This window comes from Lacticaseibacillus styriensis (genome assembly GCF_030770295.1).
GTDB classification, from domain to species: domain Bacteria; phylum Bacillota; class Bacilli; order Lactobacillales; family Lactobacillaceae; genus Lacticaseibacillus; species Lacticaseibacillus casei.
In genome coordinates this window covers 1,899,605-2,130,290 of the sequence record NZ_CP132483.1, presented here as the reverse complement: position 1 = coordinate 2,130,290, position 230,686 = coordinate 1,899,605, and the positions used below count along the sequence as shown (strand labels likewise).

General features: G+C 47.3%; 196 protein-coding genes, 4 pseudogenes and 1 riboswitch (2 of these 201 cut by a window edge). Of the genes and pseudogenes, 154 read left to right on the top strand and 46 right to left on the bottom strand.

The features are described from left to right. From LACSTY_RS10080 to LACSTY_RS10065, 4 genes are all read left to right on the top strand, one after another. On the top strand, positions 1-609 hold the 3' portion of the coding sequence (locus LACSTY_RS10080) for an acetyl-CoA carboxylase biotin carboxylase subunit (protein ID WP_087912545.1). 774 nt of this gene lie to the left of the window's left edge; 609 of the gene's 1,383 nt are visible here — the last part of the coding sequence; the start codon falls outside the window, past its left edge; the stop codon is at positions 607-609. Next, positions 591-1,403 carry an acetyl-CoA carboxylase carboxyltransferase subunit beta gene (locus LACSTY_RS10075; RefSeq protein ID WP_087912544.1) on the top strand — a complete coding sequence of 271 codons (813 nt, stop codon included), beginning with the start codon at positions 591-593 and terminating at the stop codon, positions 1,401-1,403. The genes LACSTY_RS10080 and LACSTY_RS10075 overlap by 19 nt, the downstream gene beginning before the upstream one ends. 20 nt (positions 1,404-1,423) lie before the next feature. Further along, positions 1,424-2,254, top strand: coding sequence for an acetyl-CoA carboxylase carboxyltransferase subunit alpha (gene accA / locus LACSTY_RS10070; protein WP_257789393.1), 831 nt, complete (start codon positions 1,424-1,426; stop codon positions 2,252-2,254). Positions 2,255-2,352: 98 nt separating this feature from the next. Then, on the top strand, positions 2,353-3,534 hold the full coding sequence (locus LACSTY_RS10065) for an SAM-dependent methyltransferase (protein ID WP_087912543.1): 1,182 nt from the start codon (positions 2,353-2,355) through the stop codon (positions 3,532-3,534). A 254-nt stretch (positions 3,535-3,788) separates the two neighbouring features. Here LACSTY_RS10065 and LACSTY_RS10060 read toward each other — a convergent pair whose 3' ends face one another. Next, positions 3,789-3,983: a hypothetical protein gene (locus tag LACSTY_RS10060; protein ID WP_151466732.1), complete on the bottom strand. Its 195-nt coding sequence runs from the start codon at positions 3,981-3,983 to the stop codon at positions 3,789-3,791. Between the two features lie 249 nt (positions 3,984-4,232). Between LACSTY_RS10060 and LACSTY_RS10055 the strand changes: the two genes are divergently transcribed. The 5 genes and pseudogenes from LACSTY_RS10055 (at position 4,233) to LACSTY_RS10035 (ending at position 13,581) form a co-directional block, all read left to right on the top strand. Continuing rightward, positions 4,233-5,711, top strand: coding sequence for a sucrose-6-phosphate hydrolase (locus LACSTY_RS10055; protein WP_087912542.1), 1,479 nt, complete (start codon positions 4,233-4,235; stop codon positions 5,709-5,711). Positions 5,712-5,930: 219 nt separating this feature from the next. After that, positions 5,931-6,932 (top strand): LacI family DNA-binding transcriptional regulator, encoded by a 1,002-nt coding sequence (locus LACSTY_RS10050; RefSeq protein ID WP_087912541.1) that lies wholly within the window; start codon positions 5,931-5,933, stop codon positions 6,930-6,932. Positions 6,933-7,006: 74 nt separating this feature from the next. After that, on the top strand, positions 7,007-8,671 hold the full coding sequence (locus LACSTY_RS10045) for a glycoside hydrolase family 13 protein (protein WP_087912540.1): 1,665 nt from the start codon (positions 7,007-7,009) through the stop codon (positions 8,669-8,671). 1 nt (position 8,672) lies between these two features. Next, positions 8,673-10,638 (top strand): annotated as a pseudogene (locus tag LACSTY_RS10040) (PTS sucrose transporter subunit IIABC). A gap of 210 nt (positions 10,639-10,848) precedes the next feature. Beyond that, positions 10,849-13,581, top strand: coding sequence for a YhgE/Pip domain-containing protein (locus LACSTY_RS10035; protein WP_151466731.1), 2,733 nt, complete (start codon positions 10,849-10,851; stop codon positions 13,579-13,581). Positions 13,582-13,833: 252 nt separating this feature from the next. Here the strand turns inward: LACSTY_RS10035 and LACSTY_RS10030 are convergent, their stop codons facing one another. Next, positions 13,834-15,030, bottom strand: a complete 1,197-nt coding sequence (locus LACSTY_RS10030; RefSeq protein WP_087912538.1) for a DUF998 domain-containing protein — start codon at positions 15,028-15,030, stop codon at positions 13,834-13,836. 292 nt (positions 15,031-15,322) lie between these two features. On the opposite strand from LACSTY_RS10030, the gene LACSTY_RS10025 reads away from it, so the two are divergent. Further along, positions 15,323-16,129 (top strand): hypothetical protein, encoded by an 807-nt coding sequence (locus LACSTY_RS10025; RefSeq protein ID WP_087912537.1) that lies wholly within the window; start codon positions 15,323-15,325, stop codon positions 16,127-16,129. A 200-nt stretch (positions 16,130-16,329) separates the two neighbouring features. Here LACSTY_RS10025 and LACSTY_RS10020 read toward each other — a convergent pair whose 3' ends face one another. Then, complete coding sequence (locus LACSTY_RS10020) at positions 16,330-17,100, bottom strand: DNA-methyltransferase (protein ID WP_087912536.1); 771 nt, start codon at positions 17,098-17,100, stop codon at positions 16,330-16,332. 958 nt (positions 17,101-18,058) lie between these two features. Here LACSTY_RS10020 and LACSTY_RS10015 point away from each other — a divergent pair. Next, entirely contained in the window at positions 18,059-18,925 is an 867-nt protein-coding gene (locus LACSTY_RS10015; protein ID WP_087913284.1) for a DNA adenine methylase, read from the top strand. 28 nt (positions 18,926-18,953) lie between these two features. Here LACSTY_RS10015 and LACSTY_RS10010 read toward each other — a convergent pair whose 3' ends face one another. The 5 genes and pseudogenes from LACSTY_RS10010 to LACSTY_RS09990 form a co-directional block, all read right to left on the bottom strand. Beyond that, positions 18,954-20,405 carry a type II restriction enzyme gene (locus LACSTY_RS10010; protein WP_087912534.1) on the bottom strand — a complete coding sequence of 484 codons (1,452 nt, stop codon included), beginning with the start codon at positions 20,403-20,405 and terminating at the stop codon, positions 18,954-18,956. Positions 20,406-21,450: 1,045 nt separating this feature from the next. Then, complete coding sequence (locus LACSTY_RS10005; protein WP_225362691.1) at positions 21,451-22,047, bottom strand: transposase; 597 nt, start codon at positions 22,045-22,047, stop codon at positions 21,451-21,453. A 63-nt stretch (positions 22,048-22,110) separates the two neighbouring features. Beyond that, positions 22,111-22,563, bottom strand: a complete 453-nt coding sequence (locus LACSTY_RS10000) for an IS110 family transposase (protein ID WP_225362690.1) — start codon at positions 22,561-22,563, stop codon at positions 22,111-22,113. A gap of 311 nt (positions 22,564-22,874) precedes the next feature. After that, positions 22,875-24,286 (bottom strand): annotated as a pseudogene (locus tag LACSTY_RS09995) (IS5 family transposase). Between the two features lie 146 nt (positions 24,287-24,432). Then, positions 24,433-25,813 (bottom strand): annotated as a pseudogene (locus tag LACSTY_RS09990) (IS4 family transposase). A gap of 245 nt (positions 25,814-26,058) precedes the next feature. On the opposite strand from LACSTY_RS09990, the gene LACSTY_RS09985 reads away from it, so the two are divergent. Beyond that, entirely contained in the window at positions 26,059-27,708 is a 1,650-nt protein-coding gene (locus LACSTY_RS09985) for a DUF6119 family protein (RefSeq protein ID WP_161492244.1), read from the top strand. A gap of 112 nt (positions 27,709-27,820) precedes the next feature. On the opposite strand, the gene LACSTY_RS09980 is transcribed toward LACSTY_RS09985, so the two are convergent. Beyond that, positions 27,821-28,276, bottom strand: a complete 456-nt coding sequence (locus tag LACSTY_RS09980) for a PTS sugar transporter subunit IIA (protein WP_087912531.1) — start codon at positions 28,274-28,276, stop codon at positions 27,821-27,823. A 137-nt stretch (positions 28,277-28,413) separates the two neighbouring features. Beyond that, the gene (locus tag LACSTY_RS09975; protein ID WP_087912530.1) at positions 28,414-29,229 is read right to left on the bottom strand and encodes a MurR/RpiR family transcriptional regulator; all 816 of its coding nucleotides are present in this window, start codon (positions 29,227-29,229) and stop codon (positions 28,414-28,416) included. Between the two features lie 147 nt (positions 29,230-29,376). Between LACSTY_RS09975 and LACSTY_RS09970 the strand changes: the two genes are divergently transcribed. From LACSTY_RS09970 to LACSTY_RS09940, 7 genes are all read left to right on the top strand, one after another. After that, a complete protein-coding gene (locus LACSTY_RS09970) occupies positions 29,377-30,081 on the top strand; it encodes an N-acetylmannosamine-6-phosphate 2-epimerase (RefSeq protein ID WP_087912529.1) in 705 nt (234 codons plus the stop codon). A gap of 18 nt (positions 30,082-30,099) precedes the next feature. Then, on the top strand, positions 30,100-31,647 hold the full coding sequence (locus tag LACSTY_RS09965) for a PTS transporter subunit EIIC (RefSeq protein ID WP_087912528.1): 1,548 nt from the start codon (positions 30,100-30,102) through the stop codon (positions 31,645-31,647). A gap of 445 nt (positions 31,648-32,092) precedes the next feature. Further along, the gene (locus LACSTY_RS09960; RefSeq protein ID WP_087912527.1) at positions 32,093-33,343 is read left to right on the top strand and encodes a cytosine permease; all 1,251 of its coding nucleotides are present in this window, start codon (positions 32,093-32,095) and stop codon (positions 33,341-33,343) included. Between the two features lie 32 nt (positions 33,344-33,375). Then, positions 33,376-34,461: an S-methyl thiohydantoin desulfurase family protein gene (locus LACSTY_RS09955; RefSeq protein ID WP_087912526.1), complete on the top strand. Its 1,086-nt coding sequence runs from the start codon at positions 33,376-33,378 to the stop codon at positions 34,459-34,461. A 2-nt stretch (positions 34,462-34,463) separates the two neighbouring features. Further along, positions 34,464-36,020, top strand: a complete 1,557-nt coding sequence (locus LACSTY_RS09950; RefSeq protein WP_087912525.1) for a hydantoinase/oxoprolinase N-terminal domain-containing protein — start codon at positions 34,464-34,466, stop codon at positions 36,018-36,020. A gap of 261 nt (positions 36,021-36,281) precedes the next feature. Next, positions 36,282-36,464, top strand: a complete 183-nt coding sequence (locus LACSTY_RS09945) for a hypothetical protein (RefSeq protein ID WP_151901589.1) — start codon at positions 36,282-36,284, stop codon at positions 36,462-36,464. Positions 36,465-37,060: 596 nt separating this feature from the next. Continuing rightward, positions 37,061-37,873, top strand: a complete 813-nt coding sequence (locus LACSTY_RS09940; protein WP_087912523.1) for a PfkB family carbohydrate kinase — start codon at positions 37,061-37,063, stop codon at positions 37,871-37,873. Between the two features lie 584 nt (positions 37,874-38,457). On the opposite strand, the gene LACSTY_RS09935 is transcribed toward LACSTY_RS09940, so the two are convergent. Then, a complete protein-coding gene (locus LACSTY_RS09935) occupies positions 38,458-39,072 on the bottom strand; it encodes a WxL domain-containing protein (protein WP_087912522.1) in 615 nt (204 codons plus the stop codon). A gap of 461 nt (positions 39,073-39,533) precedes the next feature. Between LACSTY_RS09935 and LACSTY_RS09930 the strand changes: the two genes are divergently transcribed. Together LACSTY_RS09930 and LACSTY_RS09925 are read left to right on the top strand one after the other, a co-directional pair. After that, positions 39,534-40,139, top strand: a complete 606-nt coding sequence (locus LACSTY_RS09930; RefSeq protein WP_191981856.1) for a hypothetical protein — start codon at positions 39,534-39,536, stop codon at positions 40,137-40,139. Between the two features lie 40 nt (positions 40,140-40,179). After that, positions 40,180-42,759: an ATP-dependent DNA helicase gene (locus LACSTY_RS09925; RefSeq protein WP_087912521.1), complete on the top strand. Its 2,580-nt coding sequence runs from the start codon at positions 40,180-40,182 to the stop codon at positions 42,757-42,759. 337 nt (positions 42,760-43,096) lie between these two features. Here LACSTY_RS09925 and yaaA read toward each other — a convergent pair whose 3' ends face one another. Both yaaA and LACSTY_RS09915 read right to left on the bottom strand, forming a co-directional pair. Continuing rightward, complete coding sequence (yaaA, locus tag LACSTY_RS09920) at positions 43,097-43,840, bottom strand: peroxide stress protein YaaA (protein ID WP_087912520.1); 744 nt, start codon at positions 43,838-43,840, stop codon at positions 43,097-43,099. Between the two features lie 62 nt (positions 43,841-43,902). After that, entirely contained in the window at positions 43,903-46,125 is a 2,223-nt protein-coding gene (locus LACSTY_RS09915; RefSeq protein WP_087912519.1) for an alpha-galactosidase, read from the bottom strand. A 531-nt stretch (positions 46,126-46,656) separates the two neighbouring features. On the opposite strand from LACSTY_RS09915, the gene LACSTY_RS09910 reads away from it, so the two are divergent. The 5 genes from LACSTY_RS09910 to LACSTY_RS09890 all read left to right on the top strand — a co-directional run bounded on the left by LACSTY_RS09910 (position 46,657) and on the right by LACSTY_RS09890 (position 50,280). After that, positions 46,657-48,084, top strand: coding sequence for a PTS sugar transporter subunit IIC (locus LACSTY_RS09910; RefSeq protein ID WP_087912518.1), 1,428 nt, complete (start codon positions 46,657-46,659; stop codon positions 48,082-48,084). Next, a complete protein-coding gene (locus LACSTY_RS09905; protein ID WP_191981875.1) occupies positions 48,081-48,245 on the top strand; it encodes a hypothetical protein in 165 nt (54 codons plus the stop codon). The genes LACSTY_RS09910 and LACSTY_RS09905 overlap by 4 nt, the downstream gene beginning before the upstream one ends. A 62-nt stretch (positions 48,246-48,307) precedes the next feature. Continuing rightward, complete coding sequence (locus LACSTY_RS09900; RefSeq protein ID WP_087912517.1) at positions 48,308-48,718, top strand: DUF3284 domain-containing protein; 411 nt, start codon at positions 48,308-48,310, stop codon at positions 48,716-48,718. Positions 48,719-48,808: 90 nt separating this feature from the next. Then, positions 48,809-49,909 (top strand): DUF871 domain-containing protein, encoded by a 1,101-nt coding sequence (locus tag LACSTY_RS09895; RefSeq protein ID WP_087912516.1) that lies wholly within the window; start codon positions 48,809-48,811, stop codon positions 49,907-49,909. A gap of 38 nt (positions 49,910-49,947) precedes the next feature. Beyond that, positions 49,948-50,280: a PTS lactose/cellobiose transporter subunit IIA gene (locus tag LACSTY_RS09890; RefSeq protein ID WP_087912515.1), complete on the top strand. Its 333-nt coding sequence runs from the start codon at positions 49,948-49,950 to the stop codon at positions 50,278-50,280. A gap of 234 nt (positions 50,281-50,514) precedes the next feature. On the opposite strand, the gene LACSTY_RS09885 is transcribed toward LACSTY_RS09890, so the two are convergent. Next, on the bottom strand, positions 50,515-51,081 hold the full coding sequence (locus LACSTY_RS09885) for a hypothetical protein (protein WP_087912514.1): 567 nt from the start codon (positions 51,079-51,081) through the stop codon (positions 50,515-50,517). 660 nt (positions 51,082-51,741) lie between these two features. Between LACSTY_RS09885 and LACSTY_RS09880 the strand changes: the two genes are divergently transcribed. From LACSTY_RS09880 to LACSTY_RS09810, 15 genes are all read left to right on the top strand, one after another. Continuing rightward, positions 51,742-52,524, top strand: coding sequence for a (Fe-S)-binding protein (locus LACSTY_RS09880; RefSeq protein ID WP_087912513.1), 783 nt, complete (start codon positions 51,742-51,744; stop codon positions 52,522-52,524). Then, positions 52,521-54,005, top strand: coding sequence for a LutB/LldF family L-lactate oxidation iron-sulfur protein (locus tag LACSTY_RS09875; protein WP_087912512.1), 1,485 nt, complete (start codon positions 52,521-52,523; stop codon positions 54,003-54,005). Before LACSTY_RS09880 ends, LACSTY_RS09875 begins: the two co-directional genes overlap by 4 nt. After that, positions 53,998-54,705 (top strand): LutC/YkgG family protein, encoded by a 708-nt coding sequence (locus LACSTY_RS09870; protein WP_087912511.1) that lies wholly within the window; start codon positions 53,998-54,000, stop codon positions 54,703-54,705. The genes LACSTY_RS09875 and LACSTY_RS09870 overlap by 8 nt, the downstream gene beginning before the upstream one ends. Positions 54,706-54,937: 232 nt before the next feature. Then, a complete protein-coding gene (gene efp / locus LACSTY_RS09865; RefSeq protein ID WP_010491634.1) occupies positions 54,938-55,501 on the top strand; it encodes an elongation factor P in 564 nt (187 codons plus the stop codon). A gap of 387 nt (positions 55,502-55,888) precedes the next feature. After that, complete coding sequence (locus LACSTY_RS09860) at positions 55,889-57,322, top strand: MFS transporter (RefSeq protein WP_087912510.1); 1,434 nt, start codon at positions 55,889-55,891, stop codon at positions 57,320-57,322. A gap of 431 nt (positions 57,323-57,753) precedes the next feature. After that, entirely contained in the window at positions 57,754-59,373 is a 1,620-nt protein-coding gene (locus LACSTY_RS09855; protein WP_087912509.1) for a peptide ABC transporter substrate-binding protein, read from the top strand. 130 nt (positions 59,374-59,503) lie between these two features. Then, positions 59,504-60,427 carry an oligopeptide ABC transporter permease gene (gene opp3b, locus LACSTY_RS09850; protein ID WP_010491629.1) on the top strand — a complete coding sequence of 308 codons (924 nt, stop codon included), beginning with the start codon at positions 59,504-59,506 and terminating at the stop codon, positions 60,425-60,427. Continuing rightward, on the top strand, positions 60,427-61,425 hold the full coding sequence (locus LACSTY_RS09845; RefSeq protein WP_025012999.1) for an ABC transporter permease: 999 nt from the start codon (positions 60,427-60,429) through the stop codon (positions 61,423-61,425). Before opp3b ends, LACSTY_RS09845 begins: the two co-directional genes overlap by 1 nt. A gap of 11 nt (positions 61,426-61,436) precedes the next feature. Further along, positions 61,437-62,489 carry an ABC transporter ATP-binding protein gene (locus LACSTY_RS09840; protein ID WP_010491625.1) on the top strand — a complete coding sequence of 351 codons (1,053 nt, stop codon included), beginning with the start codon at positions 61,437-61,439 and terminating at the stop codon, positions 62,487-62,489. Position 62,490: 1 nt separating this feature from the next. Beyond that, positions 62,491-63,471 carry an ABC transporter ATP-binding protein gene (locus tag LACSTY_RS09835; protein ID WP_087912508.1) on the top strand — a complete coding sequence of 327 codons (981 nt, stop codon included), beginning with the start codon at positions 62,491-62,493 and terminating at the stop codon, positions 63,469-63,471. Positions 63,472-63,757: 286 nt separating this feature from the next. Beyond that, on the top strand, positions 63,758-64,387 hold the full coding sequence (locus tag LACSTY_RS09830) for a histidine phosphatase family protein (protein WP_087912507.1): 630 nt from the start codon (positions 63,758-63,760) through the stop codon (positions 64,385-64,387). A 265-nt stretch (positions 64,388-64,652) separates the two neighbouring features. Then, positions 64,653-64,964 carry a helix-turn-helix domain-containing protein gene (locus LACSTY_RS09825; RefSeq protein ID WP_010491620.1) on the top strand — a complete coding sequence of 104 codons (312 nt, stop codon included), beginning with the start codon at positions 64,653-64,655 and terminating at the stop codon, positions 64,962-64,964. Between the two features lie 302 nt (positions 64,965-65,266). Next, positions 65,267-65,491: a DUF2829 domain-containing protein gene (locus tag LACSTY_RS09820; protein ID WP_049169265.1), complete on the top strand. Its 225-nt coding sequence runs from the start codon at positions 65,267-65,269 to the stop codon at positions 65,489-65,491. Next, positions 65,488-66,201, top strand: coding sequence for a 3-oxoacyl-ACP reductase (locus tag LACSTY_RS09815; protein WP_087912506.1), 714 nt, complete (start codon positions 65,488-65,490; stop codon positions 66,199-66,201). Before LACSTY_RS09820 ends, LACSTY_RS09815 begins: the two co-directional genes overlap by 4 nt. Positions 66,202-66,220: 19 nt before the next feature. Next, positions 66,221-66,319, top strand: a riboswitch (PreQ1 riboswitch). After that, positions 66,317-66,817, top strand: a complete 501-nt coding sequence (locus LACSTY_RS09810) for a QueT transporter family protein (RefSeq protein ID WP_010491614.1) — start codon at positions 66,317-66,319, stop codon at positions 66,815-66,817. Its footprint overlaps the riboswitch before it by 3 nt. 170 nt (positions 66,818-66,987) lie before the next feature. Here the strand turns inward: LACSTY_RS09810 and LACSTY_RS09805 are convergent, their stop codons facing one another. Beyond that, a complete protein-coding gene (locus LACSTY_RS09805) occupies positions 66,988-67,707 on the bottom strand; it encodes an acyltransferase (protein ID WP_151466730.1) in 720 nt (239 codons plus the stop codon). A 353-nt stretch (positions 67,708-68,060) separates the two neighbouring features. Between LACSTY_RS09805 and LACSTY_RS09800 the strand changes: the two genes are divergently transcribed. From LACSTY_RS09800 to rfbD, 15 genes are all read left to right on the top strand, one after another. Beyond that, positions 68,061-68,981, top strand: a complete 921-nt coding sequence (locus LACSTY_RS09800; RefSeq protein WP_087912505.1) for a YveK family protein — start codon at positions 68,061-68,063, stop codon at positions 68,979-68,981. 13 nt (positions 68,982-68,994) lie between these two features. Continuing rightward, complete coding sequence (locus tag LACSTY_RS09795) at positions 68,995-69,738, top strand: CpsD/CapB family tyrosine-protein kinase (protein WP_306390913.1); 744 nt, start codon at positions 68,995-68,997, stop codon at positions 69,736-69,738. A gap of 53 nt (positions 69,739-69,791) precedes the next feature. Beyond that, a complete protein-coding gene (locus tag LACSTY_RS09790; RefSeq protein WP_087912503.1) occupies positions 69,792-71,015 on the top strand; it encodes an O-antigen ligase family protein in 1,224 nt (407 codons plus the stop codon). Between the two features lie 74 nt (positions 71,016-71,089). Continuing rightward, positions 71,090-72,208, top strand: a complete 1,119-nt coding sequence (glf, locus tag LACSTY_RS09785; RefSeq protein ID WP_151466728.1) for a UDP-galactopyranose mutase — start codon at positions 71,090-71,092, stop codon at positions 72,206-72,208. Between the two features lie 54 nt (positions 72,209-72,262). After that, positions 72,263-73,690, top strand: coding sequence for a flippase (locus LACSTY_RS09780; protein ID WP_087912502.1), 1,428 nt, complete (start codon positions 72,263-72,265; stop codon positions 73,688-73,690). Positions 73,691-73,722: 32 nt separating this feature from the next. After that, complete coding sequence (locus LACSTY_RS09775) at positions 73,723-74,541, top strand: DUF4422 domain-containing protein (RefSeq protein WP_087912501.1); 819 nt, start codon at positions 73,723-73,725, stop codon at positions 74,539-74,541. Beyond that, positions 74,538-75,668 carry a glycosyltransferase gene (locus LACSTY_RS09770; RefSeq protein WP_087912500.1) on the top strand — a complete coding sequence of 377 codons (1,131 nt, stop codon included), beginning with the start codon at positions 74,538-74,540 and terminating at the stop codon, positions 75,666-75,668. The genes LACSTY_RS09775 and LACSTY_RS09770 overlap by 4 nt, the downstream gene beginning before the upstream one ends. A 6-nt stretch (positions 75,669-75,674) precedes the next feature. Beyond that, positions 75,675-76,607, top strand: a complete 933-nt coding sequence (locus LACSTY_RS09765) for a glycosyltransferase family 2 protein (RefSeq protein ID WP_087912499.1) — start codon at positions 75,675-75,677, stop codon at positions 76,605-76,607. 51 nt (positions 76,608-76,658) lie between these two features. Further along, positions 76,659-77,669 carry a glycosyltransferase gene (locus LACSTY_RS09760; protein WP_087912498.1) on the top strand — a complete coding sequence of 337 codons (1,011 nt, stop codon included), beginning with the start codon at positions 76,659-76,661 and terminating at the stop codon, positions 77,667-77,669. 177 nt (positions 77,670-77,846) lie between these two features. Beyond that, positions 77,847-79,019, top strand: a complete 1,173-nt coding sequence (locus LACSTY_RS09755; protein ID WP_087912497.1) for a glycosyltransferase family 4 protein — start codon at positions 77,847-77,849, stop codon at positions 79,017-79,019. 183 nt (positions 79,020-79,202) lie between these two features. Beyond that, positions 79,203-79,886 (top strand): sugar transferase, encoded by a 684-nt coding sequence (locus LACSTY_RS09750; RefSeq protein ID WP_225362689.1) that lies wholly within the window; start codon positions 79,203-79,205, stop codon positions 79,884-79,886. Positions 79,887-80,222: 336 nt separating this feature from the next. Continuing rightward, complete coding sequence (rfbA, locus tag LACSTY_RS09745) at positions 80,223-81,098, top strand: glucose-1-phosphate thymidylyltransferase RfbA (RefSeq protein WP_087912496.1); 876 nt, start codon at positions 80,223-80,225, stop codon at positions 81,096-81,098. A 5-nt stretch (positions 81,099-81,103) separates the two neighbouring features. Next, on the top strand, positions 81,104-81,670 hold the full coding sequence (rfbC, locus tag LACSTY_RS09740; RefSeq protein WP_306391019.1) for a dTDP-4-dehydrorhamnose 3,5-epimerase: 567 nt from the start codon (positions 81,104-81,106) through the stop codon (positions 81,668-81,670). 2 nt (positions 81,671-81,672) lie between these two features. Further along, positions 81,673-82,698, top strand: coding sequence for a dTDP-glucose 4,6-dehydratase (gene rfbB / locus LACSTY_RS09735; RefSeq protein WP_087912494.1), 1,026 nt, complete (start codon positions 81,673-81,675; stop codon positions 82,696-82,698). Positions 82,699-82,768: 70 nt separating this feature from the next. After that, a complete protein-coding gene (rfbD, locus tag LACSTY_RS09730) occupies positions 82,769-83,611 on the top strand; it encodes a dTDP-4-dehydrorhamnose reductase (RefSeq protein ID WP_087912493.1) in 843 nt (280 codons plus the stop codon). Positions 83,612-83,672: 61 nt separating this feature from the next. Here the strand turns inward: rfbD and LACSTY_RS09725 are convergent, their stop codons facing one another. After that, positions 83,673-84,566 carry an LCP family protein gene (locus tag LACSTY_RS09725; protein WP_087912492.1) on the bottom strand — a complete coding sequence of 298 codons (894 nt, stop codon included), beginning with the start codon at positions 84,564-84,566 and terminating at the stop codon, positions 83,673-83,675. 158 nt (positions 84,567-84,724) lie between these two features. Between LACSTY_RS09725 and LACSTY_RS09720 the strand changes: the two genes are divergently transcribed. The 6 genes from LACSTY_RS09720 (at position 84,725) to LACSTY_RS09690 (ending at position 94,356) form a co-directional block, all read left to right on the top strand. Beyond that, positions 84,725-85,489: a tyrosine-protein phosphatase gene (locus tag LACSTY_RS09720; protein WP_087912491.1), complete on the top strand. Its 765-nt coding sequence runs from the start codon at positions 84,725-84,727 to the stop codon at positions 85,487-85,489. A gap of 408 nt (positions 85,490-85,897) precedes the next feature. Further along, the gene (locus tag LACSTY_RS09715; RefSeq protein WP_087912490.1) at positions 85,898-88,051 is read left to right on the top strand and encodes an AAA family ATPase; all 2,154 of its coding nucleotides are present in this window, start codon (positions 85,898-85,900) and stop codon (positions 88,049-88,051) included. A gap of 685 nt (positions 88,052-88,736) precedes the next feature. Next, positions 88,737-89,138 (top strand): Spx/MgsR family RNA polymerase-binding regulatory protein, encoded by a 402-nt coding sequence (locus LACSTY_RS09710; protein ID WP_010491576.1) that lies wholly within the window; start codon positions 88,737-88,739, stop codon positions 89,136-89,138. A 352-nt stretch (positions 89,139-89,490) separates the two neighbouring features. Further along, positions 89,491-91,422, top strand: coding sequence for a fructose-bisphosphatase class III (locus LACSTY_RS09705; protein WP_025012893.1), 1,932 nt, complete (start codon positions 89,491-89,493; stop codon positions 91,420-91,422). 133 nt (positions 91,423-91,555) lie between these two features. Then, positions 91,556-92,386, top strand: a complete 831-nt coding sequence (locus tag LACSTY_RS09700) for a YitT family protein (protein WP_087912489.1) — start codon at positions 91,556-91,558, stop codon at positions 92,384-92,386. 1,124 nt (positions 92,387-93,510) lie between these two features. After that, positions 93,511-94,356, top strand: a complete 846-nt coding sequence (locus LACSTY_RS09690) for a sortase domain-containing protein (protein WP_410055338.1) — start codon at positions 93,511-93,513, stop codon at positions 94,354-94,356. A 199-nt stretch (positions 94,357-94,555) separates the two neighbouring features. On the opposite strand, the gene LACSTY_RS09685 is transcribed toward LACSTY_RS09690, so the two are convergent. Then, positions 94,556-95,587, bottom strand: a complete 1,032-nt coding sequence (locus tag LACSTY_RS09685; RefSeq protein WP_087912488.1) for a branched-chain amino acid aminotransferase — start codon at positions 95,585-95,587, stop codon at positions 94,556-94,558. Between the two features lie 402 nt (positions 95,588-95,989). Between LACSTY_RS09685 and glgB the strand changes: the two genes are divergently transcribed. From glgB to LACSTY_RS09655, 6 genes are all read left to right on the top strand, one after another. After that, positions 95,990-98,050, top strand: a complete 2,061-nt coding sequence (gene glgB, locus LACSTY_RS09680; protein WP_087912487.1) for a 1,4-alpha-glucan branching protein GlgB — start codon at positions 95,990-95,992, stop codon at positions 98,048-98,050. Between the two features lie 340 nt (positions 98,051-98,390). Further along, positions 98,391-99,533: a glucose-1-phosphate adenylyltransferase gene (locus tag LACSTY_RS09675; protein WP_010491565.1), complete on the top strand. Its 1,143-nt coding sequence runs from the start codon at positions 98,391-98,393 to the stop codon at positions 99,531-99,533. After that, entirely contained in the window at positions 99,530-100,699 is a 1,170-nt protein-coding gene (gene glgD / locus LACSTY_RS09670) for a glucose-1-phosphate adenylyltransferase subunit GlgD (protein WP_087912486.1), read from the top strand. Before LACSTY_RS09675 ends, glgD begins: the two co-directional genes overlap by 4 nt. After that, positions 100,692-102,137, top strand: a complete 1,446-nt coding sequence (gene glgA / locus LACSTY_RS09665) for a glycogen synthase GlgA (protein ID WP_087912485.1) — start codon at positions 100,692-100,694, stop codon at positions 102,135-102,137. Before glgD ends, glgA begins: the two co-directional genes overlap by 8 nt. Before the next feature lie 149 nt (positions 102,138-102,286). Then, on the top strand, positions 102,287-104,704 hold the full coding sequence (locus tag LACSTY_RS09660; protein WP_087912484.1) for a glycogen/starch/alpha-glucan phosphorylase: 2,418 nt from the start codon (positions 102,287-102,289) through the stop codon (positions 104,702-104,704). A gap of 251 nt (positions 104,705-104,955) precedes the next feature. Next, a complete protein-coding gene (locus LACSTY_RS09655; protein ID WP_087912483.1) occupies positions 104,956-106,734 on the top strand; it encodes a glycoside hydrolase family 13 protein in 1,779 nt (592 codons plus the stop codon). A gap of 104 nt (positions 106,735-106,838) precedes the next feature. On the opposite strand, the gene LACSTY_RS09650 is transcribed toward LACSTY_RS09655, so the two are convergent. After that, positions 106,839-107,768, bottom strand: a complete 930-nt coding sequence (locus tag LACSTY_RS09650; RefSeq protein ID WP_087912482.1) for an FAD:protein FMN transferase — start codon at positions 107,766-107,768, stop codon at positions 106,839-106,841. Positions 107,769-108,017: 249 nt separating this feature from the next. On the opposite strand from LACSTY_RS09650, the gene LACSTY_RS09645 reads away from it, so the two are divergent. The 7 genes from LACSTY_RS09645 (at position 108,018) to LACSTY_RS09615 (ending at position 114,802) form a co-directional block, all read left to right on the top strand. Continuing rightward, the gene (locus tag LACSTY_RS09645; protein WP_087912481.1) at positions 108,018-108,377 is read left to right on the top strand and encodes an ArsR/SmtB family transcription factor; all 360 of its coding nucleotides are present in this window, start codon (positions 108,018-108,020) and stop codon (positions 108,375-108,377) included. Between the two features lie 146 nt (positions 108,378-108,523). Further along, complete coding sequence (locus tag LACSTY_RS09640) at positions 108,524-109,468, top strand: cation diffusion facilitator family transporter (RefSeq protein ID WP_087912480.1); 945 nt, start codon at positions 108,524-108,526, stop codon at positions 109,466-109,468. 85 nt (positions 109,469-109,553) lie between these two features. Beyond that, complete coding sequence (locus LACSTY_RS09635) at positions 109,554-110,327, top strand: HAD hydrolase family protein (RefSeq protein ID WP_087912479.1); 774 nt, start codon at positions 109,554-109,556, stop codon at positions 110,325-110,327. 383 nt (positions 110,328-110,710) lie between these two features. Beyond that, positions 110,711-111,982 carry a tyrosine--tRNA ligase gene (gene tyrS / locus LACSTY_RS09630; protein ID WP_087912478.1) on the top strand — a complete coding sequence of 424 codons (1,272 nt, stop codon included), beginning with the start codon at positions 110,711-110,713 and terminating at the stop codon, positions 111,980-111,982. 298 nt (positions 111,983-112,280) lie between these two features. Further along, complete coding sequence (locus LACSTY_RS09625) at positions 112,281-113,468, top strand: C40 family peptidase (RefSeq protein ID WP_087912477.1); 1,188 nt, start codon at positions 112,281-112,283, stop codon at positions 113,466-113,468. A 205-nt stretch (positions 113,469-113,673) separates the two neighbouring features. Further along, on the top strand, positions 113,674-114,081 hold the full coding sequence (locus tag LACSTY_RS09620) for a GNAT family N-acetyltransferase (protein ID WP_087912476.1): 408 nt from the start codon (positions 113,674-113,676) through the stop codon (positions 114,079-114,081). A 118-nt stretch (positions 114,082-114,199) separates the two neighbouring features. After that, entirely contained in the window at positions 114,200-114,802 is a 603-nt protein-coding gene (locus tag LACSTY_RS09615; protein ID WP_087912475.1) for a nucleoside/nucleotide kinase family protein, read from the top strand. Between the two features lie 65 nt (positions 114,803-114,867). On the opposite strand, the gene LACSTY_RS09610 is transcribed toward LACSTY_RS09615, so the two are convergent. Beyond that, positions 114,868-114,981, bottom strand: coding sequence for a putative metal homeostasis protein (locus tag LACSTY_RS09610; protein ID WP_010491550.1), 114 nt, complete (start codon positions 114,979-114,981; stop codon positions 114,868-114,870). 111 nt (positions 114,982-115,092) lie between these two features. Here LACSTY_RS09610 and LACSTY_RS09605 point away from each other — a divergent pair, with 111 nt between their 5' ends. The 14 genes from LACSTY_RS09605 to LACSTY_RS09540 all read left to right on the top strand — a co-directional run bounded on the left by LACSTY_RS09605 (position 115,093) and on the right by LACSTY_RS09540 (position 128,355). Further along, positions 115,093-115,545 carry a Fur family transcriptional regulator gene (locus LACSTY_RS09605; RefSeq protein ID WP_010491549.1) on the top strand — a complete coding sequence of 151 codons (453 nt, stop codon included), beginning with the start codon at positions 115,093-115,095 and terminating at the stop codon, positions 115,543-115,545. Between the two features lie 262 nt (positions 115,546-115,807). Next, positions 115,808-116,266, top strand: a complete 459-nt coding sequence (locus LACSTY_RS09600; RefSeq protein WP_039639219.1) for a hypothetical protein — start codon at positions 115,808-115,810, stop codon at positions 116,264-116,266. Between the two features lie 20 nt (positions 116,267-116,286). After that, positions 116,287-117,276: a DUF6681 family protein gene (locus LACSTY_RS09595; protein ID WP_087912474.1), complete on the top strand. Its 990-nt coding sequence runs from the start codon at positions 116,287-116,289 to the stop codon at positions 117,274-117,276. 363 nt (positions 117,277-117,639) lie between these two features. Then, entirely contained in the window at positions 117,640-118,377 is a 738-nt protein-coding gene (locus LACSTY_RS09590) for an amino acid ABC transporter ATP-binding protein (protein ID WP_025012879.1), read from the top strand. Positions 118,378-118,428: 51 nt separating this feature from the next. Then, positions 118,429-119,253 (top strand): glutamate ABC transporter substrate-binding protein, encoded by an 825-nt coding sequence (locus LACSTY_RS09585; protein ID WP_047105700.1) that lies wholly within the window; start codon positions 118,429-118,431, stop codon positions 119,251-119,253. Between the two features lies 1 nt (position 119,254). Continuing rightward, positions 119,255-119,899 (top strand): amino acid ABC transporter permease, encoded by a 645-nt coding sequence (locus LACSTY_RS09580; protein ID WP_047105698.1) that lies wholly within the window; start codon positions 119,255-119,257, stop codon positions 119,897-119,899. A gap of 15 nt (positions 119,900-119,914) precedes the next feature. Further along, positions 119,915-120,577, top strand: a complete 663-nt coding sequence (locus LACSTY_RS09575; RefSeq protein WP_010491536.1) for an amino acid ABC transporter permease — start codon at positions 119,915-119,917, stop codon at positions 120,575-120,577. Between the two features lie 236 nt (positions 120,578-120,813). Continuing rightward, on the top strand, positions 120,814-121,749 hold the full coding sequence (locus tag LACSTY_RS09570) for an NAD-dependent epimerase/dehydratase family protein (RefSeq protein WP_087912473.1): 936 nt from the start codon (positions 120,814-120,816) through the stop codon (positions 121,747-121,749). A gap of 83 nt (positions 121,750-121,832) precedes the next feature. Next, entirely contained in the window at positions 121,833-122,588 is a 756-nt protein-coding gene (locus LACSTY_RS09565) for a glycosyltransferase family 2 protein (protein ID WP_087912472.1), read from the top strand. Positions 122,589-122,609: 21 nt separating this feature from the next. Further along, on the top strand, positions 122,610-123,350 hold the full coding sequence (locus LACSTY_RS09560) for a glycosyltransferase family 32 protein (RefSeq protein WP_087912471.1): 741 nt from the start codon (positions 122,610-122,612) through the stop codon (positions 123,348-123,350). A gap of 127 nt (positions 123,351-123,477) precedes the next feature. Continuing rightward, complete coding sequence (locus tag LACSTY_RS09555; protein WP_025012872.1) at positions 123,478-124,878, top strand: sugar transferase; 1,401 nt, start codon at positions 123,478-123,480, stop codon at positions 124,876-124,878. A gap of 232 nt (positions 124,879-125,110) precedes the next feature. Beyond that, entirely contained in the window at positions 125,111-125,992 is an 882-nt protein-coding gene (locus LACSTY_RS09550; RefSeq protein WP_087912470.1) for a hypothetical protein, read from the top strand. A 138-nt stretch (positions 125,993-126,130) separates the two neighbouring features. Then, positions 126,131-127,273, top strand: a complete 1,143-nt coding sequence (gene wecB / locus LACSTY_RS09545) for a non-hydrolyzing UDP-N-acetylglucosamine 2-epimerase (protein ID WP_087912469.1) — start codon at positions 126,131-126,133, stop codon at positions 127,271-127,273. Positions 127,274-127,347: 74 nt separating this feature from the next. Further along, entirely contained in the window at positions 127,348-128,355 is a 1,008-nt protein-coding gene (locus LACSTY_RS09540) for a glycosyltransferase family 2 protein (protein ID WP_087912468.1), read from the top strand. Positions 128,356-128,424: 69 nt separating this feature from the next. Here the strand turns inward: LACSTY_RS09540 and LACSTY_RS09535 are convergent, their stop codons facing one another. Further along, positions 128,425-129,465, bottom strand: a complete 1,041-nt coding sequence (locus LACSTY_RS09535; RefSeq protein ID WP_087912467.1) for an acyltransferase family protein — start codon at positions 129,463-129,465, stop codon at positions 128,425-128,427. Between the two features lie 250 nt (positions 129,466-129,715). Here LACSTY_RS09535 and LACSTY_RS09530 point away from each other — a divergent pair, with 250 nt between their 5' ends. The 3 genes from LACSTY_RS09530 (at position 129,716) to LACSTY_RS09520 (ending at position 135,352) form a co-directional block, all read left to right on the top strand. Continuing rightward, positions 129,716-131,203, top strand: a complete 1,488-nt coding sequence (locus LACSTY_RS09530; protein WP_151466725.1) for a glycosyltransferase family 39 protein — start codon at positions 129,716-129,718, stop codon at positions 131,201-131,203. Positions 131,204-131,335: 132 nt separating this feature from the next. Then, a complete protein-coding gene (locus LACSTY_RS09525; protein WP_087912466.1) occupies positions 131,336-133,408 on the top strand; it encodes a GW dipeptide domain-containing protein in 2,073 nt (690 codons plus the stop codon). A gap of 210 nt (positions 133,409-133,618) precedes the next feature. Beyond that, positions 133,619-135,352, top strand: coding sequence for a putative glycosyltransferase family protein (locus LACSTY_RS09520; RefSeq protein ID WP_410055327.1), 1,734 nt, complete (start codon positions 133,619-133,621; stop codon positions 135,350-135,352). Positions 135,353-135,461: 109 nt separating this feature from the next. On the opposite strand, the gene LACSTY_RS09515 is transcribed toward LACSTY_RS09520, so the two are convergent. Continuing rightward, on the bottom strand, positions 135,462-137,144 hold the full coding sequence (locus LACSTY_RS09515) for a putative glycosyltransferase family protein (protein WP_087912464.1): 1,683 nt from the start codon (positions 137,142-137,144) through the stop codon (positions 135,462-135,464). Between the two features lie 443 nt (positions 137,145-137,587). Here LACSTY_RS09515 and LACSTY_RS09510 point away from each other — a divergent pair, with 443 nt between their 5' ends. The 8 genes from LACSTY_RS09510 (at position 137,588) to LACSTY_RS09475 (ending at position 147,535) form a co-directional block, all read left to right on the top strand. After that, positions 137,588-138,553 (top strand): glycosyltransferase family 2 protein, encoded by a 966-nt coding sequence (locus LACSTY_RS09510; protein WP_087913279.1) that lies wholly within the window; start codon positions 137,588-137,590, stop codon positions 138,551-138,553. Between the two features lie 48 nt (positions 138,554-138,601). Beyond that, entirely contained in the window at positions 138,602-139,738 is a 1,137-nt protein-coding gene (locus LACSTY_RS09505; RefSeq protein WP_087912463.1) for a glycosyltransferase, read from the top strand. Between the two features lie 14 nt (positions 139,739-139,752). Then, positions 139,753-141,192, top strand: a complete 1,440-nt coding sequence (gene wzx, locus LACSTY_RS09500) for an O-unit flippase-like protein (RefSeq protein WP_025013849.1) — start codon at positions 139,753-139,755, stop codon at positions 141,190-141,192. 86 nt (positions 141,193-141,278) lie between these two features. After that, a complete protein-coding gene (locus LACSTY_RS09495) occupies positions 141,279-141,971 on the top strand; it encodes a YveK family protein (RefSeq protein ID WP_087912462.1) in 693 nt (230 codons plus the stop codon). 62 nt (positions 141,972-142,033) lie between these two features. Beyond that, positions 142,034-142,669, top strand: a complete 636-nt coding sequence (locus LACSTY_RS09490) for a CpsD/CapB family tyrosine-protein kinase (RefSeq protein WP_087912461.1) — start codon at positions 142,034-142,036, stop codon at positions 142,667-142,669. A gap of 81 nt (positions 142,670-142,750) precedes the next feature. Next, complete coding sequence (locus LACSTY_RS09485) at positions 142,751-143,800, top strand: EpsG family protein (RefSeq protein WP_087912460.1); 1,050 nt, start codon at positions 142,751-142,753, stop codon at positions 143,798-143,800. Between the two features lie 294 nt (positions 143,801-144,094). Beyond that, complete coding sequence (locus LACSTY_RS09480; RefSeq protein ID WP_087912459.1) at positions 144,095-146,419, top strand: LTA synthase family protein; 2,325 nt, start codon at positions 144,095-144,097, stop codon at positions 146,417-146,419. 135 nt (positions 146,420-146,554) lie between these two features. Continuing rightward, positions 146,555-147,535: a polysaccharide deacetylase family protein gene (locus LACSTY_RS09475; protein WP_087912458.1), complete on the top strand. Its 981-nt coding sequence runs from the start codon at positions 146,555-146,557 to the stop codon at positions 147,533-147,535. A gap of 127 nt (positions 147,536-147,662) precedes the next feature. On the opposite strand, the gene hflX is transcribed toward LACSTY_RS09475, so the two are convergent. The 3 genes from hflX to LACSTY_RS09460 all read right to left on the bottom strand — a co-directional run bounded on the left by hflX (position 147,663) and on the right by LACSTY_RS09460 (position 151,986). Continuing rightward, entirely contained in the window at positions 147,663-148,958 is a 1,296-nt protein-coding gene (gene hflX, locus LACSTY_RS09470; protein WP_049170216.1) for a GTPase HflX, read from the bottom strand. Positions 148,959-149,152: 194 nt separating this feature from the next. Next, positions 149,153-150,034 (bottom strand): diacylglycerol/lipid kinase family protein, encoded by an 882-nt coding sequence (locus LACSTY_RS09465; protein WP_087912457.1) that lies wholly within the window; start codon positions 150,032-150,034, stop codon positions 149,153-149,155. Between the two features lie 281 nt (positions 150,035-150,315). Beyond that, positions 150,316-151,986, bottom strand: a complete 1,671-nt coding sequence (locus tag LACSTY_RS09460; protein ID WP_087912456.1) for an APC family permease — start codon at positions 151,984-151,986, stop codon at positions 150,316-150,318. 300 nt (positions 151,987-152,286) lie between these two features. Between LACSTY_RS09460 and LACSTY_RS09455 the strand changes: the two genes are divergently transcribed. From LACSTY_RS09455 to LACSTY_RS09440, 4 genes are all read left to right on the top strand, one after another. After that, positions 152,287-153,048 (top strand): ABC transporter ATP-binding protein, encoded by a 762-nt coding sequence (locus LACSTY_RS09455; RefSeq protein ID WP_087912455.1) that lies wholly within the window; start codon positions 152,287-152,289, stop codon positions 153,046-153,048. Positions 153,049-153,060: 12 nt separating this feature from the next. Next, positions 153,061-154,869, top strand: coding sequence for an FtsX-like permease family protein (locus LACSTY_RS09450; protein ID WP_087912454.1), 1,809 nt, complete (start codon positions 153,061-153,063; stop codon positions 154,867-154,869). A 378-nt stretch (positions 154,870-155,247) separates the two neighbouring features. Continuing rightward, complete coding sequence (gene rhaD, locus LACSTY_RS09445) at positions 155,248-156,141, top strand: rhamnulose-1-phosphate aldolase (RefSeq protein WP_070650139.1); 894 nt, start codon at positions 155,248-155,250, stop codon at positions 156,139-156,141. Between the two features lie 376 nt (positions 156,142-156,517). After that, positions 156,518-157,927, top strand: a complete 1,410-nt coding sequence (locus LACSTY_RS09440; protein ID WP_087912453.1) for a C39 family peptidase — start codon at positions 156,518-156,520, stop codon at positions 157,925-157,927. Positions 157,928-158,205: 278 nt separating this feature from the next. On the opposite strand, the gene LACSTY_RS09435 is transcribed toward LACSTY_RS09440, so the two are convergent. After that, complete coding sequence (locus LACSTY_RS09435) at positions 158,206-158,871, bottom strand: histidine phosphatase family protein (RefSeq protein ID WP_010491473.1); 666 nt, start codon at positions 158,869-158,871, stop codon at positions 158,206-158,208. A gap of 160 nt (positions 158,872-159,031) precedes the next feature. Here LACSTY_RS09435 and hemH point away from each other — a divergent pair, with 160 nt between their 5' ends. Beyond that, positions 159,032-160,000 (top strand): ferrochelatase, encoded by a 969-nt coding sequence (gene hemH / locus LACSTY_RS09430; RefSeq protein WP_087912452.1) that lies wholly within the window; start codon positions 159,032-159,034, stop codon positions 159,998-160,000. Then, positions 159,987-161,339, top strand: coding sequence for an Nramp family divalent metal transporter (locus tag LACSTY_RS09425; protein WP_087912451.1), 1,353 nt, complete (start codon positions 159,987-159,989; stop codon positions 161,337-161,339). The genes hemH and LACSTY_RS09425 overlap by 14 nt, the downstream gene beginning before the upstream one ends. 100 nt (positions 161,340-161,439) lie before the next feature. Here the strand turns inward: LACSTY_RS09425 and LACSTY_RS09420 are convergent, their stop codons facing one another. From LACSTY_RS09420 to LACSTY_RS09410, 3 genes are all read right to left on the bottom strand, one after another. Beyond that, positions 161,440-161,901: a DUF8821 family protein gene (locus tag LACSTY_RS09420; protein ID WP_087912450.1), complete on the bottom strand. Its 462-nt coding sequence runs from the start codon at positions 161,899-161,901 to the stop codon at positions 161,440-161,442. Between the two features lie 56 nt (positions 161,902-161,957). Continuing rightward, positions 161,958-162,863: a proline-specific peptidase family protein gene (locus LACSTY_RS09415; RefSeq protein WP_087912449.1), complete on the bottom strand. Its 906-nt coding sequence runs from the start codon at positions 162,861-162,863 to the stop codon at positions 161,958-161,960. Between the two features lie 467 nt (positions 162,864-163,330). Then, positions 163,331-165,160 (bottom strand): monovalent cation:proton antiporter family protein, encoded by a 1,830-nt coding sequence (locus tag LACSTY_RS09410; protein ID WP_087912448.1) that lies wholly within the window; start codon positions 165,158-165,160, stop codon positions 163,331-163,333. A gap of 71 nt (positions 165,161-165,231) precedes the next feature. Between LACSTY_RS09410 and LACSTY_RS09405 the strand changes: the two genes are divergently transcribed. From LACSTY_RS09405 to LACSTY_RS09390, 4 genes are all read left to right on the top strand, one after another. Next, positions 165,232-165,429, top strand: a complete 198-nt coding sequence (locus tag LACSTY_RS09405; protein ID WP_047105674.1) for a hypothetical protein — start codon at positions 165,232-165,234, stop codon at positions 165,427-165,429. 95 nt (positions 165,430-165,524) lie between these two features. Continuing rightward, positions 165,525-167,816, top strand: coding sequence for an RNA polymerase recycling motor HelD (helD, locus tag LACSTY_RS09400; RefSeq protein ID WP_087912447.1), 2,292 nt, complete (start codon positions 165,525-165,527; stop codon positions 167,814-167,816). Positions 167,817-167,821: 5 nt separating this feature from the next. Then, a complete protein-coding gene (locus LACSTY_RS09395; RefSeq protein WP_025013450.1) occupies positions 167,822-168,298 on the top strand; it encodes an acyl-CoA thioesterase in 477 nt (158 codons plus the stop codon). Between the two features lie 221 nt (positions 168,299-168,519). Then, positions 168,520-169,929, top strand: coding sequence for a C69 family dipeptidase (locus LACSTY_RS09390; RefSeq protein WP_087912446.1), 1,410 nt, complete (start codon positions 168,520-168,522; stop codon positions 169,927-169,929). Between the two features lie 108 nt (positions 169,930-170,037). Here the strand turns inward: LACSTY_RS09390 and LACSTY_RS09385 are convergent, their stop codons facing one another. Both LACSTY_RS09385 and LACSTY_RS09380 read right to left on the bottom strand, forming a co-directional pair. Next, positions 170,038-170,328, bottom strand: a complete 291-nt coding sequence (locus LACSTY_RS09385) for a hypothetical protein (protein ID WP_087912445.1) — start codon at positions 170,326-170,328, stop codon at positions 170,038-170,040. A gap of 36 nt (positions 170,329-170,364) precedes the next feature. Further along, on the bottom strand, positions 170,365-170,709 hold the full coding sequence (locus tag LACSTY_RS09380) for a hypothetical protein (protein WP_087912444.1): 345 nt from the start codon (positions 170,707-170,709) through the stop codon (positions 170,365-170,367). A 193-nt stretch (positions 170,710-170,902) separates the two neighbouring features. On the opposite strand from LACSTY_RS09380, the gene coaA reads away from it, so the two are divergent. Then, positions 170,903-171,829: a type I pantothenate kinase gene (gene coaA, locus LACSTY_RS09375; RefSeq protein ID WP_087912443.1), complete on the top strand. Its 927-nt coding sequence runs from the start codon at positions 170,903-170,905 to the stop codon at positions 171,827-171,829. A 179-nt stretch (positions 171,830-172,008) separates the two neighbouring features. Then, on the top strand, positions 172,009-173,562 hold the full coding sequence (gene guaA, locus LACSTY_RS09370) for a glutamine-hydrolyzing GMP synthase (protein ID WP_087912442.1): 1,554 nt from the start codon (positions 172,009-172,011) through the stop codon (positions 173,560-173,562). Between the two features lie 222 nt (positions 173,563-173,784). On the opposite strand, the gene LACSTY_RS09365 is transcribed toward guaA, so the two are convergent. Both LACSTY_RS09365 and LACSTY_RS09360 read right to left on the bottom strand, forming a co-directional pair. Next, the gene (locus tag LACSTY_RS09365) at positions 173,785-174,873 is read right to left on the bottom strand and encodes a type I restriction endonuclease (protein ID WP_087912441.1); all 1,089 of its coding nucleotides are present in this window, start codon (positions 174,871-174,873) and stop codon (positions 173,785-173,787) included. A gap of 1,491 nt (positions 174,874-176,364) precedes the next feature. Continuing rightward, positions 176,365-176,547 carry a YlcI/YnfO family protein gene (locus LACSTY_RS09360; RefSeq protein ID WP_087912439.1) on the bottom strand — a complete coding sequence of 61 codons (183 nt, stop codon included), beginning with the start codon at positions 176,545-176,547 and terminating at the stop codon, positions 176,365-176,367. Between the two features lie 169 nt (positions 176,548-176,716). On the opposite strand from LACSTY_RS09360, the gene LACSTY_RS09355 reads away from it, so the two are divergent. The 6 genes from LACSTY_RS09355 to LACSTY_RS09330 all read left to right on the top strand — a co-directional run bounded on the left by LACSTY_RS09355 (position 176,717) and on the right by LACSTY_RS09330 (position 183,028). Next, positions 176,717-177,859, top strand: coding sequence for a hypothetical protein (locus LACSTY_RS09355; RefSeq protein WP_087912438.1), 1,143 nt, complete (start codon positions 176,717-176,719; stop codon positions 177,857-177,859). A gap of 89 nt (positions 177,860-177,948) precedes the next feature. Beyond that, positions 177,949-178,422 carry a hypothetical protein gene (locus tag LACSTY_RS09350; protein ID WP_087912437.1) on the top strand — a complete coding sequence of 158 codons (474 nt, stop codon included), beginning with the start codon at positions 177,949-177,951 and terminating at the stop codon, positions 178,420-178,422. 142 nt (positions 178,423-178,564) lie between these two features. After that, the gene (locus tag LACSTY_RS09345) at positions 178,565-180,994 is read left to right on the top strand and encodes a CAP domain-containing protein (protein WP_087912436.1); all 2,430 of its coding nucleotides are present in this window, start codon (positions 178,565-178,567) and stop codon (positions 180,992-180,994) included. A 263-nt stretch (positions 180,995-181,257) separates the two neighbouring features. Next, positions 181,258-181,926, top strand: coding sequence for a Fic family protein (locus LACSTY_RS09340; RefSeq protein ID WP_087912435.1), 669 nt, complete (start codon positions 181,258-181,260; stop codon positions 181,924-181,926). Positions 181,927-182,385: 459 nt separating this feature from the next. After that, positions 182,386-182,748: a type II toxin-antitoxin system RelE/ParE family toxin gene (locus LACSTY_RS09335; protein ID WP_087912434.1), complete on the top strand. Its 363-nt coding sequence runs from the start codon at positions 182,386-182,388 to the stop codon at positions 182,746-182,748. A 1-nt stretch (position 182,749) separates the two neighbouring features. Next, positions 182,750-183,028 carry a helix-turn-helix domain-containing protein gene (locus tag LACSTY_RS09330; RefSeq protein WP_087912433.1) on the top strand — a complete coding sequence of 93 codons (279 nt, stop codon included), beginning with the start codon at positions 182,750-182,752 and terminating at the stop codon, positions 183,026-183,028. A 253-nt stretch (positions 183,029-183,281) separates the two neighbouring features. On the opposite strand, the gene LACSTY_RS09325 is transcribed toward LACSTY_RS09330, so the two are convergent. Then, positions 183,282-183,923 (bottom strand): DUF4767 domain-containing protein, encoded by a 642-nt coding sequence (locus tag LACSTY_RS09325; protein WP_087912432.1) that lies wholly within the window; start codon positions 183,921-183,923, stop codon positions 183,282-183,284. Positions 183,924-184,509: 586 nt separating this feature from the next. Here LACSTY_RS09325 and LACSTY_RS09320 point away from each other — a divergent pair. The 9 genes from LACSTY_RS09320 (at position 184,510) to LACSTY_RS09280 (ending at position 192,523) form a co-directional block, all read left to right on the top strand. Further along, positions 184,510-185,691, top strand: a complete 1,182-nt coding sequence (locus tag LACSTY_RS09320; protein WP_087912431.1) for an RNA-guided endonuclease InsQ/TnpB family protein — start codon at positions 184,510-184,512, stop codon at positions 185,689-185,691. Between the two features lie 175 nt (positions 185,692-185,866). After that, positions 185,867-186,700, top strand: a complete 834-nt coding sequence (folP, locus tag LACSTY_RS09315) for a dihydropteroate synthase (protein WP_087912430.1) — start codon at positions 185,867-185,869, stop codon at positions 186,698-186,700. Between the two features lies 1 nt (position 186,701). Beyond that, complete coding sequence (gene folB, locus LACSTY_RS09310) at positions 186,702-187,067, top strand: dihydroneopterin aldolase (RefSeq protein WP_087912429.1); 366 nt, start codon at positions 186,702-186,704, stop codon at positions 187,065-187,067. Further along, positions 187,064-187,561, top strand: coding sequence for a 2-amino-4-hydroxy-6-hydroxymethyldihydropteridine diphosphokinase (gene folK / locus LACSTY_RS09305; protein ID WP_087912428.1), 498 nt, complete (start codon positions 187,064-187,066; stop codon positions 187,559-187,561). The genes folB and folK overlap by 4 nt, the downstream gene beginning before the upstream one ends. Before the next feature lie 12 nt (positions 187,562-187,573). Beyond that, positions 187,574-188,146 carry a GTP cyclohydrolase I FolE gene (gene folE / locus LACSTY_RS09300; protein ID WP_087912427.1) on the top strand — a complete coding sequence of 191 codons (573 nt, stop codon included), beginning with the start codon at positions 187,574-187,576 and terminating at the stop codon, positions 188,144-188,146. A 9-nt stretch (positions 188,147-188,155) separates the two neighbouring features. Then, positions 188,156-189,505 carry a bifunctional folylpolyglutamate synthase/dihydrofolate synthase gene (locus LACSTY_RS09295; RefSeq protein WP_087912426.1) on the top strand — a complete coding sequence of 450 codons (1,350 nt, stop codon included), beginning with the start codon at positions 188,156-188,158 and terminating at the stop codon, positions 189,503-189,505. Between the two features lie 367 nt (positions 189,506-189,872). After that, entirely contained in the window at positions 189,873-190,433 is a 561-nt protein-coding gene (locus tag LACSTY_RS09290; protein WP_070650116.1) for a helix-turn-helix domain-containing protein, read from the top strand. Positions 190,434-190,451: 18 nt separating this feature from the next. After that, positions 190,452-191,192: an ABC transporter ATP-binding protein gene (locus tag LACSTY_RS09285; protein ID WP_087912425.1), complete on the top strand. Its 741-nt coding sequence runs from the start codon at positions 190,452-190,454 to the stop codon at positions 191,190-191,192. Beyond that, positions 191,189-192,523 carry an ABC transporter permease family protein gene (locus LACSTY_RS09280; protein WP_087912424.1) on the top strand — a complete coding sequence of 445 codons (1,335 nt, stop codon included), beginning with the start codon at positions 191,189-191,191 and terminating at the stop codon, positions 192,521-192,523. The genes LACSTY_RS09285 and LACSTY_RS09280 overlap by 4 nt, the downstream gene beginning before the upstream one ends. A gap of 105 nt (positions 192,524-192,628) precedes the next feature. On the opposite strand, the gene LACSTY_RS09275 is transcribed toward LACSTY_RS09280, so the two are convergent. Continuing rightward, positions 192,629-193,384: a matrixin family metalloprotease gene (locus LACSTY_RS09275; protein ID WP_087912423.1), complete on the bottom strand. Its 756-nt coding sequence runs from the start codon at positions 193,382-193,384 to the stop codon at positions 192,629-192,631. A gap of 218 nt (positions 193,385-193,602) precedes the next feature. Between LACSTY_RS09275 and LACSTY_RS09270 the strand changes: the two genes are divergently transcribed. The 13 genes from LACSTY_RS09270 (at position 193,603) to LACSTY_RS09210 (ending at position 208,746) form a co-directional block, all read left to right on the top strand. Continuing rightward, positions 193,603-194,445, top strand: a complete 843-nt coding sequence (locus tag LACSTY_RS09270; protein ID WP_087912422.1) for a phosphotransferase family protein — start codon at positions 193,603-193,605, stop codon at positions 194,443-194,445. Between the two features lie 132 nt (positions 194,446-194,577). Next, complete coding sequence (locus LACSTY_RS09265; protein WP_225362688.1) at positions 194,578-194,745, top strand: hypothetical protein; 168 nt, start codon at positions 194,578-194,580, stop codon at positions 194,743-194,745. Then, positions 194,730-197,339 (top strand): DEAD/DEAH box helicase, encoded by a 2,610-nt coding sequence (locus tag LACSTY_RS09260; RefSeq protein ID WP_225362687.1) that lies wholly within the window; start codon positions 194,730-194,732, stop codon positions 197,337-197,339. The genes LACSTY_RS09265 and LACSTY_RS09260 overlap by 16 nt, the downstream gene beginning before the upstream one ends. A 130-nt stretch (positions 197,340-197,469) precedes the next feature. Next, a complete protein-coding gene (locus tag LACSTY_RS09255) occupies positions 197,470-197,868 on the top strand; it encodes an iron-sulfur cluster biosynthesis family protein (RefSeq protein WP_087913278.1) in 399 nt (132 codons plus the stop codon). Positions 197,869-198,287: 419 nt separating this feature from the next. After that, a complete protein-coding gene (locus tag LACSTY_RS09250) occupies positions 198,288-199,892 on the top strand; it encodes an ATP-binding cassette domain-containing protein (protein ID WP_151466722.1) in 1,605 nt (534 codons plus the stop codon). Continuing rightward, positions 199,885-201,546 carry an ATP-binding cassette domain-containing protein gene (locus LACSTY_RS09245; protein ID WP_087912420.1) on the top strand — a complete coding sequence of 554 codons (1,662 nt, stop codon included), beginning with the start codon at positions 199,885-199,887 and terminating at the stop codon, positions 201,544-201,546. The genes LACSTY_RS09250 and LACSTY_RS09245 overlap by 8 nt, the downstream gene beginning before the upstream one ends. Positions 201,547-201,716: 170 nt before the next feature. Beyond that, positions 201,717-201,980 (top strand): Na+-transporting malonate decarboxylase, carboxybiotin decarboxylase subunit, madB, encoded by a 264-nt coding sequence (locus LACSTY_RS09240; RefSeq protein ID WP_087912419.1) that lies wholly within the window; start codon positions 201,717-201,719, stop codon positions 201,978-201,980. 662 nt (positions 201,981-202,642) lie between these two features. After that, on the top strand, positions 202,643-204,313 hold the full coding sequence (locus LACSTY_RS09235) for a peptide ABC transporter substrate-binding protein (RefSeq protein ID WP_087912418.1): 1,671 nt from the start codon (positions 202,643-202,645) through the stop codon (positions 204,311-204,313). Positions 204,314-204,413: 100 nt separating this feature from the next. Then, positions 204,414-205,364, top strand: coding sequence for an ABC transporter permease (locus tag LACSTY_RS09230; protein WP_151466721.1), 951 nt, complete (start codon positions 204,414-204,416; stop codon positions 205,362-205,364). A 14-nt stretch (positions 205,365-205,378) separates the two neighbouring features. Then, a complete protein-coding gene (locus LACSTY_RS09225; RefSeq protein ID WP_087912417.1) occupies positions 205,379-206,335 on the top strand; it encodes an ABC transporter permease in 957 nt (318 codons plus the stop codon). A gap of 96 nt (positions 206,336-206,431) precedes the next feature. Further along, positions 206,432-206,740: a hypothetical protein gene (locus LACSTY_RS09220; RefSeq protein ID WP_087912416.1), complete on the top strand. Its 309-nt coding sequence runs from the start codon at positions 206,432-206,434 to the stop codon at positions 206,738-206,740. Between the two features lie 26 nt (positions 206,741-206,766). Continuing rightward, a complete protein-coding gene (locus tag LACSTY_RS09215; protein ID WP_087912415.1) occupies positions 206,767-207,834 on the top strand; it encodes an ABC transporter ATP-binding protein in 1,068 nt (355 codons plus the stop codon). Between the two features lie 33 nt (positions 207,835-207,867). After that, entirely contained in the window at positions 207,868-208,746 is an 879-nt protein-coding gene (locus LACSTY_RS09210; RefSeq protein ID WP_087912414.1) for an ATP-binding cassette domain-containing protein, read from the top strand. A gap of 135 nt (positions 208,747-208,881) precedes the next feature. Here LACSTY_RS09210 and LACSTY_RS09205 read toward each other — a convergent pair whose 3' ends face one another. From LACSTY_RS09205 to LACSTY_RS09195, 3 genes are read right to left on the bottom strand one after another with little or no spacing between them, the layout of a single operon-like run. Next, positions 208,882-209,595: an ABC transporter permease gene (locus tag LACSTY_RS09205; protein ID WP_087912413.1), complete on the bottom strand. Its 714-nt coding sequence runs from the start codon at positions 209,593-209,595 to the stop codon at positions 208,882-208,884. Then, complete coding sequence (locus tag LACSTY_RS09200; RefSeq protein WP_087912412.1) at positions 209,588-210,304, bottom strand: ATP-binding cassette domain-containing protein; 717 nt, start codon at positions 210,302-210,304, stop codon at positions 209,588-209,590. The genes LACSTY_RS09205 and LACSTY_RS09200 overlap by 8 nt, the downstream gene beginning before the upstream one ends. Next, positions 210,291-210,671 (bottom strand): GntR family transcriptional regulator, encoded by a 381-nt coding sequence (locus LACSTY_RS09195; RefSeq protein WP_049172561.1) that lies wholly within the window; start codon positions 210,669-210,671, stop codon positions 210,291-210,293. Before LACSTY_RS09195 ends, LACSTY_RS09200 begins: the two co-directional genes overlap by 14 nt. A 173-nt stretch (positions 210,672-210,844) precedes the next feature. Between LACSTY_RS09195 and LACSTY_RS09190 the strand changes: the two genes are divergently transcribed. Continuing rightward, on the top strand, positions 210,845-211,702 hold the full coding sequence (locus tag LACSTY_RS09190; RefSeq protein WP_087912411.1) for an alpha/beta hydrolase: 858 nt from the start codon (positions 210,845-210,847) through the stop codon (positions 211,700-211,702). Between the two features lie 41 nt (positions 211,703-211,743). Continuing rightward, positions 211,744-212,184, top strand: a complete 441-nt coding sequence (locus LACSTY_RS09185; RefSeq protein WP_151466720.1) for a GNAT family N-acetyltransferase — start codon at positions 211,744-211,746, stop codon at positions 212,182-212,184. Between the two features lie 162 nt (positions 212,185-212,346). On the opposite strand, the pseudogene LACSTY_RS09180 reads toward LACSTY_RS09185, so the two are convergent. Continuing rightward, positions 212,347-213,375 (bottom strand): annotated as a pseudogene (locus LACSTY_RS09180) (helix-turn-helix domain-containing protein). Positions 213,376-213,502: 127 nt separating this feature from the next. Then, positions 213,503-214,240, bottom strand: coding sequence for a sulfite exporter TauE/SafE family protein (locus tag LACSTY_RS09175; RefSeq protein WP_087912409.1), 738 nt, complete (start codon positions 214,238-214,240; stop codon positions 213,503-213,505). Between the two features lie 231 nt (positions 214,241-214,471). Here LACSTY_RS09175 and LACSTY_RS09170 point away from each other — a divergent pair, with 231 nt between their 5' ends. Further along, complete coding sequence (locus tag LACSTY_RS09170) at positions 214,472-215,875, top strand: MFS transporter (RefSeq protein WP_087912408.1); 1,404 nt, start codon at positions 214,472-214,474, stop codon at positions 215,873-215,875. Between the two features lie 392 nt (positions 215,876-216,267). On the opposite strand, the gene LACSTY_RS09165 is transcribed toward LACSTY_RS09170, so the two are convergent. The 7 genes from LACSTY_RS09165 to LACSTY_RS09135 form a co-directional block, all read right to left on the bottom strand. Continuing rightward, on the bottom strand, positions 216,268-216,900 hold the full coding sequence (locus LACSTY_RS09165) for a TetR/AcrR family transcriptional regulator (protein ID WP_087912407.1): 633 nt from the start codon (positions 216,898-216,900) through the stop codon (positions 216,268-216,270). Beyond that, positions 216,897-218,513 carry an ABC transporter permease gene (locus LACSTY_RS09160; protein ID WP_087912406.1) on the bottom strand — a complete coding sequence of 539 codons (1,617 nt, stop codon included), beginning with the start codon at positions 218,511-218,513 and terminating at the stop codon, positions 216,897-216,899. Before LACSTY_RS09160 ends, LACSTY_RS09165 begins: the two co-directional genes overlap by 4 nt. Next, positions 218,500-219,417: an ABC transporter ATP-binding protein gene (locus LACSTY_RS09155; RefSeq protein WP_087912405.1), complete on the bottom strand. Its 918-nt coding sequence runs from the start codon at positions 219,415-219,417 to the stop codon at positions 218,500-218,502. The genes LACSTY_RS09160 and LACSTY_RS09155 overlap by 14 nt, the downstream gene beginning before the upstream one ends. Positions 219,418-219,759: 342 nt before the next feature. After that, positions 219,760-220,548, bottom strand: coding sequence for an NADPH-dependent oxidoreductase (locus tag LACSTY_RS09150; RefSeq protein ID WP_410055326.1), 789 nt, complete (start codon positions 220,546-220,548; stop codon positions 219,760-219,762). An 88-nt stretch (positions 220,549-220,636) separates the two neighbouring features. Further along, positions 220,637-221,482 (bottom strand): DUF1129 domain-containing protein, encoded by an 846-nt coding sequence (locus LACSTY_RS09145; RefSeq protein ID WP_087912403.1) that lies wholly within the window; start codon positions 221,480-221,482, stop codon positions 220,637-220,639. Positions 221,483-221,484: 2 nt separating this feature from the next. After that, positions 221,485-221,826, bottom strand: a complete 342-nt coding sequence (locus tag LACSTY_RS09140) for a PadR family transcriptional regulator (protein ID WP_025013097.1) — start codon at positions 221,824-221,826, stop codon at positions 221,485-221,487. A gap of 231 nt (positions 221,827-222,057) precedes the next feature. Next, positions 222,058-222,564 (bottom strand): GNAT family N-acetyltransferase, encoded by a 507-nt coding sequence (locus tag LACSTY_RS09135; protein ID WP_087912402.1) that lies wholly within the window; start codon positions 222,562-222,564, stop codon positions 222,058-222,060. 48 nt (positions 222,565-222,612) lie between these two features. On the opposite strand from LACSTY_RS09135, the gene LACSTY_RS09130 reads away from it, so the two are divergent. From LACSTY_RS09130 to citF, 11 genes are all read left to right on the top strand, one after another. Then, positions 222,613-223,170: an RNA 2'-phosphotransferase gene (locus LACSTY_RS09130; protein WP_087912401.1), complete on the top strand. Its 558-nt coding sequence runs from the start codon at positions 222,613-222,615 to the stop codon at positions 223,168-223,170. Positions 223,171-223,246: 76 nt separating this feature from the next. After that, positions 223,247-223,504 (top strand): hypothetical protein, encoded by a 258-nt coding sequence (locus LACSTY_RS09125; RefSeq protein WP_010491358.1) that lies wholly within the window; start codon positions 223,247-223,249, stop codon positions 223,502-223,504. A gap of 284 nt (positions 223,505-223,788) precedes the next feature. After that, on the top strand, positions 223,789-225,138 hold the full coding sequence (locus LACSTY_RS09120) for a CitMHS family transporter (protein WP_010491356.1): 1,350 nt from the start codon (positions 223,789-223,791) through the stop codon (positions 225,136-225,138). Between the two features lie 246 nt (positions 225,139-225,384). Next, positions 225,385-225,714: a hypothetical protein gene (locus tag LACSTY_RS09115; RefSeq protein WP_087912400.1), complete on the top strand. Its 330-nt coding sequence runs from the start codon at positions 225,385-225,387 to the stop codon at positions 225,712-225,714. A gap of 5 nt (positions 225,715-225,719) precedes the next feature. Beyond that, positions 225,720-226,127: an acetyl-CoA carboxylase biotin carboxyl carrier protein subunit gene (locus LACSTY_RS09110; RefSeq protein WP_087912399.1), complete on the top strand. Its 408-nt coding sequence runs from the start codon at positions 225,720-225,722 to the stop codon at positions 226,125-226,127. 26 nt (positions 226,128-226,153) lie between these two features. Then, positions 226,154-227,278 (top strand): sodium ion-translocating decarboxylase subunit beta, encoded by a 1,125-nt coding sequence (locus LACSTY_RS09105; RefSeq protein WP_039639198.1) that lies wholly within the window; start codon positions 226,154-226,156, stop codon positions 227,276-227,278. Positions 227,279-227,332: 54 nt separating this feature from the next. Further along, entirely contained in the window at positions 227,333-227,476 is a 144-nt protein-coding gene (locus tag LACSTY_RS09100; RefSeq protein ID WP_049172589.1) for an OadG family protein, read from the top strand. Position 227,477: 1 nt separating this feature from the next. Next, the gene (gene citC, locus LACSTY_RS09095) at positions 227,478-228,482 is read left to right on the top strand and encodes a [citrate (pro-3S)-lyase] ligase (RefSeq protein ID WP_087912398.1); all 1,005 of its coding nucleotides are present in this window, start codon (positions 227,478-227,480) and stop codon (positions 228,480-228,482) included. Beyond that, positions 228,472-228,777 (top strand): citrate lyase acyl carrier protein, encoded by a 306-nt coding sequence (gene citD / locus LACSTY_RS09090; protein WP_032958725.1) that lies wholly within the window; start codon positions 228,472-228,474, stop codon positions 228,775-228,777. The genes citC and citD overlap by 11 nt, the downstream gene beginning before the upstream one ends. After that, positions 228,765-229,643, top strand: a complete 879-nt coding sequence (locus LACSTY_RS09085; RefSeq protein WP_010491347.1) for an aldolase/citrate lyase family protein — start codon at positions 228,765-228,767, stop codon at positions 229,641-229,643. The genes citD and LACSTY_RS09085 overlap by 13 nt, the downstream gene beginning before the upstream one ends. Continuing rightward, a protein-coding gene (citF, locus tag LACSTY_RS09080) for a citrate lyase subunit alpha (protein WP_087912397.1) crosses the window boundary here: on the top strand, positions 229,643-230,686 show its 5' portion. The gene runs 489 nt beyond the window's last position; the window shows 1,044 of its 1,533 coding nt (coding positions 1-1,044); its start codon is at positions 229,643-229,645; the stop codon falls past the right edge of the window. The genes LACSTY_RS09085 and citF overlap by 1 nt, the downstream gene beginning before the upstream one ends.

The following is a 230,686-nucleotide window of genomic DNA, read 5'->3' as shown; positions in this document are numbered from 1 at the left end:
GAAACTATTGCCAATGGCGTTGATTATCTCAATGCCGGGACCATTGAATTCTTGATGGACAAGCAACATCATTTTTATTTCATGGAAATGAACACGCGGATTCAAGTCGAACATCCGATTACCGAAATGGTGACCGGTGTCGATTTGGTTCGCGCGCAGTTGCAGATTGCTGCTGGCGAAGACGTTGAGTTGACGACACCGGAGCCATCTGGTGTTGCGATTGAATGCCGCCTTAACGCCGAAGATCCCGACCATCAATTCATGCCCGATGTCGGCACCCTGAATCAGTTGCGGTTCCCGACCGGCGGCTTAGGTTTGCGGGTTGACACCGGCGTTGCGCCTGGCGATAAAATCAGCCCTTACTATGATGCGATGATTGCTAAGATCATCGTCCATGGGCAAACCCGCCAAGAAGCATTGGCAAAAATGCACCGCGCCTTGACCGAATTGGATGTTCAAGGCGTTAAAACCAACCGCGACTTTGCGCTGGCACTTTTCCAGGCACCCGTTGTATTGGCCGGTAAAGCCGATACCGCTTATCTTAACCGCGACTTTTTGCCGCAATGGCAGGATGAAAGGAAGGATGCTGCATGTTCCAACCACAACTAACCCAAGAAGCGCTTGCTCGTGAAGCGGCCTTGCCCGAAAACCTGTGGATTCAATGTCCATATTGTAAGCAAGGCAGCTATCGGGAAAGTTTAGGCGATGCTCAAGTCTGTCCGCATTGCCACTATGGCTTTCGCATCACGGCCAAGAAGCGGTTAGCGCTGGTGGCAACCGAGACAACTGAATGGGACGCTGATCTGGTCACAACCGATCCGCTTGACTTCCCCGGCTACGACAAGAAACTCGCAGCGGGACGGCAGGCGACCGGCTTAAAAGATAGCATTTGGACTGGCCAGGCTAACATTGGCGGCCAAGTCTGCGGTCTGGGTATTATGGATCCTAAGTTTATGATGGGGTCACTGGGAACCGTGACTGGCGAGCGCTTAACTCGTTTATTTGAAAAAGCCACAGAAGCCGGTTTGCCGGTTGTCTTGTATTGCGCAAGCGGTGGTGCCCGGATGCAGGAAGGCATTCATTCACTGATGCAGATGGCAAAGGTTAGTGCGGCCGTTAAAAACCACAGCAATGCTGGCTTGCTATACATCAGTGTTCTCACTGACCCAACCATGGGCGGCGTGACTGCCAGCTTTGCCATGCAAGGCGACATCACCTTGGCCGAACCCCACAGCTTGATCGGTTTCGCTGGCCGTCGCGTCATCGAACAAACCATCAACCAAAAACTTCCGCAAAACTTTCAACGCGCCGAAACATTGCTGCAAAGTGGTTTCATCGACGCCATCGTGCAGCGGGGTGAACAGGAAGCTTATGTTGGAGAATTGTTAGCGATGCATCAGTGAACGTGTTTATATCATCGAACATCCCGCACCACCTATTCCCACCCAAGCACCAATCGAATCAAGGAGGCCCTTTTCGCATGCCAAAAAAAGAAACTTCAGCCTACGCAACCGTTCAAGCGGCCCGGGCGCCACGCCCCTATCAAACCCGTGAGCTCATCAATGGTCTGGTCACCAATTTTCATGAATTCCACGGTGATCGGCAGAGCCATGATGACCCGGCAGTGATCGGCGGCATCGGCTGGCTGGATCAGCAAGCCGTGACCGTCATTGCGACCGACAAAGGCAATGACCTGACGGAACGGTTGCAGACCCATTTTGGCAGTCCTGAACCTTGGGGATACCGGAAAGCGTTGCGTCTCATGAAGCAAGCCGCTAAGTTTCACCGGCCAATTGTCACACTGATCAATACGCCGGGTGCTTACCCTGGCAAAGAAGCCGAAGCCAACGGGCAAGGAGCAGCGATTGCAGACTTGCTTGTGGCCTGTGCGGATTTGCCGACGCCGATTCTGGCTATTTTAGTCGGCGAAGGTGGTTCAGGTGGCGCACTTGCCTTGGCGTTTGGGGATGAAGTCTGGATGACCGATAAGAGTATGTATAGCATTTTGTCACCGGAAGGCTTTGCCGCGATTTTGTGGAAAGATGCCAGCCGCGCTAAAGAAGCAGCAGAAGTGATGCAGCTGACACCGCAGGATCTGTTGGCAAAAGGGGTCTGTGACCGGATCGTTCCCGATACCGGTGCGGATTTTCCGGCAGCGCTCAAAGCCGCAGTGAAGCCCAAACTGGCGGAGCTGACGGCCATGGATCCGCAAAGTCTGGTTGCCAAACGCCAGGCGCGGTTCCGGCAATTTTAATGAAAACGGCACCACACCGTCCATTTTTACGGCGGTGTTTTTTCTTTGGTTAAAAAGTTTTATAATTACTTTTGTAACTTTTCGAAACGGAGGCCATCATGCTCGAAAAAAAGTTCTACCATACCATGTTCAGTCAATCTTTTAATATTCCGGTCCGAGTTGAATATTGGGACCATACCGAAGAGACCTTTGGCACCGGCGAGCCAACGATTACGATTAAAATGAAAAAAGCCATTCCCGTCGGTCAGCTGATCAAGAATGCTTCGCTGGCTTTGGGTGAAGGCTATATGCGTGGTGACATTGAGGTGCTGGGTAGTAACCGACCGTTGCAGCGCTTGATTGCGTCGGCTTATGCCAATGCCGGCAGTTTTATGCGCAGCAGCAAACTCAGACACTTTCTGCCTAAACAAAGCCACACCGAGCGTAAGTCGAAGGAAGACATTCATTCGCATTACGATCTCGGCAATGACTTTTATAAGTTATGGCTGGATCCGACGCTGACGTATTCCTGCGCCTATTTTGAAAACTGGGATGACGATCTGGAAACCGCTCAGCTGAATAAAATCGATCATATTCTGCGTAAACTGAATCCGCAGCCCGGGCGTACCTTGCTGGATATCGGCTGTGGCTGGGGAACGTTGATGTTGCGGGCGGCTAAGATTTACCACCTGCATGTTGTCGGCATTACCCTGAGCAAGGAACAATTCAAGCTGGTTTCCGATCGCATTGAAGCCGAGCATCTGACCGATGTAGCTGAAGTGCTGTACATGGACTATCGCGAACTCGATCGCGAGCCGTTTGATTACATTACGTCTGTCGGCATGTTCGAACACGTCGGCAAGGAAAATCTGGAAGGCTACTTCAAAGATGTTGCTAAACTACTTAAAAATGATGGTGTTGCCTTGATCCACGGCATCACGCGGCAACAAGGCGGCGCATCAAATGCCTGGATTGATAAGTACATCTTCCCGGACGGCTATATTCCGGGGATGACGGAAAATCTGGGCCATATTATCGATGCGGGGATGCAGCTGGATGATCTGGAACCATTACGACGTCATTATCAGCGTACGCTTGAAATCTGGGACACGAATTTCAACAATCACCGGAATCCGATTCAGCAAAAGTTCGGTTACGAGTTCACCCGGATGTGGGATGTCTACCTGCAGGCCGCAGCTGCCAGTTTTGAGGCCGGCAATATCGATGTCATGCAGTATTTGATCAGTAAAGGCCCGTCAGGCAAGGACCTGCCGGCGACCCGTGACTATATGTACGATTAATGAGTCAGTTGTAGCGACCTTTTTGGCCGGACATGGGCGATCTGAAAGCTGGAATGATGCTTAACACAAAGAACAACTTAGCGTCACAAAATGTTCAAACATGGTCGGTAGTATTAACAGCATAGAAGTGAGCCACCCACTCATTCCTAAACCCCAACCAACTTTTTCATTTCTACTCCTCCAAAGTGAAGTCGCCGATCGGACTCCATCCGGTCGGCCAAGCCCGAATCCCGTAGCAGGCAGCTGCGGGATTTTTACTTGTAAGTCGTTGTGTTATATTGCGAATGATCCTCAAAAAAGGTAGGCACAAAGTTCCGTGTCGTGCCAAACTCCGCAATCTCCGGCCAGCTGGGGCTGGAACGTTGTGACGGCGCTTTGAGCCAGAAAACCGCTGTCTCAAAGTCGCCTAACAACATCAGCGACAAAGCCCGTCGCTGTGTTGTTTCCACAACTGAGCCCCATCTGGCCTACGATTGCTCCGCCTTGGCACTAAGATCTCAGAAATTTCGACGAATTCCTTTTTTGCTACCGAGAACCCTTTTTTCGCGGGCATTGTCAAGCAGTCACATCTTTGCCGCTAGATCCCAGCACATCAAGCATGAAAGAAAAACTAAAGTTATTTTGTTCACGCTTTCATTGACATTGCCATTAACTCAGATAAGATAAGGGTATTATTTCAAACACAAGGTGGTAAGTACATGACCGATTCAATTGAGCATATGGCAAAGCGTTATCAGCCGTATTCAGCTTGGACACCGGAATACGTGGCTAGCTTGAAAGCTCAAGTCGCCGCAAGTAAGTGGCGGACCAAAACCCATATTCAGCCAGACACCGGCTTAATCAACGATCCGTGTAGTCTGAACTTTTTCAATGGTAAGTGGCATCTTTACTACCAGCAGTTTCCATTTGGCCCGGTGCATGGGCTGAAGTCGTGGGCGCACGTGGTCTCAAAAGACTTATTTAATTGGCGCCGCGTTCCGGGAGATCTTTTACCAGAGGACGAGCATGATGCACAAGGGGCCTATACTGGCTCTGCGCTGGTGACGCATGGCACGCTGCGGATCATGTACACAGGCAATGTCCGTGATGAACAGTGGCATCGGCATGCGACTCAGCTAGGTGCGGTGTTGGGGATTGATGGCCGGCTGTTTAAAGATCCCAAGCCGCTGATCGCCGCGCCGCCTGCCGGGTACACCCAGGAATTTCGCGACCCGTTTCTTTTTAAATATCAGGACAAAACCTATGTCTTGGTGGGCGGTCAGCGGACTGATCACACCGGCGCCATTTTGTTATATGAAAAACAGCCGGACAAGACTTGGCGTTTCGTGGCGCCGCTAGGGATCCCGGACGAGTTTTGCGGTTACATGGTTGAGTGCCCTAACATCGCTTTCATTAACGGTAAGGTCGTGTTGGTTTATTGTCCGCAAGGGTTGGATCAGGACTTTTTCGAATATGAAAATGTTTTTCCTAACATTGCGCTTGTGGCCGATAGTTTTGACCCGGAAACCGGCACGCTGACGCATCAGCGATTGCAGAATATTGACAAGGGATTCGATTTTTACGCAACGCGGCTGGCAAATACGGAAAAAGATGGCACACTCGCGATTTCATGGTTAGGTTTGCCGGACACGAGTTATCCGACTGATGACGATGGTTGGGAAGGTGTCTTGAGTTACGTGCGGAAGCTGGATCTCCGCGATGGGCATGTTTGTCTGGTGCCGCATCCAAACGTCGAGACATTGCGTGAGACTGCGGATGATAGCTTGCCGACCGTGACACAGGCGACCGACAACTGGTCAGTGGCAGACTTAACCGGTGCCTTCGAGCTCACGATGACGCTGGCGGCCGGGCAGAAGACAACGCTGCATATTCCTGACGGCGATCATGATCAGTTGCTGATTAACCTTGATTCCGATAGCGGTCAAGGCATGGTGCAGCGCGAGAACCGCAATAATGGTGGCAGTCTGCGGCAATTTGGCTTTCCAGCAGGTAAGACCGTGACGATTCGGTTGTTCATTGACGTTTCCGTTTTCGAGCTTTTCATTGACGACGGCTATCGCGTGGTTTCCGGCCGGTTTTTTGGCGATACCTGTCCCAGTGCCGTGCGCGTCACCCCGGCAGCTGTGGTCAGCGCGGTGCAGGCGTGGAATTTGCGGAAGGATAACGGCGGGTTGTGAGACCGGCGAATGCAGGATTAAAAGAAGTCATGTCCTTGCTCCAGTTATGTGGCCTTAATTGGTCATGTGGCTGGAGTTTTTGTTTGCCTCGGCGTGGTGTTTAGTGAGGACAGTCCTGCGCAAAGTACGCGGAAAATTTCCGGATAACAACTTGACATTCTCTGAAAGCGCTGTATACTCGTTTTATGAAATCGATTTCATGAAAAGGAGAGCAAGTCCATGGCGACGATTCGTGAAATTGCGACAGCGGCGGGGGTCGGCGTGACAACCGTGTCGCGATATTTAAATCATCATCCGTATATTTCCGCGGACAAGAAGGCGCGGATTGAAGCAGCGATTCAAACGCTAGGCTATACACCGAGTGCTGCAGCGACCTCGTTGAGGGCCCAGGCCACTGGCAATATCGGCGTTTTGGTCTCGCGGGTGACGAATCCGTTTTTCGCTGGGCTGTTCGATGCGATTGAGCGAGCGCTGCATGAGCAAGGGTATCAAGTGCTGATTTCGCAGACTTATGATGATCCGGATGCCGAGGAGCGGTTTTTGGATCAATTGAAAAGCCGGAAGCTGGATGGCATTATTTTGGCCTCGGTTGAAGCACCGGAGCGGGTTGCAGCCGTTGCCAAAGCTTTTCCCGGCCGTGTTGTGGTGGTGAATGCCGATGTGCAGATTCCACATGCGACTTCCTTGGTGCTGCCACATTATCAGGCAACGCGGGATGCACTCGACTACTTGTATGAAAAGGGCCATCGCCGGTTTGCTTATGTGACTGGCGGGGCCATTCAAAGTGCGCGGCACGGCCAGACGCGAACGCAGGCGTTCTTTGATTTTATGGCGGTACATAAGCTTGCAGTTGATCCGGCATTACTTTTCGATCAGGTGCATACCGCCGCAGAGGGCCAAGAGATTGGCAAGGAACTAGCCGCATTAGCACCAGTTAAGCGGCCTGACGCCATTTTTACCAACTCGGATGAAGTGGCAGTTGGCGTGCTGGACAGTTTACTGGCGGCTGATTTAAAGGTACCGGACGACATCGCGGTGATGGGCTATGATGACCAGCCATTTGCACCGTTCGCCCGTGTGCCGCTGACCACCGTCTATCAACCGGTGACCGAGATGGCGCAGGTTGCCACGGATATGTTGTTGCACGGACTTGGCCGCGGCGACCACAAAAAGGATCCGGCAACATTAGCGTTATCGTTAAAAATCAGGCAAAGCGCCTGAGTTTTATTTTTAGATAATATGGAATCGATACCACATTTTAATATCAATGCGTCAATTAGCAGGAGGAAACAGTCGTGACGAATCCAACCAGCCGCACCTGGTGGCAACAGGAGATCTTTTATCAAATTTATCCGGCGTCATTCAAAGACAGTAACGGCGATGGCATTGGCGACTTGCCCGGGATCATTGAAGAATTGCCGAAACTCAAGGAATTAGGCGTGACGGCGATTTGGTTGTCGCCAATTTATAAAAGTCCGATGGTGGACAACGGCTATGATATTTCGGATTATCAAGCCATCAATCCGCAGTTTGGCACCATGGCCGATTTTGACCGGCTCATGGCAACGGCCAAGACACTCGGCATTAAGATCGTGATGGATTTGGTTGTGAATCACACATCGGATCAGCACCCATGGTTCCAGGCGGCGTTGAAAGATCCAAACTCACCGTATCGGCAGTTTTATATTTTTCGCCAAGGCCACGACGGTCAGCCGCCGAATAATTGGCGCTCGAACTTCGGCGCCGGCTCGGCTTGGACCGCGGTGCCTGGTAAGCCGAACACATACTACCTGCACGTCTTTTCCCCGCAACAGCCAGATCTCAACTGGGAGAATCCCAAGCTGCGGCAAGCCATTTACCAGATGATCAATTGGTGGCTGGCAAAAGGCTTAGCCGGCTTCCGAATCGATGCCATCACGTTTATCAAAAAAGATCAGGACTTCGCGGCGTTGACCCCTGATGGCAGTGACGGTCTCGGCAAGGTGAAGCGTAAGGCAGAAAATCGCCCGGGTTTGGGTCGATTCCTCAAAGAATTAAATGCCGCGACTTTTGGCCCGGCCAATGCCGTTACCATCGGCGAGGCTTCCGGAGTGGCTTACGATCAGCTGGCTGATTTCATCGGTCCCAGCGGCTATTTTTCCATGATTTTTGATTTTCATTACGCCGATATCGATGTGGCTTCCGGTTCCGAATGGTTCAAGCAAACGGACTGGACGCCAAAAATGCTGGGTGATGCCATTACTAAAAGCCAGCTGGCGATTCAAAAGGTTGGCTGGGGCGCGAACTTTTTGGAAAATCACGACCAGCCGCGGAGCTTGAGCAAGTATATTAAGGATCCGGCTTATCGCAATGACATCGCGGCTAAAGCGTTGGCGTTGTTGTACTTCTGCTTGCGGGGATGTCCGTTCATTTATCAAGGGCAGGAATTAGGGATGGTCAATGCGACGCGAACCAGTATCGATCAGTTTGACGATCTGCCAACGCATGATAACTATCAGCGGGCGCTTGCAGAAGGCTATTCCCAAGCGGAGGCGCTGGCGTGTGTCAATCGGCGCTCGCGCGATAATGCGCGCACGCCGTATCCCTGGAACGATCAGGTTAATGGCGGCTTCAGCACCCATCAACCGTGGCTACCGATCGCCCAGCAGGCGCCTGGTGTGAACTGGCAGGATGAACACGCGGATCCGAACTCGGTCTGGCACTTTTACCAAAAGCTTTGCCGGTTGCGCAATGATTCGCCGTTGCAGGCGGATCTGATCGAAGGCGACTATGCCCCGATCAAGGTCGCAGACGACCATGTTATCGCTTATGCCCGCGGTCGGCATGTGCAGGTTTTTGTAAACTTAAGCGCACAAACAGCTAAGATCGACTTACAGGCCGGCCGGATCTGGCTTAATAACTACCCGGATACCGCACCAACGTTGCAACCTTACCAAGCGATTCTCATTGAGGTGAATTAAGATGGCAAAAAATTATGAACAAGAAGCAAAAGCAATTCTGAAGCTGGTTGGCGAGAACAACATTGATTCCGTGACCCACTGCCAAACCCGACTGCGCTTTGTGGTTAAGGATCGCAAGGCAATTGACGACAAGGCATTGGAAAAATTGCCGGAAGTCAAAGGGGTGTTTTATGGCTCTGGCCAGTATCAGGTCATTATCGGCACCGGCGTTGTCAACGATGTGTATGCGGCGATTGCCAAGCTAGGTACGGTGAATGCCATTTATGGCAAGGATGACGCCGATACGACTGCGGCAGCAACGGGTGAGCACAAAACGCTCGTGCAACGCTTGATGGCGATGTTGTCCGGTATTTTCATTCCGATTATTCCAGTCATTGCTGCAACGGGTCTATTTTTAGGACTGAAAAGTGCCGCCACGAACGCTCAAGTCTTGAAACTTTTCGGTGCGGTTCCCAGTGATATTCCCGCGAGTTTAACCTCGGTGATTTCCGTTTTGACCGACACGGTTTTCGCTTTCCTGCCGGCGCTGATCGTCTGGTCAACATTTCGGTATTTTAAAGGGACCCCGATTATCGGGATCGTCATCGGCTTGATGCTGGTGTCGCCGATTTTACCGAATGCCTATTCGGTGGCGGATGGCAGTGCCAAGGCGATTATGCTGTTTGGCTGGTTGCCGGTTGAAGGTAGTCAGGGATCGGTGTTAACCGCACTGGTGGCTGGCTTTATCGGGGCAAAATTGGAACTCTTTTTCCGGCGGCACATGCCCAATGTGTTGGAACAGATTCTGACGCCTTTTCTCACCATGTTGGTCACGTTCGCCATTATGATACTGGGTGTCGGCCCCATTGTCCATGCGATTGAAAGCGGGATGCTGGTCGGCGTTGAAGCGGTGATCCATCTGCCATTTGGGATTGGCGGCTTCCTGATTGGGGCGGCATATCCGCTGATGGTCCTGATTGGGATTCACCAGACCATGATTGCTATCGAGACGTCATTACTGGCTTCAACTGGCCTGAACCCGTTGATCACGCTGGAAGCCATGTATGGATTCGCGAACTTAGGCGTGGCGCTTGCTATTTTCCTGCGGGCTCGTTCCAATAAGGCAAAAGCCACGTCAATGGGCGCGTTCACGTCGCAGCTATTTCGGCGTTTCGGAACCGACGTTGTTCGGGGTGTTAATCCGCTACAACTTCCGGCCACTGATTGTCACGGTGCTGACGTCCGGGCTCGGGGCGGCCATTCTCAGCATGCTCAACGTCGCGGCCAACTCATACGGACTTGCGGTGGTGCCGTCTTACTTGATGTATATCTATAACGGTCACGCATTGTTATGGTACACGGTGGTGTCGCTGGGGACAGTGGTGGTTGCCTTCGTTGCCACCAACGCATTCGCAATCCCTAAAGAAGTTTTGAAGCCTGACGAAAATGTCGAGACGGCTAACGCCTTGATTTCTTCCACCGTCAGCGACGACAAAGTCTACGCACCGGTCAGCGGTGAAACCATGGCTTTGACCAAGGTCAGCGATCCGGTTTTCGCTTCCGGCATGATGGGTGACGGACTGGCGATCCAACCGGCAGAAAAAGGCGTCAACAATGTCTACGCTCCTCAAACCGGTACGTTATCTGTGGTTGCCGATACCGGCCATGCATATGGCATGACGACCGATGACGGGATGGAAATTCTGGTCCATCTAGGTATCGACACCGTTAACTTGAAAGGCGCGCCGTTCACCGTGGCGGTCAAAGCCGGCCAGCATGTCAACAAAGGCGATTTACTCGGCACCTTTGACCAGGCGGCAATCAAAAAAGCCGGCCTTGATCCAACCACCATCGTGCTGATCACGAACAGTAAATCCTACGCCCGTATCGAGCAGGTTGCCGATACAGCGGTTCAAGCCGGCGCGGATCTTCTCGCGGTACAGCGGGAAGATGTGAAGGTTGAATCGGTTTCGCCGGCTTCGTTGTAAGAAAAATTGCATTGAAATAAGCCTTAATGCTACCTTGGGTTTTGGATGCCTGATAAGGTAGGGTTAAGGCTTTTTATGATGTTTTTGATATTCTGAAAGGTCCAGTGCTATCCTTATAAAACCCAACACATCCCGCATTTTGTCCAATGGCGTAAGCAAACGCGTGTGATATAATCGACCAATATTTCAATCTGATATTCGGAGGAAGTTATGCGTAACATTGGTAAACTAGTTGCTTTGGACTGGAAACGGATTGTGAAAAGTCCGTTCGCTTTTCTACTGATCGCTGCACTGGTCATCATTCCCAGCCTTTATTGCTGGTTTAACGTTTGGGCGTTGTGGGATCCTTACAGCAATACCCAGGATCTGACGGTAGCGGTGTACTCGGCCGATCAGGCGGCGACTTTTCGCGATCAGAAAGTTGCGGTCGGGGACGAGCTGATGGATCAGCTGAAGCACAATAAACAGCTTGGCTGGCGGTTTGTGGATTCTAAGAAGGCTGTCCAAGAAGGCGTCAAAAGCGGCAAGTATTACGCCGGTGTCGTGGTGCCGAAGCATTTTTCCACTGATCTGCTGAGCTTTGTTAACGGGAAGATCCATAAGCCTAAGCTGGATTATTATGTAAACGAGAAAATCAATGCGATTGCCCCGAAAATTACCAGCACCGGCGCAAGCACGCTGCAAAACACCATCTCGGATGAATTCGTTGCAACCGTCGCCAAAACGCTGGTCAAGACGTTTAATAAAGCCGGCATCAAACTGGATCAAAACCTGCCGATGATTCGGCGATTCGCCAGTCTGGTCACGAATACCAATGATCAGTTGCCGACCATCGAAAAGTACTTAGCCGAAGTAGATGACTTGCAAGGAAAAATGCCGGCAATTCAGGCGAAGTTACAGACGGCAAATGAAATCGCCGGATATCTGCCGGAAGTTAATCAAATGGCGCAGAAGCTAACCGCTGCGAACGGCTACCTGCCGATGGTGCAAGATGCCGGTGAACTGGCAACTGCGGTGAAAGGCAAGTTGCCGGAAGTTCAGCAAGCCGGCGCCCAGCTGAACACGGTGGTCACCAATTTTGACCAACTGGAAAGCGGCGTCAGTCAAGCGGTGAAGGTAACCGATCAGGGCATCACGGTAATTAATCAGGTTGACGGCACCTTACCAGCGCTGACGGATTTCGGCCAAAAAGCGCAGGCGGCAGTGGGAAGCACGAAAGATGAGGTGCTGCCGAAAATCAGTACCGCTCTGGATGTCGTGCAAAATGCCACCGATGCCGGCTTGACGCTGATTGTGGCAGCCAACACCAGCCTGAGTGCGGATTTAACGACCTTACAGACTCAGCTTCAGCAACTTGACAATAGTCAGGATACGGCCGCCGTCAAGCAGGCCATGGTCGAGCGGCTGACGGCTCTTGCAAAGCGGCAAGGCAAGGTGGCAGACAATGCCACCAGTTTGGCCGAAATGCTTGAACGGGTGCAGGCCAGCCTTAACAAACTTACCAGTCAAGACGACCAGGTCTTGGCCGGTGCCATTGCTCAACTAAAAGAAGTCGCGGCAACGGCAACCGCGGTGAAGGATGGTGCCGAAGCGCTTGCCAAGGACGTGCCTAATCTGAGTACCAGTGAGATCCAGGCACGCTTGGGAGCGCTAGCCAAAACGGCTGACCAGTTTGCCGCCGCCGCCAATGCGCTCAAAGCACTTGATATCGGCACCAGTGTCAAACAAGTGTTAAACGACTTTAAAGCCGCACTTGAGGATGCCAGCACCACGCTAGCCACCATCAACAATCAGATCCTGCCAGAACTGCCATCGCTTCTCAACGGCACCAAGGATTTGCTCACGCAGGCGCATAGCTTTTTGGTCAAGGCTCAGCAACAATTACCGGCGCTGAAGCAGGAATTAACCGACGCCAATACGTTACTGAATGGCCACATGAACCTGATCACGAGTGGCGTGACGACCGTTGCTGATTTGTATCAAAATGATTTTCCTAGCCTTAAAGCCAAATTGACCAAGGCAACCGACTTTATTAACCAGGATCTGCCGGGCATTGAAAAGGATCTGACCAACACCTTGGCGCTGGCAAACGAAAAAATGCCGCAGCTGCAGAGTGGACTGGACGAGGCGCATACTTTCATCAAAAACGACTGGCCGACACTAAAAGATGCCATTCAAAAAGGCGCCGCCGCCATCAAAAAAGGTGAAAAGTCGGTTGACCTGTCGCAACTGATCAAGCTTTTGCGCCGGGATGCGACGAAAGAGGCCGGATTCCTAGCTAAACCGGTCGAACTCAAGCAACAAAGCTTCTACGCGATTCCGACGTATGGTTCGCAAAGTGCGCCGTTCTATCTGGCCTTGTGTATCTGGGTTGGAGCATTGTTACTCGGGGCGATTTTAATCACCGAATACCAGTTACCGCCAGAGCTCAGTGACGCCACGGTCAAACAAATGTACGTTGCGCGCTGGCTGACGTTTGTCGGGCTGGGGATGTTGCAAGGCCTCATTGCGGCACTGGGTAATCTTTTCCTGATTGGCACTTACGTCGTCGACAAGCCGCTTTACTTGCTATTTTCCATGATGCTAAGCGTGGTCTTCGTTTCGATTCTCTACATGTTGATCTCGCTATTCGGCAACATCGGAAAGGGCATCGGCATCATCATTCTGGTCCTTTCCATTTCCGGGGCCGGAGGGAACTTCCCAGTCGTGCTTTCTGGCAAATTCTTCCAGATGATCAACCCGTGGCTGCCATTCACTTACGCCGTCAACCTCTTACGGGAAACGGTGGGCGGCATCTACTGGCCGAATCTTTGGCTTGATCTCGCCGTTCTGGCCGCGTTCGGCGTTAGCTTCTTCTTATTGGGTCTCTTCTTGAAGGGACCGATTCACCCTTGGATTGAGAAAATGCACACTATTACTCGACGGTCGAAGATTATTGAATGATGTTGAGGCACTGGAGATAACTGCTGCAAGAAATTAGGTCGTTCGGTAACCGACAAAAGGCAACCTGACTGGCGATTTGCTGGTGAGGTTGTTTTTTACATAGATGCCGGTCATAGTTCTGTCAGGTTACGGTTAATTGCGTCAACGAAGGCCAATCGACATGGGTACAGCAGTCCAAAATTTTAGCGATTGAAGCAAAATAAAATGGTGAACTTCAGCTTGTACGCCGAGGTTCACCATTTGATGTGATTTCTATGCCGATTTTTCAGGTGATTTCTCTTTTCCACTCGTCACCGTCACGATGAAGGTGGATTCATCTTTTTGATAAAGCCGGTGGATGTTTTGCAGCAGGAGCATGATCCATGACATGGCCAGCGCGAAGGCGATCATCTCGAACGCGGTCAGCGACAGATAGTGCACGAATTGGAACAGGATGGCGGCTAAGACGATGATACCGCCGATGGTGTAGCTGGTGCTGAGAAATTCGCGCGAAACGCCCGGCAGCAGCCAGCGCACGGCGATGATCATGCCGATCAGGAAGTAGTTCAGGAACCACGCGCTTTGGGTGTGCAGAACATGCAGGATACCGCGATTATTCGGGAACAGCCCGACACCCAGCAAGGCGATGGCAGCGACAGTCAGTAAGATGCGGAGCGTGATTAGCCGCCAGTCGGTTTTGCGATGCGCCATGAGCGGAACGAATAAGTAGTCCACCAAGGCGATCCACAGCAAGGCCGACACCGCGATAGTCAGGTTAAACTGCCACGCGTTCAGGGCTTTACTGGTGCCTAAAAAGCTGACATTGTGCTGCCACCACTGGCGCGAACTGTTGGTCACAATCGCGCCCACCACGCCGCCGACAAACGTTGATAGAAACAGCGTGGTGATAAACGACGTCGAAATCGACAACGCCGAATAAATCATCAGGTAGTTCACAATACTGATAAAAATAAGGAACAGCCCAGTCGCCGTGTAAATATCAAAACTGACGCCTTCAAACATATAGCCAATCGCCCAGAAAAACACCGACGCCACGAATGCTAGAATAATCGCAAATGACAGCAGCAACGTCGGGAAAATCCGCCAATACCGCCGTCGATGATCACGCCCATGAATCTGCCGGTGATTGCGAATATATGTCACCGCAAACGTGCCCATGCCACTCAACTCGCCAAGGACAATCACCATCTGCGCAATCGAATTCTTGCCCGTCATCGGCACTTGCAAGATGTTAAAGTAGAAGAAATACGCCAGAAAAACGATCCCCGCCAGAACAGTAGGAATCAGAAAGAACCGCAGCGAAATCGTCTGCGTCCCCGTATCCGCCCGCTTCGGCCGAATCACCGCTTCCTTATCTTTTAACGTCACCTCGACTTGTTCGCCATCTTTAATATCCAAATCGTCCATGATAGCGTCAGGAATGACGACGTGATGTGTTTGTTTGGTCAATTTTTTCTGCTCCCCAAAGATTCTTAATGTTACTTCTATACAGAACCTAACTGTAGCACATCCAGCGCGAAGGGGAAAAGGCAACTTACCTGTCGTCGGCAAGTTGATCTGGACATTTTCGTTCACACAAGTTGTCAAGAACCGTTTCGTTAACCTCGCAATTTAATGGGATTCCGTTTAAAATCTAATTATGCCGGCACACAGGGGCAAAATGGAAAGTCAGCAGGCAACAGTGGCCAATTTTTCTGGCTGGAAAAATGTGTGCCCGATACTTTTGCAAAGGAGCTATGCTATGGCGCAAATTGATGCGATTAACCAGGTAATCAATCTCGTCAGCCTAGTCGTTTTGTTATTTGCTATCGTCAAGACATACCGGCAAGTCCGCTCACTAAACCTACTGGACTACATCATCATGTACTTAAAATACCGGCAAACCATCTACGAAGAAATGCAAAAAAATCTGCAAATCCGCCAAAAGCAGCTACTCTCCATCGCCATCACGCTGCTCATCGCCACCTTTTGGGTCATCAGCAGCCTCCAACACCTATTGGCACAATGGAACTTCAGCAACCTCTTAAACGCCCTCACAACTCTCGGATTGCTAGGCCTTTTCCTATTCCAAACCTGGCAGACCAAACACCTCAACGAAGACAACCGCTACCTAACCTTCGCCAACCACTACCAACACCGCCACTTCGACGACGTCCTCCACATCTTCCAGAAAAAGTTAGACGAATGGATCCCACAAGACGACGCCGACCAACGCGAACGGCACAGATTCCACGAACTCCTGGAACGCGTCAAGGCAGAAGCCGAACACAACCGCCGCGCTGCCATGTTCAGCGACGATCTATACGCGCTATTCGACGACAAGCTGCTCCTGCACGACGGTAGCGAACCGTTAACCTTCCGCGAAAAAGGGATTTTGAGCTACTATGTCGGGTACTGGGACGCTGGGCCGTATAATGATTACACCCTTGGCATGTTGGAAGACATGGATGAGCGCGAGCGACGGATTGCGTCGCGGGTGGTGAATGTTTCGATGGGGCTGATGGCTGCTGGGTTGATTTGGGTGGCGGTTAGGCAGGTTGTGGGGTGAAGAACAATATTTATCGATATGCCGATATCTCTCTACATTCGCATGCCATCCAGAGTGTATGTTAGGACATTATTTTCTGCATAGTCCCCGCCACTCATGTAATAACCGTTATTAGTGATCTTACCGATAGTTATTACGTTGCAGGACGCCTCTAATACTGATATGAAATGAACTATGTTTCCAGCTGCTGTTCTCGGTTTTTACCAGATCCTGCTAGACTTTTCGTTAGTGGCGTCTTGAATTCTTTTTGTCGCAATGCGTAGAAACTTTTCATTTTTATCAACTCCGTACGCACGAAAACCAAGCCTCTTTGCAGCGACGATTGTTGTGCCAGATCCGACAAATGGATCTAAAATATGAGCCGTTGGAGATGCTGAAGCCATCAGTATTCTTTCCATAAGTGCCAAGGGCTTTTGTGTCGGATGTCGACCAAATCTCTTTTCGTTAAGTCCTATAGTCGGTGTTGTCCATACATCCGTCATTTGTTTTCCTCCGTTTAGATAAAGCATCTTGTTGTAATTAAAGTAATGTTGTCCCTGATCTTTTTTAACCCACAAGATTGTTTCAGTAGAATGTGTAAACATCCTATGGCTTAAATTAGGAGAAGGGTTCATTTTCTGCCAAGTAATATTGTTTAGAATTTTAAAATCAAACTTCGATAACATGGCTCCAATAAGGTATATGCTATGCATTGTCCCAAAGAGCCACATTGTTGCGTTGGGACTCATAACGCGACTGGCCTCCTTCAAAAATCGAAAATAAAACTCTTCAGGTTTAAAACCGATCGCCTTATCCCATTCCCCCTTATCAACACTGACTATCCTGCCTCCTCTGTTAGAAATTCCTCCATTACTTAAAAAGTAGGGAGGATCTGCAACGATTAAGTCAATAGAACTTGAATCTACTCGTTCTAGAAAGTGAAAAGAGTCTTCTTGAAATAATGCCGAAAAATCATCACTGAAAAAGAGCATCGGACAAATTCATCCACCTTTCTGTTTGAGGCCTTTGTAAAGAGATTACGCCAACAATTTGCGCACAGCGTATCTTATCCCTGAATTATTCACAAAATTAAGTTTTTCCTCAGGAACATGGAAAAGCCCAAAAAAGGTTCGTTATTTTAGGCACGCGCTTATTTTCACACAGGTTTCATTGTTTTAGGGGACGCAAAGACAATCGGAACTGAGGCAAGGGGCTTTGTCGCCAAGAGTTTTGAGGCGTCTGAGGGCTTTTAAACGTACGATAAAATAAAATCCGCGACTCGTGCAGGCTTCGCTTCATAAAAAGCGGGCATTGTAAAGCCTGAATCGCCACGGATGACCATCTCAACGACGATCTAACGTTTCAAGATGGTCAAACGTTCGCTGGATAAACTGGTTGGCATCTTTGCCAGTGTATGTATTACCCGGCTACACCCAAGAATCCAGTAACAAACTACCTGTATCCTCAAAGACAACCTGTGGATGATAATCCTTGGCCCGAGCATCGTGGCGGTAGCCGGCAATGTTAAGCAAGATCTTTTGAAAACAAATATCCTCATAACTGGCGGTGTAAAATTTGCGCTGAACGACAAAATGGACTGTCTTTCGAGGCAATTGCTCAAAATGAAGTTGATGGCAAAACTCGGCCACCGGGGATAGGCCGGCATTATTGGTGAGTTGGCCACCATCACAGAAAACTTCTCAGCAATTGATTGCGATTATGATGAGGCTATGATATGATGACCGGGATTCCGTTTTTACCAACACTGAAAAAAGGAGTGACGGACAAGTGACCATCGCAGAATTACTTGAAGAAAACGGGACGAGTGTTCGCATGCTTGCACGCCATTCACACATCGCATATTCAACTTTATACGATGCATTTAAGAAGCCGTACGAGCACTGGACTTTGAAAGTCTTTCAAGCAACGGCAAAAGAACTGGGGTTAAGTATGGACAAACTTGCAGTTAAGCTTTCTAAATTGGAACAGCCACTGACTCCGTTTATCAAGTGGGTTGGAGGGAAAAGGCAACTTATTGGTGAGATCGATAGATTCTTACCAAAGTCGTATAAGACATATTTTGAACCGTTTCTCGGGGGGGGAGCTCTTTTCCTGCACCTTACCCCTCATGAAGCAGTCGTTAATGACTTAAACACAGAACTTATTAATACATGGCAAGTCGTGAAGGATGCCCCTACCAAGCTCATGGAATTACTAACAGTCCATCAGCAAAACAATTCAAAAGATTACTATTTAAACATTCGGAGGATGGACAGAGATGGACGCATAACAGGCCTAACCCCAGCTCAACGAGCTGCTAGATTTATTTACTTGAACAAGACCGGTTTTAATGGTCTTTGGCGCGTTAATTCTCATGGCCAAAATAACGTTCCGTATGGTCGCTATAAAGCACCGCTTGTTGCGGACGAGCGGATTTTTGCTGTATCCCAATATTTGAACAGAAACTCTGTCTCCTTGCTCAACACAGACTTTACGGACGCCGTTGCAACAGCATCTGAAGGAGACTTTGTATATTTTGATCCACCATATATTCCATCTACAGCTACAGCGGCTTTTACCAGCTATACGAGTTCAGGGTTTGGTTTAGAACAACAACAAAAACTTCGCGACACTTTTCAAAGACTGACAGGTCGCGGAGTTTTGGCAATGCTTTCTAATTCTGACACTCGTCTCACTAGAGAATTGTATGCAGACATTCCCGAAATCCATATTCATCAAGTTAGAGCCAATAGGGCAATTAACAGTGATGCTACAAAGCGAGGAAGGGTAAATGAGTTGATCATTACAAATTATTAATTAAAAGGGTATAACAAACATTAAATGTCTAACTGTATGAGTTGATAATGTTGCGTATGAATGAACGTAACAGGGATACTACTGATCTTGAACGACGCAATAAAGTTTTGTTGGAAACCTCATACTTTTTTGTTTTGGTATTCCATAGACCGCCTGAATCTGCAATTGCCTGAGCAACTCTCTCGTAAATAGAGCCGGGTAAACGGCTATCATTGGTAAAAATAGACTCATGATTGTGCAGTTCATTCAGAGCAGCTCGAAAAGGTTTGTGCTGAAGAAGCAACTTTATGATTCTTTCTTGACCTTGATCGGTGTCAATATTTTTGTAGACAAAACGGCCTTCTTCTGTGATTGAGTAGTATCCCGAGTTGCCATTGGTTGTGTATTTGGCTAAACCAAAATAGTGTAGAAGATTGCCATAATAGGCACCTTGTCTGTTTGCATATCCATTGCTTCCCAAAGATTCAGCAATTTCTAAAGTGGTCATTCCTTCACCATTTGGTCCGTCTCCACTTTCCGCGTCATTCAAAAATGCCAGAGTACTAATGAATTGCTGGTAGGAATCGGCTTGAGGAAAGGGAATGTCTGGCTCAGGGATCGGTTCAACGTTCTCCATCCATTCGTAAATATCTTCTAAGGTAATGTGAGTGTTATTTTTAAAATAAAACGCTGCTTGACCGATACGCTGAATGGAAGAATAGTTGCCGGGATCTGAAAAATTGTACTTAACAAAGTAATATTTAGTTCCAAGAATAACAAGAAATGTTGGAATGATATCCTTTGAAACGCCTCGATTATGACGAAGAACATAATATGGGTAGAATAATTGACGAACTAAGAAGTCAACTTCAGGAACCTTTTTTGCCTCTAAAATTACAATGCTATTTTTGTTTTCAAAAGTTGCATCAATTTCCATCTGTGCGCTTGCTACGGTAATATTTACAGGGGTTTCAGTTCCGACGGAAAACGACATTGGGCCTGTACCCATACGCCCATGAAGAACTGGCATTAATGAATTTTCGTCAGTGATATTAAATGCTTGATCAAGCATACGGCTTGTAAAAGCGATGTCAACTGCGGTGCTTTCTGAGTTGACATTATCAGGGGTCACCGTTTGAATACCACTAGGGAAGGAGATTTCAACAGGGCTTTGATTCTTGTCAAATTCGAGAGGTGCATACGCGTTGAATCGTCCAAGGGCATACGTGTATTCTCCCTTCAAATGCCCCAGCGGTAAGATATTAATATAATCTTTCATTGAAAGTGCTTCTTGTTTGAATACGTCTGGCAGCTGAGCTGTTCGATCAAACTTAGTCAAATTTCGGACATCTGGGCCTGACAAGCTGTGACTAACATCGCTCAACGCGCCAGCGGTAACCCGATACAACCCCGTTTTATCAATAGAGCGAAGAATTTTGTCACGGTGTTGCTTAAAAAATAAATTCCAAACGTCATTTTTGGTGCTATCTAATCTAGGCATAACTATTTCTCCTATCTTGTTAACATTAATAAACTTACCATATATTGCTAGAAACTTTAAATGATCAGGTATGGGGGACGGCTTCTGAAGCCAATATGCTGAAAATCGAACAACTAGAGACCGACGCATTGTTGGAAGAGGGGGGATTCAGTCGGTATTTGGCAGTGATCCTGACTTGCATAGTGACTCGATAACAGAAATAAGTGCGATAGCAGCGTTAGACAAAAATTTTTTTCATTCAAGTCTAACGTCGAAGCGCACGGAGCACATCATCTCCAGTAGAAATTGGTCCTCCACCAGTAGCAATAAAAGTCCTTCCATCGTCAGCCACAGCAAGATCTGTTTCCCCAACTCCTGGGACTACAACGTGCATCATGTTTACATGATCTAATTTCTTGCTCAGGAAAGGTCTAAATGTCGTATCCTCAAATACGGTTACGGATGCCGTATCATTGTACACTCTCAAAGCCGATGATAGTTGAGTGGCTTGTCCTTCGGAGAGCAATTTTCCGGCATACGTTTCAGACGATATGTTTGACACTATCATATTTAAGTCCGAAGTACTTTCAAGGTTCGATCTAATCTGTTGATTTTTAATAGCCTCATTGGCTAGCTTTTGCTCATATCTCCTTGAAGCTGCTCTTGCCCTGGCGACCTTCTCTTGATGAACGGCTTTCCTGTTATGAAGTGACCCCTGTCAACCTCATCTTTATAAGATTTTCGATATTGTCGTTGGCACTAACAAGCTCCAGAATTCCGTTGTCTCTCGACATTTAACCACTCTGTTATACGGGGATTGGCTACCCCAGGTTAATGGTCCTGTCGAAGGCTTTAGAATCTATAGTCGTGGATCACAAACTCTTTGTCTCTAGATATGGCCATACCCAGGGCGAGCCTGTGCCAAAATAGAAAGCTCGTAAATAGCCAGAGCGTTGAATTCTGACGCTTGTTGCTACCAGCGACAATATCGTGACGCTTTAGTCCTTGATACTTCTTGCTGTCATCTTTGTTGTTTGAAGCTTCGGGCTCAACTGCGCTTTGGTGATCAGTAGTTGATATTGCCAGTTTCCATGCCCCAGATAAATCCAGCGAGTTCTTGGGCGACTGCGGCGATTGCCACGTTATATGATTTTCCTTGAGTAAGCATCCGCGTGAATTTGCGATGAAGATGAGCGCCTGCCTTATCGGCATAGCTAATAACGGCTGATTCTTGTCCTGCTTGGCGTGCTTTTAGGGCTCTTGATTTGTACCCAATTCTGCCCTTGACCAATCCCTGTGTGGCTTCAATGATGGTTGTGCGGACGATACTGTTACCTTGCTTCGAAATCCCCCCTTTGATGGTATGATCGCCGCTTGAATGTTCTGACGGATTTAGCCCAACATAAGACATAAACGCTTTAGCTGTTTTGAAACGTTTGAAGTCCGCAATCTCGATGTGGATGGTCATGGCGGTTGTGGTTTTAAATCCCTTCATACTTGTCAACGCGTGAATGGGCTTGGTGTAACGTTCACTGTTCGCAAACGTCTCGATGGTCTGGTCGTAGCGGGCAATCTTTTCCTCTAATTCAGATTTCTGCAGCGTCATTTCGTCAAGCACTGATCGTAATACTGGAGATAATGGGACTTTCTTTAGCCAATCCATATAGGCCAGCGTCCACTTGGATGCTGAGCACTTCAATCCTTGACGGAGAAGGAACATGCCGATTTACTGTTTCACTCTAATGAGATCCTTCTTCATCATTTTACGTAGTCTAATGAATTCTTTGACATCGTTATCCGCTTCATCAGGAACATAAACGGCACAATACGTATTAGCCGCAAGATTCTTGGCAATCATCCGCGCGTCCATTGAATCATTTTTGACCATTTTGTTCTTAGCAGAACTAAACATCGTTGTCGGTGCCAGAATGATACAGTCAATGCCTAAGTTTTTGAGTGAACGATAGAGTGAATATCCTAAAATACCAGCCTCATACCCGGTCACGAATTTTGTGTCTGGATCCAATTCTTCAGCTAATCCAGTAATAAATTTTTCGACTAATTTTGGCTCTGAAGCGCACTGGGTCTCAGCTAAGAGCGCATCCGTTGCTTTGTCTAACGCGCATAGATTGTAAGTGGCTTTATGGACATCCATCCCGACGTAAACTATACTTTCCATGTGAGTGACCTCCTATTGTCATGGGGTAATGATTGTATGGTTCGTTTTAACACAACACCATTATCAGTCTAAATCCCCGAGTCGACAATCTAGGGGGTCACTTCATATTATCTATACGCAGGATCTTTAATAAGCCGAATGACATTTTTTGCATATTTTGTTAAAAAATATGCTACCAATAGAAAGATTGCCCAGCCAGAGAGCAAGAAAGTTAGCAACATTGAGCCATGCTATTATTGGGTCTTCACCCGCAAATAAGGACCAAGGAATTGCAAAGTAGACAGTGAACGCAATAAGTAGTGGCTGCTGAACTAGCCTGCCATTTTAACCTCAGATCCCATCATTTGGTACAAAATATTGACTGTTTCGCGGCCATCATGAACGCAAATTAAAATTGGTACACCAAGAAGATCCAGTAGTAGATCAAGATTGGCATCCACTAAGGCAAAATCGATGGTGACAGCGATGCTTTCAATGCGTTTTGCCCTTACCAAACTAAGCCCCTCTTGAAACTTCAAATGCGAAATGTGCCGTTCGATAGCGCCGCGGCGATTCTCAGCTTCAATCATGGCTTTCTTTTTAGCGGGATCAAGATGTTTTGGTGGACGCCCTGGTTTTGACCCTAGCATTTCAATGCCGTGTTCCTTGCAATAAGCACGATTAGCCATCGTGCGGTAGATTTTGTCTACCAAGACGCGCTCGGGGAAGGTTCCATAAATATCCCAGTGGTGGTCAATGGCGGCTTTTAAGTCTTTGCTTTCGTTGAAGTTGTTGAAATCGAACTTCTCAAGTTCCAGAATACCGCCTGTCATAGACAAATCGATTTTGGGGCCGAACTCGGTTGGGTTCTTGGCCTTTTCCGTTTAATCGGTCGAATGAGCGGTTGGTCGAGACTGACAATTCGGTCTTCGGCATGATGGGTCTGATTTTCAAACATGTAGCGTTGTTGGACGTAAACCTTTTGGATCGTTTCAAGCCGCTGGGTCTGCCAATCGGTTAACGTGCCGCCTTGTGCGAGGAGTTCTTCGACATAGCGCAGATCGCGTTTTACGTACTGCAGCTGGTGCTGGATGATGGTCCGGCGATGCTTGCGCTGCTGCTTGAGATGACGCGAATAGTTGGTCCATTCTTTCTGGGCGTTTCGCTTATAAGTCCGCGGTGGTGCGACCCTTAATTGCTTTCGCATATCGTCGATCATTGCTTCAAGATTGAGCCGGCTTTGATTGAGAAAATGCGTGTCCTGGGGAAACTTGATGTTCACTGGAACTGCCGTCGCATCAATAATCAACTCACTGACATCGACGCCATGTGCGACCAGTCGTTCCCGAATATGATCTGTCGAAACTTGCCGAAGCAGTTCCGATATTGGCGCGATTCGGTGGCGAAACTTGGTTAAGGTGGACGGCTCGAATGGACGTTTCGCCTCATAAGTATCAATACCGACAAAGTGCTGGAGCGCTGGTGTATCACGAATCATTTCAACTAGTTGCACATCTGACCAGCCGCACTTTTGTTTGATCATTTGTGCGCCGTATAAGAGTCGGAATGGTTTAGCCGCGCGCCCCAATTTGGAAGGGAAGGCCGACTGATACACCTCCTCCATTTCAGCCCAAGGAATGGTTTCCGCCAAACGGACCCAACGATTGTTAGGGCTGAGAGGCGTGCCTAGTGCCTCTCCCAGTGATTCAAATGAACGTTGAACGGTCTTTTTACGATAAACCATGTGACTTCTCCTATCATTGTTGGCTAAACTGCAAGCGCCATGGCCGGTGTCATGCGGTTTTCAGACATTTATGCCTGTGTTTACTGAAACTTGAAAGCTCCAAATTGCCTTAACTGCCTGACCTTTTCAGGTTGTTTCGGGATTTTTTATCCTAATGTCGGATTTCCAAGAAAATCAACCAGGTTCTTGGGTAAAAAAAGTGAAGAAGCGGTCAATAACGTTATTTATGGCTTTTTCAGAAACGTCAATTAGGTCACGTCCTAATTTTGCCAAAGCCTCGATCAACCAAATAATGGCTTGGGCAACCGCAATATCCGGCAAGGCTTTGTTCATCGTGAAAAAGAGATCTCCCAGCGTGCGTTCGTCTTCGTTTTGACGTTGTCGCCAAGCCAGTAAATCATAACTGGTCATGACCATCGCTAAATGGCCGCAGAGCCCGTCATAGTTTTGAATCTGTGACCGATCTAAACGCAGATATTGTTTGGCCACTTTGAAGTAACCTTCGATCTGCCAACGCCGACCGTAAAGTTGCACAATTTCATCCGGTGTCAAACTGGTATCTGTGGTAGCTAAGACTAAGTAATTGCCATTGTGCTTACGATTGGTGACGTAAACCAGTTTCAAGGGGAATTCCCGAGTGTGCTGATCAGTCTCGACATGCGCCTGAACAATCACGCTATACAAATAATGGTCCCGCTGCCGACGATGCGCATGACGCAACCGGTCATAAAGGCTTTTGACAGTCTCATGTCGGTGACGATACTGGTAGTAAACTTTCTTGGATCGTTTGATCATGCCAATACCCGTTAAACCAAGTTTGGACAATCGCCAGAACATGAGCGGTGAGCTAAACCAACTGTCAAACAGCACATACTTGGCCTCCACGCCAACTTTCAGTGCTTGGTGAACCAACGCTACGGCAACATCGGTCATCTTTTGTTGCGCTTGATAGCGCCGCTTCCCGGCGATAGAACGCTGATCATGGGTTTTGGCTTGAGCGCCAATTCGCTGTTTCTTGTTTTTGCTGGACATCAAAGCGAAGTTAACAGGAAACAGCATATTGCCATCGCTCCATGCCAAAGTTAGTGATCGAAAACCGTTAAGATAGCAGTGTTTGTCATGATCAAACACCCAAGCCAACAGCTCGGTTTTGGTTGAGAAAATGTGAGAAAACAGCGTGTCATCAAGAATGAAAGCAAAGCGACGACGATGATCGACAAATGGTTTCAGGTACTTGATGAGTGCTTTTGCCAGTAAACAGACCAATCGTTGCCAGTTGATCCGTGCATCATTCAGCACGTTGCGGGCATTGCGACTGTTAAAAACAGACGTTTCTGGTGCCCGATAAAGCGAACGGCCCAAAAACTTAACCTTAATGAGCCACTCAACAATCTCCTTGAACGAAACTTTGGTATGACGGTGATAGTTAACCATCCGTGTCAGACCAGAAAAGTGACAAATCGCAAGAAAATCACAAATTGTATTTTGAAGGCTCATTTTATCCCGATTATGTTCTATAATACTCACAGCGCAAGGTCTCCTTTGTATCTTGGTTTAGACGCCTAGAGTATACAACGTGAGGGATCCTTGCGTTTATTTTTTGGCTAAAAAAGCTTACAGCAACAGGACTTTGAGACTTAAATCAGCTTTCAAGTTTCAGCTTATTAACAATAAATCGTGAAGTTATACACAGTTTTGCATGAAGATATTGACTATTAAATTAAAGCTGATATTCTAAAGTTAATTTTAAAGCTGATTGTGAGGTTGGGATTTTGGCGAAGAATAATAAAAAAAGTCCACACAGTATTTCTATTCGACTGCATACCAACGAGATTGAAAATTACGAGGAGGTGTTGAGGAGAGCATACAGAGAGGGAGGGAGTAGTCCTGCCCAGGTAAGTGTGATTGATAGAAAATATGGTCAGGGCGTGGCATTCTTCTTGACCGATCAACCAAGCCATCCGGAATGGGCAAACGACTTTGAAACGTTTATTGCGAGTAAAAACAAAATACCCGAGAACAGATATTCCAAAGCAGTAATTGTATTGAAAGTAACATCCCGAAAAGGCCAAACTAGATTTATGAGTATTGCTTTTGGGTACGGAGAATCACTACTAGACAGTTCTAAATATGAGAGTGACTTCGGTCGAAATATTGCAGCACAAAAGGTTCCAGATTCTAGGGTTTTATCAGCGGGAACTCTGCAGATCTCTGATGCCATTATCCAAATGGAAAAACAATATATGGGTACAAAGAATAGCGGGATGCGCCAATTAGTCACTTCACAGTCAGAGTTTCCAAGCAGTATTTCAGGAACGTGGCGTAATGGCGAGGTTGAGACCAAGTTAGAAGGACGAGGTTCGTTACTCAAAGCAAAAAGGTTGATGGATTTGTCGGAGCTCGTAAATGATCTAAAAATTTACTTAGAGGCATATCTTGATCCTTCCGGAATGGCAGAGTGGGCGACACGATTGACACAAATTACCTCTGGTGGATTGAAAGATAAGCTTGCTAGTATGCTTATGGAAAGATTGATCTCAGACGATCTTGAATATGGTGTAGCTTGGCCTGATTATAAATCAGTTGATGAGCTATCGACCGATTTGTTAAAAAATATTCCAGGTGATACACCAGTTAAACAGATTAAGTGGTACGTTCAACATCGAGTTGATGCTGATTCGAATTATGGCCCCTCTCAATTATTAAAAAAGATTCGACGTTCAAAGCTGAATGCTAGAGATGAAAATGGTGTAGTTGTGAGCGTGCCATTATACTCAAGTATTCTCGCTGAGTTAATTGATGGTGGGCATCGATATTTACTATTTAATGGTAGTTGGTATCAAGTAAAACAAGATTTTTACAATAGTTTAGAGGAGAAGCTTGAAAGTGTGCCGATATATGAGATGACTCTGCCCGCATTAGCATCTAAACACGATAATAAAGGAAAACTGTGTTATGAAAATGAAGGCGATTACAATATTAAACTTGCAAAAAGCATTGATGGTGGCAGGCTATTTGACAAGGTTAACTTTAAAAATAGTCAGGGCAACAGGTTCGCAGGTGTAGAAGAACCTGCAGACGTGATTACGCGTCGAAGAGAGTTATTCTTCGTAAAAAAAGGCGACTCATCGGCAGCACTAAGTCATTTGTTTCTTCAAGGATTAGTTTCCGCAAAATTACTTGCTAGGGACGGTACTGGTGAGTTTCGACATTTCGTTAACCATGTGCTGGGAGTTCATCCCGATGTGTTTTCAGACGACATAATGAATTCGGATGTGACCTTGGTTTTTGTAATTATACGAAAAAATACGAGATTACCTTTTTTCTCAATGGTCAGCTTCTCCGAAGTGTTAAATAGTCTTCGTGAGATGGGATACAAGGTGAAAATCGCATGGCCTCCAATTAAATCTCCAAAGTTTTGAGCGTTCCAATGGGATTTAACGTATGATAATACTGTGAGTGATTTAATCAGTTTTAAAAGCTTAACGTATTTTAATGTAACTCTTTAACCGACAAAATGGCATTTAAATTCGGTTACCTAGTGGCTGCTGAACTAACTGGCATTAAGCAACTTTCGAGACTTTGACACTTAGCCGTCTTCCGCTTCTGCGCCACCTTTGCCATGCCAATGCTTCCCCAAGCCGCCCCATGCTCAACGGACGCTTCACGAATCACGGACAGTTTGCGACCTTCCAGATTTGTAAAGGCTACAATCAAAGTATCATCCATACCAGCGGTGCTTTTCACCGTTCGATCCATTGTTCCCAAAAGTGTGCCAGCTTCAATCTTTTCGCCTGTTTTAACAGAATTGCCAAAGGGAGCACCTTTTAGTTCAACGATGTTTATTTCAAGATGAAGGAGTATCTCGGTATCATTAGCGGCCTTGAAGCTGATGGCGTGTTTGGTGGGAAAGATAGAAACAATAGCATTGGTTATCAGTACGTAGATATTATCGTTAGTGGGTTTAATAGCATAGCCGTCACCCATCATTCTTTTGCAAATACTTCCTCGGCGACGGAGGTGATGGGTAGTTCGGTACTATCAGCCGGGTAACGAAGGAGATTCTTCTTTTTATTGAAGAGTTTGAGCATAAGTTATATCTTCTTTCTTGATTAACTGGTTTAGTCTTAGCCTAGACTTTTATCGATAATTGATCGCAGTACTTTCTCTTTAAGTGCTAGGGCGTTTATGTGGTTAGTCTGTTCATATCCTTCGGCAAGGATATTGCAGATGTAGAGTTGTGAGACCCTTCCGGCGACAGAACCGCCATTAAGGAATTCTTCAATGGCAGTTTGGAGAACCACATCACCTAGCCGAGCAATGGGTGATACAGTAGTGTTCGTGATGCTAACAACCCTGGCGCCGTTGTCGTGGGCGATTTTTAGTGAATCATAGGTTTCTTTGGTTTTACCGGATAAGGAGATGCCGATGACTAGATCGGTGGGGCTGAGGAGCGAGGCGATTTGGGCTTGGAAATGGGGATCGGCTTCTGGCGTGCATTTTAGTCCGGATCGAAGGAGGATCGAAGATAGGGAGTGGGCGACTTCGCCGCTGCCGCCGACGCCGAAGATCCAGATGCGGGTAGCGTTGGTCATCATCTGGATGGCTGTTTGGAGGGTTTCCGGTTTGATGAGGGCGGCGGTTGCCTTGATGGCGTCGCTTAAATGCTGGGCGATGTGGTCGTAGTAGTGGTCGGATGTCGCCGGGTTGGTTTTAGGGAAGTCTTCTTTGGCGATTTCGATTTTGAAGTCGGTGAAGCCGGAATAGCCGAGTTTTTGACAGAATCTGACGATGGTCGCGTCACCTACATGGGTGGCTTTTTTTATGTCTGTCATCGTGGCGTAGATGACTTTTTGCCCAACCGAAAGGATATAATCGGCCACTTTTTTCTCCGATTTGGTGAGCTCGTTGTAATGCTTGTGCATGATGTCTGCGTATGCCATAGGTATGGAAGCCTCCTCCATTTTCTTTTCAAATTTTGACACTTTTTGGAGAAAATGTCCAATTAACCGTTTACATTAGTTGGCGGAGATGCTACGATTCTTTTGGAATTTAAATCCAAAAATATAAAAAACGGAGGAAAATGGAGAATGAGGAAGACAGCGTTCATCCAAAAAGTGCACCATGGACTGATCGTTTCTTGCCAGGCATTGCCAGATGAGCCGATGTATCGTCCGAACGGTGGGGTGATGCCGCTTTTTGCCAAGGCCGCTGCAAAGGCGGGAGCGGTCGGAATTCGGGCGAATTCGGTCCGCGATATCAAAGAGATTCAGGCAGCGGTTGATTTGCCGATTATTGGCATTATCAAAAAGGATTACTTGCCGGAACAGCCGTTTATTACGGCCACAATGACCGAGGTGGATCAGCTCGTCGCGACCGGTGTGGCGGTGATTGCGCTAGACGCCACGTTGCGGCCGCGGCATGACCGCCTGACGATTAATGAATTCATTCGGCAGATTAAAGAAAAATATCCGCAGCAGTTGTTTATGGCTGATATTTCAACGTTTGAAGAAGGGGTCAACGCTTGGAACGCGGGTATTGATTTTGTGGGGACAACGTTGAGCGGCTATACACCGGAAAGTAGTAAGCACGATGGACCGGATTTTGAACTCATTCAAAAGCTGGTTGACGCAGGCATTGATGTGATTGCGGAGGGGCATATCAATACGCCAGAAGAGGCACGGCGTATTCAGCAGATGGGCGTGACGAGCATCGTGGTTGGGAGTGCGATTACCCGTCCGCTGGTAATAGCCCGGCGATTTGTCGCGGCATTGGACGCAACTACTAAAAATTAAACAAACGGAGGACGTAAAATGTTTAAGCAGTTTTCGAAACTCGGCAGAGCGTTTATGCTGCCAATTGCGATTCTGCCAGCAGCAGGTTTGCTGCTTGGGTTGGGTGGGGCATTAACCAATAAAGGCGCGCTGGCCGCGTATCCGTTTCTGGACCAGGCGTGGTTGCAGACAATTTTAAAAGTCATGAATCTCGCCGGGAATGCTGTCTTTGCCAACATTGCGTTGATTTTTACTATCGGTGTGGCAGTTGGTCTTGCGAAAGGTGATCGCGGAACGGCAGGCCTGTCTGGCGCGGTGGCCTTTCTGGTTTATACCGCCACAATTAGCGGCTTACTGCAAATGTTTTCGGCCAAAGATGCCACGATTGACACTGGCGTTTTGGGATCGATCGTGGTCGGTGGTGTGGTCGCTTATCTGCACAATCATTTTCGGAAAATCGAATTGCCGCAGTTTTTGGGATTCTTCGGCGGTTCAAGATTTATTCCGATTATTTCGTCGATTGCAGCAATTTTACTGGGTGTGACTTTTTATCTGACCTGGCCGCCAATTCAAGGCGTTTTGACATCGGCGGGAAAAGGCATTGCCACCATGGGGAGCATTGGGACGTTCTTTTACGGCTTTCTGCTGCGGTTGACCGGTGCGGTGGGGTTGCATCACACCATCTATCCGATGTTTTGGTACACTTCTTTGGGTGGTTCGGAAGTGGTCGCGGGGCATGCGGTTAACGGTGCCCAGAACATCTTTTTCGCGCAATTGGCGGATCCGAATCATACCGGATTATTTACTTACGGTACGCGGTTCTTTGCCGGTCGGTTTGCGACCATGATGTTTGGGCTTCCGGCAGCTGCTTACGCGATGTATCGATCTTTGCCGAAGACGCGGCGTAAGAAAAATGGCGGGTTGTATTTTTCCGGCGCCTTGACCTCATTTCTAACGGGGATTACGGAACCGCTTGAGTATACGTTCCTGTTTGTCGCGCCGTGGCTTTACGTGATTCATGCTTTTCTCGATGGGCTGTCCTTCTACTTTGCCGATATTATGAACATCCGGATCGGCAATTCATTCTCCGGCGGGCTGATCGATTATCTGTTGTTTGGCGTATTGCAAGGGCAGGACAAAACTCACTGGATGTTGATTATTCCATTCGGTCTCGCTTGGGCAGTGATTTACTACGCGGTCTTCCGGTTCTGCATCACGCATTTTCGGGTGATGATCCCGGGTATGGGTGACGATGCGGAAGTGGTTTTGGACGACGAATCAGTGCCTTCACCGACTGGCGGTATGGCGGATTCGCCAAAAACAACATCGGCTGATCAGGGACTGGCGGCGCAGTCAATGCAGATCATTCACGCGCTCGGCGGCCATCAGAATATCGAGTCCGTTGAAGCTTGCGCGACCAGATTGCGCGTGGCGGTTGCTGACAGCGCGAAAGTTGATAAGACGAAAATGAGGCAACTTGGCGCGATCGCAGTGTTGGAAGTCAGCGGCGGCGTTCAGGCGGTCTTTGGCGGTAAGTCGGATTTGTATAGTCAGGAGATTAATGCGATTTTGGGGATTGATGGTTAGTGACGAGGTGCAAGTCGTCAAAGTGTTAATCTGTCTTCAATTTGCCATCTGATAGACGCGGTTTCAATCGAAGTTTTGCAGTGGCCAACAAGTTACCTTTCGATTGCTCTATTGACTTTTATACCAAAATTAAAATTTAGCTGTCCGAATTTGCAAAAATCATAAGCAGATTCGGCCTTTTTTAATTTCCGCAGAAACCTTTTAACAAAAGCCTTTGCAAACACAGGACATCTAGACGATCACAACCACCACCAAAACATCATAAGCACACGCACATCAGCCAAAACATTCAACCAACTTTTAACCTAAAAATCCAATGAACCCATTGACAACGAATCTCATAATTCTATAATCAAACCATTACATTTCAGCCGGGCTTCCGAATTTACCCGAGAATCCAGCTGAAAAATCCGCAATTATTAGAAAAATATGTGAGGTGCCGAGTATGGAAGAAAACAAACGTGATCAAACTTGGTTCGGTTTAGCCATGATTCTTTGTGGGGCGTTGGTCTCGATTCCCAGTCTGATTCTGGGTGGCAGCCTGGTTTCCGGGATGTCGCTTCCGGCCGCAATTTTGACCGGGTTGGCCGGGTATGGGTTCATCGTCTTGATGATGGTGTCGCAGGGGATGCAGAGTGTTGATCAAGGTAAGCCGGCGGTGGTGGTGGCGCAACAGGTGTTTGGAAAAGTTGGGTCGTCGAAAGTGATTTCGATTATCATCGCAATTGCGGCGTTGGGGTGGTTTGGCATTCAGGCGAATGTTGGCGGTTTGGCGGTGGCGAACTTGTTGAAGTATCTGGGTTTGCCGATTCCCGCCTGGCTCGCTTCGCTGTTGACAGGGTTGCTGATGGTGGTGACGGCGATGTATGGCGTGAAGCTGATTCGGCTGCTTGCGTATGTCGCCGTTCCGTATTTGGTGATCGTCATTCTGTATGGCCTGTGGTTCGCGTTTGCTAAGCAGGACGCAGCGGCGACGATTGCGGCGTATCATCCGAGCGGCACGGTGTCGTTTGTCAATGGCTTCTCTTCCACAGTTGGTTCGTTTGCGATGGCCGGCGTCATTGTCGGGGATTACGCGCAGTTTTCCAAAAAGCGTAGCGATGTGGTGAAGGCGGCGATTTTCGGCGTCATTCCCGCTGGTGTCTTGATGATTGCAGTTGGCGCGGTGCTGACGATTGTGTTTAAGTCGAATGACATTAGCAGCCTTTTCATGAAAATCGGCTCGCCGGTCATCGGTGGCTTGGCGCTGATTTTAGGCACGTGGAAGGTCAACGTGGTGAATGCTTATTCTGGCGGAATTGCCGTCGCGAATATTTTCAACATCCCGGAAAAGTATCGCAAACTGACGCTGTTTCTGGTCGGCGTGGGCGGCACGATTTTGTCGATTATCGGCATTTTGAATTATTTCGAGCCAGTGATGAACATCTTTTCTGCCATGATTCCGCCGGTGGCTGGTGCGATGGCGGCGTCTTATTGGGTGATTCATCACGGTGACTTGCACAGCTGGCAGCCGGTGTCCGGTGTGAACTGGCTTGGTTTAGCTGCGTGGGCATTAGGCGCGGTCGTTGGCGTGTTGCCGGTTGTCTGGCCGGCCATCCCGAATATTCCGGTGTTGGGCATCATCTTCGCGTTTGTGCTTTATTACGCCGGCGCGAAGTTGCATCCGGAGTGGGATAAAGCTTCTGAATTGGACTAAAACGTGTATTGGTGAATGTTAAGGAGGCAATTATGCGGTTATTAGACGAAGAATCAATCGAAAACATCGCGACTGGCGCGGCCTTTTTTGGCGCAGGCGGCGGTGGCAATCCCTTTTTAGGCAAGTTGATGGCGCTGGAAGCTATTAAGAAAAATGGTCCTGTGAAGCTGCTGGATGTGTCCGAAATCAGCGATGATGATTATTTTTGTCCCGCGGCGATTATGGGGGCACCGGCTGTGATGATGGAGAAGATTCCCAAGGGTGACGAGTTTGAGCGGGTTTTCACCATGCTGAGTCAGTATACCGGGCATCGCTTCGTCGGCACATTTCCGATGCAGGCAGGCGGGGTGAACTCGATGGTGCCGATTGCATTGGCGGCGTCGCTAGGCATCCCCTTGGTCGACTGCGACGGCATGGGACGGGCATTTCCCGAACTACAGATGGTGACGTTCTACCTAGGCGGCGTGGCAGCAACGCCCATGGTGATCACCGATGAAAAAGGCAACGCCGGCGTGATCAAGACAATTGACGCGAAGTGGGCGGAACGCTTGGCCCGGGTCCAAACCGTGGAGATGGGCGGCAGTGCGACGGTGGCACTGTATCCTTCGAGTGGCGCGCAGATTAAGCAAAACGGGATTCGCGGTATTGTCACGCTGTGCGAACAGGTCGGCTTGCGGATTCGCGATGCCCATCTGAATCCGGCCAAAGCGCTGGCGGAAATTCTTGAGGTCACGAATGGGCATTTAATTTTTGAAGGAAAAGTCATTGATGTCGAGCGGCGCACCGAGCGCGGCTTTAACGTTGGCGATATTAAAATTGATGGCTTCAACGATTTTCAGGATCAGCATCTCAGTGTTTTGATTCAAAACGAGAATCTTTTGGCATTGCGCAACGGGAAGCCGATGGTCATGACGCCTGATCTGATTGAAATTGTCGATGCCGATACGTTATTGCCGGTCACGACTGAGGTCATTAAATACGGTAAGCGCGTGAAAGTGTTGGCCACCCCGGCAGATGCGCGCTGGCGGACGGAAGCAGGCATTAAAACGGCCGGACCACGTTACTTTGGCTTCGATTATGATTATCGACCGGTTGAAGAATTGGTGAAGGAGGGCTAAGTATGTATCGATTAGGCATTGACGTCGGTGGCACAAATACGGATGCGATTCTTTTGGACGACCAGCATCACGTGATTAATTCGGTTAAGCGTCACACGACCAAGGACATTCAAACCGGTATTAGCAACGCCATTCAAGCGGTGCTGGCTGATCAGCCTCTTGACCGCGATCAAATCAGCAAGGCCATGCTTGGAACCACCCAAATTACAAATGCGATTGTGGAGCGTAAGCATATTGCCCGCGTCGGTGTATTGCGCCTGGCGTATCCAGCGACCGAGGCGATTCCGCCGTACACGGCCTGGCCGGAGGATTTGGTGAACAAATTGTCAGGTAAGTACGCAATCGTCAAAGGTGGTTACGAGTATGACGGACAGATTCTGAACGAACTCGATCCTGCTGAAATCAACGCAGTGTTGGAGCAGTGGCGCGGGGAAGTCGACTCGATTGCCATCATCGGGGTGTTTGCTGCTTTGCGGGTCGATCAGGAGCAGCAGGCCGCTGATCTCGTGCACGCAGCTTATGGCGCCGATTTTCCGGTCACGATGTCGCATGAAGTCGGCTCGCTCGGCTTAATCGAACGCGAAAATGCCGCAATCCTGAACGCCGGCCTTTTCCGCGTCATCGAAAATACCGTGGACGGCTTCGAACAGGCGCTGGCGGCATCAGGCATTAAGCATGCGTCGTTATATCTGACCCAAAATGATGGCACCTTGATGACAGCCACGTATGCCCGGCATTTTCCGATTCTGACGATTGGCTCCGGGCCGACGAACAGTATTCGCGGCGCGGCGTATCTGTCGCACCTGAAAAATGCGATTGTGGTCGACATTGGGGGGACGACGACTGACCTGGGCGTGCTGCAAGCCGGGTTCCCGCGCGAGTCGTCGATTGCGGTGACCGTTGGCGGCGTGGCGACGAACTTCCGGATGCCAGATATTATGTCAATCGGCTTGGGCGGCGGTTCCATCGTCCGCCAGCAGCGCGATGGTAGTGTCGCGGTCGGGCCGGATTCTGTCGGCTACCAAATTACCGACAAGGCGCTGACCTTTGGCGGCAATATCATCACCGCGACCGACATTGCCGTGCGCCTCGGCTTGTCCGAGGTTGGCGATCCCGAGCTGGTGAAGCAAATTCCGCTTAAGTTTGCCCAAGCTGCGTTAAAGACCATCGGCGAGATGATTGCAGTGGCTATTGATAAAATGAAAACCAGCGCCGAGCCGGCCACCGTCATTTTGGTTGGCGGCGGTGCGATTATTGCGCCGAGACATCTGGACGGCGTCGGCAAGCTGGTACGCGATCCGCTCGGCGGCGTGGCCAATGCGATCGGCGCTTCGATCAGCCAGGTCTCCGGCGAATATGGCCGCATTTATCCATACAACCAGATCCCGCGCGATCAAGCCATGGCCGACGCCAAGAAAAAGGCAATCGCCGCGGCCATCGAATCAGGTGCAGATGAAGCCACGATTGAAGTGGTCGAAGTCGATGAGGTGCCGCTGGCCTACCATCCGGAGAATGCAAATCGGGTGAAGATCAAGGTGGTTGGGAATTTGGCGCGGTAAAAAAGGCTATTGCGAAGGTAGCGCCAAAAATTCGTATTAGAGACTTAATAAGCCTTGTCATTAATTGATTTGCAATTGATCAATGATGGGGTTTTTAAGACATTAGCCTTTATGAAGGAACTAATAATACTGGCAAGAAAATAAGCGGTTCATTTACACAATCGATATTCAATTTTTGCAAAACCACCACAGTTCCTTTACAAGCCGCGCGTATAAATAAACTGATAGTCAACAATCAGCGGCTGGCAGTTAGGACGGTGGATGATGGTTAGAAAAAAGTGGAAATTAGCTGGAAGCCTGCTATTGATAGCAACGTTGATACTTGTTCGGTGGTTGACACCTGCCAAAGTCGCGAACAATCTAGCAACTGGCATCCTTGGCATCACGCTTGTCATCGCCAGCGCCGCCACTTATATCATTAGTGGTTATCGGCGAACAAGTTAGGTTACCACAAAATTCGATAAACTAAAGAATGGCACTTAGCGAGACTACTAGAAAAGTCTTCTTTGGAACACAGATCACCACAATAAGCTAACATTTACTGCTTATTTAGGATTGGCATACTACATTATGGCGAATATATGCTGAAAAGTGGGATTGAAAACCACACAACTACCTAACTTGCATTTTATCGAGTTCTTCAGCAGCATCCAATGATCCGTTGTTTTTTGTTCTCCCAAAAATGTCAACTTTTACATCCCTGAAAATTGATCTATTTGAAATCTCGTGATACTGTATTTGTAGCGACAAGACAAAGAATTCTAATAGTCATGAGAGCACAATAGCCGTATCCCGGGTAGGGGATACGGCTATTTTTTTCACCCGCTGCAACTGACGGGCGTGTGGGTGGATGAGGCCACTGCATGGCTACCGTCGTCCGTTCCACTTAGAGGAGGGATTCCGGCTATCGTTTTTGCTATCATGAAGCAAGCCGCCTCCCTCTAACAACCTGTGGTAAACTTGCCTTAGTAGTGCTATTGCCAGTTATCCTTGCACTGACACAACTGATGTCGCTTCGTGTGGGAAAGAAGGAAAGACTCTTGAAAATCATCGCGATCGGAGACAATGTCGTTGACCTTTATCCAGCAGACAAGAAGATGTTTCTTGGCGGCCATGCTGCCAATACGGCGGTTTTTGCGACTATGATGGGGCTTGAGGCTGCTTACCTTGGCACGTTTGGTAATGATGCGCGCGGTGATTTTGCGCGGCGGACGCTTAGCGAACTTGGGGTTGATATCAGCCATTCGCTGCAGTACGACGGCCCTAATGCCTTCACAACGATGCGCCTCAGTGACGGCAAACGCCAGAAAACAGTTGGCGAACCGGTTCAGGAGCTTCAGTTGAGCCCTGATGATATCGCGTACATTAATACTTTTGATTTAGTCTACTTGAATAACGAAAGTGGTGCTGATGCCTTTTTGTCAGCCATCACGGCGCCTAAAATTTATGACTTTTCAACGATTGATGACGATCGGGTGTTCAAAAAAATTGCGCCGCAGATTGACCTTGCGTATCTTTCCGGAAAAGCCAAGTCTGATGATGATGTGGAGGCTCTGTGCCGGCGGGTTGCGGCAGCTGGTTGCGATCAGGTGGTTTGCTCGCGGGGACTTCGCGGCTCGGCGGCGCTGGTCAAGGATACGATGTCTTGGCAGCAGGCGCTTGGCGTTAAAGCGGTGGATGCGTTAGGGGCAGGGGATGCGTATATTACTTCGTTTGCAGCCACGCTTTATTCCTCCGCGAAGCCAACGCTTGATGCGAAAGTTTCGGAGTCGTTGAGTCATGCCACGAAGTTTTCGTCGGCACAGGTGCGTGTGCCGGGGTCGTTTGGGCATGGGGCGGCGTTGATTGCGTGACGCTGCGAGTGTGGACGTGTTTATTTGCGTAAAATTTCCTCCAGACTGACCTTTAAATATCTTTGTGCAGACGAAAGAGCCGCCGACTTGTAATCGGCGGCTCCTTTGTAGCTTGACGTGGTTAGTCTGTGATCATTTTTTAGATTTGATCAATATAGACTGCGAGCGTCTCAGTCGTGGCCTGACCAAGTTCTGTTGACGGCGCGTTAGTCTTGATCTAACTTTTGTCGCAACTTGGCAGTCACGGAGGAAGGCGGGTGGCCAACCTTAAGCTGAGCATTAACTTAACTATTTAATTCTTGTTCCTAAAACCCCATGGCCATCCTCGGCTCCCCAAAGCCGATTCGGCGGTCCAGAGGAAATGTGAGAAAGTTTACCCTAAACCTTTACCAACAGTTAGGTCGATTGCGGTCTCAAAGGCGGGTGTGGCTGACGTGATCAGGATCAGCCCCGCGCCTGCTTTAAAATATTGATGCATTGCGGTCGCCGGTGACCACCTCCCTTCTGTTCAAGGCAGATCATCGGGGGGAATGGGCGTGACTAAACGTCTATCCCTTCATTAATCAGTCGTTGCGGTCGCGTTTTTACGGAACTGGATTGGACGTTGCGGCTTGTGCCGGCTGGCCGGGCGTCAGCGTAAAGGTAATGACCCCGCTGTAGTTACCGGCTTTAACATCGTTGTCCTCAGGTACGTCCAATGTGACTTTGTTGAGGTCATAACTCGTGATCCCGCCGCCGTCTTGGCCCGTGCTGGTTGCAAATAGCGGCTGATCGCTTGTTGTCAAATCAACCGACTTTGTCCATGCTGGCGCCGCAGCGTTAGGCGTTACCAAAGTGTCGGGCACCATTTGAACAAAGGCGCCTTTCAGTGTCGCACCACTACCATTCGTAATCGGTGATTCTTTTGCCGAAACCGTATAGCCCGCGCCGGTACCGCGAAAATCGCTCACCGTCAGCAGTGAACTATCGGCAGTGGTAACTGGGTCGTTCACATTGCCTTTTACAATACTTTCAACCGTGACACCGGGAAAAGCGAGCGCGCTTGGTGCGGAAAGCCCAATGGTGCCACCGGTTACTGTGACTGACGTATTAGTCGTTCCGGTATCTTCGTCTGCAGCTAAAACGACGGAGCCGGTTGTCAAACTCCCTACTAGAAGGCCAGCAAAAGTGATTCCGCTGATCCAACGTTTCTTTGACATAAAAGTCCCCCCAGACAATGTCAAAATGAAAAACTCTTTGGAACACTTTTAATTGTATACAAGATACTTGTTAAGTTAATTAATCTGTTTCGTTAATATTGTGAATAATTACCCAAAACCGGTCTAGCAGCAATTTTCTGCAAACCATGATGGAGATTAAAACTGAACAGCGCAAAAAAGCCGTTAATTGTCTCAAATTTGGTAAAATAATTGTCAAAAATTGCGACTTACATTGAGAATCAAGAACAAATTCACGTATTTATTAAAAGAGTAATTGAAGAACGAACTTAGACTTACGGAGAATGCTGAGAAACATGGCGTTTCAATGTGAGCCGACCTAACCCGGGATTTTGCCGATATGGCGAATTTGCAAATGTTGAAAAGATAATTTTGTGCTTACTAAATAGCGCCCAGTTTGCATCCCGTCGCCTGCGCAGGTAAGCTTATTGAGAAGTGAGGCAATGATGACAGAAAAGCATGAACAACCCGATCAAACATCGCCTGAGCACCAGCAGTTGATCAAATTACCGAATGGCGTGACGGCAAAAGGTGTTTTGCTGCAGCGCGGGATGGCGAATCTTCAAAAAGAAGTCGAGCAGGCGGATTTTCCCGCCCAGACGAAGGCTTATTTGGCGTGGATGAATGATTTGAATGGCAATCGGTTTGGCATCAAGGTAACCGATGCAGCGGACCACGTATTAGTGCGGCATACGCAATTTTTGGATGATGCGATTAAGGAGCTGGCGTATGCTGATGCGCCAGCCAATGCTGAGTTGACGCCGGATGATTATAAACCGGCGCGTAATTTCTACGTTCCTTCCGCTGGGCTGGTCGCGTTGGTGGCGGCGTTGCAGTGGGCGGCGCAGCATGAACGCCAAGATGTGGTGGTTTACAGCACCCACCGCCATGACTTAACGTTCTACCAACCGCGCCATCAAGCCACGTTTCTTCAGCAATGGGCGCAGCAACAACTCAAGACACTGCCGCCTGATTTTCGGTTTCGCATTGCCACCAAGCTGGATCGCGATGCCACCCATGAAACGACAAAGCTTCGGATGCAATTGTGATATTTGCTGCAAAATTTGACGGAAAGGAGGCTGGTGTACCGTGGAGCAAGCCCAAGTTTATGAAAATGTCGACCTGCAAATTATTAAGTTACTGTTTAACAGCGACAGCAGTGATTATAAAGTTTATGCTGTCCGAATTTTAAATCCGAATCCTAAGTTGAAAATGACGCTGACGCAGGAAGTCACTGTGACGGGCGATATGGGCTATTACAATCGCCGGGCCATCATCACGGCCGACTTGGTCTATGATGACGCCGATTCCCTACGCTACCGCAAACCTTCCTATAAGGTTGCGCGGCTGCATTTTGGCTTGCCCAAAGAACCGCGGCGACAGTGGCAGCTGATCGACACGCTGCTGGTCCATCAGCCCACGGTTTTGCGCCGACTGCACGATTATTTTGCGGATGACGCGCCGATTTTGACCCTTTTTTCCAAAGATGACATTAAGACGGCGAAAATTCCCGGCGTTGGGCCGGCGACGATTCAAAAAATTGCTACTGCCATTCGCGGTAAGCTTGAAGTCGCGGTGTTAGCGAACCACTGGGGTAAAGCGCTCAGCTCCATGACTTACGAAAAGATTTGGTTAGCCTATAAAGATGCCGAGTTGGCCATGCAACACGTGGATGCCAATCCGTATGTTTTGATGCAGGTGGCCCAACTCGATTTCAAGAAGGTCGATGCCTTTGCGAAAAGTCGGGGAGTGGCGTCGAATGATCCGCACCGACTCGCAGCCGGGCTGCAATATATTTTCCGTACGGCGGTGCTGACGCAGGGGCTGACTTACATTACGATTACTTGGTTCAAGGAGCAGGCAGCTACCTTATTGGGCGTCAGTACAGATGACTTAACCATGTTCGCTGACCCTAAACAAGCGTTGGCGTATGGTTTTCTGCTGAACGAACAGTACGATTTGGTCACCAGCTGCGACATGTTTGCGACAGAAGGCTCGGTTGCTAGGATTATGGCCGTGGCCCAGAAAACGGCTGAACCTTTGATCAAGCCGGCCGAGTTGGACGAAAAATTGGACAAATTTTTGGATCGCCACCAGCTGGTCATCAACGATCAGCAGCGAGCCGCTTTTCAAAACGTGAATCAACATGGGCTAAGCGTGCTCAATGGCAGTGCTGGCACCGGGAAAACCTGGCTGACGAATCTGCTGGTGCACTTTTTCAATGCGCAAGCTAAAGGGAAAAGTGTGCTGCTGGCGCCAACTGGTCGTGCGGCAAAGGTGCTGGCGCGCTATACCCATGAACCAGCTGCCACGATTCACGCGTATCTGCATCTTTTACCGGGTGAAGAACTCGATCGGTTTGATTCTGAAGCTGACTGGGAGACGTTTGGCGATGCGCGGTTGATTATTGTGGATGAGAGTTCGATGTTGACGACGCCGCTTGCGTATACGGTGTTGAAAAATGTGAACTTCAAGAAGGCGCACGTCCTGTTCGTGGGTGATGTGTTTCAATTGCCGCCGATTGGTCCAGGAAACTTTTTGAAAGATTGTCTGGCGGACGAACACGTTGCGGCAACAACGCTGACCCGGGTTTATCGGCAGGACAGCCAGTCAGGTGTGTTGGCGCTGGCTAACCGCATTCGTGATCGGTTGGCGTTGCCTTTTGGGCCGGATGATGATCGATATGTAAGTGGCAATGTGGCATTGTATAACCAACGCGATGCCGGGCGGGTTTTCGACGCCGGCATCAAGGCGTATCAAGAGGCGCTTGCCAAGCATGGCCACCAGCCGGATTCGCAGTTGCTGATTGTCAATAAGAACATCGGCGCGACCGGACGCTTGCGCTTTAATGCGGAACTGCAGGCGCTGGTTAACCCTGCCAAGGCGGGCGAGCCCGAGTACGTCAGCAGCTACGTCGATCCGGTTACCAATCAAAAACACCACCTGCGTCTTAACGACCGGGTGATGATTTTGAAAAATGACAAACATGTGGCCTTGGTTGACCCGAAAACCTGGGAACGCCGCGCTGTGTTAGGTGAAAATGGCCTACAGAAAACCGATGAATTCGGAACGAAGCGCTGGCGTGAGACGATCATGGCCAATGGCGATACGGGCGTTGTGGCCCATATCGATCCCAAGCGGCATTTTCTGGTGGTTCAGGTCGGCGATCAATATTGTTATTACAGTTTCGGCAGTGTGCCGCGTGCGTTGACGCTGGCGTATGCGATTACGGTGCACAAGGCGCAGGGTGGCCAGGCTGATACGGTGATTGCGATCGTCAACGGTGCGGATCGCATGCTAAATGCACAGAGTTTTTATACGGCGCTGACACGAACCCAATCACAGTTTATCTTTTTTGGCGATTTTCGAGTCTTGCTGGCGCGCACCAAAATATATCCGATTGACTCCCGCCATGACCTACTCGGCAGTCTGCTTTCCGGGCAATTAACGGCGGACACTTTCAGTCGCTTCACGTTCGAGCAAATCCTGGCCTGGCTGGATCACCAGCGGCACCAAGGCATTCAGCCCCGCGCTGCTGTCACCGCCGCCAAACCCGAAGCCGCCACCCAGCCATTTGCGGTGCGGTACGCCGAGCAGTTGGATATTCTCAATCAGGTTGTCCGGGAAGTTGCCAAGCTGCCGGTGAAAAGGGCGACTGGGGAACGTTGACGCGAATTAGCAAGTAATTAGCAGAGACATAATTTACGAGTATACACTAAAAATGATCGCATTTCTTATCGGCGTGCGGTCATTTTCGTTTGTAAAGAAAATAATAGAGTAAACTGTGCGAATCGTAGTGCCAAAGCGGAGCAATCGGAGGCCAGATGGTGCCCACCCCGTTCCAGCCCCAGATGGCCGGAGATTGCGGAGTTTGGCACGGCATGGAACAAATTGACTACAATCTTTGATACAGTCTGGGATCAAGCAAGTTGAAAGACTTTTGCCAGAATTACTATCCAGATTGTCGTCAGATTCTTGCGTTGCATCTGGTTGCCCAGTGTTCGACCTACTTCGCCACAAAAACCAATTCCGTCCCCGTCGAACGCTCCGGATCGTAACGATAAGTCGGCGAATCAAACTGCGTCAATTCCGCGACTGTCGAAATTTGATGCATCGCCGCATAGCGGACCATTTCGCCGCGAGCGATTTTGGCATAAGTGGCGCGAGTTTTGAGCTTGCCGTTAACTAAGTGAGCAAAGCGGACGTCGATGAAGGTGTCATCCGGCTGTAAATAAGGGCGGATGGTTTTGGCGTATTCATCGGAGGCTAAGTTAATGATCGGGCCGGGGATGGTTGCCAGCGCCTGATAAAGCCGATCGCCCCAGAAATCGTATAAATGATGGTAAGGCGGTATGGCCAAGCGCGTTTGCATTTCCAGACGATAAGGGACAATGCCGTCGAATGGCCGCAGAATGCCATATAGGCCGGACAAAATGCGCAGATGTTGCTGAATGTAACCCAAACCCGCGTCATCTAACAAATCAGGTGCCATGTATTGGTATTGAATGCCGACATAGCTGAAAATAGCCGGTGACTGCTGGCGCGTGACGTCGCTTGTCTGCAACTGTTGATAAGCCTCCTGCGTCAGGCGGTCACTGGTTTGCCACAGCACCTGCATTTCCGCTTGTGTCAGTTGCTGCATCTGCTTAAGCAACATTTCCGCCTGATCACGAAACTGCGGCTGGCTCTGGACCGGGAAATCGTCTTGGGCGACCACCATTTTCTTGGCCGGGGCGATGATGAATTTCATTGATAAAACCAAACTTTCTAAGTAGGATGAGCCATTTTCAAAAAATGGCAGCAAAGAAACTTTTAAAATGGCAGCTTTGCAATATCGCCATTCGCTTGTGTCGTTGTTTGCGGTAGATGGCTGACGGCTTGCAACGTCATCAAGGTCGCGGAAAAGTCACCATGCGCCAGCGGCAAGGTCACGCCGGCAAAGTTCAACTCCGCACCGGTCGCAGTCTTTTTGTCGTTAATCTGATACGACATGGTCGGGCGCAGATAATGCAGCAGGACATGCTGATAATGCGGAATCGGCGCAATGACCCCGGCTGATGTCAAGACGATGGCTTTAGTTTTTGCCTCGTCGGTGATGAGCCAGCAGACCTGATCCTGATTTGGATGGCTGGGATGGAGACGATAAAGGCTGCCATTTTGCAATTCGGCACGATTGGCTTTGTAAAAGTCAAAGCTCGCTTTGACTGCTGCGGCTTCGGCAGGACTGAGTTGGCTGGGCGGGCACTCGATGCCGGTCACGCCGACCAGACTCAGCAGTGCCCGTGTTCGCAGCGGCGTCACCCGCGAATCCTGCAGGTTGGGTGACATCGTAAAGTGGGAGACGAACGTTCTAAGCGGGAAGAATAACGAGAAGCCATTCATGATCTTCATGCGATAAACCGGATCGGTGAAATCACTGGTCCACGTCTGATCGGTGTACGCCAGCATCCCACCATCCAACCGACCACCGCCGGAAGAACAATTTTCGATGATGAGCTTAGGAAAAGTAGCGCGTAACGTTTTCAACACGCGATACAAGCCGCGAGTATAACGGTAACCCACTTCACCTTGTTGATCCGGCGGCAAAACCGGGCTGCCAGGCTGACTGAAGTGGCGATTGTAATCCCATTTTAGATAGTCGATGTGATTCGTCCGGACCAGGTCAGTCAACACGGCAATCAAATGATCCTGCACGATGCGCTGGCTGAGGTCCAACACCAATTGGTTACGCGACCGCAACGGCTTTTGCCCAACATATTGCATGGCCCAATCCGGGTGTGCCGCATACAGTTCGCTATTTTCGCTGATCATTTCCGGATCGACCCACAAGCCGAACGCCAGCCCCCGCGCATGCAAGGCATCGGCAACTGGTCGCAAGCCGCGTGGAAACTTAACCGGATCCGGCACCCAATCGCCAAGCTGGCCAGCATCGTTGGGACGATTTTTAAACCAGCCATCGTCCACCACGATCAGTTCGACGCCGAGCGCCTCCGCCTTGGGAATCTCCGCCAGCACCTTGGCTTCGCTCACGTCAAAATAAGTCGATTCCCACGTGTTATATTCAATCAGATTCTGCCGCGGCACCGGCATGACGTGATTGGCGAAGAATTGATGGAAAATATGGCTCAGATCATTCAGGCCCTTAGTCGTATACGCAACTGCGGCCTCAGGAGTGACAAACGGCTTACCGGGCTTAAGCTGCCAGGAAAAGAGTTCCGGATTCAAGCCCATCACCAGGCGACTATTGCCAAACTGATCTACTTGCGCCGTGTAATTAAAATTGCCACTCCACAAAAGCGTGACCCCCAGCGCCTCACCCGCAAAATCATCGGTCGCCGGTGCCGCCAAAATCGTCGCCGGCACGCCTTGAGGTCCGCTCGCCCCATAATTGCTGGCAATTGATTTTTTACCGGGTGTCAGCGGTTGACGCGTAACACTGGCCTCGCTCAGATGTGCGCCGGTCAAGGTAATGAGGTCGTACGCATGATCGTCAAAATCAAGCTGAAGACTGGCAGCATGGGTAATCGTCAGGGTGTTGTCACTCAGATTGCGGTAAGCCACTTGCTTCAGCAGCACCGGCAGATCGCCAACGATCGTGTACTTAAGGTGAACCGCCAACGTATCGGTTTCATCATGCATGGTAATAATCAACGTCTGACCATGTGGTGTCCGCGCAGTCGGCAGTGTGCCGTTGAAGTTTTCATTACCGGCCAGAATCTGAAAATCGTGAAACTTGAGATTGCCGATCAACTGGCCATGAGCATTCCGCACGGCATAAGCAGGCGTGCGATAGTCGCCACCCATCAGCGTGCTGTATTCAAGCGGCAGGGTCGTCAGCGAAAACGGCGCGGCATCATTTTGAATGTTAAACGCATGACTAAAATCTTCCAACTTCGCCGTCCCCGAAAACTGCTCCAGCGCCGGACCGCAATAACGCTTCACAAGGTACCCGCGAATCACCTGAATAATGTAGCTAAAAGTGGCGTTATGCAGGTGAAAAAGCTGGCGTTGCGGATCATATTCGATATTTGCCATGGTGAGCCTCCTGGAAAATCTCTGGTTTTAATCTATTATAAGCAAACGGCCGGTGATTTGCTTGGGGGACATGTTAGGTGGGGCGGAAATGTTCAGCTATTCTAAAAAAGGTTTCCATAAATTATGGTGGAGCTGTGTATGGGAGGAAAGAATAGCTTGAACATTTTATTGGAACCTTAGGATGTCAGTGCCAAGGCGGAGCAATCGGAGGCCAGATGGGGCTCAGCAGTGAAGTCATTGTTGGCGGTTTACCGCCTACAATGAGGCCGATCTTCGAGACCGCGTACTTTGCGGGCTCGAAGTCGTGCCCACTGCGTTCCAGCCCCAGCTGGCCGGAGATTGCGGAGTTTGGCACGACAACAAACGCAAGCCCCCAAAATTCCCCCCGACTGAAGTCGAATATTTTGCTTATAAAAATTATAAACAATAACTACTATAATCTTTGACGCGCCATCTGGCACTCCCGTAGAATTTTAATTGTAGTTAAGCACTAATAACGACATTATAAAATTTTTGAAGGGAGTGCATAGTATGAATGCATTTATTGGTTGGCTGAACCGGCATATCGTCCCGGTCGCAGCAAAGATTGGATCGATTCGCTGGTTAGTCGCATTACGTGACGCGTTTATCGCGATCATGCCGGCGATGATGGCCGGCGCGGTTTCCACCGTCTTGAACGTTTTGATTCGCGACATCCCGACCCAGTTCAAGTGGATGGGTATCGTCAACAGCATGCAATGGCTCATCGGCATCAACGCCATGGTGTGGACCGGAACCCTGGCCATTTTAGGCCTGCTATTCGCCTTTACGTTCGGGTACCACCTAGCCGTTCAGTACCAAGTAGAACCGGTGACCGGCGGGATTGTTGTGCTCGGCACGTTCATCATGAGCCTGCCGCAAAACTTCACCTTAGCGTTAAAAGGGACGCTCGGTAAAGGAGCAGCCAAACTCATCACCGATGCCGGTGGCGTTGTAGACGGCAAAAACGTCAGCATGTGGGGCTTCTTCAACTTCAACAAGTTCTTCGGCTCCTATGGTTTCTTCACCGTCATGATCATGGGCGCCCTTGCCATGACCCTCTACATCTGGTTAATGAAGAAAAACGTTACGATCCGCATGCCGGAATCGGTACCGCCAGCCATTGCCAAGGCATTCACTGGGATCATTCCCGCGACCGCCGCGTTATACCTGGCCGGCGTTGTGAATTACCTGTTCAGCGTCAACAAGACCACCGTCATCGAGTTCATCGCCACGATTGTTCAGGAACCACTTTTGAACATGTCCCAAGGTTTCTGGGCTGTGTTACTGATGACGCTGCTGGTGCAGATTTTCTGGTTCTTCGGTCTCCACGGTACAAACGTCTTGGGACCAGTTTTGGACTCAATCTGGCTAACCGCCCAAATCGCTAATATGAATGCATTCATGAAAGGCGAAGCACTGCCATTTGTCTGGACCCGTAATGCCTTCGATCTGTATGCATGGATTGGTGGCGCCGGCAGTACCTTACTATTACTGATTGCCATCCTCATGTTCTCGAAGCGTGACGATCAGCGCACCGTGGCGAAACTCTCAATTGCGCCTGGCTGCTTTAACGTCAACGAACCAGTGATGTTCGGGCTGCCAATTGTGCTCGACCCGATTTACTTCATTCCATTCATCGCGGCACCGGTTGTCATGGTCTCAATCGCATATGGTGCACACATGTTGGGCTGGGTATCGCCGGTTAAGAACCAAATCGTGTGGTCCATGCCACCGTTTGTGAACTCAATCATCGCTACCATGGACTGGCGCGCACCGATTTTACAGGCCGTCAACATGGTCATCGGCTTCCTGATTTATGTACCATTCGTCAAAGCCGCCAATAAGCTGGATCCGGAACTGCACATGACCGAACCGCCAGCAGAAAAAACCAAAGAAGCGGCCGATGACGATCGCAACCTAGAAGGTGATGCGATTTGAAAACCGCAACCACCGCGCTCATTCTGATCAACATCAGCATGGCGATCATCGTTTTCAGCGCGTTCATGCCAACACCATGGCGCATTGGCGGCTGTCTTCTGGGCGTCATCGCCACCATTCTCTGCACGCGCAGGTACGTCGGTCTGGTTAAAACAAAATAAATCAACGCAGTCACGATCCGGACTTGTTCACCCACGCTGCATCGTGCCAAAAGGAGGCCGAGATGAAAATTATTATGAATTTACCGGTGGAACCGAACGTCTTTTTCAATCAACTGCAACAATCCGCCTTAGCCGATATTCGTCAGCATACTGGGCGCGAACCGTTGCCTAAAAGTCTGCGCGGATACAGTTATGCCAAAAATTGGCCGAATGGACGCACGGCGCGGCTGACCATCACCGAATTCGAACCTAATTCAGTCTATGCGTATGAATTGGCAACGCCGCGGGATGATTTTAAAGTCCGCTATCAGTTAACGCCACTGGAAAGCGGTAAAAGTCGGCTCGTCTATGAAGAGTCACTTGTCGCCAAAAGCGCGCGTGGTGCCGCCAACAATCGTGCCAGTGGGTTTTTGCTCGGCTGGTTCCGCAAACGGCGCTTTAAAAAAATGGCCCGCCAGATGTGTGCTACCTGAGAGCCTAACTAGTCACTGTAAAATGAAGCGTGATCTTTTGTGCCACAATCGCTGAAAGATCACGTGCAATAAACGCTAAAAGGAGGATCTATGGGCAAACTTGGCATCAGCCTCTATCCGGAACAAACAACGGTCGCGCAGACAACTGCCTATTTAGAAGCTGCGCAGCAATTCGGTTACCGTAGGCTTTTCACGTCACTGCTACAACTGTCAGGAGACCACGGTCGCGATCAGCTTGCGGTCTTCAAAGCTGTGGTGGCCAAGGCCAATCAACTCGGTTTTCAAACCATTGTCGATATTGCTCCGCCGCTGTTTAAAGAACTGGGCATTGACTATCATGACCTGAGTTTCTTCCATGACTTAGGCGTTTGGGGCCTGCGTCTTGACGAAGGCTTCACCGGTCAGGAAGAAGCTTTGATGACGCATAATCAATATGGTCTGAAAATCGAACTCAACATGAGTGCCGGGACGAATGCGATTGATGCGATCATGTCCTTTGGTCCGCGGCGGTCGAACTTACTAGGTTGTCACAACTTTTATCCGCAAGAATACACTGGCTTAGGCGATGAACGGATGGTGACTTATTCCCAGAAGTTTCGGCAGTACGGCCTTCGAACAGCCGCTTTTATCAGCGCGCCGAGTGCGGATCATGGGCCGTGGCCAGTCAGCGAAGGCTTGCCGACGTTGGAAAGCGATCGTCACCGCTCGATCGCCAGTCAAGTGCATCACCTGCGCTTGACCGAGGTGATTGATGACGTCCTTATTGGTAACGCACTGGCAAATGAGGCCGATTTAAAAGCAGCGGCATTGGCATTCTTTTGTCCTTATCCGACACTGCGGATGACTACTGAGCTGGCGCTTGCGGATCTCGAGGCTAAAATTGCGTTCAGTGAGGCTCACCTGTATCGCGGCGATGCGTCTGATTACCTGATTCGCGATACCCAACCGCGCGTGCGTTATGCCGGGCAACCGCTGCCGGCACACGATGCCACCGGGACCTTGCACCGCGGGGATGTCGTGGTGGTCAATGAAACTTACAAGCGTTACGCGGGCGAGCTGCAAATCGTGTTGCGTGATCTGCCCAACGATGGGCGCCGCAATAAAATCGGCCAACTGACCGATGAAGATTTGACGTTGTTGCCATTGTTGAAACCATGGCGGACGTTTATGCTAAAGCATGTTGCCGAGTAGCAATTTATTCAAGATAATTCAGAGGAGACATTAAACAAATGAATGAAGTAAACGAAGAAACAATTATGGGCTTGATTATGGCCGGCGGAAACGCTAAAAGTGAGGCCTTTGAAGCCATTCAAGCAGCGAAAACCGGCAACTTCAGTGAAGCGGATCAGCATTTAAAATTGGCTGATGAGGCATTGGTGACGGCTCATAATGTGCAGACTGAGTTGTTGACGGCTGAGGCGAGCGGCGAGCATGCGACGATTTCGTTGCTGATGGTGCATGCCCAGGATCACTTAATGAATGCGATCACGTTTCGCGATTTAGCTGGCGAAGTCGTGTCAGTGTATCAGCGCTTGGCGGAAGTAACCGCGGTGACTGATTAGCAAATGGCATTGTGAGGGGCATTCAGCCTCATCTAAAGGGCAACAAACGCACTTAAATCAAATTGCTATTTCAGCAAAAGGCTGGGGCAACGCGGATCTGAGAACTTGTCAGGCGCGTTGTTCCAGTCTTTTTATATTACCGTGTGGGACGCTATAACTCGGTGCAGGTGCAGAATTCCGAAAACTACCATAACGCTTTTGCTGACGCAGACTTCTAACTGCGCCAGCTCACGCTCATCCCATGACTTTGCGCAATTTACCAACCGCAATTGGCAAAGTGAGGTATGGCTTGCTTTTGTCCAGATCACTTGCCACGGTCTTAGGCAGAATAACATCACTTTGCACGCCGTTAACATAGATAACCGTGTTGTCGAGGTTGAGTACATCACGGCCATAGCGCTTCAGCAACTGGTCACGCAGCGCGGAGACAACAACGCGCTGTTGATAAATGTAAAAGCCATTGTCATCAGCTTCGGGGTATTTGCTGCCGACCAATTTCAGCTTATCCGGTGCATTGTCGAGCGGCACAAAGACCTTGCCGGAAACTTGCTCGGCTTCTTCTTCGTCAACCACACCGTCATGATTCTTGTCTTGGGCACTTGTGGCTGGCGCAACCGGTGCATCTGATCCGGTACTTTCCAATACGGCCATGTGATTCATATCTGCTGGTGTATTGAACATTTCGATCCGGATTTGCAAAGCATCATCATCGGTGACCTCAAAATTTGCAAACCCGTGCGCTTGGCGGCCGATGCAATCCGAATTAAGTGCCCGCAACGTTGCCCTATATCGCTTACGCATAAACCCGCCTCCATTTTTGAGTTATTTTAGGTAAACCTAACTCGTCTTTAATGTTAGTCCTTTTAGACAAAAAATCAAGGCCGTGAAACATCGAGAAACATTGACATATCAATGTGGAACAGGGAAAATATGCAAGGCTGTTCGTCAAAATCGATATTATTGTAAAAAAAACGAATATTGCGCGCAAAAAAGTTAGTGATCGTTAACACCCAACATCCCAAGTGTCTTCATGTGGCTCGATCGGAACAACCGGCTATACTCTTCCTGATTTAGAAATGGATGCAACAGAGGAACAGGGATTTTGACAGAGGAAAAGAGGTCATCAACTTGGCAAAAGTTAAAGTGCTGACCATCCTCGACACGACCAGCGCCATTTAAATAATTGTGATTTTATATCATTGAATTGACCACAACCAATCATTGCTTATGATTGCATAAGCGTTGTACGATAAAAACGGCATAAGGCTAGGCCAGATCTGGCTTTAAGCTAAGTGGCGTATGTCACAATAACGCGGTATGACCAAGGCTTTTGCCGACTGTCTTGGCAGGAAAACTTGATCACAAAATAACAATTTGCCATTTTGGAAGCGTTTTCGGTGTTGCATTTAGCGCCACTGGTGTATAGTTAAATTGGAATCATTGTAATATGGGAGGTGCATTATGAGAGTCGTTATTTTCTCCACCTGTATCGTGGATCTTTTCTTTCCCAATGTTGGGGCGGCGATGACCGAAGTGCTTGAGCGGTTTGGGTGTGAAACGTTTATGCCGGTCAAACAGATTTGTTGCGGCCAGCCAACCTATAACTCTGGCTATGTGAAAGCCAGCCAGAAGGTGTTCCGCAACGAAATCGATGCGTTGTTGTCGGTGGACGCCGATTATATTGTCGGTCCAGCCGGTTCTTGCGTGAACATGTTGCGGGAATACCGGATTTTGTTGAAGGATGATCCCGAATATGCGGAAAAGGCCAAGCAAGTCGCGGACAAGACGTACGAATTTTCCCAATTTCTATATCGCGTGCTGAATGTCATCGATGCCGGGGCCGAATTGGATGCCAAGGCCACTTATCACCGTTCCTGCCACATGACGCGGTTGCTCGGTGAGCGCACGGCGCCATTTAAGCTGCTGGATCATGTGAAGGACTTGCAGATGGAACCGTTGCCGCATATCGAAAACTGTTGCGGCTTTGGCGGGATGTTCTCTGCCAAGGAGCCGGAAATTTCCAAGCAAATGGTTGATGAAAAAGTCAACGATGTATTGAGCACAGGCGCGCAGGTTTTGATTTCAGCCGATCCGTCTTGCCTGATGAACATTGCCGGCCGTTTTTCCCGGCGAAATGAAAAGATCAAGATCATGCATATCGCGGAAGTTTTGAACCACAATGTTAATCCGGAGCGGATCAAGTTCCATGAACCGCTTGGGGTCGAACAGGAGGTGCGCCCATGACAATTTCAACCAGTGACAAGCCGTTCTTGGAGCGGGTTAAGGAATCAGAACAAGACAAATTCATGCAGGCCAGCGTTGCCAAGTCGCAAGATGCCCAGTGGGACAAGCGGGAAGCTTCACGTAAGGAGCTCGGCAACTGGCCGCAATGGCGGGATCTAGGCGAACAGATTCGCCAACATGTCATTAAGTACTTACCAGATTATCTGGAAGAATTTAGCGATAACATCGAAAAGCGCGGCGGTCACGTTTATTTTGCCAAAACCGACAAAGAGGCGGCTGCGTATATTACGAAGCTCGCCAAGGAAAAGCAGGCACATAAAATTGTGAAGTCCAAGTCAATGGTGACCACGGAGATCAACCTGGACAAGGAATTATTGAAAATTCCGGGCACCCAGTTGATGGAAACCGATTTGGCGGAATTTATTTTGCAAGAAGACGATTGGGCCGAACCAACGCACATTGTCTTTCCGGCATTAGCCAAAAACCGCGATCAAGTCAAAGAAATCTTCGACAAACTCGGTTATGAAGGCGACAACGATCCGGAACATCTGGCGCGGTTTGCCCGGAAATACCTGCGTCGTTACTTCTTACAGGCAGATTTCGGGATTACCGGCTGTAATTTTGCCATCGCCGATTCCGGGCTGATTAATTTGGTAACCAATGAAGGTAACGCCGATCTGACCATGGCTATCCCGAAGACGCAGGTGGTTGTGATGGGGATGGAACGGATCGTGCCGAGTCTGAAGGAAGCCGAGACGCTGGATAACATGTTGTCGCGGTCGGCGGTTGGTCAGAAGCTGACCAGTTACTGTTCCTTCTCTGGCAAGCAAGTCGAAGGTGAAGCAGACGGTCCCGAAGACTTTCACGTGGTCATTGTCGACAACGGCCGCAGCAACGCGCTCGGTACGCCGTTTGAACCGGTGCTGCAGTGTATCCGTTGCGGGGCCTGCCTCAACGTCTGCCCGGTTTATCGTCATATCGGCGGACACGGCTATGGCTCGATTTACCCCGGACCGATCGGCGCAGTGCTGTCACCAGTGCTAGACGGCTATGAAAAGTTCGGCGACTTGCCGTTTGCTTCTAGCCTTTGTGCCGCCTGCACCGAAACCTGCCCTGTCCGCATTCCGCTGCACCATCTGCTGATCAAGCACCGTGAAGTTATGATGGACAAGCTGAAGATGGATCATAGTTTTAGCGATAAGATTATGAAAATGGTCGGTGTCGGCACCAGTGCACCGGTTTTGTTCAACATGGCACTTGATATGGATCATGCGATGATGGGCGTTTTGGCAACCAAAGACCAGGGCAGCGTTGAAAATGAATACAATAGCGGCCGGATCAAACAAACCGGCATGATGCCGAAGCTGGCGCGCGGTTGGACCGATGTGCGTGATTTACCGCGGCCGCCGAAGAAGAATGAGAACTTCCGGCACTGGTTCAAACAACACAAAGCAGCATTGGAGGCGCAAAAACATGATTGATCACAGTAATCGCGAAGACTTTTTAAATGCTATTGCCGAAAAAGCCGGTCGCCCGCGCCACCAGCTTCAGGATCATCCGTTTGAGCCGCTGAATGATCTGCCGGAAACCACGTTGTCTGGCCATTCACAAGACGAGCTGGAAGCAATCGCCAAGAAAAATAGCGAAGCCGTGCATGTGACCTTTTCCACGACGGACAAGGCTGGGCTGGCCGATGCGTTGAATGCTTACATTGAACACGACGCGCCGAAAACGCTCATTCTGCCGACAACGGATCAGTATGATGACTTTGGTCTCCGTGACTGGACGGAAACCGTTGCGCCGAAGCCGATGTATTGGACGCCGGGAAAAGGCCGCGACTTCAACTTGAAGCAGGCGGCGGCAGCCGATGTTGCGATCGGGTTTGCCGATTACCTGCTGGCCGAATCCGGCACTATCACCATTGCGACAACGCCGGGGCAGGGCCGCGGCTTCCACTTTTTGCCGACACATTATCTCGCCATCGTTAAGAAAAGCAACATTTTGCCACGGTCACGGCAGGCGATGGATCGTTACGATGCCGCTATCAAAGCGGGTGAGCTGCAAACCAGCAATATTAACTTCATTACCGGGCCATCAAACTCGGGTGATATTGAAATGACGTTGGTTGTTGGGGTGCACGGGCCGCTGGATATGACTTATTTGGTGGTTGAAGATATGTAGCAGGTAGCTCGTTAATGTGAGATGCTTGAATGAAACGGTCTTAGGGACAGCAGTTGTCTCTGTGGCCGTTTTTTGGTGCGCCGGGGTTTATGTCACTTTTCGCGGTCAAGCGACCGTTCATACAGATATGGTATACTTGCTGATGAAATGATTTGTACCGGTGCTTAGTGAACGCTTAAATTGTAAACGTGTACAACGCCGGTTTGCTTATTAATGAAGGGGATATAACGTAATGACAGAAGCAATCGATTTGAAGGCCGGGATGGTCTTTGTTAAGGATGGCAAGTTGATTAAGGTTTTGGAATCGAATCATCACAAGCCAGGCAAGGGTAATACTGTGATGCAGATGAAGCTTTACGATGTGCGTTCCGGAGCCAACGTGACCACGACGATGCGGCCGAGTGAAAAGGTCGAAATTGCGATCATGGATCGTAAAAAGGCCACTTATCTGTATACGCAAGACGACACCGCTTATTTCATGGACAGTGATACCTATGAGCAGTATGAGGTTCCAACTGCCAGCATTGCGCGTGAGCTTAAGTACATGCTGCCAAATGTGCCGGTCGAAATTGAGTTTTATGGTGATGAAGTGATTGGCCTTGAGCTGCCGGGAACAGTCGAGCTTGAAGTCACAGACACGCAGCCGGCAGTCAAAGGCGGCACGGTGGCAGGAGGCGGCAAGCCAGCCACACTTGAAACTGGCTTAGTCGTTACCGTTCCCGATTTTGTTAAAGCCGGGGAAAAGATTTTGGTTACCACTGACACTGGTACTTACAAGGGTCGTGCCCAGAAGTAAATTGATTCAAGATGCGTCCAGTTGAAGGGCGCTTTTTTAATGGCCGAAAAGTTTAGTTAAGTCTTGATGGGCAAGGGTAGCATTGGATGACCATGCTTGGCAAAAGAAAACGCGTTTACTGGACCCAGAAACCTGCGTGTAAGGGCCTTGGGCTTGATAGCCAAACTCGGGGGCATTTGGGGGAGTCAGGCAATCCGGTTCCGAAACGCGCTCACTGGCCCAGAAGCCTGCACATAAGGACCTCAAGCTTAAATGGCCAAAGACCAGCCATTTAAGCTTGAGGCCACTTATGCTCCGGCTTCTAACCGGGCCAGTTCGCGCTCTGGGCTGATTAATTGTAGCGATTAAACGATGGGCATAGAATACACTCAAAGGGGTGTGGGATTCATGGTCATATCGCGGGCGCAACGCATTAAAATTCTGATTGTTTTAGGGATGATGTCGTTATTGACGGCGTTGTCCGGATCGAGTACGAATCTGGCCATGCCCAGAATTTCTGAAGACTTGATGATTTCCAGTAGTGCGGCGACCTGGATTGTGTCCATTGGCCTCATTACAACAGCGGTTTTGTTGGTGATGTTCGGGCATATCGGCGATTTAGTTTCCAAAAATTTGGTCTTTCTGATTGGCGAAGTCGTGTTTATCGTTGGCTCGCTGTTGACGGGTATCGCACCGACCTATCTGACTATCATGGCAGGTCGGGTGGTTCAGGCGGTTGGTTCGGCGATGATTATGGCCAATTCGATGGGCATCATTAGCCAATATTTCCCGGATGCGAATCGCGCAGAAGCCCTTGCTGTGATCTCGATGTTCGTGTCGCTGGGATCGATTTCCGGCCCGGCATTCGGTGGTATCCTCATTACTTGGGCGAGTTGGCGCTGGATTTATTTATTCAATGTGCCGGTGGGAATCCTGATCGTTTTGGCCGGCATGCGTTTGTTGCCATTACGGCGGCCGGCGCATGGTGAGATCAGGCGCATCTGGCAGCAAGCTAACTGGACCGGGCAGAACCTGTTCACTGGTGGGATGATTTTGATGTTCGCCAGTGGTTACTGGCTGCAACAGCCAAAACAGCTTTGGCTGGGCGCAGGCATTTTGGCAGGCGGCATCCTGTTAACGATTCTGGCATTTATTCAGGATCAACGCTCGCGCTCGCCGTGGATTGCGCCGAGCATTATGCACAATCCGGACTATTTGATTTCGGTGAGCGTGTTGTTGATTGTGATGCTGGTCAATTCGGTATCGAATATTCTCCTCCCATTCTACCTGCAGAGTTACGGCGGCATTTCCGCGTTCGCCAGCGGCTTGCTGATGATGTTGCAGAGTGTCACGATGCTGATGATTACGCCATTTGCCGGTTGGCTGGCCGATCACTGGAATCGCTATTACCTGACGATTCTCGGCTTGTTCGTCCTGATCATCTCGCAAATCGGGTATGCCAGTTATCCCGCCAAAATAACCATGGCGCCGATCATCTGGCCGATTGTCGCCAATGGTGCGGGAATGGCCTTGTTCCTGTCGCCGAATAACGCCTTAACCATGGGCGCCGTGGACAGTAGCCTCTCCGGGGTTGCCGGTTCCATGAACTCGCTGGCCCGCACAATCGGGTTGACCATTGGCATCAGCTTCGGCGCCACCTTGCTGTTTGCCCAACTGCCTGGCGTGACCCGTATTTCGCCACAATCTGGCGAACCATTTTTACACGCCCTAGCCACAGTCTTTTGGTTAGCCACTTTGGTTTCCGTCGTCGGTCTGGTGATTGTGGTGTTCCGGAGCATCCGCAGCCGCAAAAATGGTAAGACACTCACTAATAATAAGTAATCGCTTTGAAAATAATTAGCAAGAACTTAGCAGCAGAGCTGGTTCTTGCTTTTTTAGTGAGCACATGAATAGCAAGTTGTTTGACAGAAGCGAAAATTATTCGAACAAAACACACAATTTCATGAAAACTGGTAGAAATTATGCCAAAAGTGCGTGTTATTTAATATTTGGGCTGCTGCAACTTCCAATATTGCAGCAAGTTTTCAATGTCACTCCTTGCCAGCGAGACAAACTTTGCTATTTCTGGATTTAATGCGCTATCTAAAACATTCGTATAAGCCTTGTACGATTTGTTATTTGATACTAGGTTTAACCTTTTTACGAGACATTTTCTGACAACGCGGTTTTTTTATCCAAAATTGAGGGTTTACTTATTTACATTAATGAGATTCTAATGTAAGGTAAGTTCAATCATTTTAGGAGGGAACAAGATGAAATTTAGAAAAACAATGGTTGCGGGCACAACAATTGCGCTCGCCGGGGTGTTAGCAGCCTGTGGTTCTAATTCAGCAAGCAGTAAAGGCACCTCCATTACCCGTATGGAAAGTGATGTTATCTCCACGATGGATCCGTCAACGAGCACGGATGCGATTAGCGGTCAGGCATTGATCGATACGATGGATGGTTTGTACCGTTACTCTGGCAAGGATTTGAAACCGGCGATTGCCAAAAGTCAACCGACTGTCTCTAATGACGGCAAGACTTATACGTTCAAATTGCGTAATGCAAAATGGAGTAATGGAGATCCGGTTACGGCGCAAGACTTTGTGTTTGGTTGGCGGCGGACAGTCGCACCTAAGACCAAGTCAGAATATGCGTATCTCTTTTCTGGCGTGAAGAATGCCGATGACATTACGGCTGGCAAGAAAGCTACCAGCACTTTGGGCGTCACAGCGGTTAACAAGACAACTTTGAAAGTCACTTTGGATCATGCTATTCCATATTTCAAGACGATGTTGGTTAACCCAGCATTCTTCCCGCAAAATGAGAAGTTTGTCAATAAGGCCGGTAAGAAGTTTGGCACAACTGCCAAGTATGCCTTATCCAATGGTCCATACGTATTAAAGAACTGGAATGGCACTGGCAATACTTGGAAAGAAACCAAGAACAAGACTTATTGGAATGCCAAGAACGTGCATATTGACACCTTGAATGGCCAGGTTATCAAGGATCCGCAAACTGCCTTGAATCTGTATCAGTCAAAGAAACTTGATATTGCGCAGTTGTCTGGTGAACAAGCTGCTAAGGCAAAGACAATGGCAGATTACAAAGGCTTGAATCAGAGTGCTATCTTCTACTTGGAACTTAACGAAAAGAAGGTTCCAATCTTTAAGAACGCCAAGATTCGTCAAGCCGTTTCAGCTGCCATTAACCGGAGTGAATATATCAAGAAGGTTTTGAACGACTCCTCAATTGCTGCCAAAAATGTTACGCCTGAAGGCCTCTTCATCAAGGGCGGTCAGGACTTCTCAAAGGTTGCATCTAAAGCTGATGGGTCGGCAACCAAGTACGATCCAGCCAAGGCCAAGAAGTTATGGACAGAAGGTTTGAAAGAAACCGGTCAGAGCGCACCGACACTTGAGCTGACTGCTGATGATACAACCCAAGGCAAACGTTCTGCTGAATATCTCCAAAGCACGTTAGAGCAGAACTTGCCAGGACTGAAGGTCACCATTGCGAGCGTACCATTTAAGACGCGTCTATCCCGTGCCCAAAATGGCCAGTTCGATATGATTTACTCGGGCTGGAGTGCTGACTTCCCAGATGCCATCTCGTTCCTTGACTTGTTCACGTCTGATAACTCCTATAATGATGGTAAATGGTCCAACTCCGAGTATGACGCTTTGATCAAACAATCAAAGACAACCGATGCCAACAATCCGACTGCTCGTTGGAACACCTTGCTAAAAGCACAGGAAATTCTCACCAAGGAACAGGGCGTTGTACCACTGTATCAACGTGTTCAGGCAACGCTGCAACGTAAGACCATTACCGGTTTGAAATACAACCCAACGAGTTCTTACGACTTTGTTAATGCAAAGGTTAAGTAACTCGATGCATTGGAACAATCAAAAATAAAGGCTTAACACTTTAATCATTAGTTCTCATGAACGGCGTTGTCACGTGTTTTGCGGCGGGACAACGCCGTTTGAGTAAAAGCCAAAAAAACAGGAGTGAAACATGGCTAAATATATTTTAAAACGGATCGGCTTCTTGCTCCTGACGCTGTTTCTTGTTGCCACCATTACTTTCTTCCTAATGAAGTTACTGCCGGGGACCCCGTTTAATAATCCGAAAATTCCGGCAGATCAACTGGCAATTTTAAAGAAACAGTATGGACTGGATAAGCCGGTTTGGATGCAATATCTCACGTATATGGCAGGGATCACGCATGGTGACTTCGGGATGTCGTACCAGTATCCCGGTCAAACCGTGTCCGGGCTGATCGTTTCGCGAATGGGACCGTCACTGCAAATTGGTGCGCAAGCCATGGTTGTTGGCACACTCGCCGGCATCGTGCTCGGTGCGATTGCGGCGATTCGGAAGAATACCTGGGTGGATGCCACCGCGACAATTTTCGCGATTCTCGGCCGATCCATCCCTAACTTCGTGTTCGCTGCGTTGTTACAACTGTTTGCTTATAAAACTGGTGCTTTCCCAGTCGCATTGTGGGGCGGCTTTACGTACAGTATTTTACCGACGATCGCTCTTGCCATTGCACCACTGGCTCAGACGGCGCGGTTTATGCGTACCGAAATGGTGGATGTGCTGAGTTCGGACTATATCGAGCTCGCGCGGTCCAAAGGCGAATCACGCTGGCAGGTCGTTGCTAAGCATGCGCTGCGTAACTCCATGATTCCGATTGTCACCATCATCGGGCCAATGGCAGTTGACTTGATGGTCGGCTCACTGGTTGTCGAGAATATTTTTGCGATCCCCGGCATTGGTGAACAATTCGTTAAGTCAATCACGACCAACGATTATCCGGTGATCATGGCCTTGGCAATTCTTTACAGTGCAATGTTGACCGTTATCATCTTAATCGTTGATATTCTCTACGGCTTCATTGATCCACGAATTCGACTGAGCGGGGAGGCAAACTAATGGCAACAACAAAATTAAGTCCAGACGCATTCAAGCATGTCAAAGTGAATACGGCTGAACAGGAACGCATTGCCAAGCCTGCGCTGACGTTCTCACAAGATGCGATGCGGCGATTGAAGAAGAACAAAGCCGCGCTCATCTCACTTTGGATCTTGATTATTATTGCGGTCATTTCGATTCTATCTTTGTGGCTGTCACCTTCGAATCCTAATAAGCAGAACCTGAACTATTCCAATTTGCCACCAAAATGGCCAGGCGTTGACTTGCCAGGATTAAACGGTTACCTGAATGGCCAAAATAAATATGCCGGCATGGGCAAAAATGTTTACTACTTGCTCGGCACGGATTACCTCGGCCGCGATCTGCTATCCCGGATCATGGTCGGCACCCGCGTTTCATTGTTCATCGGGATTGTCGCAACTTTCTTCGATCTGACCATCGGGGTTTTCTATGGCATCATCTCCGGATGGCGCGGCGGCATGACCGATACCTTGATGCAGCGTGTCATTGAAATCATCTCCAGTGTGCCAAACTTGGTTGTCGTTATCTTGATGTTGCAAGTGTTCAAACCAGGGATGACGTCCATCATTTTGGCAATTGCGTTGACTGGCTGGGTCACCATGGCCCGCCTGATTCGGGCGCAAACACTGCAGTTAAAAGATCAGGAATTTGTCTTGGCGGCCAGAACGCTTGGCGAGTCGAGTGTCAAAATCGCGTTCAAGCATTTGATCCCGAACCTGAGCTCCATTATCATCATTCAAACCATGTTCACGATACCAACGGCCATCTTCTTTGAAGCCTTCCTGAGTTACATCGGGATCGGGCTGCCAGCGCCAACTGCCAGTCTTGGGACGTTGTTATCCGATGGGCAGAAGAACCTGCAAGTTCTACCATATCAACTGCTGTATCCGGCGATTGTCATCGTTGTCCTGATGCTGGCGTTCAACTTGCTAGCTGATGGCTTGCGTGACGCGTTTGATCCTCGTAGTGAACATTAGGAGGTGGCAAAATGACTAAAATTCTGGAAGTTAAAGATTTGGAAATCGACTTTGCCACTTATGCCGGTCCGGTGCACGCCATTCGGGATGTCAGTTTTGACCTTAACAAAGGCGAGACGCTGGCGATTGTTGGTGAGTCTGGTTCCGGGAAATCTGTTACCGTACGTACCGTGATGGGCTTGTTGGCGCCCAATGCCAAAATTACCCACGGCGAAGTGCTCTTCGATGGCGTCGATATTCTCAAAAAGTCCGAGAAACAGCTGAATGCCATGCGCGGCAATGATGTTGCCATGATTTTCCAGGATCCGATGACATCGTTGGATCCGACCATGACGATCGGCAAACAGGTGGCTGAGCCGTTAATGCTACACAACAAGATTAGCGAATCCGACGCCTTGAAAGAAGCCGAACGGGTGCTGGAACTGGTCGGCATCAAGGACGCAGGTGGCCGATTGAAAGATTACCCGCATCAATTCTCCGGCGGCCAACGCCAACGGATCGTCATTGCGATTGCGATCATCAATCACCCGCAAATCCTGTTAGCCGATGAACCGACAACAGCGCTGGACGTGACGATTCAGGCACAGATCATTCATCTGTTAAAAGAAATCCAGTCCAAAATCGATACGTCAATCATTTTCATCACCCATGACCTCGGCGTTGTTGCCGGGATCGCTGATCGCGTGGCGGTTATGTATGCCGGTAAAATTGTCGAATACGGCACCGTTGACGAAATCTTTTACAATGCCCAGCATCCGTATACTTGGGGCCTGCTGGAAGCAATGCCGACACTGGAAACGAAGAGCGACCGGCTGTACGCGATCCCCGGCACACCACCGGATTTGCTTGATCCGCCAAAAGGAGACGCGTTCGCCCCACGTAATCCGTATGCGATGGCCATTGATCTTGAACAGGAACCGCCTTTCTTCAAGATCTCGCCAACGCATTCAGCCGCGACCTGGCTGTTAGCTCCAGGTGCGCCGAAAGTGGAGCTGCCACCGGAAATCGCGCGGCGGCATGCGCTGTGGGCAAGTAAGCATCCAAACGAAAAGGTGGTGAACTGACATGGCCGACGATAAGAAGAAAGTCCTTGTTTCCGTTAAACATCTGGTTCAGACGTTTAACGCCGGCAAGAAAGACGAAGTTAAAGCAATTCAGGATATCTCGTTTGATATCTACGAAGGCGAAACCCTTGGCCTTGTTGGCGAATCCGGTTCCGGGAAAACTACAACCGGCCGCGCCATCATTCGGCTGTATGACCCAACGAGTGGCGAAATTTTGTACAACGGCCAGGACATCGCCAAGCTCAAAAACGGCTCGAAGCAGATGTTGGCTTTCCGTCGCGATACGCAGATGATTTTCCAGGATCCGTATGCATCGTTGAACCCCCGGATGAAAGTCAAAGATATCATTGCGGAAGGCATCGATATCCATCATCTCGCTAAGGACAAGGCGGATCGAGATCACCAAGTCGAACAGTTGCTGGAAGAAGTTGGCTTGAACGCCGACCATGCGACCCGTTATCCCCATGAATTCTCCGGCGGTCAACGCCAGCGGATCGGTATTGCCCGGGCGCTTGCGGTGCAGCCTAAGTTTATTATCGCAGACGAACCGATCAGTGCGCTGGACGTGTCCATTCAGGCTCAGGTGGTTAACTTGCTGAAGGACATTCAGGATCGCCAAGGGCTGACCTATCTGTTCATTGCCCATGATCTGTCGATGGTGAAGTATATTTCCGATCGCATTGCGGTCATGCACTATGGCCGTCTGGTCGAACTGGCCAGTGCCGACGAAGTTTATTCCCATCCACTTCATCCGTACACGAAGAGCCTGCTGTCCGCCATTCCTGTCCCTGACCCAGATGTCGAGCGAAAGCGTATCCCGATTCCATACGACGCCAGCAAGGTCGAAGGTGACAACAAGCAACGTAAAATGGTCGAGGTTTATCCTGACCACTATATCTTTGCCGCTGACGACGAGGTGGCAGCGTATAAGGCCGAGGCTGAAGAGGACCATAAGACACCAGCTGGAACCGCTGCGGAGTAACACTGAACATTCGCTTGCTCCAGTAGCATTTGCGGCAAGTCTTATTAAAGTAGCGTTTGATTTATAAGAGTCGGGAGCACGTAAAAGTGTTGCCGGCTTTTTGGCATGAGTACGAATGAAAACACTTGTGATAAGGACTTCTGCAACTGTGTGAACTTGTGATGCATTAATCCGAAACTTGTTAACATTCGCTAAATATTGCCAAGGCTGAATTGAATTTTGACTTCAAGATGACGCTTTCTGGTCGCGGGTCTGCTACACTATCCTCAAAGGAAGTGTGCAAGGAATGACCAAGTTTTATTTTGTGCGGCATGGACAGACCGAGACGAATCTGGCACGCCGCTTTAACGGTGGGCGTACTGACACGCCGCTGACGCCGTCTGGCCGCGCTGGGGCAATGGCAGTGGGACGATTTTTTGAAACAACCGGTTTTGCTGGCATCTATGCCAGTCCGATGCCGCGGGCACAAACCACCGCAAAGCTCATTGTGGCTCAAAGCAAGGTGGCGCAACCGGCGATCATCACCGAAGAAGATTTACGTGAAGTCGATCTGGGTCAGTGGGACGGTCGCCCTTTGGCAAAAGTTCAGGATGATCCCCAAATCGATAATTATTATCATAACCTGCTGGCATTTGATTATAAACGAATCGGCGCCGAGTCGTTTGAGCATGCGTTGACTCGCGGACGCCGCGTGATCGCGCGAATTTATGATCAACATCCGGACGGCAAGGTGCTCGTGGTTGCCCACGGCTTGCTGGGGATGTTGCTGCTGAGCACCTACCTTGGCGCAGACCTCAACAACGCTCGCGATGAAATGGCCATGCCGCCGAATAATAGTATCAGCGAAATCGATACCGATGACGGCGAAGAATTTACCCGCGGCACCTTGTGGGCATTTGTCCCGAGTGCGTTATAGAACACGAAGGATCAGTTAATCATTTGTCCCCGCCGGAATGCGCTCTTTTTTCCCGCTTATCAAGCCAATATTTGGCGCTTCCCCCACGCGAGCGCTTACAATAGTAGTGGAGATGTATTGGCACGTTAATGTGGGGTTCGTACACCAGCGTTGTGTGAGAATAGGCCGTCTTTAGATTATTAAATAATAATATAAAATCTTTTGATGGTCGCTCGTTTCATTTAATGTTAAAGCATAACGCCGTACATTAAAGGTGGGGGACATGATGTTAGATAATATCGGAAAATTAGTACATCAACAACGCCGCAGTTTGAACCTGACGATTGAAAAGCTGGCCGAGCGTTCGGGGGTCTCAGTAAGTCTGATATCCCGTATGGAACGCGGTGATGTCAACAACATCAGCGTTAAGAAGTTGACTGACATTGCACAAGCCTTAGACATGGAGGTCGGTGATTTCTTCATCGCACCGGAAATGAGCGATATTAATACGTTAGCGTTGGTGAAGTACTTGACTGGCTTGCCGGAAACCGAGCGAGCACGCGTTTCCGAGGTACTCATGCAGGTGATTAATCTTTGAGTGCGGTCATAGGTTGAAAATACGCCAGTTGCGGTTAAGTGGCTGGGTAATTAGAAAATCGGTGTTAGCGGCAATTGTTGCTAGCACCGATTTTCTTTGTTGTTGATTGGCAGCGTGCAGGTAGTGTCAAAAGGATGAGCGCTCTTGATGGCCGTTCCCCTAATCAGGCATTTTGCGCTCGGGGCTGTTCGCTAATCAAAAAATCGCGTATACTTAGTGCACTGAATTCACATCCAAGGAAGCCAGCTAAGCCGCACAAAGGCTGTTGGCTGCCTGCCAAGTAAAAAGGAGGAAATAACTTCATGACATTCGAAGCAGTTCTACCATCACTGAAAAATGGCCAAAAAGCCGTTCGTACCGGTTGGGAAGGCACCGAGCTATACGTTCAGCTAGTTCCGGAAGGCAAATTTGAAGGCGACACATTAAATCCGTATTTTCTGATCAAAACCGCGGATGAAGCGTTCAGCTTGTGGTCCCCGACTGACTGTGACATTCTCGCTGAAGACTGGCAACTTGTTGACGCATGATAGCATTCGATTTTAGCGGCAAAACAGTTGTTGTGACTGGTGCGGCATCGGGAATTGGCGCGGCTCAGGCGGCGGCGTTTACGGCAGCGGGAGCGCGGGTTGTCGGCGTCGATCTTCAACCCATGACAGGGCTGGCCGTCACCATTCAGGCAGATGTCAGTCAGCCTGCAACGGCAGAAACTATCGCCCGTGACTATGCGCCTGACATTGTCTGCAACACGGCCGGCATTCTGGACAGCTATCAAGACGTCGCCGCCACTGATCTGGCAACCTGGCAGCACATTCTTAACGTTGATCTCACCAGCCAGTTCCTGATGATCAAGGCGTTGTTGCCAGGGATGCTCAAGCGCGGCCACGGCATTTTTATCAACATGAGCTCCATCGCCGGATTGGTGGGGGGAGGCGGCGGTGTGGCTTACACAGCCGCCAAGCACGCCGTTATCGGGCTCACCAAGCAGTTAGACCTTGACTACGCCGCAAGAGGCATTCGCGCCAATGCATTAGCGCCAGGCGCCATCGACACGCCCATGAACGCCGCTGACTTCGCCGGTGACGGGAAAATGGCCGCGTGGGTGGCTAAGGAGACGCCGGCCAAGCGTTGGGCCAAACCAGAAGAAGTCGCCCAGGTATCCCTTTTCCTAGCCAGCGATGCCGCCGATTACATTCACGGCACCGTCATTCCTATTGACGGCGGTTGGTTAGAAAAGTAAACTTGAAACATTGTTAAGATGATGTTAATTGAATCGGAAGCGCACACCGCTTCCACGACGATACTTATTTCCTTTGATCGTCGTTATTACTGGCAAAGCCACAAAGGAGAACAATATGCAAACAACATCAATGTCCCATCGTTCAATCGTCAGTCTCACCAAAACCGCGATCGTCGCCGCAATCTATGTGGTCATGACCCTGATGCTCAGCCCGCTAAGCTTCGGGGTCGTACAAGTCCGGTTCTCTGAGATGCTCAACTACACGGCGCTCTTCAATCGCCGGTACGTCTGGGCGGTTACGTTGGGTGTTTTTTTGGCCAATTTAGCCTCGCCAACCGCACTACTCGACGTACCAGTCGGCACACTAGGCACTCTTGTCTTCATCGTGATCAGTCGCTGGGCAGCCAAATTCGTCCACCAAAAATGGGCCAAATTTGCCATCATGGGCGTCCTCTTCGCCTTCTCGATGTTCACGGTCGCCGGTGAACTCACAATCATGAGCAGGGTACCATTCTGGGCCTCTTACGCCACCATTGCCCTTGGTGAGGCAGTCTCAATGGCAGTCGGCGGCGTTGTGATGATGGTGCTGACCCGGTATGTGGATTTGGACAAATAAACTTAGCAGAAACCTGTTGGCTAGTGATGTGAAGCAAAAAGCTCGCACTGATCACCGGCAGATTTAAGAATCAATCAAAAATAACACCGAGAAGATTTCCGTCATCTCGGTGTTATTTTTAAAATTGAGGCTTATGTGAAGCGCGTCTGTAGGTAAAAACAGATGGCACGCTACTTCTTAAGCGTCTGCATGACATCCTTGGCAATCAACGTGTAATAATGCACGCGGCCGGCATCGTTAGGGTGAACCCCATCATCGGCAAACCAGTCATCATTGCCCCCAGCCAGGTAATACCAATCAATCACATGCAGATTGCTATGCGACTTAGCCGCCGAATGAATCAGCTTATTCACCGGGTCAATCCACGCTTTACCCGGCGCATACGCTGTCACCCAAAAGACTTGGCGATTGCTGCCCAGCTGGTCCAAAATGCCATTAATGTCCGATTCCGTCATCGGACCATTCGTACCAAGGCTAATCACGACAGTATCATCTAACTTGCCTTCGGACTTGAGTTGACTGATAATCGCGGGCGCTGCCTGCACTTGCCGGCCAACTTCAGCGTCGATCGACATCTTCGGGAACAACACCTTGAGGTAAGCCGAGCTACCCAGCATGACCGAGTCGCCAATAGCTGTAACAGGTAAGTCCTTAGCCGCCGTGATATCGCTATCGGTTAGCCCGAAAAGCCGGTACTGATTGAGAACTTTTTCTTTTTTAACTTTAGCTTTGGAATCGTTTTGAATGCGTTGACGCGTCTGCTGGTTAACGGCAATCGCTTGTTCAGATTGATAGTGGCGGAAATAAAAGAAGCCACCAACGCCGGCAATCAACAAACCTAGCGCGATACACAATATCCAGTCCCGCAAACGCAGCGTATGTTTTTTCATGATCAGTAAGCCCCCAAAAGTTACGTTGCTTTTATTTTAAACTAAAATCCAGATGAGTCTGGTTACAAGTTAGGGTCATTCTGGCGGGTTTGCTGGAAATTGTAAAGAGATTGTAATAAAGATAAAGACGTTGGTAATGAGAACTACTAGCAAGGAAGTATTGGAAATTTGAGTTTTAACTTTTTGGTGCAGAAAACTGATTTCTATTTGGAGATGGGTAGACTTAAAGGGCTATGCTAGGGTATTATGCTTTGGAGTGGAATTTTAAAAAGTTCTTCATTTGTGTGGCTGCACAGTCTGCGGCTCGTTTTTTTAATTATGGTTACTAATTTTGATTAGGTGGGGAAGAGTTAATGAACAAGCAGATCGACCTTTCGCAGTTGTGGGATGTATTCAAACGCAGCTTTGCGGCAATGATTATTCTTGGAATCTTAGGTATGGTGGGTGCATATTTCGGAGCGAAGGCCTTTATTGCACCTAAATATGAGTCAGATACATCGTTGCTGGTTAATCGGAAACAGCAAGAAGATCCGAACATGCAACTAAATGCGCAACAAGCTGACATTCAAATTATTAGTACATACAAGGACATCATCACTCGCCCGGTGGTTTTACAGCAAGTGGCCAGCGATTTAACAAGTCCACAGCGAGTATTAGTAAAAAAAGCTAAGAAGGCTGTTTATGGTACTCGCTATAATTCACTTACAGGTGTACAGGAAAGATATGTCAAGGAAGAGGCACAACCAGCTCAATACAAATTAAGACCGGCAAGGTACTCTAATCTTTCTGAAGAGGACTTATCCAAGATGGTCTCAGTTTCCACACAACAAAATTCTCAAGTGTTTACAGTTAGTGTTAAGGATACTAATCCAGTTCGTGCCAAAGACATTGCGAATGAAATTGCAAAGGTATTTGAAAAAAAGATTGCTACAATCATGAGTGTTTCAAACGTTTCTGTGGTTTCAAAGGCAACGGCTAATCCAAGTCCCGTTTCCCCAAAGCTAAAGATAGTTGCATTCATAGGGTTAGCGGTAGGAATCATAATCGCGTTTATTTGGGGACTTGTTCGTGAGCTGACAGATCAAACGATTAAGAACATCGATTTCATTACAGATGATTTGGGTTTGGTCAATTTGGGAATTGTTAGTTATGTTCAACATATGAGAAGTATGGATGAGGCAATCCAGGCGCAAAAAAAGACCGATTCAGAAGACGATGTGATAGAGGATCCCAATTTGTCTGGGTTCCCACAACGTAGTCGTCGTCGAGTTTAAGGAGGGGAAAAGAATGAGTTTATCATTTCCAAGGCTTTTTAATCGCCATCAAGAGGATCAGGAAACCCAGAGGAACGGGGTGATGCTAGTTACATTCGCCGAGCCTAAACATGTTGTCTCAGAGCAATTTCGAACAGTTCGAACGAATATTGAGTTTGCAGGTGCTGCCTTGCATCGCTGTCAAGTGATTATGTTTACATCGTCTGCAATGTCTGAAGGGAAATTAACTGTTTCGGCTAACGTGGCTGTTACTTGGGCTCAAGCTGGTAAAAAGGTCTTATTGATTGATTCAGATCTGAGACGACCAACAGTTCATGCTACTTTCAGGACGTTAAACTTAGACGGCGTCACGACAATCTTAACTGGTAAGGATAAAGCTGGTGACGTCATTGAGGATACTTTCGTTGACAACTTAAGTGTACTTACATCTGGACCAATTCCGCCCAATCCTTCTGAGCTTCTAAACTCGAAACGTATGGTAGAATTAATGGATTGGGCAAGGACAAAGTATGACGTTGTAGTCCTTGATGCGCCACCAGTCTTAGCTGTATCTGATGTGCAGGTTTTGGTGCCAAAGACAGATGGAGTTGTTGTTGTGGCTAATATGGGCAAAACTTTAAAAGGAGATCTTCGCAGAACAGTAGAGGTTCTGAAGTTAGCCAATGCCAAGATATTGGGTTCAGTAGAACGCGTTAAAGCAAAACGCGGAGACAGAGGCTATGGTTACGGTTATGGCGAGGGTTCAGGAAGAGAATAACAGAAATTACATTATAAAATATATAATGCAACTGTTTGGCTTAGGGGATATACATGGAGACAAATAATTTAGAAGATGCTTTTCAGCCTATTTTGGTTAAAATGTATCTGTTTGTTTATTTTTGGTTATTACTTATTTTTGGCTTGACCTCAGAGTCGATGATTAGTCCAGTTGATCAACCCTCGGCTTTTCCTAACTTGGTTTCTTCGGGAAATAAAACAGCGTACGTTCTTGCTTCAATACTTTTATTTCTAGGCTTGTTTCACAAACGGTCACTTTTAAATTGGATTATCACGGGGCCCCTTTTCCTAATTGTTATTTACGGATACTTTTTCGTGAATCAGCAAATTCCAGTAATTGGCTTTGTGTTTTTGGTTTGGAGTTCCCAAGTAGTTCCTTTCAGAGATCTAGTTCGGGCAGATTTTTTTTCGAGAATAGTTGTGACTGTACTACTTTTTGTGGGAAATAATCTTCAGTTGCTACCAACAAGTCCGGAAATTCAGTTGGACGATTCAACTCGATTATCTTTCGGTTTTCATCATCCTAATGCTCTAGGAATGTACCTTATGATGATAATGATTGAGGCATTTTATCTGTACGCTAAAGGAAAAAAGTGGCCAGTTTTAGGTTTAGTATTTGGCGGCATACTGATATACCTTTTGACCAGATCCCGCGGTTCTTTCCTGGCGGTCATTAGTTTTGCAGCATTAGTGGGAATGCACGATATTTTTAAGAGTAAAAGCTTAAAGCGCTTGCTGATATATTTTTGCATAGCAGCTCCGTTTATATGTTTTTTTGGATCCTTTGTAATTTCCGTGATTCTCCCTTCCAATTCTAGAGCTTTTCAAACATTAAACGGGTTGTTATCTGGCCGACCGGAACTCTTGAAACTTATATACGAGTATTATGCACAAAAAAGCTTTTTTGGGGCAAGCATTGCTGAATTAGCTAATTCTTACTATGCTTGGTCGATTAATGTCAAATATTTGTTCGTTGATAATCAATATATGTACACGGTAATGATCTTTGGATGGTTTGGGGCGGCTCTTGAAATTGTGTATGCTGTATATTGTGCTCTTCGAGCAAAAATTTATGAGAATTGGTTCTTGTTGTTTTGGCTAACTGCGATGGCCTTTTTCGGTCTTGTTGAAACAAAACTTGTCACCCTGGACATGGCGTTGCCGTTTATGTGTTTGGGTAGCTTAGCAGTGCATTACAAGAGTGAAAAAGTCTTTTCTGAAACAGATGGGGGAAATTTAAAGCTAGCACGCAATTAGACAAGATTTTACTTGAGCTTTAATTTTCAAAATGATGAATTATTGTATTTAAAAACTTTTCGGGGGTAATTTGAATGAAGTTATTGATTGTTGGTGCAGGACTCTTCGGTGCAACAGTTGCTCGTGAACGAGCTTTACAGGGAGACAATGTTACCGTTGTAGAAAAACGTGATCATTTGGCGGGTAACATTTATACAAAAGAAATTGAGGGCATTCAAGTTCATAAGTATGGGGCTCATATTTTTCATACAAGTAACCAGGCGGTATGGGAATATATTAATAAGTTCGCCAAATTTAACCGTTATACCAATGAGGTTATTGCCAATTATAAAGGTGAGATATACAATCTCCCTTTTAATATGAATACCTTCAACAAAATGTGGGGGGTTATTACGCCAAAACAGGCGAAAGAAGAAATTAATAGGCAAAGATCATCTATGGAAGGTAAAACTCCCCAAAACCTTGAAGAACAGGCAATATCGCTTGTAGGAAAAGATATATATGATAAGCTGATTAAGGACTATACAGCTAAACAATGGGGAAGAGATCCTAAGCAGTTACCAGCATTCATCATTAGACGATTGCCTGTACGCTTTACGTATAATAATAATTATTTCGATGATTTATATCAAGGTATTCCAGAAAATGGATATACACAAATTGTTGAAAAGATGTTAGATCAGCCGAACATAAGTGTTGAATTGAATACTGACTTTTTGGCAGACAAAGATGACTATTTATCTAGATTTGATCAAGTTGTATTTACTGGAATGATCGATCAATTTTTTGACTATCGGCTTGGCACCTTAGAATACCGCAGTCTGCGTTTCGAAAGTGAATTGTTGGATGTTGATAACTTCCAAGGAAACGCAGTGGTTAACTACACGGATTCTGCTACTCCGTTTACTCGCATTATCGAGCACAAGCATTTCGAGTTTGGAAAAGGAAACAAAGGCAAAACTATAATTACGCGTGAGTTTCCAGCTGAGTGGGAGAAAGGCAAAGAGCCTTACTACCCTATTAATGATTATAAGAATAATCATCTGTTTACGAAATATAGGGATCTTGGGGAAAAAGAGTTTCCTCAGGTTGCTTTTGGGGGGCGCTTGGGTCTTTATCGGTATTATAATATGGATCAGGTTATAACTGCGGCGCTGCAGTTTGTCAAAGGGGATTTCTTTAAACAAAATTAATCCGGTAGTAAATGTACTTTGACCAAACTCTAAACTTAGTAATCGAGGATTTTTATGACGGTAGTAAAAAACTTTTTGTGGAACATGGGGTATCAGGTTTTCGTTCTGTTATTGCCGATTATTACCATTCCTTATGTCTCTCGAGTGCTCGGGCCAACCGGAATTGGAATAAACGCGTATACAAACTCTGTTGTTCAATACTTCATCTTGTTTGGCACCTTAGGAATAACAGTTTACGGGAATCGAGAAGTTGCTTATCAAAGAGACGATTCACAGCGACTGTCAAATATATTTTGGGAACTCACCTTTTTTAAGTTTATAACTACTGGAATTGCCACGGCTCTATATATTATATTTATTTGTTTGACGGGACAATATGCCCTGTTTTATATAATTCAAGGGCTTCTGTTATTAGCTTCGGCAATTGATGTTTCTTGGTTTTTTCAGGGATTAGAAGAATTTAGAATTACAGTTGTAAGGAATACTTTTGTAAAAGTAATTTCTTTAATTCTGATCTTTACCCTCATTAAGTCAAAAGCAGATTTGTGGTTGTATATTTTAATACTGAGTGGATCCCAATTCATTGGAAACATAACACTTATCCCTTATCTTTCAAAATATGTGTCCAAGCCAGTTCTACGTGATATGGAGATTTGGAAGCACATGAAGCCGACTCTTGTCATGTTTATTCCACAAATCGCTTCTCAGATATACTTGCAACTGAACAAAACTATGCTTGGCTTATATATAGGCGTTCAGGCTGCTGGTTTTTATGATAATTCTGACAAGATCATAAAGATACTTTTAGCAATAGTTACTGCAACTGGTACGGTCTTGTTACCGCACATGGCACATTCTTTTGCCAGAGGGGACCGACAAGCAGTTGTTTCTTCATTAGACAAATCAATGCATTTTATTTTGCTTTTGGCCTTTCCGATGGCAGCCGGTCTTATAGCTGTTTCTCCCGTTTTTACAAGTGTTTTTTTTGGATCAAAGTTTAACGCAGTTGCTATGCTTCTAGCAATTGAATCAGCCGTTATTGTTTTGGTAGGGATTAGTAACGCAATTGGAATACAATATCTTTTGCCGACTAACCAAACGCACCCATTCACCGTTTCGGTTATTTTGGGGGCAGTCACTAATATCATCTTAAATATCCCAATGATTATTGCGTGGGGCGCTATTGGGGCAATGATTGCGACTGTTTTTTCCGAAGCAGTAGTTTCTTTGTATCAACTCGTACGCATTCGACACCAAATGAATGTTTCTCGGCTTTTTGCCGAAACTTGGAAGTACTTGCTTTCGGCCACACTAATGGGTATTTATATATCTTGGTATATGCGTTTTATGCCATTAAGAAACCTTGTGAAGCTTACATCGGCGGTCATACTTGGAGCACTAATCTATGTTTTGATTTTATTGCTATTAAAGCCGCACAAGTTGATTGACATGGTACGAGATCTCAAAAAAACAAGAGTTTAATTTTTTGAACTTTAATAAAGAGGGTTGGGAACTTGCTAATTAAAATTGTAGTAGCAGCGCATAAAGCCGTTCAGACACCGGATGATCCAGTTTACGTTCCTGTATTTGTTGGGAGTACATTCCATAATTCAACGCCATTAGGTTTTCGCAGAGATGATACTGGTATCAATATTTCCGAGAAAAATCCGCATTATAATGAACTAACTGGAGTTTATTGGTCAAAATATAATCTCACATTCGATGCCATAGGATTAGTGCATTACCGCAGGTACTTTATTATTCGAAAAAGCTGGTTTGATAGACAATATCATTTGGTAAACTCAAACGATGTAGAGCGTCTTCTAGGTCATGCAGATGTAGTATTACCAAAGAAACGGCACTATTACATTGAAACAATTGAGTCCCACTTTTATCACTCACATGATCGTATTGGGCTTGATTCTCTAAAACAAGTAATGAACAAGCAACCTAGGGTTTATAGAGAAGCTTTTTCTGAAGTATTAAATGCTAGATCAGCACATATGTTCAATATGTTCATAATGAAGAAGCAGGCCTTCCAATTATACACAGATTGGTTGTTTTCGATCTTGAATCAAGTTGATAGTTTGATAGATTTCGAAAGCTTACGAGGAAATGAGGCAAGAGTTGATGGTTTTCTTGCAGAATTTTTAATGGACGTTTGGATTAAAGCTAATAATGTGTCCTACACAGAGTGTGATTACAAGTTTACAGAAAAACAGCATTGGGTAAAAAAAATTTCTGTTTTTTTGTTTAACAAGTTTAACAAAAATGGCTATGTTACAACGCATATTTCTAATCGTGACAAAAGAAAAGGGGGGCGACCTCTATGACGAAGGTACTGGTCGTCGCTGACTTCTTACCTGCCAGCGGGGTTACAACTTTTATTGAGAATGCTTTTTTAGTTAAGGAAAAAGGATTTGTATTTTCAGGCTTAGCCATCTCAGGAAGTACTGAGAACGAGCAATTGTTCGAGTCTGCGGGATGGTCTTTTTATTCTGTTCCCCCGGCAAATAAGAGCTATGTTAAGCACCTTAAAGGTTGGTTTAACTTCACAAAGCATCACAAAAAAGACTTTGATATTGTTTATTTCAACTATTCAGCGAGCTGGAACATATTACCATTGATCTTTTGCAAAATTATAATGCGTGCTAAAATTGTTGTGCATGGACACAATACCTATTTTGGCACTGAAGTTCATGGCTTGAAAAAAAGTGTCCTGAAATTTCTCCACGTTATTGGGAAATATTTTGCCGCTATGTTTCTTATCAATGCCTTTGTCGCAGTTTCAGAAGAAGCAGCGCGGTGGATGTTCCCTTCATATGTTCTTAAGAAGGGCAGTGCGCAAATAATTCCGAATGGAATTGTATTGGAGAAGTATGCTTTTAATCCAGAGGTCAGATCGAGAGTGCGAAGCGAATGGGGACTTGACGGGGCAACAGTTTTTGCCACTATAGGGGTTTTAGAAATGCGTAAAAATGTTTCTTTTGCTTTAGACGTATTTTATGCAATCCTTAAGCAAGAACCTAATTCTGTTCTACTAGTTGTGGGTGAAGGAACCCAGAGAACAATGCTGGAACAAAAAGCTGCGAAATTGGGCATGAAGGATAACGTCCACTTTTTAGGAAGACAAAAAAAGCTAGAGGATCTTTATAATGGTATTGATGTTTTGCTTTTTCCTTCATTAAATGAGGGACTGAGCTTTACGCTGATAGAGGCTCAAGAAAACAGTTTACCAATTTATGTTTCAAGTAGGGTTCCCCTCGGGCGTCATTTACCAAATTTGATTCATGTTCTTGACTTAAAGAGATCCGCCGATTTTTGGAGTAAGAAGATTATTCTTACAAAGAAACATAGAAGAATTAACGAGACAAAACGAATGTCCGAAATAGGGTATAACCACATTGAAATGCGTAATCGCGTTCTTGAAGTTTTAAGGGGTTTATATCGTGGGGAGTGAGGATGAATGACTTTTGATCATCTTGTCGTCTTAATGTCAACATTTAACGGCGAAAAATTTTTGAAAGAGCAACTTGATTCGATTATTAACCAAGACTTTAAAAATTGGACGCTTTTAATTCGTGACGATGGTTCGTCAGATAAGACACTTGAAATAATCAACGAATATGTTCACGTTGATAGACGAATCCAATTGTTTAAAGATTCATTGGGGAATTTAGGACCAGCAAAATCATTTTTAAAAATGCTTACCTCCGTCGAGGCACCATTTTTTATGTTTGCGGATCAGGATGACATTTGGTATCCATCGAAGATCAACCATACTATCGGCTTGTACAAGCTCAACAACCACAATGATGAAAAGCCGACACTGGTTTATACGAACATGGATACGGTAGATCAATCTGGGAAAGAAATCCAAGAGAATATTCTTCCAGATGATTCACATGTTTCTCCTGATAGCGTCGTAGTAACAAATGTTGTTACTGGTTGCACGATGCTCATCAACCGGAGCTTAGCGGAACGTGTAAAATTGGCAGATGCTGACTCTATAGTGATGCACGATTGGTGGTTCACAATGATAGCGAGTTTTTTGGGGAATGTTCTTTATTGTCCCGTTCCGACACTTGGCTATCGACAACATGATCACAATGCGGTAGGGGTCAGTCATTCATTAAGATCAAGAATTAATAAACTTTTAAATTATGACAAACAACGAGACCTATTTACAAAACAGATGTGTCAAAATCGTTTGTTTCTCGCGAGATTTGATAAAGATATCTCAAAAGAATCCAAGAAAATGTTAAATGAGTTTATTAATTTACAAGGATCTGGGCATTTCTTATCAAAACTCCATTGGCTAATTAGATATAGGACTAAAAAGAGTTCATTAGTTGGGACTCTATCCTTTTATTTCTTATTTTTAACTTCAAAAATGTAGCTATTATTGGTGAACTTTGGGTTCAGTCTTTATATTGAAAGAGAGAAGTTTATGATAGAATTTGATGGACACAATAAGAAGAGTTTCGATGCTGGATTTAAGGCTCGGAACGATATCAAGTTTTTTTCTGGAAAAATGGGAATAACGAGCGCGGAAATACCAAAGTCAAATGCTAGCAATAAAGTGACACGGGAAATACAGCGCTTACGCGGTATTCATTCTCTTTCGAAAATGCTTAATTCGGACCATTTGGTACTTGTCCAGTATCCGCTTCCTTTCAACAGTTTCGATTATAAACTTTTACATAAGACCTTGATTAGGCATAATGCAAAGAGCGTTTTTCTTATTCATGATTTGATTTCTGTCCAAGGTCTTGCGTCTAATGTATCAGTAGAGCGTGAATTAGATTTACTAAAAAAAGCCGATTTTATCATCGCACATAATGATTCAATGGCTTCATTTCTGAAAAACAATGGTCTTGCAAATAGAATTTCTGTAATTAATTTTTTTGACTATCGTGTAGACAAAATTCCCCCGTCAAGACACAAATCGTCAAATATTATTTTTGCTGGTAATTTGGCCAAGTCACCATTCTTGAAACGTATCTCTGAACTAGGTGAACTAAAGTGGCATGTGTATGGAGCTGGAATGCAACCGTCACAGTTTTCAAAATCGGTAACTTTTCATGGGGCTGTCGATTCGGGCATTTTACCATCAAAAATGGTCGACGGTTGGGGGTTAGTTTGGGACGGAGATTCAATCAACGGTATCAATGGCACATCAGGAGAATATCTTCGACTTAATTCGCCGCACAAAGCTTCCTTATATCTAGCATCAGGTGTTCCACTAATCGTCTGGCGAGGCTCCGCATTAGCTGATGTTGTTTTAAAACTTGGTTTGGGAATTGCGGTCGATAATTTACTCCAAATAGAGTCGATGGTTAACTCTTTACTGCCTAGTCAGTTAGATCAGATATATCATAACGCTCGCATCTTTTCTAAGAAAGTTCAAAATGGTGAAATGCTTAAAGAAGCTCTTCAAAAGCTTCCAGTTATCTTTTAATTAACAATTTAAAGTAAACTTTTATGAGGTAAGATGAAGGAAGTGCTTATGCTGAAAGGCGGCAATCAATAACATTTTGTTTAGCAGGCGCTTAGCTTATACTTGCATATATTGTGTTTTTTATTTAAAAGCATGCCCGTAAACCGACTGAGATAACAAGTTGAAGGAGATAGACGTATGAATGTTGGATTTGCTGTGCGGCCAGACTTTTTAACCAGAATGGGCGGCGATAGTATACAGCTTCTTAACACAAAGAGATATTTGGAAGCGGACCACGGTGTTCACTGCAGTATTATTACGTCTCCTAAAGATCTGAAAGACGCGCACTTAGACATTGTTCATATTTTTAATATGCAGCCCCAAACGGTTGAGGCAAGTCTTGCCTATGCTGAAATTGCAAAAGAAGTTGGCATAAAAGTTGCTTTATCTCCGGTATATTGGAGATTAGATGACTCATTTGTCATAGGCGCGCTTTCTAGAAGAGGTTTTATTGACGTACCAAAGCCAATAGTTAAACTCACAACTCTCTTTCTTAAACTGCTCTTAAGGAATCTCCCCATAAAGAAGAATTTCTTTTCTCGCGATTTATTCAAGAAGGCTGAGAAATTGTTGCGGATATCAGATATCATTTTGCCTAATTCTGTCGAGGAAGAGTCAATATTAAAGGACACTTTTAAGGCGGCACTTAAGAATAATTCTAAGTGGGCAATAGTCCCCAATGCAGTGGACTCGAGCATATTTACTCCAAAAAAAAATCTACCTGAATCTTTACCGTGTAACTTGCGAATTTTGGAGAAAATATCTGGAAAATATGTTCTGTGTGCAGCACGTGTTGAACCGTTAAAAAATCAACTAAGAATTCTGAAGGCCCTTAAGAATGTCCCGGATATTCCATTGGTCTTTGCTGGCTCAACGAAAGGTGACAAACGTTATAATCGAAAAGTCCGTTCTTACGCAAAGAAACGTGGAAACACTTACTTTATAAACGAGGTTTCTCAGGAATACATGGCTTTTGTATATTCAAATGCATTAGTTCATGTTTTGCCTTCTTTTCAAGAATCTTCAGGATTAGCGACTATAGAGGCGCTCTTTTGTGGCATACCTGTCGTTACCTCTTCCGATTTCTTTTGCCCGGTTAGATTTTATAAATTTGATAAGTTTGGTATTCAGTGCAATCCCTACAGTACTCGTTCAATCAGAAAATCAATTTTATTCGCTAAAGAACAAACCATAGATGGTATAAACAAGGGCTATAAGTCCTATTTCAGTTACAAAAACGCTGCACTCCTTACGTACAAAGCATATTCAAGTATTCAGAAAAGCACTGTTCAAGAAACAAATGTTTGCTGATATGCTTTATCACTTAAAAAGATTCTTTTAGAACATAGCGGCAAGAATCTTTAGAATCAGATTTTTATACAAAACTTTTTGGGACAAATTATTGACTTTTATATTTCCTTGCTCAATTGTTATGAATGTTTTAAAATGTAGCAGAGCTTTTGTTTTAGGAAGCACTTTGGGGAGGGGTAGATTTTGGAAAAACGCATGTTAACAGATCGAACGCATAAACAGAATTCGCAAGCAGATGATGAGGGGGTATCATCTGTGTATCTTTTGCAGAAAAGGGCTTTTGATGTTCTTTGTGGGGTGCTCGGGCTGATTCTTGTAGCTTTTACAAGTTTGTTGCTTCTTCCGTTCTTTTCATTTGGAAAAAACAAAGGACCGCTCTTTTTCAAACAAACGCGTATTGGTCAAAATGGAAGGAAATTCCAGATTTATAAATTTCGAAGCATGGTAGTCAACGCTGAGAATGTTTTGAAAAGTAACCGCGTTTTGTATCAAAAGTACCTAGCTAACAGCTATAAACTTCCTGCTGGAGAAGATCCTAGAATAACCAAACTAGGCTTATTCATCAGGAAGACCTCTTTAGACGAGCTACCACAGTTTATTAATATTCTTAAGGGTGAGATGAGTATGGTTGGACCACGCCCTGTGGTAGAAAGTGAACTATCTGAATACGGAGAGCATGTCGACGAATTGTTGAAAGCAAAACCTGGTGCTATGGGTTTATGGCAGGCTAGTGGACGGAGTAATATACATTACCCGGAACGTGCACAGCTTGAATTGTATTATGTGGGTCATCGATCTTTCCACTATGATTTGATTATTTTACTAAAAAATATAAGTTCTATCTTTAAAGCAGATGGCGCTTTCTGATGCTTGTAACTGATAGGAAGATCTTATTTGTTTCCTTTTTTCCGTCGAATGTTTAATTGAAATCAAAGTGTAAGACTAAAAATGCAATTTGCCTATTCATGAATTCGCAGGCAAGTCGCTCAGACGACATTTACGCGCTTCGCCTAGTGTGGCCTTCGTTTCTATAATCTGGTTGATTCAGGTATAGACGAAGGCTCTTTTTAGGGACAGACACAAAATGCAAAGTTTCTAATAGTCATTCTTCTTATATTACCCTTATTTGCGCTAGCGAAAGATTGTAATCGGAGCTCAATATTTAAAAGCTTGTTTTAAAGAATTAATGGAGGAGGAGTTTTAATGAAGGGGATTATTTTAGCGGGAGGATCAGGGACAAGGCTCTATCCAATAACGAAGGCAACTAGCAAACAGTTAGTACCAATCTATGATAAACCTATGGTGTATTACCCATTTTCTGTACTGATGCTATCCGGGATCAAAGAATTTTTGATCATATCAACGCCAGAATTCTTGCCGCAATTTGAAAAACTCTTTGGTGATGGACACGATCTTGGTGTGAGCATCCAATATAAAGTTCAGAATGCACCTAATGGTCTTGCTGAAGCGTTCATCCTAGGTGCCGACTTCATTGGAAACGATACTGTTGCACTGGTTCTCGGTGATAATGTCTTTTACGGTGCCGGGTTGTCTAAACTGTTACAAGATGCTGCTGCAAAAAAATCAGGTGCTACTGTATTTGGTTATCAGGTCACTGATCCAGAACGTTTTGGGGTGGTCGAATTTGATGATCAGCAACATGCCATTTCGATTGTTGAAAAGCCTCAACATCCTCGTAGTAATTATGCGGTCACAGGACTTTATTTCTATGACAATGATGTCGTTAACATTGCTAAAAATGTTAAACCATCAGCTCGTGGCGAATTAGAAATTACAGACATTAATGAAGAATATCTTCGACGAGGACAATTAGATGTCAAAGTCATGGGTAGAGGATACGCATGGTTAGATACAGGAACTCATGATTCGCTTCTAGATGCTTCAAGTTTTGTGGCAACTATCGAAAAACAGCAAAATTTAAAAGTGGCTTGCCTTGAAGAGATTGCTTATCGTATGGGATACATAGATCTTAATCAGCTCAAGAAACTGGCACAGCCGCTCAAAAAAAATGATTACGGTCAGTATTTGCTGCGGCTCGTTAAGGAGGAACTTAAATAATGGCTTTGAAAACAATACCTACTAAGTTAACAGATGTTAAGTTAGTTGAAACTGATGTATTTGGCGACAATCGTGGATTCTTCACGGAAACCTATACACGTGAAAAGTTTGTGGAAGCCGGCATCAAGAGTGATTTCAATCAGGATAATCAGTCCCTATCGGCGGAGGCAGGGGTTCTCCGAGGGATGCATTATCAGATGGCACCTTACGCTCAAACTAAACTCGTACGCGTTGTAACTGGTGTCGTAGAGGATGTTTTGGTTGATATCCGCAAAGGTTCACCTACTTATGGTCAATGGGAAGGCTATATTTTAAGCCAATATAATCATCGACAATTGTTGGTGCCTAAGGGTTTTGCACATGGTTTTATTACCTTGACACCAAATGTTAACTTTGTTTACAAGGTTGAAGGTTACTATGCACCTGAAGCTGATCGAGGTATTGCGTTTGACGATCCTGATATCGGTATCGAGTGGCCGATGTCAACCGCCCACCTTATTATGTCGGAGAAAGATCAGCATCATCCACAGTTAAAGGATGCTGAAAACAATTTCGTTTATGGGGAGATTTGATAATGAAACTAATGATTACAGGCGGTGCGGGCTTTATTGGCTCAAACTTTGTTCGTTTTGTTTATAATAACCATCCGGATGTTCAGATTATGGTTTTGGACAAACTAACTTATGCAGGAAACAAGGCAAACATTGAAGATGTTTTAGGCGATCGGGTGAAGTTGGTAGTCGGCGATATTGCTAATAAAGAGCTCGTTGATAAACTGATGGGTCAAGTTGATACTGTTGTTAACTTCGCGGCTGAAAGCCACAACGACAATTCACTGATTAATCCAGACCCATTTTTACATAGCAACGTAATTGGCACGTACACATTGCTTGAGGCCGCCCGCAAATACGATGTGCGCTTTCACCATATCTCAACGGACGAAGTATATGGTGATTTGCCTTTGCGCGAAGACTTGCCTGGCCACGGAGAAGGCCCTGGTGAGAAATTCACGGTCAACAGTCGGTACAATCCGTCAAGTCCATACTCTTCAACTAAAGCAGCGAGCGACATGTTGGTTCATGCGTGGGCACGCTCTTTTGGAGTACGAGCTACGATCTCAAATTGCTCGAACAACTATGGCCCGTATCAACATATTGAAAAGTTCATTCCGCGACAGATTACCAATATCCTGAGCGGTATCAAACCAAAGCTTTATGGAACCGGGAAAAATGTTCGTGACTGGATCCATACAAATGACCATTCATCAGCTATTTGGGATATTCTTACCAAAGGCAAAATCGGTGAGACTTACCTGATCGGTGCTAATGGCGAAAAGGACAACAAGACGGTTCTTGAATTGATCTTGAAGTTAATGGGCAAACCGACCGATTACTATGATCAAGTTAAAGATCGTCCAGGTCACGATATGCGCTATGCGATTGATGCGTCCAAGACTCGAGAGGAGCTGGGCTGGAAGCCAAAGTACACAGACTTTGAAGAAGGCTTGGCGGACACAATTAAGTGGTATACCGATCATCGGAGCTGGTGGCAAGATGAGAAGTCCGCTGTTGAAGAAAAATATCAAAGAAATGGTCAATGATGGTTCCTAAACAAGATCATTGATGCGAGATATCAATTGATTGACATGTAAGAGGTCGAGGAGAAGATACATGAAGATTTTGATTACCGGTGCGCAAGGCCAGCTTGGAACTGAATTACGTCACTTGTTAGATGCTCGTGGAATTTCTTACCGGGCAACTGATGCAAAAGATCTTGACATTACTGACGAAGCGGTTGTTGATCATTACGTTAAGGACTACCAACCTGATGTCATTTATCATTGTGCTGCGTATACTGCCGTTGATAAAGCTGAGGATGAAGCTAAGGCGCTTAATCAACTGGTTAACGTTGATGGCACTCGCAACTTGGCCAAGGCTGCGTCGGCCGTTGACGCAACGTTAATTTACATTAGTACAGACTATGTTTTCGATGGTGACAGCAAGGAAGTTTATACTGTCGATGATCAGCCCGCCCCACGTAACGAATATGGCCGGGCAAAATACGAAGGCGAGCAGGAAGTTCAAAAATACCTGAAAAAGTACTATATTATTCGAACGTCTTGGGTTTTTGGGGAATATGGACATAACTTCGTCTACACGATGTTGAATCTTGCAAAAACACACAAAGAATTGACAGTGGTCGATGATCAGTATGGCCGACCTTCTTGGACCAAAACGTTAGCAGAGTTTATGACGTTTGCAGTTGATCATCACCTGGACTACGGCATTTACCATTTATCTAACGACAACAGTTGTAACTGGTACGAGTTTGCCAGTGCAATTTTAGCTGATAAAGATGTGACAGTTAAACCTGTCTCATCAGCTGAATACCCGCAAAAAGCATGGCGACCGCGGCACTCTATCTTAGACTTAAGCAAGACGAAGGCAACTGGTTTTAAGATACCGACGTGGCAAGATGCTTTGAAGGAGTTCATAGCGACTATTAATAAATAGAATGCGCAATTCGGAAGGGTAAACAAAAAGCAGTGATGCAAGGCGCATCACTGCTTTTTGTTTACTTTGCGTCCAACGCATCCTGAATCACGTTGTGTCCGCGTGTTAGTTCAGTGTCTGACATTACTTCATAATCCTGACCATCGATATTCTTTCCGGTACCATGCAGTTGGTCACTCTTGATCGTATTACCGGCGTCCCGATAGGCAGTTGCCAGGTTTTTAACTGATCCAAGAGAAACATCAGTGCGGACGTTTTTACCAACAGCATTTAGGAATTTCTGACTAATTACGGTTGTCGGATTCTTCTTCAACTTACCAATAACCGAAGTGAGAATAAGCTGTTGTCGCATCTGTCGCCCATAATCTCCTTGAGGATCGTCATAACGCATACGTGAGAACTTCAGTGCATCGCTGCCTGAGAGGTTATAAGACTGTCCCTTAACGAAGGATTTGCCTTCATAGTCGAAACTCAGCGGTGAGGTGACGGTGACGCCGCCAACGGCATCCACCATCTGTTCCAGGCCTTTCATGTTAACGAGTAGATAGCCATCTAATTTGATGTTTAGGAGCTTCTCAACAGCTTCCATGGCCGTATCAGAGGAGCCGTATGAATAGGCAGCGTTGATTTTGATGGTGACATCATCGAAATTGACTTTGGTGTCGCGCGGTACTGAGAGCATGGTGGTTGTCTTGGATTTCGGGTTTAGAACCATCACAATCATGGTATCGGTGCGGCCTTTGTAGGAGCGGCCGAGCTCACCGGTGTCGGTACCGAGTAATAAGTATGCAACGGGTTTTTTGCTGGTGGTTTTGTCATCAGAAGATTTGTTGGTCTTCTTATTGTATGAATATATTTGTGATGTTGAATTATGAACCATATAGTACACGAAACCGCCAAACCCCAGAGCGGCAACGAGTACGACGAGTAGAACGCGTACTAGGATCTTTTTCATTTCTAGACCTCATTTCCTCCGTAATCTTTTGATATTATACCGCAAAGTGTGCTATCTCGCTGATCTATTACGAATCGTTAACAAACTGTTACAAAAAACGATTTGACGTTGGCAGCGCTTCATTAGATACTAGAGAGTATTGGAAGGGGAACTGAATAATGATTGACGTGCATTGCCATATGTTACCGGGAATTGATGATGGCTCAAAAGATTTGACGACTTCACTGGAATTAGCGAAAGCGGCGGTTGCCGACGGGATTACGCATGCGTTGATGACGCCGCATCATATGAATGGACATTATACGAATCATGCAGCGGATGTGATTCGGTTAACGGACGAGTTTCAAAATGAGCTGGAAAAACGCGATATTCCGCTAACGGTTTTTCCATGCCAAGAGGTCCGCATTAATGGCGACCTGTTAGAAGCAATTGACCACCACGACATTTTGACTTGTGACGTAACCGGCCACTATGTCTTGATCGAATTTCCGTCTGATGATGTGCCGCTTTATACGCAGAATATGTTGTTCGAAGTGATGCAACGCGGGATGGTGCCCGTGATTGTGCATCCGGAACGGAACACTCGGCTGATGAAGCATCCGGGTTTGCTCTATCAAATGATTGAGCGTGGTGCGTTTGCGCAAGTGACCGCCAGCAGCTATGTCGGAACGTTCGGTAAAAAGGTTCAGCAATTTTCAGAGGACATTATTGACGCAGGCCTGGCGCATGTCTTTGCATCTGACGCGCATCACTTGCCTGGTCGTAGTTATGAGATGTCCGCAGCCTTCAAGCGTCTGGCTCGTAAACGTGGCGAAAAGAAGGCTAAAATTTTCGAAGAGAACGCGCGGGCGCTGGTTAATGGTGATCCGTTGGTACGGTTTAATGAACGAAAAGTTGAAAAGCGGTTGCTGTCGCGTTATTGATACTTTAAGGTGCGTGCATAAAAATATTTCTGAAATAATTAGCACTCGCCTTGTTTGAGTGCTAATTTCGTGCTATAATACACTATGTAAACAAGGAAAAGGCGCAACGGCATCAGAGCCATCAAGTGAATAAGCTCGACACGAAAGTACTGCCAGTGCGTCTGGGAGTACTTTTTTGTAGAGCGTAAACTGGCGCGGTTCAGCAAGAGCGTGAATCAGCCCGGTTAGAGACCGGAGTGTAAGTGGCCTTGGGCGTGATGACCCGGGTTTGGTCATTGCGACCAAGGTCCTTACGCGGAGGTCTCTGGGCTGGTGAGCGCGTTTCAGAGAAGCATCAAACTTCTCCGCGCAAAGCCATCCGACACATCACCTTTTCCCCGCACATTCCCTACAAGGAGGAATTCAGCTATGGCAAACTTTAACGATCCGTTTTTCAACAATCATGACATGGACGATATTTTTAATCAGATGCTTCAAGGAATGGGTAAAGGTGAGTCAGCCCGATACGTGGTCAATGGCCACGAAATGACGCCTGATGAATTTGCCCAGTATCGCGCGACTGGCCAGTTGCCGAAGCAGGGCGATGAAATTCCGGTTGCGACCACTGGTGAACAGGCCGTCAAGAAGGGCGGTATCCTTGAGAAGCTTGGTCGCAATCTGACGCAGGAAGCCAAGGATGGGTTGCTTGATCCGGTTATTGGCCGGGAGCACGAAATTCAAGAGACTGCCGAGATTTTGAGCCGGCGCACGAAGAATAATCCGATTTTGGTCGGCGATGCCGGTGTCGGCAAGACAGCGGTTGTCGAAGGCTTGGCGCAAGCGATTGTGAAGGGTAACGTGCCTGAAGCGATTAAGGATAAGCAGATTTGGTCAATTGATCTGTCGAATCTGGAAGCTGGCACGCAATATCGCGGCAGCTTTGAAGAGAAGATTCAGAATCTGATCAAAGAAGTGAAAGCTGCTGGCAATGTCATTCTGTTCTTTGATGAAATCCATCAAATTCTCGGTGCCGGTGCAACTGGCGGCGAAGAATCCGGCGGCAAAGGCCTGGCTGACATTATCAAGCCAGCATTGTCTCGTGGTGAGATTACCGTGATTGGCGCCACGACCCAAGACGAATATCGCAATACCATTATGAAGGATAGTGCCTTGGCACGCCGGTTCAATGATGTCACCATCAACGAGCCAAGCGCTGCGGACACGGTCAAGATTTTGGAAGGCGTCAAGAAGCTTTACGAACAACACCATCACGTTCAGTTGCCGGAAAATGTTTTGAAGGCAGCGGTGGATTACAGCATTCAGTATATTCCACAGCGTTCTTTGCCTGACAAAGCGATCGACCTGATCGATATGACCGCGGCACACTTGGCAAGCAAGCATCCGATTGTTGACAAGGTTGAACTGGAAAAGCAAATCAAGGATCTGAACGCCCAAAAGGATGCAGCGGCGAAGGCTGAAGACTTTGAAAAGGCCGCCAACCTCAAGAAGGAGATTGCCGACAAGCAACATCAGCTTGAAGGAACGAACGACGAGAAGCCTGTTGTGGCAACCCCGAATGATGTCGCTGCGGCGGTTGAGCGTTTGACCGGGATTCCGGTATCGAAGCTTGGTGCTTCTGACATTGAACGTCTGAAAGGCATTGGCAAGCGCCTGAAGGGCAAGGTCATTGGCCAAGATGAAGCTGTTGATATGGTGGCTCGGGCCATTCGCCGGAATCGGGCTGGTTTCGATGAAGGCAACCGGCCAATTGGTAGCTTCCTGTTCGTTGGACCAACCGGTGTCGGGAAGACTGAATTAGCCAAGCAGTTGGCGCTGGATCTTTTCGGCAGCAAAGATGCGATTATCCGCTTAGATATGTCTGAGTACAGTGATCGTACCGCGGTATCCAAGTTGATTGGTACTAGTGCCGGGTACGTTGGCTACAACGACAACAAGAACACGCTGACTGAGCAAGTACGCCGGAATCCATATTCGATCGTTCTGCTCGATGAAATCGAAAAGGCTGATCCACAAGTCTTGACGTTGTTGTTACAAGTTTTAGACGATGGTCGGTTAACCGATGGCCAAGGCAATGTCGTGGACTTCAAGAACACTGTCATCATTGCCACTTCCAATGCTGGTTTCGGCAACGAAGCGTTAACGGGCAAGAAGGAAAAGGACGGAGACTTAATGAAGCGGTTGGCGCCTTACTTCCGTCCTGAATTTCTGAACCGGTTCAACGGTATTGTTGAATTCAGTCACTTAACCAAGAAGGACTTAGGCAAGATTGTTGACCTGATGCTTGAAGACGTCAACAAGACCTTGGCTAAGAAAGGCATCACGTTAACAGTGACTGCGGCAGCTAAGGATTGGTTAATTGCCCAAGGTTACGATGAAGCGATGGGTGCACGACCATTACGGCGGGTCATTGAACGTAATATTCGTGATAAGGTAACTGACTTCTATCTGGATCATCTCAAGGCGAAGAAGTTGCAAGCGGATCTGGTTGACGACACCATCGTCATCAGCGAAGCCCAGCCGACCAGCGGCAAGCCTAAGAAAGAAGCCGTTGGCGCAAAGTAATCGTATCTCGCCAAAACATTTAAATTAAGACTGCCCGTTAGATTGGGTATGCATCATAGCCGTCAAGTGCGAAAACGCTTGGCGGCTTTTTTTGGTCTCAAAAAAGTTGTATAATAAAATTTAAAATAAATTGTGCACGTCCTTTTTCGAGCAAGAATCTTACCTGTTGCCTGCTTGAGGTTGTGCAAAAGCCTTGTGCACAAGGCTTTTAAGGGACTGATATTTGGCAAAAATATTTAAATGTTAGTAATCGCAAATTATTTTTTTAAAAATTGTTATTGAAAGCGATATAAGCTTGTGCTAAATTTGATGTAAGCCAACCGGTGATATGAAACTGAAATATCAGATTCCATGCTAAAAATTCACAAAGGAATCAAGCCCTCATTCAGGCGTCAGAGTTGTTATTTAATTATTGTAGATCATGACTTTGACTTCAACCGTTCATTTTTTAACGACTAGATCCATGTTGGTCAACGTCTCCAAACGGCTGAAATCTCAGTCACATAGCATGAGAGTGTCTTTATTGTCATAAGTGTCTGAATGTGTTAAATTATTATTAGGATAATAAAATGGTGTCGTAAGTAAATCACCATAGGACTTGTGAACGTTGTTAGCATTGAACACGTGGGTGGTATTAGCAGAGAAACGATAATGATATATTATCGTTTTGTTGAGGGGTGATTGGATGATCAAGTTGTATACATCAGGTTCGTCAAAATCGAGTCGCGAAGCTAGAGCGTGGTTAGAAGCCAACGGACTGCCGTTTGAGGAGATTTCGTTGTCGAAACAAGGCATCAGCAAAGCGCAGATTTTGGAACTGTTGGCCCGATCGGAAGATGGCATCGATAGTTTAGTCTCACGGCGTTCAAAGGCGTTTCAGGCCCTTGATGTTGATTTTGATGCATTGTCACTTAAAGAAGCGGTTGATTTGTTATCTAAGCAGCCAGCCATTCTCCGTCGGCCGATCATTGTGGACGATCGGCGCTTATTGTTCGGGTTTAACCAAGATTCAGTCCGCGTCTTCTTACCGCGCGAAGTTCGTCGGCAAAAGTTGTGGGCAGCGTTGCTGAACACTTCGAGTGTTTGAAGGGTTCGGCAACGAACAATTTTGATAAGTTAGGTCTATGCATTAAAGAGTCCCGTCTGTGGCATTGGCAGATGAGACTTTTTTTGTTTGCGTACGCTTTTGAAAATAGCGGATCAACAAAACTTAGCGACTGAGCTTGGAATCGTTGGTATAGTTTTCGGGTTACCTTAATCGGCTTATCTTTGAAAAGTTCCAATTAAAAAGCAGTGGTTATGTTCCGGTTGCTAATGGCGCTACCACCGTCATATGATGAATTTCCTTCAAAAAGTGGTGAAACCGTATACAAAATTCTGAAATATGCTATCATATTGCCATGAGCCAAAAATTGGTCTACGTGAAAGGAAGCTATTTCATGGATTTGTACAGTGAGCTGACGGCAAAATATCAAACGATTCCAGCCATTGCAACCGAGATTATCAATCTAGAGGCAATTTTGAATCTACCGAAGCCGACAGAGGCGTTTATGAGTGACATCCACGGGGAATATAATGCGTTTCAGCATGTTTTGCGCAATGGCAGTGGCAATGTCAAAAGCAAGATTCGGTCCTGTTTTCGGGATGAGATGACCGAGAAGACATTGCAGCGCTTTGCGTTTTTGGTGTATTACCCGTCTGAACGGTTGGCTGCGATTCATCAGGAGATGGATGGTGACGATCTGCAACAATGGTATCTGACCACTTTTCGGCGCCTGATCCGATTGTTGGCCTTTACGGCGACGAAGTATACGCGTTCGAAGGTGCGTAAGGCAATGGCGCCGGAGTTTGTTTATATTACCGAAGAACTGCTGTATAACGATGCTTCGATGCAGGACAAGTTGGCCTACTATTGGCAGATTATTCATAACCTGATTGTTTTGGAGCAGGCAGATGAATGGATTGAGGCCACCTGCCGAACGATTCAGCGGCTGACAGTCGATCATTTTCATATTGTCGGGGATATCTACGATCGGGGACCGGCCCCGGATCAAGTTGTTGAAAGTCTGATTCGGCGCGATCAACGGCATTCGGTGGATATTCAATGGGGCAATCACGATATTTTATGGATTGGCGGCGCAGCGGGATCGGCGTTGTGTATTGCCAATCTTGTGCGGATTTCGGCGCGGTATAACAACCTGAGCATTCTGGAAGATGTTTACGGGATCAACTTGCGGCATTTGGCGCGTTTGGCGGAGCAATATTATCAGGATAACCCGGCATTTTCGCCGAAACTAGGGCGGTCAGATCGCCCAATTACCGAGGCGGAGCGCCTGCAGATTACCCAAATTCATCAAGCAATCGCGATGATTCAGTTCAAGCTTGAGGGTCCAACGATTAAACGGCGGCCCGAGTTTGAGATGGATCATCGCCTGCTGCTGGACAAGCTCGCACCGGATTTTGCTACGATCGAGCTTAATGGACATACTTATCCGATTGAAAATGGCTGCTTCACCACGGTCGATCCGGCTGATCCGTATCGTTTGCTGCCAGAAGAAAAGGAAGTCATTGATTCGCTGGTGGAATCGTTTACGCATTCCGAAAAGCTGCATCGTCACATGGATTTCCTGATCAATCGCGGCAGTATGTATTTGCGCTACAATCGCAATCTGCTGTTGCATGGGTGCGTGCCCGTGGATGAGGATGGCAATTTTATCGGCTTAACCATTGATGGTACCACTTATGCCGGCCGCCAATTATTTGACATGCTGGAAGCCAACTTGCGCCTAGCGTACAGTCAACCGAATGAAAAGGCCGACTTGGCGACTGACCTGTTATGGTATTTGTGGACCGGACCGAATTCACCGTTATTTGGCAAGCATGACATGACGACGTTTGAACGGTACTTTATCAAGGATCCTGCGACCCATGTGGAAGGCCGCAATCCTTATTATCATTTGCGCAAGGATCCGGATTTTATCAAGAAAATTTTGGAGGAGTTCGTCCTCGATCCGGAAGTCGGGCACGTGATTAATGGCCATACGCCGGTGAAAAAGGGTACCGATCCGATTATGGCGAATAACAAAATGATTGTCATCGATGGTGGCTTTTCCAAACCTTACCAAAAGACGACCGGGATCGGCGGCTATACCTTGCTGGATAATTCCTATGGGATGCAGCTGGTGACGCACCAACCGTTTACCACGAAGGCGGATGCCATTGCCAATCTGACCGACATTATTTCCACGCGGCGGGTTGTTGAAACTGAGGCGCGCCGTCGCACTGTGGCAGAAACCGATATTGGCACGGCGCTTCAAGCAGAAGTCGAAGTTTTGAAACGGCGGTTGGCGGAACTGCGAAACGGTGACTAAACCAATCTCAGCTAACGGCAAAAAAACGCACAGGCTGGTGCTCTTAACAATTGCGTTTGTCAACAAGTTACTTTTCCCGTATATTATTAATATGATAAGAAACGGATGAAACCCAAACGGAAAGGGTGGCTTGATGCAGAAAACGATGCGGCATCCAGTGCTGAAATGGTTGTGGATTATGCTTGCGCTCGCGTTGATTGCGGTGAGCATCAATATGTTTTACGCGCCGCATGCGGTTGCAGCAGGCGGGGCAACCGGTATTGCCATTCTGGTGCAGGAGGTAGCCGGTGTTCAGGTGGGAATCACCACCATGGGCGTCAACCTGTGTATGTTGGCGTTGGCATGGTTCTTCCTTGACCGCAGCACACTTAAGCGGATTCTATTCGGCAGCTTTATGTTGCCGCTGTTGTTGTGGCTCACGCCTGAGATCAACCTAGTGACCGATCGCTTGCTGGCCATCATTGTTGGCAGTGTCGTTTTCGCGTTCGGCGTTGGGTTGCTGTACCAAATGGATGCCTCAAGCGGCGGGACCACGGTGCCGCCGCTGATTTTTAAAAAATACTTCGGGTTGAAACCGTCGCTGATGTTGTTAGTCACCGATATTGTTGTGTCATTGTTTAACATCCCGGTTTCTGGCGTCGAAGCGTTTATCTTGGCAGTGTTTGCCTTGACGATTACCAGCCTGGTTATGAATTATGTCGAAACCGGTTTTGATCGCAAAAAGGCGGTCTATGTCATGAGCGACCAACTGCCGCTGATTAAACAGCAGATTCGGGATGAAACGTCCCATGGCTTAACCGTTCAGCAAGTTGTCGGCGGCTTTTCCGATGAAGCTAAAGAAATGCTGATGGTGGTTGTTGAGCAGAGCAACTTCAAGCAGCTGATTGAATTGGTCCATGCAGTCGATCCGCATGCATTTATTTTGACCGTCGCCGCGACTGAAGTGCACGGTGGCAGTATCTGAGCAAGCAGCTTATGGGCACGATATCAACAAGAATGGGACTCCCAAAGACAAACTCGATTGTCATCTGGGAGTTTTTTCATGGACAGATCACGTCAACTTTTGTCTGCTTCAAAAAAACACCTGTACTCGAAAAACAACGGTCGTTAGTCAACACCCATAACCAACTTTTAAAAATATTTCTTTTATAATATGGTCAAGTAAAACGAAAATAGCGAAATATTGGGTATTATTTTGATTATAAATAACAAATCCACTTTTAAAAGGTAAGCGTATTTGTTTACCGGCTATATTAATTTGTGCATAATCTAAAACAAGAGATGGCCATCTCTAAAAAAGAATTTATGTGGTAAGTCAGTTTCATAATATGGACTGGGGGAGTCTATATGTTACGCAAGAGTCTGTTGACTTTCGCTCTTGTGGCAAGCGGACTGGTGGCAACATCAGCTGTCGGCTATCACATGCAGCATCAAGACGTGGCCGGATCGCGTATCACAACAAGGGAGAAAGCTAATGCTGTAAGTGCTTCAAGCAATTTGCTCAATGCAAAACTGGCGGCACTGCCTGTTGGACAGACAGGGGCGCTGGCACACGGAGCAAATGGTTCAGGCGTTACAACGAGTCAAGCATCGTCTCAGACGCAAGTTAAGGCGACACCGCAATATCATGTATCCGTTGTTAAAAACGCACCGGTAAGTTCACTCAAGTATTTTGGTTTACAGGTTTCAAATTCAGCAGCAGGTAAAACCGAAGCTAAGACAACGGCAGTTAAAACAACAGCTGTCACCACCAAGGCAAGCGCAACGACCGTATCTACAGCCGCTACTGGCAAGACAACAGCATCGACCGTATCTGCCGTTAAAACTGCAACTGTCAAACAAACAGCTACCGCAGCGGCCAAGAAGACCACTGTCGCCGTTGATTTACTTGACGCGACGGCGGCTGTTCAACCGGCTGGGCAGGCAGTTGCCCATCCGAAGTGGTCCGTTGTCGCCAGTGTTACTAGCAAAACGACGACCAAGCAGCCTGCTGCAACTTCAACGCAGGTTTCGACTAGCAAAGCAACCGCTTCTTCCGCTGTCGCTGTGACAACGACCAAGGTAACAACCGAGACCCAAGTCTCCAGTGTGCCTGCAGCACCAGCCAAGGTAACCACCTCGGCACCAGCCGCAAGTACGACGACAGCGCCAGCTACGAAAGCTCCTGCGCCGGCAGCAAAAGCATCAACGCCAGCCGCAACGAGCTCATCGACAAAGGTTGATTTGCTCAATAGCACAGCAGCTTCACAACCGGCTAATCAATCGGTTGCCCATCCGAGCTGGTCAGTTGCTTCAGGTACCGTTGCTAGTCAACAGCCAGCTGCCCAAACTGCAGTCAAGGCTTCGACGCCAGCACCGGCAGCTTCAAAGGCTCCAGTTGCTTCGACACCAGCGCCAGCCGCTAAACCCGCTGCCGCACCGTCGACAACGCAAGCCTCTGCACCGGCAGCAACACCGGCACCGGTTCAACAAGCAAAGCCAGCACCAGTCGTTACGCCAGCGCAACCGGTTAAACCGCAAGTTCAACCCGCACCAACTTATGCGAGTCGGGTCTTGATGTTTGCTGGGGTGACCGTACCGTATATTATTGGTAACGAAAGCATGGATGCTGCGCCGGCTAATGGCGCTGCTACTTGGGGCGGTCAAGCTAACTACAGCAATAACAGCGGCGAAAATACGCACTTTATCGGGCACAACCCTGGCGCGTTTGCCGCAATGCTGTCATTAGGCATTGGTTCGCCGATCACCGTTACGGATGCAGCCGGCCAAGCCCGCACGTATCACGTTTATCGGTTAGCAACCGTTAACCCGAACGCGGTCACCGCGGATGGTCAGGATCTGTGGGATGACATCACCGGTACTGGCGGTGGTCAACGCATCACCTTACAAACATGTGTCGGTGACTACTGGCGCCTGATTGCCTTTGCACGCTAATGAAAAGCGCTGCACAGACATCGGCATCAAAATATGACAGGAAATTTAGGCAGTTATTTTAAGCCTTCATCATTAGAAAGATCGCGATACTCATGAATTAAAAAGCAGCCGTCAAGTTAAAAACTTGACGGCTGCTTTTAATTTGGCCGGAGATTGCGGAGTTTGGCACGGCATGGTGACGACAAAGTCAAAAACTCAGCTAGTCAACCGGTACGTCCACAATCCAACCTTCCGGAGCCGGGACATCCCCAAACTGAATGCCTGTCAGCTCATCGTAAATTTTCTTAGTGTAAGGACCGACTTCGGTTTCGGAATAAAAGACATGCTCATGGCCATTGTAAGTGATGCTGGCAATTGGCGTAATGACTGCGGCGGTGCCACACGCGCCGGCTTCGCCAAATTGATCTAAGTCTGTAATGGCAATCTTGGTTTCCTCGGTCTTCATGCCGAACCGGTCATGCGCCAGTGTCAAGATGGAATACTTTGTGATACTCGGCAAAATTGAAGGGGACTTCGGCGTTTTCAAGGTTTTGCCGTCTTTAGAAATACCAAAAAAGTTAGCCGACCCGACTTCTTCGATATACTTATGTTCAATTGGATCCAGGTAGATCGCATCGCCATAGCCGTGTTCATGCGCAAACTTGCCGGCTTGCAAGGAAGCCGCATAGTTGCCGCCGACTTTAGCCTGACCGGTGCCATAATGGGCGGCGCGGTCATGTTGATCGGCCACAATAAACTTGGTTGGCACCATGCCGCCTTTAAAGTAAGGACCAACTGGCATGGCAAAGACGTCAAAAATGTATTCTTTTGCCGGTGCAACGCCGATATTGGGACCAACCCCAATGAGCATTGGCCGCAAGTAGAGCGTGGCGCCGGTACCATATGGCGGCACGTAGTCATGGTTGGCAGCTACAACCTGTTTGACCGCGTCCACAAACCGGTCTTCCGGGAACGGTGGCATCAATAACTTTTCCGCGGAGTTATGTAGCCGGTGGGCATTTTGATCAGGGCGGAAAAGTTGGATTTTTCCGGACTTGGTACGGTAAGCTTTGAGTCCTTCGAAGGCGCCTTGGCCATAATGCAGAATCGGGGATCCTTCATTGAGACTTAGATTTGGGTCAGTGGATAAGGTGCCTTCATCCCAGGCACCCTCCTTCCAGTGGGCAACATAGCGATATGGCAGTTGCATGTAATCAAATCCTAGGTTGTTCCAATCTATATCGACGCTCATCGTCATCCCTCCAGTGGTTGGGTGCTTAACTAGACCAGCAGATTTGGTCAGTTTGGTTAACATTGCGATTCCATTAAATAATATAGGTTCCATCTTAGGCGATTCTCACAAATAACTCAACCGAAAAAATTGTATTTACTGTTAATATCTACCGTAAGCGGTTACAATTAGGTGCGTAAGGGGATTATATTCCTCTTGGCAGTGGCTAATCGTTTTATTTATAAAAGTGTTCAGGTGAGCGTTTCTTGAGCCTTTTGAATGTCTTGCTGTTACACTTGGGGCGATAGGGAATATTCGCGATACGTGATGTAGGTGAAGCAAGCCGAAGCATAACGCGTTCACCGGCGCAGAAACCTGCGTGTAAGCGCGCCGGCTCACGCTCACGTGATTGGGGGAGTGATCATGATCCAAGGATTAAAAGATTGGTTATATCTTTTCAATACAGGACAGGATTTCCAAAGTTACAACCGGTTTGGGGCACATGAAGTGGAACCAGGTAAATGGTCATTCCTCGTTTGGGCGCCGCACGCCAAGCAGGTCCAGGTCGTCGGTGATTTTAACGATTGGCGCGGTAGTCCATTAGAGTTACAAGGACAAACCGGTTGTTGGTACGGCGAATTAACTGCCCAGAAACATCAGTTATATAAGTATCAGATCATTGGTCCAGACGGCGCGACCCACGAAAAGATCGATCCTTATGGCTTCGGTTTTGAACGTAAACCCGGCAGTGCCGCGCGTCTGGTCGATGTCCCTCGGATCACTTGGCATGACGATGCTTGGCTGGCCAAACGCAGCAAGTGGCGGCCGTATGACGAACCCCTGACGATTTACGAAGTGCACCTAGGCTCGTTCATTCGCGACACCAATGCCGGCCCGGATGGCGGGTACATGACGTATCAGGACGCCATTGATAAGTTGATCCCGTATGTGAAGGATTTGGGCTACACCCACATCGAGTTTCTGCCATTAATGGAACACCCGCTCGATGCCTCGTGGGGCTACCAGTTGATGGGCTATTTTGCCCCGACCAGCCGTTTCGGCGAACCCGAAGACTTTCTGCGATTCGTCGATGCCGCGCATGAAGCCGGGCTTGGTATCATCATGGATTGGGTGCCGGGTCATTTTATCAAAAATACCGACATGCTGGCACAGTTCGACGGAACCCCGACCTTTGAATACACCGACCCGCATCGCGCCGAAAACGTTCGGTGGGGCACCTGGAATTTTGACTTAGGCAAGGCCCAGGTTCAAAGCTTTTTAATTTCCAGCGCCATGTACTGGTTGGATCATTGCCACCTCGATGGACTGCGCGTTGATGCCGTTTCCAACATGCTGTACATGGATTATGACGCCGGCAAGGAAAATGACCGCAACCAATTTGGCGGCCGCGACAACCTCGAAGGCATTGCCTTTTTGAAGCGGTTAAATACCAAAGTGTTCGCCAAGCATCTCGATGTGCTCATGATGGCCGAAGAAAGCTCGGCTTATCCAAAGGTATCGGCGCCGATCAACACCGGCGGCCTAGGCTTCAATTACAAGTGGAACATGGGCTGGATGAACGATACGCTCAAGTTCTTTGAAGAAGACCCGGTGTATCGCCACAGTGATATGAATTTATTGACGTTCTCATTCATGTATATGTACAACGAACAATTCGTTTTACCATTTTCACATGATGAAGTGGTGCACGGTAAGAAGAGCCTGATGCACAAAATGCCAGGCGACCGGTACAATCAGTTCGCTAACTTACGCACCATGTATGTCTGGCAAACGACATTCCCCGGGAAAAAGCTATTATTCATGGGCAGTGAATGGGGACAGTTCCTCGAATGGCGTGACTGGAGCGAGCTTGAGTGGGTCGACTTAAAGGATCCGATGAATAAAAAGATGCAAGGGTTCACGAAGACACTGAATCATCTATACACCGCTCGCCCAAGTCTGTGGCAACAAGATCACCAACCAGCCGGCATTAAGATCACCATGGCCGACGAACCGGATGTTATGAGCTACATCCGCTACGGTAAGCAACCAGATGATTTTACGGTGGTCGCAATGAATTTTGTGCCAGTCCAAAAAGACCACTTCAAGATCCCGGTACCAAGACTAGGCACGTACACCGTGCTACTGAACACGGAAAACATCGACTTCGGCGGCACCTGGACCAAGTGGCAGGCAACCCTGACGGCAAAAGGAGGCAACACCCACGGCGAACCGGCATGGCTCGACGTCATCTTACCAGCCATGGGCGCCTTGCTAATCGCACCTAAAAAACTAGCCCCACTGCCCAAGCCACCAAAACAACAAAGCAAGCACCAGCCAGCAATCACCGGCAGCCCGTCACCCAAAGCCATCGCCAACCAAAACCGGCAGGCGATCAGTCATCACAAAGATTGGGGAACAACCCCAGCGCGGGCCCAGCCGCCAACAACGTCGCTGAGTGTGAAGAAAAACAAGAGCTTCTGAGCTTCTCCGTGCTCGCTCGTGCCACTGTCTATAGATTATCAGGATGTTTTCGTACATCTTCATGAGACAGAAAATAATAAGAGCGTCGGGAATCAGCTAGTGCCAAAGCGGAGCGATCGGAGGCCAGATGGGGCTCAGCTGTGAAATTGGTCTTAAACGGGTGGTTTTCCCGTTTTAGACCAAGGCCGAGCTTTGAAACCGCGGTTTTTGCGGGTTCAAAGTCGTGCCCACAGCGTTCCAGCCCCAGCTGGCCGGAGATCGCGGAGTTTGGCACGGTGTATCAGAGAACCTTTTTATATAAAGAAGTAAGGGGGGAAGGCGCACCACATGCGCCGCAATCATGAGTACTGAAATGTTGGGAATCATTCTAGCCGGAGGTCAAGGCACGCGTTTAGGCAAATTAACCAAAACCACTGCCAAGCCATCCGTGCCGTTCGGAGGCCGTTACCGCATCATCGATTTTACCCTGAGCAACTTAGCCAACTCCGGGGTAAACACCGCGGGGGTCATCACCCAGTACCAGCCGCTTGAACTGAATCGCCACATTCAAAACGGTGCTAGCTGGGGCTTGAACGAACGCGGCGCCGGCGTCACGATCCTGCAGCCATATGCCTCAAGCGAAGGCGAAAAGTTCTTCGAAGGCACGGCGCATGCGATCTACCAAAATATTGCGTATATCGATTCTTATAATCCGCAATACCTTTTAATTCTATCCGGCGATCATATTTATAAAATGGATTACCAAGCCATGCTGGACTACCACAAAGCCAAGAAAGCATCCTTGACCGTGGCCGTCATGCCCGTCGCCAAAGACGAAGCAAAGCGTTTTGGCATTATGAACACCGATGACACTGACCGGATTATCGAATTCGAAGAAAAACCGGCCAAGCCAAAGAGCAACTTGGCATCCATGGGGATCTACATCTTCAACTGGCCAACGCTCAAGCAATACCTGACAGAAAGTTATGCGACAGATGGGGCAATGGAAGACTTCGGTCATGACGTCATTCCGGCGTATCTAACCCATAACGAAGCCAGTTATGCTTACGCGTTCCGGGGTTACTGGAAGGATGTCGGGACGATTCAGAGTCTGTGGGAAGCGAACATGGAATTCCTGAATCCGAACAACCCGCTCAACATCGGCAATCGCAACTGGCGCATTTTCAGCCAAAACGAAGCACTGCCACCGATGTTCCTGACCAAAACCGCCAAAGTCTCCGGCTCGATGATTGTGGACGGCTGCTATGTTGCCGGTGCCATTGAGCACAGCATCTTGAGCCAAAATGTCAAGATTGGGGAAGGTTCGGTCATTAAAGATAGTATGATCATGCCAAACGCTGTCATCGGTAAGAACGTCACCGTCGATCACGCGATTGTCGGCGAAAATGCGATCATCGGCGACAATGGCAAAGTTGTCGGGAAACCAAATGAAATTAGTGTTGTCGGTTACGGGGAAGTTTTAGGAAGGACTGAAAAAGAATGAGAAAAGGCGATTTAGCAGCAATCATTGATCTGAATGAAAAAGACGACAAAATTCAGCCATTGACGGCAGCCCGCCCGATCGGCACGCTGCCATTTGCAGGGCGCTACCGGCTCATTGATTTTCCGCTGTCATCACTGGATCACGCCAATGTTCGCAGTGTGGCGATTTTCCTGCCTAAATCCGGGCGTAGTGTGACCGACCACATTCGCAGCGGGTCCACTTGGAACATGGATCAGATCACCGGCGGCATTTTCACGTATCCCTATATGGCCGGCCGCGATTACGAAGATCCGCAGCTGCGGGCCCGTTATTATGATGACTATCTGCAATTTCTGCGCAAGAGCAGCGCCCAATACACGATCATTATGGGCACGCAAAATGTTGCCAATGTCGATGTGGACGCGATTGTGGCGTACCATCAAGCCGGTGAAAGTCCCGTCACCGCCGTTTACAAAAATTTACCCGAAACGGCGATGCAGCCGGAGGATCTCACGTTGGACATGACCGAATTGGGGACTGCCAGCTCAGTTGTGCCGGCCTCGGAAAACCGCGGTCACCTTAAAGAAGGCAAAATCCCGGCCTTCATGGACATTTATCTCATCGGCACTATTGACCTGATTGATTTGCTGATTGACGCATCCGAAGCGCCGACCTTCAAGCGCCTGCCGCAGATCATGCGCGAAGCCGTGTTGCAAAATAATGCCAATGCGTTTGAATACACCGGCTTTTTGGCCAAACTTAATACGATTCAGCGTTACTATGATGCCAACATGAGTATGCTGGAAGATCAGAATTATCAGGCGTTGCTTTACAGTGCCAACTCGATTGAAACCAAGAATAAGAACGAAATTCCGACTTACTTCTCAACCGAATCGAAAGTGACGAACAGCTTGCTCGGCACCGGTGATTTCATTGAAGGTGACGTCAACCACTCGATTCTTTTCCGCAATGTCCACATTCATCGCGATGCGTTGGTTGATCACAGCATTGTCATGCAAGGCAGCAAGGTTGGCACTGGCTCCAGCGTGAAGTATGCGATTCTGGACAAAGGCGTGATTATCGGGCCGAACCTGGCTTTGGAAGGCACCCCGGAAGAACCGCTTGTATTCGCCAAGAATCAGAAAGTCTTTCAGCCAGATGGTAAGGGAGTGACGGCTCGTGCTTAAAGTTCTTTTTACTGCTGCAGAAAGTGCTCCGTTTTATAAAACCGGGGGCTTAGGTGATGTCACGTATGCTTTGCCAAAAGCAATTAAAAAGCAAGGCGTCGACATTCGGGTTGCCATTCCGTTTTACGAAAAGAAATTTCCGGCTAAGTATCTGCCTAAGGTTAAGAACCTGACGCACTTTACGATTGAAATGGGTGGTCGCCCGGTTTACGTGGGTCTTAAAACGATTAAGCTGGGGGATGTGACGTATTATCTGATCGATAACCGCCAGTATTTTGATCGCGATGGCCTGTATGGTTACTGGGATGATGGCGGCCGGTTTGGTTTTTTCCAGATGGCCGTGATCGAAATGCTGCAGGTCATTGAGTGGATTCCGGATATCATTCATGCCAACGACTGGCACACGGCGTTTATTCCGGTGCTGTTGAAGGAGAAGTATGGCTGGATTCGTCCTTATCAAAACATTAAAACCCAATTGACCATCCATAATCTGCAGTTTCAGGGATGGTTCCCGCCATCAATTCTGGACACGGTCTTTCAAATTGGCCGCCAGAGTTTTAATGATGATGGGTTTGCTCAGGATGGCTCGGTTAACTGGCTTAAAGGCGGTATCAATTTTGCCGATTTAGTGTCAACGGTGAGTCCTAGTTATGCGCAGGAAATCCAATCACCGGCTTTTGGCGAGCATTTGGATGGCACGTTACGCAAACAAAGTGGTAAATTAGTCGGGATCCTGAATGGGATCGATGCGGAAATGTATGATCCGGAAACCGATCCGCATCTGGCGTATCATTACAACGCCAAGAATTTAAAGGGCAAAGCCAAGGACAAACGCGTTTTGCAAGACGAGATGCATTTGCCGAAGCGGTCCGATCCGCTGTTTGCGATGGTCAGTCGGCTAACCCGCCAAAAAGGTGCCGACTTACTCGTTGACGCCTTGGAGAACTTCTTGGTGCAGAATAATGTTCAAGTTGTGATCTTGGGAACCGGCGATCGCGATCTTGAAGAAGATTTACTGTCGATGCAGGATCGCTTCCCGGGGCAGTTAGCCGTGCGGATTAATTTTGACGAAGCGATGGCGCAGCGGATTTATGCTGGGGCCGACTTCTTCATGATGCCGAGTGCCTTTGAACCCAGCGGCTTAGCGCAGATGATGGCGATGCGGTACGGAACGTTGCCAATCGTGCATGAAACCGGCGGGCTGCGGGATTCGGTGACGCCGTATAACGCGGAAACCGGTGCCGGCAACGGCTTTAGTTTCTGGGAGTACAATGCTGGTGTCTTTGCGAAAATCTTACGAATGGCCAAAAATGTTTACGCGGATCAGCCTAAGGTTTATGCTCGACTGCAGCAACAAGCCATGGCCATGGATTTTGACTGGCATCATTCGGCGGCTGCGTATTTGAAGGGGTATGACCGAATTTTAGGCAAAGCATGAGGTGGCAATCAACGAGGTCGGGTCGAATCGCACGCAAAGCAGGTAAGACGGTCATCGTCTAACCAAAAGTGGCGGAGATTTGATTGGACCTCGTTATTCATGTTTAGGCGAACGGTTACGGTTGTTTATTTTGATGAGGTGTATATTTGATGGCATTAACGAAGGAACAATTCATCACGGAATTCAAAGATATGGCCTTAAAATTGTACGCAGCGCCGATTGAAGATCTGTCTTCGCAGCAACTTTATCAGGCGCTTGCGTTACTGACACGGTCATATATCGCCCAGCCTTGGGCTAACACCAAGGAGCGTTATGACGAGGAAGAAACCAAACAGGTCTTTTATTTCTCGATCGAATTTTTACCGGGCCGTCTGCTGCAATCAAATTTGCTGAATCTCGGGATTCTGGATGAAGTTGAAGCTGGCTTGGAGGAATTGGATCTGCATCCACAAAAGATCTTTGCTGCGGAAGCGGATCCCGGCTTAGGTAACGGCGGACTGGGACGGCTGGCTTCGGCGTTTATGGATGCTATGGCCAGTGTTGGTATGGCCGGCAACGGGAATGGTATTCGCTATCAATATGGCTTGTTTAAGCAGGCGTTTGTGAATGGCTATCAGGTCGAATTGCCGGATGACTGGATGCGCAATGGTTTTCCTTGGGAGACCCGTAAGGAAAACCGCGCCGTCACCGTAAAGTTTGGTGGCTGGGTTGAGTTGCGGCCTAGTCGCAGCGGACATTTGCGGGTGATTTATCATAATACCGATGATGTCTTGGCCGTGCCTTATGACGTGGCGATGGTTGGGTATCACAATGGTGTTGTCAATAATCTGCGGCTGTGGTCGGCTGAGGCGCCGATTAATGCTGGCCCGCATTTTACCTTGGAACAGCGCGAACGGATTAATCAGATCACCCAGATTCTGTATCCGGATGACTCGGATAATGCTGGTAAGGAATTGCGATTGCGGCAGGAATACTTTTTTACGAGTGCCGGGATTCAAAGCATTGTCCGGCATTATCGTCGAACTCACAACAGCATGGCCGGGTTTGCCGATCGAGTGGCGATTCATATTAACGATACCCACCCGGCGATGGCGATTCCCGAGTTGATGCGCGTGTTGATGGACGATGAGCATGTGGGCTGGGATGAAGCCTGGCGCATTACGCTCAAAGTGATGAGTTATACGAATCACACGTTGCTTTCCGAAGCACTGGAAGTTTGGCCCATTGACATGTTTAGCGGGTTATTGCCGCGGATTTATCAGATTGTGCAGGAAATCGATCGCCGCTTCCGGTTGGCTTTTGTACCGCAGTTTGGCCAAGCTATGATCGATCGCATTGCGCCGCTGGGTAACGGGCAGGTGCGCATGGCATATCTGGCAACCATCGGCTCGCACGCGGTGAATGGGGTGGCGCCGCTTCATAGTGAATTGCTGAAAAAAGATGTGCTGCATGATCTTTTCCAGATTTTTCCGGAGCGGTTTAACAATAAAACCAACGGCATTACGCCGCGGCGCTGGATTCAAATCGGCGATCGGCCGCTGGCGCACTTGTTGGATAAGAAAATCGGAACGGCGTGGCGGCAGAATCCATTGGCGCTGCGTAAATTACATGACTACATCGACGACACGCGCTTTTTGGCCGATTTAAATGCGACCAAGGCGGAGAATAAGCGGGAACTGGCTAAATATATTGACCAAACTGTTCATGTGAAAGTTGATCCTGATGCCATTTTTGATGTACAGATTAAACGGCTGCATGCTTACAAACGCCAGTTACTGCATCTTTTAGGGATTCTGGACGCGTACTTAGCGATTAAGCGCGGTGAAAAGCGACCGAAGCGGCTGCATATTTTTGGGGCAAAAGCTGCGCCTAGTTATGTGTATGCCAAGGAGATCATTAAGGTCATGAATGCGGTGGCTGATATGGTCGATAGTGATCCGGATGTCAGCCCTTATTTACAGGTGGTCTTTTTGCCGAACTATGGCGTGTCGATGGCCGAAAAGATTATTCCGGCGGCGGACATTTCGGAGCAGATTTCAACGGCCGGCAAGGAAGCCAGCGGTACGAGTAACATGAAGCTAATGAGTGCCGGGGCGTTGACCTTGGCGACGCTGGATGGGGCTAATATCGAGATTAAGAATGCGGTTGGCGATGATAATATCGAGATCTTCGGGTTAACCGAAAAAGAGATTGCCGGGTACTATCAGCGCGGTGATTATCGGTCGCGGGACTTTTATGAAAAGGATCCGCGGTTGCATGCCGTGTTGGATATGCTGGTGAATGGGAAGATTCCGGGGATTGAGACGGAAGGCCGCGATATTTACAATGCGTTGTTGATGTACAATGATGAGTATTTCGTGCTGGCGGATTTTGAGAGTTATCTGGCGGCTAATGCGCGGTTGGATAAGCTTTATCAGCAGCCGGAGCTTTGGGCGAAGAAGGCGTTGGTTAATATTGCGGAGAGTGGCCGGTTCTCGGCGGACTTTACGGTTCAGCGGTATGGCCGCGAGATTTGGCATGTGGTTCCGCAAACGCCTGAGGATGATGGCACGGATACTGAAGGCTAGTTTCACTTGTTCTCTGATGCTCCGTGCTAAACTCCGCAATCTCCGGCCATATGGGGCTGGAACGCTGTGGGCACGACTTTGAGCCTCAGCAAAGCCCGCTGAGTCTCAAAGCTCGGCCTTGTTGTAGGCGGGGCAAAGGGCGCCCCACCAACAACAATTTCACAGCTGAGCCCCATATGGCCTCCGATTGCTCCGCCTTGGCACTCTGCGTTTAATCGCTCGTTGCCTTAGTATGTTAACAGGAGGTTCACATGTTTCAATTCGATTCATTTACCGATCGGCGGCCGTTTGGGGCTGTTCGGGAGGGGACGCTGGTGCATTTTTCGGCTAAGGCTGATGGTGCTGTGACGCAGGCGTCGTTGGTGATTGCTGCGGATGGTCAGTGGGATCAGGCGCAGTCGTTGCCGATGACGCAGAGTCCGAATGGTTATACGGTTACTTTTGTGCCGCCGTCTTCGGGATTGTGGTTTTATCATTTTGAACTGCAAACCGATGAAGGCCGTCAGCGCTTTGGCGCGGTTGACGGTGGTTATGGCGGCTTGGGGCAGACTTATTCGGACAATGCGGATGTGGTTAGCTATCAGCTGACGGTGGTGCATGCGTTTGATCCCGTGCCGGATTGGTACAAGAATGCCCGCTTTTACCATATTTTTGTGGATCGGTTTCAGAATGGCAACGCCGATGGGCATGTGAATGCTCCGAAAGCTAATTCATTTATCTATGGGCGGCAGTCGGATCGGCCAATGTATATTCGCGGGAATAACGGCGAAGTTCTCAGGTGGGATTTTTATGGCGGTAATTTAGCTGGGATTCAGCAAAAGTTGCCGTTGTTGGCCGCGCGTGGGATTAATGCATTGTATCTCAGTCCGATTTTTCAGGCGCGGAGCAATCATCGTTATGATACCGGCGATTATTACGCAATTGATGAAGTCTTGGGCACGTTGCATGACTTTAAACAGTTTTTGGCGGCGGCGCATCTGCAGGGGATGCATGTCATTCTCGATGGTGTCTTTAACCATGTCGGTGCGGATAGTCGGTATTTCAATGCGGTGAATGAATACAATGATGTCGGGGCGGCCAACAGTTTGGACTCGCCGTATGCATCGTGGTTTTCGTTTAAACGCTTTCCAGACGATTACAATAGCTGGTGGGGCGTGAAGGATCTGCCGGCGATTAATAAAGACAATCAGGATTTTCATAACTTTATTGCCGCCAAAAAGGATTCCGTTATCAGTTACTGGACGGATATGGGCGTTGATGGCTGGCGGCTGGATGTTGCTGACGAACTGACCGATGGCTTTATTCGGCAGATTCGAAGTACTCTTGATCAGTTCCCGGAGCGTGTTTTGATTGGCGAGGTGTGGGAAGATGCGTCTAACAAGCAGGCTTATGGCAAGCGGCGCCAGTATTTTGAAGGCGGTGAGCTGAATGCCGTCATGAACTACCCATTGCGGTCGATGCTGATCGATTTTGTCGGTGGCAAGCTCAATGCGGCCGGTTTTGTTCGGCAATTGATGACGTTAAAAGAAAATTATCCGCCGAATGCGTTTGATTTTAATTTTAATAACATCGGGACCCACGATACGGCGCGCATTTTAACAGTTTTGAATGGCGATCGTCAGAAGCTGAAATTGCTGGTTTCACTTTTCTATTGGTTGCCGGGGGTGCCGTGTCTGTATTACGGCGACGAAGCCGGGCTGACTGGGGGAAAGGATCCGGATAACCGTGCCTTTTATCCTTGGGGGCATGAAGATCAGGCGATCATGGATTTGTACCAGATTGCGATTCAGACTCGAATTGATCAGCCGGCATTGGCGGCAGATGCTGCGTTCTTTCCGTTTACTTTTGAGGACAGTTTCGGTTTTGTCCGCCAGAACGAAGAGCAGACGCTGGTGGTGTTGGCCAACCCAACCTGTTCGCCGCAAGCGTTGCAGGACGCCAATACCAAGCTAGTTCCGGCAAACCTGCGCTCGTTGTTACCGGTGGGAACCATGGTGCCGCCTTGCAACGTGATTTGGCAGGAACTTTAGGAACAAGGTTGGCTTTTGATAACCGATCCAGGCATTAAAAAACAGCAACCCGGCGTTTTCGACAGTTGGTTGCTGTTTTTGTGTTCTAATATTGCTTTATCCTGCTATACCGTAATGGCCAAGGTTTCGCGCAGGCCGCTAGTCTGATAGACGCGGGTGTCTTTGGTGACGAAAATGGCTTCCTGACCTTCTGCCTCGATGGCGTCGTATCCAGCCGGAATGCCGGCGTAGAAGCCGACGGAAGATAAAACATCTCCCAGGAGGCCATTGTCCGCGATCACCGTGATGCTGGCCATGTTGGACTCAACCGGATAGCCCGTGTTGGGGTCGATTAAATGGTGATATTCCTTGCCGGCGATTTTGGATTGGCGTTCAAAAATGCCGGTCGTGACCACTGCTTTTGGTTCGGTTGTCAGGGTCGCGATGCTGCGCTTTTCAGGATAGCGCGGATCGGCGATTGGCCACTGCCATAGCGGAATCCCGCTGGCTGCTTTGCCGACCAGTCGTTGGTTGCCGCCTAAGTCAATCAGACCGCCTTCGACACCGGTTTTGTCCCACAAATCGTAAACCTGATCCACAATAAACCCTTTGGCAATCCCACCCAGATCAAGCGCCATACCTTCTTTAGGTAGAAAAACGGTTTGATTTTCCGAATCCAGTTCAACCAGATTTGGATCGGTTAAGGCTAAAGCAGCGCTGACTTCACTGGCCGATGGGATGCGGGCATCGGCAAAACCAATCCGCCACAACTTAACAATCGGACCGATTAACGCATTATAACCAAGTCCGCGCTTGCTCCAGGCAATCGCTTGGGCAATGAGATTGAAGACTGGGCGGACAGGGATGTGGACCGGCGTTTTGCCGGCCTGATTGTTGATCATGACGAGCAGGGATTCTTCGTCATAAAGCGACAGTAAATGGGCATAAGCGCGAATCATGCTGACGCTTTGATTCAGAAGTTCATTGGCGCCGTCTGTGTAAATGGTCAGCGTGTTATCCGCCCCTAAGCCGTGAAAGGTTGTGGTCGTTGTCATAGTGCACCTCCAAAGTCGTTGGTTGTTCTTGGTTACAGTATGAACGGTTTGCATATTTGTTGCAATCGTTACGATTTTAGGTAATATTCGATGTGAATGGTAACGGATTCATCTGGGGTTCCATAATGCGTTCACCAGCCCGGAAACCTGCGTGTAAGTAACTTGGACGCAATTGGCCTAAGTCACTTCACTTACACTCCGGTTTCTAATCGGGCTGGCTCACGTCCATAGTAACATCACGAGGAGGAAATCATGGCGTACAGTTCGGCACAACAGGAAGCGCTAAAAGAATTCAAGCAAGACATCGGTCATCTCAACGCATTGTCAAATACGAATCGTCAAAGGCTCATTATGATGCTTGGCGCCGCTAAAAATAACTCAGGCGTTAAGGTCAGCGATCTCGCCGATGCGATTGGGTTGTCGCAACCGGCAACGTCGCATCATTTGAAACGGCTGAAGGACATCGGTATGGTCGCATCCCGGCACGAAGGGAATATGATTTATTACTACTTAACGTTAGACGACACCATTGCGCGGTTGGAACGTCTTGCCAGTGCGTTAAGGCGGCAGACGGAAGAATATGAGAATGGGGAATCACAGGATAGCTGAGAGGCTGATCCGCGATTTGGCGTGAGAAATGTAAAAGTTTTGTAAGAAAACGCTTACGTCATTTAAAGCAAATATTTTACGGTGGTACGGCCACATTGATGCTTTATAATAGTTATTAAATAGTCTATTCAACAAGGGGGATTAGCATGGATGCTGGCCGCAATATTTTAAAAGATGAACAGCGCCGATTTGCGCGGCTTAAAAGCGCCCAGCATGCCGCCGCGTTAAATTTATTTGTTTATGGCGGTTTGACGGTGGCTGAATTGTGGATTGCCCAGCTGGCCCATTCTCGGGCTTTAGCCGCGGATGGGTTGAATAACCTGACCGGGGTGGCCTCAGCACTTATCTTGCTTTGGGGGCTGCAAATCTCCCAACAGCGACCGGATAGCGAGCACCGTTTTGGCCACTGGCGGTTTCAAACGATTGCGACCTTATTTTCCGGCTTGATTATGCTGGTGGTTGGCGCGGATGTTGTCTTGGATGGGTATCACGGCTTGCAGGCTTGGGCTCAGGGCAAAGTCCAAGTCCCCGGCATACTGGCAGTTTATGTGAGTCTGGCGGCCGGATTAGCCATGGGCGCCATCTCGTTAATGAATCATATTCGCGCCAAACAACTTAACAGTAGTGTTTTGAGGACGGCGTCTAAGGACAGTTTCTCAGACGCTGCAACCAGCACAGGTACTTTGCTGGCCATATTGGGGGCCAAAGCCGGTTGGTTATGGCTTGATGGCGGTGCTGCGCTTGCTGTCGGGATCTTGATTTTGTATGCAGCTTGGACCATCTTGCGGGATGCCATTTTTGAACTGACAGATGGCTTTGACACCAAGAAAATTGCGGCGTATCGGCAAACGATTACCCAAGTGCCCGGCGTCCTTGGCGTTCAAAGCATTGAAGCCCGGTACGCTGGCGATGCAGTTTTGCTCACGATTGGCATTCGGGTTGATCCTAAGATGACCGTTGCCGATTCGTATGAGTTAGGCGAGCAGGTTGAGCGGAAGCTGATGGATAAGTATGATATTCTCGACGCCGATGTCAAAACGTATCCAGCCGACTTGCCGCCGAATGATGCGCCGCAAGATCCGCAAAATTAATACGGTGATCAGAACGATACCAGTGGGTTGAAAAATAAATTTAAAGAATCATGTTTGAGAGACTAGTGACTATAGGAGATTTGCCGTGAAGTTTATTTTTGATGTTGATGGAACGCTCAGTTTTGACGGACAAAAAATTGACCAACGTATTCTAATGTTGCTTGAACGGCTCAAACAACGGCATCATGAAGTTATTTTTGCATCTGCACGGCCGGTCCGGGACCTCATTCCTATTGTGGGGCCTTTCGCTAGTGATTCATTAATTGGCGGTAATGGTTCCATTGTCTCTCAACATGGGAGAATCACCTTTTGTCGAACAATCGACAATGATGATTATCAATACGTAAAAACGCTTATTGCAAAAGAAAAACTGGATTACATTGTTGATGGGTCATGGGATTATGCGGCACGCTTAAGTTCGAGTAGTCCCATTTTTAAACAGTTAGACCCAGGCCACTTGGCGCATAGACGACCTTTAGAGGATATCCTACAGCCGATCAAGATTATCCTTCTAAATCTAACTGACCAACAAATGGTGCAACTTTTTGGCAGTCTGCAAAGTGAGACATCTTTATCTGTAGTGACTTCTCTCGGTGAACATAACCTTGATTTAACCACTCGCGATGTAAATAAGTATACGACTGCACAATCACTGTTTCCTGGTGACTATGTGGCATTTGGTAACGATTCAAATGATCGGGCTTTATTGCTGCACGCTAAAATAAGTGTTTGGATCGGTTCGTTATTGACTGCTAAACGCGCAGGCATCGATCATCCTGATCAGTGGTATCCTGCATCAAATGAGGGCGTTCTAAAAGCTCTAGACGGATTGCTCAAGGACGAGTCCTTTAAAAATTAGGCAGATTGAGGAAAGTGCTCAGCTTAGAATGTCTGGTCTGTACAAATCACGAACCTGTGGTAAAATTTGACATATCATTTACCAGTTGAGCCGCAGTAGTGGTGTTAGGTAGTCTTCAGAAAAACGGTGGTTGCTGCGAACCGTTGCGCTTAACAGCATGAATTACAACTCAAAAAACACTGGCCGCGGGTCATGCCGATATCCATGAGAGTGATGCATAGCATAATTTGGGTGGTACCGCGGTGAAAGTCGTCCCTGATCTTATTGATAAGATCAGGGACGATTTTTTTTGAGCGTAAGCCGGCTTCTGCGCCAGCGAACGCGTTATGAAGAAGCGTGAACATTGCGGCTCGCGCACATGACAAATAGGAGGAAATCGACTGATGACAGAAACACAACGAGGTAAGATTTTAGACGAATTAAAATGGCGCGGAGCACTGAACCAACTAACAGATGAAGATGGTTTGCGCAAGTTGACCAAAGAGAAAGCGGTCAGTGTCTATTGCGGGACGGATCCGACCGGCGATTCTTTGCATGTCGGCCATTTGATCCCGTTTATGATTCTCAAGCGTTTTCAGCTGATGGGCCACCGTCCAGTGATCGTTATCGGCGGTGGAACCGGCTCGATTGGGGATCCGTCCGGGCGTAATTCTGAGCGGGTTTTGCAGACGATGGACACCATCGCCACCAACAAAAAGAAATTGACTGCCCAAATGGAGAATCTGTTTGGCACGGAAGATTTCCGGATTGTCGATAATTATGATTGGTTATCGAAAATCTCGATGCTGGACTTTTTGCGGGATTACGGGAAGCTATTTTCCGTCAATAACATGTTGAATAAGGAAGTTGTAGCCAGCCGTTTGGAAACCGGGATTTCATACACCGAGTTCACCTACCAGATTCTGCAGTCGGTTGATTTTCTGCATCTGTTCAAGCACGAAGACGTTCAGCTGCAAATTGGTGGTGCCGATCAGTGGGGCAACATCACAGCCGGAATTGACCTGATTCATCGGATTGAGGGTCCTGATGCTCGTGCTTACGGCCTCACGAATCCACTGATGCTCAAGGCGGATGGCACCAAGTTTGGTAAATCCGCAGGCGGAGCGGTTTGGCTTGATCCGGAAAAGACCTCGCCGTATGAGTTCTATCAATTCTGGTTCAACCAGGATGATGCCGATGTTGAAAAGTTCCTCAAGTTCTTCACGTTCCTGTCACGGGATGCCATTGCGGAATTGGTTGAAGCAACTAAAACGCATCCGGAAAAACGCGAAGCACAGCGGGAATTGGCCCGATCTGTCACGAAGTTTGTTCACGGCCAAAAAGCAGTGGATCAAGCCGAAAGCATCAGTGCCGCACTTTTCTCCGGCGATGTCGCGGACTTGAGCGCTGAAGAAATCAAGCAGGGATTTAAGCAGTTTCCAACGGTGGAAGCGCCGAAAACTGCTGAGAATATCGTCACCTGGTTGGTAGATACGACAAAAATCGAACCGAGTCGGCGGCAGGCGCGTGAGGACATTCAAAATGGTGCGATCACGATTAACGGGACACGCCAACGCGAGCTCGATTTTGAAGTTGATCCAAGCAGCCATTTTGCCGGCCAGTATGTTATTGTTCGGCGCGGGAAAAAGCGGTACTTCCTGGTTAAGATCAAATAAACGATGTCGTTGATGGTTGGATCAACTACGTAAACGTTGCCAACTAAAAAATTTACCAGTAAAAATTAAATGACAGGTACTGCAAAAAGTCAGGGATGAAGCCGCGCTTTGTCCCTGTTTTTTTGCATGCAAACGCGAAAATATAACTAGGGCGTAAACTAATTATCAATATGATCATAAAATAATGTTGATTTAATTGCGAAAGTATTCTGATGGTAACGGCCTTGTAACAAGCCTGTAATAGTTCAGTGTTAATGTGACAATTGTGAACAAAATGAAAGCAGGAGTGGCGATAAAGATGAGATTACGGCAATTAGTTACGGGCGCTATCACCGTTGCAACATTAGCTGGTGTTGGGGTTTCGGGTGTAGCAGCAACAACCGTTCGCGCGGCAGACGACAAATCAAGTTTGCAAGCGAAGAACGATGATTTGATGAAACAGCTTCAGGCAGCTAACGATAAAAGCGCGAAGCTGAGTAATGACGTTTCCAACAAGGTTTTGGCGATTCAAAAGGCCGAGGCTGAGATCAAAGATAGCCAAGCTAAAATCACTGATCTTGACGGCCAGCTGACGAAAGCCAATCAAGAAGTCAACCAACGCAAGAATAATTTGAAAGATCAATTGATCTCCTTGCAAAAACGGGTCGGTAATTCGGTTACCGGCAATGTCTATTTTGATTTCATTTTGAATTCAAGTAGTTTGACCGACTTGGTGGGTCGTTCCTTTACTGTTAGCAAGTTGAGTCAGGCTAGCACCGAAGCTCTGCAGGCGGTTAAAGATTCCGAGGCGAAAGTCAAGGATTTGAAGGCCAACCAGGAAGCCAAGCAAAAGAGCCTGGTTGCAACCAAGGCGCAACTTGAAAGCGATAAGGCCAAGATTGATGGCTTGAAGGCAGATGCTGACAAAGCGGCTGCCGACGCACAGAAGATGCTCGATGCCAATAAAGACAAGTTAGCTGAATTGGCTGCTGAAGAAGCTGCCAAAACTGCAGCTGCACAACAAGCAGTCAGTGCCGCAGCAAGCACCACTTCTACTTCAACGGCGTCAAGCACTGCGTCTGCAAGTAACAATGCTTCTAGCACGAGCGTGACCTCCTCTAAGGCATCTGCTTCAACTGGCGGCAACACGATTTCGGTTTCTGGCGGCAGCATCGCAAGTAACGCTGCTAAGTATCTCGGCGTGCCATATGTTTATGGCGGCACTTCACCTTCAGGCTTTGACTGCTCAGGTTTGATTTACTATGCAGCTAAAGAAGCCGGCGTTAGCTTGCCACGGACTTCGCAAGCCCAAAGCACACTCGGTTCTTACGTGGCGGTTTCCGATCTTCAGGCCGGCGACTTAGTCTTCTGGGGTGGCGTTGGCAGTGCCTATCATGTCGGTATTTACATCGGCAATGGCCAGTACATCCATGCGCCGGCACCGGGTCAGAGTGTCACTGTTCAAAGCATGGCTTACTTTGCACCTGAATTTGGCCGTCGTCTTTAATTAGTTGTTCACATCCTGCAAAATATATATTTAAAAGATCGGTCATGGTGGCCGGTCTTTTTTCTTTAAAATAAGTTCAAAATAATCGGGCGATTTGTGAGCCTATCATCGGCGTTCTATGCGACAATATGCTCAAACTGATAATTATGTGTGAATCATTGCTTGAACTAAGCGTAGATTTACGCTCACTAGGAGGGGACAAAGAATGATCAAGATTGACAATCGCAAACTTGATGACGAAGCTGTATTGGCCTTATATCAAGCGGTTGGATGGGTGATGTACACGCGCGATCCCGCAAAACTAAAACGAGCCTTGGCACAGTCACTCATGGTTCTGGGTGCCTTTGATGGGGACCGGTTAGTCGGGTTGATTCGGGCAGTGGGCGACGGTGAAACGATCCTTTTTATTCAGGATCTGCTGGTACACCCCGGTTATCAACGTCAAGGGATTGGCCGCCAATTGGTAAAGGCCTTGGTCGATCACTTTCCGGAAGTGCGGCAGCGCGTTCTGTTAACGGATGATCAGCCAGACACACGCGCCTTTTACGAGAAGATCGGGTTTGTGTCGAGTGATCATTTTGGGGTGGTCGCTTTTTACCAGGACTTGTCCTGAAGCTTCGAGTAGAAACGATTAGCTTGATTTCGTTTTTAAATACCGCTCAATGTTGATTTTCAGCTGACGAATCGGCGCTGATTTGGTACAATCGAGGCAATATTCAAGGAGGCGGATCATGAAGGCGGCACATAAGTTGATTGTGATCACAGGGGCAACAGGTACCGGCAAAACAACGGTGAGTGCGTATCTGCGCGATAACTACCGAATTCACCGCGTTATGACGCACACCACCCGTCCGGCGCGTAAGGGTGAAAAGAATGGCGTCGATTATTATTTTGAAACGCCGGCAAGTTTTGCAACGAAACATTTTATCGAAAAGGTCACTTATGCTGGCTATGAATATGGTTCTTCACATGAATCGCTTGAGAAAAATTGGGCGAAGCATCCTTTTTTAAGTATTGTCTTGGATACTAAAGGAGCGATCACTTATGTTCAGGAGCTCCCTAAAGAAGTCGTGGTGTTATTCCTCACTATTGATGATCCGACTGTTCTGAAGGATCGCTTATTGGGCCGCGGCGATGATCCGGCGATGGTGGCAGCTCGGCTGAAGAGTCCTGAATATAAGCGGGATTTAACCTTGCCGGCTGAACTCAAGCCGTTTGCGACGGTGATCAAAAATGACAGTTGGGATGAAGCACGGGAACAAGTTGATCGGTTCATGAAAGATTTGGCGCTTAAAAGTTGCGGTTTAATGTCGCTGAATCCGGAACAAAAATAAAACGTGACCCTTCGCTATGTGATAGCAAAAGGCCACGTTCAATCTATTTTGGTATCTGTCAATGGTTATTTAGTCGGTTTCTTAACGGCCTTAATCACACGTTTAGCGCGTGAGCGGGTCTTGGGATTCTTACTTTTCAAACGACGTGCAGCAGATGCATAATCGGTTTTTTCAGCCATATTGCTTCCTCCTGTCAGGCGTGTTACACTAAATGGTACTAATCGTAATCAATACGATTTGATACATTACACGTCTTGAGTTAAAGTGTCAAGCCAAAGGAGCTTATTTCCATGGATAACACAACAATTGCATTAAAGCAGTTAAAACAACACGGTTACCGGGTCACCAAACAACGTGAGTCAATGGTGGACTATCTGGGCAGGAACCAGCATCGGTATACGGCCGTCACGATTCTGGATCGGTATATGCGCACGCAATTCCCTGGGGTGTCGCATGATACGATTTATCGCAACGTCAAATCATTCATCGAAATGGGCATCCTGGAAAGTCGCATGCAAGACGATCAAATCGTGGTTAAACTGCAGTGTGATTTCCAGCATCCGCATCATCACCATTTTATCTGTACGAACTGCGGCAAAGTGATTGAACTTAAAATGTGTCCGTTGAATTACTTTGAAGATCAGGTTCCGGGCGCTAAAATTCAAAGCCACAATTTTGAACTTTATGGTTTGTGCGCGGAATGCCAAAAGCGGGCGAACAGCTTGAAAGAAGCTAACGCCTAACGACCAGTTGCAAGTAAATGACGCAGATGTGCTCCGTAGATGTATCGGCACCAGAGATAGCCATTCTCTGATGTCTTTTTTTAGTTATGCGTCGTGTTGCATGTTTCAAATGTGGCTCATGCATAGGTAGCCATCTCACGATTGTTGAAAAGCGCACCACTTTGGCCAACGCTATAAGTAGCGTATAATTTTAGCGGTAACTTAAGGTGCTTCCTGCTACTTTTGGGGTAAAATGAAACGATGAATGAAAGGAGCTGGCTACATGGCTTATCGAACACCGCCATTATTACCGCCGACTGCCATTGTTTCGCTGATTGTTTTGATTAGTGCGTATAACATTGTTAATACGATTAACCCGGTCAATCAGCCTAAATCGGCAACCGATCAGAGTTCGTTGGTATCCAAAATAAAATCCGAATCGGCTTCTAAGGCTGCGCGTTCAGCCTCGTCAAAGCCGGAACCAAGTCAAACTTCGGCGTCCCAGCCGTCTGCTGCTAGCCAGTCGCAGACGCAGCCGAGTCATGAGGAGAACAATAACGAAACGACCAGTACCGCGAGTGCAACGTCGACACCAAGTTCGGCAACTTCGACCTCAAAGGCGTCAACATCTTCTGTGACGTCCACACCAAGCACCGCTTCCACCAATAATGGGCAAACCACTGATCAGAACCAGACAAGTACTGATCAAGGAACCGACACAACCGGCACGAATGGCCAATAAGCCGCGGAAAGGATGAAATCATGTTAACTGTTATTGATATTATCAACCGCGTGCTGGGCTACTTTAACATTGCTGATAAACCCAAAGGCAAGGCCTTCACGTGGGTGGCATTTTTCGCTAATTTTTACTTGCTCTATGTTGCGATTGAAAACCTGCGTTATCCGGATTTTCGGATCCGCGGGGCGTTGTTCCTGCTGGCGTTTGTTGTCTTTTTGTATTTTATTGGGTTGAACTTCCTTTATTATTTTACGAACAAAACAACGCGATTCGATATTTCGCCAGCAGTTGAAAAATGGCTGGGCAGCAATGGTGCAAAGAAAACCGCCGTTGAAAATGAGCTGAAAACGCAATTAGGCGCGGCACCAGCTAACGGTGTTTTTTCCCAAGAACAACTGCTGACAGCGGATGTTGCGTTAACCGATGACCAACAAGCGAATCTTGATGCGTTGGTTGCCAGTTTGGTTAAGCAAGGCGTTTTGAGCTTGAATTATCAAGGCTTGGACGACAAAGCGATTGAACGAGTTGCGCAGGAGACGCAGCAACCGGTTCTCGCTATTGGCGCACCCTATCCGTTGCCGTTTTTTGATTTGCAACATGTCAACGATCAGCTGATTATTACCGGTGGCTTAAACGCGCTGACGGCCAAACCCATCGCAACTGTTGAGCGGGTGGGCTTGTTACCGGTTGAAAAAGCGGCGCAGGACTATCATCTGGTGGCCGCCAACGTCTTTCTGATTGGCGGCGAGCAGAAGTTATTGGGTCGCAGTGGGTTGCGTAAAGAATCGCAGCCATACAGCCTGACTGTGCAGCTGGCGTATCAGGATAAGTCGCCAGCAGTGTCTCAGGAAAAGGTAGATACTGATACGCATCAAGTGGAGGAGCGGCAGTCAGAAGCACCACAGGAGACTAGAGAAGGACGCCACGCCCTTGATAACGATGCGACGGCCAAGCTGGAGCAGCAAGAGTCCCAGCAATTTCCAACCCGGGAAAGTAGAAGGCGTCAGAAATAAGAGAGTGACACTGTGTCACCTCCCATACCAAAATAGTGTCAGCAAGTCACGACATTTCACGTTGACGATCAGTCAAGGTGAGATGCCGCGGCTTTTTGCTTGGCTTTGTTTGTGAATACAGATAAAATATTATGTTGCGTGCGAAAGCCTTTTCGGCATGCTGAGAAACAAGCCATCCGTTTCTGCAATATCTGCTCACCAAATGCCAACATCGCCCACCCATCCGCAAAAGTCCCGAAAACCGGCATTCTTCTTTTTTCGTGCAGAATAAATGCTCAATTTTTAAAAGAAATATTTGCGCATCATTAGTTTTCTATGTAAAATCCATGATAAGAGCTAGTGAACCCAAGGAGGTCCTCTAAAATGTCAATGATCGAATTTCATGACGTTAACAAGTACTTTGGCAAATTCCAAGCATTAAAAAATATTAATCTAACAGTGGATCGCGGCGAGGTGGTCACGATAATCGGGCCTTCAGGGTCTGGTAAAAGTACTTTGTTGCGTTGCATCAATGGGCTTGAGCGGATCACGTCCGGTCAGCTGATTGTTAATGACTTTGATTTAGCCGACAAGAAAACCGATATGAACCGCATTCGCAAAAATGTCGGCATGGTTTTTCAGCATTTTAACCTGTACGCCAACAAGAACGTGTTGCAAAATGTCACGCTCGGGCCTGATCTGGTGCTGAAGCGTGATAAAGCCGAAGTTGAACAGGAAGCCCGCGATTTGCTTAAGATGGTCGGGCTGGAAAGCAAGGCGGACAGTTTTCCCGGCGAGTTATCCGGTGGGCAGCAGCAGCGGGTTGCCATTGCCCGTAGCCTTGCCATGAAGCCGAAAGCCATTTTGTTCGACGAACCGACCAGTGCGCTGGATCCGGAAATGATCGGTGATGTGCTGGATGTTATGCAAAAAATCGCCGAGCAAGGGATGACAATGGTTGTAGTCACCCATGAAATGGGCTTTGCCCGCCACGTCGGCAATCGGATTGTTTTCATGGATGATGGCCAGATTCTGGTCGACTCCAGCGATGTCAACCAATTCTTCGATGATCCGCAAGAACCGCGGGCCAAGGAATTCATCAGTAAGATCATCAATCATTAGCCCAACAAGACCAGTTACGGATGGGATACTTTATGAAAGCAGGTGTGTTAAATGAAAAAGATGTGGAAACGCATGCTCCTGCCGCTGGTGTTGTTGTTAATGATGATACCGCTTAGCAGTTGCGGGAAAAGTGTCGCGGATCGGGATATTTTGAGCCATGCCAAGGCGACCAATACCATTGTGTGGGGCGTTAAAGCCGACACCCGACTTTTTGGCTTGATGAATATTAAAACCGATAAAATCGAAGGCTTTGACGTTGATATGGCCAAAGCTGTGACCAAACAGATTTTAGGTAAGAAGGGGAACGCCCAGCTGGTTCAGGTGACTAGTGATACCCGGGTACCTATGCTCAAAGGCGGTAACGTTGACGCCGTGATCGCTACCATGACGATTACCCCAGAGCGTCAGAAGATTCTGGATTTTTCCGATGTTTATTTTAATGCCGGCCAAAGTCTTTTGGTAAAAAAAGGCAGTCCCATTAAAACCGTGAAGGACCTGAAGAAAGGGACAAAGGTCATTGGCGTTCAGGGTTCCAACTCTGTCGACAACGTCAAAAAGGCGGCACCTGAGACAACTGTGCTTCAGCTGGCGGATTATGCTCAAGCGTTTACCGCTTTGAAGTCTGGGCAAGGGGATGCGCTTACCACCGACAACGGGATTTTGTACGGGATGTCTGAACAGGATAACCGCTACATTGTTACTGGTGGCACCTTTACCAAGGAGCCTTATGGGATTGCCATTAACAAAGGGCAGCGGCCGTTTGTCAAGGCGGTCAATAAGGCGATCAAACAACTCAAGCAAAACGGCACCTATGCCAAGCTAATCAAAAAGTGGTTTGGCGATGTGCCAGGGTTCAGTCTTAAGGAGGTGGAATGATATGTGGTCGATTCTTACCAATAACTGGAACACCTTTCTTTCCGGACTTGGCTATACCTTGGCGGCCAGTATTCTTGCATTGATCGGCAGTCTGATCATCGGCACCTTGTTTGCGTTGATGGAAATTTCCCCATTCAAGGCGCTGCGTATCATCGGCCGAATTTATGTCGAGGTGGTGCGGAACATTCCGTTGCTGGTCATCACGTTGGCTTTCTATGTGATCGTGCCGCAGTTTATCGTCAAAATCGATGGCTTCACCGCCGGCACCATTGGCCTGTTAATCTATACGAGTGCGTTTATCGCCGAAACCGTACGCGCAGGGATCGAAGCGGTTCCCAGCGGCCAAATGGAAGGTGCTCGCAGTATCGGAATGAGTTATACGCAAGCGATGACGCAGATCATTTTCCCGCAAGCATTTAAAATTGTGATCCCGCCGCTGGGCAATCAGTTCATTAACTTGGTTAAAAACAGTTCGGTTCTGGCCTTCGTTGCCGGCTTCGATCTGATGTATCAAGGCAAACTCATTGCGGCAACGACCTTTTCGACGTTCGATACTTACCTGATCGTCGGGATCCTTTATCTCATCTTGACCATGCCGTTAAGTTATCTGATGCGTTATCTTGAGAAAAAGTGGGTCACCGCATAGAAAGGAGCAGGACTGATGCATAATTTTATCGACGCGTATTCTTGGATCAACTTACGCTACCTGCTTCAGGGACTAGGCGTGACCTTGGAAGTTTCTGTTGCTTCCATCTTCTTCAGCTTCGTTCTCGGGGTGATTTTAGGCTTAGCGCGTTATGTCAACATTAAATACTTTTCCGCGATTGTCGGCTTTGTTATTGACGTGATTCGGAACTTGCCACTGCTGCTGATCTTGTTCTTTACGTACTTTGCGCTGCCGGAAATCGGCATTCGCCTGAACGTCATCATTGCGGCCATTGTGGCGATGAGCATTTTCGAATCGGCAATGTTAGCCGAAATCGTCCGGTCAGGCATCAACGCCGTCCCGCGTGGGCAAATGGAAGCAGCCCGCAGCAATGGCCTGACATTTTATCAGGCGATGCGCTATATCATCATGCCTCAGGCGCTGAAGAAAATGATTCCGCCGATTGTCAGCCAGTTCATCTCACTGGTCAAAGACACGTCACTAGCCACGATTATCCTGTTGCCAGAAGCGACGTACCACGCGCAAATCATATATGGGCAGAACATTAACTACATGATTCCCATGTTTGTCGCCTTGGCTGTGATGTACTTCGTTGTCAACTACGCCTTGTCATTGGCGAGTCGCTGGTTGGATCGGCGATTGGTGCAGTCGAACTAGGCTTTTAAGCAGGCAAACATCACCAAAATCGGCTCTGACAGCACATCAATGTGCGCTGCCAGAGTCGATTTAGTATATGGGACGGATTCAATGTTGCGTGTGCGGTATTGGCAAGCAGGGTGCCATTTGAAACGGTTCTTATCATTTTCCTAACATTTGGTATAAGCTGCGGTCGTTCAGGCGCGGCTGTGATACCATAGGAGAGAAATAAAACCAGCAAGACGGAGGAAATTATCTTGAGTAGTTACTTAGTGACCGGTGGCGCCGGCTTTATCGGATCCAATTTAACCGAGCTGTTGTTAACGGATTCTGATAATACGATCACCATTGTCGATGATTTATCGATGGGCTTGCGAACCAATATTCCTGATTCCAGCCGGATTACATTCTATGAACATAGCATCACCGATCATGCCTTCATGTCCCAACTTCTAATGGAAGGCCAGTTCGATTACATCGTGCTGTTGGCAGCCATTGCCAGTGTTGCCGATTCCGTTGAACGGCCATACGCAACCCACCAGGTTAACCAGGAAGCCAATTTAAATATCATTGAAACCTTGCGGACACAAAAGATCGCCTATAAGAAACTTTTCTTTGCCAGTTCAGCCGCTGTTTATGGCGATTCGCCTGAACTGCCAAAGAAAGAGGACATGGCGGTCAAACCGCTGACTCAATATGCGGTCGACAAGTTTGCAACCGAACGCGCGGTCTTAAACTACGGGCGTTTATACGATATGCCAATGGTCTGCACCCGCTTTTTCAATGTTTATGGGCCAAAGCAAAATCCAAAATCGCCGTACAGTGGTGTTCTGTCAATTATGATGGACGCCTTGAAAGCGGACAAACCCTTCACATTCTTCGGGGATGGTGAACAAACCCGCGATTTCATCTATGTCGGCGATGTGGTGCATGCCATTCGCGGCTTGTTAGAGACGCCAAGCGCGCGCGATGATGTCTTCAACGTGGCAAACGGCAAGCAAACAAGCTTAAATCAAGTGGCTAAGGAACTCGAAAAGCTCACCGGCAAAACGCTCCACGCCACGCACAAGGAACCACGCTTGGGCGACATTCGCGATTCGTACGCACAGACGGATAAACTGGATCAGTTTGATTTCATGACTCATACGCCGCTTGCTGAAGGGCTGGCGAAGTATGTGGCGTCGGTTCAATAGTAAGATTGATCGGTCATCGCGTAACGGATGGCTGGTCATTTTTCGTGTTGTTTGCTTTAATTTATGCTTGTAGGAGAGATATTTTGGTTAAGACACCAGTAGTTTCCGTTGTGATGCCAGCTTACAATGCTGCGACGTATCTTCCGAAGACCGTGCAGTCAGTTTTAGATCAGACTTTTAAAGATTTTGAGTTGCTTATTATTGATGATGATTCGACTGATCAGACGGCTGAAGTCGGTCAACAGTTGGCCGCTAGTGACAGTCGAATCCGATTTGTACACCTTGACGATAATCAAGGCGTTGCCAATGCCCGCAATGTTGGCGTGGCACATGCTGAGGGACAGTACGTTGCCTTTTTGGACAGCGATGACTTGTGGCTTCCCGATAAATTAGAGCTTCAGGTCGCATTCATGCAACAGCAGCAAGCCGACTTCTCATATTGCTCCTACGATGTGGTAGATGATCATGGCACTAAAATCGGCGAGCGTAAAATTTCTGAAGATCGTCTGGATTACCACGAAATGTTAAAGGGCAATCGGATCGGGCTATTGACTGTCATGTTGACTCGGCCAATTGCCGAAGAGTATCCATTTCCTAAAATAAATCATGAAGATTACGCTTGCTGGCTCTCGATTGCCCGTGGCGGCACGATCGCCTATCTTGCGTCTGACCGGATCTTGGCTCAATATCGGAAGCATCAGACATCGCTGAGTTCGAACAAATTGCAGGCGGCTCAATGGACATGGACGATTTATCGGCAACATGAGCATCTCAATATCTTTAAAAGCTTATATTACTTTTTGCATTATTCACTGATGGGTATTACCGACAGACGCTGACATTTAAAGAGGGGGAAGCCTATGATACCTAAGATTATTCATTATGCCTGGTTTGGCAGCACACCGCCATCGTTTATCGAGGATCGGGTTCAGGAGTGGAAAGAGAAGCTGCCGGACTGGGAATTTAAGTTTTGGAATGACAAAAACTTCGATTTGAAAAAATATGCATTTTCTGAAAAAATGTACCAAGCGGGCAAACTTGGCTATGCTGCGGATGAATTGCGGTACGCTGTCTTGTATCAGTATGGCGGATTTTATCTTGACACCGATATGATTATCAAGAAGGATCTTGCGCCGTTTTTGGATCATAAGATGGTCTGGGGTTTTCAATACGATAATAGTATTTTGACATCGTTTATCGGCGCCGAAGCCAAAACGCCGCTGTTAGCCGAAATCCTGGATGTCTATGCTGGGCGGAAATTTCCTGAGTTGCAGGATGATATGCAGAGGATGACCAGTAATCCGGTTGTGACAAAAATCCTGATGCGACTTTATCCTGATTTTAGGATGAATGGTCAGCGTCAAGAGTTGGAATCGGGGATCATCGTTTATCCGCGTGATTATTTTACATATGCAAGTCGGAATCAAAATGCTAACTACATGGAACATCTCTTCGATAACTCATGGGGAAGCGCCAATGTCGGCTTACGTGGTCGGCTAAAGCATCTCTTTAAAGTGCTGTTTCCTTATTGGTGGGCGGACATTTCTGCGCGGCGTGGGATTAAAAGCGCTGAACGAGATGGCATTCCTTATCAACGATGATGTTGCAACATTCGTTTCGGCGCAAGTGCCTTGCCAGTAGTTGTTCGTGGCAGCAGACAAATACCGAACATATGCTATAATGAATGAGCTGTTTTCAACCAAAGATATTTACTGAGAGGGTTGCTGTATGAAACAAAGTGCCGAATGGAACGGTCTTAAACGGCTGTTGACGATGATCGGCGATGTCGGTCTTTTTAATTTAAGTATATTACTCGCCTTTTACTGGCGATTTGGTGCGGAGATTCCCGAATGGAACTTTAAGATGTACGAAGGTTCGGCGATTTACATTTCGCTGCTCTTTCTGTTTGTTAACTTTTTCCTGGGCGTCTACGTCTACTATAATCGGCGAATCAGTGACATTATCTTCAATACGGTATTGGCCCAGACGATTACCATATTGGGATTAACCATGATTACGTTCATGGGGCGGTTCTTTGCATTTCCAAGACTGGTGCTTGCATATTCGTTTGTGCTTAGTATTCTGATTCTTGGTATTTGGCGCGTTTTCATATATTACATGTACATCCACTTTACGAGTAACTACAAGGTGGCCGTGCTTTCGTATGAACATGAATTACCTGCTGTTTTGGAGAACTTCCATTCTGCTAAGAACAACAAACATAAAGTAACCTACGTTATCTCAGATCACTTTGTTGAGAACGCCAAAAAGATTATTGATAAGGTGGATATTTTCTATCTTACCAAGAGCTTACCCGATGAACAACGGCGGGAAATCATCGATATCATCATTAAAAAAGAAAAGACCATCTTGTTACCATCAACGTTTGATAACTTGATGATGTTACGGCCAAATCTAATGAATTTCGAAGATGAAAGTGTCATGGGCATCACGCAATTTCGCATTAAGCCCGAAAGCGCCGTCCTTAAACGGATTTTTGACATTGTCGTTGCCCTATTAATGTTAGTCGTTGCATCGCCGTTTATGTTGATCACGGCCTTATTGGTGAAATTAACTTCACCAGGTCCGGTGATTTATAAACAGACGCGGATCACCTTGAATCAAAGAGAGTTTAAGATCTTGAAGTTTCGCACGATGTCGGCAACTGCCGAAGCGAAATCTGGTCCGGTGTTGGCTAAAGCGCATGATTCGCGGATTACACCGGTTGGCAAGTATTTACGCAAGTTCCGGTTGGATGAATTACCGCAGATTTTTAATGTTTTAAAAGGTGACATGTCCATCGTTGGGCCGCGTCCAGAACGTCCGTATTTCGTCAATCAGTTTAACCAACAGGAACCGCATTACTATCTGCGTCATAATGTTCGCGCCGGGATTACTGGTTACGCGCAGGTTTATGGCAAATACGCTTCCGACTACCACAGTAAATTGAAGTTTGATCTGCTGTATATCAAGACTTACAGCATTTTTCTAGATGCCCGTATTTTGCTACAAACCATTAAGGTCTTATTTGACAAGGTTTCCTCGCAGGGACTTGAGGAAGACACGGAACCGGAACGTCAGAAGTTGCATGACTTGGTGGTTCAGCAGGACATCACGCACTTGTCATAATGGCTTAAATCCGGTGTTTAAGTTGGTCAATGGCGGTGGAACTAATAGCATATTCGAATGAATCGGTTCCGGAAAGACAAGTTTGTTATTCCGGAGCCGATTTTTGCATACGTTTAAATGTTTAACGATTTTCTTAATAACTTGGCTCTCCCCGCCAGTAGGTGCGTCAATTAAGTGAACTATTTATAATTAAAGCATATACTTAAGTTATATTAAGGGGGAGGCGTTTTAAATGAAGAAGACGCTGTTAGTACTACCGGTGTTGCTGCTGGTCTTTGCTGCGGGTTGCGGGCAAAGTAATCAAAGCAGTAATAGCCAAAAAGAATCGGTTAAGACTAGCCAGACAAGTCATAAGACCAAAAAAGCATCAGCAAAAAAGTCTAATGGGAAGACTAGCGCAAGTCAAAGTTCCGCGCAATCGAGTAGTCAGATTGCTGCTTCAACTACCAGTCAGACTGGGCAAAAAGCTGCAACAGCGGCCTCGAGTGGTACAACGTCAAATGACCAGAGATTGGCAACACTGAAACGAGCTGTATTTAACCAGATTCCAAATGCCAAGTGGCCTGCTTCATACCCGGTTGCAAACTCACAGCATTTAAATATCTTTGCAACTGGTGATCAAGCGAATTATTCGATTTTCTTCAGTCCAGGGCAGTCAGCGTTACCATATAACGATCCAACTTTGCAGAATATCAATGCCGAGTTGGCCATTCAGAAGAAAACGTATGCGAGTGCAGCTGACGCACAGGCGCAGGTGGCCCCAGCACGATCGACGCAGGAATTGCGCCAAGTCGCCATTGGAGATGGTATTTATGCCGCGAGTCAAGGTGCAGCCGGATCGTCTTATCTGACTTGGAATGAGGGTCGTTGGACTGTGACTGTTAAAGCCTCTGCTGTTAACGGTGAAGATCCGCTGCCGCTTGCTAAGCAGGCAGTCGCATGGTTTGCCAAAAATGCCTTGCCGGTACCTGATACACACGGGACGGTCGATTTAGCTGTGACGGATGCGAACACTCGACAAAATCAAATTACGTGGACAGAAGGCAATGCCTTGTATATGATTTCTGGACTCGAACCTATGCACACCATTCAAGTAGGTACAGCAACCCGCTAGTATTGGGAGCTGTTAGGGCCGATGGTTCAGGTAGCTTAGATTCCAACCCGATAATCTGTTATACTTTTTTCTGAGTTTAAAAATATTTGTCGCAGTCTAGCGACGGTTTTTAATTAAGAAAAAGAGTGAGGTGCCAACTTGGCAAAGATCAAAGTTATGACGGTATTCGGAACCCGACCGGAAGCAATTAAAATGGCGCCGGTGGTTCTGGGACTTAAACGGCGTAGTGATGAGTTTGAGGAGGTCACCGTGGTTACCGGCCAGCATCGCGAAATGTTGGATCAGGTGTTGACAATTTTCCATATTCAGCCAAGCTACGACTTGAACATCATGAAATCACGCCAGACATTGGCAGATATTACTAGCAGTGTTTTGTTAAAGCTTGGACAGATCATTGCTAAGGAACAGCCGGATATTGTGTTGGTTCATGGCGATACGACTACGACATTTGCGGCTAGTATTTCGGCCTTTTATCAACAAACCAAAGTCGGTCACGTCGAAGCGGGGTTGCGCACGTGGAACAAGTACAGCCCGTATCCGGAAGAAATGAATCGCCAGTTAACCGATGTTTTGAGTGATCTGTATTTTGCGCCGACAGCTCAGAGTCGCGCGAATTTGTTACAAGAACATCATCCTGACAAGCAGATCTTTGTGACCGGCAACACGGCGATTGATGCGCTCGATCAAACCGTCCAGGATGATTATCATCACGAGGTTTTGGACTTGATTGATCCCAACAAGAAAATGATTCTAGTCACCATGCATCGCCGGGAGAATCAAGGCGAGCCGATGCGCCGCGTCTTCAAAGTGATGCGGGATGTGGTTGAAAGCCATCCGGATATCGAGATCATTTACCCCGTGCATTTAAATCCGGTGGTTCAGGAAGCAGCTGATTCGATTTTAGGGCATCACCAACGGATTCATCTGATTGAACCGCTGGACGTGGTCGACTTCCATAACTTAGCCGCGCGCAGCTATTTCATCATGACCGATTCCGGTGGAGTGCAGGAAGAAGCCCCTTCGTTGGGCAAGCCGGTTTTGGTGTTACGCGACACTACCGAGCGGCCGGAGGGGGTTCAGGCTGGGACCCTGAAGTTGGTCGGTACCGATCCGCAGACGGTTAAAACGGCGATGTTGCAGTTGCTGGATGATCATGCGGAATACCAACGCATGGCAGATGCCAAGAATCCATATGGCGATGGCCATGCGTCGCAGCGGATTTTAGATGCGATTTTGTATGAATTCGGAAAACGTGAAACGCGACCAGCACCGTTCAAGTAAATGAGTTACATGCATGTCATACTCGCCACCACAGATTCTTGTGGTGGCGAGCGTGTGTCAAGGGGGTATATAAGATGGCACTTCCGGTGTTGTGGATCGTGATTCCTTGTTACAACGAAGAAAAAGTCTTACCTATCACGGCACCACGATTTCTGGCCAAGCTTTCTGAATTTATCGAAACGCAAAAGATCGCGGCAAATAGCCGGGTTCTGTTTGTAGACGATGGCTCAAAAGATCAAACTTGGCCATTAATTCAAAAATTTGCCCAAACGGATCCGCATTATTTAGGGATTCAACAAAGTCGCAATCGCGGGCATCAGAACGCGGTTTTAGCCGGACTGATGGTCGCTAAAGATCGCGCTGATGTGACAATTTCTATTGATGCTGATGGTCAGGACGATCTTAACGCGATGACAGATATGCTGACAGCGTACGCAGACGGTTGTGAGATTGTTTATGGCGTTCGCTCAGACCGCAAAAGCGATTCGTGGTTTAAACGCGTCAGTGCCCAGGCTTTTTATCGGTTCTTGCGGGTGATGGGAGTGGATGTTGTTTACAATCATGCTGATTATCGGTTGGCCAGTAGCAAGGTGTTGCAACATTTAGCCGATTTTAAGGAGGTAAATCTCTTCCTGCGCGGCATGTTCCCCCTTGTTGGTTTTAAAAGTACGTCAGTCTATTATGAAAGGCACGAACGTTTGGCAGGTAAGAGCCATTACCCTCTGTCAAAAATGATTGCCTTAGCGATTAATGGCGTTACGAGTCTGTCAATCAAGCCGATCGTATTTATCGCCGAACTGGGTGCCGTCGTCAGTATCTTAGGCTTCATCGGTACGATCTGGGCTGTCATCATGGCAATTAAGGGTGCTACTGTTGCTGGCTGGGCTTCAATTGTTTGCATTGTTTCATTTTTGGGCGGCATTCAGCTGCTCAGTTTAGGCGTGATCGGTGAATACGTGGGGAAAACGTATCTGGAAACCAAGCATCGCCCGCGGTTTATTATCAGTGATCAGACTTGGCATGATGAACCATCTAAGCAGCCAAAAGTAGACAAAGATGTTGAAAAGCAGCGGAAACCATAAACTGTTTTTTAAAACGAGCAAAATAAAAAGGCCATAAGTCGGCCTGAATTGTTTCTGCTTGCTTACTTATCAAGCAGTTCTTGATGCCAGTCGTTTGGACCTCAGTTGTTTGATGGTAACTTGTACATAGGCAATGATTCCGGCAACGAAATAGCTTAATAAGATCACCATGATTGAGTAGACGACGCTATGGGCACCAATCGCGGGAATCGTATGTAACCAGCTGGCGATGAAGGGATGATACAGATACAGGTTTAGCGACCATGCGCTGCTGATTAAAAAGAGCTTGCTCGAAAACTCAACGCGATAGCTGACCATCATGACAGCTAAAGCGAAGAAGATTTCGCTAAAGAATCGGAACCTTAACTGATTATGCATTTCATCTAGAGTGAAAAAAAGCGCAAATGCCGTCAGCGTCCCTAACATGATCGGCAAATAGAAACGGCGGATAAGCGGCATGAAGTGGTCTTCATAAAAAGCAAAGAGGACACCGGTCGGAAAGACAAAGGCTGCGTTGACTAACCATTCGCCCATACCTTTATCCCAAATATAAATCGTGTAAAGACCGGTCAACAAAAACAAAATGGCAAATAATGGTAGCGAGTGACCACGCGAGATTTGCATACCGAGCCAAAATGCAAAGTAGAAAAAAATAATTGCTAAAACAAACCAACTGTCATTCACGAACGGCGCGCCATTGGTCATCGAAATGGCAGCTTGGCTAAAAGTCAGTCCCATCAGCTGGTGTTTGATCGGGAAGATAAGCAGCATTGCCAGTAGATAAAGTAAAATAATGGGCAGCAGACGATGGGGTAGGAAGTTCTTTAAGTAAGATGGCCCCTTGATCTGATACTGCCGCATAATACCGTAACCGGAGACAAAAAAGAAAATGGCAACGCCGAGTCGACCGGCCATGGTTAGTCGCGAAGCAAAGAAAGTACCGCTAACACCATTGAGCTCTTGATTGATGTGATGCAGAATGATAAAGATGATGCTGATGCCTTTTAGGTTGTTAGTGGCACTTTTTCCCAGGTGGCCTTCTTCAAGGTTCTGACTTGGACGTATGCTAGCAAATAAAAAGCCGATGAATGGTAATAGAATAAGATCCAAAGTAAACGTTCCTCCGTTAACTGAATCGCTACAATTTCATCATTCAGTATAACATGAGATATTCATTGTTTCGAAACCGTTTTACTTGAAATTGGCTGTATGGTACCGCATTCAGTGACGGATGTTCTTTAAAGCTTAATCGTGAAACGACTTGCGTTATAGTCCTATCAACGATTTTTACATACAATTGGTAACGGACTTTGCTGGTCAGAGGGGAAGAAAAATAAAGTAAAAGGGGAATAACTAGAGAATGAGACAACGCACAATGATGCTACTAGAAGGTGCTGACAGGCTGATTAATAAGCTGGGAAGATATCTGCTTGTTGCGGTTTTTGCTTTTTGTTTGCTGTGCCTTTTTAAAATACAGGTTATCCAAGGAGCTAGTTGGGAGACGCCTGCTTTTGTTTTAGGGAGTATGGGCGTTCTGATCGGTTTGTTTTTGCTCTTTAAACTAAGCTTGCTGAAGCTCTCAGATCGTCAGGCGTTGTTGCTATTGACCGTGCTCGCCCTCGTTTTTTTTAGTTTCTGGAACTTTGTCTTTCGACCGGTTCCAGTCAGCGATTATAAAGTTTTGTTGGAGGGTGCTCGGGATATTGTCGATGGCACATTTAAAAGCCAGGCGGCCCAGCCTGATAACTATTTTAGATATTATAATTTCCAGATTGGTTACGCTTATTATCTATCGCTCATCATGCGGTTGTTTGGTGATCGGCTGCTGTTTTTTAAAATAATTGAAATGCTAGTTATGACAGCAACAACGCTTGTACTATATAAAACATTTAGATTATTTTGTGATGTCCATCGGTCCGTTTTTGGGGCGGGAGTATTCACGTTTTTCCCATACGTGTTTATCGGCGTAGGCATCATCAATAATCAGCATGAGGGGCTGCTGCTAGAGGCACTGGCCATTTATTTTATTCTGAAGCGCCGGTCTTGGCCGAATTTGTTAATCGCTGCAGTCTGCATTGCGATTGCTCAGGTGTTGCGGCCAACAGCAGTCGTGGTTGCAGCTGCGATTATTGTGACCCTCATGATTCAGACGATTCAGCAAAAGAGCCGACAGCGTTTGCTTGAAACCGCGGCTTTTATAGTGACTTGTTGGGGTCTGGGCTGGATCACCAACAAGTTATTTATTCTCTCGGGAGTGGCTCCGTACGGTATTAAGGTCGGCAATCCGTATTTTAAATTTCTGATTGGACTGACAGGAAAAGGCGTGAGCGGAAAATATACGACCAGTGCACGCAAGACCCAACTTTACTATGATTTGAAAGAATATCATTTTAATTATGCCCTCTATAAACAGGCAGCTGCGGAAAAACTGAAAAATGTCTTGATACATGGCGTGAACTTGCAGGACATCATGAATCGTTTTACCGGCTTTATTGGCAATGTCGATAATCAGTATTATCTGGGGGGCAATGAGCAATTTATGAATCGGCACCCGGTCTTGATTTCATCATTGAATTTTGCCGGCATGGTCGTCTATGGTGGAACGGTTCTTGGAACCTTCAAACGGGTTATAACCGAAAAATGGATAACGAGTCGCACCAGTTACCTCTTGCCAGCGGTCGTTTTCGGCATGTTCTTCTTTGCCTATATCTTCATGGAAACTCAGGCACGGTACCGATTTGAATTGTATTATGTCCTGTTCTTACTGGCAGTACCGACAATTTATGGGTGGCTCACAACCTTGCAGAAAAAAATGTTTACACTTGATTCGTCCAAAGATTCCCGCTGATCCAAGGTGCTCAGACGCCTGTCGTATAAATGACATGGTAATTTGTCATCATTTTGTTTCTTTAAATGCGGTTGATCTCCATGTATAATGAGCCTGTTATGAAATTTGAAAAATTTGGGGAGGAGTTTACTTATGGGGAAAAAGGAGAAAAAAATGAAGAATAAGTTATTTTGGGCATCTGCGGCAATTGCATCGTCAATTCTGTTTTCGCAACTTGTTTTAGGAACACCGGTATCTGCAGCTGATGAAGGCACAGGTGCAAACGCCCAAACAAGTCAGACGAGTCAGGGTCAAACCGTATCGTTTCACGATATGAACGAACATTCTAATGTTGGAGGCGCCACTTTACCTAGTGCAAATACAGTGGCAGGTGCTCAGTCATACTCTAGCGCACAAGCTGGCAGAGCAACATTACAGGCAGCACCGCAGTCAAATGTACAGACATTCGCTGCCAAAGCACAGACGATGATGAGCTTTACCATTGGGGATCAATCAGTTCCACGAACGGACGTTGTGGATGTCTCTTCCTACCAAGGATGGATGAATCAAAACAATTTTAATACTCTCCATTCGTTAGGCGTCAGAGGTGCCGTTGTTAAAGCATCAGAAGGTACCTTTTATGAAAACCCGTTTGCGTCATCGCAGATTCAATATGCACGTAACGCTGGCATGACAGTTTCGGCATATCACTATAGCCACTTTGGTTCAAGTGCCGAAGCAGTGGCTGAGGCTAATTATTTTGCCAATACACTCGATAAATTGAATGTCGGCAAAGAGGTCAATGTTGTTGCCGATGTCGAAGGTTCTGATGTAAGTGGGGATGTCGGGGCGAGTTTAAATGCATTCTGGCAGACACTTAATCAGCGCGGTTATACGCATCATGTGTTGTATACCGGTAAGTATTACGCTTACTCGAATGCTGCAATTGCGACAGTCGGTAAAAACCGGACATGGGTTGCGGATTATCCGTATACACCGAGCGCAAACTCAATGTGGAATCAAGATTTTGGTGCATGGCAGTATTCTTCACTAGCGTATTTGCCTGGAGCATCTAAATCAGTCGATGTTTCAGTTGATTATACGGGTCTGTTCACACAGCCGAATACAGATACTGCACCGGCACCTTCGTATGATCCAATTCTGTCAACCAAATCTGTGAGTTATGACGTCACCATTGTTAATCAGGATACCCGTAAAGACGGCATTTATTTTGATGCACCGTATCATACCAGTGCTTCCACTGCTATTTCTAACTTTAATGGTGTCAATTACAACAATCAGAATGTCCACGTTCAAGCTGAAACTGTTACATCGCGTGGCACTTATCTCCAAGTTAAAGCCCAAGATGGCAAAGTTTTCTGGATTGATAAGAATGGTACCGCACAATTTTCGTTTGACAGCATTGTTTCGCAACAGACAGTGGACTATCCCGCCACAATTCAGCAACAAGGTCGCGGCGATGGTATTTATACCGCCGGCCCGTACCATACCTCTGCCGCAACATCTGGCGGTAATAGTGATGCAACTAAGTATGACGGCCAAAAGGTTCAGGTCATTGCTGAAGCCACTACCAGCAGAGCTGGCGGCACGACTTATGCCCAGGTACGTTTAGCTGATGGGCAGACCTTCTGGATTGATAAACGTGGTTTGCAAACCGGCGATAATTCAGGGTATGACAAGGTTCTTCTCAAAAAATCCGTGAACTATCTTGCTATCGTTGATCAAAGTCATCGTGCCGACGGGTTGTATGCAAACGGTCCTTATCACACCTCAGCTACAACCGCAATTGGTAATGACAACGCTAAGTCGTTAAACGGTCAGTTGGTTCAGGTGCTTACCGAAGCAACGACCTCTCGTTCAACGCATTCGACCTATGTACAGATTCGTTTAACAAACGGTCAGACTTATTGGACGGATAAACTCGCCCTTACAAGCTTCTCGTCATTAAGCCCGATTCTTTCGACGAATAATGTTAATTACGATGCGACGATCAATCAAAAGGACCGTGTGGATGGTCTTTACAGTGATGGACCATATCACACCAGCATCAGTACACTTGTCGGCAACGATAATGCCAAGCAATACGATGGCCAGAAGGTTCACGCCTCGGTTGAGCAAAAGACAGATCGCGGAACCTATGTCAAGGTTCAGTTTACTGATGGACATGTCTATTGGATTGATAAAGGCGGCTTAACCGTTAAATAGTCCCGATCTTTATTAACGAACAAAAATATCTCTCAAAGCCTTGTATTTGCTAGCCCGCTTCGTCAGCTAGTGAGTGCAGGTTTTTTTCATTTATAGGACGAAGCAACGATGGTGCATCTTGGCAAAAACGTGTAAAATATTCAGGTGGTCATTTTGTGGAGAAAATTATAAAAATTATAAGGGATAGACAAGGAACAGAAGGAGAAAAACGTGAAGAGAGAAATAAAGCGGGATTGGAAGCCTGATCTGATGTGGCTTTTGGGGATTGCTGTCATGGCACTGGTTGTTTTGGCGCCGCAACTTACTTATCATGCTTTGGCAGTTGGGGATGACTGGGAATTTCACTGGAATCGGTTCTATGAAGCCGCCATGCAAATTAAAACCGGTAAATTCAATTTTTTCCAATCGTTGTACTCGTTTCGCCAATCCGGACGTATCGTCAATGCTGTTTATGGCAGTGTGTTTGCCTACCTGCACGGATTGATTTTAGTTTTCGTGAAAACCTGGTTCAGGGCAGAGATAATATCCAGTTTTCTCTGCCTGTTTACGGCTGGTAGTGGCATGTATTATTTGACCCGCTACTGTCAGGTTAAGCGTCAGTTGGCCTTTGGGGCGGCTGTTTTATATATGGGAACACCTTTGGTCATCTTTTATGTCACGGATTCAGCCCTTAGAGGATGGGGCGCTGCACTGTTACCCCTGACAACGATTCCATTGATCCGAATGGTTGTGAATCACCGCAAACCAATCAATCCGGTTTTGTTCGGTTTATCTGCTGCGGTTTTGATGGCCGTCCAAAACTTTACAGCATTGTTGTACGTTCTAAGTGCTGTCGTCTTCTTTATTCCAGGATTGTATCTGGCTAAGAATCGTTGGCGAACCATTCTCGATGCATTTGGAGCTGTTGCCATTGCCATTGGATTAAACGCGGCAACATTGGCGGCTATTTTGGACTTACGTAGTGAACATCTCGTCATGCCTTACCGAGTCGCTGATCTGCTCGGTAGTGCTTCAAGATTATCGTTGGGAAACATGACACGGCTTGACTTTGGCCTGATTTTTTCAGTGATCATCGTTTTCCAGCTGGTTTTTGCTTGCTTAAGTTGGAAACAGTTAACCACTGTGGAAAGGCTTATTAACCTTGATGGACTGTTTTTTTTGTGGCTGAGTTCGGCGTTCTTCCCGTGGAATTTTCTTGCAGAGCATTTTCAAATACTTCAGACAGTTCAATTTCCGCAACGTTTTAATGTTGTTGCGTTCACCATGGTGATTTTAGGAGCAACTTTATCCATTCAGAAATTTGAACCAAAAGCTGATTTCCAAAAGTCAAAGTTAATAACATCTGTTTTCCTTGGAGTGGCTGGCTTGAATTTAGTTAACGGATACACGTGGGTCAACGAGAAAGCAGTTGCTTGGAAAGGCGACCAAGTGGCAGTTGCGGGTGAAACGACGGTGCGAACGCAAGCAGAGATTCGAGAAATATTTGACCATGCATATGATGAGTCTCATGTCTTTAGTGCCGTTACCAAGAATACTTCGGATTATTTACCTGTGCCAAAGAATGTCCAGGATACTAGCTATTCATACAATTCTTACAAAAAGCAAATTCTACATAATCCGTTAAACGTTAAGAAAACAGTTAATAAAGAAAATCAACTCGTACTTAGCTGGCAGTCAAAGAGGCAAAAGCAGACGCTTGTGCCGGTTATTGTCTATAAGCACTCGACAGTCAGATTAAATGGTCAGCGGCTAGATCCTTCCCAATATAAACGTAGTGACATCGGTACGCTGATCATCCCAGCACGTGAAGGCAAGAATACGGTCACAGTGGGGTACGAACCATCTAAGTTATTTTGGGTTGCAGCCATTATCAATGTGTTAACGGTTGGTTATCTTTTGGTTTATGGCGGGTTCAAGCTAAAAGGGCACTGCACAAGGAAATAACCAGACATCAAAAAGTGATTAATTAACAAATGCCTAGGAGACGCGCCACACTCCTAGGCATTTGTTATAAACGAATTTGAATGTCATAAGATTAATCTTTAATCTTGGGTTATTGCTTTTCCACGGAGAAATACCGACCAACAGCATTTCTGACGTAAAGGCTAGACATGCATAGAAAAATCAGACTCAAGACTGCAATTAAAATAAATACTAAGAGAAATTTCGGGTAATCGTACGAAATGGTAATGGTTGACTTGCCGTTTGGGATGTTGAGAAGTGTCGTACCTGCTGCCGAGATTCTTGAAGGCGCAGGTTGATTATTGACGGTGACAGTTTGGCATGAATACCAAAATGCGGGCACTTTTAACGTAGCTTCTTGGCCAGTTTTATTTGTCGCCTTTATTGTATAAACGCTGTCCGTATACTTGACGCTCGGCTGAATTGGCTGGCCATTCAAGAAATATCTTTTTTGGAGAACTTGCTGCAGATTCTTTTGGTTGGTAACCTGCTTGGGGGCGTAATCGCCATAAAAGACATTTCTTACCGTCTTAGCAATATCTGGGTCGCGCAGTGTCTTCTCAGCCTTGTTCTTGGCAAAAGTGGTCAATGAACTACTGCTACTGATGATCAAAGCAACCGTAAGTCCTAAAAGTAAAATTGGTTTTAAGGTCACCGACGCCTTGGGAATGACCGTCCCAAGCAAGAGACTGAAGCTAACTAGGATTAGGAGTGACGTATAGGTGTTTAAACGCCAGACAAATTGGATTTTGCTGAAAAGCGTTTGGTTTGCGAGTGCCCAAGGGAAGATAGATGACGTCAGTAACATGCTTCCCATGCCACTAAACAAGCAAAATGTATTAAAAGGTGTACGTGCTCTTTTAAACAGTACAAAGATAATTAAAGCTATCACTAGCGCAAGAACAACGGACGCGCCAAGGCTACTTCTGACGTCAGGATTTGGATACATTTGGTTGCTTAGTGAGTTACTAAGCCATTGCCAAAGCGGCAGTCCCTTTAACGGTTGGGTCCAAATCATATAAAGATCGTTTTTTGAAGAAGTATTCGCTACCAAAACCAAATACGGCGAGCATAGCAGGATGGCCCAAAAGCCCGCTTTAAGCAGACTCATCAGTCGTTTGGTTTTGGCATCGATAAATCCAGTCATCACAACCGCGGCAATGAGAACGAATGCGCTTGTTAAAAATAATGACAAGGCGTGAGAATAACCAATCAGTGCCATGCCAATCGTAAGGATGCGCCACTTCTTAAAGTTTTCGAAAAGGATGTAATAGAGTCCCAACAAAACTAGCGGCAGAAAAGTCATACTGACAACTTCACCTAGCGCAGCACGAATGAAGAAGTTTGAGATTCGATAGAATGAGAAAATATAGAGCGTGGCAAAACACAGGGCACTGAAGGTATCTTTGGATATTTTGAAGATGCACCAATAAGCTAACAAAGCTGTGATCAATGTCAAAAGAAAGTAGAATAGTTTATAGCTGAAAATAAAATTGCTAGTTGCTGAATAGATGAGATGGAGGGGATAGACGGTTTCCCAAGGATAGAACACATTAGCCAAACTAGCAGCATGCCCGAACGTATTGAAATTGACCGGGCTTTGAAATATGTTGCTTAGTGCTAAGACTCTTTCAATGTGGAAAGAAAAATCATCACCCAAAAAGGCCGTTGAAAAATCAAGCCTTAAAATTGGTAGTACGTTGAACAGGCTGATCAATGATAGGATCAATAAGATGATGAGGCTTTTGATTAGCCGACTACTACGAGTTGTCATGACTGAAGGTAACCCCTTATTATGTAAAGTGTTTTCTAAATGTAGGACAAAGATACTATTGATGGACTCTGCGACGAATCCGGCCGTGGAAATCACATTATGTATAACTAGTCTGATGGATCTTCGCCCGCGATCAATCATACGACTAGGCCATTTTACCATAATCACTGTTTGGCTTAAGGAGAGTTCAACTTGAAGACGAGAGTGTTTTCATGCGAATACCGTTAAAAATCATTGGGTGAGACGAAGACAGCAAGTTTGTCTAAGAAGGGATGCTAACCTGTGGTATAATGCTCGGGAAAGTCACGAGCTATTTTGGCAGTGTCGTTACTGCCAGTGTACACGGCTTTATTTTTATGGCGTCATTTGACACTATGCGTTTGCCCAATGCCAGTCACATGGTCATCAACTCAAAGACGCTAGAACAATCAACGGAGGGCAGTATGAACTACCAACTGAGTATCGTCATTCCGGTATTTAATAGTGAAGCGTATTTACCGCGCCTTTTTAAAAGTTTAGGTACAATTCCGCCAAGCGTGGAAGTTGTGCTCGTTAATAATGGTTCTACCGATAATAGCGCTAGGCTGCTTCAGCGTTACCATGAAAGCCACGCGAATAGTTCATTGATTGATGAAGTCCATGGCGGTGTTGCATTTGCGCGTAATGCTGGACTCGAACGCGCTCACGGCAAATATATCTGGTTTGTAGACGCTGATGATACACTTCAGCCAAACGCCATCAATAGAATTCTAAAAGTTATTAATGACATTGATTTTGACCTACTGATTTTTGACTACCGTTCATTAACTGAACAGGATACCGCTTCATCTGACGATCAAACGCCAAAGACTGCGCAGAAGGCCGATTTAGCTGCAGTTCTCCATGAAATGCTGACTGGAGCGCATGATCCGATTGGAGGCTTTCCGCATAACAAGATTTTTGCAAGGAGTCTAATTGGAGCAGATCGTTTCCCCGATTTTAAATCTGCCGAAGACATGGCTTTTTTTGTCCCGATTTTGTTTCGTGCCAAGCATATTTACCGATTACACGAAACTTTGTATGATTACTATCAGCATGCCAATTCCATTGTGCATAAAATCAGGGCAGACAAACTGATAGATTATGCTAAGGTTATGGATTTGGTTGAACAGCGACTTCGTTCAAATGGCACAGCTCCTAAGAACGATGTTGATGAGTACATACTCCGCAGGCGGCTGTCGATTTATTTTCAAAATCTTGCCGAAGCAAAGGATCCATGGGTTAAGAAGCATATTCGCAAAAAAATGAAGCAGTACTCTTGGAAACAACTGCTATCATTCAGCCACGACAAAAAATTGATGGTCAAAATATTACTATATAAATTCAGAATATTAGATGTTTTCCCGTTCTTGTTAAAATACTTCTATTAGACAGATACTGCTTGCTGGGAGAATAAAGTGAACGGATCAGGAGGAACCATGAAGATATTGTTTGTGTCGACCGGACACGTCGATGACGATTCAAGATTACTAAAGGAGAGTGCGGCGCTGCAAGCCGCTGGGCATGACGTTACGATTCTTGGCTGGCGCGAAGACCCGCATGGCCGAATGACGACAGATACCTTTGAATTCGATGGTCAGCGTCTGAAGGCAATCTTCACGGGCATCAAGCTGTCATATTCTTTTAAATATTTTAAGGTTTACGCATTTATGCGGTTTGAGGCCTTTTTGTATCGTTGGCTTCGTAAGCATTTACGCGAGTATGACGCGGTTCAGGCATGTAATGTGCATACGGGCTATGTGACGGCTAAGGTTGTGGCGAAGACCAAAACTAAATTTGTTTATGATATCTTTGACTATGCGCCTGACACGCGAAACTATCCGGGATGGTATCGCAAAATGGTCGTTCATTGGGAAAATGTAGCGATGGCGACAGCCGATTGGACGTTAATTTGTTCGGAGGATCGCCGCCGCCAAATTGAACCGGCCAAGCCGAAAAATTTGGCAGTGATCTATAATTCACCGTTAGATAGTCCTATTGCAGCAGATGCCGAGAAATTTGATCCGGCGCAAAAGAATTTTAAAATCGTCTATATTGGCGGGCTGAGTCCATATAGGTGTCTGCCAGAACTATTAGGCGCGGTTGAGGCAAATCCGGCATTATCCTTGACTGTAGCCGGTCAGGGTCAATATCAGGAGATGTTTGCCGACGCCGCAAAACGCTCATCACGAATTGACTATTTAGGCGTTGTGCCCTATGAAAAGGTGAATGGCATCGAGAAGACAGCGGATATTTTGGTCGCGCTCTATGATCCGGTGCTTAAGAATCACCTATATGCTTCTCCAAATAAATTTTTTGAAGCTATGGAACTTGGCAAGCCGCTGTTAATGGTCGAGAAATCCGGCATGTCAAATTGGTTAACCAAGTATGGTTTTGGGGCTGTTTGTGGAACCTCTGAGAAGAGCATTGGTGCTGGCCTCCAGCAACTGATCGATAAGCGTCAGGACTGGGCCAAAGAAGCTAATCTGATGCGCAATATCTATCAAAAAGAGTTTGCGTGGCCGCTGATGCAACAGCGGTTACGCCACATTTATGCAAGTTTTGAAACTAAGTGAAATGAGGAAACGAGTTGCCAAATCGGTTTGAAGTGACCAGAAAAAGTATTGTATGGAGTTATGCGGGGACCATTTTTTCGATGGCAAGCAATTTTCTCCTACTGCCGATCATCTTTCATTTCCTTAATCCTCAAGAGATTGGCTATTGGTATTTAATTTTAAGTATCAACGGTCTCATCGCGTTGTTTGATTTTGGATTTGACCCAGCATTTGCCCGCAACATTGCGTATATTTGGTCTGGTGCGAAAACATTAAAATCGCGCGGAGTTGATAAGGAGCATGATCACACAGTTGTGAACTACCACTTGCTGGCTTCGACAATTCACGCTGCCAGGGCTATTTACATGATTCTTGCGATTGTTGCTGTTGTCTTAGTCGGCATCTTCGGCACGATCTACATGAACGCTTTTGTGTTCAGTAAATTACCTGCCGCCGAATATAAGTGGACTTGGCTGGTTTTCTGTTTCTCGCTTTTCCTTAATTTGTATTTTGGCTACTTTTCGGCGTTGCTCCGCGGCTCCGGCAAAATCGACTCAGTCAACAAAGCGCAGGTATTTTCCCGTTCATTACAGATTCTGCTGACACTTGGTGGCTTCCTAGTCTACCCGTCGATTTTGTCGCCGGTCATCGGCTTGGTTATGTATGGCATTATTTTTCGAACGATCTGCAGTCATTTTTACTGGCAGGATGATGAGGTGCGGGCTCATCGTAAAGAGCTTAAATCGCCAATGAACTGGCACGAAATTAAAGAAATCTTTCTGTTCATTTGGCCGAACACTTGGCGCGACGGCTTGGTCAGCATGTCGAATTATGTCACCTCCCAAGGTATGTCACTAATGGCAGGTGCGTTCTTGCCGCTGTCGGTGACAGGTGTTTATTCGGTCGGCGTCCAGTTTGCTTCGGCTATCGGAACAGCTTCTTCAGCAATCAACGGGGCATATAATCCGATTTTGCAATCAAACTTTGTTAAGCAGGATTTTGATTCGATCCGAGAGAAAACATCGAAAGCGGTCGCTGCTTATGTTTGGCTTTTTGGCATTGCCTCTGTTGGAACCTTGTTAGTGATCTTCCCGCTACTGAAGTTGATAAAGCCTGAATCAGTTCCGACGTTACAGGTGTTTTTGCCGTTAATCCTTTACTATTTTCTTTACCAGCAACACTCAGTGCATGCGTCATATATTGCTAATGCCAATATTATTCCGTACACAAAAGCATTTCTCATCTCGGCTGGTGTTAACTTAGTCGGGTTATGGCTCGGTCTCAAGCTGACCGGGGGGAATATTTATTTCCTGCTTTTCTTCCCGATTCTGGTTCAGGGGCTGTACAACAACTGGCGATGGCCAACATATTACTATAAGATGATTGATAGTACGCTATTGGCCTCCATCAAACGAGGTACGATTGCGTGGGGAAAAACCTTTGCAAATTTCTTTAAATCCGGTTCAAATGTATGACTTTTCCTGTCGCTGCGGTATGATAAAAACGCAGCAGACATGGCCGATATCTGTTGATCAAGAAATGAGTTTATGATGGAGGAATCATGGATAACTTATTGAGTATGAAAGAACTAATGGTTTCGCTTCGCAAGAATTGGTGGCTGGCACTTTGTACCTTACTGGTAGGTGCTGTATTAGCCGGTGGTTTTGCTTTTGGGATGATGAAGCCTTCTTATTCGTCGACGGCGTTAACCGTCATCAATCAGCAAAAAAACAACACCGAGTCCCTTAGCCAGATGTTGAACCAGAATCAATATGATTCGGAGCTGCTGGCCACTGGCAAATCCCTTTTTAAAACAGCTGCAGTTTTTGATGAGGCCTCAACGCAGCTAGCACAAAAAGACCATCTCAATATCACAAGTGGTGATCTTCAAAAGCAGGTTAAAGTTGACAATGAAGACAATTCAAGAGCCTTCTCAATTCATGCAACATCTAAACATGCCAAGGATGCTGCTTTGATCGCAAATGAAGTTGCAGCTGCTTTTCAAAAGACAGTTGGTACGATCACCAACCACACGGACACGGTGACCATTTTGGCAAAGGCGACGCCGAGTGATGTGGCAGCCGGTACGAAACCGGTTGTTTTAGTTGTGATTGGCGCAATAATTGGCTTTTTGGTTGGGTTAGCTTGGATTGTTCTCAGAGAAATCAAACAGGCAACGATCAAGACTAAAGAAACGCTTGTACAGGTCGCCAAAGCACCTGTTCTCGGGGTTATTTCTGCTAAGAAACTGTAAGCTTTGCAGTCGTTGATATTGCTATGTTGACTTGAGCACATCCAATTTTGAAGGAGTTTTCCATGACAAACGAACTTGCACATCAATTTGTTAGTGATACATCCGTTTCTAGTCAGGAGTTTCGAACGCTTAGAAACAACCTGTCATTACAGACGAGTCGTCACGATGTCTCTGTTTTGCTGATCACCTCTGCCACTGCTGGTGAAGGTAAGTCCTATGTTGCGGCGAATATTGCTGCTAGTTTTGCAGTGGAAGGGAAGCGGACGTTGCTGGTTGAAGGTAATCTGCATCGCCCAATTTTGGCAGCGGTTTTTGATCTTCAGCCTAATAAAGGTCTTTCATCCTTGGTAGGCGCAGACGCCGCATCAGTTAAAGCTGATGATTTGATTATAGAAACCAAGATTCAAAACTTAACGGTTGCACCTGCAGGCGAATCCCTTGCCGATCCAGCAACGTTGTTGGCTGGTTCAGCATTCAAAGCATTCCTTGATCAAGTTAAAGATAAATTTGATGTCGTCTTGATTGATGGGCCGGCGATGGCAGACGCGAGTGAAGCAGGACTTATTGCGGAACTTGCTAATGGCGTCGTAGTTGTTGCGAAGGCTGATGGGCCATCGAAGCGTGATGTCGCGCAAACGATCGCACAGGTTCGACAACTACCGGCAGCCTTAATCGGGACTGTGTTGAATCAGGCCTAGTGTCGAAACTTGGAAGAGAAACGGCTTCACCGCCGAAACTATGAGACGCTGGGTGCATAAAGGCAATAGGAGAATGATGTTGTGGCTTTTTATTTAGGTCTCTTTGCAATTATGATCATTTTCATGCTACTCGGACGTGTCACAATGTCGTCTGTCTGGGCATGGCTAGGTGTTATAATGCTCGCGCTGGTTGCCGGATTACGCTATGAAACCGGTAACGATTTTTTGCCATACAAGACCATTTATGCAGGTGATTATTCGGCAGGGCAGGTTGAACCTGGATTTTTGCTTTTACGAAATATTTTTAACGGATTGCATGCCCCTTTTTGGCTTTTTTTACTGGCATGGGCAACAGTGACCTTAGTGTTGTTTTATTTCTTTGCAAAGGAATATTTCCGTCCGGCAATCATTCCGATTGCTTACTACATGAGTCGCTTTTTCTTCATGCGGGACATGGGACAGATTCGGGCTTCGCTTGTCTGCGTGACCTGTATGCTGGCATTAAAGTTTGTATATGACGAAAAGCCGCTTCCTTTTGTACTGATTGTTGGCTTGTCGGCTACGATCCATATTTCAGCGTTGTTCTTCTTGTTAATTTACCCATTCTGGTTACTGTTCCGTAAAATCAACTTTAAATGGGTGATCGGATTCTTAGCCCTTGGTGCAGCTGTGGGCTTCGTTGCACCTAAGATTCTGAGTGTCATTATTGTTCACACGTTACCGAGATATGCACCTTATGTGACAAACGCGAGTTATCTCTCGTCGGGTTTATTTGATCCGGTGACGCTCATGCAGGTATTGATCTGCGTCACAGGATTCTATATCTTAAAGCGTGGTATGATTGCGGATACCTTAATTGGCGGAAGCGCTAAGTTTAAATTCTTGATGATTGTATACTTATTTGCCACCCTGACGCTGTTGTCACTTTCGCAGTTATCAACCATTGGGGGCCGTCTGTCGACTATTGGTACAACGACCGAGACGATTGTGCTGCCAACGATTGTGTTTTCGATTATGCCAAAACGGACGCGGACTTTGGCGATGGTTGGTGTGTGCGGTGTGATCTTCGTCCTCATTTTCTTAATCAGTGGGGCCTATAAGACGTTTATTCCTTACCAGATGGCGTTTTAGTGGCTTATCAGAAACGGTTGCCTTTAAGAAAGGTAATCGTTTTTTTTGTGTTTTCAAAAATAATATTTTAGATAGCGGAGCGCCCGAGGTTTTCTGTGTGTCTGAACGTTTTGTCGTTTTTGGATAAGTCAGGTGGGCCAAGATATCGGCATCATGTGACAGCTTTAAGAGTTGCAGTACCTTTTGCAAGATGAACATGATATGATTATTTTCATATACTGTCTACGCTTCTTTTATAAACTTATTTATAAAGGTCGCTGGGGGACGGCCGTCTTTTATGGGGGGTTCTGTTAAGTGATTGATCTGGATACGCGTTTCAATCGATTGAATGTTAAAACTGCGATGCTTACCTTTTACTTGCGCTATAAGCCGTGGCGATTCTGGATTATCTTTCCCATGCTAATCACTAGGTTGCTTTTTTGGTTGCATCGGTTAGATGAACTGGATTATCAGGTCAAATACTGGCGCTATTTCATAAATGAACCATTGCCGGAAAAAAAGTGGCGACAATTTGGACGGCGATTAAGCAACCGCAGTCGACGCCGCGTCAAAGCTACTACTTTTATTGTTGCCGATGTGCCGGTATTCATGTTGAATTGGCTAGTACCAGATTCGCGCATCGTCGGTTTGGATATTGATGAGAAAGGTTTACGCTTACCAAAAGCCCGAACTCTCAGTGCTAAAATAGCTTTTTTACAGCCGGAATCGTTAGTTGTGTCGCCGCGTTTTTTTAAAACGTTCGTGCACCATACATCGTTTGAGAATAAAACCCGAATCTATGCAAATCAGCATTTCTTCACCAGTTTTAAAGGTTTCAACCGCTATCAAACTGTTCTGTTTTTAAGAAACGTGGTGGCTTTATTTGCTATGGCAGCCTTCACTGCTGTGGTCACGATTTATATGGCTTCAGCCGCCTATAACCTCGATCTCACTAATGTTGTCTTTAAGAGCCTGCGTTTAATTTTATTAAACATTCTGCCTATTTTTGGTTTCATGCTGATAGGATATTTGCTATTTAATCGCGTAACAATCGCAATTCTTGTGGGGCAGGTTCTAGCGATCGTCGTTGCGCTCGTTAACTATTTTATGTTGCAATATCGCGATTATCCATTTGAGTATTCGGATATTTCGTTGGCGTCAGAGGCTAGTAACATGGGTTCAAGATACAGCTATATTCCACCCGTCAAATACTTTTTGGTTATAGGTGTTTTGTTGATTCTGGCAGTAATTGTTGGCCGTTTTTTGAAGACGACAACGCTTCGCTGGTGGGTTCGCCTGCTGACGCTTGGTTTTGTGTTTATAAGCTCCGTATTCATGATGAATCATTATTACCTAGTCGATGATTATTACACTTTAGCTAACAACGATCCATGGGGGCCAGACGCTGATCGGTATGTGGTCAACGGATACATGTTCTCGTTTATCCACTCGATCAAAAATGACTGGGTGATTGTTCCAGAAGGTTATAATGCCGCCACTGCAAAGAAGGATTTGAGCGCTTATCAGTATCAAGACATTCCTGCCGATAAGCGACTCAATGTGATTACGATTCAGTTGGAAGCTTTTCAAGATTTTTCAAAATGGCCAGATTTGGAAATTGATCCCTCTGTTTATGCTGGACTTCATCAGGTGGCCTCTGAAGGAATGGCAGGTCAATTAACAACAACCATCTTTGGTGGTGGCACTGTTGATACTGAACGTAAGGTATTGACCGGTTTTTCTGAACTAAGCCCAATCAATGGCATGACCAATTCTTTTGTTCAGTATTTTAATGAACAAAAATATGTCACTAGATTTATGCATCCTGGCGACGCATGGTTCTACAACCGGCAGAATATCGACCGCTATCTAGGCTTTCAAAAGACATTGTTCAGGGATAACTACTATGACCAACATGTTGCTGACGTCGATGTTGTTCCTGACACGAAGGTTTTCAATGATCTGGTCAAACAACTGAAAAAGGTGAATGCGAGTGGTAAGCAGTTCTTCAATCAAACTGTGACCATGCAAAATCATGGCCCGTATTCAACTGAGTTCGATGGTGATCCTTTGTTGCCGTGGAAGAAAGGGTACAACAAAGACGATTATGCCATCATCAACAATTATCTAACCGGCGTTAAAGAGACATCGGATGCACTTCTAAAGCTGACAAATAAACTTGATCGGTTAAATCAACCCGTGGTTCTGGCATTTTGGGGAGATCACAATCCGTGGGGTGGAGACCAAAATTCGACTTACAAAATGCTTGGCATTAATCTAAAGCAATCCACCCAAGAGGGCTATGAGAATTACTACAACACGCCTTATGTGATGTGGGCCAATGAAGCCGCAAAGAAAATAATGGCGAAAGACTTTTCGGGCACTGGTCCAACCATGAGTCCAATGTACGTATTGCCCGAAATCTTTACTCATGCTGGGTGGAAAGGTTCGCAGTACATGCAGGTTTTGCAGAATCTTGAGGGACAGGTTCCGGTATTTGGTCAGAAGAATCATTATATGATCAATGGCAAGCTGACTACTAAGCCAGGGAAAAGCCAGAAACAGGCTATTAAAAAGTTCGGGGATATTCAATACTACATGAAGTCGAATTATATGATGAATCAGAAGCAGCTCAAGTGATTTTTGGCTAAACTCGCGGTTAAAGTGAAAATCCGATGACCTCACTATTAAAATCCAGTCTTCCGCTACCCCATACCCCCAACCTTCATGGTAAACTCAAAACCGGACATCGTTTAAAAGATAGGCGGGGTAAACATGAAAAGCAGCTTCAAATGGCAGTGGTGGTTGGTCGTTCTCGGTTTGACTTTAATTGTGGCAGGTGCGCTTTCCGTTAAGTCATTGGTGGACCGGCATGCAGCTGAGGCGCGGGCACGCCAGGCGAGTCATGAACGTGCTGTGGCTGACAGCATCAGCACATCTAAAGCGCAAGCATCGTCTCGGCGGGCATCTTCAAGCAAAAAGCGAAAAGCAGCGGAACAAGCTGAACGAGAACAAGCTTCAGCTGAATTGCCGTCAAACATCGGTCAAGCCCACATTCCTGCCGCCACCGCCTACGCCTATCCCGTCGCCGAAGTTAAAAAAGAAATGACGGCACCTTATACCAGCAACATCAAGAAGAAAGTGGTGTTTTTAACCTTCGATGATGGCCCGAACACGGTCAATTCGCCGCAGGTTTTGAACATCCTTAATCAAGCTGGCGTTCATGGTACGTTTTTTGTGGTGGGTCGTCAGCTTTCGCCTGAGACGGCACCGGTGTTGAAGGCAGAATATGACGCCGGCAATAGCATCGGGTTGCACAGCATGACGCACAATTACAATTTGCTTTATCCGGGACGAACCGGCGCCGCTTCGGTTATTGAGAATGAGGCCAAAACGGAGCAGGCAGCCGTGAAGCAGGTGTTAGGTGCTGATTTTGAGACGCATCTGTGGCGTTATCCCGGTGGCCATTTTAGCTGGAAGGGATTGGCAACTGCTGATACTGGTTTGACACGGCTGGGGCTTGATTGGGTTGATTGGAACGCGGCGGTCGGCGATGCGTTGAGTCCGGCGCAGGAGCCGAAAACGGAAGATGCGATGTTGCAGTACCATTTACGGTCGCTGGCCGTTTATCCGACTAGCAATGTGCGGGTCGTGTTGATGCATGATGCCATCGGGAAGGACATGACCGTGAAGACACTGCCGAAGATTATTGATTATTACCGCAGTAACGGGTATGAATTTGGTGTTTTGTCATAATGTTTGGCATTCCGTAAAATAATGTGCACGAAAGAATCAAATCGACTAAAAAGAGCCTCGTCAAGCCGCTTGAACATTCAAGCAGCAATAGCGAGGCCTTTTTATATTCTATATTAGCTCAGGTACTTCAAACTTCTTCCTTAACCGCGAACTTAGCCAGTTTACCCTTCTGAACTGGATTGACGACCGCGGTGATGCGGGTGCCGTCTTCCGTGTAGTCGGTGGCTTTAACCACAGTTTCTTGATTCAGGTAGTTGACGAGTTGCCCTTGATCGAAGGGAATCAGGTACGTGTGTTCTTCATCTTGGCCAAATAAATCAGCTTTGATAAGTTGCGTGAGTGCCTGAAGCGAGCGCTTGTCGCGGGCCGAGTAGATGAGGCGTTGGCCGGTGGCTTCCGGATACCGCGTGCCTTCACGTAAATCGGCTTTGTTGTAGGCTTCGATCATCGGGATGTTGTGGATGCCCACTTCCTTGAGGGTTTTCTCGGTGATGGCCATCATTTCCGGATAGTTCTCGTCGGAGTAGTCGACAACCTGAATGAGGAGGTCGGCGTTGGCGGCTTCTGCTAAGGTGGCTTTGAAGCTGTCAATCAGGTTGTGTGGCAGTTTGGAGACAAAGCCAACTGTATCGCTGAGCAGGAACTTGCGATTGTCTGGCAAGGTGATTTGCCGCACGCTGGTGTCCAGCGTTGCAAATAGCATGTCCTTTTCAAAGACCTGTTTGTCTTCCGGACGATCGGCGAAGAGTTGCAGGAGTCCGTTCATCGTGGTGCTTTTGCCGGCATTGGTGTAGCCAACCAAGGCGACCACTGGAATTGCATTGTCTTCGCGCCGGGCGCGGCGAACCTGATCGCCAACACTGGCTTCTTTGAGTTCCTGACGTAGGTGGCTGATGCGCTTGTTGAGCACTCGGCGATCGAGTTCCAGTTGGGTTTCACCGGAGCCACGAGTTGCAAAACCGGCACCGCCGCCGACTTGCTGATCCAGCCGGTTGGCACTGGGATGCAGTCGTGGCAAGGCGTATTGCAGTTGCGCAATTTCGACTTGCGTTTTGGCTGCTTTGCTACGGGCCCGATCAGCAAAAATATCGAGAATCAGCTGCGTGCGGTCGATGACGTGCAATTTGGTTTGCTTCTCAAGGTTGCGCAGTTGCGATGGTGAGAGTTCATCGTTAATGACCACTGTGGTGGCGTCACGAACATTGGCGAGCTCGCGGATTTCTTCGACTTTGCCGGAGCCAAAATAGGTAGCGGCAACGGCCCGATCAAGGTTTTGCCGGACCTCGCCGACAACCGTATAGTTATCAGCCTTGGCCAATTCACCGAGTTCGGTCATGGTGTAATCGAAATCGGCTTGCTGGCGGGAAATGCCTGCGATCAAAACATTCTCAGATGTTACTTCATTGGATATTTGTTCAGTCATAAATTCCTTTCATAGATCCGGGCGTCATCGCCGCGGATCGGTGCTAACGGATCATCAGTCATGGTGCAACCTTGCGTAACCGCATGGCGATTCACCCCTTTCATTTGAATAAGACTAGTGTAACACGCGGTATTTTAGCTGGCGAGCGAATTGCGCTGTGAAAAGTTTTGTTTGCAGTTATACGCGGCGTTCGTTTATTTAAGTGGCGGCGCCAGTACCTGAATATGATCGGCAATTACGGCCAGTTTCAGCGGGGTCTTCGCACTTGGATCGCCATCAACGCGACTTTGCAGGGTTTTTGGTGCGTGGATTGTCAACTGTTCAGTTTTAAAATAGGTCATACCAGGCAGTTTCTGAAAGTTGCCGGTGATGAAGTAGGGAATGGCCAGCAGCGAACGCCACCAAGCAAGTTTAGGCGCGATGAAGACATGCAGGTGGCCGTCATCAGGCGTTGCATCCGGAACGGCATTGGTGAAACCACCAACTGAATTGGTCATGGTCACCAGCAGAAACTGAGTGTCCTTTTTCCATTGGTGATGGGCGGTGTCTAGTTGCAACTGCCAGTGCTGGTGCTGTGCCAGAACTTTAAAGCCTTTTAGTAAGTAGATGATGGGACCGAAGTGGCGTTTTTCTTTTTGCGTGACCGACAGCGCGGCATTGGCCAAAACGCCAAGCGTCAGCGTACTGACCATATAGCGGTCATTGACCTGCGCGACGTCGAGCGGCTGGGGTTTGGCTTCGAGGATGTTCTTGATAGCCAGAGGTAATAGTAAGGGGATATGCAGAACCTTGGCTAGGTTGTTGACGGTTCCTTCTGGCAAAATGCCTAGGATTGGCGGTTGTTGTCGTGGCGCTAGGCCGGCGACGACTTGATTAATCGTGCCATCGCCGCCAACTGCAACGACAACATCCGAATGTGCCCGGGCAGCAAACTCACGGGCATCATCGGCATTTTTTGTGGGCTTCATCGTGACCAGCCGCTGGCGATCTTCGAGTTTCGCTTTGAGCACTTCTGCCGCTGTTGGACCTTTGGCGTGACCTGAAGCGGGATTATAAATGATCGTGTAGCTAAGCATAGCAGCCTCCTACTTATCAAGACATGTGACGATTGTTAAAAGAAATGGCATCATCACAAATTAAAAACAATATCGCTCTTTACTATTAATCTTATCACGCCGCGACCGTGATCACCTTGTTCATAACTGGATTAGTGGCAATAATTATTGTGAGAGCGAACGTGTTGTTACGACAAATACCTGGGCGCTACCAATATGACTAAAAAACTCCGAGAATACAGAATATCCTCGGAGCACAGCTTTTTAAAACCATTTGTACTTGAAAGGGTCAGCAAGTAATTTTAAGCTTCATCGTCCGGCGCAGCTAACAGTTGATGCCGGCCGTTTGATGTAACTTTAATCACCACAGCGGCAATGACCAGATCGACAACAACAATAATGGCCCATTGAAGAATCGGCGTCAGGCGGTTAAGCAAATTGACATGCATGCCATAGGTTGCAGTCGCAATCAGCCCGACTAGACTAAGTGCCGTAAACACGAGCCAGGTATTGCGACTGAAGGCAAGGCCACTGACGGTATTCCGCTGCCGTTTGGCAATCCACGGCATCAAGACGCCGAGCGCCACCATCCCGATTGGCACCACAATGTTCAGCACCAGCATCAAGGCAAAAGTATCAGCCGTCGCATCGGTCGGGAAGAAGCCAAGTGTGCCGAGCAGAAAAGTAATGCCAAGCATCCAGATACCGACCACCAGTCCGACTTTGCGATTTTTAAGGAACGTATAGTCCGGTGTCGGGAAGCGATCCTGATGCAGGCGAACCATTGTGTAGGACCAGAATAGGAAGCACGTCGACAAGGGACTCACAATGCCGTTGAGGTTCAATAACCAGTTGAAAATATCATTGATTTTCGGCAGCAAAGCACCCAAGGCCATGATCAACGCGCAGAGAATCGTCGTCATCCAGTAGCCGTTAATCGGCAAGCCGTCTTCGTTCATTTTAGTTAACTGCCGCGGCATGAAGCGTTTGGCCACATCAGACAGGAAAACCCGGGTGGAGGCATCCAGAATGACAGCCAGTTGGGCGAGCATGTAGATGCCTTGAACCACGGCGAAAAGATACATGAGACTGTTGCCGAGGCCGAATTGGCGACCGATCGCCTGAAACGCATAGTAGGAACCGTTCATTTTCAAGTCGTTCGGCAAGTGATGGGCGTTGAAGTAGACCCCTAATGAGAAGGTGCCGAATAAGGTCAGAAACATGGTCATAATGGCAATCATTTTCAGCGCTTTGGGGAAGTCACGCGCGGGATGGCGCATGTCCTTGGTGTAAGGCGCAGCGAGTTCCGAACCGTTCATGGCAAAAACGAACAGGCCAAAAGTCGACAGGAAACTCAGCGAGAAGAAGTCTTTGGGGATGAAGGCCTTGAAGTCAAACGGCCGGGTGGCGATCGGAGCGCCTTTGGACAGGCCGATGAAGGTCATCACCACAAACAAAATGGTCATGATGAACATGGCGCCGCCGCCAATGGTTGACATAATTTCAAGGCTTTTATTTTTAAAGAAGTGCTGGAGCCAGATAAAGATCACGAAGATAACTGCGGTGAGAATGCCGAACCATGCGTTGCCGAGATTAGCTTGAATATTGCCGTTGCCATTGGTGATCCAGCCAAATGAGATGACGACGGAATTGGCAACGTCCACTACGTAAGGCAGGCCGGTAATCCAATAGAACCACGCAGCATAGTAGCCAACCGTATCGCCGTTGGTTTCGCGCATCCAGCTGGTGATGCCGCCGCCGTGTTCGGAAAAAGTCGATCCCATGTGCGCCACAATCAGGTTGTACGGGATGACATAAAAGAAGGTCATGATGATCCAGCTCGTGAAGGCGACCAAGCCTTGGTTCTGGAAGTTATAGATGATGTCATCGAACCCGATTACGGTCACAAAATCCATGAGGCCGACAACCATCCAGGGAATATATTGTTTCTGCGGTTTTTCTAAATCGTTCATTTAAAACAAACTCCTTTGCTAGGTTGAGTGCTGAACCAACTGCAAACCTAGACCCGGAGCTTTGTTGCGAAATTTTCCCACGACGAACCAACTTTCATAAGTATTTTCATGAATCAATAGTGATTATAGCAAGGATTGAGGGCTTTTTGGTGGAAAAAGTAAAGAAAAGCTAATGGAACTAACAAACCCGTTAGTTTTCAAAGGCCAACTGTTAGGGCATGGACAGGAGAAATTGATTAATAACTACTATTATTAAATTAATCAAGCAAGCGCCGTGACTTGGCGAATGGAGGGTTCATCATGGCTAAACAACAACCAATTGTCACCGTTGAAAACGTGACTAAGACTTATGGTAAACGCGGGGAGAAGCAGACTCCTGCGTTAAAAGGCGTCAGTTTTGAAGTTGAACCGGGAGAATTTGTCGGTATTATGGGCGCTTCCGGCTCGGGGAAAACCACCCTATTAAATATTTTGAGTACGCTCGACACCCCGACATCTGGTTCCGTGCGGATTAAAGGGGATGACGTGACCAAGCTAAAAGGGAACGCACTGTCTGACTTTCGCGCAAAACGTATCGGCTTCATTTTCCAGGACTTCAACTTATTGGAGAATTTGACCGGGCGGGAAAACATTGCGTTGCCGCTGGCGTTGCAGAACGTGAGTGCCAAAAAGCAGGCCGAAGCCGTGGACAAAATTGCGCAGACGCTGGGCATTGAACCGGTGTTGGATCATTACCCGACCGAACTTTCCGGTGGTCAAAAGCAGCGGGTGGCAGCAGCGCGGGCGTTGGTCCAACAGCCGGATATTCTATTCGGTGATGAGCCGACGGGAGCGCTCGATTCCACCGCGGCCCGTGAACTGCTGGATACCATGGCCCATTTGAATCAGGATGAAGGCGTGTCGATTTTGCTGGTGACGCATGATCCGTTCTCGGCTAGTTACGCCAGTCGGATTTTGTTTATTAAAGACGGGCAGATCGGCTCTGAACTGAAACATGGGGACAAAAGTCAAGAAGCCTTTTATCAGGAGATTCTTGAGACACTCGGAACATTCCAGAAGTAGGAGGCGAAAATGATGTTAACAAAGCTCGCGCTTGGCGGTTTAAAGAACCGTTTTCGCGATTATGCGGTGCTATTCTCTGGCTTGGTGATTGCCAGTGCTGTGTTTTATATGTTCATGGCATTAGCCACCAACACCAGCTTTTTGACGAAAAATTCTCCGATCGCCTTTACGCCATTTATCTTCGGGTTTGGAGCGATTTTACTGGCGATCATTACGCTGGTTTATATCGTGTATGCCAATAGTTTTCTGCTTAGTATGCGGCAGCGTGATTACGCGATGTTTATGATGCTAGGGGCAAAAGGGCGTAAGATCGGCCAGCTGGTTTTTCTTGAAACCGTTGTGATTGGCTTACTTGCCACGGTTGCCGGCATTGCGATTGGCATGGTTGGGACGACCTTTATCGGCCAATGGTTAATCAAAACGCTACATGCTCCGGCCACCGGTTTTTCCGCAATTTGGGTGCCGGCGATTTTATGGACGCTCGGCTTCTTTATTATTCTGTTTGTTTTCTCGGCGATCTATAATGCCGGCAAATTGTTGAAAACGCCGATGATGGCACTGTTACATCAAGCCCAGACACCCAATCGGATCAAGCAGCGCAAGGCTAGCTTTGCCATTCAGATTGTACTCGGATTGGTGTTGCTGGCGATTGGTTACTATAGCATGGCTAACATTGCCGTTTTCCAGTTAATGGCGATTCCGATAGCGCTAGTAACGATCGTGGCGGGAACGTATTTCTTGTTTAATTCCGTGTTTGTGGCGTTGATTAGTCTCATGAAGCGCAACAAGACATTCGCAGCTGAGCAGTTGCATACCTTCACGTTATCGCAACTGAGTTTTCGAATTCGCGATTATACCCGAATTTTGTCGGTCGTGTCGATTTTGTTCGCGTTGGCGTTAGGCGCGATCACAGTTGGCTTGGGTTTTACCCATGACATTCCGATGTTGGTCAATCAAACCACAGTTTACGATGTGACGGTGACCTCACCGAACGCCGCAACCCGCGCGGAGGTCAATAAGTTACAAGGTGTCACCGCCAAACATCAGTACACGCTCAAGTCGGATGCCAAAACGGTTTACGTCAGCAAAGCGGCGATTGATGCCCATCCGCTGGAAATCAAAGCGAATGACAAAGGACTAAACGCGCCTGCCATCAAAATTACCAGCCGCAACTTCGATCGGGTTATCGAGCGTTACCCAACTGCTTTTGGCGTGTTCATCGGCAATAATCGCGGCAAGCAATTAAAAGTGGCAGACGCTGCAACGTTTGCCAAGCTTGGAAATGCACAGACGTTGACGACGATCAAAGTCAAAGATTTTAACCAGAATTATGATACGATTCAAAAAATTGTGACGATGCAGCAGCATCAATATCCGCGGCTTGGCGATAGTAACACCGATCAAAAGATTGCCTTCTACGACATTATCAATGGCATGTATTCCGGGCTTGCGTTCATGGGCTTCTTCCTGGGCATTGCGTTCTTAGCGATGCTGGCGTCCACGCTCATGTTCAAAATCCTGTCTGGTGCCAATTATGATCAAAGCCGTTATCTCATGCTACAAAAAATCGGCGCCCGCCCGCAAACATTACGCCGTTCCATTCGCCAGGAAATCGGTGCACTATTCCTGCTGCCGGGATTGGTCGGCATCGTGCACGTCTTATTCGGTCTCCAGATGTTTAAGACCCTGCTAAGTCAGCCTTACGCGAATTTGTTAGTCCCGTTTGGTTTATTCATCGTCTTGTACGGTCTCTATTATTTGGCCACTGTCTGGATATATCAGAGCATTGTCATTAACAAGGATCTGGCGGCTAAAGCTTAAACAGATAATTATGTCTCAGCATAACTCTTAAAATATCAAGAAAAATCAGTCCGGTCGCGCTGGGCTGATTTTTATTTTCGCCGGACATCTCTTACGGTTACCTTAACAAGCTTTGATCGACATCACAATCAAACCTCTCAATATGTATATCTGTTCCGTTTTGACTGTTTTGATGCGTACATTTGGTCTGGTCGAGCGCTTACATTGCTTCGTAAAATAGGGGTTGTAAGAAAGATAAAGAACAAATCAAACCGAAAGTGATACTGATTCAGTGCGGTTGACCGTTTCTGACAAGGGTCGAAACGAATCATCTGTTTATTTGTCACTGTTTTCATAAGCAATCGGGGCGATGACCATAAGGAAAGAAGGAACGTTTTCATGGCAGATTCAAAAAAGGATTTCTTGAATCCCGAATATACGCAGGCATTTATTGACTCACCATTTGTACAACAAATGCAAAAGGTGACGTGGAACCTTTATCAACATGGCTGGGATGAGCGTAACGGCGGCAATGTCAGCTATCGGTTGACTGAACAGGAAGTTAGTCAGTATGGTGATGTGCATGAAGTTAAGCGCAACATCCCGATCAAATTCGATGCCAGCGAATTGGCTGGCCAATACTTCTTGGTAACCGGCACCGGCCGCTACTTCAAGAATGTTAAGGACTTCCCGGAACGTGATACGGGTCTTGTCCGCATTGCCGAAGATGGGCACAGTGTTGATTTATTATGGGGCTTTTCTGACGGCGGCCAGCCAACCAGTGAGTTCCCGGCACATTTGATGACTCACATCCAGCGGCTCAAGAAGGATCCTAACCAGCGCGTTGTCATGCATTGCCATCCAACCAACACGATTGCCATGACCTTCACGTTGCCATGGAAAGAGAAGCTCTTCAGCCGGATCTTCTGGAAGATGCAGGCTGAATCAATTGTTGTCTTCCCTGAAGGTGTCGGCGTTTTGCCATACATGACCCCGGGCACAAATGAAATCGGCCAAGCAACCGCTGAAAAAATGGGCACCTACCGCATCGTGCTTTGGCCACTTCACGGCATCTTCGGCGCAGGCGACTCCATTGACGAAACCTATGGCCTGATCGAAACCGTTGAAAAAGCCGCGACCATCTATACCGCCATTCAGGCGCAAGGCGGCAAGTTCGTCAACGAAATTACCGATGAAAATCTGGAGCAATTGGCACAACGCTTTGACTTAACGCCGAATCCGGAATTCATTCACGGCGATTCATTGATTAAGGAAAAGGAATTGGTACACTAGCATCCGCTTGTTCAATAGTAAACAAAAAGGCTACGCACTTGCAATTGATGCGTGGCCTTTTTGTATGCCTGAGGGAGGCTTGATTGTTCTTTGCCAAGTCGACCGGTGTCTGGGAGTTAAAAATGTGGCAATCAATGGCACGAGCGAAATAGTTTTGAAATCACTGAAAAATAATAATTTTTCTTGATAGCGATCTTTATGAGGATCATTATATAACTTGTAAGGGCTAGCCGATGAAGCGCAAACAACAAGGACGGCCCTCTCTCGCATCGAAAGAGGGGACTCTGGATCCTAAAACAGCTTGGCTGATAGATTTTGCTCACTTGATTGGCTATACAACCGAACTGCACTTTATCAAATGGGACGGAGGAGAGAAATGAAAACCACGATCAAGGCCGGTGGGGCCATCATCTTATCAGGACTACTTTTAGCAGGGTGCGGTGGTCAAGCAAAAGCGTCACAGACCAAGCCATCATCGGCATCACAACTGACGCTGATGACGAAGCAAATAAAGAAACTCTACGCCGATAGCAAGTATGAGATGCCGGCAAAAGGTCTCAGCAAGTCAATGTTGGCCAAAGCGGATAACCAAAAAGCCAAAGTGTACAAACTGCGCGGAGATTTATCAAAAGCTCAAAAGAAGACTTTTAGGGTCAATCAAGAACAACTTATTGCTGCAAAAAGAATTTTTTCAGTTCAGAGCGTGTTAAACACTCAACTCGGCAAGGATCAAATACTTAAAGATGAGGGGTTGGAAGTTCAGAAGCTCAACACCGATTTTGCTTATCTCCAGAAGCATAAAGCGAAGTTTGCGGCAACGATCAAAGAAAAGGTTAATCTGTTAAACAGTGAAGTCAAAGCAGTTACGCTGGTAAAATCAGCTCTTACCGGTGATCCAGTCCAAGCAAAGATAGACCAGGCGCGTGATGCCATCAACGCTGTTAATGTTAAGGCGTTCAAAGATAAGTACCTACCGCAACTGGATGAAGCCATCAAAAAACTACCTAAAGATCAGCAGGCCGAACAAGCCAAGAAACAAGCTGTGGCTGGTGATCCGCAACAAGCTGCTGTTGCAAAGGCGGCAGCAGCTTCCAGTAGCACGGCTCAAGCTGCAGCAAGTAGTCAGACAGTTACCCAAGCGGCTGCAACTCGTAGCACAGCTAGTACCAGTGCTCCGCAAAACCAGACTAGTAATAGCAACGGCGGAGCTGCAATCAATAGTAATGCTGCAGCCCAACCAAGCAGTAGTAAAGTACTGGGCGTCCATTTTATCAGTCAGGAAGCGGCGGGAGCACCAATGGGTTGTGAGGCTGCGAGTGCACTAGAGGCGCTTCATTATAAGGGACGTGCAGCTGGCCATAATCTTGCGACCTTCTTAAAGACAATGCCGATTGCCGCAAACGGTAATCCGTATCAAGGCTTTGGTGGCACCCCGTACGCTGTCGTCAACGGTGTTTATCAATCCATTTTCCCAAGTGCGTTCACGCCGTGGGTTAGTCAATTTGGCGGCGCAAGTAACATCAGCGGCAGCAGCCTAGAAGGTATTATCAGTCAAGTTGCCGCTGGAAACCCAGTTGTGGCTTGGGTCACATTAAATTATCAAGCGCCACAGTGGCGTCATTACGACTGGGGCAATGGCATTGACAACGCACATGTCGTGACAGTAGATGGTTACAATACTGGGTCAATGCACATTGTCGATCCAGAAAATGGCACTTATTGGATTAGCAAATCAGCATTTAATGCGGCGTACAGCTACACGAAATTTGCCGTTGCCATTCAATAACTCAGCAATGGCATTAAAAAGATGAAACTGGATCGGATGCATAGATTTCCAGTGACTGATAATCTGTTGTTGGGTACGCGTCAAAACAAGAAATAGTAAGAAAAAAGATCACACACCAGAACTGATATGTGGTCTTTTTTGATGTTTAAGTTGAAATAAAGTAAAGTCCTCGTTGCATTTAGAAACATTGGTGAATAATGATGGACGTAATACCAAGGCTGAGCAACCATATGCTAGATGGGGCTGGAGATTGCAGAGTTTGGCAAGACAAGGAACAATCAAGCCTCAAACTCGTTATAACTCAAGATTTTAATTCCCGTGTCGGTCAGCAGAATCTTGCTAATCGACCCATTACGCGGCGAATCGGTGACCACGAAGCCGTCATTTTTGCCGAACTTATCGACAATGCTGCGGATGGTGGTGCCGTGGCTGACCATGAGCACCTTGTCGCCTTCTTTGTTTTCAGACCGCAACTGGCGGAAGCCTTTCATAAGTCGGGTCCAGTAAGTCCGCGCGTCTTCGGCTTCATGGAATGGATCGGCATCGTGCATGAAGTCCTTTGAGGCATCGACGCCATATTGTTCCAGAATCTCCGGATACGTTTTTGCCCCATGCGGAAAGCCGACCATGTACCAAGTCTGACCGGAATCCTCGCCTTCAAAATAGCCATAAAACTGCTCCCGGAAAAATGGCGTGACTGTCAGCGGAATCTTGCCGGTTACATTCTTGCTTAAAATCAAATCAGCCGTTCGCGTTGCCCGCATCGTGTCACTGCAATAAGCATGGGTGAACGCGACATTGCGCAAAATAATACCAGTGTTAGTGCCGTCTTTGACCCCGTTTTCGGTCAGTGGTGAATCGCACCAACCTTGCATTTTATTGAAATGATTGAACCATGTTTGGCCGTGACGCACCAGATAAACGGTAATACCCTTCGTAGCCATCCTGCTGCCTCCTCGAAAGTTTACTTCTAAAGATAGTTTAGCATAGAAACACGAGGAGGTTAGCTTTGAACGAATGGTTATAGGCAAGAAAACGCCCTCAGAAGAACGCGCACTGTGTTATTCTTAATTTATGATTTTGACGCATGATGGGGGCAGTAAAATGGCAACAGGGTTGTTAATTGTAAATCTGGGTTCGCCGGTTTCGCCGAGTACGCGGGATGTGCGCCGGTATTTGCAGGAATTCTTAAGTGATCAGAATGTCATCACGATGCCTAAAATGTTGTGGCAACCGATTTTACGCGGTTTCATTCTGCCTTTTCGCAGTTGGCGATCAGCGACCTTTTATCAGCATGAATGGACCAAAGCCGGGTCACCGCTGATTGCTTATACCCAGGTGACACGCGATCGTTTGCGAAAGAAGTTGCCGGATTGGGATGTTCAAATGGCGATGACTTATGGCGGTGAATACCCCATTGGCGAGACGTTGCAGAATATGGCGGCGCGCGGGGATCATCCGATTGTGGTCATTCCGTTGTTTCCCGAGTATACGCAAAGCACGACGAAGACCATTTTAGACAAAGTGGCAGCGTCCGGGGTTAAGACGCTGGTCATTGATCAATTCTATGATCAGACGGCTTATTTGCAATTGCTGGCGAAACAGCTAGACGACGCCTACAGCCAAGATGACTATGACACCGTGATCCTGAGTTACCACGGGATTCCAACATCCATGGTGCGCCACGGTGATCCTTATCAGCAAGCCTGTGAAGCCACGACTGCAGGCGTTAAACGCTATTTAAAGAAAGTACCACAGGAGAAGGTCGAAATGTGTTACCAGTCCAAATTTGGCCCGGTCCCGTGGTTAAAACCTTATTTGCGCAACCGTTTGATGGCGTTAGCGGCGTTGGGCAAGCGGCGGGTACTGGTGACCACGCCGAGCTTTGTGGCAGATTGTCTGGAGACCCTAGAAGAAAATGACGTTCAAAACTACCAGACATTTCGGGCTAATGGCGGCAAAGTCTTTAAATCAGTGCGACCGATGAATGGGTGTGCACCGTTTTGTGATTTACTGGCATCGCTTGCAAAGGAAAAAGTTGCAGCGGAGGCCCAAGACGATGAAACAAGATGACCGACTGCGGGCGCAACAGGCCAAGCGCAGTCTAGATGACATTAATCGCAGTGTGCAGGTGCCGGGCGTTTACGAAACTTCTTTTTTCCAAAAGTTTCTGGCTTATAGCGGTCCCGGTGCGCTGGTAGCGGTTGGCTACATGGATCCGGGGAACTGGCTGACAGCGTTGGAAGGTGGCAGTAAATACCATGATGCGTTGTTGTCAGTGTTGTTGATGACGATTTTAGTTGCGATGTTTATGCAGAGTCTGTCGATCAAGCTCGGGGTTGTCGCGCGGCTGGATCTGGCGCAGGCGATTGCGGCCTTTGTGCCAAAATGGGCGCGCATTTGCCTGTGGTTGATTAATGAAGCGGCGATGATGGCGACGGATATGACCGGCGTTGTGGGCACTGCGATTGCGCTGAAGTTGCTGTTCGGGCTGCCTTTGATGTGGGGGATGTTGCTGACAATTGCCGATGTGCTGGTTGTTTTGTTCTTCTTGCGTTTTGGCATTCGGCGCATTGAACTGATCGTGTTGGTCTCGATTTTGACTGTGGGCATTATTTTCGGCATCGAGGTGCTGCGGGCGCATCCGTCAGTCGGCGGGATCGTTGGGGGCTTTGTACCGCGTGCGGAGATTTTAACGAATCACGGGATGCTGGTGCTTAGCCTCGGGATTATGGGCGCGACGATTATGCCGCACAATATTTACCTGCATTCCTCGTTGGCGCAAAGTCGCAGGTACGATGAACATATTCCGGCGCAGGTGACCGAGGCGCTGCGGTTTGGCAAGTGGGACTCCAACGTGCATCTCGTGGCGGCGTTCTTGATCAATGCGTTGTTGCTGGTGTTAGGTGCGACGCTGTTTTATGGCGTTGGTGGCCACGTGACGGCATTTCAAGGTGTGTATAACGGTTTGAAAAATCCGGCCATTGTCGGCGGTCTTGCCAGTCCGATCATGAGCACCATGTTCGCGTTTGCCTTACTGATTACCGGATTAATTAGCTCGATTGCTAGCACCTTAGCCGGGCAGATTGTGATGGAAGGCTACCTTAACATTCAGATGCCACTGTGGGAACGACGCTTGCTGACGCGGGCAGTGACCTTGATTCCAATCATGATCATTGGCTTCATCATGGGGTTTAGCGAGCACAACTTTGAACAGGTGATTGTCTATGCGCAGGTGGCCTTAAGCATCGCGCTGCCGTTTACGCTTTTTCCCTTAGTCGCCTTAACCGATCGGAGCGATTTGATGGGGGATCACGTCAATTCCCCAGGAGTCCGCTGGGTCGGGTATTTGCTGACTGGGTTGATCACGTTGCTCAATCTGCAACTGATCGTGTCCGTCTTTGTGCCGTGATCCAATTAAAAACGCTTGCTGTCCAAGCAGCTTGAATTTTCAAGCTACTGGCAGCAAGCGTTTTTTGCATTAAATGATTGTGAAGCAGTTGACGATAAATTCAGTAACTGCCTTTGATCACGAAAAAGGAACCGCGAATCGTGCCGGCAAGTTTTGATTTTTGGCGGGCAAACTTGAACTTACCGGCGAGTTCATCAGGAACAGCCATGCCCTCACTGAGTTTGAAGCCGACTGCCCGTTTTTTCGGGTCCGTTAACGAATACATGACATTAACAACAAGTCCGTCTTGATAATAGGCTTCGACCCAGCGCATGTCGGGCAATGCCAAGTCGCAGATTTCCAGCGGCTTGGCCGCAAAAGTCAACGCCCGTTCGGCTAAAATCGTTTGCAGCCAAGCAAGACTGTCCGGCCTGGCTGCAATCGGATACGTCACATAAGGCACTTTGAATTTGTTCCAAATGTAGCGCGCTTCATTGGCACGTAAACCAGCTAGCGATTGGGCGACAGGCGAACTTTCGAGGCCAGTCGTACTGACGGTTTTAAAATCAACGGTATAGGCCATCAGAAAGCTCCTTTATATAAAAAGCGGTGCCGCAGATGGCAAACCACTTTTTACAACTAGTCATTGAAAGTGCCGTTTTCAACATCGGAAATGAACTGCTTCAGGTGCTTAAAGTAAACCGGTGCATTGTCGATCATGTGATGGTGACCGCCATTAGGAGTGGTGACCAGACGCGCATGCGGAATGACCTCGGCCATGCGTTGCGCAGCTTTTAGCGGCATGGTTTCGTGTTCGCCAAATGTCAGCAGCGTCGGTACCTTGATGTTATGGATTTGGTCGCTGATGTCCCAGTCCTTCAGCTTGCCAGTGACAACGAATTCGTTATCGCCTTGAAAAGCGTTATAAACCGGTGTTGCCATGGTGCTAATTAAATGGGAAATAGCAGGCGGCTGCTTGCGATCAACATACTCGCGGTTAAGGACATCGACATATTTTTGATATTGCGGATCGTCCCATTTGCCAGCTTTTTCGATTTTCTTCATGTATTTAACGGCTGAAGGTGGCAATGCCTCTTCGCGAACCAAGTTGATGTGCTCCACGTACTCATTGATGTTATCCACCATTGAGGAAATGATGGCACCCTTAAGATGCTGGCCGTATTTCAGCGCATATAGTTGAGTCAACGCGCCGCCCCAGCTTTGACCGATTAAGTAAAAATGATCCAAGCCCAGCTTCTTGCGCACCTCTTCGACTTCACCCAAGAAATAATCCGTGGTGAGGTACTTTTTGGCAATTTCCGGATCGGAATAGTCAGGCTGATCCGAATAAAACGATCCGAGCTGATCGTACATATGCACTTGAACACCGAGATCAGCGAGCTCTTCGCCAAAATTCTCCCAGTATTCGTGGGTGCCACCAGGGCCGCCATGCAGGCACAGCAGATGAATATCGCCTTTGCCTTGCGTGTTAGTCCACAGGTGGTAGCCGTTGTCTAAGGTCAGGATCGTTGTTCCTTGTTTCATTTGATCACCTTTTTTTCTAAGAATAATCTCATTGTACCACGTCAGGAAGCGAAAGCCTGATTGAAAATGGTTGTCGGATGGCAAAAGGTATGCGCCTTTAGGTTGGTTCACAATTCACTGTTGCAACATAAAAAACAACATGTGCGCACGAACAATGGCGGATCTTGCGCGTCTGTTTACTTTTCGTTCGCCGGAGGAAACTTGTTAAGGTTGTTAAAATAGGAGTGCCAAAGCGGAGCAATCGGAGGCCAGATGGGGCTCAGCTGTGAAATCATTGTTGGCGGTTTACCGCCTACAATGAGGCCGAGCTTCGAGACCGCGTACTTTGCGGGCTCGAAGTCGTGCCCACCACTCTAGCTTCGCGGTCGCCAGCCCTCAGCTGGCCGGAGATTGCGGAGTTTGGCGCGGCAAGGAACTTATTGCCTAAGCTTTTCTATATCGTTCAAGAAAAATGATGCCTCAACGATTTAGTTAAGCTTTTCCACCTGTGTCCGAATGTTGCGAATCAAGTGTTTGTCGCCAGAGAAGATGAGGTGATCGCCAAGATGCAGCTGGGTGTCGCCGTGCGGAGCGATGAACTTTTTGTTGCGGTAGATCTGGCTGACGGTGATGTCGTCGATGAATGGCAGGTTCTTGAGTTCGAGACCGGCAAAGCGCGAGTTGCGGATGGTCACTTCGTAAATTCCGGCAATCGTATCGTCTAGAATCTGCAGCGTCGACGGCGTTTCGATCAGGCTGCGGAGAAGGGCGATGTTGGCGTCAAGCGCATTGAAGACTTCGACGCCTTCGTCCCGCAAGCGATCATACCGATCAGTAGTGGCATCCTTGGCGGCAAACCGGGCAATGATACGCGGCACCTTTTGGGCGAGTGCCATTTTGGCAAGTGCGTAGTTGGTGTCTGCGTCGAAATCACCGAGCACGATGATGTCACAGTCAAAAGCGCCAGCCGCCTTCAGTGCATCTTCCTGATAATCGGCTAGAGAGATGGCGACTTCAGAATTATAGGTGCGGAAGTTTTCCGCCTTATCGGTAAACAGTTGGACGTCATATCGGTCCGAACTTAGATGTTGGGCGATTGGGACGGTCAACAGATTGCCACCGATAAAAGTGACGCGCGTTTTTTTGAATGTTTCCGGCTCCGGTTTGAAAAGGCGATTGAACAGAATCGGACCACTGACACAGGCAATCACAGCCGCCAGCGTGAAGGCGCCCGATTGCTGTTCCGTCACAATGCCAAGGTTGCGGCCAACGGTTAACGTCGGGATCACCAACGTAATGGTAGCACTTGATAAGAAAGTACCGGCCAATGCATTTGATACCTTGAAACGGCGGCGCAATACCGGGTAGAGGCCAATTTTGGTGATAAAGAAGCCGACTAGAACTAAGGGAATCAATGAGAGGCTTTTAGGATCGGCAATTAAGGCCTTTAAATTCAGATTGGCGCCGGTGACGATGAAGAAAATCGGGATAAAGAACCCGTAGCCAATGGATGTCAGCTTATCTTGGGTTTCCTGTCGCGGTCCGAGCAGCTTCATCACCATCCCGGCAAGAAAAGCCCCTAAAATAGATTCAGCCCCGACTTGTGAAGCAATCGTGACTAAGGTGAAGACTAAGAAGAAGGCTAGGCGAATGTCAAGTTGCGTGGTGCTTTTATCGATCGCTGCAAAAAAGCTGTAGACCCGTTTGAATCGCGCCAACAACACCAAAGCTGCCAGCAACAGTAACAGCAGCAGCCAAAGATTGCTGTCGCTACTGCCATTCACGGCGGAGTATATCGTCAAGCTAATAAGAGGAATCACTTCGCCTAAAGCTGCAATCAACAAAATCGTTTGGCCAAGCGGTTGGTGCAGCAGTTCTTTTTCTTTTAACGCCGCAATGACAACGCCGAGTGCGATCGTTGTAAAAAGGATGGTCGCAAAAATCGGATAGCTAAAGAAATGAATCAATTGCAGCAGGTAGCTAAAGCCAAGGCTGAGCAGCACTACCGTCGCAAATCCCACTGCAGCAAGTATCACGGGATTGGCTGGCTGCGGTCCTTTTGTCGTCTTAGGCTGAGGCTTGAATAAGGAAAAATCGATTTCCATCCCGGACAGGAAAATCAGGATGGTGACACCGAGTTCGCTCAACGACTGTACATTGCCGCCGGTGTGCACCCACCCCAAGAGGCTTTTGCCTAATACAATACCAACTAGAATCTCGGCTACCGCAGTCGGGATACTATTAATGTGAAAATGCGCCATGAACAGCGGGGTTACCAGAGCAGCTGTCAAGACAATTAAAAGTGAAATAGATTCCATAATGACCTCCGATCAGCGATAATGGATGAGTCAATCGTAACGAAAAGTATGGATAAATGAAAGGAATGCGTATGATACAAAATCAAAAGCCGCCACGTCAAGGAAAATCTTTCTTCAATCGTAGGGCCGTCATTGTTGGTACTTGCGTCTTAGTCGGTCTACTCATCAGCCTGCCGTTCAAACGCATTTTACTAGGCGTCGCCATCGGCCTGGCAGTAGGGTATGTGCTCGAAGCATGGACGCCGTTGTTGCGCGGAAAGTTAAAATAAAACCTGATATTAGGTGAATGTCGCTTTTGCGGCGCAGGCTCATAAGTGATAAGATGTTATAACGATTATTTGATAACCGTTAAGGAGATGATGGCGTGGTCGAGAATGAGCAGGCTAAAGAGCAGCAACATTTAGATGGCATCATGAAGGAGCTCTCCGGTGCTGAGGTTCGGCTTTCAAACGAGATGGCCAAGACCAAGACTGAAGAGAAAAGCATTAGCGACAACTTCTTCAATGATTTTTCCCTCAACTTCAGTAATGACGCGGAAACCATTGAAACGGCTGCTTCGATCCAACAACAGCAACGCGTGCTTGATGAGCGCACCAATGCATGGAAGCAAAGCGCTCAGCAACTTGCAACTGTCAAACGATTGTTGGGCAATCCGTACTTTGCCCGGATTGATTTTCAGGAAGGCCAGGAAAAGCCGGAAACAATCTACATTGGCCTTGGTTCATTTACCAATGAGGCTGGCAAGTTTCTCATTTATGACTGGCGGGCGCCGATCAGTTCCATCTACTATGATGGCGGTTTGGGCAAGGTCACTTACCAAACGCCGGACGGGCCGCAACAGGTCAATGTCTCTTTGAAACGGCAATTTGTGATTAAAAACGGTCAGATTCAGACCATGTTTGATACCACCGAGACCATCGGCGATCAAATGTTGCTGGAAGTGTTGGGCGAGAAGTCCGATACGCAGATGAAAACCATCGTCACCACCATTCAGCGCGAACAAAACCAGATCATCCGTGACACCAAAGCCGATTTGCTGTTTGTGCAAGGTGCTGCCGGTTCCGGTAAAACCAGCGCCGTTTTGCAGCGGGTCGCGTATCTGCTTTATCGGTACCGCGGCAATCTGACCAGCAGCCAGGTGATTATGTTTAGCCCGAACCAGCTTTTTTCCGACTACATCAGCAATGTGTTGCCGGAATTAGGCGAGCAGAACATGGTTCAGTTCACCTACTACCAATATGTCACGCGCCGATTGCCGCACATTGACGTCCAAAATCTCTTTTCCCAGTTCGAGCAACAATTGACGCCGGTGCAAAAGAAAATCGCCCGCGTCAAAGGTAGCCTGGATTTCTTCAATGCGGCCAAAACATACGCTACCAGCCTAGAACGTTCCGGCTTGCGCTTCCGGGATATTCGCTTCCGCGGCGAAGTGTTCTTTTCCCGCAAGCGTATCCGTGAAATTTTTTATAGTTACAACGAAAATTATCATATGGGCAATCGCCTGAACGCCACTAAAGAGCGGTTGATCAAAATGCTGAATCGGAAAATTGAATCCGAAACCAAGGCACAGTGGGTTCAAGAAGCGGTGCAGAATTTAAGCGACGAAACGATTCGCTCGATGCAACAGGATGGCCCGAAAGAATTTAAAAATAGCGATGATGAATATCGCTTTTTTGCGCGGCAGTTAGTCATGAAGGGGTTTGACGAGATTCAGCAGGATATTGTCCGGAATCGTTTCATCAACATTCGCGGCCAGTACGTCAGCTTTTTGCGGGAAGTGCCGGCGATTTATGATTTAGCGGCAGAAGGCATTTCCGAAGATGAATGGCAGGCGGAAGTCGATCACTTCATTGACGTGTTCAAGCAGCGGCAGTTGCCAATGGCCGATGCAACGCCGTACCTGCATCTTTACGACTTGATCACCGGCCGGCATGGCGAGCGCGAGATGCGGTATGTGTTTGTCGATGAAATTCAGGATTACACGCCGTATCAGCTGGCTTACCTTAAGGACAGTTTTCCACGCGCCAAGTTTACGTTGTTAGGCGATCTGAATCAGGCCATTTTCACCAAGGATGATTCACGGACGCTGATCAACGAAACCAGCAAGTTGTTTGATCCGGAGAAGACCCGGGTCGTGCAATTGACGCAAAGTTATCGGTCAACCAAGCAGGTGACGGACTTCACCAAAGCCATTTTGACCTCGGGGCAGAAAATCGTGGCCTTCAATCGCCAAGGACCGTTGCCTAAGTTGGTCGTGCGGCCTGACGAAGCGGGACTGATGACGGCGCTTAAGGAGCAGCTAAAAGTAAACAATGAAGCCAAGCAGACAACCGCGGTCATTGCCAAAACGCTCGAGGATGCCGAGGCAATTTACGACCAGATGAAAGCGGCGGGCATTAAAGTGACGCTCATCAAGTCCGAAAATCAGCGGTTAGCAGCCGGCGTGATTGTGGTACCGAGTTTCCTGGCTAAGGGACTTGAATTCGATGCCGTGGTCCTTTGGCAGGTCAACGCGGCGAACTACCACGAAGAAGACGAGCGGGAATTACTATATACGGTCGCGTCTCGGGCGATGCACCGGCTGACGATGCTTGCCAGCCCGGATGTCACACCGTTGTTGGATAAGGTTCCGGCAGATCTGTATGAGCGGGGGTAAAGTTGATGGTTAAGATGCGTGACACTTTGGCAGTTTCGAGTTATCGGGTCTTTCCCGGCATGTTAAATGCCCACAAGACACTGTTTGGCGGCCAGATTTTTACCTGGATTGATGATGTCAGTTCGATTGCGGCGCAGCGATTAGGCCGTCGCGGGTTGGCGACCGGTTCGCTTGACATGGTGCGGTTGGATGCACCGGTCACTTTAGGGGATGCGCTGATAATTAAGTGTATGGTCAGTGGCGTGGGGCACCGGTCGCTGGAAGTGTTTATTCATTTAATTGGCGAACATCTGGCGACCGGCGAACGGTTTCAAGTCGGTACGGCTTTTGCAACGTTCGTGGCGCGCCATAAAGAAGATGGCCCGCTGCCAGCGCTTGAAGCAGAGTCGGATTTCGAAAAGCGGTTGTTAGCGGGTTACGATGAGCGGCGTGCGGACTATCGCAAGATTAATGCTAGTTTTGGTGAGGTGCCTTTGGATTAGTTTGACAGACGCCGTGCCAAACTCCGAATCCGCCTGAAAACAAATTTCTAATTAAAATATTAATCGCCTGTTCTGAGAGCAATCATCTCAAACAGGCGATTTTGTTTACCTAGGTTTCCTGCCAACTATTGGCAAACCCATTTTTGCGCGGTAAAGTTAACTTTAAATCAAGCTTGTGGGCGTTGTGCAGACGAGACTATTTTGAAAGAAGGACGATTATTTTGGCAAAACGTTATGTCGGTTCGTGTACCACGGTGTTAGTAGGTAAAAAAGCTTCGATTGACGGCTCGACGATTATTGCGCGTAACGAAGACGGCGAATCACCGTTGCATCCGCAAAAGTTTGTCTATGTCAAACCTGAAGATCAGCCGCGTCAGTATCATTCCGTGCTTAGCAAGTTTTCGATTGACCTGCCTGCTGATCCGTTGGGCTATACGTCCACACCGGAAGCTGAAGATGGTCACGGCATTTGGGCTGCTGCCGGGATTAATAGCGACAATGTGGCGATGACGTCAACTGAGACGATCACGACCAACAGCCGGATTTTGGGCGTTGATCCTCTAGTGCCGGCAGGAATTGGCGAAGAAGACATGCCGACCATCGTGTTGCCGTATATTCATAGCGCACGCGAAGGCGTTCAGCGCTTGGGGAGTCTCCTTCAGCAATATGGCACTTATGAAAGCAACGGTATTGCGTTTGCTGACAAAGATGAAGTCTGGTACTTCGAAAGCATCGGCGGCCATCACTGGGCAGCAATTCGGATTCCGGACGATGCCTACGTGATCGCCCCGAACCGGTTCAACATCACTGATTTTGATTTTACCAGCGATGACACGATGAGCAGCGCGGATTTGCGTGACTTGATCGAGACGTATCACCTCAATCCGGACGCGGAAGGCTACAATTTGCGGCACATTTTCGGCTCAGCCACCATCAAAGACACCCGCTACAACAATCCACGGGCATGGTACGGCCAAAAGTACTTCAATCCGGAATTCGACACCACCCCGATTGATCAGGACCTGCCGTTCATCTGCCGCACCTCCAAAAAGATCAGCATCGAGGACGTCAAGTTTGTCGAAAGCTCACATTACGAAAATACGCCTTACGATGTTTACGGCACGACCGGCACGCCAGCGCAGAAAAAGTTGTATCGGCCGATCGGTATTAACCGCAATCAGGAACTCCACATTTTGCAGATCCGAAATGACGTGCCAGCTGCAGTCGCCGGCATTCACTGGCTGGCATTTGGGCCCAATACATTCAATGCCGTTGTGCCGTTTTATGCCAACGTGAATGACACACCAGCGGCTTATCGCGACACCGGCGATCAATTCGATGTTTCCAAAATTTACTGGCTGAGCAACCTGCTGGCAACGTTTGGCGATTACGACTTCTCTTTGTTCAAGGATCAGGAAGACGTCTTTGAACAAAAGACCGTTGCGGCTTGTCGCCATCTGCAACTGCAAACCGACAAGGCGGTTCAGGATGCCAAAAACATCCGCGAACACCTGACCACAGCAAACGAACAAATGGCTGATTTGGCCATGGCTAACAGCAACGAGCTACTGGGACAAATGGTCGCAGCTGCGGCACCGAAGATGAAATTGCAGTTTACCTTGCACGATTAATGATTGGCAGCAAAAAAGCGCTCGGGTTCGGGCGCTTTTTATTTTGCTTTAGACTTAAATGAATGGCCGCGGAATTTGGTTGGCAAAAGCATGATACATGGTAAGCGATTACTGATGACTGTTGCGTTTGCGATAGGCACGGAACAAAAGCGTCGCACGGATCAAGGCGCTTGGCATTAAGGCAATCATCAGAATGCCCATTAAAACAGACGTGCTATATTTGACTCGGAATTTTGCAACAACGAGCATCCAAAGGCCGAATCCAGTGGCCCCGATGCAGACGATTGCCAATGACAAATACCATATCCAGTACCAGATCGGGCGCGGGTGATGTTTGAAGCTGGGGAAGAGAAAGAACATAAACAAGATGGAAGCGACAAAGCTAATGATTTGACGCATCGGGTAGTATCTCCTTAATGTTAACCATTCAGCCAATTAAAGTTCCTGATAAGGTTTTTCTGCTTTAATTTTAGCATCTCGCTGTCGACGGATCGTGCGTCGGTAGCCGAAAAAATCGATCAGCGCATGGCCAGCTGGGAAACCGCCTGCTGCTAGGAACAACAAGCCGCCAAATAGTGGTACTGTATTAAACGAATCCGTCAGTAAATGCAATAAAAGCCAAATACCAAAACCGGCAATGAATCCACTGACTGCTAGCGTTAGCAAAATCCGAAATAAATTAAATTTAGGCGATGATTCGAGATCGAATTCTGGCCAAAAAATCGGAATGAGAATGATCTCGAGTAACGGTTCCAAAATAATAGAAAGAAATTCAAACATAGCAACCCTCCGATGGTAGTGAGCGTAAGCCGGCGCGTTCAGAATCCGGGGAGTTCATGATGGCACCAAACATGAACTAATTGCTTTAATTGTGGGCAACCTTTTCCCGGCTGTCAAGCAAAACCGATTGGCCGAAATAACCGGTCGTTTCTATGCTAAAATAAAAGCATTAAACGCAAGGACACGGTAAGTTATGCAATCCGAAATGAATTTTTATAAGTTTGATCGGGCAGAATGGTCCCAGTTCCACTCGCAAAATTTTACCAGCGTAACCGATGCCGAGTTGGCGCAGTTACGTTCATTGAACGATGAAATCAGTCTTGATGATGTCAAAACCATTTATTCACCATTGCGCCACCTGATTCATATTCGCTATGAGGATTACCTAGGCGACATGTTTACCTTGAGCCGCTTTTTGGGGATGCAGCGCAATCCGCACACGCCGTTTATCATCGGCATCGCCGGTTCGGTGGCAGTCGGCAAAAGTACGACCGCGCGCCTGCTTCAGTTGCTACTGAGCCGAGCATATCCGGACAAGCGCGTCCAACAAATCACCACGGATGGTTTCCTCTATCCCAATGCCGAACTGGAACGACGCGGCATTTTGGATCGAAAAGGGTTCCCCGAAAGCTATGACATGCAGCTGCTGATTCACTTTATGAACAACGTCAAAAATGCTAGCGGCGTGGTGCGGGCCCCGAAGTACAGTCACCAGATTTACGATATTGTGCCTAATGAGTATGAGGTCATCGACCGGCCGGATATTCTTATTGTGGAAGGCATCAACGTCTTACAGCTGCCTAGCAAGCAACCGATTTATGTCAGTGATTATTTTGACTTTTCAATCTATGTCGACGCCGATCCAACCTTGATTGAACAGTGGTATCTGGAGCGCTTCGGCATTTTGCTGGACACAGCCTTCACGGATCCAAGCAATTACTACTATCAATACGCCATCGGAAATCGCAAGGACGCTTTTGACATGGCACGGAAAGTCTGGCGGGATGTCAACCTTAAGAACCTGAATGAATACATCCTGCCCACTAAAAATCGGGCGGACATCATTTTGCATAAAACGACCGGCCACAAAATCGATCAGGTCGCATTACGAAAATGGTAACGGTGGGCGCATGCCTTTTTTCAAAAATCGGGTGCAACTTGCCAGACAATCTGGCATTAACTCGGCCAATCACGCGGCGGCTTCGCAATTTCTTAGATGAGAGGCTTCTCACTCACGATTGACCAGCCTATGAAAACTCTGTAAAATTAGTGCATTCAAACAAGGGAGTGTGGCGGACTGTGGCAAATGACCAGAACAAGGATTACGACAAGATCATCGTCCTCGATTATGGCAGTCAATATAATCAGTTAATCACCCGGCGAATCCGGGAATTTGGTATCTACTCTGAATTAAAGCCTCATACCATCACGGCGGCAGAAGTTAAAGAAATTGCGCCAAAAGGGATTATCTTCTCAGGCGGCCCCAACAGTGTGTATGACAAAGGCGCGCTTGGCGTTGACGAAGACATCTTTAAACTCGGCATTCCGATTCTGGGCGTCTGTTATGGCATGCAGCTGATGGCGCAGCGGCTCGGTGGGGATGTTGAACCGGCCGACAACCGCGAATACGGCAAGGCCGACATTGAAGTGACCGACGACAGCGCCAAGCTATTCCGTGACCTGCCAAAAGATCAAACCGTCTGGATGAGCCACGGCGACTTGGTAACCCGTGTACCAGATGGCTTCCGTAGCACGGCCACTAGCGTTAATTGCCCGATCAGCGCTATGGATGACGACGACCGCAAATTCTACGGTATCCAGTTCCACGCCGAAGTGCAAAACACCCAGTACGGCCACGAGATTCTGCATCATTTTGCCTTCGACGTCTGCCACGCCGAAGCCAACTGGAGCATGGACGATTTCATCACCAAGCAAATCGCCAAAATCCGGGCCGAAGTCGGCGACAAACGCGTTCTGCTAGGCCTCTCCGGCGGGGTTGATTCTTCGGTTGTCGGCGTTCTACTGCACAAAGCAATCGGTAAGCAATTGACCAGCATCTTCGTGGACCACGGTCTACTTCGTAAAGGCGAAGCCGAACAGGTCATGGACAGCCTCAAAGGCAAGTTTGGCCTCAACATCATCAAGGTTGACGCCAAAGATCGTTTCCTCAATGATCTAAAAGGCGTTACCGATCCCGAAAAGAAACGCAAAATCATCGGTCGCGACTTTATCGAAGTTTTCAATGAAGAAGCCGCCAAGCTCAACGGCATCGAATTCCTCGCCCAAGGCACGCTCTACACCGACGTCGTGGAATCCGGCACCGACACCGCCCAAACGATCAAGTCCCATCACAACGTCGGCGGCCTACCAAAAGACCTCAAGTTCAAGCTCATCGAACCGCTCAACAAACTCTTCAAAGATGAAGTCCGCGAACTCGGCGAAAAGCTCGGCATGCCACACGCACTAGTATGGCGCCAACCATTCCCAGGCCCGGGCCTCGGCATCCGCGTTATCGGCGAGGTTACTGAAGATAAGCTGGAAATCGTCCGCGATTCCGATTATATCTTGCGGGAAGAAATTGCTAAGCACGGCTTGGATAAGGATATTTGGCAATACTTCACGGTGTTGCCAGGTTTCCGTTCCGTCGGCGTCATGGGCGACGGCCGAACCTACGACTACACCATCGGCATCCGCGCCATCACCTCCATCGACGGCATGACCGCCGACTTCGCCCGAATCGATTGGGATGTGTTACAGGAGATTTCAAGTCGGATTGTTAATGAGGTGAAGCACGTTAATCGGGTTGTGTATGATATTACGTCGAAGCCGCCGGCAACGATTGAGTGGGAATGACCGGTACAAAATTTAAATGAATTTGGCTGAAGCTCAATGATGAAAATCGTTGGTGCTTCAGCTTTTTTCTAGTCCTGCCCGATAATTTTTCCGTTTTCTCACTTTGGATGACTGTTTTCTAAATAAGCATTGGGCACCTCTTTACAAACGTACGTTCGGATTGCATCTAAAAATAAAGGCCCTCGAGAGGCCATTAAAAGTTAAAGCATAATTGTTGTAGAATCATGGTTGAAGCGAATCAACAACAGAGGTAATTTTGTCCTTGTATTGAACAAGATCAATCGGATGAACAAACTCAATGTTCTCTTTCTCTTCATTGTTCAGGACAATCCAATTTCTATTTTTCCTAAAGTAAACCCGCAGAATCCATTTTCTGATGTTGTCATCGAGAAGAACGTTAAAATAACTTTTATTGTCACGGTAGAAGATGCGTCCCTCATCAAGCTGGTCACGAAGAATTATCTTGACGGCTGTATATGCTTCAATTTCAGCTGGTGTTGTGACGATCTCATTTTCTTCAGATTTCTCGCCATCGTCTTCACTTTCTTTTTGCTCTGAGGACGGTTCAGCCCGAGTAACCGTTGAGCTTACAGAAGTGTTAAGTGCGGAGCTAAGTTTGTCATTAACTTCTTCTTGAATTGCTTGTGCGAATCCTGCCTGAATAATTGGGGTGAACTGTTCGATGTTTGCTTGCGTAGCTCGTTGATTAAAGACCTTAGAGAGAATAAACCGAACATATTCTTCGTCTACTGACTTCAACTGGCTAGTTAAATAATCACGGAATTGGTTCGTATATTTTAGTTGGGATGCAGATGAAGAGATGCTTTCTTCATCGAAGTTATCCTTAGTGAACCTAAATAATTCAGCAATCTGACTGTCACGCAATTGGCTGAGATGAATCGTCAGAAACGGCTCCGAATCCATCTTGTTCTCTTTATCCAAGTCAGTGAAGAAACGGTACTCATCACCGTTTGATAGGATACCGAATTTAGCATCTGTGGTGCCAAAGTATCTAAATAATTGGGAATCGTGATTATTTAATCCCTCGTTTATTGCCTTGCACTCAACAAGAATCTGGAGCTTGCCATTTATTACAATGGCATAGTCAACCTTTTCACCCTTTTTAATGCCTACATCAGCCGTATATTCTGGAATAAACTCAAGAGGATTGAATATGTCATAGCCCAAAGCTTGGAAAAAAGGCATGATAAGTGAATTTTTGGTTGCCTCTTCAGTCTTTAAACTGTCCTTTAATTGATCGACACGTTTTGAAACGTTCTTTATCTTTTGTGAAAACTCGTCTTTTTCCATAATTTCCTCCAAAGTTCTGTCTTCGATATTCGTCCCTGATATTCGTTTAAAAATCCAATTAAAAGAGTATTGCTTAGAGTTTGGTTCGTTTATGTTTATTAAATGGTCCCTCCAATGTCCGGATCTTAGACTCTTCTTTCTAAAGTGGCAGTTGCATAAGCTTAGTCAAGGTATCCGTCCGTTGTACCCGTTAAATGTACCGCGTTTCGCGCCGAGGGACACCAAGCTGGCCAAGTGTGGGATCAAATTTCATTGGATTAGTTTTCAAACCCTTCAAGATCAAGTTTACCATAAACGTGTTGGACTTGGCGTAAACTTTAACTATGACGTATTGTTTAGATATAGCTTTGTAATAGCATATGATGCTACAATGCACTTGCACGCAAAACTGGCTAAAGAATTGTTGAGTCTCAACACTACGCAGATTGAATTGCAAGCGGTTCAACGGCATCCAGAGATCGGATTTGAAGCAGACCAGCGGTATCAGACATTGAGAGTATTGGGAGCGAAACATTATGGTGTCAAAGTGTGGAGACTTCAAAAAACAAAAGTTCAACGAATATCCTATCGATGATCGTTGGTGGGTTAAGATAGCAGAGCATCCAGAACACGCTCACGATGGAAAATCGATGGACGACATAGCAAAAAAACTTTGGGAGATAAACCTGACCCAGAGCCATTTGAAGCAGAATCTCATACAAAGATGTGAGTTTTTCTAACACCACTGTCCTGAGTAAATCGTTAAACTGTTTTTTTGCCCAGATTGGTGTCGTACCACGTAAATCAAACGTAAGAAGTTGAAGAATCTTCAGCTTTTTTGATGAACAGGTTAGCAATGCGATGACGTTACAAGTCAGTGATGTCAATATTTTAAAGAGCCAGGCCATTTCAATCGGACTACTACTAAGGTGATAGTTCCAGAGAGGAGCTAGAAGCGGTAACAGGTTAATTTTTCGGTTTGTAGAAAATGCATAAAGACGCCAAGGATCTTGGAACTGTGTTGTTGAGCAGGAGCAAGCCATGAAGAAATAACCAAACGAGAAGATGCTAATCTAGTCATAGTGAAGCTTGACTACAAGACCGAGGTGGCCTCAATCCAGGCTGATGCGTCGAATAACAGAGCAGTACATGGTGTACTAAACATGAATAGGATTATTTTTGACAAGAATGGCAAGGCCGATGGATCTTGATGAGCAAATCACTTTAACGCGCGGCAATTTGGATCCGAAATCGGCACTAGGTAGCAATGGTGTAGTGAGGCCACATTGCAGCACTCCCAAAATGCATTGTCACATTGAACAGAAACAACCACAATGACAGCACGAGACTTGAATTAAAAAGCTGGAGCACCAACGATACAAATCGTTGAGGCTCCAGCTTTTTCGTTGCACGTCTTTTTAAAAATCAGAAAGTCTTGTTTAAATATTGCGTTTTGTATTGCAAAAAATAGTGCATGATGTAAAATTTGAGAGCAGGATGGTGTAACGTTTGTCATTCGTTGTTTTTGCTGTCGTCCATGTTATCGAGAGCATATTCACAAGCTTGAATGACAAATCCTGAGAAAGTGACACCTTCACCTTCGATGGCCTTTTCAATTTTCCCAACAAGCTCAAGGGGAAAGCGAATTGTTTTATTTTCGGTTTCTTTACGATCCGGGCGAATTTTGAAAGTCATTCTTATATCACCTCCTGCAAGATAATTGTAGGAAATGACCGTGAATAAATATGCATTGCGTTTAGCAATATATATGCAATGCGATGGAAAGGGGGGCGTAAGCATTTAAGAAACTTGTGTCGGTTGATGGAGGCAAAAATCGCAATGGTTGGGGAAGGAATTAATCAGTATGAAAGTCAAGGAGCTATTTCAAAAACATCGGAAGTTATTCATTGCTGCCATTATTGGCGTTATGGTTGTGTTTGGTATTTTTAAATTTATTGCAAGTCAGCCGGCAAATGTTTTGTCTTATATTTCACCTAAATTTGAAGGATACAATGGCTATGGAACGGTGAGTTACGATAGCGATCAGGTGTCAAAGAAAATTAAAACTATTGTGTTGACTAAAAATGGCATTTCGCAAAATGATGCCGAGGCAATTATCAATGACCATGTACCAAGCAAGTTTCTAACAGATATCAAAGAAATGAATAAACTTGCAGATGCAAAGAAACAATTGGATAGCATCAAGATTTCTTTTGATAAAGAGTCAAGCTTGTCTAATGGCGACACAGTTAAGTTAACTGTGGATGCCACGAAGGATTTGCCTATTAAAGGGGGAACTAAGACTTTTAAGGTTTCCGGGTTAAAGCAGACGAAGAGCTATACGCTTAAAGACGTGATTGGTAATTATAAGCCAACGTTTTCAGGTATTGATGGATTTGGAGAACTAAAATCTAATCAGAATACAAAAGGTCGCTTGTCAGTTGCTCATGATGAGAACCTGAAGAATGGTGATCAAGTCGAAGTTAAATTGTCTTCTACTTACCAAAATGAACAGCTTAACAAAGGTCGAGTATTATCTGGCCCTAATCATGTCAACTTTAAGGTCACAGGTCTAAAACCCGTATCTGCCGTGACGGACTGGGAAAAACTTAAGTCTAGCGTTTTGTCTGATGCTCAAGCCGAACACAAATCGGGAGATATCTTTAAGTACGATCTTAAGCCGGTCGCAACTTATGTCAGCGTCGAAGATAATTATTTGTCGACAGTTGCCATTGGTGGCGCATACGAAAAGGTCCCGAAATCAGCAAAATACATCAGTTTTGTGACTGTCGTAAAAATCACGCAGACTGCTGGAAGTGATGCTCCAAAGGTTATGTACCAAAATTATGGCTACAATAGTCTGCCTTATTACGGGGGTAAACTACATGCCGAAGATCTTGATCAATTTAAATATTCCAAATATTTTGGGTCTTGGCAGAAGACTGAGAAAGATGCGGTATCCGACTTTAGATACAGTCATGCCAATGCTCAAGAATTAAAGCTATAAAAAGTATCGCCAGAGTCACAAATGGCCACAAAGCCTGAAAGTGTATTGAAAACAGAATGGAAAAGCCTAAAGGGCTGGGAGGAAGTAAAATGTTTGATTTTTCTGTGAGTTTATTATTTTTTTGGATAAAGGGTCATCTTGAAGTCGACGGTCGTTTTATTAAGACTAAGATTCCGAATGTTATTCTGTGGTTTATTCCATTAGGCGCTGAGGAAGATACCGTTCCTTTGAAAAATGTCTCAAATCTGCGGACTAGTACGAAATATCGTGTATTTCCAATCATTCTTGGCGCCATCCTGGTCTTAAGCGCGTTAGGTTCGCTTGGCACGTCATTTATCGGTGCACTCATCATTGCCTTGATTGGGGTTGGAATTTTTGGCACTGGTATTCAAAAGACGTTGAGTTTTGACAAATCTGGGTCGGTTCAAGTTATCTCAGTTCCTTTTTATGAAAGTAACACATTAGTGGCTATGAAGAACAAAATCGTTGCTGCACTTTCTGATGATACGGATAAGACCGATTTGAATTTGTACTTTGACAAGAAATCAACAAGCGTGAAGTAACGCATAGACAAGCTTGCCAATAAAGTTCCAAATGTGAATCTTTTTAAAACCTTGATATAACCCATAGACATAACTTTTGGAAGTAAAGCACCTGATTTAATTGTGACGCTGGGGAGCCATAACAATTTTGGAGGAAGCAAAAATGAGGGCAAAAAATAATCTCGTAAAGGGCGCATTGTACACAGGTGTGGCAATGGCTACGTTATTTTCAACTCAGTTGGGTAACGAGCAAGTGGTGAGGGCAAGTACACAAGATTCGGGTACGCAGAACACATCGACTGATCAGGTATCAGTCCAAAAGACCGGTGACAACAACACGCAACCAAAGAATGCGCAAGAATATGACAAGAACGTTGCGATAGCGCAGGATCAGCTGGACCAAGCCAATCAAGAAGCAAAGACCAAACAGGAACAGGCTGAAAATGCGAAAAACGATCTTGCAGCCAAACAGGCCGAAATTGAACAGGCCCAAAAGGATGCTGAGGCAGCTGAGCAGGCAGCAGATGCAGCGAGCCAGGCTACCAAAGACGCTCAGGCTAAGATCGATGAAACGCAGAAAAAGAGTGATGCGCTGCCAGCGACACAAGAGGATGCTCAGAAACAGGCTGACAAAACTAAAGACGACTTGGCCGCAAGCGAGCAAAAAGTAAACGAGCAACAAAATCAGTTTAATGTGGCACAGGATCAGGTAAACGCTGCAGACAAACAACAGCAAACAGCACAGTCAGCTGTTGATGCGGCTAATAATAAGGTGACCAGTGACGAGCAAGCTGCAAATGCAGCAAACGATGCGGTAGATAAGGCGCAACAGGATGTTAATAGCCATCAAGTTACCGAAGATGCCCAGGCTAAAGCTGTGGCAGCGGCAAAAGACAAACTAGCGCAAAACGCCGCTGATCAAGCCGCACTTAATCAAAAGATTGCCGAAGCAGAAAAAGAAAAGGCGGCAGCGGAAGCACCGCAATCAGTGGTTGATTTTTCGCAGGATTATTCCAATATCTTGTTGGATTCTAAGTTTACAGGCGAGCAACATATTGTTCAACCAATGCCAGAGAATCAGCAGTACGTACCAAATATGGATAATGTGCGCACTTACTTCACACAGTATCTTAATCAGTTACGCGCCTTGAATGGCCAGCCACCCATTCAAATGTCAGAATCTATGACTGAAGTGGCTCAGAAATATGCAGATATGCAAACTCCGGGCAATATCCAACATTATGGTTCTCCATATTTTGAAAATGTAGGACAAGTGGGCGGCGTTCTATCTGATAAGGAATTTGCTTATGATCTTTTGACAGGGTGGTATGATGAAACCAATAATCTCTATCCCGCAGGTAATAGCAAACACTATGGACATCGTGCAAACTTGCTATACACTGCTGGTAGTTTTGGTATCGCCTATAATCCTGCAGCGGGTGCCGCCACTTTTGAGGCTGATGGTTTTGGTATGACAAGTGCGCAAAGCAAATTATGGAGCAGTCTGTTTTATAGCAAAGGAAGTTCAGACACCAAAGCCCTGCCAAACTTCATCTTTGACTATACTGTTGAGAAACCAGCAGATCAGGCTAAAGTTGATGCTCTCGGCGTTCAGATCAACCAAATGAATGCTCAGTTAGATACGCTGGTTAAAGATGGCAAAGTATTGGAGAATAACGTCAAAACTGAACAAGTAGCTTTGAATACCTTGCATGATGATGGTGCTAAGCTCAACCAAGCGTTGAACTATGCAACGGCTGCAAAGACTAGGGCTGATGCTCAGTTGGAAACTAGCCGTCAGGACCTTACTAACGCGCAAGCATCCTTGGCAAGTAGCACAGATGCTGTAACAAAAGCCCATGCACAGTTAGATAGTGCGAAGGCTGATTTGCTGAAAGCACGGCAAGATGCTGACGCTGCTAAAACACGCGCTGACGATGCTGCTAAGACCGTTCAATCACTTAGCAGCATGAAAGCAGCACTGGCAAATGACCTGGCTAATGCTAAAGACGAACTGCGTGCAGCCCAGTTGGATAGTGCTGACAAGCAGCAAGCTCTAGTTGCCGCACAAGACAAGCTTGCCTCCTTGGAAGCGGGATTACCTGCTCTCAAGACAAATCTCAGCAAAGCCCAAGCAGAATTTGCAACAGCTCTGTTGTCTGTTCATGATGCAGAAGCCAATTTGGAACAAGTCAAAGCCAACAAGTCTGCTGACATGATTCAGGCTGAAAAGGAAGCTCAGGAAAAAGCAGAACAGCAGAAGAAACAAGAGGAACAGCGGAAACAAGAAGAAAAGAAGAAACAAGAGGAGCAACAGCGCAAGGAAGCTGAGGAGAAAGCCAAAGGTCAGCAAAACAAGACAGATAAAGGAACTGGCCAAGGAACGACAAAGCCGCAACCACTTGATGTCAAAACGAAGACTGATGAGGGTCAACATCTTAAACCGCTCGCGGCGAAACCAGCAACATCTGTCACGACTGAGAAGTCATATCCACAAACTGGCGATACTAACTCATTGGTAAGCGTGGTTGTTGGGTTGTTCATTACCTTGTTCTCAATGATGGCGCTTTTGTTTAAATCCAAGAAAGCTTAATGAAGTGACACAAAAAGAGGATCGCATCGGATCCTCTTTTGCGTTCTTTAAGACGGTTTTTACAAGTATTTATTTGATTTAAGAAAAAGGAATACGAATTTAAGAAAGTGGAGCGTAAGTTCTTAGAGAGGCCGCTGAAAAACTCAATAAAGGCAGGCATCATATCAGTTAAGAAAAGCTGAGAGAATGCCGCAATCATCGACTGACGGAGATGTGCGGTATAATTTAACTAGGTTGAAGAAAATTTTTTGGGAGGTGCACCAATGTTCCGGGACAAATTTCAAATCACGCCAGACCAAAATAGACGTTTTGCCAGAGCCAACTTTGTTAAGCTTGTGCACACCGACGCTCGGTTTGAAGGCGTCAACACAACGCTGCCTCAAACGCAGACAATCATGGATGGACTGGGTGTCAACGGTGTGCCAATTGATGACATCAACGTGATTGTGCAACTCAAACGGGGTTGGCAATATATCACCACGGATGATCAACCCCTCTCGCTTGAGGTGGAACGCCATATCAACAAAATCGTCGCGTTACATGACTCACTGGATCCCGGTCATTTTCGCACGGGTGATAGCACAGTCCAAATCAGTAGCAAAGAAGACTTTGTGCCACCGAATGTTGACGTTGCCGCTGAAGAAAAGTGGTTGACAGACTTGCTCAATGATGCTGCCATGAGTGTCACTGAGCGGGCGTTAAGATTGCTGTATCACAACATGCGCGGGCAACTTTTCTGGGACGGAAACAAGCGCACTGCTATGTTAACGGCTAATAAGTTGATGATTGACCATGGTGTTGGCCTTATCAACGTACCGCTTGATAAATGGCCGGACTGGAATAATCTCATCAGTCAATATTATCGCAGTGGAGATATGACCGAAATATTGGCCTGGACCTATACGAATGGCATCCAAGGTATCAACCTTTAAAATGTCCGACTTGCTTTGGTACTAAGACCGCAGCACCAAAAAGCCTACCCCCTAAAATTCAGGAGGCTGCTGAAAAACTCAATAAAGACAGGCATCATATCAGTCAAGAAAAGCTGGTATCATGCCTGTCTTTTGATATACTTTGTCTAACACGGTGAGGAAAATGCTTAAACATCAATTTAAACTGCCTGTGAGCCGTTATTCCGCTTTATATGATATTTCGATTCCCAAAGATGATGAACTGTGACGGCTCCAAGTAACCCAAGCTTTTCGAGACACTGCTAAGTTGCGGTATCGGATTGAAGCGAAGAATGCCGAACTCAAAACCAAACATGGTATGCGAAAACGCGAAGCACCAAGCTTTTTTAAAAGCAGGGTCATTAAACTCTTTTAGTTATTACTGAGAGCTTTTTGATAGCATATATTGATATTTTGGTTAACTAGGCGTGTACTGAGTTCATGGAAAATCCTAAGTTCGAGTTTTACACGCGTCCAAGCGGGCATAATGAACTCCAAGAATTCTCAGACAACTTGAAATCGTTGGAATCGTTGGAGACGCAGGTCACTATAATTGCCAAGACGCAGAAGTTTGGCTTACAAGTGGCGGCGCGGCAAATGTGGATCAAAAAAATCTCTGATGGCATCTTAGAGCTTCAGACAACGGGATCGAATATCCAGCGAGGCTTGTACTTTCACACTGAAGGCTCTCATTATGTGATTACGCATGGATTCACAAAGAAGACGCAGAAGACGCCGGTGTCTGAACTTAATCATGCCAAAGAACTCATGACAGAATACTACGATAATTTAGGAGGTAAGTAACATGGTAAAGGACATTCTTTTTGACGATTATCTCGTTGAACAACTTAAAGATCCTGAGTTCAAGGCTGGGTTTGATGCCGAATCTGTCAAACTTGAGAGTGCAGTGGCATTAGTGAACGCGCGTGAACGCGCTGGATTGACGCAACGGGAACTGGCAGAGCGAGCGCATGTTCCACAGTCAACAATTGCACGAATTGAACACGGCCAGAATACTAGCTTCGATACCATGAGCAAAATTGCCTTTGCACTCGGCAAGAAACTCAAAGTTGAATTCACTTAAGGTATAGAGATGTCCCACTGTTTGTGAGCGTCATTTTTCGGAACTCTCGAGACTGGCTCTTTTGTTTAAATGCGCGAAAAATTAATGAAATGACACAAAAAGAGGATCGTTGCGGATCCTCTTTTGCGTTCTCTTAAAAATTTTTACAAGTGTTTGTTTGATTTAAGAAAAAGCAGGGCAGATTTAGGAGACCGGGCAACAAGTTCTCCGAGCCATTTGTACATTAATGGTCCAAAACGAAACGTGTACGGCTTTAATCACCCTTTATAATCTTGGCAAAACCCTCACGCAACGCCTCATTCCGGGTTTCACCAAAATATATCCAATTATTCTCGTTCCCTTGATTCTGTCCAGTAACAAGTACCTCAGGCTGGCCATTGTGTAGTGTGAATAGGTAGACGTAATTACCTCCAAAACGTGCGCGCACTGAATTTGAATAGATGGCAACGATGGTATATTCGGCATTACTTTGGCCGTTTGCGCTTAGTGCCCAGGTGACGGCTTTGTCGCCGACTGCCATCGCCATCTTGCCTGTTGTGCCATTTGGCTGAGCTAATTCGTCAGGAATTTTCAGCCCGTACATATCAGCGCTGTTGCCTTGCCAGTAACTTTCGTATTGCTGGCCCATTGTCTTTTCCCAGTCGCTCATGAATGCGGCAAGTTGCTGACCCTTGGAGCTTGACCACACAGATTGTTGGCTGCTTGAACTGACACTCTGACTGGACTTTGCGGCTTCTTGGCTTGATGCAGATGGCTGCTTCGATGCCGATGAAGCGGAGGCCTTGCTGCTGGAGACCTGTGACTTGCTTGATGTACTTGTCTTTTGCTGATTGCCACAGCCTGATAAGCTCAACACGAAGAGGAGCGCAGCGACGCCAATTATTGATTTTTTCATGATATCCCTCCAAAGCTATTACCTTTATAGATCATTATACAGGATCGAGGTTACGCAACTTATGATTAAAAAATTGATCAAAAAATTGCGGTAACTTCTTTTGCATGGTACATTAATCCTTGTTTCCATTGTGGACAATTGATTATAAAAATGGTGGCTGTTTGTCATCTAAGCTGATAGTTCGCTTCCCGTACCTTTTAGATGAAGAGAGGGATGCTTTTCAATTCACCACAATTGGCAACAAATGCTTCACTAGTCCTGTTACACCGATCACCATTGCAATTTTGTTCCAGAATTATAGCATACATCCTGATCAATCCATATGGGTCTCAAAAGAGGATGTTAACAGCACTCAAATATGTCGAATAATATGGAATTAAGCGGTACAACATGGACAGAATAATTAAGTGGAAGCTGTTCGTGTGTTCAAACCAAGTTAATCTGCGAAATGTATTGACAAGAGCCTGAATCGGTACTGTATGATGGTTCTTACCAAAGTTCCGCTAGCTAGCCTTGGTTTGAATGCTTACTCTGAGCTTCCTCTCAAGTGGCGTTTAAACGGCTAATTGAGATGAGGTGACAACTTTTGATTAAAACGCATAAGATTAAGCTCTATCCCAATGCAACCATGCGGCGTGAACTGGAGCGATTGTTTAACTATCGCCGGTATTGCTGGAATCAAGCCCTTGAAACGTGGAATGCCATGTACGATGCGTCTCTGGTGATGACGGATAAAACGTTGCGACCTAATGAACGCAAAGTGCGCGATGAACTGGTTTGGAATAAAGCTGACTGGCAGTATGAACAGTCAGCCCGAGTTTTACAGTTGGCCGTGAAAGATCTAGGTAAGGCATGGAAGAACTACTTCAATCCGAAGATGCCAGATCACGATAAGCCCAACTGGAAATCTAAGAAACGATCCCGCAAGACATTCAAAACGGATCGGGCGCAACTTGTGAATGGCAAATTACGTTTGGATAAACCTCATAGTGCTGGTGCCTGGTATGACATCAAACTAGCCGAGCAACCGCGCTGGCAAGGCGAATTAAAGCAAGTTTGCGTCGTTCAAGACGCTGACGGTTACTATGCCTCCTTTTCAATTGAGGTTCAGACTTCTGTTGAAAAGCGGCCGGTTCTAACGGTCACTGGCGTTGATGCCAACATCGGCAAGTTTGACTATCAAACGTCAACTGGCTATGCCACCCAACCCACCTTGCCTGACCGCCTGCCAGTGCTTTACGCCCGTATTGCTCATTATCAGCGCCAATTAGCGCGTAAACGAAAAGTAAATTCCAAGCATTTTAACTCCAAGGCTTATCGCACAACGAGAACCAAGTTGAAGCGTCAATACCAACGAGTTGAACGGATTCAAATGGATTTGCTGCAAAAGTTTACGACGAGGCTTATCACTGATTATGATTTAATTGGGATTGAGGATCTGGATAATCACCATATGCGCATGAATAAACGTCTCGCGAAGAACTTGCATCGGTCATTGTTTGGCAAGTTCAAAGTGATGATGCAGTACAAGGCCGACTGGTATGGCAATACGTTGGTGTTAGCGGATCGGTTTTATCCCAGCACCCAGCGTTGTTCACGCTGTGGTTATGTAAAAACCGCTGATGAACGCATCACGCTGAGTGGCAACTTGAAACACCGGACGGGTCATGATGACTATCATTGTTACCAGTGTGGTGTCAGGTTGCGACGAGACGAAAATGCCGTTGAAAATCTGATAGCTTATGCGAAATCAAAGGTTACAGGGTAGGCTATACCCTTAAAGTTCAGGAGGCGGTCACTGTCGGGCTGATTTATTTCAGGACGGGAATACCGTTGTTGACGGGACTAAATGAAATGTAGGATTGTCAATCAGGAAAGGAAATATATAAAACCTTTATTGGTGTCAAAGAGACATTCTTCCACGTTTTATATAGCAGATTAAGATGAAACCAGATTATTTTATTGCAAACAGCTTCAAACTGCCGCTTGATGGTACGACGAAGGTTATGGGAATTGTTAATGTCACGCCGGATTCTTTTTATGATGGCGGTAAGTATGAAAACACTGAATCGGCGGTCGATCATGCCTTATCTTTGGTGGCCCAAGGCGCTGATATGATCGACATTGGTGGGCAGACAACGAAGCCGGGGAGCCAGCCGATTAGCGCGGAAACCGAATTGGCGCGTATTTTACCGGTGATTTTGGCATTAAAAGGGAAGCTGGACGTTCCGATTTCCGTGGACACTTATAAACCGCAAGTGGTAGAGGCTGCGATCAAGGCTGGCGTCGATGTTATCAACTTGATTTTTCAGGATGAGGCATCCGAAAAGCTCATTCTTGACATGCTTGCGGATACTTCGATAGGGTTGGTGCTTGCCCACAATTCATTCCCCAAAATGCTGGATCCTGACAGAGCGCTGGATCAGTTGAAAGACTTTTTCAATGCGCAACAACAGCTTTTGCAAGGATATGGCATTGGGGCCGAGCGGGTTTTGTTTGATCCGGCACTTGGCTATGCCTATGGACTGGATTTGGCCGGGAATTTGAAAGTCATCAACGAAGCCAAGACGTTAAGTGATGATTTTCCAATGCTCTATGGCTATTCCCAAAAACAGTTTATCGGCGATTTAACCGAAAATATCGCTCCCGGGCGATTGGCGGGTACGCAGGCTATCACGGCGCACTTGGCGTCTCAAGGCGTGGACTTTGTGCGGGTGCATGAAGTGGCAAAGGCCAAGCAGCTTTTGACCATGCTGAATCAGATTTGGAGGGCTTAGGATGACAGTTGTGATCAGGCTCAATTCGGCAAAATTCCATGCGCACATTGGCGTTTATCCGGAAGAACGCACTATCGGCCAAGATATCGCGATATCGGCGGAAATCACGCTGAAGTTAACGGATCTTGCGATTTTAAAAGCTGACGAGTTAGCCAATACCATCAGCTATGGCGTGGTTTATAAAATCATCGCGCATGAGGTTTCTTTGTCGCAGGACAAGTTGCTGGAGACGTTGGGCGTCAGAATCGTTGAAGCGCTGCAGGCCCGATTTGCGGATAAATTCAGTTCGCTGACGCTGTCGATTAAAAAGATCGCCCTTCCAATTAACGGCATCGTTGATAATGCGGAGGTGTGCATCACCATATGAGCGCTGGTTTGAAGCATACGGCTTTTATTGGCCTTGGCAGCAACCTCGGCGATTCCCTGCAAACGGTCGGGGCGGCGGTGGATGTGATTGACGCGGATCCGCAAATTGAAGTTACCGTCCGCTCTTCGTGGTATGATACCAGCCCCGTTGGTTATGAAGCGCAAGCGAATTTTGTTAATGGTGTCATCAAAATTGAGACCAGTTACACACCGCTCGAGCTGCTGGATGCGTTAAATCAAATTGAAAAAAGATTCAAACGCGAGCGCACGATCCATTGGGGGCCGCGGACACTGGATTTAGACATTGAACTTTATGATGAGGAGACGATCCGAACTTCGCGCCTCGAGATTCCTCATCATGAAATGTTTAATCGGTTGTTTGTTCTAGAGCCACTTGAAGAAGTTTTCGATGGGAACACTGAAATGGTCCGTCGCATACATGATGCCATCATGAAGATTCAGGGGACACAGCAGATTAGAAAAATAGAGAATTAAAGAGGTGCTCACATGAAGCCGTTTGACCGGGCGTTACTTGAAACGAGCGTACGCAATATTTTAATTGCGATTGGAGATGACCCTGACAGGGAAGGGCTGAAGGAAACGCCTGCGCGAGTCGCGAGCGCCTATGAAGAAATGTTTTCGTCTCTGCATCAGAAAGCTTTCACCGAAAGCAAAGTCTTCAACAGTTCCCTGGCGAATGATGGAGAACTGGTTGTTGTCGCTGATATTCCGTTTTATTCGATGTGTGAACACCACTTGCTGCCGTTTTTTGGCAGTGTCTCGGTTGGCTATATGCCGAAGAATGGCCGGATCATTGGACTTAGCAAAATTCCCAGACTCGTCGACTATGTTGCCAAAAAGCCTAATGTGCAGGAAAACCTGACCAGTCAGATTGGCTTGGAGCTGCAAAAGTTAGTCGATCCACAAGGTGTGGCGGTGGTCGTGAAAGCGCGGCATATGTGTACCGAAATGCGTGGCATCAAGAAGGCGAACAGTCACACGCTCACGTCCTTCTTCTCTGGCGCGTTTAAAAATAAGGACTACCGAATGGAATTCTTGCAGGAAATCAAAAATCAGTGAGGTGACTTCATGACTGAGCATGATAGCTATCGTAAGGTTTTAACGCGTATTCCCCGGGTGATGCTGTATGATGATTCCTTGAACCGGGTTGATTTGCTTAGAAAGATTTTGAACCAATTGGGAAGCCCGGATATGACGTTTCCCACTATTCATATCTGCGGTACGAATGGCAAAGGTTCAACGTCAACCATGATTGCCCAGATACTGCAGAATGAGGGGTATCGGGTCGGCCTGTTTACGAGTCCATCGCTTCTTGATGAGCGTGAGGATATTCAATACAATCGGCGGATGATTGCTGAGGATGAGTTTCTCGCTGCGTACGACGTTTTGATTCAAGGAATGGCTGGAATGAATCTGACGCAGGCTGACATCTCTTTTTTTGAAACGTGGTATTTGGTGGCGATTATCTTTTTTGCCCAGAAGCACGTTGACTATGCCGTTATCGAATGCGGTCTAGGCGGCGAACTTGATGCGACCAATGCGACGAGCAATGTTAAGTTCGCCGTCTTCACCAAAATTGCCCTCGACCATATGAAAATTCTCGGCAATACGATCGAAGAAATTGCGACCGCTAAGTCCAAAATCATTAAGTCGGATTCGATGATTGTGATCGATTATCCTGCGCAGGCATCTGTTGCTCATGACATCATTGCGGCGCGGGCCGAGGAGCAGCACGCAAAGTTGTGGGTGGATCAAGATTTTGAAATCAACCTGCTTTCCAGCGGTCTGACGTCTAATTTAATTGATGTTCGGCTCAATGATCGCTGGCATCGCGCTTTAAAGTTCTCGCTTGCGGGAAAATATCAAATCGACAATCTTGCGACGGTACTTAAATGGTGCAGTGCTTTTAACGCAAGCGAGCCGCGTAAAATTAAGGATGCTTCGATTGTGGCGATGATCAATTCGGTGACGTTTCCGGGAAGAATGGAGGAGCTTTCCAGCAAGCCCACGCTCGTCATTGATGGCGCGCATAATCTTAACGGGATTGATGCGCTGGTTAAGACGCTTCTGGCAGCCATCCCCAACCGCAAGTTGACGGTTCTCGTTGGTTTCTTGCGTGACAAACAAGTTGCGTTGTGTGTGGACAGGCTGCTTGATTTGCCGCATGCGACTTTTGTGGTCTCAACGCCAGACAACCCGGAACGGGCGATGTCTTCTGATGAGTTGTATCGCATTTTTGAAGAGCATGACAAAATGCGTCAGGATCATGAGGTTTACAACGCACCCAACGCAAGTGCCGCAGTTGACTATATAAGTGCGAATGCTGATGACGAGATGGTCTATATTGCAGTGGGATCGTTTTACTTTATTAACCAAGTTAAGATGCGGTGGGAGGAAGACAGCACTAGTCGATCATGAAGTTTTGAAACTTTGTGTCTGTAAAGGATGGGGAAGAAGACTTATTTAACTGTTTGTTGAACACGACAATTAAAGAGGGCAGATCCTTTCAATGTTGATAAACTCACAACATTGGAGGAATCTGCCTTCTTTTTGTGTTACCAATTTTCGACTAGGTACTGTTTACGTTGGTGTCAGCTTTTCCAAATAGCCACAATGAGCTCATCCCAACAAAATGCCAAGCACCTTTCCTGGGAAATAGTGGTTTAATCTAAATGAGGAGAATGCCGTCATATCAAGGCATTTTGGCACCTATCAAATAAATTGTTAGCTATTTGGAGCTATCCATGGCTTACTGAAGATGGTCCAGTGAAAGGAAGTTGTTGCGATGAACGAGTCAATCGGCCAACGAATTCGCAAAAAACGCGAAGAAAAGAAAATGACCCAAAGTCAGGTGGCTGAACGACTTTACGTGACGCAGCAAACAGTCGCACGTTGGGAAAGTGACAAGCATGTACCACCAGTGAAGGCTGTGCAGGATTTGGCCAAATTATTTAATGTCGATGCTGCCTATTTCTTTGGCGAAGACCGGATTGTGGCGCGCCACTTTAATTTCTTTGCGTTTCTGGGCAGTTTGCTCTTTAATGTTTTATTTTTCTGGATCCCTGCCGTTTTGCTTGTGTCCTTACAACTTACTTTGTGGGGCAGCGTTGGCGCGTGTTTAGTGGCTCCAGGTGCCGTAATCTGGCAGGCTATTGCCGGGATCAAAGCGTTTACTATAACGCGAATGGTTTTCAGCTTAGTCATGCTCGGCGGTGCTATTTTGGTGGTGCCGATTCTTTGGAAAATCACCAAATATCTGGGCCGAATTTTGCGTGCGTATTATCGTTACAACATTGACGCGATCGTCTACGAAGTGGTGCCAAAGTCGCATGACGATCACGCTTGATGCCAGGAGGTGCCAGTGATGACAGATATTTTGAAGGCAATAGATGTGAGAAAAAGCGTTAAACGACAAGGAAGTCGAGGCGAGGAGTTCGAAATTCTGCATGGCATTGATTTGGAGGCTTCCGCTGGCGAATTTGTGAGCATCGTGGGGCCTTCTGGTTCTGGCAAAACAACACTGTTACGATGCCTATCCGGACTGTGCCGACCTACATATGGTGAAGTACAAATAAACGGTCAGACGTTAAGCAAGTTGTCTGAACGCAAAATGGCTATTTTACGCAGAAATACGATTAGCTATATTTTTCAATCGTATAATTTGTTGCCAGCCTTGCCAGCATACGACAATATCGTGTTGCCTCTGCAGTTAGCACACCAAAAAGTCACACGTGAAGCAGTGCAGCAATTAATGAACGATTTGCAGTTTAAGGCGGATTTATCACAGCTACCGGCTGCATTATCAGGCGGTGAACAGCAAAAAGTGGCTATCGCTAGAGCCTTAATGATGCATGCTAAAGTGATCTTTGCTGATGAACCGACTGGCGCTTTGGATTCTATTTCTCGCCAGGTCATTTTTGCTCGATTACGGGCACTGGCCGATAGTGGCGTGTGTGTCGTGATGGTGACACATGATATTGAACAGGCAGCGCATACGGATCGCGCTGTTATCTTACATGATGGCCGAATTGATGCGGTTTTCAATCACCCCACGGAGCAAGCATTGTTTGTGGCGATGCGTAAATCGGAGAAGGTGGCGCCATGATTAAGGCAAGTTTGTTGCAGTTTCGTTATTCGTGGCGGGTTTGGATGACGGCCAATTTTGTCTTTATGGTTGCTGGGTGGCTGGTAGGTTTTTGCATGACCGGTTTTGCCGGTCTAGACACTCTGAGCGGCCTTGTCGACGATCCTAAGCCTTTATTTATCATACCGATGATCTTTGGCAGCATGACGCTTTTCTTCGTACTTGGCGGGGTAATTCGCGGTGTTTTGCAAATTCTGCGACAGGATTACGAACTTTGGGCCATTTTAGGAGCGGCTCCGCGACAAATTACCTTATTAGTTGCCGCGCAGCTTGCATTTCTCGGCAGTATCGGCGGGTTCACCGGATACTTTCTGGGCATCATGACAGTCACGCCGTTCTATGGGTTGTTACAACAGCTTTTTGGTCAAAAATGGTTACCAAATGCACCCTTTCATTTTTCACTAATGGGATTAGTCGAAACGTGTGCCATTGTTGCGGCAACCTGCTTTGTCTCGGGGCTCGCAAAGACCCACGGCGCATTAAAACGGCTTGGCACTAGCCATCGTCACCGCTACATACACCTCTCATTCATTTTGGGCGGATTAGCACTTCTCGGTTTGCTTTCAGCCGCTGGGCGAATCATACTTCAACATGCTGTAAAACAGACATTCGATCAAATGACACAGCAAGCTGGCAATCAGTTTTTCCTGGCATTTGTAGCGCTGGTTGTCTTGCAATTGGCTGCAGGGAGGCGACTACTGGCACACTTCTTTGCCTTCTTGAAGCAATATCTTCCCTTGAAACGTCGAGCGGTTATTGGAACGGCGGGCTATCAGGTCATTGCAAATTCGGAGCGTCTGGCGACAATGCTTGTGCCCATTTTGGCAGTCCAGACACTTGGCATCGGCCTGTATAGCTCGTTGTATGGTTTTACACCAGCAGGTCAAGTAGACGTTCAAAATGCGCTGCTTTCATTTATTGTTTATGTCGGCGCGCCGATCATCATAGTCGTTGCAAATATCGTATCAGTGGCAATGTTAAGGGGACGGCAGCAGGGAGCAAATTTAAATCAACTGCATCAGATTGGATTCACTACCGGACAATTGATGCTGGAACGTTTGTCTGAAAGCATCATCTGTTCAGTAGGCTTCTATGTTGTTGCCGTCGTCGGCAATCTTAGCTTGTATGGTTTACTAGCTAATGCCTGTGCTAAGGCGGGTTTAGCTGTGAATATCGATTTTGGTCTTATGTTCCTTCTCCCATGTTTGATGGCCATTGCAGTGGGATTGATCTTGTTTGCCATTGATTGGATTGGAATTCAACGGTGGGCGGTGCTATTTAGGAATCGCTAAAAGTGTTGCCCAACTGGTCAGTGAAGCCGTGTCGTTTTCAGGTTTTATAAAAAGGCAGCCCCACAAGCTTTTTCTGCCGGTGGCGTTGCCTTTTTGAAGTCGTATTTATTGCCCATAAATTGCTTTCAACCCAGTAATATCGCCGCTAGAGAGTTGCGTGACCCCGCGCGTGATCGGGTACATTACCGAGTCGAGGGACTTACTGTGGTCTAAGCCGAGCGCGTGACCCAATTCGTGCATGGCGACGGCTTCGTTGATGGATTGCGCCGAGTAAGTGAGGTTGAGACTGGCGCGGGCATGGTTGATGACCGTGACCTGCGTACTCATGGTTTCAACAATAATGGTCGGGCCGCCTTCGCCAAGTTCGGTGGCACCTAGATCCTGCTCACTCATGCCTTTTTGATAACTTGAAAAAGTAATTTGGTTGTCATTCTTTTGACCCTTGCCAGGGATGAGTTTGACGATGCCAGTTGCGTTATAGGCGCGGACAGCTTCGTTGAAAACGTTGTGTTCTGACTGCGGCAAGTTGGCATCAAAGTGATAGTAATAAGTTTTTCTGAGGTGACGGCCTTGAACGATATTTAAGGCGGGGGTGGTGTCGGCTGAGGTACTGGTCGAAGTGGCTGATTGGCTGGTGTTGCTGGCAGTCAAGCTACCAGATGATGCTTGGTTGGCCTGGTTAGCTTGATGATTGCCATTCAACCATCCAGAGACAGTGCGTGTGGCGGTGTTCCAGACTTGGGCGATGCCGCTTTTGACAGTTTCGCGCGTCGCAATTGGCAGCGGACTCTCTGTGCTATAAATTAAGAAGACTCCTGCCACAAACACGATCACCCAGAATAAGCGGTTGCGGTGTTTCATGAATGGCCTCGTTTCTGAAAGAAGTTTACCGAAGATCTACTGTTATTCTATGCTAATTCGGAAGACTTGTCGTGAAGCTTTAGACTGATGTTTTAGCGGTAGAATCGAAGTCGTGGCTTGACCTTGATCAGTGGTGAGACGATCATACCCGATAATCGCCCATTCGTCATGAGAAAAGCTTCGTCACGGCCATTAGCAGAAATGTATGGAGGAGAATCATGCCTGATTTGGATCGGATCGTAAATACCTATGACCTTGGGCAGATCAGAAAAGTAACGCAAATGACCAATGGCAAAAGTGGTCGCGCGTGGCGTGTAGAGACTGACATGGCAACGGTTTTGGTGAAGACGGTTGCCGATGTCGTCCGCGCCTCTCTCGAATTTGCCTTGACGCAGGCGATTCAGGAAGAAGACCGCGATGTAACGCCAGCAATTTTGTCGACCACAGAGGGACACCCGTTTGTGACGGTAGATCACCAGGTCTATCGCGTCCAGAATTATTGGCAACAAGCCGCGACAAAACCGTCATTAGCTGCAACGTTAGCATGTTACCGAAAGATTCGAGTTGCACTGGATCGGTTTGAATATGCTTGGTCGCCTGACAATTCGCATTCGTTGGATCGACTTTGGGAGAATCAGCGAGTTAGCTTAGCCCAAAATTGGAGCGGCATCTATGAACAACTGACACCGATGATCACGCAACTCGAAACAATTGACCGCCAGCAGGAAACGTGGGTGCATGGCGATCTCGGTCGTTGGAATTTACTTCCGCTGGTCAATGAAAAAGTTGCGATCATTGATTTTGGTGAGACACGTCGCGGCCCTCGGTTTCTGGACTTTGCCGCACTCTTTGATAGCTTCATGCCGCGAGATAAGAATGCAGTCAAGGTGTACAAGGATCGTTTTTGCGACTTGGCGGGGATCGAGGAGCAGGATCAGCGCATTTTTTTGACGACTGTTCAGTTGTGGCTAGTGAAGGGGATGTTGGTTGCAGTGGAGAAAATGCCGGAGCGTGTTCAAGGCTTTTGGGATCGAGTGCAGCTAGTTAGGAAATTGAAGTAAAGAAAATTCTTTTCTGTAAAGTTTATCTTTCTGTATACAAAGTGATTGTGGATATTGTAAAGTTGTCAGTAATGTTAACCGCAAGAATGATAGCGCTTTTTATGCCTAACACAAGACGATGAAAGGTCACATATGGGAAGAACATACACTTTAGCCGGCAAGCAATATGATTACGTCAACAAAGCCAAAGATCTTGGGGCGCAAGGGCGTGGAAATATTATTATTTTGCAAGATCCGAACAACGGACAGTATTTCTGTATCCTGAGTGCGAGTTACAAGTTCGCATGGGCAATGATTTAGCTGCCCATCTGGCGCTTTATAAAGACCGGATTGTCGGCCGAACAGATGTGTATGCGCATCGGTATTTTAACAAAAAGGCACAAAAGGAAATCTATGGTCCGTATCCTATTTTTAGAGACGGGCATCCTGTCAAAAATGCTTACGCACCGTTAACTGATCAAGACATTATCGATCACTTAGATGGCGCACAGTTCCTCGGCTTTTATCCGATGCTGAAGGGGAATCTCACAAAACAGCTCATTCTTGACTTTGATGGCCATCACGAAGGTCAACACTGGCAATCGGTGACAAAAGGCGTTAAGAAGTTGTGTGATAAATATGCGATACCTTGTCTTGTCGAGTTATCACAATCAGGTAATGGCAGTCATATCTGGTTCTTTTTTGATCAACCGCTTGCTGCTGGTCTGGTTAGGCGTCTCGGTGATGCTATTTTAAAAGCGGCAAGTGCCGTGAATACCAATATTCAGTTTTCTGCTTTTGACCGGATGTTTCCCAGTCAAAGTGTGCTTGGTGATCATCAAATTGGCAACTTGATTGCCGGGCCATTGCAAGGTCAACGCCGACTGGAAGGCAAATCGAGCTTTGTTGATGATGATTTTACTCCGTTGGCAGATCAGTGGGGTGCATTGGAACGCGTTGGGTTGATCAATGCCGCGATGATTGACCACTTGCTGGAGAAATTGGCTAATCAAAATGTTTTTCGGCTTTACAATGACGATCAAGCTGGCGAGACAGATTTATTTGCACAACCACTTACGATTGATCAAAAATTGACGATTATTCGGGCAAACGCACTTTACATTGATCGGACACATTTAACCGATAAACAAGTTGCCGCGCTTAAATACCTTTCGTCATTTAACAATCCAAAGTTTTATGAACGCGAAGCTCAGCATCAGTCCACCTACAATGTTCCTAGGATCATTAGTTTGTTCGAAGAAAAACAACAATACTTGATTCTTCCACGTGGCTTGGAGACTCGGTTGCGCGGGTTGATTCCGCATATTCAATGGATGGATAAAACGATCAAAGGCGCGCCCATCAAAGTTTCATTCGTAGGAAAATTACGTTCCGACCAGCAACTGGCTTTTAACGCGTTGCAAAAAGAATCAGATGGTATCCTTCAGGCACGACCAGGTTTTGGCAAGACCGTCATCGGGGCAGCTTTGATTGCTAAGCATCAAGTCAGTACGTTGATTTTAGTCAAAAATAAGGTTCTAGCGGAACAGTGGGTCACTCGTTTAAACCAATTTTTAAAAGTCGATACAGCGCCGCTCTTGGAAGAACTCACGCCGACTGGCCGTAAACGCCGAAAAAATCCGATCGGCACCTTTTTTGGAACTAAGAAAAACCGAAGTGGCGTTATTGATGTTGCGACCATTCAATCATTAACTGGGGATACGCCCGCTCAAGATATTTTAAATAGTTACGGCATGGTTATATCAGATGAAGTCCATCATGATGCTGCCTACACCTATGATCAGGTGATCAAGCGCATTCGCTCGCACTATTTATACGGCTTGTCCGCCACTCCTTATCGGCGCGATGGCTTGGATCCGATTTTGGTGATGCGTTACGGTCCGATTCGGTACCAAACAGAGGCAATCGACAGCCGATTTGCACTTGAAGTTGCGCGTCACGTTATTCCTCGATATACGAGTCTTGGTATGATGTCGATTGAAATGGCAACAAACAGTTTGGCGCAAAACCGTGAAGCCATGCTGCATGATGAACCACGAAATCAGGCCATACTCAGAGACATCCGCCAAAATTTGGCTGAAGGTCGGCATGTTCTTTTATTAACAGATCTAAGAGCACATGTAGATGAGTTGGCAGCCGCATTGCCGGAGAAACAGGTGTATAAACTTTATGGTGGACAAAAAGCGAAAGAAAATGATCAGGTTGTTGCGAAAGTGGCCAAAACAAATGAGGCCTATGCGTTAATTGCGACAGGGAAATATGCTGGGGAAGGCATGGATATAGGTGGTATCGATACCATAATTTTGGCCATGCCATTTTCATGGAAAGGTATCACGGTGCAATTTTTAGGACGCATGCAACGTTCATTGAACGCCAAGCCAGAATTGCGGGTTTACGACTATGTTGATCCATCGATTCCAATGCTTGCGCGTATGTACCGCAAGCGGCTCAAGGAATATAAGCGATTGGATTATCAAATCATTGATGATCAATATTCAAAGCAGACGGGGATGCAGGTGTACAACGGTGGTTATCAAAAGGCGTTATATCGAATGTTACCTTCCGCCGACAAGATGACCGTTGTTGGTAATCGTATTTCTCGCTTTATGGAGAAAGCGATCGCCATTGTTCAAGGCAATCACGGACAAGTTCATGTCATTCTCAACCAAGATCAATATGAAAGTACCAGCTTCAAGCGGTTGGGCGGTGTGACTTATACATTCTACAACGGTAATCTACCAGACTGTCTTGTGTTAGGAAATGATCAGCTTTGGTTCTCATCAGATACTGGATTTCAACGAAACAGCGGCATGACCATTCAATTTAAGCAACCTGTCTTTATCGAGCAATTTCAGAAAATGATCGCTAAAAGTATTAGGGGTCTAGATCTTTAAGATTGTTAGCATCAAAACTCTAATTGCAGCCTATGTTTGAAAAGAATACAAGGTAATTAACCGCGCACAATTGATTTTGCCCCGTATAAGTGTCACACTAAAAGTAAGTAACAGGAAAGGTGACGGTATGATGGCATCGATTAAGTTATCGCAATCGTTTGTTGACTTGATGAAAAAGAAGCATTTTGATCAGAAGGTTTTGCTGTTGATTGCCGATGACGGCGGCGGGCGGTATTCGTTACAAGGCGGTGCTTGCAGCATTGGCACGAAGTTTACCTTGATTGTGCTCGATCAGCCGGATCCGGATTATCAAGTGAAGTTGGACAATGACGCCGGTTTGAAGCTGTACACTTCGAACTACGACATGATTTTCTTTGCCAGCGGTTTGGCCATGGACTTTAAAAACGGTGCCATCAGTATCAAAGATGATGCGCATGCTTATTTAGACGGCAGCGTTCGCATTGCCGAGGGGTCAGATGTGTTAGCGGCATTCAAAAAGGGCATCCTGATGAGCGGCGCGACTTGCTGAGTCAAAGCAAGTTATAATTTATTTGGTAACTGAATTTTTAAAATAATCGGCACTGGCAGCGGATCAATTTTTGACGCTAGTGCTTTTTATTAACTCGACGAAAAATTAAAAAACCACAGATAAAATTCATTGATTTTTCAGGAACCACCTGTTATGCTAACGCTATCAAAACCGAAATCGAACGGAGGCATCTTAACATGCGGATCAAAGACCGATTTACCCCATCAAAATTGAATGCAGGGGCTGCGATTGGTGCAGGGTTCTTTGGTGTGCGTCGCGGATGAGCTTCTAGTCGATCAATAGGATGTTTTAAAAAGACGGCTGAGGAGGCCGTCTTTTTGTGCATACGTTCATGTTTGCGACAACGTAGTCCCCAAAATTTTGACTGGATTCTCCAGTCACTCGAGGAGACGAGCTCAATGCAAACAATTTTTCAAATCGGTTCAATTAAAAAACGGTGGTTATTAGGGTTACTTGGCTTGCGGTTCGCGGTTGATGGCTTCAACGTCGTCATTTCCATGTTGATTCAATCGGGACTAACTGCTGCGCTGGCCGGTCAGGTTGGCTTGTTGCTGGGTATTTTTGGTGGAATGCTGGGCGCTTCGGTTGTTTATACGGGTGTTTACTGGTTATCAGGAGTGGTTGTGGAACGGCTAAAACGGCGCTTGAGCCTAGCCATTGCCACTGCTTTAGTGAGTGGCTTTTTGGGTGGGAAGGCTGATGAGGCACCTGATAGTGGTTTAGCGACGAACTTAATGGTAACTGACACCCAAAACATCATGCAATTTTTGGATACCGGTGTCTTGCCGCTGGTTGATTTTGGCATCACCGTCATCTTGGGCATCGCGTATGTTGCCACTCAGTCTTGGCAGTTGGCACTCGCTTTTATCCTGATTGGTCTTGGTTTCGCAGTCGTTTCTCGGCAACTTTTTCGCTACCAAAATCGGGCGCAGACAAATTTGATTGACATTGATGATCGCCATAAAGGCTTCTTCAATGATTTCTTGGCGAATTTTGCGATGGTGCGGAATCTTCATGTTTTTGTGTATATCCGGCAGCGGCATCAGGCTTTTTTCCAGGAGGCAACACCAAGCATCAACCAGCTGGCAAGTGCTGCCGGTGCCTTGTCCGGTATTTTTAACGGCGGGATTTATTTGGCGGAAGTGTTAACCCTGGTACTGGGATTTGCCTTGCTGCCGTTGACACAGCAGTCGGTGGCGAGCGTGCTGGGCGCGTGGAATGCCGGTGTCGGATCGATTTTGTGGCCATTTTTAGGGTTAGCGCCGACAATTGGCTATCTTGCCCAACAGAAAACGTCGCTACAACGCATTTTGCCGCGACTACAGGTCCCGTCCGAAGTTCAGACCACGACTAACACCAAAATAGCGGCAACTCATGAGCAGCCCATGACGATTGTCGGTGAGCAGGTGACTTTTCATTACCCGAACAGCTCACGGCAGCTGTTGCACAATCTGAATTTTCAGATTGATAATCGCGGCATCACGTTCATCATTGGAGCAAATGGGGCCGGTAAAACAACGTTAATGAAACTGATTTTGGGTGAGTTACTGCCTACTTCCGGACACATCGACATTCGCGGCCGTCCAACTGCCACCTCGCCGGCTGAGTTAATGGCCTTTGTGCCGCAACGCAGCGTGATGTTCACGGCGTCTGTTGCGGCCAACTTGCTTTTGGGTAAACCTCATTCGTCACAACGGATCGTCCAACTACTGCACCAACTTGGACTTGAAAAATATGCGGATGATGTCGATCAAATATTACATCCCGCGCAACTCTCACCAGGCGAACAGAGGCGGTTCGGGATCGCGCGCGCACTGCTTTCGGAGCGGCCTTGGTTGGTTTTGGATGAACCTTTTTCCGATATTGATGCGGTGAATCAGGCGATGGTCATGCAGATTCTGCGGCAAGAAGCACGACGGCGCGGGATTATCGTGATCACGCATACTTTCGATTTTGTCACGGCCGCCGATCACATCATTAAAGTGGGTGAGCAGCATGACTAAGCTTAAACAAGTTTGGCAACTGGTCGGGACGCGGATCGCGCCGCTTTTATGGTTGATTGCCTTGATCTGCGCCGGCTTCGAGTTTGCGTTAGCGCGCATCATTCAAAATGTGACCCAACAAAGTATGTTAACGATCAGCTTATTTGTCGTTGCGCTTGGTGCGGCACTGATGATAGGGCTCGGACGCTGGTTGATTGGGCGGTGGCAGACACAAGCACAGTATCGACTGGTCCAGCGACTTCAAACGCAACAAATGGCCGCACTCATGACTGGCCCGGTTGCAACGGATGATCAAACCGGTAGTGAACGACTTAATGGTCTGACAACCGAAGCGTCCTTGGCCGCCCCATTGTTTATTCAGTCGGTAACGGCACTTGCTGTTGGGATCTTTTCGTTCCTTGCCGCTAGCTTATTCGGTTGGTTGAGTTCATGGCTGTTGATGGTCGTGATCGTAGGATTGTGCCTGACTGCGTTATTGATCCCACGCTTCATGGCTGGTCGCTTAACTCAGGCACAGGACACCCAACAAGTCGAAAATGGCCGCATGCAATCAGCTTTATTGGAAGTACTTGCAGGACGAACACTATTAAGAGACTATCAAAGTGAACAGTTTGGTTTACAACTTTTTCGGAAGACTTACCAGACTTTTGCAGATTCCCAGTATCACATGGGCATTCAGCAAACCGGAACCATTGTGCTGGGTTTTGCACTGGGGTTATTCGTTGACATTGCCATTTTAGGTGTTGAATTGCTGTTTGTCGGTTTCAAAATGATCACGGTCGGTCAATTTGCGGCGTTTGCCATGTTAACGCCGAGCTTTACGTGGTTGTTCTACAGCATGCCAGGCCAGTATGCCCAACTTTCACGGCAGTTGGTCGCAGCCAAACGCTTGCTCGCATTGGTGACATCGCCGGAACAAAAACATTCAGACCTAACCCAAAAAGCATCCCGACAGTTCCCAACCTCCGCCGCCTCCTGTTCTGGAGAGCAACTGGTTTTACAGGATCTAAGATACACCTATCCATCCGCGCACCAGCCAGTATTACAGCGACTTGATTTAACGATTGATGTTGCGGCCCATGAAAAGATTTTGGTCACGGGCCCAAGCGGCGGCGGGAAGTCGACGTTGATTCAGATCATTTTAGGCTTGCTGATTCCACAGGTCGGTACGATTCAAGGAAAACCGGCAGACACAGGTTCTGAGCAGCTAGCCGACAAGATTGGTTTTGTTCCGCAAGTCGTGGCGCTGTTTGATGATACTTTGTTGCAAAATATCACGCTCGGTCGCCCGGTTACCCAGGAAGCAATTGAAACTGTGCTTGCCCAAACCGATTTTCAGGCATTCGTTGACCGTCTGCCGCAAGGACTCGCCACGCAGCTGCACGGCCAGACGAAAGCCAATGTGTCGGCAGGCGAATTGCAAAAAATCGGACTAGCGCGAGCGCTTGTCGCAAAACGGGCGATGTTATTGCTAGACGAACCGTTTGCCAACTTAGATGCCGCGTCGGCAAAAGCACTGAGTCAACGCTTAAAATCATTGCCAATTGCCATGATGGCTATTTCCCATCGACTGGATATCACGCGGTTTTGGGATCGGGCCTTGCGCCTAGAAAATGGCCGCTTAAACGAAGAAAGTCTCGCTAAGCCAAAATAGTTGGCAACCGCTACCATCTCACGTATAGTAAAAGCGTATTGACGCGATTCCCTGCGCAAAGACTTGGGTGTTGGTTTCGGGCGCTGTGGCTGGATGAACAGTCATCGAACTTGAAGCGTTGACACCAATTTCTGAGCGTAGCGAATTGCTTATCAGAAAGGGGGAATAAGATGTTTAACTGGTTGATTTTAGGGCACATTATCTTTGGCCTGATCTCATTTGTTGGATCGCTCTTGTTAGCGTGGGGGTTCCGCGCTTCGTTTGCCAGCTTGACACCGATTCAAAAATGGGGGATTGGCCTTTCGATTGGCGGCCTTTTTGCAACGATGGCATTTGCCATGTTGTCGGCAGCTAACGGGGTATCGGCGTTGCTGTTTATCGGCGCCGGCGCTGCACTTCTGTGGGTATTGATGCACCACCGCGCAGAAGCGTAACGTACGTGTCTGTTTGAACTGAAAACAGCCGATTGGGAATGTGAGTCGTCCCGGTCGGCTATTTTTGTGATCGCAAAATTCAAAATAGTTTCAAAATGAAGTTTGTGAGGACAGCATACGGTTCTCTGCTTGGCAGAAGGACATACATTGCGGGTGCGAGTTGGTAAGCTTTAGAGAAAACCAAGCAGTAGTAAATTGCAAACAAAACCATTTCAAATGAACCTATCGTGCGATTTTGCCATTCTCTCGTAAGAAGACCGCTTAGCATGGCCGGTTCCGGCGCAATCGCCATCTGATCACAATGACAGTCAACAAAAATTAAAATTCTGTGAGTAAGCTAAAACCCCGTAGCCACGCGGCATCACGCCATGAAATCACCAAGTGCCAATCAGGTTTTAAGAAATTACCCGTTGACGAATAATATTTTTAAAAGTATGCTAATGCTAATTTCTTCGAGAGGAGTCAACGTGATGACCCAGTTCAACCAAGTCATGTCCATGTCCATGTGCTGCTGCTATGAACAACATAGCGGTTCTATTTACATGGCTGGATATTGGCTTGGGTGACGGACAAACGTGACTTGAACGAAGGACAAAACTGGCGGTGTATCTAGAATCCTAGATGCACCGCCAGTTTTTATTTTACTTTAGGAGATGGCATGTATGAAGAAGTCCCATTGGCTCGCAGCTCTTATTACCGGCGTCGCGCTGGCAACGCTACTTGTCGGTTGCGGCAGTAAAGGTTCTGCATCATCAAGCAGCTCGCAGACGTTGAATTTGACCGAAGAGCTTGATCCGACGACGTTAGATGTGAATGATATGCGCAATACTAACGAGAACGATATTCTTTCAGAAGTTCAGGAAGGCTTGACTACGATTGAATCGAAAAACGGCAAAGATAAAGTCGTTTTAACCGGTGCCAAATCCTACACTAAGTCAGCAGATGGCTTAACGTATACCTTCAAGTTACGCGATGCCAAATGGTCAGATGGCAAGAAAGTCACTGCCCAGCAATACGTGGATTCCTTTCGCCGGTTATTGAAAAAGGAGAACGCCTTTTCCCAGGCTACCGGTGCATACTTTATCAAGGGTGCCGAAGCCTACAACACTGGCAAAGGTAGCGCCGAAGACTTGGGTGTAAAAGCCTTGAATGCCAAAACACTTCAGGTTCAGCTTGCTTATGCCCATCCGTCTCTTTTGTCAGATTTTGCATCGGTTATTTATTACCCAGTCCGCCTCGACAAAATTAATAAAGTCGGCAACAAGAAGTGGAAGACTGATGTGAAGGATCAGGTCTTTAACGGTCCGTTCAAGCTAACATCTTGGAAAAAGAATGACAAGATCACGCTGAAGAAGAACAACACTTATTGGAATGCCAAAAAGGTGGAGCTGCAAACCGTCACCTACACCACGACAAACAAGCCGTCGACAGTGCTTTCGTTAATGCAAAGTGGCCAGTTGGACGCCTTGTCTGCTTCCGGTAAACAGATCAGTGACTTCAACAAATTGGCTAAAAGTAACAAACTGGTCTCGCGAAAACAAGATGGTTCTGGGACGACCGTTTTAATCATGAATCAACACAATGGCGGGACGCAGGGACTTTTCAAGAATACGAAGGTGCGTGAAGCAGTCTCACTTTCTATTAATCGCCAAAGTTACAACAAGGCGGTCAATGACGGCAAAGACCAGCCAACTTATACCATGGTGCCGCAGTCGGTGAACGTTGGATCAACAAACTACGGCGAGTACGTCGGTAATCCACTGAAAGATTTACAGGCACAGTACAACACCAAGGCTAAGCGTCAGGCCCTGTTGAAAGAGGGCTTGAAGGAACTGGGTAAGTCAACGGATCTCAGTAAGCTGAACTTTGTTTACCTGACTGTCGATGATGATGACACCGGTACTTGGCTGAAACAAGAGCTTGATCAACAGTTAGGCGTCAAAGTCACGATCAAAACTGCCCCCGATGTACCTAGCTTTGTGAAGTCCAGAAATGATAATCAGTATGATTTGCTTGACAATGGCTGGTCAGGAAGCGCCGATCCGAATTCGTATTTGAGCCTGTGGGATTCAAATAACGGCTTCCAGCAATTCTTCGGCGGGTATAACAGCAAGACGTTTGACGATCTCGACGCCAAGTTAAATGCCAATTTAAGTACGAAAGAACGGCTGGCCCTTTATAAGCAACTGGAGACACAACTGGTTGCCAAGGATTTCGGTGTCGTGCCGTTAACCAATTCGGAATCACGTATTTATATCAACAAGTCAGTTAAAAACCTTCAATCAACCGTCTTTGGCGCCACGTTCAACTACACTTATGCGTCAAAAGAATAGCTAGCTAGTCACATTGGCCATAAACACGGCCAATGTACATAAGGTCAATAGGAGATGGCAAAATGACTCATTTTGATTCAAGGAGAAGGTGGTTGCGGCCATGATTAAGTTGATCATTCGACGTTTCGTGGAATTGCTGATTTCAACCTTTCTTATTGCCACGGCAACTTTTTTCCTGATTTCGGCAGTGCCTGGTGATGCTCTGAGTGCCCAAACCGATAAATTACCGGCAGCGACCCGCGCGCAGGTTTACAAGAACACGGGTCTCAATAAGCCGGTGATGGAACGATATGTCATCACCATGAACAACATGTTGCATGGGCAGTTTGGCGAGTCGATTGCCGATCCGTCTGTGACCATGTCGAACTTGATCCGCGATCGTCTGCCGGCATCGGCGCGTCTAGGTATCCAGCAAATGTTGCTAGGCATTCCGCTGGGGCTACTGCTGGGGATTCTGGCGGCTGTGTATAAAAACACCTGGATTGATCGGGTGGTGACAATTCTGGCACTGTTTTTGATGTCGTTTCCGAGTCTGGTGCTGGGACTGTTACTGCAAAGTTATTTTGGCGGCAAACTCGGCTGGTTCCCGATTATCGGGTGGCCCAGTGGCGATCAATTGTGGTGGGGTGGCTGGATTTACACCATTTTGCCGACGATTGCCGGCGGGGTCGGCTACATTGCCGGTTATGCGCGGTTGCTGAAAAATTCAATGGTGGATGTGGCCTCGAGCGAGTATGTCATGACGGCGCGCGCCAAGGGATTATCGGAACCGCAAATCGTGTTACACCATATTGTGCGAAATGCGTTCATTCCGATTATTACCTCGTTGCCAGTGACGTTGGCTTTTGGCATCACCGGATCGATTTTCATTGAAAGCATTTTTGTGATTCCCGGCATCGGGCAGTATTTTGTGACGGCGCTGACGAATCGCGATGTGCCGATTATTATGGGCGAAACGGTGTTGCTGGCGATCTTGTACATTGTCACGATGTTTATCACGGATCTGCTGTATACCGTGGTTGATCCGCGGATTAAGTTATATGACAACTGAAGGGAGTCAGGCGAATGGCTGTGAGTGATACGGATTTTCATTTTGTTCAAGGACCCGATCATGCTGGTATACCAACGCCACTGACAGAACAACCCGCAGTATCAGTGGATGAGACGAATGCACCCAAAAGCATCAGTTTCTGGGCATCGGCGCGGCAAAAATTGCTAAAAGACCACTTGGCAGTCGCGTGGGGTATTATTTTGATTCTCATTGTGCTAGTGGCCTTAATCGGGCCGCAACTGCAGCACTATGATCCCAATTTGATTCGAGTCAATGCGCGAAATGTCGGGCCGAGTACGGCTCATTGGTTTGGCACTGATCGCTTGGGGCGGGATTTGTTTACGCGCACCTGCATCGGTATTCAGGTTTCGCTCTTGGTGGCGATTCTCAGTACCGTTCTGGCAATTGGCTTCGGCACGATTTATGGCATGGTCATGGCGTTTTTTGGTGGCTGGGTCGATGAAATCATGATGCGGATTATTGAAGTATTTAATTCGCTGCCGGGGCTGTTAATCACCATGCTGATCATGGTTGTTTTAGGCAATGGTATGTGGACGATGTTGTTTGCACTTGCGCTCACCAGTTGGTCAGATGCGGCGCGGCAGGCGCGGGGACTGGTGATGCAATTGCGGCAACTTGATTATGTGACGGCTGCCGTGATGCTGGATACGCCGGTGTGGCGGATTATGACCCGACATCTGGTGCCGAATATGATGAGTATTCTGATTCTGGATATTGGCCAAAGCATCCCCGGCAACATCTTTGGTGAAGCCAGCCTTAGTTTTCTGGGACTGGGGATTCAGGCTCCGAACACGAGCCTTGGCATCCTGATTGCCAGTGGTCAGGATCAGATGCTTCAACATCCACTGCAACTTTACATTCCGATTCTGGTTTTAGTCGCGATCGTCTTTGCGTTTAATATCGTAGGTGACGGCTTGCGCGATGCCCTTGATCCGAAATTCCAAGGTTAAATCAGCCGACTGCCAGCAGCGAGAAGCTTGTTTGCAGGCTTCACCCAAAAGCCGCTGCATTGGTAGTCAGCACAACCTCTTTAAGGAAGTGTCAAAATGATCCAAAAACATCCTTGGCAGGTCGGCGCCGCGCTTTTCGTTGGCTTGCTGGTGGTCACCACAGGCTTGTCGTTAACGCGCGAAGGCCTGACCCTGGCCATATTGTGGGGGCTACACCAGACGTTTTGGCTGCTGGTGGGTTTGGCGATACTTGCCGTGGGGATTAAATTGCTGCTGCACACCCGCCGCCCACATGCTAACTTAACCAGCAAGATGCTCGGGGCGTTGCCTGGCAACTTGCAATTAGGCATTTGGGTCGCCGTGAATCTGATTGGCGGCACCGTGATTGATTTGTTTTTGTATTAAAAAATGAATTTTGAAAGGAGCGCAGCATGACTGATATTGTTTCAATTAAAAACTTAACCGTCACGTTTCATGAAGCCAACGAAAATGTCTATGCCGTCAATGGGGTGGATTTAACACTGCATCAAGGCGAGACGCTCGCTTTGGTTGGCGAGTCCGGTTCGGGTAAATCAGTGACCACGCATGCGCTACTGGGTTTACTTGGCAAAGATGCAGAGGTCAAGGCTGATGCCATGCAATATGGCGAAACCGATCTGCTGCACGCCAGTAGGAAAACTTATACGCGATTGCGCGGACAGGAGCTTGGATTGATTTTTCAGGATTCGCTAAGCGGGCTGAATCCAACTATGCGCATCGGCCGGCAGATTGGCGAAGGGGTTAAGGCGCACCGCCACCTGCACGGGGCCGCTTTAAAGCAGGCGGTCAACGCGGCGATTCAAGATGTCGGCTTGTCTGATCCGGCCTTGATAGCGCGCAAGTACCCGCATGAGCTATCTGGCGGTCAGCGGCAACGTGCCATGATTGCCATGGCGATGATCATGCAGCCCAAGGTTCTGATTGCCGATGAACCAACCACTGCTTTGGACGTGACCCTGCAGGCGCAAGTGCTGGACTTGATCAAGCGCCAGAAGGCCAAGCGCGATTTAAGCGTGATCTTCATCACCCACGATCTGGGGGTGGTTGCGAATATTGCCGACCGCGTGGCCATTATGTACGCCGGTAAAATTGTCGAAACTGGCACGGCAAATGAAATCTTTTATAATCCGCAGCACCCGTATACTTGGGGCTTGCTGGATGCGGTGCCGAGTTCGGATGATCAGCGTAAAGAGCTATTTACCTTGCCGGGAACACCGCCGGATTTACGGAAGCCGATCAAAGGCGATCCGTTTGCACCCCGCAACCCCTATGCGCTGGCTATTGATTTCAAGGAAATGCCGCCGCTGTTTCAGGTATCACCTACCCACTTCGTTCGTTCTTGGCTGCTTGATCCGCGTACCCCGAGTTACCAGCCGCCGGTTACGATTCAAAAGCGGTGGGCGCGGTTTGCCGAACTCACCAAGGAGCCTTCATTGGCGGTCGTGGTGAATCAGGCCTAATTCGAAGCCTTTTACAAATGGAGATGGTTATTTTTGACAGAACCGTTATTTGCCATTCAAGATCTAAGCGTCAACTTCCGGAAAGATCAGCGGCTCATCAAAGCAGTGAATCACATTAATTTTACAATTGCTTCTGGCACCACCGTTGGCTTGGTGGGCGAGTCAGGTTCGGGAAAAACGACCACTGGCCGTGCGATTGCCGGCATCGGACCGATTTCAGGCGGGGATGTACTGTTTTCAGGTGAGTCGATTCAACATTTTTCGCATGCTGAACGTAAGCAATTTCGGCGGCAAGTCCAGATGGTGTTTCAAGATCCATTTGCATCGTTGAATCCGCGCCAAAAAGTGGCCGATATTATTGCGGAAGGCATTGATAATTTTCACTTGGCGTCATCGCCACAGGAGCGACTTGATCGGGTTTTGCAGTTGCTGGAGCAAGTTGGCTTGCCGCCGGATGCGATTAATCGGTTTCCGCATGAATTTTCCGGTGGTCAGCGGCAGCGTATCGGCATTGCCCGGGCATTGGCGGTTGAACCAAAATTTCTGGTATTGGATGAACCCATTTCTGCCTTGGATGTGTCAATCCAAGCGCAAATTGTGAACCTGTTGCGGCAGATTCAGCAAGCCCAGCATCTGACGTATCTTTTCATTGCCCATGACCTGTCCATGGTGCACTACATCAGCGACCAGATCGTCGTTATGTATCAAGGGCAAATTGTGGAAACCGGTGCTACCGAAGCCGTTTACCGTCATCCGTTGCATCCGTATACGCAGACGCTACTCGCTTCGGTGCCACAAGCAGATCCGCTGTTTGAGCAGCAAAAGCCACGTGTTCATTTTGACCGCACACCGATTCCGGCTGGTGCGGCCTTAACCGAGGCGGCACCAGACCACTGGGTGTTGGCGCCTTAGGCTTAAGATCTTTTACGGGTTATCACAAAAATGGACTTCCAAGTGACAGCTGATGCCGCTTGAAAGTCCATTTTTATTATGTGAATACTCATAAAAGCTTTTAGCGCAGAACGATGGCATATGCCAATACCCGACCTACTTAGTCTCAACCCATTTTTCCAGCAAGTAGACGTTAAGGCTGGAAATGAGGGCGAAGATCACTAGGAAAACGCCGAGAATGGCGGTTATGTTGTAGTTACTAAAGGGCATTAAGAATAGTTGCCATAACTGGTTGAACAGATAGGAGGCCGTGATGATCACGACTAGATAAATGGCCCATTGCGCGAGACGAATTTGAGTTTCAGGTAAGAAGGCCATGATGGTAACGGAGAGCAGGTGGACCAGACTGACGAATGTCCAGATAAATAGGCAGGTTAAGCCAAGAATGATGATTCCTTCAGCAGCGTCCATCCAGACAGACATCTCTGGCCAATGAATGCCATAAGTCGTTAGCTGCAAGATAGTAAATACCAAGCTCTGCGCCAGACAGTAAATGACAAAGTTAGAAATAGTGCTGAATAAATTGGCCATGTAGAGTTTTAGGTTGGTAATCGGCACGGAGCGGTAATAATTGTCGACCCAGGTATGTTCCTGCCTGATGGCGAGTCGAATAAATAAGTAAAGTCCGCCAATAATTAAGTATGGTTGAAACGCATAGTAGAAAAGTTCAATGGAGAAGCGGGCACTACCGCCAAAATACATTAAAATCGCCGTGATGATGGTTGCAACGATCGTGACGACAAATGTGTTGACCACGGTTTGAATGCGCTGCCGAATTAAGACTTTTGTCATCGTCCAAGTATTAGTCATTTGTGGTGCTCCCTTCATAGAGGCTTTCATAATAAGCTTCGACACTCATACCGGTTTCTTCGCGGAGTTGTTCCGTATTCCGGTGCGCGACAACATGTTTGTCTTTTAGCACAACAATTTCGTCGAGAATGTTCACGACATCGTTGACATGGTGATCCGAGATCATGACCGTGGCCGCAGCAGGCTTCCAGGCGATCATGTTGCTGATAAGGCGTTTGCGCGTCATGCTGTCAATGCCTTCAAATGGTTCATCGAGTAAATAGAGTTGCGTTTGACGTGACAAGGTGAGCGCGGTCGCAAATTTTTTCCGATTACCTTTGGAGAGCGCACTTAATTTTTGGTGACAGTCCAATTCGTACTTATCGGTGAAGTTTTCAAACGCCTTTTCTGAAAAGTCGAGATACATGATGGCGTAATCGGTGGCGATTTGGTGCAACGTGCGGTGGGCGTTGACGCCTTTAAGCGATTCGCTAAAGCTGCTGAGTTGCTTGCGGTCGACAATGCTTTCCGAGGCGCCGATTTGAATGGTACCGGTAAAATTGGTCGCCACCCCGTTTAAAAGCCGCATCAATGTGGTTTTGCCAGCACCGTTTGCGCCCAGTAACCCGATGAAATGACCTTGCTGGACCTCAAGATTGAGATCATCCAGAATGAGTTGGCGATTGCGTTTATAGGTTAGGTGTTCTGCGGAAATCTTATTCGTGGTCATGGTGAGCCTCCTGTTCATCAACATATTGGGCAAAAGCGTCTTTCATTTCCGCGGCGCTAAGATTCAGGTCAGCCAGTTGGCGATACAAGGTGCCGAGTTCGGTGGCGATGACGCGATTTTTCAACTCAATCAAGACCTTAATGTCGTCGGTCACAAAATTACCGCGGCCGCGGCGGGTGACGAGCACGCCTTCTTGAATCAGTTCACTTAATGCGCGTTGAACCGTGTTGACATTCACTGTTAGCTCGGCAGCCAGTTGCCGAACAGCCGGCAATTGCGCACCGGACTTAAGCCGATCCGTGATAATGGCTTGGTATAGGTACTGCTTGATTTGCAGGTAGATCGGAACTTTATCGTCAAATTCCACGGTGTGTCTCCTTATTAGTGTATTAGTTATCTAACACAGTGTATCAATAATCCTCGTGTTTGCCAAGTATCACTGGCCAGTATTTTAACGGCGAGAGTGGCTTCTAAGTTCCAAAATCGCCGCTGCGTGGTACAATGCAAGGCAAGAACCAGCATGAGAAAGTGAGGCGAAGGATGACGAAAAAATGGGGCAAAGTGATGCTCATCATCGGCATCTTTCTGGTTGTGAGTGGCGGCGCGTGGTGGTGGGTGAACCGCGGCGAGGCACCTTCGACCAAACGCGTTGCCGGGACATATCAAACACCGACATTGTTTGTTCACGGTTTTGGTGGCGGTTATGGCTCGGAAAAAGATATGATCAACGACCTTAGCAAGCATCCCGGTTATCGTCAGGTTTTGCGTTATACCGTGACGAATACGGGCCAGCTAAGTGTGAGCGGTTCGTGGTCGCCGAGCGTTCGTCATCCGCTGATTGCCGTTGTGTTCAGCAGCGGGCGGCCAGATGCGGCCACGCTGACCAAGATTCTTAAGCAGTTGAAAAAACGTTACGGCATTCAAGACTTTAATGCTGTTGGCCATTCTGCCGGTTCCGCGGCTTGGGCTGATTGGGCAGTCACCAAAGACAAAAAAGGCGAACCAACGTTGCAACGGCTCATCACCATTGCCGGCCCATTCAATGGTTTTCCCGGGATGCCGGGGATGAACAGCGGACAAGACATCAAGTTGGCGAGCGATGGCCGCCCCAGCGTGATGTCAGATCGCTACAAGCCGATGTATGAAAATCGGCGCAATTTTCCCAAGACAGCGGCGGTTTTGAATCTATTTGGCAATCTGGGCAAAGGATCCGATGGCCGCGTCCCTGTCAATTCCGCCCGCTCATTGCGGTATATTGTGGCAGGCCGAGCCAAAAGCTACACCGAGCGTGAAATTACCAACAGCAAGGCACAGCACAGCAAGTTGCATGAGCACAACCCGTTGGTCAACCGGTATCTGTATGAGTTTTTGAGCACGGGTAAGATTACTGATCAATAAGCGATTCAGGTCGGTATTTGTTGAGAAGGAATTGGTGGTACATGAAGATAATTGAAGTCAAAGACAGGCAACCTGTGTTAATTCAGCAACTTTTAGCGGTATGGAGACAATCCGTCAGGGCGACACACTCATTCTTATCTGATGATGAAATGAAGCGCATTGAGGAATATGTTCCTCAGGCATTGCGTCAGGTTGCGCATCTCATCATCGCAGAAGAAGATGGCGTTCCAGTAGCATTTATGGGTACAGAGAATGAAATGCTCGAAATGTTATTTGTGACGCCTGCAAAAAGAGGAGAAGGTCTTGGGAAGCGGCTCGTACAATTCGGAATAGAAAACGATGGCATCAAGAGATTGGCGGTCAACGAGCAGAATCCCCAAGCAAAAGGATTTTATGAACATCTTGGTTTCGAAGTTTATAATCGAACGGATTTTGACGAACAAGGTAACCCATATCCACTTTTATATATGCAGTTGGATTAGCGTCGTCTTTCGACTTTTTAAAGCTGGGCTGACCGATATTGTTTTTGAATGGTCCGGTTCATTAATTCGTAAAACGTAGAAAAGCATCGTCCGCAATCTTGTGTGGACGATGCTTTTTAGGTAGTACATGAATTGAATGCTAAAACATTTAAACAAGAGCAGTTAATCTGCATACTGCTTAAGCAACTCGTCAAATTCAGGAGTATCTTTCAAAAATGCCAAGTCTGGGTCAAGCACAACGTTCTGAACGAATTGCTTGCGTGCCACAGCTGGCGATTCCTGCGGTTTTGGTTGAGGCAGATGTTGAAAAACCTTTGGGAATGGCTGATCTAAATTATCAGCGTATTGCCGGATAACTGCCACTGCCCGTTTGGCATCCTTGGTCACCTTGGCGAGTTGCAGTTCGGTGTCAATAAGGAATGGATTGTTCATAGGGAGCGCTTGGCCCAATGCTTGAGCGAGCTTCACATATTCCTCAGCGGTTGCCAGCTGATGGTCAGCAATGGCCACTTGAGTTAGCAAGTCGAGTACTTGTCCTAGAGCACCATAATCGCTACCCAATAGTTTCTCGCCTTCAACATAGGCCTCAGCCATCTGACCACGTTTTAATTGCAATTTAGGTTTTAACGCCCAGGCAGTTACCGTTTCGGTAGGTAACGCAGCAAGTTGTTTTTCAGCCGCGTCGAATTGCTCTTCACTGAGATAAAAATTGAAAAGACCCAGTGCAGCAAGTTGTGCCTGTTGCAAATCGGAGCTTTGCTCAGCCGCCTTGTACAACTTAATAATCCGTTGTTGTACGGGAGGCCAGTCGTCTTTGGGAATCTGGGGCTTCAGCATGTCAAGAAAAGGTGCCGCCATCATCTGTAATTGTGAAACTGATGGATAGTCGCGCAACTCTTGATCAATCAGCGCAACGGCGGCTTGCCAACCATCTTTTTATGCTGTCATGGTTAGCTTGGCGTTAAAGTCTTGGAGAGCCGCTGGATCTAAGTCAGAAGAAAAGTCCAGCAACGTGTTGATATCCGTGCCGAGGTTACGCGCCAACACAGGTAACAAGGTAATGTCAGGATAAGATGTGCCTTTTTCCCATTTACTGACAGCAGGCGCGGAGACACCTACTTTTTGCGCGAGTTCTTCTTGCGTTAACCCGGCGGCTAGCCGCTTATTACGGATTATTTGGCTCAGTTGCATGATGTTCACCCCTCATTTTTTAATGATCTTTAGTTTCATTATGCAGAGAGGCGTATGCAAAAACAATGGAGACGCTTTCAAGTTCGTGGCAAATTTTTTAACTGCTGGTTAAGTTGCCGCAATGTGGTTACCACACCTGATTGACAGCCATCACGATCAGTAAAACACCGAGAACCGGGCGCAAGATGGCGGTGAGTAACCGAGGATCGAAACGGTTGAGGATGCGTGGAGTAATGGCGGCGCCTACCAGCGATCCGAGCATTAGCAAGCCGCCCACCGTCCAGGCAATTGTGCCTTGGGTCGCGTGCAGAAGGCAGCCAATGATAGACAATGCAACCAACGCATAAGAGGAGGTGGCGGCTGCGTGGGGCATATCCAACCCCATTAACATCAACCCGGCCATGATCGGTCCGCCGCCGCTTAAGCCGGCAATGCCCACCATTAGGCCGCTAATGATGCCTAGCACATAGGCAAACCAAGTGGGCTGGCCGGTCTTTTTGGCGTGACGAGTAAACGATTGCCGCAGCATCTGCACGCCGAGCACGACAAAAATAATGGCGATGGCCCATGAATAAATCAGTTCAGGAATGTAAGGCGCTGCCAAACTGCCGACAATTGTGGCGGGAACAGCGGTGAGCAGAATCCGATTGCCGGCGTGAAACCGCATATTGCCAGTGCGATAGTGACTATAACAGCCTACCGCCAGTGCCGGAATGGCGGTAAAAAGCGAAGTCGCGGCCGCCGTACTCGGCGACAAATGCGCGACACCGGTCATAATACCAAGGTAGAAAGCGCCACCGCCGCCACCCATTGTCATAATAAAAGCCCCGACCAAAAAGCCGAGGAGAATCAAAACGATTGTCATGAAATTTCCTCCAAGTGGGATGCCCGGTGATTGCCGGATATCCGCACAGCATGTTTCGCTAAACACGCTTGATAAAATAATTTTTATTAATTGATTCCATATTAGCGCACTTTTGCGCTGACTTTCAGAAAAAGTGCTAGCCAAAATTCTGGTTTTCACGGAATTATTTAAATTTCAATATTGTTACTGAAAATGGCCCGGCTTATCATGGAAGATAAAGGGAGGCCGACCATGGCAAAAACAACCATCGAGCAAAAGGAAAAGAACACGCGTCATGCCTTATTTGTGATCACCATTGTGGCGCTTATGTCTTTTTTCGGGGTTTTAACGGAAACATCCATGAATGTCACGTTTCCGACGTTAATGCATGATTTTCATGTTTCTTTGACAACTGTGCAGTGGGTGACATCAGGCTATCTTTTGGCGGCGGCACTCGTGATGCTTAGCTCTGCTTACATGAAACGCCGCTTTACCAATCGCCAGCTTTTCATTACGGCGGCGCTGCTTTTCATCATCGGCGACTTGATGTGTGCCTTAGCGCCGGTGTTCTGGGTGTTATTGCTTGGACGCTTAGTTCAGGCGGGGTGTGTCGGCTTGTGCGGGCCATTGATGGTGAACATTATTTTGGACACGGTGCCCACCAGCAAATTGGGTACATATATGGGCATCGCAAACCTCATCATTCTGATCGGACCAGCCTTGGGACCGACTTTTGGCGGAGCCATTGCCAACTTTTTTGATTGGCGGATGATTTTTTGGAGCACCTTGCCGTTTGCGACTTTGCTGCTCGTATTGGGGCAAGGGCGTATTAAGCAATATACGCCGACTTCTGCCTTTGCGTTTGATTGGCTGCGGTTTGCGGCGCTGGGGGTTGCTTTGATTAGTTTGACAGTCGCTTTAAACGGCATTAGTGAACATACTTGGCTTATTGCGGGTGTGGCCGGTGCCATCGTGCTCGTGGCGATGGTTGTCTTTTTATGGTTATCCAAGCATCATGCCAAAGCGCTGTTTAAGCTGGATGTTTTTCATGACGGTGGCTTTTTGTACAGCTTTTTGCCGTATATTTTGATGCAGTTTTCCAATGTGGGGATTAATTTTCTGCTGCCAAATTACGTGCAAACCGTGGATGGCGCCAGTGCGTTTGTCGGCGGGCTGATTTTACTGCCGGGCAGTGTGTTTAATGGTCTGGGACAGCCGGTGTATGGCTGGATGCTGGATCATTTTGGCGGGCGGCTGCCGCTTTTGCTGGGCAACAGTCTGTTTACGGTTGGGATGCTGGGCTTTACGATTTGGGGTCGCCATATCGGTGTGTTAGGCGTGACGATCCTGTATCTGATCTTCGCCATTGGACGGTCGATGGCATTCGGCAACAGTACGGCTTACGGCTTGAAGGTCATGGCCCACCAGTATCAAAGTGACGCCAACGCTTTATACAGCACCGGCCAACAAGTCACCGGGTCGATCGGCACCACCGTCTTGGCTGGAATGATGACCGCGGTCACGGTGCCCGGTCTGACCCACGCCCAGAACGTCGGCATTGGCAGTCAATTAGCTTTTGCACTATTACTCTTGATCGGCTTGGTCAACTTCGGCTTTTACGCGCGTTTGTTTAAACTGACGAAAGCAAAAGTTTGATGACAGGTTAAAAAGACTCAGACAGTTTAAGGCTAGGTCATAATTCATAACTACTATAAGAAGGTGAACGCACTCTTCGCTATGCGAGGTATCAAGGGATTATCGCATCGAGAGTATGTTCACCGTTTGTTCCCAAGGTAATTTGATTAAGTTGTTTAAGATGTTAGTGCCAAAGCGGAGCAATCGTAGGCTAGATGGGGCTCAGCCGTGCAAACAACACAGCGACCGGTCTTGTCGCTGATGTTGTTAGGCGACTTTGAGACAGCGGTTTTCTGGCTCAAAGCGCCGTCACAGCGTTCCAGCCCCAGCTAGCCGGAGATTGCGGAGTTTGGCACGGCTTGGAAATTATTGCCTAAGCTCTTTTGATCATTTGAAATTCATTAAACCGCCAATTAGTCTGGCAAAAAGCCGTGTTCGACGATCTTCAACTGGCGGTTCATTTGATCAACCACCGCCTGCAGGTCTTCAAAATTGCGGTACTTGCCAGTGGCGATTAGCTGTGTTGTGACCGCGGTTTGTTGGGCAATAAGCGCAGAAACCACACTGAAAATGTCATCAACGGAAATCCCTTGTCGGCGGGGTAATTGTTCGATTTTTTCACGAAAAATTCGATTGGCTTCCACGGAAATGGCTCGAGTTTCCTGTTGGATTTGCTGCTGCAAGGGTTGGGGAAAATGTGGTAAATCTGCATAAGCTTGCATCATGAGGCGGTATTCGGCAGGAAAGGCTAATTGCAGTTTCATCTCGTATTTCACTGCCGCTGACATCATAGCGGCTAAACCCGGGGCGTCTTGCCATTGGTGCGGATCCATATGGGCATAGATCCGCTGATAAGCGGTTTTAAAGGTGTCGAGGTATAAGGCTTGTTTATTGCCAAAATAATGAAAAATCAAGCCCTTTGAAACACCGGCAGTGGCGGCGATTTGATCGGTTTTGGTTTTCGCAAAGCCTAATTGTCCGAAGGCGTCAGTTGCTACTTGTAAAATTCGGGTTACTTTTTGCGGGTCGGTGACGACTTTTTTCATACGCTCAGATCCTGTCGACGATATCCGGCAACTCCAATGACGAAAAGAATCACGGCACTGACAAGCATGATGGCAAGCCACGATTGGCCTAAAGCCTTGATCGGAACATCAGCAATCCAGCCAAAAGGAGTAAAATCGCCTGCATGCTTGGGCAGTGAAAATAACCCGTGAAAGACCTGCACGATCAGCCCGGCGCCCATATAAAGCCAAAAGAGACTACTCAATCTTGGCCACAAACCGGCTAACGCAATGCCTAACGCGATAAATGCCAGGACTGCAGGCAGACCACCGATGAAGAGTCGCCCGAGATACTTTACCGGTAGCGGTTGGTCTAGGACCGCATTGCCCGTCAAAAATAAGGCGAGCAACCCGACAGAAAGCACCGAAATGCCCACGAGTAAGGCCCAGCAGTTGTAACTGGTACTGATCGTGGTCCGCGTGGGCTTTTCTGCGTGAATGATGCCAAGATAACCCAGCCGATCGTCATGCTTAAGGCGAAAGGCAATCTGAACCCCAGCGGTGACTGCTAAAGCGACAAAGATGGCCATATACATCGCCAGAAACGAAAGCACCATGGTTTGATTGGCGGCGTGAATTTGCTTGACGTCTAAGAGCTGGCGATAAATCGGGTTGGTTTTAAGAATATCGCCAACGCCGCCCAGAACACTGCCCATGACGCCGCCGAAAATAACCGCACCAATCAGCCACCCGGACAGCAGACCGCGTTCGGTACGCCAGATCAAAGCCGGCATCGATCGTAACCACGGCGCTGCGGTGGCGCGACCTTTTTCTTCCGCCAGCACACCGGCGCCGAGATCGCGACTTTGCGCAATGGCCATGGCAGCACCACAAAGCAAGATGCTGCAGGCAAGGCCCAGAAACAGCGGCGTGAGTTGATTTTTCGTATAAAAGTCGACCTTTTCAAACCAGCCGATCGGGGAAAGCCAGGTGAGTTGTTGGTGGTTAAGATCGGTGACGAGCCGAATGAGATAGGCGGCGGCTAAGACCATATAACTTAACATGCTGGCGGTGCGGGTATTGTTGGCCAGCTGGGCGAACAGCAAAGCGATACTGCCGAAAACCAGATTGGCGATCAGCATGGCAATGGCGAACAACAAATCGCCGGTCATGTCAGTCCCGTCCATGTTGACAGCGAGCAGCGAGGCGAAGTAGGCGGCCGCCATCACAAAGCTGACCAGTAGCAGCTCCCAAATGGCAGCGATGACATCCGCCGTGCGCCCGACATCGCGCGCCCGGACCATTTCCAACAAGCCGCTTTCTTCCTGTCCACGGGTGTCGCGAATCATCAGCGGCATGACCCACAAGGCTTGTAAAATGATCATAAAAACGACCATCACACCGGCAAAAATGATGGCAGCGTTGTAAGTGCTAACCTTAGGCGTTGCGCCAAACATCGCGGCCATCCCCGGTGCCTGCAGCATTTTGACAATGTCTTTTGAACCGGAAGCCCCGTTAACGAAGGCTGCTTCTAATTTCACGGCACCGCTGAGAATCATCATGATGAGAATGACTAGCCAGACAACCGAAAATTTGAGATTTTGTTTGAGGTTGGCTTTTAAAAGATAGCCAGCATGCCGATTATTCCGCCGCATGTGATTCACCCGGCTTTCCGTAATAACGCATAAACAGATCCTCTAACGTTGGCGGTGAGACCCGCAAGTCTAGGATCGAGGTGGTCGCTAAGGTCTGCATAATGCGACTCAACTCATCGCGATCGGCGGTGAAGACCGCTTTGGTGTGGTCGTCCGCTGCAAATGTCAGGTCGTGAACACCAGCAACCCGAGCTAAATCATCATTGGCTGTTGTTGTCGTGACTTCGACTTTTAGCCGCGCCAAGTGCTGCATCTGGTCTAAATTGCCGCTTTCAATCACACTGCCGTCACGGATAATCACGATGGAATCGCACATCCGCTCCACTTCTGACAAAATATGACTCGATAGCAAAACACTTTTACCTGCCTGCTTAAGTTTAAGGACTTCCTGTTGAAAAGTCTGCTCATTAAGTGGGTCAAGGCCAGAAGTCGGTTCGTCAAAAATATACAGGTCCGCATCTTGCGACAAAGCGGCAATCAGCGCGACTTTTTGCCGATTACCTTTGGAGTAGGTGCGGGCTTTTTTGGTTGGATCAAATTTGAATCGCTGCATTAAGTCATCGGTTTTCTGGTTATGGTCGCGGCCGTTTAACCTAAGCAGCAAATCGATAATTTCGCCGCCGGACAGATTCGGCCACAAATAAACATCGCCGGGAATGTAGGCAATCCGCGGATGAATAACGGCATCGTCACGCCAGGCATCGTGACCAAATACGGTGACACTGCCGGCAGTTTTCTTTAACATGCCTAAAATGATGCGAATCGTCGTCGACTTGCCCGCACCATTAGGCCCCAAAAAGCCGAGAACCTGTCCGGAACTTAATGTAAAGCTGACATTCTTTAACGCCTCAAACTTGCCAAACTTTTTTTGAACGTGATCTAATTCGATGACATTAGTTGCCATGGTAGCCTCCTATGAATGCGATCCTGTTAAAAGATGCTGGCATTCTGCTTGAAAGGTAGTACTTGCGGCTCGTGTTCCCGTCGTATTTTCCTTTTCGCCTGAAGTATAGTTGCGATTGACTGATGGGTCAATCGCAAATTGACTGATCGGTCAATGAATTTTGATAGGCGCAGTCCAAAGCGCCATGCTGAATCAATCATGAAAGGTGAAAGCTTTCAAATCATGGAGCCGACGTCTTTTAAAATCGAAGCAAAAAAGCCGACTGCCTGATCATTTCATCAAGCAGTCGGCGGGGCAGTTGGGTTATGCGGATTTTTAAAATCTGGATGCAAAAAGCAATTTTCAACTTTCCGGGAAGAAACCCTGACGCCGCATCACCTTGAATAGGTCATCACGTTTGGCTGGCGTGTGCGTGGCTGCGCTGACCGCCAGATCGGTGTAAGTTTCTTCGCGCGGGTTGCCGTGACGGGTGGCGTAGTAATCATGCACCGTACGATTATAATCGGCCATTGCATCAGTAGCCGGTTCCGGTTCGCCATAGTGATTCGTGAAGGCGACCAGTGATTCGGGCATACGTGGCTTTTCATCAGGATGCTCATCCGGGAACCCGATTGCGAGCCCTAATAACGGGAACGTGTACTTAGGCAAATGCAGCAAATCGATCAAGGCTTGCGCATCATTTTGAATACTGCCTAATGTGACGGTGCCCAAGCCGAGACTTTCAGCTGCCACAACCATGTTCTGCAGCGCCAAGGTGGCATCGGCACTTGCCTGCAAGAACTTATCCATCCGGCCGAGGCGGTCAAGGGGTTGCTGTGCCGCCTTGGTTAAGTCGGCGACGCGGTGCAAGTCGGCAATGAAAATAAACAGTTCGCCCGGTCCATTCAGGTAAGTTTGCGTACTCATCGCCGCAATTTTGGCCCGAATTTTCGGATCAAGAATATGGATGACCGAAAAAAGCTGTAAATACATGGAACTTGCGGTGTGCTGGGCAACATCCAGCAGCGTCTGAATCGTCTGATGGCTGAGGTGCTCAGGTTTAAACCGCCGAATAGAGCGGTGATGGAGCTGACGGCGAATGGTTTCGTTTTGAGTCAAAAAGGTCACTCCTTCAATCAATGCGTATGCCATCTATTTTAGCGGAATGTTGCGGTAGGGGCGCACTTTTAGTTGGAAAAGATAACTTACCGTTAAGGACTTTGTCGTGATGACAGGCTTTTTAATGATGATGCCGTCGTTCTCCCAGCCACCAAATTAATACGCCGATGCCGACTCCCGAGAGGATTATGAAGACATAAAGCAACCATTGCCACTTTCCAAAGTCGATCTTGGTCCTGAAAAAGGAACGTGTGGCTCGCAAATAGACAAGCAAACCAAGAATGAGAATAAACAAGCTGAAGTAGTAAATGGGGCGCTCAAGTTCAGTGAGGTGATGGACAAACGGCAAAATCGCTGCAATGACTAACCCTAAAATAATGACGGTGAACGAAGTATGTGCAGACAGTCGAATTTGCCAGCTGGTTTTGAGAAACAGCAAGATGCTGACCATGATGCCAAACAGTATCACGCCGAGAATAATAATTGCCGTTAGTTGAAGACGGGACGGTTTGGCAAAAGCGTGGCTACCGACATACCAAAGCCCACCCCACGCACTGACAATCGCGATGCCGGAAGCCAGCAACAAACTTCCGGCATCGAAGGTTACGTTTGGATAGGTCAGACGCGGCAGCCACAAAATAAAGATCATCATTGCTGCCAATTTTAAGTTAAACCAGATAAAATTACCGATACGCAGGGGAATCGACTTTAGTAGTTCAGTTGCCGTCTGTTTGGGGTCGTGTCCAAAATAAGTCATCGCATCCGTTCCATCATTTTGCGCGTCAATGAGGTCTTGGAGAATACCTAGCAAACTTTCTTCAAGTTGATAGTCGTCCCGGAACAAGTTTTTGCCCCGCATGTAAACCAGCAAATCTTCGTAGTAGTCGCGGTTGGCTTTTGTCAGTTGTTTACGTAATTGATTGTTCTCAGCTGCTATTTTATTGACCGCTTCCGTGCGCTTGTTCATGGCTAATCCCTCCTGGGTTGGTTCGCAATGATTTGATCAACGTGACTTTTGAGATCATGCCACTGCAAGATGAATGTTTGCCTGGCCTTTTCGCCATCTGCTGTGATCGCATAATACTTGCGACTTGGTCCGTCCGGCGATGGGCGCATATGACTTGTCAAGAGGCCCTTCTTTTCCATTGTCATTAGCAGGGGATAGATCGTCCCTTTAGGAACATTTTCGAAGCCGAAAAGATTAAGCGATTCGCTGATGGCATAGCCATATTGTTCTTTGCGCGCGAGCAAGATGAGCAGGCACCCTTGTAAAATGCCTTTTAGCATCTGGCTGTTGTCGTCTCTCGCCATCAGTATCATCCTTTCACCTAATATGTTTTGCACACTAGTAGTTTAAACCGAAACGACTAGCATGTAAAGCAAAATAGCCGACGAAGATCGCCGGCTATGATTCCATATTTTAATTTGAGAGAACGGTATTGTTCTTTGTTAATGGGACTTAAAACACCACTTTTGAAGCGGAAAATGAGCGTGACAAAATCGGAAATCGAAATTGAATTACCGGTCTCGTTCCCCTTTACCTCACGACTCACTCATCGGCGTCACAGCTTTTGTCATGTTAAACCAAACTTCGCCGGCATGAGTGGAGGCGGCTTGGCCGTCATTGTGGAAGCCCGCGTGCTCGTAGAAGGGGATAAGACGCTGGAGGCAGGTTAAGGTAATGGCGATGCGGTTTTGCTTGCGCGCGACATCGCTCATTTTGGCTAGGAGTTGGCGGCCAATGCCGTGATGTTGCAGATCAGGCGCAACTGCAAGACTCAAAATTGCAATATACGGCGCAGCTGCCGAGTTAGGCTGGATGGTAACAAATAAATCGTCGGTAATGGTTGACTGTGAAGTGGCTGGTCCAACAATATAACCCGCAATTGTTTGATCAGTCCGCGCTACAATAAACGTGTCAGGATAATGAATGATGCGGGCCGCCATGCTGGAACGACTGGCAGCCTCCTGGGGTGTGAAGCCTGCCTGTTCGATTCGCATAATGGCGTCAAGATCGGTTAAGTTCGCTGTAGAAAAATGCAGTTTCAATGTCATGCCTTCTTTGCTTTGTCAATTTGAAAAACGAGGTGGTCATCAATGGATAAGCGACTCGTCAGAATCAGTAAAACATTAAGCCTGATCTTGCGGCACCATCCGGAAAAAATCGGTGTCAAACTGGATCGCTATGGCCGCACGGATTTGGAAACGTTGATTCGGCGATTCAATGCGCATTATCAGATGCACCTTGATCGTCAGGTGCTTGATGACATTATGACACAAAGCGATAAGCAACGGTTTGCGATTGAGGGGAGCACCATCAGAGCGGTGTACGGCCATAGCGTCCCAGTCTTGCCGTTAATGCCGGCGCGGCGGCCACCCATCTGGTTATATCATGGCACGTCACATCAAGCAGCCGCTTTGATTGATGTTGAAGGGCTTAAACCAATGGACCGCGATTTTGTCCATCTTTCCGAGAATCCGAAAATGGCCTGGCAAGTTGGTGTGCGGCATGACCCTCATCCGGTTATTTATCGCGTGGCCGCGCAATCGGCAGCAGCTGCCGGTAAAACTTTTTATCCGACAGGGAGTCAGGTTTGGTTGGTGCATGCAGTTCCCCCGGCATTTTTAACCCGAACATCATCCCCAACATCGTGACGAACGCCCGCTTTTGGCCGGAAACGTTCGTTTTTTTATGTTAGTATTAGGCATACTTAAAAAAGGAGGTTCTATCATGAAGGCTGATGCACCTGATGATTTACGGTTAAATCCGAAACAGTTCGCCAATCTTGTTGTGGGGTCACACCAAGTACCGGACGACAAAGATCCGGAAGCCATTGTCAAACGAAAACTGACGCTTTATCTCACTGCTTATTACTTAGCAGAGCGGTTTAATGAGTTGCAGCAAGAAACATTAGATCACGCTCCGTCACGGGAAAACTTTCACCAACTGTTGAAAAAGTTGGAAGATGAGCGCTTTCAGGATTGGTAGACTAACACAGAAAAACGTCTCTGTATTAGTCTATTGTGAAATAAGTATCAATTGAAAAACGTTCTTTTTCAATCGTTACAATCGTATCATTTAAAAATGCCTCCGTTGACTTAAAACCGAATTTTAAGCAAATGAAGGCGTTTTCTTTTTCTTGAAAATTTTAGTTTTCCCTTAACCGTACAATTGTTCTTTTGGTGTTCTAAAGAAGCGAAATCGGCCTTTTCGTGACAGAAATCACGTATCATGTGGATAGCGACAAAAACTTATGAAAAGAGGTTGGGACTATGTTACTCACCGTCATTGCTTACGCCATGATTATTGTTTTCATGTACGTCATCATGACCAAGAAGCTCTCACCATTCACTTCTTTAGTGATGATCCCGCTGCTGTTTGCAATTATTGCAATGGTGGCAGGCGTGGCGAAGAAAGGGACGATCGGCGATTTTGTGTTGAAGGGTCTGACAACGACCGCTAACACAGGGATCATGCTCTTATTCGCTATTCTGTATTTTTCCATTATGCTCGACGCCGGTCTGTTCGATCCGATTACAGCCCGGATGATCAAGATCGCGAAAGGCGACCCGATGAAAGTGCTTATGGCAACCGCGATTGTTGCGATGGCAGTTTCACTTAACGGGGATGGCACTACAACGACCTTGATCTGCTGCTCGGCATTTATTCCGATTTATAAGAAACTCAACATGAATATGATGAACCTCGGTGTTTTGATTATTTTGCAAAATACGATCATGAACCTGCTGCCTTGGGGAGGACCAACTGCTCGGGCCATGGCAGTTTTGAAGGTTGATGCCGATATTTTGACGTATTTATTGCCAGGTATGATTCTGGCCTTGGCTTATGTTGTTTTCTACGTTGCACCGCACATGGGTCGCGCAGAACGGAAACGCTTGGGTGTTCGGGAATTAACCGATGAAGAAATCGATGAGATGACGTCAGTGGTTGATCCTGAAGTTTCCGAAATTCGCCGTCCAAATATGTTTGCTTTTAACGGCATTCTGACCATTGTGCTCATTGCCTGGTTGGTGGCAAGTTCCTTTATTAAGGCAATTGCAATGCCACCGCTTTTGCTCTTCTTGGTTGGTACCTGTATTGCATTGATGGCTAACTATCCTAAGTTAGGCGACCAAAGCAAGCGAATTGGTGCTAACGGCGGCGATGCCGTGCAAGTTGTTATTCTGGTTTTTGCTGCCGGGGTCTTCATGGGCTTATTCCAAGGAACCGGGATGGCCGAAGCACTTGCCAAGAGTTTCACCGCGATTATCCCAAGTTCCATGGCTGGCTTCTGGGGATTGGTTATTGCGTTGATTTCCGCACCAGGGACCTTCTTCTTAAGTAACGACGGCTTCTACTTCGGCGTTATGCCGGTGCTGGCAACTGCGGGACGTGCATACGGCTTTACCAATATGCAGATGGCTTTAGCTTCATTAATGGGGCAAGCATTCCACTTGCTTTCACCGTTAGTTGCTTTCATTTATCTATTGCTCCGGCTCACCGGTTTGGACATGGGTAAGTGGCAACGCGAAGCCGGAAAATATGCATTAGGCGTTTTCGCAATCTTCGTGGTAACCGTTATGCTCTTCGGCCACGTACCATTCTATCTACCACAAAAATAAGCACCAATTCAAAAAGACACCGAAAAGCCAATCGTGATTGGCTTTTCCCCGTATTATAAGATTGATAAGAACCAGAAAATGCATGACGATAACGCTTGATTCGGCATTTAACAACGCCGGCTCATGCTTACATTAACGCGTTTGCTGGTGCAGAAGCTTACCTGTAAGGGACCCCGTCGTAACACGTCAAAAGGCCACTTACTCCCGGCTTTTACCCGCACCGGCTCACGCTTAGGGGGTGTGAAAATGTTTAAATGGTTGCATCGGCGAAAACAACCGCAAACGCCAGTTGAATCGGCGCCGGTTAAATCGGTGAATGCTGATGAAGCAGCTCAGGCGCATGAATGGGAAGAAGTACCCAATTATCTGGAAGTTGATCCAGCTAACGAATTAACTGCCAGTTTGATCGCTGCTGCCGTTACTGCGGACACAGCGCCTGATGCCAAACTTGTGCTTAAACATTTGTATGTTGAAAATCCCGAGGCCAAACGGGTTGGCTTGATTGCCAGCGCGATTGCGGCGGGGGATGGTCATGGGCATTATGTGGTCAAGTCAATTAAGAAAAAGGTGGACTGAAAAAGATGTTGAGAAAATTCAAGATCACGATCGATGGGAAAACCTATCTGGTCGAAATGGAAGAAATCGGCGGTACGCCAGCAGCACCGGCCGCACCAGCAGCACCTGCTGCTCCAGCTGCGTCAAGTGCCCCGGCACCAGCAGCGCCAACGCCTGAACCGGCGTCGGCACCTGCTGCTCCGGCTACCCCGAGTGGTGAGGGAGAAGTCGTAACGGCACCTATGCCTGGCACTGTCACCAAGATTCTGGTTAAAGCCGGTGATGCTGTCACCGAAAACCAACCGCTGATGATTCTCGAAGCCATGAAAATGGAAAACGAAATTGTGGCACCCAAAGCCGGTACTGTTGGCGAGATCATCGCAACGCTGAATCAAAATGTAAACTCGGGTGATGGACTGATCAGCATTATTTAACAAGTAAAGAGGAGGGAAGTGAAGGTATGGAAGCGCTCATTCACGGAATCACGACCATTACGCTAGGCCAAATTGCAATGATGCTGATCGGTGCGCTCTTGATGTATCTGGGTATTAAGAAAGAATACGAACCAACGTTATTGGTTCCGATGGGATTGGGCGCCATTTTGGTGAACTTCCCCGGAACCGGGGTTTTAACCCAGGTTGTTGGCGGCACTAAGACGGAAGGGGTGTTGGATGTCCTGTTCAAAGCCGGCATCAACACCGAACTTTTCCCATTACTGATTTTCATTGGGATCGGCGCCATGATCGACTTTGGTCCGTTGTTACAAAATCCATTTATGTTACTTTTCGGGGCTGCCGCTCAATTCGGTATTTTCGCCACCGTCTTCGTTGCCGTTTTCTTCGGCTTCAACATTAAAGAGGCGGCGTCAATCGGGATCATTGGTGCAGCAGACGGCCCAACATCCATTTTCGTCTCTAACCAGCTGGCACCGAATTTACTGGGGGCCATTACGGTCGCGGCGTATTCGTACATGGCGTTGGTGCCAATCATTCAACCGATGGCAATCAAAGCAGTCACGACGAAGCATGAACGTCGCATCCGGATGACCTATCGCGCAGAAGGGGTTTCCAAGACAACCAAAATTCTGTTCCCGATTATCATCACCATCATCGCTGGATTTATTGCTCCGATTTCCCTGCCATTAGTAGGGTTCCTGATGTTCGGCAACTTGCTCAGGGAATGTGGCGTGTTGGATCGATTGTCCAACACCGCGCAAAACGAGCTGGTCAACATTGTCTCGATCCTGTTAGGGCTGACGATTTCCGTTAAATTACAAGCGGATCAGTTCCTCAATATTCAAACATTGATGATCATTGCGTTTGGGCTTTTCGCCTTCATCATGGATTCGGTCGGCGGCGTCCTTTTCGCCAAGCTATTGAATCTGTTCCGCAAAGAAAAGATCAACCCGATGATCGGTGCGGCAGGCATCTCGGCCTTTCCGATGTCAAGCCGGGTCATTCAGAAGATGGCGACGGATGAAGATCCGCAGAACTTTGTATTGATGTATGCCGTTGGGGCCAATGTTTCCGGTCAAATCGGTTCGGTTATTGCTGGCGGTCTCTTGCTGTCATTCTTTGGTGCTTAACATCAATGCACCTGTCAGTTGAGAAGTCTGAACACCCTTGGGAGGTTTTGCGTTATGAAATTTGATCCGACTGCTGTTGAACAGGCTGGTGAATTGATGCTGGTAGGTATGGGCGGCGTGTTTATTGTTTTATTCATCATCTACATTGTCGCCAAACTATTGCTTAAATTTGCACCAGCCAAAAAAGCGGCAAAATAAAATGGCGACGTTAAAGCGCATTTGGTTCGATTTGAACCCGCAGGCCGCTGAAGCCTGGCAGACGTTGCTGGTTGATGCTGGCTTGACTCCGGATCGCCAAGTCGATTATACAGTTGGCATTTTTGAAGGAGACGACTTGCTGGCGACGGGTTCGTTGTCAGGCAATATTATCAAAGAAGTGGCAATTTCACCCACAGCTCAACATGAGAATCTGTTGGCGCAAATTATTCAGGCCTTGCTCGATCGGCTGGATGATGAAGCCATCACGCGTAGCTTTGTTTATACCAAACCGAGCACGCTGAAGTTTTTCCAGTCACTGGGATTTAAACAGCTGGCGGCCACCGACTCAGTGGTTTTATTGGAACGGGGCTATCCTAACTTTGCCGATTATACCAAGCTGCTGGAAGAATCTCGCCAATCGGGAAAGCCTGTTGCAGCCATTGTGATGAATGCGAATCCGGTCACCCGCGGCCACGCCTATTTAATCGAACAAGCAGCAAAGAATAATGCAGTTGTTTACGTTTTTGTCTTATCAGCTGAACGATCGATGTTCACGGCAACAGAGCGTCTGGCCTTAGTCAAAAAGGTGGCAGCACGCTGGTCCAACGTGGTGGTTTTGCCGACACAGGACTACATGGTCTCCAGTACCACGTTTCCAAGTTACTTTCTCAAGGATCGGGCAGATGCGGCGATTGCGACCGCGCAAGCCGGACTAGACGCGGCACTTTTTAAACAACGCATTGCCCCGATTCTTGGCATCACCCGGCGATATGTTGGCGAAGAACCGCTTTCGCCGGTCACGGCGATTTACAATCAGCAATTGGCAGCGACTTTTGCTGATGACATTGAATTAATTGTGGTGCCGCGTTTGACGATTGGCGGTTCGGTGGTCAGCGCCACCCGTGTTCGTGCCGCGATCAAGCACCATGACTGGGCCACGGTCGAACAAATGGTTTATCCGGAGGTTTATACAGAAATAAAGGAGCGATCAACTCATGAAAATTAATCATCCCGCAACGGCTGGGACATTAGAGTCAAGTGATATCCAAATCACGCTGGCCCCTGCCGATAGCGGCACCACGATCCAACTGCAAAGCAGTGTTGAAAAGCAGTTTGGCGAGCAGATCCGTGCCGTGATCGCAGCAACTTTGACAAAATTGGGTATCGAAGGGGTTGCGGTAGAAGCAAACGATAAAGGTGCTTTGGATTGTACCATCAAAGCACGGACCATTGCGGCAGCCTACCGTGCAGCGGATAACAAGACATTTGACTGGGAGGAGATCAACGCATGGATAAATTAAGAAGAACCATGATGTTTGTCCCAGGGGCTAACCCGGGAATGTTACGCGATGCCCCCATTTACGGTGCGGATGCCATCATGTTTGATCTTGAAGATGCCGTTTCATTAAAAGAAAAAGATACGGCCCGGATGTTGGTGTACTCAGCTTTGAAAACTTTTGACTATAGCAGTGTTGAAACGGTTGTCCGGGTCAATGCACTCGATGCTGGTGGCGATCAGGATATCGAAGCGATGGTACTTGGCGGCATTAATGTGATCCGGTTACCAAAGACGGAAACCGCGCAGGATATTCGCGATGTCGATGCCGTGATCACGGCAGTTGAAGAAAAATACGGCATTGAAGTCGGCACCACGCATATGATGGCTGCGATTGAATCCGCAGAAGGCGTTTTGAATGCCCGTGAAATTGCGCAGGCGTCGTCACGCATGATCGGTATTGCGTTGGGTGCGGAGGACTATCTAACCAGCCAGCACACGCACCGTTCTGCTGATGGGGCGGAATTGTCTTTTGCCCGTAACTATATTCTGCATGCAGCTAGAGAAGCCGGCATTTCTGCTATTGATACGGTTTACACGCAAGTCGATAACGAAGAGGGTTTGCGCCATGAAACCGAGTTAATCAAACAACTTGGATTTGACGGTAAATCAGTCATCAATCCGCGGCAAATTCCAGTGATCAACAGTGTCTTTGCTCCGGCGTTGGCTGAAGTACAAAAAGCCCGCGAAATTGTTGCCGGCTTGAAAGAAGCCGAAGCTAAAGGGGCCGGCGTTGTCTCTGTCAATGGTCAAATGGTTGATAAGCCAGTGGTCGAACGGGCTCAATATACGATTGCGCTCGCTAAGGCATCAGGAATGGAGGTAGACTGATGGTCAAGAATAAGCTTAATCGTGAGATCCCGGCGCCATACGCCGATCAGTATGGGGTTTATGGTGGCGAGTTTGCCAATATTCGGCCTTATGATGAACACGCGCGCCACATCAAGCCGGTGAAGCCCGATCATAGTAAATTGGTTGCTTCGATTCACGATGCCATTGTGGCCACTGGCTTAAAAGACGGCATGACTATTTCATTTCATCACCATTTTCGCGAAGGCGATTATGTGATGAACATGGTCATGGCAGAAATTGCCAAAATGGGAATTAAGAATCTCTCGATTGCCCCAAGTTCAATTGCCAACGTGCACGAACCGCTTATCGAACACATTAAGAATGGCGTGGTCACCAACATCACCAGTTCTGGCTTGCGTGACAAAGTCGGTGCAGCGATTTCCAGCGGTATCATGGAAAATCCGGTTGTGATCCGGTCCCATGGTGGTCGGGCGCGGGCAATTGCACGCGGTGATATTCACATTGACGTGGCTTTCCTCGGTGCACCAAGCAGTGATGAATACGGTAACATCAATGGCACTAAAGGAAAAGCAACTTGTGGTTCCTTAGGTTATGCCATGATTGATGCCAAGTATGCCGATCAAGTCGTTGCCATTACCGATAGTCTGGTTCCTTACCCGAATACACCGATCAGCATTCCACAAACCGATGTTGATTATGTGGTTCAGGTTGATTCTATTGGTGATCCAACCGGCATTGCCAAAGGGGCGACCCGCTTTACCAAGAATCCTAAAGAATTAAAAATTGCGGAATATGCCGCAGAAGTAATTACCAAGTCTGCTTACTTTAAAAATGGTTTTTCCTTCCAAACCGGCACAGGTGGCTCATCACTTGCCGTTGCCCGTTTCTTGCGGGAAGCGATGCTGAAGCAAGACATTAAAGCAAGCTTTGCACTAGGTGGGATTACCAATTCCATGGTTGAACTTTTGAAAGAAGGACTTGTTGAAAAAATCATCGATGTCCAAGACTTTGACCATCCTTCAGCGGTCTCGCTTGGAGAAAACGCCGATCATTACGAAATC

Excerpts from the sequence above, each read along its gene's own strand:
- LACSTY_RS10075 (WP_087912544.1), top strand. The coding sequence starts at position 591 with ATGTTCCAACCACAACTAACCCAAGAAGCGCTTGCTCGTGAAGCGGCC.
- LACSTY_RS10065 (WP_087912543.1), top strand. The coding sequence starts at position 2,353 with ATGCTCGAAAAAAAGTTCTACCATACCATGTTCAGTCAATCTTTTAAT.
- LACSTY_RS10055 (WP_087912542.1), top strand. The coding sequence starts at position 4,233 with ATGACCGATTCAATTGAGCATATGGCAAAGCGTTATCAGCCGTATTCA.
- LACSTY_RS10050 (WP_087912541.1), top strand. The coding sequence starts at position 5,931 with ATGGCGACGATTCGTGAAATTGCGACAGCGGCGGGGGTCGGCGTGACA.
- LACSTY_RS10035 (WP_151466731.1), top strand. The coding sequence starts at position 10,849 with ATGCGTAACATTGGTAAACTAGTTGCTTTGGACTGGAAACGGATTGTG.
- LACSTY_RS10025 (WP_087912537.1), top strand. The coding sequence starts at position 15,323 with ATGGCGCAAATTGATGCGATTAACCAGGTAATCAATCTCGTCAGCCTA.
- LACSTY_RS10020 (WP_087912536.1), bottom strand. The coding sequence starts at position 17,100 with ATGCTCTTTTTCAGTGATGATTTTTCGGCATTATTTCAAGAAGACTCT.
- LACSTY_RS10015 (WP_087913284.1), top strand. The coding sequence starts at position 18,059 with ATGGACAAACTTGCAGTTAAGCTTTCTAAATTGGAACAGCCACTGACT.
- LACSTY_RS10010 (WP_087912534.1), bottom strand. The coding sequence starts at position 20,405 with ATGCCTAGATTAGATAGCACCAAAAATGACGTTTGGAATTTATTTTTT.
- LACSTY_RS10005 (WP_225362691.1), bottom strand. The coding sequence starts at position 22,047 with ATGGATTGGCTAAAGAAAGTCCCATTATCTCCAGTATTACGATCAGTG.
- LACSTY_RS10000 (WP_225362690.1), bottom strand. The coding sequence starts at position 22,563 with ATGGAAAGTATAGTTTACGTCGGGATGGATGTCCATAAAGCCACTTAC.
- LACSTY_RS09980 (WP_087912531.1), bottom strand. The coding sequence starts at position 28,276 with ATGATGGGTGACGGCTATGCTATTAAACCCACTAACGATAATATCTAC.
- LACSTY_RS09975 (WP_087912530.1), bottom strand. The coding sequence starts at position 29,229 with ATGGCATACGCAGACATCATGCACAAGCATTACAACGAGCTCACCAAA.
- LACSTY_RS09970 (WP_087912529.1), top strand. The coding sequence starts at position 29,377 with ATGAGGAAGACAGCGTTCATCCAAAAAGTGCACCATGGACTGATCGTT.
- LACSTY_RS09965 (WP_087912528.1), top strand. The coding sequence starts at position 30,100 with ATGTTTAAGCAGTTTTCGAAACTCGGCAGAGCGTTTATGCTGCCAATT.
- LACSTY_RS09960 (WP_087912527.1), top strand. The coding sequence starts at position 32,093 with ATGGAAGAAAACAAACGTGATCAAACTTGGTTCGGTTTAGCCATGATT.
- LACSTY_RS09955 (WP_087912526.1), top strand. The coding sequence starts at position 33,376 with ATGCGGTTATTAGACGAAGAATCAATCGAAAACATCGCGACTGGCGCG.
- LACSTY_RS09950 (WP_087912525.1), top strand. The coding sequence starts at position 34,464 with ATGTATCGATTAGGCATTGACGTCGGTGGCACAAATACGGATGCGATT.
- LACSTY_RS09945 (WP_151901589.1), top strand. The coding sequence starts at position 36,282 with ATGATGGTTAGAAAAAAGTGGAAATTAGCTGGAAGCCTGCTATTGATA.
- LACSTY_RS09935 (WP_087912522.1), bottom strand. The coding sequence starts at position 39,072 with ATGTCAAAGAAACGTTGGATCAGCGGAATCACTTTTGCTGGCCTTCTA.
- LACSTY_RS09930 (WP_191981856.1), top strand. The coding sequence starts at position 39,534 with ATGATGACAGAAAAGCATGAACAACCCGATCAAACATCGCCTGAGCAC.
- yaaA (WP_087912520.1), bottom strand. The coding sequence starts at position 43,840 with ATGAAATTCATCATCGCCCCGGCCAAGAAAATGGTGGTCGCCCAAGAC.
- LACSTY_RS09915 (WP_087912519.1), bottom strand. The coding sequence starts at position 46,125 with ATGGCAAATATCGAATATGATCCGCAACGCCAGCTTTTTCACCTGCAT.
- LACSTY_RS09910 (WP_087912518.1), top strand. The coding sequence starts at position 46,657 with ATGAATGCATTTATTGGTTGGCTGAACCGGCATATCGTCCCGGTCGCA.
- LACSTY_RS09900 (WP_087912517.1), top strand. The coding sequence starts at position 48,308 with ATGAAAATTATTATGAATTTACCGGTGGAACCGAACGTCTTTTTCAAT.
- LACSTY_RS09895 (WP_087912516.1), top strand. The coding sequence starts at position 48,809 with ATGGGCAAACTTGGCATCAGCCTCTATCCGGAACAAACAACGGTCGCG.
- LACSTY_RS09890 (WP_087912515.1), top strand. The coding sequence starts at position 49,948 with ATGAATGAAGTAAACGAAGAAACAATTATGGGCTTGATTATGGCCGGC.
- LACSTY_RS09885 (WP_087912514.1), bottom strand. The coding sequence starts at position 51,081 with ATGCGTAAGCGATATAGGGCAACGTTGCGGGCACTTAATTCGGATTGC.
- LACSTY_RS09880 (WP_087912513.1), top strand. The coding sequence starts at position 51,742 with ATGAGAGTCGTTATTTTCTCCACCTGTATCGTGGATCTTTTCTTTCCC.
- LACSTY_RS09875 (WP_087912512.1), top strand. The coding sequence starts at position 52,521 with ATGACAATTTCAACCAGTGACAAGCCGTTCTTGGAGCGGGTTAAGGAA.
- LACSTY_RS09870 (WP_087912511.1), top strand. The coding sequence starts at position 53,998 with ATGATTGATCACAGTAATCGCGAAGACTTTTTAAATGCTATTGCCGAA.
- efp (WP_010491634.1), top strand. The coding sequence starts at position 54,938 with ATGACAGAAGCAATCGATTTGAAGGCCGGGATGGTCTTTGTTAAGGAT.
- LACSTY_RS09860 (WP_087912510.1), top strand. The coding sequence starts at position 55,889 with ATGGTCATATCGCGGGCGCAACGCATTAAAATTCTGATTGTTTTAGGG.
- LACSTY_RS09855 (WP_087912509.1), top strand. The coding sequence starts at position 57,754 with ATGAAATTTAGAAAAACAATGGTTGCGGGCACAACAATTGCGCTCGCC.
- opp3b (WP_010491629.1), top strand. The coding sequence starts at position 59,504 with ATGGCTAAATATATTTTAAAACGGATCGGCTTCTTGCTCCTGACGCTG.
- LACSTY_RS09845 (WP_025012999.1), top strand. The coding sequence starts at position 60,427 with ATGGCAACAACAAAATTAAGTCCAGACGCATTCAAGCATGTCAAAGTG.
- LACSTY_RS09840 (WP_010491625.1), top strand. The coding sequence starts at position 61,437 with ATGACTAAAATTCTGGAAGTTAAAGATTTGGAAATCGACTTTGCCACT.
- LACSTY_RS09835 (WP_087912508.1), top strand. The coding sequence starts at position 62,491 with ATGGCCGACGATAAGAAGAAAGTCCTTGTTTCCGTTAAACATCTGGTT.
- LACSTY_RS09830 (WP_087912507.1), top strand. The coding sequence starts at position 63,758 with ATGACCAAGTTTTATTTTGTGCGGCATGGACAGACCGAGACGAATCTG.
- LACSTY_RS09825 (WP_010491620.1), top strand. The coding sequence starts at position 64,653 with ATGTTAGATAATATCGGAAAATTAGTACATCAACAACGCCGCAGTTTG.
- LACSTY_RS09820 (WP_049169265.1), top strand. The coding sequence starts at position 65,267 with ATGACATTCGAAGCAGTTCTACCATCACTGAAAAATGGCCAAAAAGCC.
- LACSTY_RS09815 (WP_087912506.1), top strand. The coding sequence starts at position 65,488 with ATGATAGCATTCGATTTTAGCGGCAAAACAGTTGTTGTGACTGGTGCG.
- LACSTY_RS09810 (WP_010491614.1), top strand. The coding sequence starts at position 66,317 with ATGCAAACAACATCAATGTCCCATCGTTCAATCGTCAGTCTCACCAAA.
- LACSTY_RS09805 (WP_151466730.1), bottom strand. The coding sequence starts at position 67,707 with ATGAAAAAACATACGCTGCGTTTGCGGGACTGGATATTGTGTATCGCG.
- LACSTY_RS09800 (WP_087912505.1), top strand. The coding sequence starts at position 68,061 with ATGAACAAGCAGATCGACCTTTCGCAGTTGTGGGATGTATTCAAACGC.
- LACSTY_RS09795 (WP_306390913.1), top strand. The coding sequence starts at position 68,995 with ATGAGTTTATCATTTCCAAGGCTTTTTAATCGCCATCAAGAGGATCAG.
- LACSTY_RS09790 (WP_087912503.1), top strand. The coding sequence starts at position 69,792 with ATGGAGACAAATAATTTAGAAGATGCTTTTCAGCCTATTTTGGTTAAA.
- glf (WP_151466728.1), top strand. The coding sequence starts at position 71,090 with ATGAAGTTATTGATTGTTGGTGCAGGACTCTTCGGTGCAACAGTTGCT.
- LACSTY_RS09780 (WP_087912502.1), top strand. The coding sequence starts at position 72,263 with ATGACGGTAGTAAAAAACTTTTTGTGGAACATGGGGTATCAGGTTTTC.
- LACSTY_RS09770 (WP_087912500.1), top strand. The coding sequence starts at position 74,538 with ATGACGAAGGTACTGGTCGTCGCTGACTTCTTACCTGCCAGCGGGGTT.
- LACSTY_RS09765 (WP_087912499.1), top strand. The coding sequence starts at position 75,675 with ATGACTTTTGATCATCTTGTCGTCTTAATGTCAACATTTAACGGCGAA.
- LACSTY_RS09760 (WP_087912498.1), top strand. The coding sequence starts at position 76,659 with ATGATAGAATTTGATGGACACAATAAGAAGAGTTTCGATGCTGGATTT.
- LACSTY_RS09755 (WP_087912497.1), top strand. The coding sequence starts at position 77,847 with ATGAATGTTGGATTTGCTGTGCGGCCAGACTTTTTAACCAGAATGGGC.
- rfbA (WP_087912496.1), top strand. The coding sequence starts at position 80,223 with ATGAAGGGGATTATTTTAGCGGGAGGATCAGGGACAAGGCTCTATCCA.
- rfbB (WP_087912494.1), top strand. The coding sequence starts at position 81,673 with ATGAAACTAATGATTACAGGCGGTGCGGGCTTTATTGGCTCAAACTTT.
- rfbD (WP_087912493.1), top strand. The coding sequence starts at position 82,769 with ATGAAGATTTTGATTACCGGTGCGCAAGGCCAGCTTGGAACTGAATTA.
- LACSTY_RS09725 (WP_087912492.1), bottom strand. The coding sequence starts at position 84,566 with ATGAAAAAGATCCTAGTACGCGTTCTACTCGTCGTACTCGTTGCCGCT.
- LACSTY_RS09720 (WP_087912491.1), top strand. The coding sequence starts at position 84,725 with ATGATTGACGTGCATTGCCATATGTTACCGGGAATTGATGATGGCTCA.
- LACSTY_RS09715 (WP_087912490.1), top strand. The coding sequence starts at position 85,898 with ATGGCAAACTTTAACGATCCGTTTTTCAACAATCATGACATGGACGAT.
- LACSTY_RS09710 (WP_010491576.1), top strand. The coding sequence starts at position 88,737 with ATGATCAAGTTGTATACATCAGGTTCGTCAAAATCGAGTCGCGAAGCT.
- LACSTY_RS09705 (WP_025012893.1), top strand. The coding sequence starts at position 89,491 with ATGGATTTGTACAGTGAGCTGACGGCAAAATATCAAACGATTCCAGCC.
- LACSTY_RS09700 (WP_087912489.1), top strand. The coding sequence starts at position 91,556 with ATGCAGAAAACGATGCGGCATCCAGTGCTGAAATGGTTGTGGATTATG.
- LACSTY_RS09685 (WP_087912488.1), bottom strand. The coding sequence starts at position 95,587 with ATGAGCGTCGATATAGATTGGAACAACCTAGGATTTGATTACATGCAA.
- glgB (WP_087912487.1), top strand. The coding sequence starts at position 95,990 with ATGATCCAAGGATTAAAAGATTGGTTATATCTTTTCAATACAGGACAG.
- LACSTY_RS09675 (WP_010491565.1), top strand. The coding sequence starts at position 98,391 with ATGAGTACTGAAATGTTGGGAATCATTCTAGCCGGAGGTCAAGGCACG.
- glgD (WP_087912486.1), top strand. The coding sequence starts at position 99,530 with ATGAGAAAAGGCGATTTAGCAGCAATCATTGATCTGAATGAAAAAGAC.
- LACSTY_RS09660 (WP_087912484.1), top strand. The coding sequence starts at position 102,287 with ATGGCATTAACGAAGGAACAATTCATCACGGAATTCAAAGATATGGCC.
- LACSTY_RS09655 (WP_087912483.1), top strand. The coding sequence starts at position 104,956 with ATGTTTCAATTCGATTCATTTACCGATCGGCGGCCGTTTGGGGCTGTT.
- LACSTY_RS09650 (WP_087912482.1), bottom strand. The coding sequence starts at position 107,768 with ATGACAACGACCACAACCTTTCACGGCTTAGGGGCGGATAACACGCTG.
- LACSTY_RS09640 (WP_087912480.1), top strand. The coding sequence starts at position 108,524 with ATGGATGCTGGCCGCAATATTTTAAAAGATGAACAGCGCCGATTTGCG.
- tyrS (WP_087912478.1), top strand. The coding sequence starts at position 110,711 with ATGACAGAAACACAACGAGGTAAGATTTTAGACGAATTAAAATGGCGC.
- LACSTY_RS09625 (WP_087912477.1), top strand. The coding sequence starts at position 112,281 with ATGAGATTACGGCAATTAGTTACGGGCGCTATCACCGTTGCAACATTA.
- LACSTY_RS09620 (WP_087912476.1), top strand. The coding sequence starts at position 113,674 with ATGATCAAGATTGACAATCGCAAACTTGATGACGAAGCTGTATTGGCC.
- LACSTY_RS09615 (WP_087912475.1), top strand. The coding sequence starts at position 114,200 with ATGAAGGCGGCACATAAGTTGATTGTGATCACAGGGGCAACAGGTACC.
- LACSTY_RS09610 (WP_010491550.1), bottom strand. The coding sequence starts at position 114,981 with ATGGCTGAAAAAACCGATTATGCATCTGCTGCACGTCGTTTGAAAAGT.
- LACSTY_RS09605 (WP_010491549.1), top strand. The coding sequence starts at position 115,093 with ATGGATAACACAACAATTGCATTAAAGCAGTTAAAACAACACGGTTAC.
- LACSTY_RS09600 (WP_039639219.1), top strand. The coding sequence starts at position 115,808 with ATGGCTTATCGAACACCGCCATTATTACCGCCGACTGCCATTGTTTCG.
- LACSTY_RS09595 (WP_087912474.1), top strand. The coding sequence starts at position 116,287 with ATGTTAACTGTTATTGATATTATCAACCGCGTGCTGGGCTACTTTAAC.
- LACSTY_RS09590 (WP_025012879.1), top strand. The coding sequence starts at position 117,640 with ATGTCAATGATCGAATTTCATGACGTTAACAAGTACTTTGGCAAATTC.
- LACSTY_RS09585 (WP_047105700.1), top strand. The coding sequence starts at position 118,429 with ATGAAAAAGATGTGGAAACGCATGCTCCTGCCGCTGGTGTTGTTGTTA.
- LACSTY_RS09580 (WP_047105698.1), top strand. The coding sequence starts at position 119,255 with ATGTGGTCGATTCTTACCAATAACTGGAACACCTTTCTTTCCGGACTT.
- LACSTY_RS09575 (WP_010491536.1), top strand. The coding sequence starts at position 119,915 with ATGCATAATTTTATCGACGCGTATTCTTGGATCAACTTACGCTACCTG.
- LACSTY_RS09560 (WP_087912471.1), top strand. The coding sequence starts at position 122,610 with ATGATACCTAAGATTATTCATTATGCCTGGTTTGGCAGCACACCGCCA.
- LACSTY_RS09555 (WP_025012872.1), top strand. The coding sequence starts at position 123,478 with ATGAAACAAAGTGCCGAATGGAACGGTCTTAAACGGCTGTTGACGATG.
- LACSTY_RS09550 (WP_087912470.1), top strand. The coding sequence starts at position 125,111 with ATGAAGAAGACGCTGTTAGTACTACCGGTGTTGCTGCTGGTCTTTGCT.
- LACSTY_RS09540 (WP_087912468.1), top strand. The coding sequence starts at position 127,348 with ATGGCACTTCCGGTGTTGTGGATCGTGATTCCTTGTTACAACGAAGAA.
- LACSTY_RS09530 (WP_151466725.1), top strand. The coding sequence starts at position 129,716 with ATGAGACAACGCACAATGATGCTACTAGAAGGTGCTGACAGGCTGATT.
- LACSTY_RS09525 (WP_087912466.1), top strand. The coding sequence starts at position 131,336 with ATGGGGAAAAAGGAGAAAAAAATGAAGAATAAGTTATTTTGGGCATCT.
- LACSTY_RS09515 (WP_087912464.1), bottom strand. The coding sequence starts at position 137,144 with ATGACAACTCGTAGTAGTCGGCTAATCAAAAGCCTCATCATCTTATTG.
- LACSTY_RS09510 (WP_087913279.1), top strand. The coding sequence starts at position 137,588 with ATGAACTACCAACTGAGTATCGTCATTCCGGTATTTAATAGTGAAGCG.
- LACSTY_RS09505 (WP_087912463.1), top strand. The coding sequence starts at position 138,602 with ATGAAGATATTGTTTGTGTCGACCGGACACGTCGATGACGATTCAAGA.
- LACSTY_RS09495 (WP_087912462.1), top strand. The coding sequence starts at position 141,279 with ATGGATAACTTATTGAGTATGAAAGAACTAATGGTTTCGCTTCGCAAG.
- LACSTY_RS09490 (WP_087912461.1), top strand. The coding sequence starts at position 142,034 with ATGACAAACGAACTTGCACATCAATTTGTTAGTGATACATCCGTTTCT.
- LACSTY_RS09475 (WP_087912458.1), top strand. The coding sequence starts at position 146,555 with ATGAAAAGCAGCTTCAAATGGCAGTGGTGGTTGGTCGTTCTCGGTTTG.
- hflX (WP_049170216.1), bottom strand. The coding sequence starts at position 148,958 with ATGACTGAACAAATATCCAATGAAGTAACATCTGAGAATGTTTTGATC.
- LACSTY_RS09465 (WP_087912457.1), bottom strand. The coding sequence starts at position 150,034 with ATGCTTAGCTACACGATCATTTATAATCCCGCTTCAGGTCACGCCAAA.
- LACSTY_RS09460 (WP_087912456.1), bottom strand. The coding sequence starts at position 151,986 with ATGAACGATTTAGAAAAACCGCAGAAACAATATATTCCCTGGATGGTT.
- LACSTY_RS09455 (WP_087912455.1), top strand. The coding sequence starts at position 152,287 with ATGGCTAAACAACAACCAATTGTCACCGTTGAAAACGTGACTAAGACT.
- LACSTY_RS09450 (WP_087912454.1), top strand. The coding sequence starts at position 153,061 with ATGTTAACAAAGCTCGCGCTTGGCGGTTTAAAGAACCGTTTTCGCGAT.
- rhaD (WP_070650139.1), top strand. The coding sequence starts at position 155,248 with ATGGCAGATTCAAAAAAGGATTTCTTGAATCCCGAATATACGCAGGCA.
- LACSTY_RS09440 (WP_087912453.1), top strand. The coding sequence starts at position 156,518 with ATGAAAACCACGATCAAGGCCGGTGGGGCCATCATCTTATCAGGACTA.
- LACSTY_RS09435 (WP_010491473.1), bottom strand. The coding sequence starts at position 158,871 with ATGGCTACGAAGGGTATTACCGTTTATCTGGTGCGTCACGGCCAAACA.
- hemH (WP_087912452.1), top strand. The coding sequence starts at position 159,032 with ATGGCAACAGGGTTGTTAATTGTAAATCTGGGTTCGCCGGTTTCGCCG.
- LACSTY_RS09425 (WP_087912451.1), top strand. The coding sequence starts at position 159,987 with ATGAAACAAGATGACCGACTGCGGGCGCAACAGGCCAAGCGCAGTCTA.
- LACSTY_RS09420 (WP_087912450.1), bottom strand. The coding sequence starts at position 161,901 with ATGGCCTATACCGTTGATTTTAAAACCGTCAGTACGACTGGCCTCGAA.
- LACSTY_RS09415 (WP_087912449.1), bottom strand. The coding sequence starts at position 162,863 with ATGAAACAAGGAACAACGATCCTGACCTTAGACAACGGCTACCACCTG.
- LACSTY_RS09410 (WP_087912448.1), bottom strand. The coding sequence starts at position 165,160 with ATGGAATCTATTTCACTTTTAATTGTCTTGACAGCTGCTCTGGTAACC.
- LACSTY_RS09405 (WP_047105674.1), top strand. The coding sequence starts at position 165,232 with ATGATACAAAATCAAAAGCCGCCACGTCAAGGAAAATCTTTCTTCAAT.
- LACSTY_RS09395 (WP_025013450.1), top strand. The coding sequence starts at position 167,822 with ATGGTTAAGATGCGTGACACTTTGGCAGTTTCGAGTTATCGGGTCTTT.
- LACSTY_RS09385 (WP_087912445.1), bottom strand. The coding sequence starts at position 170,328 with ATGCGTCAAATCATTAGCTTTGTCGCTTCCATCTTGTTTATGTTCTTT.
- LACSTY_RS09380 (WP_087912444.1), bottom strand. The coding sequence starts at position 170,709 with ATGTTTGAATTTCTTTCTATTATTTTGGAACCGTTACTCGAGATCATT.
- coaA (WP_087912443.1), top strand. The coding sequence starts at position 170,903 with ATGCAATCCGAAATGAATTTTTATAAGTTTGATCGGGCAGAATGGTCC.
- LACSTY_RS09365 (WP_087912441.1), bottom strand. The coding sequence starts at position 174,873 with ATGGAAAAAGACGAGTTTTCACAAAAGATAAAGAACGTTTCAAAACGT.
- LACSTY_RS09360 (WP_087912439.1), bottom strand. The coding sequence starts at position 176,547 with ATGACTTTCAAAATTCGCCCGGATCGTAAAGAAACCGAAAATAAAACA.
- LACSTY_RS09355 (WP_087912438.1), top strand. The coding sequence starts at position 176,717 with ATGAAAGTCAAGGAGCTATTTCAAAAACATCGGAAGTTATTCATTGCT.
- LACSTY_RS09350 (WP_087912437.1), top strand. The coding sequence starts at position 177,949 with ATGTTTGATTTTTCTGTGAGTTTATTATTTTTTTGGATAAAGGGTCAT.
- LACSTY_RS09345 (WP_087912436.1), top strand. The coding sequence starts at position 178,565 with ATGAGGGCAAAAAATAATCTCGTAAAGGGCGCATTGTACACAGGTGTG.
- LACSTY_RS09340 (WP_087912435.1), top strand. The coding sequence starts at position 181,258 with ATGTTCCGGGACAAATTTCAAATCACGCCAGACCAAAATAGACGTTTT.
- LACSTY_RS09335 (WP_087912434.1), top strand. The coding sequence starts at position 182,386 with ATGGAAAATCCTAAGTTCGAGTTTTACACGCGTCCAAGCGGGCATAAT.
- LACSTY_RS09330 (WP_087912433.1), top strand. The coding sequence starts at position 182,750 with ATGGTAAAGGACATTCTTTTTGACGATTATCTCGTTGAACAACTTAAA.
- LACSTY_RS09325 (WP_087912432.1), bottom strand. The coding sequence starts at position 183,923 with ATGAAAAAATCAATAATTGGCGTCGCTGCGCTCCTCTTCGTGTTGAGC.
- folP (WP_087912430.1), top strand. The coding sequence starts at position 185,867 with ATGAAACCAGATTATTTTATTGCAAACAGCTTCAAACTGCCGCTTGAT.
- folB (WP_087912429.1), top strand. The coding sequence starts at position 186,702 with ATGACAGTTGTGATCAGGCTCAATTCGGCAAAATTCCATGCGCACATT.
- folK (WP_087912428.1), top strand. The coding sequence starts at position 187,064 with ATGAGCGCTGGTTTGAAGCATACGGCTTTTATTGGCCTTGGCAGCAAC.
- folE (WP_087912427.1), top strand. The coding sequence starts at position 187,574 with ATGAAGCCGTTTGACCGGGCGTTACTTGAAACGAGCGTACGCAATATT.
- LACSTY_RS09295 (WP_087912426.1), top strand. The coding sequence starts at position 188,156 with ATGACTGAGCATGATAGCTATCGTAAGGTTTTAACGCGTATTCCCCGG.
- LACSTY_RS09290 (WP_070650116.1), top strand. The coding sequence starts at position 189,873 with ATGAACGAGTCAATCGGCCAACGAATTCGCAAAAAACGCGAAGAAAAG.
- LACSTY_RS09285 (WP_087912425.1), top strand. The coding sequence starts at position 190,452 with ATGACAGATATTTTGAAGGCAATAGATGTGAGAAAAAGCGTTAAACGA.
- LACSTY_RS09280 (WP_087912424.1), top strand. The coding sequence starts at position 191,189 with ATGATTAAGGCAAGTTTGTTGCAGTTTCGTTATTCGTGGCGGGTTTGG.
- LACSTY_RS09275 (WP_087912423.1), bottom strand. The coding sequence starts at position 193,384 with ATGAAACACCGCAACCGCTTATTCTGGGTGATCGTGTTTGTGGCAGGA.
- LACSTY_RS09270 (WP_087912422.1), top strand. The coding sequence starts at position 193,603 with ATGCCTGATTTGGATCGGATCGTAAATACCTATGACCTTGGGCAGATC.
- LACSTY_RS09265 (WP_225362688.1), top strand. The coding sequence starts at position 194,578 with ATGGGAAGAACATACACTTTAGCCGGCAAGCAATATGATTACGTCAAC.
- LACSTY_RS09260 (WP_225362687.1), top strand. The coding sequence starts at position 194,730 with ATGGGCAATGATTTAGCTGCCCATCTGGCGCTTTATAAAGACCGGATT.
- LACSTY_RS09255 (WP_087913278.1), top strand. The coding sequence starts at position 197,470 with ATGGCATCGATTAAGTTATCGCAATCGTTTGTTGACTTGATGAAAAAG.
- LACSTY_RS09250 (WP_151466722.1), top strand. The coding sequence starts at position 198,288 with ATGCAAACAATTTTTCAAATCGGTTCAATTAAAAAACGGTGGTTATTA.
- LACSTY_RS09245 (WP_087912420.1), top strand. The coding sequence starts at position 199,885 with ATGACTAAGCTTAAACAAGTTTGGCAACTGGTCGGGACGCGGATCGCG.
- LACSTY_RS09240 (WP_087912419.1), top strand. The coding sequence starts at position 201,717 with ATGTTTAACTGGTTGATTTTAGGGCACATTATCTTTGGCCTGATCTCA.
- LACSTY_RS09235 (WP_087912418.1), top strand. The coding sequence starts at position 202,643 with ATGAAGAAGTCCCATTGGCTCGCAGCTCTTATTACCGGCGTCGCGCTG.
- LACSTY_RS09230 (WP_151466721.1), top strand. The coding sequence starts at position 204,414 with ATGATTAAGTTGATCATTCGACGTTTCGTGGAATTGCTGATTTCAACC.
- LACSTY_RS09225 (WP_087912417.1), top strand. The coding sequence starts at position 205,379 with ATGGCTGTGAGTGATACGGATTTTCATTTTGTTCAAGGACCCGATCAT.
- LACSTY_RS09220 (WP_087912416.1), top strand. The coding sequence starts at position 206,432 with ATGATCCAAAAACATCCTTGGCAGGTCGGCGCCGCGCTTTTCGTTGGC.
- LACSTY_RS09215 (WP_087912415.1), top strand. The coding sequence starts at position 206,767 with ATGACTGATATTGTTTCAATTAAAAACTTAACCGTCACGTTTCATGAA.
- LACSTY_RS09205 (WP_087912413.1), bottom strand. The coding sequence starts at position 209,595 with ATGACTAATACTTGGACGATGACAAAAGTCTTAATTCGGCAGCGCATT.
- LACSTY_RS09200 (WP_087912412.1), bottom strand. The coding sequence starts at position 210,304 with ATGACCACGAATAAGATTTCCGCAGAACACCTAACCTATAAACGCAAT.
- LACSTY_RS09190 (WP_087912411.1), top strand. The coding sequence starts at position 210,845 with ATGACGAAAAAATGGGGCAAAGTGATGCTCATCATCGGCATCTTTCTG.
- LACSTY_RS09185 (WP_151466720.1), top strand. The coding sequence starts at position 211,744 with ATGAAGATAATTGAAGTCAAAGACAGGCAACCTGTGTTAATTCAGCAA.
- LACSTY_RS09175 (WP_087912409.1), bottom strand. The coding sequence starts at position 214,240 with ATGACAATCGTTTTGATTCTCCTCGGCTTTTTGGTCGGGGCTTTTATT.
- LACSTY_RS09170 (WP_087912408.1), top strand. The coding sequence starts at position 214,472 with ATGGCAAAAACAACCATCGAGCAAAAGGAAAAGAACACGCGTCATGCC.
- LACSTY_RS09165 (WP_087912407.1), bottom strand. The coding sequence starts at position 216,900 with ATGAAAAAAGTCGTCACCGACCCGCAAAAAGTAACCCGAATTTTACAA.
- LACSTY_RS09160 (WP_087912406.1), bottom strand. The coding sequence starts at position 218,513 with ATGCGGCGGAATAATCGGCATGCTGGCTATCTTTTAAAAGCCAACCTC.
- LACSTY_RS09155 (WP_087912405.1), bottom strand. The coding sequence starts at position 219,417 with ATGGCAACTAATGTCATCGAATTAGATCACGTTCAAAAAAAGTTTGGC.
- LACSTY_RS09150 (WP_410055326.1), bottom strand. The coding sequence starts at position 220,548 with ATGGCATACGCATTGATTGAAGGAGTGACCTTTTTGACTCAAAACGAA.
- LACSTY_RS09145 (WP_087912403.1), bottom strand. The coding sequence starts at position 221,482 with ATGAACAAGCGCACGGAAGCGGTCAATAAAATAGCAGCTGAGAACAAT.
- LACSTY_RS09140 (WP_025013097.1), bottom strand. The coding sequence starts at position 221,826 with ATGGCGAGAGACGACAACAGCCAGATGCTAAAAGGCATTTTACAAGGG.
- LACSTY_RS09130 (WP_087912401.1), top strand. The coding sequence starts at position 222,613 with ATGGATAAGCGACTCGTCAGAATCAGTAAAACATTAAGCCTGATCTTG.
- LACSTY_RS09125 (WP_010491358.1), top strand. The coding sequence starts at position 223,247 with ATGAAGGCTGATGCACCTGATGATTTACGGTTAAATCCGAAACAGTTC.
- LACSTY_RS09120 (WP_010491356.1), top strand. The coding sequence starts at position 223,789 with ATGTTACTCACCGTCATTGCTTACGCCATGATTATTGTTTTCATGTAC.
- LACSTY_RS09115 (WP_087912400.1), top strand. The coding sequence starts at position 225,385 with ATGTTTAAATGGTTGCATCGGCGAAAACAACCGCAAACGCCAGTTGAA.
- LACSTY_RS09110 (WP_087912399.1), top strand. The coding sequence starts at position 225,720 with ATGTTGAGAAAATTCAAGATCACGATCGATGGGAAAACCTATCTGGTC.
- LACSTY_RS09105 (WP_039639198.1), top strand. The coding sequence starts at position 226,154 with ATGGAAGCGCTCATTCACGGAATCACGACCATTACGCTAGGCCAAATT.
- LACSTY_RS09100 (WP_049172589.1), top strand. The coding sequence starts at position 227,333 with ATGAAATTTGATCCGACTGCTGTTGAACAGGCTGGTGAATTGATGCTG.
- citC (WP_087912398.1), top strand. The coding sequence starts at position 227,478 with ATGGCGACGTTAAAGCGCATTTGGTTCGATTTGAACCCGCAGGCCGCT.
- citD (WP_032958725.1), top strand. The coding sequence starts at position 228,472 with ATGAAAATTAATCATCCCGCAACGGCTGGGACATTAGAGTCAAGTGAT.
- LACSTY_RS09085 (WP_010491347.1), top strand. The coding sequence starts at position 228,765 with ATGGATAAATTAAGAAGAACCATGATGTTTGTCCCAGGGGCTAACCCG.